217 protein-coding genes, 4 tRNA genes and 1 pseudogene (2 of these 222 cut by a window edge) are annotated in these 229107 nt (G+C 56.9%); 104 read left to right on the top strand and 118 right to left on the bottom strand.

Going from position 1 to position 229107, the window contains the following annotated elements; translation table 11 throughout:
- The 3 genes in view from EUU25_RS16330 to epsI are tightly spaced (at most 35 nt apart) and all read right to left on the bottom strand, a layout consistent with a single transcriptional unit that may run on beyond the window.
- Positions 1 to 1116: the 5' portion of a hypothetical protein gene (locus EUU25_RS16330; protein WP_246162804.1), read on the bottom strand. Its footprint begins 651 nt before the window's first position; 1116 of the gene's 1767 nt are visible here — the first part of the coding sequence; the start codon lies at positions 1114 to 1116; the stop codon falls past the left edge of the window.
- A gap of 35 nt (positions 1117 to 1151) precedes the next feature.
- A complete protein-coding gene (locus EUU25_RS16325; protein WP_158902880.1) occupies positions 1152 to 2225 on the bottom strand; it encodes a glycosyltransferase in 1074 nt (357 codons plus the stop codon).
- Positions 2218 to 2901: an exosortase-associated protein EpsI, V-type gene (gene epsI, locus EUU25_RS16320; RefSeq protein WP_222848807.1), complete on the bottom strand. Its 684-nt coding sequence runs from the start codon at positions 2899 to 2901 to the stop codon at positions 2218 to 2220. The genes EUU25_RS16325 and epsI overlap by 8 nt, the downstream gene beginning before the upstream one ends.
- 185 nt (positions 2902 to 3086) lie before the next feature.
- Between epsI and EUU25_RS16315 the strand changes: the two genes are divergently transcribed.
- Positions 3087 to 4304: a glycosyltransferase gene (locus tag EUU25_RS16315; RefSeq protein WP_158902876.1), complete on the top strand. Its 1218-nt coding sequence runs from the start codon at positions 3087 to 3089 to the stop codon at positions 4302 to 4304.
- Positions 4294 to 5469: a glycosyltransferase family 2 protein gene (locus EUU25_RS16310; RefSeq protein ID WP_158902874.1), complete on the top strand. Its 1176-nt coding sequence runs from the start codon at positions 4294 to 4296 to the stop codon at positions 5467 to 5469. Before EUU25_RS16315 ends, EUU25_RS16310 begins: the two co-directional genes overlap by 11 nt.
- Before the next feature lie 56 nt (positions 5470 to 5525).
- On the opposite strand, the gene EUU25_RS16305 is transcribed toward EUU25_RS16310, so the two are convergent.
- Complete coding sequence (locus EUU25_RS16305; RefSeq protein WP_158902872.1) at positions 5526 to 6323, bottom strand: WecB/TagA/CpsF family glycosyltransferase; 798 nt, start codon at positions 6321 to 6323, stop codon at positions 5526 to 5528.
- The gene (locus EUU25_RS16300) at positions 6320 to 7726 is read right to left on the bottom strand and encodes an O-antigen ligase family protein (protein ID WP_158902870.1); all 1407 of its coding nucleotides are present in this window, start codon (positions 7724 to 7726) and stop codon (positions 6320 to 6322) included. Before EUU25_RS16300 ends, EUU25_RS16305 begins: the two co-directional genes overlap by 4 nt.
- Positions 7727 to 7863: 137 nt before the next feature.
- On the opposite strand from EUU25_RS16300, the gene EUU25_RS16295 reads away from it, so the two are divergent.
- A complete protein-coding gene (locus EUU25_RS16295; protein ID WP_158902868.1) occupies positions 7864 to 8103 on the top strand; it encodes a hypothetical protein in 240 nt (79 codons plus the stop codon).
- 46 nt (positions 8104 to 8149) lie between these two features.
- Here EUU25_RS16295 and EUU25_RS16290 read toward each other — a convergent pair whose 3' ends face one another.
- From EUU25_RS16290 to EUU25_RS16275, 4 genes are all read right to left on the bottom strand, one after another.
- Positions 8150 to 9175: a glycosyltransferase family 2 protein gene (locus tag EUU25_RS16290; protein WP_158902866.1), complete on the bottom strand. Its 1026-nt coding sequence runs from the start codon at positions 9173 to 9175 to the stop codon at positions 8150 to 8152.
- Positions 9165 to 10226: a glycosyltransferase family 2 protein gene (locus EUU25_RS16285; RefSeq protein ID WP_246162803.1), complete on the bottom strand. Its 1062-nt coding sequence runs from the start codon at positions 10224 to 10226 to the stop codon at positions 9165 to 9167. The genes EUU25_RS16290 and EUU25_RS16285 overlap by 11 nt, the downstream gene beginning before the upstream one ends.
- A gap of 258 nt (positions 10227 to 10484) precedes the next feature.
- Positions 10485 to 11921 (bottom strand): undecaprenyl-phosphate glucose phosphotransferase, encoded by a 1437-nt coding sequence (locus EUU25_RS16280; protein WP_246162801.1) that lies wholly within the window; start codon positions 11919 to 11921, stop codon positions 10485 to 10487.
- A gap of 2 nt (positions 11922 to 11923) precedes the next feature.
- The gene (locus tag EUU25_RS16275) at positions 11924 to 13453 is read right to left on the bottom strand and encodes a tetratricopeptide repeat protein (protein ID WP_158902862.1); all 1530 of its coding nucleotides are present in this window, start codon (positions 13451 to 13453) and stop codon (positions 11924 to 11926) included.
- 253 nt (positions 13454 to 13706) lie between these two features.
- Between EUU25_RS16275 and EUU25_RS16270 the strand changes: the two genes are divergently transcribed.
- From EUU25_RS16270 to rfbA, 10 genes are all read left to right on the top strand, one after another.
- Positions 13707 to 14327 carry a polysaccharide biosynthesis/export family protein gene (locus EUU25_RS16270; protein ID WP_158902860.1) on the top strand — a complete coding sequence of 207 codons (621 nt, stop codon included), beginning with the start codon at positions 13707 to 13709 and terminating at the stop codon, positions 14325 to 14327.
- On the top strand, positions 14324 to 15574 hold the full coding sequence (locus EUU25_RS16265) for a hypothetical protein (RefSeq protein ID WP_158902858.1): 1251 nt from the start codon (positions 14324 to 14326) through the stop codon (positions 15572 to 15574). The genes EUU25_RS16270 and EUU25_RS16265 overlap by 4 nt, the downstream gene beginning before the upstream one ends.
- A complete protein-coding gene (locus EUU25_RS16260) occupies positions 15574 to 17034 on the top strand; it encodes a GumC family protein (RefSeq protein ID WP_158902856.1) in 1461 nt (486 codons plus the stop codon). The genes EUU25_RS16265 and EUU25_RS16260 overlap by 1 nt, the downstream gene beginning before the upstream one ends.
- Before the next feature lie 19 nt (positions 17035 to 17053).
- On the top strand, positions 17054 to 17842 hold the full coding sequence (locus tag EUU25_RS16255) for a CpsD/CapB family tyrosine-protein kinase (RefSeq protein WP_158902854.1): 789 nt from the start codon (positions 17054 to 17056) through the stop codon (positions 17840 to 17842).
- Between the two features lie 581 nt (positions 17843 to 18423).
- Entirely contained in the window at positions 18424 to 19080 is a 657-nt protein-coding gene (locus EUU25_RS16605; protein WP_246162797.1) for a PEPxxWA-CTERM sorting domain-containing protein, read from the top strand.
- A gap of 101 nt (positions 19081 to 19181) precedes the next feature.
- Positions 19182 to 20237, top strand: coding sequence for a cell wall hydrolase (locus tag EUU25_RS16245; protein WP_158902840.1), 1056 nt, complete (start codon positions 19182 to 19184; stop codon positions 20235 to 20237).
- 118 nt (positions 20238 to 20355) lie between these two features.
- Positions 20356 to 20925, top strand: coding sequence for a dTDP-4-dehydrorhamnose 3,5-epimerase (rfbC, locus tag EUU25_RS16240; RefSeq protein ID WP_158902838.1), 570 nt, complete (start codon positions 20356 to 20358; stop codon positions 20923 to 20925).
- Positions 20922 to 22004: a dTDP-glucose 4,6-dehydratase gene (gene rfbB / locus EUU25_RS16235; protein ID WP_158902836.1), complete on the top strand. Its 1083-nt coding sequence runs from the start codon at positions 20922 to 20924 to the stop codon at positions 22002 to 22004. Before rfbC ends, rfbB begins: the two co-directional genes overlap by 4 nt.
- Entirely contained in the window at positions 22004 to 22870 is an 867-nt protein-coding gene (rfbD, locus tag EUU25_RS16230) for a dTDP-4-dehydrorhamnose reductase (protein WP_158902834.1), read from the top strand. The genes rfbB and rfbD overlap by 1 nt, the downstream gene beginning before the upstream one ends.
- Before the next feature lie 22 nt (positions 22871 to 22892).
- Positions 22893 to 23759, top strand: a complete 867-nt coding sequence (rfbA, locus tag EUU25_RS16225; RefSeq protein WP_158902832.1) for a glucose-1-phosphate thymidylyltransferase RfbA — start codon at positions 22893 to 22895, stop codon at positions 23757 to 23759.
- Positions 23760 to 23768: 9 nt separating this feature from the next.
- On the opposite strand, the gene mmsB is transcribed toward rfbA, so the two are convergent.
- Both mmsB and EUU25_RS16215 read right to left on the bottom strand, forming a co-directional pair.
- On the bottom strand, positions 23769 to 24638 hold the full coding sequence (mmsB, locus tag EUU25_RS16220) for a 3-hydroxyisobutyrate dehydrogenase (RefSeq protein WP_158902830.1): 870 nt from the start codon (positions 24636 to 24638) through the stop codon (positions 23769 to 23771).
- A 5-nt stretch (positions 24639 to 24643) separates the two neighbouring features.
- Positions 24644 to 26140, bottom strand: a complete 1497-nt coding sequence (locus tag EUU25_RS16215; protein WP_158902828.1) for a CoA-acylating methylmalonate-semialdehyde dehydrogenase — start codon at positions 26138 to 26140, stop codon at positions 24644 to 24646.
- Between the two features lie 88 nt (positions 26141 to 26228).
- Here EUU25_RS16215 and EUU25_RS16210 point away from each other — a divergent pair, with 88 nt between their 5' ends.
- Positions 26229 to 27146 carry a LysR family transcriptional regulator gene (locus tag EUU25_RS16210; protein ID WP_158903511.1) on the top strand — a complete coding sequence of 306 codons (918 nt, stop codon included), beginning with the start codon at positions 26229 to 26231 and terminating at the stop codon, positions 27144 to 27146.
- 28 nt (positions 27147 to 27174) lie between these two features.
- On the opposite strand, the gene mhpA is transcribed toward EUU25_RS16210, so the two are convergent.
- The 3 genes from mhpA to EUU25_RS16195 are packed head-to-tail and all read right to left on the bottom strand — an operon-like array spanning position 27175 to position 30476.
- Positions 27175 to 28617 (bottom strand): bifunctional 3-(3-hydroxy-phenyl)propionate/3-hydroxycinnamic acid hydroxylase MhpA, encoded by a 1443-nt coding sequence (gene mhpA / locus EUU25_RS16205; protein ID WP_158902826.1) that lies wholly within the window; start codon positions 28615 to 28617, stop codon positions 27175 to 27177.
- A gap of 3 nt (positions 28618 to 28620) precedes the next feature.
- Positions 28621 to 29460: a fumarylacetoacetate hydrolase family protein gene (locus EUU25_RS16200; protein WP_158902824.1), complete on the bottom strand. Its 840-nt coding sequence runs from the start codon at positions 29458 to 29460 to the stop codon at positions 28621 to 28623.
- Positions 29457 to 30476 carry a VOC family protein gene (locus tag EUU25_RS16195; RefSeq protein ID WP_158902822.1) on the bottom strand — a complete coding sequence of 340 codons (1020 nt, stop codon included), beginning with the start codon at positions 30474 to 30476 and terminating at the stop codon, positions 29457 to 29459. Before EUU25_RS16195 ends, EUU25_RS16200 begins: the two co-directional genes overlap by 4 nt.
- Positions 30477 to 30556: 80 nt before the next feature.
- Here EUU25_RS16195 and EUU25_RS16190 point away from each other — a divergent pair, with 80 nt between their 5' ends.
- Both EUU25_RS16190 and EUU25_RS16185 read left to right on the top strand, forming a co-directional pair.
- Positions 30557 to 31177, top strand: a complete 621-nt coding sequence (locus tag EUU25_RS16190) for a TetR/AcrR family transcriptional regulator (RefSeq protein ID WP_158902820.1) — start codon at positions 30557 to 30559, stop codon at positions 31175 to 31177.
- Between the two features lie 533 nt (positions 31178 to 31710).
- Positions 31711 to 32082 carry a hypothetical protein gene (locus tag EUU25_RS16185; protein ID WP_158902818.1) on the top strand — a complete coding sequence of 124 codons (372 nt, stop codon included), beginning with the start codon at positions 31711 to 31713 and terminating at the stop codon, positions 32080 to 32082.
- 32 nt (positions 32083 to 32114) lie between these two features.
- Here EUU25_RS16185 and EUU25_RS16180 read toward each other — a convergent pair whose 3' ends face one another.
- The 4 genes from EUU25_RS16180 to amaB all read right to left on the bottom strand — a co-directional run bounded on the left by EUU25_RS16180 (position 32115) and on the right by amaB (position 45265).
- A complete protein-coding gene (locus EUU25_RS16180; protein WP_158902816.1) occupies positions 32115 to 33248 on the bottom strand; it encodes a TIGR03032 family protein in 1134 nt (377 codons plus the stop codon).
- Positions 33249 to 33417: 169 nt separating this feature from the next.
- Positions 33418 to 41673 (bottom strand): autotransporter outer membrane beta-barrel domain-containing protein, encoded by an 8256-nt coding sequence (locus EUU25_RS16175; protein WP_158902814.1) that lies wholly within the window; start codon positions 41671 to 41673, stop codon positions 33418 to 33420.
- A 594-nt stretch (positions 41674 to 42267) separates the two neighbouring features.
- Positions 42268 to 43734: a carotenoid oxygenase family protein gene (locus EUU25_RS16170; protein WP_158902812.1), complete on the bottom strand. Its 1467-nt coding sequence runs from the start codon at positions 43732 to 43734 to the stop codon at positions 42268 to 42270.
- A gap of 16 nt (positions 43735 to 43750) precedes the next feature.
- Entirely contained in the window at positions 43751 to 45265 is a 1515-nt protein-coding gene (gene amaB / locus EUU25_RS16165) for an L-piperidine-6-carboxylate dehydrogenase (RefSeq protein WP_343032372.1), read from the bottom strand.
- Positions 45266 to 45405: 140 nt separating this feature from the next.
- Here amaB and EUU25_RS16160 point away from each other — a divergent pair, with 140 nt between their 5' ends.
- Positions 45406 to 46590: an acyl-CoA dehydrogenase gene (locus EUU25_RS16160; protein WP_425505190.1), complete on the top strand. Its 1185-nt coding sequence runs from the start codon at positions 45406 to 45408 to the stop codon at positions 46588 to 46590.
- A gap of 167 nt (positions 46591 to 46757) precedes the next feature.
- Here the strand turns inward: EUU25_RS16160 and EUU25_RS16155 are convergent, their stop codons facing one another.
- From EUU25_RS16155 to EUU25_RS16100, 13 genes are all read right to left on the bottom strand, one after another.
- Positions 46758 to 47168, bottom strand: coding sequence for a DUF3617 domain-containing protein (locus EUU25_RS16155; RefSeq protein ID WP_158902808.1), 411 nt, complete (start codon positions 47166 to 47168; stop codon positions 46758 to 46760).
- 150 nt (positions 47169 to 47318) lie between these two features.
- Positions 47319 to 48239, bottom strand: a complete 921-nt coding sequence (hslO, locus tag EUU25_RS16150) for an Hsp33 family molecular chaperone HslO (RefSeq protein ID WP_158902806.1) — start codon at positions 48237 to 48239, stop codon at positions 47319 to 47321.
- Positions 48240 to 48264: 25 nt separating this feature from the next.
- A complete protein-coding gene (gene argF / locus EUU25_RS16145) occupies positions 48265 to 49194 on the bottom strand; it encodes an ornithine carbamoyltransferase (RefSeq protein ID WP_158902804.1) in 930 nt (309 codons plus the stop codon).
- Entirely contained in the window at positions 49191 to 50378 is a 1188-nt protein-coding gene (locus EUU25_RS16140) for an aspartate aminotransferase family protein (RefSeq protein WP_158902802.1), read from the bottom strand. The genes argF and EUU25_RS16140 overlap by 4 nt, the downstream gene beginning before the upstream one ends.
- A 117-nt stretch (positions 50379 to 50495) precedes the next feature.
- Entirely contained in the window at positions 50496 to 50915 is a 420-nt protein-coding gene (locus tag EUU25_RS16135; protein ID WP_158902800.1) for an OsmC family protein, read from the bottom strand.
- On the bottom strand, positions 50912 to 51034 hold the full coding sequence (locus EUU25_RS16655; protein ID WP_281346997.1) for a hypothetical protein: 123 nt from the start codon (positions 51032 to 51034) through the stop codon (positions 50912 to 50914). The genes EUU25_RS16135 and EUU25_RS16655 overlap by 4 nt, the downstream gene beginning before the upstream one ends.
- Positions 51031 to 51225 carry a hypothetical protein gene (locus EUU25_RS16130; RefSeq protein WP_158902798.1) on the bottom strand — a complete coding sequence of 65 codons (195 nt, stop codon included), beginning with the start codon at positions 51223 to 51225 and terminating at the stop codon, positions 51031 to 51033. Before EUU25_RS16130 ends, EUU25_RS16655 begins: the two co-directional genes overlap by 4 nt.
- Positions 51226 to 51238: 13 nt before the next feature.
- Positions 51239 to 52222, bottom strand: coding sequence for a division plane positioning ATPase MipZ (locus EUU25_RS16125; RefSeq protein ID WP_158902796.1), 984 nt, complete (start codon positions 52220 to 52222; stop codon positions 51239 to 51241).
- 207 nt (positions 52223 to 52429) lie between these two features.
- Positions 52430 to 54574 carry a M20/M25/M40 family metallo-hydrolase gene (locus EUU25_RS16120; protein WP_158902794.1) on the bottom strand — a complete coding sequence of 715 codons (2145 nt, stop codon included), beginning with the start codon at positions 54572 to 54574 and terminating at the stop codon, positions 52430 to 52432.
- A 41-nt stretch (positions 54575 to 54615) separates the two neighbouring features.
- A complete protein-coding gene (locus EUU25_RS16115) occupies positions 54616 to 55806 on the bottom strand; it encodes a M14 family metallopeptidase (RefSeq protein WP_246163021.1) in 1191 nt (396 codons plus the stop codon).
- Between the two features lie 4 nt (positions 55807 to 55810).
- On the bottom strand, positions 55811 to 58864 hold the full coding sequence (locus EUU25_RS16110) for a TonB-dependent receptor domain-containing protein (protein WP_246162795.1): 3054 nt from the start codon (positions 58862 to 58864) through the stop codon (positions 55811 to 55813).
- Positions 58861 to 59826 carry an alpha/beta hydrolase gene (locus EUU25_RS16105; protein ID WP_158902788.1) on the bottom strand — a complete coding sequence of 322 codons (966 nt, stop codon included), beginning with the start codon at positions 59824 to 59826 and terminating at the stop codon, positions 58861 to 58863. Before EUU25_RS16105 ends, EUU25_RS16110 begins: the two co-directional genes overlap by 4 nt.
- On the bottom strand, positions 59823 to 61205 hold the full coding sequence (locus EUU25_RS16100) for a dicarboxylate/amino acid:cation symporter (RefSeq protein WP_158902786.1): 1383 nt from the start codon (positions 61203 to 61205) through the stop codon (positions 59823 to 59825). The genes EUU25_RS16105 and EUU25_RS16100 overlap by 4 nt, the downstream gene beginning before the upstream one ends.
- A gap of 307 nt (positions 61206 to 61512) precedes the next feature.
- On the opposite strand from EUU25_RS16100, the gene EUU25_RS16095 reads away from it, so the two are divergent.
- Entirely contained in the window at positions 61513 to 63204 is a 1692-nt protein-coding gene (locus EUU25_RS16095) for a sensor histidine kinase (RefSeq protein WP_158902784.1), read from the top strand.
- Positions 63201 to 64550: a sigma-54-dependent transcriptional regulator gene (locus EUU25_RS16090; protein ID WP_246162794.1), complete on the top strand. Its 1350-nt coding sequence runs from the start codon at positions 63201 to 63203 to the stop codon at positions 64548 to 64550. Before EUU25_RS16095 ends, EUU25_RS16090 begins: the two co-directional genes overlap by 4 nt.
- Before the next feature lie 24 nt (positions 64551 to 64574).
- Here EUU25_RS16090 and EUU25_RS16085 read toward each other — a convergent pair whose 3' ends face one another.
- On the bottom strand, positions 64575 to 65150 hold the full coding sequence (locus EUU25_RS16085) for a hypothetical protein (protein WP_158902782.1): 576 nt from the start codon (positions 65148 to 65150) through the stop codon (positions 64575 to 64577).
- A 300-nt stretch (positions 65151 to 65450) separates the two neighbouring features.
- Here EUU25_RS16085 and EUU25_RS16080 point away from each other — a divergent pair, with 300 nt between their 5' ends.
- Positions 65451 to 66815 (top strand): M24 family metallopeptidase, encoded by a 1365-nt coding sequence (locus EUU25_RS16080; RefSeq protein ID WP_158902780.1) that lies wholly within the window; start codon positions 65451 to 65453, stop codon positions 66813 to 66815.
- A 544-nt stretch (positions 66816 to 67359) separates the two neighbouring features.
- Here the strand turns inward: EUU25_RS16080 and EUU25_RS16075 are convergent.
- A complete protein-coding gene (locus EUU25_RS16075) occupies positions 67360 to 67662 on the bottom strand; it encodes an alpha/beta hydrolase (RefSeq protein WP_158902778.1) in 303 nt (100 codons plus the stop codon).
- Between the two features lie 476 nt (positions 67663 to 68138).
- Here EUU25_RS16075 and EUU25_RS16070 point away from each other — a divergent pair, with 476 nt between their 5' ends.
- From EUU25_RS16070 to EUU25_RS16050, 5 genes are all read left to right on the top strand, one after another.
- Entirely contained in the window at positions 68139 to 68639 is a 501-nt protein-coding gene (locus EUU25_RS16070) for a YHS domain-containing (seleno)protein (protein ID WP_158902776.1), read from the top strand.
- Positions 68640 to 68711: 72 nt separating this feature from the next.
- Complete coding sequence (locus tag EUU25_RS16065; RefSeq protein WP_158902774.1) at positions 68712 to 69008, top strand: BufA1 family periplasmic bufferin-type metallophore; 297 nt, start codon at positions 68712 to 68714, stop codon at positions 69006 to 69008.
- Positions 69009 to 69011: 3 nt separating this feature from the next.
- Positions 69012 to 69908, top strand: a complete 897-nt coding sequence (gene bufB, locus EUU25_RS16060; RefSeq protein WP_158902772.1) for an MNIO family bufferin maturase — start codon at positions 69012 to 69014, stop codon at positions 69906 to 69908.
- Complete coding sequence (locus EUU25_RS16055) at positions 69890 to 70639, top strand: HvfC/BufC N-terminal domain-containing protein (protein ID WP_158902770.1); 750 nt, start codon at positions 69890 to 69892, stop codon at positions 70637 to 70639. Before bufB ends, EUU25_RS16055 begins: the two co-directional genes overlap by 19 nt.
- Positions 70636 to 71109 (top strand): DoxX family protein, encoded by a 474-nt coding sequence (locus tag EUU25_RS16050; RefSeq protein WP_246162792.1) that lies wholly within the window; start codon positions 70636 to 70638, stop codon positions 71107 to 71109. The genes EUU25_RS16055 and EUU25_RS16050 overlap by 4 nt, the downstream gene beginning before the upstream one ends.
- 7 nt (positions 71110 to 71116) lie before the next feature.
- On the opposite strand, the gene EUU25_RS16045 is transcribed toward EUU25_RS16050, so the two are convergent.
- Positions 71117 to 72013, bottom strand: a complete 897-nt coding sequence (locus EUU25_RS16045) for a LysR family transcriptional regulator (protein WP_158902768.1) — start codon at positions 72011 to 72013, stop codon at positions 71117 to 71119.
- Positions 72014 to 72205: 192 nt separating this feature from the next.
- On the opposite strand from EUU25_RS16045, the gene EUU25_RS16040 reads away from it, so the two are divergent.
- The 9 genes from EUU25_RS16040 (at position 72206) to EUU25_RS16000 (ending at position 78952) form a co-directional block, all read left to right on the top strand.
- On the top strand, positions 72206 to 72826 hold the full coding sequence (locus EUU25_RS16040; protein ID WP_158902766.1) for a glutathione S-transferase family protein: 621 nt from the start codon (positions 72206 to 72208) through the stop codon (positions 72824 to 72826).
- Positions 72827 to 72927: 101 nt separating this feature from the next.
- Entirely contained in the window at positions 72928 to 73551 is a 624-nt protein-coding gene (locus EUU25_RS16035; protein WP_158902764.1) for a DJ-1/PfpI family protein, read from the top strand.
- Between the two features lie 35 nt (positions 73552 to 73586).
- Positions 73587 to 75653 (top strand): 2Fe-2S iron-sulfur cluster-binding protein, encoded by a 2067-nt coding sequence (locus tag EUU25_RS16030; RefSeq protein WP_158902762.1) that lies wholly within the window; start codon positions 73587 to 73589, stop codon positions 75651 to 75653.
- A gap of 291 nt (positions 75654 to 75944) precedes the next feature.
- Positions 75945 to 76409: a nuclear transport factor 2 family protein gene (locus EUU25_RS16025; RefSeq protein ID WP_158902760.1), complete on the top strand. Its 465-nt coding sequence runs from the start codon at positions 75945 to 75947 to the stop codon at positions 76407 to 76409.
- Between the two features lie 17 nt (positions 76410 to 76426).
- Positions 76427 to 76672, top strand: coding sequence for a hypothetical protein (locus tag EUU25_RS16020; RefSeq protein ID WP_158902758.1), 246 nt, complete (start codon positions 76427 to 76429; stop codon positions 76670 to 76672).
- A complete protein-coding gene (locus EUU25_RS16015; RefSeq protein WP_158902756.1) occupies positions 76669 to 77298 on the top strand; it encodes a glutathione S-transferase family protein in 630 nt (209 codons plus the stop codon). The genes EUU25_RS16020 and EUU25_RS16015 overlap by 4 nt, the downstream gene beginning before the upstream one ends.
- Before the next feature lie 6 nt (positions 77299 to 77304).
- Positions 77305 to 77694: a hypothetical protein gene (locus EUU25_RS16010; RefSeq protein WP_158902754.1), complete on the top strand. Its 390-nt coding sequence runs from the start codon at positions 77305 to 77307 to the stop codon at positions 77692 to 77694.
- 107 nt (positions 77695 to 77801) lie between these two features.
- Positions 77802 to 78425: a DJ-1/PfpI family protein gene (locus EUU25_RS16005; protein WP_158902752.1), complete on the top strand. Its 624-nt coding sequence runs from the start codon at positions 77802 to 77804 to the stop codon at positions 78423 to 78425.
- A gap of 152 nt (positions 78426 to 78577) precedes the next feature.
- A complete protein-coding gene (locus EUU25_RS16000) occupies positions 78578 to 78952 on the top strand; it encodes a DUF1993 family protein (protein WP_281347014.1) in 375 nt (124 codons plus the stop codon).
- 385 nt (positions 78953 to 79337) lie between these two features.
- Here the strand turns inward: EUU25_RS16000 and EUU25_RS15995 are convergent, their stop codons facing one another.
- Entirely contained in the window at positions 79338 to 80348 is a 1011-nt protein-coding gene (locus tag EUU25_RS15995) for an alpha/beta fold hydrolase (RefSeq protein WP_158902748.1), read from the bottom strand.
- Positions 80349 to 80431: 83 nt separating this feature from the next.
- On the opposite strand from EUU25_RS15995, the gene EUU25_RS15990 reads away from it, so the two are divergent.
- Genes EUU25_RS15990 through EUU25_RS15980 form a run of 3 tightly spaced genes read left to right on the top strand, consistent with a single transcriptional unit; the run spans position 80432 to position 83978 of the window.
- A complete protein-coding gene (locus tag EUU25_RS15990; RefSeq protein ID WP_158902746.1) occupies positions 80432 to 82255 on the top strand; it encodes an outer membrane protein assembly factor BamB family protein in 1824 nt (607 codons plus the stop codon).
- Entirely contained in the window at positions 82252 to 83277 is a 1026-nt protein-coding gene (locus EUU25_RS15985; protein WP_158902744.1) for a VOC family protein, read from the top strand. Before EUU25_RS15990 ends, EUU25_RS15985 begins: the two co-directional genes overlap by 4 nt.
- Before the next feature lie 53 nt (positions 83278 to 83330).
- On the top strand, positions 83331 to 83978 hold the full coding sequence (locus EUU25_RS15980) for a TetR/AcrR family transcriptional regulator (protein WP_158902742.1): 648 nt from the start codon (positions 83331 to 83333) through the stop codon (positions 83976 to 83978).
- A gap of 2 nt (positions 83979 to 83980) precedes the next feature.
- On the opposite strand, the gene EUU25_RS15975 is transcribed toward EUU25_RS15980, so the two are convergent.
- The gene (locus tag EUU25_RS15975; RefSeq protein WP_158902740.1) at positions 83981 to 84751 is read right to left on the bottom strand and encodes an SDR family NAD(P)-dependent oxidoreductase; all 771 of its coding nucleotides are present in this window, start codon (positions 84749 to 84751) and stop codon (positions 83981 to 83983) included.
- A 147-nt stretch (positions 84752 to 84898) separates the two neighbouring features.
- Positions 84899 to 87310, bottom strand: a complete 2412-nt coding sequence (locus EUU25_RS15970; RefSeq protein WP_158902738.1) for a TonB-dependent receptor — start codon at positions 87308 to 87310, stop codon at positions 84899 to 84901.
- Positions 87311 to 87940: 630 nt separating this feature from the next.
- On the opposite strand from EUU25_RS15970, the gene EUU25_RS15965 reads away from it, so the two are divergent.
- Both EUU25_RS15965 and EUU25_RS15960 read left to right on the top strand, forming a co-directional pair.
- Entirely contained in the window at positions 87941 to 89266 is a 1326-nt protein-coding gene (locus EUU25_RS15965; RefSeq protein WP_158902736.1) for a S41 family peptidase, read from the top strand.
- A gap of 12 nt (positions 89267 to 89278) precedes the next feature.
- Entirely contained in the window at positions 89279 to 89743 is a 465-nt protein-coding gene (locus EUU25_RS15960; RefSeq protein WP_158902734.1) for a MarR family winged helix-turn-helix transcriptional regulator, read from the top strand.
- Between the two features lie 922 nt (positions 89744 to 90665).
- Here the strand turns inward: EUU25_RS15960 and glmS are convergent.
- From glmS to EUU25_RS15945, 3 genes are read right to left on the bottom strand one after another with little or no spacing between them, the layout of a single operon-like run.
- Positions 90666 to 92489: a glutamine--fructose-6-phosphate transaminase (isomerizing) gene (gene glmS / locus EUU25_RS15955; RefSeq protein ID WP_158902731.1), complete on the bottom strand. Its 1824-nt coding sequence runs from the start codon at positions 92487 to 92489 to the stop codon at positions 90666 to 90668.
- A 5-nt stretch (positions 92490 to 92494) separates the two neighbouring features.
- The gene (locus tag EUU25_RS15950) at positions 92495 to 92875 is read right to left on the bottom strand and encodes a type II toxin-antitoxin system VapC family toxin (protein ID WP_158902728.1); all 381 of its coding nucleotides are present in this window, start codon (positions 92873 to 92875) and stop codon (positions 92495 to 92497) included.
- Positions 92872 to 93180, bottom strand: coding sequence for a ribbon-helix-helix domain-containing protein (locus EUU25_RS15945; protein WP_158902725.1), 309 nt, complete (start codon positions 93178 to 93180; stop codon positions 92872 to 92874). Before EUU25_RS15945 ends, EUU25_RS15950 begins: the two co-directional genes overlap by 4 nt.
- A 73-nt stretch (positions 93181 to 93253) precedes the next feature.
- On the opposite strand from EUU25_RS15945, the gene EUU25_RS15940 reads away from it, so the two are divergent.
- Positions 93254 to 93967: a tetratricopeptide repeat protein gene (locus EUU25_RS15940; RefSeq protein ID WP_222848806.1), complete on the top strand. Its 714-nt coding sequence runs from the start codon at positions 93254 to 93256 to the stop codon at positions 93965 to 93967.
- Between the two features lie 251 nt (positions 93968 to 94218).
- Here the strand turns inward: EUU25_RS15940 and EUU25_RS15935 are convergent, their stop codons facing one another.
- Positions 94219 to 94698: a DUF3224 domain-containing protein gene (locus tag EUU25_RS15935; RefSeq protein ID WP_222848805.1), complete on the bottom strand. Its 480-nt coding sequence runs from the start codon at positions 94696 to 94698 to the stop codon at positions 94219 to 94221.
- Entirely contained in the window at positions 94695 to 96041 is a 1347-nt protein-coding gene (gene glmU / locus EUU25_RS15930; protein WP_246162789.1) for a bifunctional UDP-N-acetylglucosamine diphosphorylase/glucosamine-1-phosphate N-acetyltransferase GlmU, read from the bottom strand. The genes EUU25_RS15935 and glmU overlap by 4 nt, the downstream gene beginning before the upstream one ends.
- Before the next feature lie 166 nt (positions 96042 to 96207).
- Here glmU and EUU25_RS15925 point away from each other — a divergent pair, with 166 nt between their 5' ends.
- Complete coding sequence (locus EUU25_RS15925; protein ID WP_158902716.1) at positions 96208 to 96888, top strand: HAD hydrolase-like protein; 681 nt, start codon at positions 96208 to 96210, stop codon at positions 96886 to 96888.
- Here EUU25_RS15925 and EUU25_RS15920 read toward each other — a convergent pair.
- From EUU25_RS15920 to EUU25_RS15905, 4 genes are read right to left on the bottom strand one after another with little or no spacing between them, the layout of a single operon-like run.
- Positions 96880 to 97893, bottom strand: a complete 1014-nt coding sequence (locus EUU25_RS15920; protein WP_158902713.1) for a nucleotidyltransferase domain-containing protein — start codon at positions 97891 to 97893, stop codon at positions 96880 to 96882. The two genes, EUU25_RS15925 and EUU25_RS15920, sit on opposite strands and share 9 nt — an antisense overlap.
- Entirely contained in the window at positions 97890 to 98744 is an 855-nt protein-coding gene (locus tag EUU25_RS15915) for an HprK-related kinase A (RefSeq protein WP_158902710.1), read from the bottom strand. The genes EUU25_RS15920 and EUU25_RS15915 overlap by 4 nt, the downstream gene beginning before the upstream one ends.
- Positions 98737 to 99030 carry an HPr-rel-A system PqqD family peptide chaperone gene (locus EUU25_RS15910; RefSeq protein ID WP_158902707.1) on the bottom strand — a complete coding sequence of 98 codons (294 nt, stop codon included), beginning with the start codon at positions 99028 to 99030 and terminating at the stop codon, positions 98737 to 98739. Before EUU25_RS15910 ends, EUU25_RS15915 begins: the two co-directional genes overlap by 8 nt.
- Before the next feature lie 39 nt (positions 99031 to 99069).
- Complete coding sequence (locus EUU25_RS15905; protein WP_158902705.1) at positions 99070 to 99471, bottom strand: hypothetical protein; 402 nt, start codon at positions 99469 to 99471, stop codon at positions 99070 to 99072.
- Between the two features lie 135 nt (positions 99472 to 99606).
- Here EUU25_RS15905 and EUU25_RS15900 point away from each other — a divergent pair, with 135 nt between their 5' ends.
- The 7 genes from EUU25_RS15900 to phoB all read left to right on the top strand — a co-directional run bounded on the left by EUU25_RS15900 (position 99607) and on the right by phoB (position 106977).
- Positions 99607 to 100866: an ATP-binding protein gene (locus EUU25_RS15900; protein ID WP_246162788.1), complete on the top strand. Its 1260-nt coding sequence runs from the start codon at positions 99607 to 99609 to the stop codon at positions 100864 to 100866.
- 97 nt (positions 100867 to 100963) lie between these two features.
- Positions 100964 to 102016, top strand: a complete 1053-nt coding sequence (locus EUU25_RS15895) for a substrate-binding domain-containing protein (protein ID WP_343032371.1) — start codon at positions 100964 to 100966, stop codon at positions 102014 to 102016.
- 123 nt (positions 102017 to 102139) lie between these two features.
- Entirely contained in the window at positions 102140 to 103528 is a 1389-nt protein-coding gene (pstC, locus tag EUU25_RS15890) for a phosphate ABC transporter permease subunit PstC (RefSeq protein WP_158902702.1), read from the top strand.
- The gene (gene pstA / locus EUU25_RS15885) at positions 103521 to 104786 is read left to right on the top strand and encodes a phosphate ABC transporter permease PstA (protein WP_158902699.1); all 1266 of its coding nucleotides are present in this window, start codon (positions 103521 to 103523) and stop codon (positions 104784 to 104786) included. Before pstC ends, pstA begins: the two co-directional genes overlap by 8 nt.
- 22 nt (positions 104787 to 104808) lie before the next feature.
- The gene (gene pstB, locus EUU25_RS15880) at positions 104809 to 105582 is read left to right on the top strand and encodes a phosphate ABC transporter ATP-binding protein PstB (RefSeq protein WP_246162787.1); all 774 of its coding nucleotides are present in this window, start codon (positions 104809 to 104811) and stop codon (positions 105580 to 105582) included.
- 12 nt (positions 105583 to 105594) lie between these two features.
- Positions 105595 to 106266, top strand: a complete 672-nt coding sequence (gene phoU / locus EUU25_RS15875) for a phosphate signaling complex protein PhoU (RefSeq protein WP_158902697.1) — start codon at positions 105595 to 105597, stop codon at positions 106264 to 106266.
- 15 nt (positions 106267 to 106281) lie between these two features.
- Positions 106282 to 106977: a phosphate regulon transcriptional regulator PhoB gene (phoB, locus tag EUU25_RS15870; RefSeq protein ID WP_143776463.1), complete on the top strand. Its 696-nt coding sequence runs from the start codon at positions 106282 to 106284 to the stop codon at positions 106975 to 106977.
- 12 nt (positions 106978 to 106989) lie between these two features.
- Here phoB and EUU25_RS15865 read toward each other — a convergent pair whose 3' ends face one another.
- Positions 106990 to 108504 carry an OprO/OprP family phosphate-selective porin gene (locus tag EUU25_RS15865; RefSeq protein WP_158902694.1) on the bottom strand — a complete coding sequence of 505 codons (1515 nt, stop codon included), beginning with the start codon at positions 108502 to 108504 and terminating at the stop codon, positions 106990 to 106992.
- Positions 108505 to 108695: 191 nt separating this feature from the next.
- Here EUU25_RS15865 and EUU25_RS15860 point away from each other — a divergent pair, with 191 nt between their 5' ends.
- Both EUU25_RS15860 and EUU25_RS15855 read left to right on the top strand, forming a co-directional pair.
- Positions 108696 to 109598: an SDR family NAD(P)-dependent oxidoreductase gene (locus EUU25_RS15860; RefSeq protein WP_158902691.1), complete on the top strand. Its 903-nt coding sequence runs from the start codon at positions 108696 to 108698 to the stop codon at positions 109596 to 109598.
- A gap of 67 nt (positions 109599 to 109665) precedes the next feature.
- Positions 109666 to 110817 carry a hypothetical protein gene (locus EUU25_RS15855; protein ID WP_158902680.1) on the top strand — a complete coding sequence of 384 codons (1152 nt, stop codon included), beginning with the start codon at positions 109666 to 109668 and terminating at the stop codon, positions 110815 to 110817.
- A 9-nt stretch (positions 110818 to 110826) separates the two neighbouring features.
- Here the strand turns inward: EUU25_RS15855 and EUU25_RS15850 are convergent, their stop codons facing one another.
- Complete coding sequence (locus tag EUU25_RS15850; RefSeq protein WP_187351283.1) at positions 110827 to 111171, bottom strand: DUF2794 domain-containing protein; 345 nt, start codon at positions 111169 to 111171, stop codon at positions 110827 to 110829.
- Positions 111168 to 111893, bottom strand: coding sequence for a serine O-acetyltransferase EpsC (gene epsC, locus EUU25_RS15845; protein WP_158902677.1), 726 nt, complete (start codon positions 111891 to 111893; stop codon positions 111168 to 111170). Before epsC ends, EUU25_RS15850 begins: the two co-directional genes overlap by 4 nt.
- 153 nt (positions 111894 to 112046) lie before the next feature.
- Here epsC and EUU25_RS15840 point away from each other — a divergent pair, with 153 nt between their 5' ends.
- Positions 112047 to 112952 (top strand): hydrogen peroxide-inducible genes activator, encoded by a 906-nt coding sequence (locus EUU25_RS15840; RefSeq protein ID WP_158902674.1) that lies wholly within the window; start codon positions 112047 to 112049, stop codon positions 112950 to 112952.
- Here the strand turns inward: EUU25_RS15840 and EUU25_RS15835 are convergent.
- The 4 genes from EUU25_RS15835 to pgsA are packed head-to-tail and all read right to left on the bottom strand — an operon-like array spanning position 112949 to position 114832.
- A complete protein-coding gene (locus tag EUU25_RS15835) occupies positions 112949 to 113563 on the bottom strand; it encodes a glutathione S-transferase family protein (protein WP_158902671.1) in 615 nt (204 codons plus the stop codon). The two genes, EUU25_RS15840 and EUU25_RS15835, sit on opposite strands and share 4 nt — an antisense overlap.
- The gene (locus EUU25_RS15830) at positions 113563 to 114006 is read right to left on the bottom strand and encodes a molybdenum cofactor biosynthesis protein MoaE (RefSeq protein WP_158902668.1); all 444 of its coding nucleotides are present in this window, start codon (positions 114004 to 114006) and stop codon (positions 113563 to 113565) included. The genes EUU25_RS15835 and EUU25_RS15830 overlap by 1 nt, the downstream gene beginning before the upstream one ends.
- Entirely contained in the window at positions 114003 to 114254 is a 252-nt protein-coding gene (gene moaD, locus EUU25_RS15825; RefSeq protein WP_158902666.1) for a molybdopterin converting factor subunit 1, read from the bottom strand. The genes EUU25_RS15830 and moaD overlap by 4 nt, the downstream gene beginning before the upstream one ends.
- 5 nt (positions 114255 to 114259) lie before the next feature.
- Positions 114260 to 114832 carry a CDP-diacylglycerol--glycerol-3-phosphate 3-phosphatidyltransferase gene (gene pgsA, locus EUU25_RS15820; protein WP_158902663.1) on the bottom strand — a complete coding sequence of 191 codons (573 nt, stop codon included), beginning with the start codon at positions 114830 to 114832 and terminating at the stop codon, positions 114260 to 114262.
- A 124-nt stretch (positions 114833 to 114956) separates the two neighbouring features.
- Here pgsA and EUU25_RS15815 point away from each other — a divergent pair, with 124 nt between their 5' ends.
- On the top strand, positions 114957 to 116252 hold the full coding sequence (locus tag EUU25_RS15815; protein ID WP_158902661.1) for an MFS transporter: 1296 nt from the start codon (positions 114957 to 114959) through the stop codon (positions 116250 to 116252).
- A gap of 175 nt (positions 116253 to 116427) precedes the next feature.
- Here EUU25_RS15815 and EUU25_RS15810 read toward each other — a convergent pair whose 3' ends face one another.
- Positions 116428 to 116619 carry a hypothetical protein gene (locus EUU25_RS15810; protein WP_158902659.1) on the bottom strand — a complete coding sequence of 64 codons (192 nt, stop codon included), beginning with the start codon at positions 116617 to 116619 and terminating at the stop codon, positions 116428 to 116430.
- Positions 116620 to 116775: 156 nt separating this feature from the next.
- Between EUU25_RS15810 and EUU25_RS15805 the strand changes: the two genes are divergently transcribed.
- Positions 116776 to 117753, top strand: a complete 978-nt coding sequence (locus EUU25_RS15805) for a quinone oxidoreductase family protein (protein WP_158902656.1) — start codon at positions 116776 to 116778, stop codon at positions 117751 to 117753.
- 125 nt (positions 117754 to 117878) lie between these two features.
- Positions 117879 to 118601 carry an SDR family NAD(P)-dependent oxidoreductase gene (locus EUU25_RS15800; protein ID WP_158902653.1) on the top strand — a complete coding sequence of 241 codons (723 nt, stop codon included), beginning with the start codon at positions 117879 to 117881 and terminating at the stop codon, positions 118599 to 118601.
- A 3-nt stretch (positions 118602 to 118604) separates the two neighbouring features.
- Here EUU25_RS15800 and EUU25_RS15795 read toward each other — a convergent pair whose 3' ends face one another.
- The 5 genes from EUU25_RS15795 to EUU25_RS15775 all read right to left on the bottom strand — a co-directional run bounded on the left by EUU25_RS15795 (position 118605) and on the right by EUU25_RS15775 (position 122585).
- On the bottom strand, positions 118605 to 119960 hold the full coding sequence (locus EUU25_RS15795) for an L-serine ammonia-lyase (protein WP_158902651.1): 1356 nt from the start codon (positions 119958 to 119960) through the stop codon (positions 118605 to 118607).
- A 116-nt stretch (positions 119961 to 120076) separates the two neighbouring features.
- Positions 120077 to 120161: transfer RNA gene (locus EUU25_RS15790), tRNA-Leu, on the bottom strand.
- A gap of 73 nt (positions 120162 to 120234) precedes the next feature.
- Positions 120235 to 121656 carry a coniferyl aldehyde dehydrogenase gene (locus EUU25_RS15785; protein WP_246162786.1) on the bottom strand — a complete coding sequence of 474 codons (1422 nt, stop codon included), beginning with the start codon at positions 121654 to 121656 and terminating at the stop codon, positions 120235 to 120237.
- 75 nt (positions 121657 to 121731) lie between these two features.
- Entirely contained in the window at positions 121732 to 122373 is a 642-nt protein-coding gene (locus tag EUU25_RS15780; protein WP_158902648.1) for a hypothetical protein, read from the bottom strand.
- A complete protein-coding gene (locus EUU25_RS15775) occupies positions 122370 to 122585 on the bottom strand; it encodes a helix-turn-helix transcriptional regulator (protein WP_158902645.1) in 216 nt (71 codons plus the stop codon). Before EUU25_RS15775 ends, EUU25_RS15780 begins: the two co-directional genes overlap by 4 nt.
- Positions 122586 to 122738: 153 nt before the next feature.
- Here EUU25_RS15775 and EUU25_RS15770 point away from each other — a divergent pair, with 153 nt between their 5' ends.
- From EUU25_RS15770 to glnA, 7 genes are all read left to right on the top strand, one after another.
- Positions 122739 to 123923: a thiolase family protein gene (locus tag EUU25_RS15770; protein WP_158902643.1), complete on the top strand. Its 1185-nt coding sequence runs from the start codon at positions 122739 to 122741 to the stop codon at positions 123921 to 123923.
- Positions 123924 to 123996: 73 nt separating this feature from the next.
- Complete coding sequence (locus EUU25_RS15765; protein WP_158902640.1) at positions 123997 to 124389, top strand: hypothetical protein; 393 nt, start codon at positions 123997 to 123999, stop codon at positions 124387 to 124389.
- Positions 124390 to 124546: 157 nt separating this feature from the next.
- A complete protein-coding gene (locus tag EUU25_RS15760; RefSeq protein ID WP_158902637.1) occupies positions 124547 to 125020 on the top strand; it encodes an RcnB family protein in 474 nt (157 codons plus the stop codon).
- Positions 125021 to 125116: 96 nt separating this feature from the next.
- Positions 125117 to 125791 (top strand): DJ-1/PfpI family protein, encoded by a 675-nt coding sequence (locus EUU25_RS15755; protein ID WP_246162785.1) that lies wholly within the window; start codon positions 125117 to 125119, stop codon positions 125789 to 125791.
- A gap of 386 nt (positions 125792 to 126177) precedes the next feature.
- Positions 126178 to 128367 carry a PQQ-dependent dehydrogenase, methanol/ethanol family gene (locus tag EUU25_RS15750; protein WP_158902631.1) on the top strand — a complete coding sequence of 730 codons (2190 nt, stop codon included), beginning with the start codon at positions 126178 to 126180 and terminating at the stop codon, positions 128365 to 128367.
- A gap of 326 nt (positions 128368 to 128693) precedes the next feature.
- Complete coding sequence (locus EUU25_RS15745; RefSeq protein WP_125231011.1) at positions 128694 to 129032, top strand: P-II family nitrogen regulator; 339 nt, start codon at positions 128694 to 128696, stop codon at positions 129030 to 129032.
- A 46-nt stretch (positions 129033 to 129078) separates the two neighbouring features.
- Complete coding sequence (glnA, locus tag EUU25_RS15740; protein WP_158902627.1) at positions 129079 to 130491, top strand: type I glutamate--ammonia ligase; 1413 nt, start codon at positions 129079 to 129081, stop codon at positions 130489 to 130491.
- Between the two features lie 61 nt (positions 130492 to 130552).
- Here the strand turns inward: glnA and EUU25_RS15735 are convergent, their stop codons facing one another.
- Positions 130553 to 131596, bottom strand: a complete 1044-nt coding sequence (locus EUU25_RS15735; protein ID WP_158902624.1) for a glycine zipper 2TM domain-containing protein — start codon at positions 131594 to 131596, stop codon at positions 130553 to 130555.
- A gap of 157 nt (positions 131597 to 131753) precedes the next feature.
- On the opposite strand from EUU25_RS15735, the gene EUU25_RS15730 reads away from it, so the two are divergent.
- The 3 genes from EUU25_RS15730 to EUU25_RS15720 all read left to right on the top strand — a co-directional run bounded on the left by EUU25_RS15730 (position 131754) and on the right by EUU25_RS15720 (position 135776).
- Positions 131754 to 133070 carry a M20/M25/M40 family metallo-hydrolase gene (locus EUU25_RS15730; RefSeq protein WP_158902621.1) on the top strand — a complete coding sequence of 439 codons (1317 nt, stop codon included), beginning with the start codon at positions 131754 to 131756 and terminating at the stop codon, positions 133068 to 133070.
- A 12-nt stretch (positions 133071 to 133082) separates the two neighbouring features.
- Positions 133083 to 134201, top strand: coding sequence for an AraC family transcriptional regulator (locus EUU25_RS15725; RefSeq protein WP_246162784.1), 1119 nt, complete (start codon positions 133083 to 133085; stop codon positions 134199 to 134201).
- A gap of 81 nt (positions 134202 to 134282) precedes the next feature.
- Positions 134283 to 135776 carry a S41 family peptidase gene (locus EUU25_RS15720; RefSeq protein ID WP_158902619.1) on the top strand — a complete coding sequence of 498 codons (1494 nt, stop codon included), beginning with the start codon at positions 134283 to 134285 and terminating at the stop codon, positions 135774 to 135776.
- Positions 135777 to 135835: 59 nt separating this feature from the next.
- On the opposite strand, the gene EUU25_RS15715 is transcribed toward EUU25_RS15720, so the two are convergent.
- From EUU25_RS15715 to EUU25_RS15700, 4 genes are all read right to left on the bottom strand, one after another.
- On the bottom strand, positions 135836 to 136291 hold the full coding sequence (locus tag EUU25_RS15715) for an ExbD/TolR family protein (protein ID WP_158902616.1): 456 nt from the start codon (positions 136289 to 136291) through the stop codon (positions 135836 to 135838).
- Positions 136292 to 136313: 22 nt separating this feature from the next.
- Complete coding sequence (locus EUU25_RS15710; RefSeq protein ID WP_158902614.1) at positions 136314 to 136856, bottom strand: ExbD/TolR family protein; 543 nt, start codon at positions 136854 to 136856, stop codon at positions 136314 to 136316.
- A 90-nt stretch (positions 136857 to 136946) separates the two neighbouring features.
- Positions 136947 to 137708, bottom strand: a complete 762-nt coding sequence (locus EUU25_RS15705; RefSeq protein ID WP_158902611.1) for a MotA/TolQ/ExbB proton channel family protein — start codon at positions 137706 to 137708, stop codon at positions 136947 to 136949.
- Between the two features lie 79 nt (positions 137709 to 137787).
- Positions 137788 to 138453, bottom strand: a complete 666-nt coding sequence (locus EUU25_RS15700) for an energy transducer TonB (protein ID WP_158902608.1) — start codon at positions 138451 to 138453, stop codon at positions 137788 to 137790.
- Positions 138454 to 138710: 257 nt separating this feature from the next.
- Here EUU25_RS15700 and EUU25_RS15695 point away from each other — a divergent pair, with 257 nt between their 5' ends.
- On the top strand, positions 138711 to 139565 hold the full coding sequence (locus EUU25_RS15695) for a hypothetical protein (RefSeq protein WP_158902606.1): 855 nt from the start codon (positions 138711 to 138713) through the stop codon (positions 139563 to 139565).
- Positions 139566 to 139575: 10 nt separating this feature from the next.
- Here EUU25_RS15695 and egtD read toward each other — a convergent pair whose 3' ends face one another.
- From egtD to gluQRS, 5 genes are read right to left on the bottom strand one after another with little or no spacing between them, the layout of a single operon-like run.
- Positions 139576 to 140541: an L-histidine N(alpha)-methyltransferase gene (gene egtD / locus EUU25_RS15690; protein ID WP_158902603.1), complete on the bottom strand. Its 966-nt coding sequence runs from the start codon at positions 140539 to 140541 to the stop codon at positions 139576 to 139578.
- Entirely contained in the window at positions 140534 to 141772 is a 1239-nt protein-coding gene (gene egtB / locus EUU25_RS15685; RefSeq protein ID WP_158902600.1) for an ergothioneine biosynthesis protein EgtB, read from the bottom strand. Before egtB ends, egtD begins: the two co-directional genes overlap by 8 nt.
- Positions 141769 to 142350 (bottom strand): cob(I)yrinic acid a,c-diamide adenosyltransferase, encoded by a 582-nt coding sequence (locus EUU25_RS15680; RefSeq protein ID WP_158902598.1) that lies wholly within the window; start codon positions 142348 to 142350, stop codon positions 141769 to 141771. The genes egtB and EUU25_RS15680 overlap by 4 nt, the downstream gene beginning before the upstream one ends.
- A gap of 18 nt (positions 142351 to 142368) precedes the next feature.
- Entirely contained in the window at positions 142369 to 142596 is a 228-nt protein-coding gene (locus EUU25_RS15675; protein WP_158902595.1) for an HIG1 domain-containing protein, read from the bottom strand.
- 41 nt (positions 142597 to 142637) lie between these two features.
- Positions 142638 to 143522: a tRNA glutamyl-Q(34) synthetase GluQRS gene (gene gluQRS, locus EUU25_RS15670; RefSeq protein WP_158902592.1), complete on the bottom strand. Its 885-nt coding sequence runs from the start codon at positions 143520 to 143522 to the stop codon at positions 142638 to 142640.
- Positions 143523 to 143640: 118 nt separating this feature from the next.
- Here gluQRS and EUU25_RS15665 point away from each other — a divergent pair, with 118 nt between their 5' ends.
- On the top strand, positions 143641 to 144225 hold the full coding sequence (locus EUU25_RS15665; RefSeq protein WP_158902589.1) for an HNH endonuclease: 585 nt from the start codon (positions 143641 to 143643) through the stop codon (positions 144223 to 144225).
- Positions 144226 to 144247: 22 nt separating this feature from the next.
- On the opposite strand, the gene EUU25_RS15660 is transcribed toward EUU25_RS15665, so the two are convergent.
- From EUU25_RS15660 to EUU25_RS15645, 4 genes are all read right to left on the bottom strand, one after another.
- Complete coding sequence (locus EUU25_RS15660; protein WP_158902586.1) at positions 144248 to 145822, bottom strand: serine hydrolase; 1575 nt, start codon at positions 145820 to 145822, stop codon at positions 144248 to 144250.
- A 184-nt stretch (positions 145823 to 146006) separates the two neighbouring features.
- Entirely contained in the window at positions 146007 to 146546 is a 540-nt protein-coding gene (locus EUU25_RS15655) for a (2Fe-2S)-binding protein (protein WP_158902584.1), read from the bottom strand.
- Between the two features lie 31 nt (positions 146547 to 146577).
- Positions 146578 to 147342 carry a class II aldolase/adducin family protein gene (locus EUU25_RS15650; RefSeq protein WP_158902581.1) on the bottom strand — a complete coding sequence of 255 codons (765 nt, stop codon included), beginning with the start codon at positions 147340 to 147342 and terminating at the stop codon, positions 146578 to 146580.
- Between the two features lie 71 nt (positions 147343 to 147413).
- Complete coding sequence (locus tag EUU25_RS15645) at positions 147414 to 150416, bottom strand: TonB-dependent receptor plug domain-containing protein (RefSeq protein ID WP_158902579.1); 3003 nt, start codon at positions 150414 to 150416, stop codon at positions 147414 to 147416.
- A gap of 339 nt (positions 150417 to 150755) precedes the next feature.
- Between EUU25_RS15645 and rpsU the strand changes: the two genes are divergently transcribed.
- Together rpsU and EUU25_RS15635 are read left to right on the top strand one after the other, a co-directional pair.
- Entirely contained in the window at positions 150756 to 150962 is a 207-nt protein-coding gene (gene rpsU, locus EUU25_RS15640; RefSeq protein WP_125231027.1) for a 30S ribosomal protein S21, read from the top strand.
- Positions 150963 to 151073: 111 nt separating this feature from the next.
- The gene (locus tag EUU25_RS15635; RefSeq protein ID WP_158902576.1) at positions 151074 to 151709 is read left to right on the top strand and encodes an FKBP-type peptidyl-prolyl cis-trans isomerase; all 636 of its coding nucleotides are present in this window, start codon (positions 151074 to 151076) and stop codon (positions 151707 to 151709) included.
- Between the two features lie 24 nt (positions 151710 to 151733).
- Here the strand turns inward: EUU25_RS15635 and EUU25_RS15630 are convergent, their stop codons facing one another.
- Entirely contained in the window at positions 151734 to 153257 is a 1524-nt protein-coding gene (locus EUU25_RS15630) for a fumarate hydratase (protein ID WP_158902573.1), read from the bottom strand.
- Between the two features lie 375 nt (positions 153258 to 153632).
- On the opposite strand from EUU25_RS15630, the gene EUU25_RS15625 reads away from it, so the two are divergent.
- Positions 153633 to 154058 (top strand): EF-hand domain-containing protein, encoded by a 426-nt coding sequence (locus tag EUU25_RS15625; RefSeq protein WP_158902570.1) that lies wholly within the window; start codon positions 153633 to 153635, stop codon positions 154056 to 154058.
- 67 nt (positions 154059 to 154125) lie between these two features.
- Here the strand turns inward: EUU25_RS15625 and EUU25_RS15620 are convergent, their stop codons facing one another.
- Positions 154126 to 154830 (bottom strand): DUF3142 domain-containing protein, encoded by a 705-nt coding sequence (locus EUU25_RS15620; RefSeq protein ID WP_158902567.1) that lies wholly within the window; start codon positions 154828 to 154830, stop codon positions 154126 to 154128.
- A 4-nt stretch (positions 154831 to 154834) separates the two neighbouring features.
- Positions 154835 to 156958, bottom strand: a complete 2124-nt coding sequence (locus EUU25_RS15615; protein WP_158902564.1) for a PA5441 family protein — start codon at positions 156956 to 156958, stop codon at positions 154835 to 154837.
- A 570-nt stretch (positions 156959 to 157528) separates the two neighbouring features.
- On the opposite strand from EUU25_RS15615, the gene EUU25_RS15610 reads away from it, so the two are divergent.
- The 5 genes from EUU25_RS15610 to EUU25_RS15590 all read left to right on the top strand — a co-directional run bounded on the left by EUU25_RS15610 (position 157529) and on the right by EUU25_RS15590 (position 162332).
- The gene (locus EUU25_RS15610; protein ID WP_158902562.1) at positions 157529 to 159475 is read left to right on the top strand and encodes a ribonucleoside-diphosphate reductase subunit alpha; all 1947 of its coding nucleotides are present in this window, start codon (positions 157529 to 157531) and stop codon (positions 159473 to 159475) included.
- A 69-nt stretch (positions 159476 to 159544) separates the two neighbouring features.
- Complete coding sequence (locus tag EUU25_RS15605; RefSeq protein ID WP_158902560.1) at positions 159545 to 160597, top strand: ribonucleotide-diphosphate reductase subunit beta; 1053 nt, start codon at positions 159545 to 159547, stop codon at positions 160595 to 160597.
- A gap of 14 nt (positions 160598 to 160611) precedes the next feature.
- Positions 160612 to 161439 (top strand): hypothetical protein, encoded by an 828-nt coding sequence (locus tag EUU25_RS15600; protein WP_158902557.1) that lies wholly within the window; start codon positions 160612 to 160614, stop codon positions 161437 to 161439.
- Between the two features lie 139 nt (positions 161440 to 161578).
- The gene (locus EUU25_RS15595; RefSeq protein ID WP_158902555.1) at positions 161579 to 161833 is read left to right on the top strand and encodes an excalibur calcium-binding domain-containing protein; all 255 of its coding nucleotides are present in this window, start codon (positions 161579 to 161581) and stop codon (positions 161831 to 161833) included.
- Positions 161834 to 162032: 199 nt separating this feature from the next.
- Complete coding sequence (locus EUU25_RS15590; RefSeq protein WP_158902552.1) at positions 162033 to 162332, top strand: DUF1294 domain-containing protein; 300 nt, start codon at positions 162033 to 162035, stop codon at positions 162330 to 162332.
- A gap of 202 nt (positions 162333 to 162534) precedes the next feature.
- Here EUU25_RS15590 and EUU25_RS15585 read toward each other — a convergent pair whose 3' ends face one another.
- The 7 genes from EUU25_RS15585 to EUU25_RS15555 form a co-directional block, all read right to left on the bottom strand.
- The gene (locus tag EUU25_RS15585; RefSeq protein WP_158902550.1) at positions 162535 to 163011 is read right to left on the bottom strand and encodes a DUF2314 domain-containing protein; all 477 of its coding nucleotides are present in this window, start codon (positions 163009 to 163011) and stop codon (positions 162535 to 162537) included.
- A gap of 249 nt (positions 163012 to 163260) precedes the next feature.
- Positions 163261 to 163872 carry an outer membrane protein gene (locus tag EUU25_RS15580; RefSeq protein ID WP_158902547.1) on the bottom strand — a complete coding sequence of 204 codons (612 nt, stop codon included), beginning with the start codon at positions 163870 to 163872 and terminating at the stop codon, positions 163261 to 163263.
- Positions 163873 to 164011: 139 nt separating this feature from the next.
- Positions 164012 to 164368 (bottom strand): hypothetical protein, encoded by a 357-nt coding sequence (locus EUU25_RS15575; protein ID WP_158902544.1) that lies wholly within the window; start codon positions 164366 to 164368, stop codon positions 164012 to 164014.
- Positions 164369 to 164468: 100 nt separating this feature from the next.
- Positions 164469 to 165284: a class I SAM-dependent methyltransferase gene (locus tag EUU25_RS15570; protein ID WP_158902542.1), complete on the bottom strand. Its 816-nt coding sequence runs from the start codon at positions 165282 to 165284 to the stop codon at positions 164469 to 164471.
- 81 nt (positions 165285 to 165365) lie between these two features.
- Positions 165366 to 165860 carry a thermonuclease family protein gene (locus tag EUU25_RS15565; RefSeq protein WP_222848804.1) on the bottom strand — a complete coding sequence of 165 codons (495 nt, stop codon included), beginning with the start codon at positions 165858 to 165860 and terminating at the stop codon, positions 165366 to 165368.
- 58 nt (positions 165861 to 165918) lie between these two features.
- Positions 165919 to 166665 (bottom strand): hypothetical protein, encoded by a 747-nt coding sequence (locus EUU25_RS15560; protein WP_158902539.1) that lies wholly within the window; start codon positions 166663 to 166665, stop codon positions 165919 to 165921.
- A gap of 265 nt (positions 166666 to 166930) precedes the next feature.
- Positions 166931 to 167581, bottom strand: a complete 651-nt coding sequence (locus EUU25_RS15555; protein ID WP_158902537.1) for an SOS response-associated peptidase family protein — start codon at positions 167579 to 167581, stop codon at positions 166931 to 166933.
- A 61-nt stretch (positions 167582 to 167642) separates the two neighbouring features.
- Between EUU25_RS15555 and EUU25_RS15550 the strand changes: the two genes are divergently transcribed.
- Positions 167643 to 167951 carry a DUF952 domain-containing protein gene (locus EUU25_RS15550; protein WP_158902534.1) on the top strand — a complete coding sequence of 103 codons (309 nt, stop codon included), beginning with the start codon at positions 167643 to 167645 and terminating at the stop codon, positions 167949 to 167951.
- 23 nt (positions 167952 to 167974) lie between these two features.
- The gene (locus EUU25_RS16505; protein ID WP_187351282.1) at positions 167975 to 168139 is read left to right on the top strand and encodes a hypothetical protein; all 165 of its coding nucleotides are present in this window, start codon (positions 167975 to 167977) and stop codon (positions 168137 to 168139) included.
- Between the two features lie 73 nt (positions 168140 to 168212).
- On the opposite strand, the gene EUU25_RS15545 is transcribed toward EUU25_RS16505, so the two are convergent.
- The 5 genes from EUU25_RS15545 to EUU25_RS15525 form a co-directional block, all read right to left on the bottom strand.
- A complete protein-coding gene (locus EUU25_RS15545; RefSeq protein ID WP_158902531.1) occupies positions 168213 to 168440 on the bottom strand; it encodes a hypothetical protein in 228 nt (75 codons plus the stop codon).
- A gap of 109 nt (positions 168441 to 168549) precedes the next feature.
- On the bottom strand, positions 168550 to 169260 hold the full coding sequence (locus EUU25_RS15540; protein ID WP_158902529.1) for an NRDE family protein: 711 nt from the start codon (positions 169258 to 169260) through the stop codon (positions 168550 to 168552).
- Between the two features lie 56 nt (positions 169261 to 169316).
- Positions 169317 to 170468, bottom strand: coding sequence for an N-acetyltransferase (locus EUU25_RS15535; RefSeq protein WP_158902526.1), 1152 nt, complete (start codon positions 170466 to 170468; stop codon positions 169317 to 169319).
- 10 nt (positions 170469 to 170478) lie between these two features.
- Positions 170479 to 171567: an LPS export ABC transporter permease LptG gene (gene lptG, locus EUU25_RS15530; protein ID WP_158902524.1), complete on the bottom strand. Its 1089-nt coding sequence runs from the start codon at positions 171565 to 171567 to the stop codon at positions 170479 to 170481.
- Between the two features lie 3 nt (positions 171568 to 171570).
- Positions 171571 to 172758: an LptF/LptG family permease gene (locus EUU25_RS15525; protein ID WP_246163020.1), complete on the bottom strand. Its 1188-nt coding sequence runs from the start codon at positions 172756 to 172758 to the stop codon at positions 171571 to 171573.
- Between the two features lie 168 nt (positions 172759 to 172926).
- On the opposite strand from EUU25_RS15525, the gene EUU25_RS15520 reads away from it, so the two are divergent.
- Genes EUU25_RS15520 through EUU25_RS15510 form a run of 3 tightly spaced genes read left to right on the top strand, consistent with a single transcriptional unit; the run spans position 172927 to position 175327 of the window.
- Complete coding sequence (locus EUU25_RS15520) at positions 172927 to 173406, top strand: DUF2141 domain-containing protein (RefSeq protein WP_158902519.1); 480 nt, start codon at positions 172927 to 172929, stop codon at positions 173404 to 173406.
- A 10-nt stretch (positions 173407 to 173416) separates the two neighbouring features.
- Positions 173417 to 174385, top strand: coding sequence for a diacylglycerol/lipid kinase family protein (locus tag EUU25_RS15515; RefSeq protein WP_158902516.1), 969 nt, complete (start codon positions 173417 to 173419; stop codon positions 174383 to 174385).
- Between the two features lie 18 nt (positions 174386 to 174403).
- Positions 174404 to 175327 (top strand): hypothetical protein, encoded by a 924-nt coding sequence (locus tag EUU25_RS15510; RefSeq protein WP_158902513.1) that lies wholly within the window; start codon positions 174404 to 174406, stop codon positions 175325 to 175327.
- Here EUU25_RS15510 and EUU25_RS15505 read toward each other — a convergent pair.
- From EUU25_RS15505 to EUU25_RS15470, 8 genes are all read right to left on the bottom strand, one after another.
- Positions 175324 to 175977, bottom strand: a complete 654-nt coding sequence (locus EUU25_RS15505; RefSeq protein WP_281346996.1) for a YoaK family protein — start codon at positions 175975 to 175977, stop codon at positions 175324 to 175326. The two genes, EUU25_RS15510 and EUU25_RS15505, sit on opposite strands and share 4 nt — an antisense overlap.
- 10 nt (positions 175978 to 175987) lie before the next feature.
- Positions 175988 to 177187: a serine palmitoyltransferase gene (gene spt / locus EUU25_RS15500; RefSeq protein WP_158902508.1), complete on the bottom strand. Its 1200-nt coding sequence runs from the start codon at positions 177185 to 177187 to the stop codon at positions 175988 to 175990.
- Between the two features lie 4 nt (positions 177188 to 177191).
- Positions 177192 to 177434, bottom strand: a complete 243-nt coding sequence (locus EUU25_RS15495; protein WP_158902499.1) for an acyl carrier protein — start codon at positions 177432 to 177434, stop codon at positions 177192 to 177194.
- Between the two features lie 58 nt (positions 177435 to 177492).
- Positions 177493 to 178419: an NAD-dependent epimerase/dehydratase family protein gene (locus EUU25_RS15490; RefSeq protein WP_158902496.1), complete on the bottom strand. Its 927-nt coding sequence runs from the start codon at positions 178417 to 178419 to the stop codon at positions 177493 to 177495.
- Complete coding sequence (gene proB / locus EUU25_RS15485; RefSeq protein WP_158902493.1) at positions 178416 to 179549, bottom strand: glutamate 5-kinase; 1134 nt, start codon at positions 179547 to 179549, stop codon at positions 178416 to 178418. Before proB ends, EUU25_RS15490 begins: the two co-directional genes overlap by 4 nt.
- Positions 179534 to 180586 (bottom strand): GTPase ObgE, encoded by a 1053-nt coding sequence (obgE, locus tag EUU25_RS15480; RefSeq protein ID WP_158902491.1) that lies wholly within the window; start codon positions 180584 to 180586, stop codon positions 179534 to 179536. Before obgE ends, proB begins: the two co-directional genes overlap by 16 nt.
- A 147-nt stretch (positions 180587 to 180733) precedes the next feature.
- A tRNA-Ala gene (locus EUU25_RS15475) sits at positions 180734 to 180809 on the bottom strand.
- 81 nt (positions 180810 to 180890) lie between these two features.
- The gene (locus EUU25_RS15470; RefSeq protein WP_143776525.1) at positions 180891 to 181208 is read right to left on the bottom strand and encodes a TIGR02300 family protein; all 318 of its coding nucleotides are present in this window, start codon (positions 181206 to 181208) and stop codon (positions 180891 to 180893) included.
- Between the two features lie 181 nt (positions 181209 to 181389).
- On the opposite strand from EUU25_RS15470, the gene aroA reads away from it, so the two are divergent.
- The 5 genes from aroA to EUU25_RS15445 all read left to right on the top strand — a co-directional run bounded on the left by aroA (position 181390) and on the right by EUU25_RS15445 (position 186368).
- Positions 181390 to 182760, top strand: a complete 1371-nt coding sequence (aroA, locus tag EUU25_RS15465) for a 3-phosphoshikimate 1-carboxyvinyltransferase (RefSeq protein WP_158902488.1) — start codon at positions 181390 to 181392, stop codon at positions 182758 to 182760.
- Positions 182757 to 183389: a (d)CMP kinase gene (gene cmk, locus EUU25_RS15460; protein ID WP_158902486.1), complete on the top strand. Its 633-nt coding sequence runs from the start codon at positions 182757 to 182759 to the stop codon at positions 183387 to 183389. The genes aroA and cmk overlap by 4 nt, the downstream gene beginning before the upstream one ends.
- A gap of 629 nt (positions 183390 to 184018) precedes the next feature.
- Entirely contained in the window at positions 184019 to 185725 is a 1707-nt protein-coding gene (gene rpsA / locus EUU25_RS15455) for a 30S ribosomal protein S1 (RefSeq protein WP_158902483.1), read from the top strand.
- A 220-nt stretch (positions 185726 to 185945) separates the two neighbouring features.
- Positions 185946 to 186224 (top strand): integration host factor subunit beta, encoded by a 279-nt coding sequence (locus EUU25_RS15450; RefSeq protein ID WP_143776532.1) that lies wholly within the window; start codon positions 185946 to 185948, stop codon positions 186222 to 186224.
- Positions 186225 to 186282: 58 nt separating this feature from the next.
- A tRNA-Leu gene (locus EUU25_RS15445) sits at positions 186283 to 186368 on the top strand.
- Between the two features lie 52 nt (positions 186369 to 186420).
- On the opposite strand, the gene EUU25_RS15440 is transcribed toward EUU25_RS15445, so the two are convergent.
- Complete coding sequence (locus EUU25_RS15440; protein WP_158902480.1) at positions 186421 to 187929, bottom strand: YifB family Mg chelatase-like AAA ATPase; 1509 nt, start codon at positions 187927 to 187929, stop codon at positions 186421 to 186423.
- Positions 187930 to 188119: 190 nt separating this feature from the next.
- Here EUU25_RS15440 and EUU25_RS15435 point away from each other — a divergent pair, with 190 nt between their 5' ends.
- The 7 genes from EUU25_RS15435 (at position 188120) to EUU25_RS15405 (ending at position 192516) form a co-directional block, all read left to right on the top strand.
- Entirely contained in the window at positions 188120 to 188782 is a 663-nt protein-coding gene (locus tag EUU25_RS15435) for a COG3904 family protein (protein ID WP_158902477.1), read from the top strand.
- 75 nt (positions 188783 to 188857) lie between these two features.
- Positions 188858 to 189499, top strand: a complete 642-nt coding sequence (locus EUU25_RS15430) for a TetR/AcrR family transcriptional regulator (protein ID WP_158902474.1) — start codon at positions 188858 to 188860, stop codon at positions 189497 to 189499.
- Positions 189500 to 189519: 20 nt separating this feature from the next.
- Positions 189520 to 189942, top strand: coding sequence for a VOC family protein (locus tag EUU25_RS15425; RefSeq protein WP_158902472.1), 423 nt, complete (start codon positions 189520 to 189522; stop codon positions 189940 to 189942).
- 43 nt (positions 189943 to 189985) lie between these two features.
- A complete protein-coding gene (locus EUU25_RS16715) occupies positions 189986 to 190708 on the top strand; it encodes a DUF1428 domain-containing protein (protein ID WP_158902470.1) in 723 nt (240 codons plus the stop codon).
- An 83-nt stretch (positions 190709 to 190791) separates the two neighbouring features.
- Positions 190792 to 191592: a VOC family protein gene (locus tag EUU25_RS15415; RefSeq protein ID WP_158902468.1), complete on the top strand. Its 801-nt coding sequence runs from the start codon at positions 190792 to 190794 to the stop codon at positions 191590 to 191592.
- A complete protein-coding gene (locus EUU25_RS15410) occupies positions 191589 to 192026 on the top strand; it encodes a sugar transporter (protein WP_158902467.1) in 438 nt (145 codons plus the stop codon). Before EUU25_RS15415 ends, EUU25_RS15410 begins: the two co-directional genes overlap by 4 nt.
- Before the next feature lie 19 nt (positions 192027 to 192045).
- Entirely contained in the window at positions 192046 to 192516 is a 471-nt protein-coding gene (locus EUU25_RS15405) for an SRPBCC domain-containing protein (protein ID WP_158902465.1), read from the top strand.
- A 346-nt stretch (positions 192517 to 192862) separates the two neighbouring features.
- On the opposite strand, the gene EUU25_RS15400 is transcribed toward EUU25_RS15405, so the two are convergent.
- From EUU25_RS15400 to EUU25_RS15385, 4 genes are all read right to left on the bottom strand, one after another.
- Entirely contained in the window at positions 192863 to 193534 is a 672-nt protein-coding gene (locus EUU25_RS15400) for a glutathione S-transferase family protein (RefSeq protein ID WP_158902463.1), read from the bottom strand.
- Positions 193535 to 193824: 290 nt separating this feature from the next.
- The gene (locus EUU25_RS15395) at positions 193825 to 193980 is read right to left on the bottom strand and encodes a hypothetical protein (RefSeq protein ID WP_158902461.1); all 156 of its coding nucleotides are present in this window, start codon (positions 193978 to 193980) and stop codon (positions 193825 to 193827) included.
- Positions 193980 to 198146 carry a translocation/assembly module TamB domain-containing protein gene (locus tag EUU25_RS15390; RefSeq protein ID WP_158902459.1) on the bottom strand — a complete coding sequence of 1389 codons (4167 nt, stop codon included), beginning with the start codon at positions 198144 to 198146 and terminating at the stop codon, positions 193980 to 193982. Before EUU25_RS15390 ends, EUU25_RS15395 begins: the two co-directional genes overlap by 1 nt.
- Positions 198143 to 200383: an autotransporter assembly complex protein TamA gene (locus tag EUU25_RS15385; RefSeq protein ID WP_246162782.1), complete on the bottom strand. Its 2241-nt coding sequence runs from the start codon at positions 200381 to 200383 to the stop codon at positions 198143 to 198145. The genes EUU25_RS15390 and EUU25_RS15385 overlap by 4 nt, the downstream gene beginning before the upstream one ends.
- Before the next feature lie 397 nt (positions 200384 to 200780).
- Between EUU25_RS15385 and EUU25_RS15380 the strand changes: the two genes are divergently transcribed.
- Genes EUU25_RS15380 through EUU25_RS15370 form a run of 3 tightly spaced genes read left to right on the top strand, consistent with a single transcriptional unit; the run spans position 200781 to position 204240 of the window.
- Complete coding sequence (locus EUU25_RS15380; protein ID WP_158902455.1) at positions 200781 to 201782, top strand: threonine aldolase family protein; 1002 nt, start codon at positions 200781 to 200783, stop codon at positions 201780 to 201782.
- Positions 201779 to 202705 (top strand): DMT family transporter, encoded by a 927-nt coding sequence (locus EUU25_RS15375; protein WP_246162781.1) that lies wholly within the window; start codon positions 201779 to 201781, stop codon positions 202703 to 202705. The genes EUU25_RS15380 and EUU25_RS15375 overlap by 4 nt, the downstream gene beginning before the upstream one ends.
- 59 nt (positions 202706 to 202764) lie before the next feature.
- The gene (locus EUU25_RS15370; RefSeq protein ID WP_158902453.1) at positions 202765 to 204240 is read left to right on the top strand and encodes a WS/DGAT/MGAT family O-acyltransferase; all 1476 of its coding nucleotides are present in this window, start codon (positions 202765 to 202767) and stop codon (positions 204238 to 204240) included.
- A gap of 55 nt (positions 204241 to 204295) precedes the next feature.
- Here EUU25_RS15370 and EUU25_RS15365 read toward each other — a convergent pair whose 3' ends face one another.
- Together EUU25_RS15365 and EUU25_RS15360 are read right to left on the bottom strand one after the other, a co-directional pair.
- On the bottom strand, positions 204296 to 205093 hold the full coding sequence (locus tag EUU25_RS15365; protein WP_246162779.1) for an esterase/lipase family protein: 798 nt from the start codon (positions 205091 to 205093) through the stop codon (positions 204296 to 204298).
- A 92-nt stretch (positions 205094 to 205185) separates the two neighbouring features.
- Positions 205186 to 205998 (bottom strand): SDR family oxidoreductase, encoded by an 813-nt coding sequence (locus EUU25_RS15360; protein WP_158902451.1) that lies wholly within the window; start codon positions 205996 to 205998, stop codon positions 205186 to 205188.
- A gap of 77 nt (positions 205999 to 206075) precedes the next feature.
- Here EUU25_RS15360 and pgeF point away from each other — a divergent pair, with 77 nt between their 5' ends.
- Positions 206076 to 206840 carry a peptidoglycan editing factor PgeF gene (pgeF, locus tag EUU25_RS15355; protein ID WP_158902449.1) on the top strand — a complete coding sequence of 255 codons (765 nt, stop codon included), beginning with the start codon at positions 206076 to 206078 and terminating at the stop codon, positions 206838 to 206840.
- Positions 206837 to 208237: an SLC13 family permease gene (locus tag EUU25_RS15350; RefSeq protein WP_158902447.1), complete on the top strand. Its 1401-nt coding sequence runs from the start codon at positions 206837 to 206839 to the stop codon at positions 208235 to 208237. The genes pgeF and EUU25_RS15350 overlap by 4 nt, the downstream gene beginning before the upstream one ends.
- A 188-nt stretch (positions 208238 to 208425) precedes the next feature.
- Here EUU25_RS15350 and EUU25_RS15345 read toward each other — a convergent pair.
- Positions 208426 to 208504, bottom strand: a tRNA-OTHER gene (locus EUU25_RS15345).
- Positions 208505 to 208613: 109 nt separating this feature from the next.
- On the opposite strand from EUU25_RS15345, the gene EUU25_RS15340 reads away from it, so the two are divergent.
- Together EUU25_RS15340 and EUU25_RS15335 are read left to right on the top strand one after the other, a co-directional pair.
- Positions 208614 to 208904 carry a hypothetical protein gene (locus tag EUU25_RS15340; protein WP_158902445.1) on the top strand — a complete coding sequence of 97 codons (291 nt, stop codon included), beginning with the start codon at positions 208614 to 208616 and terminating at the stop codon, positions 208902 to 208904.
- A 160-nt stretch (positions 208905 to 209064) separates the two neighbouring features.
- Positions 209065 to 209391, top strand: coding sequence for a hypothetical protein (locus EUU25_RS15335; protein WP_158902443.1), 327 nt, complete (start codon positions 209065 to 209067; stop codon positions 209389 to 209391).
- 845 nt (positions 209392 to 210236) lie between these two features.
- Here the strand turns inward: EUU25_RS15335 and EUU25_RS15330 are convergent.
- Genes EUU25_RS15330 through EUU25_RS15315 form a run of 4 tightly spaced genes read right to left on the bottom strand, consistent with a single transcriptional unit; the run spans position 210237 to position 213762 of the window.
- Positions 210237 to 210827, bottom strand: coding sequence for an ABC-type transport auxiliary lipoprotein family protein (locus EUU25_RS15330; RefSeq protein ID WP_246162777.1), 591 nt, complete (start codon positions 210825 to 210827; stop codon positions 210237 to 210239).
- Positions 210828 to 210834: 7 nt separating this feature from the next.
- Entirely contained in the window at positions 210835 to 211815 is a 981-nt protein-coding gene (locus EUU25_RS15325; protein WP_158902441.1) for an MlaD family protein, read from the bottom strand.
- Positions 211816 to 211857: 42 nt separating this feature from the next.
- Positions 211858 to 212646 carry an ABC transporter ATP-binding protein gene (locus EUU25_RS15320; RefSeq protein ID WP_158902439.1) on the bottom strand — a complete coding sequence of 263 codons (789 nt, stop codon included), beginning with the start codon at positions 212644 to 212646 and terminating at the stop codon, positions 211858 to 211860.
- A 3-nt stretch (positions 212647 to 212649) separates the two neighbouring features.
- Positions 212650 to 213762: an ABC transporter permease gene (locus EUU25_RS15315; RefSeq protein WP_158902437.1), complete on the bottom strand. Its 1113-nt coding sequence runs from the start codon at positions 213760 to 213762 to the stop codon at positions 212650 to 212652.
- A 78-nt stretch (positions 213763 to 213840) separates the two neighbouring features.
- Between EUU25_RS15315 and EUU25_RS15310 the strand changes: the two genes are divergently transcribed.
- Positions 213841 to 214527: an HAD family hydrolase gene (locus tag EUU25_RS15310; RefSeq protein ID WP_246162775.1), complete on the top strand. Its 687-nt coding sequence runs from the start codon at positions 213841 to 213843 to the stop codon at positions 214525 to 214527.
- On the opposite strand, the gene EUU25_RS15305 is transcribed toward EUU25_RS15310, so the two are convergent.
- Positions 214524 to 215825, bottom strand: coding sequence for a cystathionine gamma-synthase family protein (locus EUU25_RS15305; RefSeq protein WP_246163018.1), 1302 nt, complete (start codon positions 215823 to 215825; stop codon positions 214524 to 214526). The genes EUU25_RS15310 and EUU25_RS15305 overlap by 4 nt on opposite strands.
- Before the next feature lie 421 nt (positions 215826 to 216246).
- On the bottom strand, positions 216247 to 217464 hold the full coding sequence (locus EUU25_RS15300; protein ID WP_158902433.1) for an alginate lyase family protein: 1218 nt from the start codon (positions 217462 to 217464) through the stop codon (positions 216247 to 216249).
- A 194-nt stretch (positions 217465 to 217658) separates the two neighbouring features.
- Here EUU25_RS15300 and EUU25_RS15295 point away from each other — a divergent pair, with 194 nt between their 5' ends.
- Entirely contained in the window at positions 217659 to 218558 is a 900-nt protein-coding gene (locus EUU25_RS15295) for a hypothetical protein (protein ID WP_222848803.1), read from the top strand.
- Here EUU25_RS15295 and EUU25_RS15290 read toward each other — a convergent pair.
- From EUU25_RS15290 to lgt, 3 genes are read right to left on the bottom strand one after another with little or no spacing between them, the layout of a single operon-like run.
- Positions 218548 to 218940 carry a hypothetical protein gene (locus tag EUU25_RS15290; RefSeq protein ID WP_158902431.1) on the bottom strand — a complete coding sequence of 131 codons (393 nt, stop codon included), beginning with the start codon at positions 218938 to 218940 and terminating at the stop codon, positions 218548 to 218550. The two genes, EUU25_RS15295 and EUU25_RS15290, sit on opposite strands and share 11 nt — an antisense overlap.
- Positions 218941 to 218969: 29 nt before the next feature.
- Entirely contained in the window at positions 218970 to 220040 is a 1071-nt protein-coding gene (locus EUU25_RS15285; protein WP_246162773.1) for a class I SAM-dependent methyltransferase, read from the bottom strand.
- Positions 220030 to 220896 (bottom strand): prolipoprotein diacylglyceryl transferase, encoded by an 867-nt coding sequence (gene lgt, locus EUU25_RS15280; RefSeq protein ID WP_158902429.1) that lies wholly within the window; start codon positions 220894 to 220896, stop codon positions 220030 to 220032. Before lgt ends, EUU25_RS15285 begins: the two co-directional genes overlap by 11 nt.
- Before the next feature lie 76 nt (positions 220897 to 220972).
- On the opposite strand from lgt, the gene EUU25_RS15275 reads away from it, so the two are divergent.
- Both EUU25_RS15275 and EUU25_RS15270 read left to right on the top strand, forming a co-directional pair.
- Complete coding sequence (locus tag EUU25_RS15275; protein ID WP_158902427.1) at positions 220973 to 222676, top strand: class I adenylate-forming enzyme family protein; 1704 nt, start codon at positions 220973 to 220975, stop codon at positions 222674 to 222676.
- A 60-nt stretch (positions 222677 to 222736) separates the two neighbouring features.
- On the top strand, positions 222737 to 225496 hold the full coding sequence (locus EUU25_RS15270) for a [protein-PII] uridylyltransferase (RefSeq protein ID WP_158902425.1): 2760 nt from the start codon (positions 222737 to 222739) through the stop codon (positions 225494 to 225496).
- Between the two features lie 137 nt (positions 225497 to 225633).
- Here the strand turns inward: EUU25_RS15270 and EUU25_RS15265 are convergent, their stop codons facing one another.
- Together EUU25_RS15265 and EUU25_RS15260 are read right to left on the bottom strand one after the other, a co-directional pair.
- Positions 225634 to 226758, bottom strand: a complete 1125-nt coding sequence (locus tag EUU25_RS15265) for an OmpA family protein (protein WP_158902423.1) — start codon at positions 226756 to 226758, stop codon at positions 225634 to 225636.
- Positions 226759 to 227142: 384 nt separating this feature from the next.
- A pseudogene (locus tag EUU25_RS15260) lies at positions 227143 to 227301 on the bottom strand (phage tail tube protein); the annotation flags it as partial.
- A 47-nt stretch (positions 227302 to 227348) separates the two neighbouring features.
- Between EUU25_RS15260 and EUU25_RS15255 the strand changes: the two are divergent.
- Positions 227349 to 227804 (top strand): hypothetical protein, encoded by a 456-nt coding sequence (locus EUU25_RS15255; RefSeq protein ID WP_158902419.1) that lies wholly within the window; start codon positions 227349 to 227351, stop codon positions 227802 to 227804.
- 36 nt (positions 227805 to 227840) lie between these two features.
- Here the strand turns inward: EUU25_RS15255 and EUU25_RS15250 are convergent, their stop codons facing one another.
- A complete protein-coding gene (locus tag EUU25_RS15250) occupies positions 227841 to 228200 on the bottom strand; it encodes an HK97 family phage prohead protease (protein WP_158902417.1) in 360 nt (119 codons plus the stop codon).
- Positions 228197 to 228454 carry a DUF6127 family protein gene (locus EUU25_RS15245; RefSeq protein WP_158902415.1) on the bottom strand — a complete coding sequence of 86 codons (258 nt, stop codon included), beginning with the start codon at positions 228452 to 228454 and terminating at the stop codon, positions 228197 to 228199. The genes EUU25_RS15250 and EUU25_RS15245 overlap by 4 nt, the downstream gene beginning before the upstream one ends.
- 48 nt (positions 228455 to 228502) lie before the next feature.
- On the opposite strand from EUU25_RS15245, the gene EUU25_RS16510 reads away from it, so the two are divergent.
- Entirely contained in the window at positions 228503 to 228646 is a 144-nt protein-coding gene (locus EUU25_RS16510) for a hypothetical protein (protein ID WP_222848802.1), read from the top strand.
- Here EUU25_RS16510 and EUU25_RS15240 read toward each other — a convergent pair.
- On the bottom strand, positions 228643 to 229107 hold the final stretch of the coding sequence (locus EUU25_RS15240; RefSeq protein WP_158902413.1) for a phage portal protein. Its footprint extends 657 nt past the window's final position; the window shows 465 of its 1122 coding nt (coding positions 658-1122); its start codon lies off the right edge, out of view; its stop codon occupies positions 228643 to 228645. The two genes, EUU25_RS16510 and EUU25_RS15240, sit on opposite strands and share 4 nt — an antisense overlap.

The following is a 229107-nucleotide window of genomic DNA, read 5'->3' as shown; positions in this document are numbered from 1 at the left end:
GAACAGGGCACCGATCCGCTCGGGATGCCCCTCCCCCTTCGATCTATCGCCATCTTTCCACGCTTTGCCGCCTTTGGCCTCCACCATCGCACCGGCCAGTGGCGATTGCAGCATCCATCCCGCCTGCAAAAAGCTCCAGTTCCAGAGCTCGTTCGAATATTCGACATAGACTTTCAACGAAGGGTCGAGGCGCTCTTTCACCAGCCTTGCAAATTGCGCGATATAGTCGTCGGTTGCCCGGTGCGGGATACAGAACCAGGGATCGATTTTGAGTTCGTTGCACAGCTGGATCATCGTCTCGATGGCAACCCCGCCCGAGTACATCCGCTGAAAAGCTGTAGGAGCGGGGCTGTAGCGGGCGTCTGGATCACCTCTCCCGCTGACTTGTGTATAAAAAGTGGGGCGTTTCCGGCTGGCCCATTCTTCTTCAATCGAATTGTTCGTCGACCCCCAGTCCATGAACCGGAGACAATGGAAGGGGCGGCAAAAATCGAGAAATTCGGGCAGGAAGGGCGATGCGAGCAAGTCGACACTTTCGTCCTCTTCCGCAACCAGCCGGATATTGCGGACATGGTTGCCCAGCTTGGACCGCTTGATGACGATGGCATGCTCTTTGCCATCTTGCTCCATCCAGAGCTTAACGCGGCCCTTTTTTTGCGACAATATGCGGCCTGCGCCAAACAAACCGCCTATTTCGCCTTCGCCGTCATAAAGCAGGACATAATTTCCGGGCGGCCTGCTGTTCGGCACATAGGTGAACAGGATCTGGGGCTCCGCCTGACCCGGCACAGCGACCGGGACCTGAAGCGGATAGCCGTCCGCATCATATTGAAATGCGGATTCGGCTTTGGTGTCGTGGGGACCGGTAATACTCTGGTTTTTGGAAATCCACTGCCGCGCGCCCAAAAACAGATTGCGGAACGGAAATCCCGGCTCCCAATCGGCGATACCGGCCAAATTCATGCCAATGGGAAGTTTCGGAAATGCTTCGTTGCGCGGGACCATCCCATCAGAGGCCGTGTCCGACCCCCGCGACATGGCAAGGCCGCCGCCCAACGCCAATATTCCTCCACCCGATGCCGAAGCTACAATAAACGAACGGCGGTCAATGGCCACAAACTTTATCCAATGCGTTAAATCGCCTTAGAGATTTATCTCTTTGCTATGTCGCTCAATAGACTGCTCAATGCTATTCCCAAAGCCTCATCAGACAAATGTTTTTCAGCAAAATCGCTAGAATTGCCAGAAAACTTTGATTGCAAATCGGGATCGTTCCAGATTTCCAATATGGCATTTGTCATTGCTTTAGCATTATTCGCGGGCACGAGATAACCTGTTTCGCCACTCTCTATATAATCTGCGGTACCTATTGTTTCCGTAGCCACAATTGGTGTTCCCAATCGCATTGCTTCAACAACCGTAACCTGGCCGGAAGATGATCTGCCATCTATAAGAGGCACGACATTTACACGGGCTTTCGCCGCGAGATTGCGGCAAGCGTCTGGGGTAAGGTTTTGCAACCATGTTACATTTGCTGGCACATCCAACCCGTCGATGCATCTGGGTGCAGCGACAACGATGGTGCGGAGGCCCGTATGCTCTATAGCCTTAAAAAAGGTAGGATAATCGCGGTTGGCAGACCCCATTGAGAGGACATAAGGCTCTTCATCGATTGCGTCTTTTGGGCGGCTAATTTGACCGATTTGAAGCGGTAAGAAAATCACCTGATCCGGTCTTAGGTTGAACCATTCACAAACCAGCGCCGTCTCCGCCCGCGAATGAACCACGATCGCTTCTACATCTTTAAAGACCCAGGCACCGAATTTGCGGCGCCATGGGCCCGGCTCCTCTCCAATATTGAAGCAATAGGCGACGACCTTGAACTTCATTCTGAATATTTTGCGCTGGAAACATGCAAGGAGCGCGAGTTGGGGGAAAATCGTGATTAGACCGCCCAATTTCTCCGCGTGTCTGCACGCACGCAGCGCATGCACCCAATATTTCCACCAGTCGGAAAATCCGGTGTCGCGCCTTTTCCGCTCATGCCAATTGGCAACTAAATAAGGACGCGCACATTTAACGAACTTCCAACCAGTCCGCTGCATGAAGTCGTTTGGGAAAAAATCGTCAATCCAGCGGTCTTCTTCACCATTAAAAAAGGGGGCGGCGATCGCCCATCCCTTCATTCCGTCCACATCAAATTGCCCGTTTGAACGTTTATCCAAAAAATACTTCCTTCATTTTTGGATTTAAACTCTGGGCCATTTTATGTGCGAAATCAGTGAGCAATTGATAATCGTTGCTTCCCTCCGCCGAAATCGTCGAAAACCTCAGCAGCGCACCGTCGGGGATTACTCCGCTCACATTTGCGCGTGCCATTTCGATCCTTTGCTGTGTCCAGTTGAGCGGAAAGCGTTGCCCTACCCGCGTCCAATAGAGGATCATCTCGCGCAGGGCGCCTCTGTCGGCGGTCAGATAGCGGGCGGGGATGCCTCTGTTGCCGATGCGGGCCTTGACCGGCCGGTTATCGAGGATGGGGTAGCCGGACATGGGATAGCAGACTTCGGGACGGTGGACCTGGACGTCATTCTGCTGCACGCTGCTATAGGCGATGAGGAACATGATGGTGGGCAGGCCGGGGCCCTCATAGGTGTAGGTCTTCAGATTCTCGTAAAGCTTGTCGCTCAACGCGTCGGCCGATGGGAGGATGAGGTCGGAGCTCACCCGCGCGGTCCACCCGCCTACTTTGGCCGGCAACAACGCCTGGAACGCGACTTCCGAAATGCGTGAGCTTGTCTGGCGCGGCGTTGCGACAAAACTCGCCCCCCCACAAAGCGCAAAACCCGCCCCCAACAACAGCGCGCGCCTGTCGATTTTTGAATTTTTGGCTTTCAGATCCACACACACTCGTTAACAGTGAAGTTAACACACCGCGAGAACTATTCGACCCTTAGATCAAATGTTATTTAGGCACTGGGGTAATTGCTGCCTGGCATTAGTGAAGGTTAGCTCTTCGGTATGTGTTAGGGCCATACATATTGGTATAGTAAAGCTGGAATTGCCTCACTTTTCGTTAAGGTATTGAATTGAACATCGCATACCTCGTCAATAAATATCCAGCCATAAGCCACAGTTTTATCCGGCGAGAGATAGCGGGAATCGAAGGTGCAGGAGGGACCGTTTTCCGTTTCTCGGTGCGGAATTCCGATCCAGAATTGCTACCGGACATCAGGGACAAACGCGAATACGAAAAAACAGAGGTAATACTCGAAAACAATTGGTTTGGCCTTGTTTTACAGATGTTCATCAAAGCATTGGCATCGCCAATAAAGTTCGCGGATGCAGTGCGCGTAGCATTTGCCGGGTCCAGCTTTCGTCCAAGTGATCTCATTCGACGTATTGCATATATTGCCGAAGCTGCTTGGCTTACCCGACGGCTTAGAGAACAAAATGTAAAGCACTTGCATGCCCATTTCGGCACAAATTCTGCGACTGTGGCGCAAATAGCTTATAAGCTGGGTGGGCCACCATTTAGCTTCACAGTACATGGACCTGATGAATTTGACCGACCAATCGAATTGGATTTGCGCAGCAAGATATCCGACGCCTTATTCGCAGTTGCGATAAGCAATTTCGGCAAGGGGCAACTCATGCGCTGGGCCAACTATCAAGATTGGGGAAAAATCGAGGTCATTCGGTGCGGAGTAGATGATAATTTTATTTTGAACAATCGTTCCAAGCCGACCTATGAGAAAACACAATTTGCATCGATCGCGCGTCTCAGCGGACAAAAGGGGATTCCGCTACTCATCCAAGCTGCTGCCATTCTGAAAGATGACGGATATCGTTTTACGATCCAATTGATTGGCGGCGGAGAAATGCAGCCACAAATAGAAAACATGATCCGCGATTACGATCTGCAAGATTATGTTAACTTGGTAGGATGGGCTAGCACCATGGAAATTGTCGAATCCCTTCTCGATTCAAAAGCTATGGTGCTCCCGAGTTTCGCGGAAGGACTACCAGTTGTCATCATGGAAGCGTTGGCTCTCGAAGTCCCTGTGATTGTCACGGCTATTGCTGGCACACCCGAACTTGTGAACGATCAAAGCGGATGGCTTATTCCATCGGGTTCTGTCGATGCACTGGTGGAAGCTTTAAAAACCGCGATGCAAACCCCTCCTCAAACTCTATCCGAAATGGGCAAAGCAGGTCGCGAACGTGTGGTTTCTCTTCATGATTCCATGAAGAATGGTGCAGAGTTGTTCGAGCTAATCGTAAAGTACCATGCACATGACCAATAACTTGGTGATCCTGAGCACTTGGTTGCTCATCACACCACTCTCGATTGCTTTGGCGATATTTACAATTGAAACACTGCTAGGATTAAGTGCGCCCAAACCTTTTCCCATCGCGGGCAATGTAGAAAAAACAGTCATTTTAATGCCTGCGCATAACGAAGCGCTTACGATAGGCAATGCACTTGAAAAGTTAAAACCAATCCTTTCCAAAGACATTAGGCTGTTGGTTGTAGCAGACAATTGCAGCGACAGAACGAGCGAGATCGTCGAATCTTTTGGATTTGAAGTTATTGATCGAACAGACCCGAATTGCCGTGGAAAGGGTTATGCGTTGGCATTCGGGCGTGACAAACTCAAAAAGAACCCTCCGGATTGTGTCATAATAATTGACGCTGATTGTATTACAGATGAGCAATCAATTCGCGATCTCTCCCGCTATTGCGTGAAAGCAACGCGTCCGGTCCAAGCTCGATATACACTAAACTCCAGCTTGTATTCTTCGCCGATGGTCCAAATTTCGAATTTTGCTTTTTGGGTAAAGAACGTGTTGCGTCAGCGCGGATCTCAACGTTTAGGAGGTGCCGCTCTTCTAACAGGAACAGGAATGGCGTTTCCATGGCAGTTGTTTAAAGACCTTCCATTGGCCACTTCAAATATTGTGGAGGACCTCGGTCTGGCGGTTTATCTGACAGGCTCAGGAACCGCACCCATCTATCTTGAACAAGCGTTCGTGACCAGCATACCCGCTAGCGAAGGTGCCACTTTAGATCAAAGAGCACGCTGGGAACATGGCTTCATTGCGACCGCGCGTGAATTTGGGATCGATTCCCTATGGAAAGGTGCTTCTTCGCTAAACTGGAAACATTTTCTATTGGGACTGCATCTTATGGTCCCGCCCGTCGCACTTCTTTTTGGGATAACCCTGTTAACTTTAGTATATGCAGCGCTTGCGGCCTTCGCGACCGGCGAACTTATTCCTCTTACGGTTCTGCTATTCGCTTTTTGCTTGGCCATGTTAGCCATTATTCTCGCGTGGATATTTGGAGGTCATAGATGGCTCGAAGCATCCACACTTTTGAAGCTTCCTGTCTATCTTTTATGGAAACTACCCATTTATTTGAAGCTGGTTCGCGGTATAACCCCGGGCTGGAATCGAACTGAACGATAGGTGGTTTCTTCGCGGTTCGTGAAGCTGAAATTTCCGAATAGTTATCCACACGGTAGTCATCTGACCCCGCCTTGAATAAAAATCTTGAGAATTCTTGGCCCCCTTATGAGGTACCTGCGCCATAGACGCCGCGGTTCGGTCAGTAGTCGATAAGCCCACTCTAGACTTACACGCTGGACCCAGATCGGAGCCCGTTGCTTTTCACCCGTCAGAAATTCAATCGACGCGCCGATACACAAACTAACCCCGCCAAATCTCCCGTCACGCTGACAAATATCTGCTATTATTTCACTCTGCGGCGCTCCTATCGCCATCAGAACAAAATCCGCTTGCGCAGCAGAGAGGAAGTCTGTGATTTCGGCGATGGCATTTGGATTATTTAGCACGTCCATCGGCGGTACAAACTGAACGAAATTCGGCAATGGGAAAAGCCCCCGCAACTTCATCAGCGATGTAACTGTGCCTCCCACGATCGCGACCTTAACCCGCTCATCGAAGCACTCGGAGACCAAATGAGCGGTCAAATCACTACCCGGAAACACCGGGAGGTTAATCCCCCGCAAACGCGCCAACGCCGATAAGATGCGGCTATCACACAGTCTTATCACGGCCCTATGATAAGCATCCGCGAAACGTCTTCGTATTTCGATATCTGGTAGCCCGTCCAACATCACTATATGGTCGACGTTCGGAGTAACTATGTAGCTATGAGATCGAGACGCTGAAAGCTCACATAATGCAGTTAAGATATCCTGACGCGAACTCGTATTAAAGTCGATGTTCAAGAAGGATATATTTTGCCGCAGCGTAGGTACAACTAGGGAGCCACTCATCGACTTGTCGTCCACGGTCATTTCGCAGTTCCAACCGCAGTCGCCGCGCTGTTTTCTTCGCTTCTCGAGAACTCCTTGCGCGATAACGCACCCCTTACCGACCTTGGGTCAAAACCGCTCAAGGCACCTGCAATCAACCACGTCAAAGGTGTCAAAGAAGAGTTAGGCAATAGGTCGAATAAGTTCACGACAAGCACAGCTAGAAGCGCAACGAAACTTGGATATTTATCAAACCGCTTTCGCCGATAAAGAGCGCGAGCCGTAGGAAACGCGAGCAGTCCGAAACACGCGATATATCCAACCCAACCAAAGGTACTCATGATGATTATCCAGCTACCATCCGTGATTGTCGCATCGTAATCAAAGTCACCCGTCCAATCTGTCTTATAGATTCTTCCTCGTCCCCACGCTCCCCAGCCAAATAATGGTTTTTCGGAAATTTTTTCGAGCAGAATGTCTTCATTTTCAATACGTGTTCTGAAAGATGAGGAGCGATCACTGCTGATCGATGTTGCCATCGCAGCTATGCTATTCACGGGTATGATATTGAAACCGCGAAGAGCAGGATAAGAGACAATTATAAGGCCGCTTATCGCAAGAACAGAAATTATATTCCGGTATCGCATAAAGTAAGAAGCAGCACCGACAAAGATAGCCAGTATCAATGCGCCGGCCGATTTGCATAAAATAAGAACGATCAGCAGCACGCTCGTATAGGCCGCGCCAGGTATTCCTATAATTTTTGTCCGAGTGCGCCAAAGCGCGATCGCAGCGACAAGCGCCATTGCAATATAGATTGCAACCACCAAGCCGTGACCCAAAAATACAACAGCCCGAAATCCTCCGGCGCGCATTTGTTGCGAAAAGTCGTGCGGGAAGAAACCATATAGTTGGGCGTGGAGTTGCGGGCTCATGCGAACTTCCCACAGTATGGGAACCGAATACGCGAGGGCAGAAATTATGATTGCCACCAATAAACCGCGAATATCTTGTTCAGCTTTATAGGCGTTAAAAGCGACTAAAAATGGTGTGACTTCAATTAATTGCCGAACAAGCAAGCTGGCACCATCATACAGTGTCATGCCAGGCAGCATGCTTACCGATAACATCAGAGGATCTCGATTGCTGAGAGTGGTGACGACTGGGGAAAGCACATATAAGGCCAACAATCCGATCAGCAGCTTGCTTTTCGGCAGGCGCAGTATCCTGAACTTCGCGAATAGCAGGGCGCACACCAATAAGGACAAGTTGGCAACCACGGTTTTATCGATTTTGGGCATGCCAGGAGCATCAAACCAAGTGCCCACGGGCAGCAACAGGAAGCCTCCCAAAGTCGCCCAGACAATCGCCTTTTTTGAAGACAATGTCTGAAACAACAGGAATGTCACGACAGGCCAGATCGCCAGCGCAGAATATGCAATCAAATTTGGAATGATGCTTTCCCTTTTTACATAGTCTGTCGACGGGAATTCGTTGATTTACGCTGCGGTACGATTTTTGCTGGAATCCCGAACGTGCAACCCTGCCTGATGATTGTGCCGTCCCCAATGGAGGTGGCACCGTGAAAGACAATGCCTCCTTGATGCTCAATCACAACCCGCCGACCGAGCTTTGCCGTATACGGCAATTCAATCCCGTAGATATTTCTGCACCTGCGATACCCGATCCGATAGAAAAAACTCGCCAATTTCCTGATGGTCGGGATACGAATACTCATACGCCAAACGCCAAACCGGTAAACCGCAAGAGCCCGAAAGCCGGGTCTCGTCCAGTCTCGTCCATTCGCGTCATAATCTTCTGAAACGAGTTGCCAGAGTGTTGTTTTTTCGACTCCAATCCCCATCTCGTTATTTGTACTCCATAATGGCTGTCCGACTTTTCGTTAAATTTTTCAGTAGGAAAAGGTGGGTTCCGGTGGATTGTGCTAACTTACCAACTAACAACAGCGTGGCTTCCAGTCGTGCGGTTTTTGGGGTTAGCCCCTTTGCTTTCCCCTGTCTCGATAGCCTAAAAAACTGCAACGTGAAAACACTTCCCACAGCTAGCGAGAGAAATGCCCAATAGGGGTGCACAAGCAACCCCAGACCCAAGCCCAGAACAAACAGCCCCGGAAGCACCACCCCCCAGACCACCATGCTGGCCAGTGCGCGCACCCAGTCCGGGTCTGCATTCCCTTTATGTATATACACATGCTCGGCATAGGCGTGCCCTGCCCGCTTCGCCCTTTTCCACCAGGCCCCAAAGCTATGGATCGCGGCATCATGTAGGGTCATTTCCGGTAATATCCGCCGGATTACCCAGCCATGCTTGCGCATGCGCAAACACATGTCCGGTTCCTCCCCGGCGATCAGAAGATCCGTATAGCCATCCACCTGCACCAAAGCCGCGACGCGGATGAACGCATTGCCGCCACAGCTCCGTACATCGCCCAACGGGACATCCCATTCGCGGTCGCATTGGGCATTGTAAATGCTCCTTTCAGGATAGCGCTCGCGGCAGCGGCCAAATACAATGGCAAGCCCGTCATCGAGCGTAATCTCGGCCATCGCATGCCCAAGCCAGTTCGGGTCCAGCGAGCAGTCCCCATCGATAAACTGTATGAATTCAAGATCGGGGAACTTTGCAAGCAACGCCCGCCACCCCATGTTCCGCGCGCGCGCCGCAGTAAATCCGGACTCCGCAGACAGATGGACAACATGAACGCCCGCCCTTTGGGCGTTCTCCACGCTATCATCTGTAGAACCGGAATCGACATAAACCACAGGAATAGCTGGCGGCAAAGACGCAAGGCACGCACAAAAGCGTTCGCCTTCATTGCGGCCAATCACAACAATTCCCAACCGATCCGGCGCGGCGGACGAACTATCCGGCATGGTTCACCTGCTTTCCGGCACGCATCCAATAGGGCGGCTGCCCCTTGGGACCGTCTTTCCAAATGATCGCAGCCATCTGGTCGGCTTCATCTGGATATAGTCCATAATCCAGCATGTGACGGACATCGGCTATGCTGGAGGCACCGGATCGGGACGGTTGAAAAAGCGCTGCGATCCGGGAGAGCGCAACGCCCGCAAGCCAAGCGATGCTTGCCAGCCAAGCGCCAAGCGGCCGATATGCCAGGGTCAGGAAACGCCGGCGCGACTGGAACCAATAGAGCGGCAAAGATGGCGTCGAGAGGGACTTGCCCTCCCGCACGCCAGTCGACGCGCCACCAATGTGGAAAACCCTACTGGCAGGCACGTGACGAATAGCCCATCCGGCCTGGCGAAGCCGGAACATCAGTTCGACCTCCTCAAAATAGAGGAAGAACCCGTCATCAAACAGTCCGTTTTCGATCAAGGCCTGCGTGCGGAACAGGCAGCTTGCGCCTGTGACCCATTCCGCCTCACACGCACGATCGCTGCAAATCAATGTGGGAGCAATTCCAAGCACACGCCCGACTGCGGCAATACCCGCGCCACGTACCAGTTCCCGGCCGATGGTAGGAAACCGGAATGCCGACCCGGATACGCTGCCGTCCGGATTGAGAAGCTGGCTACCCGCCACCGCGCATCTGTCATGCGCCATGAGTTCTTCGCGAAGCGACGCGACGGCACCCTCTTCTATGGTGCAGTCCGGATTGAGCAGCATGATGAATTGGGGGGGATTGGTACGATCTAGCAATTCCAATATGGCCTGATTGTTCGCCCACCCGAACCCGCCATTTAAATCCAGAGGCAATAAGCGGACAAATCCTGCATCGATCAGGTCGGCAAGCGCCCCTGCCATGATGTCAGGCGACCCGTCACCCGACGCATTGTCGACCAACACCACCTCCAGATCGCGGAGATACTGTCTTTCCCGGGCCAACGTCCGCACACATTGTATCGAATGATGCGCTGTGCGGTAGTTGACGATGATCACCGCAAGACCAGTTCCACCGGACATTACATCAAGCCATTCGGATGGGGCACTACCAAACCGCCGCCAACCTGCGTGTTCAAGGGTATTTCACATCCGGTGATAATGGACCAGAAACGATGGCGTAACATCGCGATTTTGGTTGGTAGCCAGCCTAAACTGCCGCGCGGTTTCCAACGATGGTAGCTCCGCAAGCTTGCCAGCAAGGACCGGGAGGGCGACCATTCAAAGGTCGATTTCTCTTCGCGGCTCCAATCCGGAACAGTCGCTGAGGGAGAAGCCGGGTCAATAGGCATGTTTGTCCCACACCAGCTTTACAAAAGTTTCCAGGATAATCCGGATATCGAACAAAGGGGACCAGTTTTCGATATAGTACATGTCATATTCCACACGCTTGCGCGCGCGTTCTACGGTTGCGATTTCGCCGCGCAGACCACGTACCTGTGCCAGACCGGTAATCCCCGGCTTGACCCGATGGCGGGCCGCATACCCTTTTACGGCATCGAAATAATATTTGTCGCCGACCTTCATTTTCGTCGCATGCGGCCGGGGCCCGACCAGCGACATGTCGCCGCGCAACACATTGACGAGTTGCGGCAATTCATCGATGCTCGTCCGGCGGATTAATCGGCCGACATAGGTCACGCGGGAATCATTTTTCTCGGTTCGTTTGGCCCCTGTGCTGTCTTGCCGGTCGACATACATGGACCGGAATTTCAAAACCGAAATTTCATTATTGTTGAACCCGAAACGCTTCTGCCGGAATATGACCGGACCGTTGCTTTCCAGCTTGATCGCTATGGCCACCATCAAAAGCAAAGGACTAAGCACGATCAGGGCAATCAAGGCACTCAAACGATCGATGGATTCTTTCAAGAGGCCATCGACATCCCGGATCGGTTGTTGCCAGATGGCCAATACGGGCACAGAGCCCAGAAAATTGACCTTGTACCGTGTCGATATCTCGGTCGTCTCACGGGGTAGCAGGCATAAATCGATGGAGGCAGAGCTCAAGGATTCGGCAATGAAATCCAGCCGGTCCTGCTCGATATCCGGCCACGCCAATATGACCTGATCCAGTTTTCCCGACTGCGCCAGCTCAAGCAGAGCGTCGAACCCTCCCAGATATTGAATCGAATCGACCGACGATTTCTTCGCTCCGATGCGGTCGTCTGCGTAACCTATAATCTTCAGATGGGGCAGACGCTCGATATCGAGCAGTTGGTTGACCTTGGAGACAATGGCCCGGTCGGGTGCATAAATGGCGACACGTTGCCCGACTATCCCTCTGTCCATCAATATCCAGATCAGCCGACGAAATGCCATCTGGCTCAGAAACAGCAGCACGACACCAAAGCCGATAAAAAACAGCCCGAGCCCGCGCGAGAATTCAGGCATCATTCCCAGCTGAAGAACCACCAAGGCCGTCAGGCCGGATGCCAGTAAAAAATCGGCAATGGACGTGCTACCGAGGTCCTCACCCTGCCCCCGAAAAATGGTGTAGCCATCGCGGGACACTTTAATCAGCAGATAATTGACGCCCAATATAACCGCACCTGTGCGATGCAAATGTGCGTCAAAATAATAGCCGATCGAAACTTCATAGACGATCAATGCAAACACATAGGCGATCAGCAGGCACAGAACATCATTCGCAATACCCAGCGACCGAAGCACATTCGTTGTGAAGCGGATATGGCCGCTCGCGGTTCTGGACGTCACGCCTAGCTTTCCGTGCATATGCCCCCTGTGGTCGCGCAAATTTTTTCTGGTGTTATTCGGGCAAACAACCCCCTTCTGCGTGGGGTTCCGGGCGGATCGTCGACGAGATAGCTGTTTTTCGCGTTTGCCAGACCCTGCTCTGCTGCTTTCGCGCAGAGCCCGTCGCCAAAGCGTGAACAGGATTCACTGAAGATAGTCCAGCTTTTTGTCGAAGACGGACTGGCCAGTGCGACCTCCTTATCGAGCGAGACAATTCTGGGCTTATCGCCCCACCGAAGAAGAAGCTCTTTGTAATGCATCGCCAGCAACCGGCTTTGCGGTAGAAATTCCATCCCCTGTTCAAAGACTTGCCGGGCCCGGATCTTGCTTCCCTTGGCGGCAAGTGCATTCACCAAAGCCACATAACCATTCGGATTTTGTGGCGCATCGCTCGTAACGATGCTGGCATCCGCAATCGCCTTATCGAATCGTTTCTCCTTTATATATTTGGCGCTGCGAACAATCAGCGCATCTTCGTTCCGCGGATCGACCTCCAAAATGCGATCGGCGATTCCATAAGCGGTACGAGATGCGCCTTCTGCCAATCGTATCTGCGCCATCAAGCCGAGCGCTTCGGGTGATTGTCCTTTTTCGAGTTTCGCTATTATTCGGGCAGCGATATCCGTGCGGCCCGTGTTCAGGAAATGACGCGTAAGCAAAATCTGGGCAGTGCGCGTTCCATCTTTCGCAAAATAGGAAATTTGAGCCGCCGTTAGGGGATCAGCGTCATATTCGTTCCAGATATCGATGATCTTGACGGTTTGATCGCGGTTCAGCTTTGGATCACGCAGCAATGTCACCGCAGCGTTGCGTGCTTCATCCTGTTTCCCAACTTTATAAAGCAAGTTCAGGTAATCCAGTTGATATTCGTTATTTGCATCTGCTTTTTGGATTAACGCCGACAACGATTCGAGCATCCGTGCAGGCTGCCTCAACAAACGATAGATTTCCAGGCGCGTGGCATTCAGGGCGCTGGTCTCGCCGATCAGCCCTATGATCGCATCAATTTTTGCGAGTGCCTCTTGTGGCTTTCCTTGCAGGGCATCGATGCGAGCGGACAAAATGATTCCGCCTTCATCCTGGGCGTTGAAGGATAAAATATCCTCGACGGCTTTGCGTGCGACATCGAACCGACCTTCGTCGATTGCGATGAAACCTTTCACCAGAAGCGCATTAGGCGAACCCGGAGCGAGAATCAAAATGCGATCAGCCGCTTCCTCGGCTTCCTTGACACGTCCCGTTTGCAATCCAAGGTCAGCAATACTCTGAAGGATTTGAACATTGTCGGCTTCAAGATCTAGAGCAAGCGAGAAGGCGTTGAACGCGCTTACCGGCTTTTGCGATTGAACCTCGATCTGTCCCAGCAAAATATAATAGGCGGCTACGTCGTCTCGAGTTGCAATTGCTTTCTGAATGCTAAGACGTGCGGCCTCCAAGTCCCCACCTGCAAATTGCTGTTCGGCAACCGTTGCAAATTCGGATGCCTTTTGCAATTTGTCACCGCAACTCGCCGATAACGATGCCAGACAGCATATCAGAATGAATCGGGTAATGTTTCGAAAAGCGTTGGGAATTCTCAAACCAGACTCGATCGCATGCAGGATGTTGGTGAACAGATGTGGGTTATAAATTGTTACTAGAGAGTAGCGCCAAGAAGCGCTAGTAGCGAGTTAACGACATTGACTTTCGATGCCGAATCTCGTCCATGAGACGCAATAATTTTCAAAAAATGACAAGAGGTACGTGATGCAACGAGCATTGGCTCTATTCTGCGTGGCCGCATTTGCGCTAGGTGTACAGCCGGTTTGCGCCATGCAGCGGGCAGCGCCTCAAGGCACAATTGCCGCCGCAACCAACCTGCCAGTTTACAGAATCAATCCCGGAGATGAGCTTGAAATTCATGTCTGGAGAGAAGAACAGTTGCAACGAGTTGTAAAAATTTTGCCGGATGGAACGTTCAGCTATCCGTTGGTCGGCGTTATCAAGGCCGCAGGAAAGACTTCGGTCGAAGTGGAAAAAGAAATCACTGCGGGATTGGTAAGTCAGTATTTCGATGGCAAAGTTCCCAACGTAACCGTATCGGTTCGCAACCCGTCGGGACTGCAATTTTCCGTTATTGGAAAAGTGAAGTCGACGGGGACCTTTACGCCCGGTCGCTATGTCACTTTGCTCGAAGCTTTAAGCTTTGCGGGCGGCACAGATGAATTTGCCAATCTCGACAATATTGTGGTCGTGCGCAAGACAGCGGGCGGACTTGTGATGATTAAAGCAAAGCTCGCAGACATTTTGCGAAATCGGTCTGTCGACGCCGAAACGGCGAAGAACATCCTGATGATCGAAAGCGGTGACACCGTTATTGTCCCATGAGTGAAACCGGGTCGCGCTTTGGTGATTATTTTAAGGCAGGCATCTGGACTATTCCAGCTGCCGGCTTTGGCCATGCCGCTTTGCCAGCCCCCGCTTATGCGGATACGCAAAGTGGAGCCACGCTGACAACGTCGACCGCGTTCGATAGCAATCCATTTTTAGGGGTCAATAATGACCCGGAAGTGGCTTCATTCAGGTTGGAAGTTGCTCCAGCTATCAAGCATTCCGACGGGGTTTCCGAAATCGCCCTGCAGGCGCGTGTAGAGCATGTCGAATATGCCGGCACGTACAAATCTGTCCAAAATGTATCGGCAACGATTTCGGGACGTCATCGCGTCGATGCCCGCACGACATTAGCGGCCAATGTGTCCGTCGTATCAAATGTATCAAACAGCGACCTGAACGCATTGCAGCCAACAGCGGAAGAACCGCTGCAGCCGCCGCAAGCGCCTGAGACCCCGCCTCCGCCCGACGTCATCCTGAACGACATTACCTTGTTGGGGCGGCAAACGCGTCGTGAAGCAGTGACGGCGGGTGCCTCGGTTGTTTTTCAACCGAACCGGTTTGACCAGCTGACTTTTGCAAGCAACGTCAGTTTACAGCGCTATCGCAAAAATAGCGGCTTGAACGACTATAATTTTGTGTCCCACAGCCTGGCCTTTTCAAGGCAGATCAACGACAAAGTCTCGATCGGCGGAATGTATGAAGAAAGCGTCGGCGACTTCAAATATATCCGGTTTGGCGACGCCCATATCTCATCCCCGCGATTGTCGCTCAAAGCCCGCCTGACGGCACAGCTTGTCATCAACGCCACGGCTGGTGCTTCGATTACACGGGTTGTTACAGCCACGGGCAAGCTCAACGTGACGGCATTTGCCGGATCGGGGTCTGTTTGTTACCGTGGTGCACGCGACAATTTTTGCGTGGATGCCCAGAGGCAGGTTATTCCAACCGCATTGGGCGGCATCCGCACCCAAACGTCGCTTGGAACAAATTACAGCGTCAAGCTTTCAAGCCGCGATACCCTGCAATCGGGAACAAGCTATTCGGTGGCGTCCGCACCTCTGGTGGGCGGTACTACCAAATTGGAAACGGTGCGCATGTTTGGCCGTGTGGAACGTCGTCTGAATGATCGTGCGCGGATCCATGTTGCCACATCTTATGCAAATAGTTCCGATGTAACCTTTGCCAAACGATCCAATGTGCAGGCTTTGGTCGGGCTAACCCTTAAATTTGGAAGAGTGTAATGGGCCGCGATACCTTTGAAGATGAGGACATGTCCCCGAATCTGCTGGCGCATCTGCCGGCAATTATAAGGCAGCGCATCTACTGGATTATCATTCCGACCATCCTGTGCCTCATTGCCGGCATTGCGGCTGCCTTTCTGTTGCCGACCATGTACCGCTCGACGGCGACCCTTCTGGTGGAATCGCCCTTGCTGCCCGAAGACGTGGCGGGGACGCAGGACATGGATATCATCGATCAGCGCATCGCGAAAATCCGCCAACAGGTGCTGAGCCGACCACGACTGATCGAGCTTATCCAGAAACATCGTCTGTACACCAAGGACCGCGCGCGCAAATCCCTGTCGGAAATTGTGGAAGACATGCGTACGTCCACTGCAATCGACGCGGTCTCGGCCCAGTTCCAGAAAGCGGGCAACGGCAAATCCTCGACCGTCGCTTTTTCGCTGAGCTTCGATTATGAGACCGCCGCGCAGGCTCAGGCCGTTGCGCAGGATATGACCGAGCAGGTTCTGCTGCTGGATGCGACGAAAAATTCGGAGCAAGCGACGAACACCGTCCAGTTCCTCACCGAGCAGGCAACCGCCCTACAAACGCAGATATCCGCGCTCGAAAGCTCGATCGAACAGGTCAAGGGCGCGAATGGAGCGGCTCTGTCGAGCACGGGCATGTCGATTTTCGCTGGCCAATCCGGCGGATATGACGCGCAGATCATCGCCCTCCAGCGCGAAAATATCCAGCTGAACGCCCAACGGGAGGCGCGTAAATCCTCGTCCGAACGCGATCCGCTGGTCGCCAGCGCGCAGGCAGAGCTCGCGGCGGCGCAAGCGCGCTATTCGGAAAACCATCCCGACATCGCCATTGCCAAGCGACGTCTGGCCGAGGCACGGCGGTTGGCGGCGGATAATCTGGCCAAGCTGCCGCAGGACACGATCGACCAGCAGATCGCCTCCAACAACGCCCAGATCGGCGCCCTGCAATCCGCAAAGGCGCAGGAAAGCTCGCGCATCTCGGCGATCCAGGGCGCGCAAGCCCGCGCGCCGCTTATCCTCGAAGAAGTCGCCCAGCAGCAGCAGAAACTGGACGCCCTGAACAAGCAATATGAAGGCGTATCCACGCGCCTGATGGCTGCGCAATCGAACGCGAAGGCCGAGAATGAACAGAAGGGCGAGCGTTTGTCCGTCATCGATCCGCCCGTCGTTCCGGATAAAGCCATATCCCCCAATCGCCCGATACTCATCGCGGGCGGACTTGGAATGGGTTTTGGTCTTGGCCTGATGGTGATATTGTTGATCGAAATAATCAGACGCCCCGTCCGCGATGTGCTTGATATTCAGGCGGCCACCGGTTTTGCACCCCTTGTTTCGATACCGACGATTCCCGGTGTAGGCGATGCATCGATGGGCTGGGCAAGCCGGGTCTGGGCAAGAATGACCAATTTCCGCCGCAGGCAATCGTCCTAATTTACGAAAGATTGGTACAATGAACGAACCATATGGACGGATTGCATTTAACGACGAAAAGCGTCTGATTAATGTACCATTTCTCGAAACCCTGGACGTTTTGGACCCCGCGCAGTCGAGCGACAAGCTGGTCGCCGTCGACTCCAATGATGCAAGGTCGCGGCCTTTCAACCTGCTCCGGGCTCAAATCATCAAGAAGCTGGGGCCGACACACGGTAAGCTGATCGGGATCACATCGGCGGCGCCTGGTGCCGGCAAATCCTTTGTCGCATCGAATCTGGCCGCGTCGTTGGGGATGCTCTCGAACCGGAAAACCTATTTACTTGATCTCGATTTGCGGCGCGCATCCGTCGCCGGTATCTTCGGAATTAGAGGCAATGTCGGACTAACCGAATTTCTGATGGGCGATGATGTCGAGCTCAAATCCATAGGTCGCCGCATCGGGACCACAAATCTCGCCGTGTTCCCGTCCTACCCCGCGATGGTCAATTCAGCCGAGTTGATGGTCGGCGATCGGTTTGAATCGCTGATCGCAGTCATGCGCGCATTGCCCGCCGACGCTATCGTCATTGTCGACCTGCCGCCGATCTTTGCGAATGACGATGCCATCCTTGTCGCAGGTCAGCTGGACGGCGTGGTGATGATTGTCGAACAGGGCGTTACAACTAAAAAGCAACTTCAAAGCGCCCTGCAATTCATTGAACCTACGCCGCTTTTGGGAACTGTATTTAATCGTTTCAACGGCGGAGTTGGCGATCCCTATGGATATGGCGGCAAATATGAGGGCTATTACAGCACAAAAACCTGATTTTTCTTATGTTTCCGCGCATCTTCGCCACATCTTCGGATATAGGTAACCGACCGATACGATTATGTGCGTGCGGCACCCCGCCTGATTTCGGTTCGTCTGATTTTACAAGAGATTTCATAGGCAGACCACGTTCGACGAACCCTATATATTTTTAGCATTTTCAATATCTTATAATCGTCCTACCGCTACGGGAGTGACCGATGGCAATCCCCGATGCCGCACTGCACAATTTATTTTGCGGCAGGCTGTTGACATTAGTTAACGGATAGTAAATACCCGACCTTATCTAATGCGGTTAACAAAAATATATCGCAGGGCATATCCTTGTAACTGCGAACATCAAATAGATCGGTAGGTTACCCTGCCCAGTTGTGTCGAAGGGCATTCCAACTGGAAGGTGTGGTTTAGTTGAAGTGCAGTTTCATTACTTGAAAGAAATTGCATTTGGTAAGGAACAGTCTGGCCGCAACAAAGGTTAGACCAAGTATAATAAGTCGGAATTTCGATGTGCGGACGCAGCAATAATGTGTCCCAGCTTCGCTTGAATAAGGCTTTGTTTGGATAAAAAGGGACTAAACATGATTAAGCACACATTGGCATTGGCGTTAACCTTCTCCGCAGTCTCCCTTCCTACCGCTGCTTCTGCAGCCACCCAGATCACGCAGTCGCTGGACACTAACAGCAGCTGGACGGTGACAAACCTGACGACGAATGTCACCACAACGGCTGTTGTTCCATCGTCCGTACCAGTTACGTACAACGCGCCGAACAACGCCCCTGTGAATGGCGCCCAATATATCTATCCGGAAACCACGACCAACCAGCCAGGTAACACGACCTTTGCCTTCACACGCGTATTCACGATCCCAGCGTTTGCGCAGCTGTCGACAGCACGGTTGATCGGAACATTGTGGGCCGATAACAATATCGTATCTATTTTGCTGAACGGGGTACTGATCACCAACCCGGTAACCACGGGCAATACGTCATTCAACGGCGCGGGCATCGCGCTGAACACGGGCGGTAATTTCCTTTTTGGAACGAACACCGTCGTATTCAACGTATTCAACCAAGCAGGCGGTGGGGTTAATCCCGTTGCATTGAGAGCGGATATGGACGCCGTATACGCGGTTCCTGAACCCGGCACCTGGATGCTGATGCTTCTTGGTTTTGGCGCCATCGGTTTCGCAATGCGCAGCCGGGCCAAAACGCGGGTACGTTTCCAGTTTGCATAACAGCTGCTGATCTTACCAATTGCATTTGAGTTGGAGGCTGGCCACATGATGGCTGGCCTCTTTCTTGTTAAGAAGATGGCCCATTAAGTTGACGGGATGACATGCTGCGCTCCAAAGCCAAATATGCATCTAGATCGGTAGGCATTTTCGCGCTGTTCGCAGCGGTGGGACTGCTGCTTTCGGTTGCGGTTGGCGCCGTCTATACAGCTATCGCAGCACCGATAGGCATCTGGCGAATTTCGCAGGACAGCAAGGAAGCGGCGAAGCCCCCGGCATCCGAACCCATCCAGTTTCGCTTTAGAGAAGATGTCGACCCGGAGGCGGCAGTGGCGATCAACGCCGCAGTACCGGACACGCAAGAGCCAATCGTCCCTGCTCTGCCGTTTTCCATCCAGTCGTCATCCATATCCGCGCGAAGCAAAATGCTGGCGATCGAGTGCCTGACAGCCGCCGTCTATTATGAGGCGGATTCAGAGAGTGTTACAGGACAGCGCGCCGTTGCCCAGGTGGTATTGAACCGCGTCAGGCATCCTGAATATGCCAACAGCGTGTGTGGCGTCGTTTTTCAAGGGTCCGAACGGACCACAGGTTGCCAGTTCAGCTTCACATGCGACGGCTCTCTCGCGCGGCGTCCGTCACAGGCGGGTTGGGCACGTGCGCAGGCTATCGCAGCACGGGCGCTTGCGGGCTATGTGGAGCCGAGCGTCGGGCTGGCCACGCATTATCACACCATCTGGGTCGTCCCCTATTGGAGCTCCAGCCTCTCAAAGCTCAGGACAGTCGGTTCGCACATTTTTTACAGGTGGTCGGGACGTAACGGAACCCTGGCGGCGTTTCGGAACCGCTATTCGGGAATTGAACAACTGCCACAGATGAAAGTCGCCGGTTCGACCCCGGTATCTGAAGAGATTTTCGTGAATATTGGCGCCGATGCGGATGTAGCGGCTGCAATCGAAATGGAGCGCCCCTTAAGCACCGAATTACACGATGCTAAAAGTGAGACCGGCTTGCTGGTCACTCCGCAGACACGGATAATCTCCGAAAACCAGAACAGAAAAGAGAAAGCTGGCATCGTCAATGGCAGCGGGCTCATCGTAGATAAGAATCGGGTCGGTACTCGCGCGGACGGTCCGTCACTTTTGATAGATCGCCAATAAGCCGGAACCACGTGAATATGCCGAAATATATCGGTTTGACCAAAGCCATCGAAAGCGGACACTCGTTAATGATCGAACCAATATTGTTGAACTCAGTTAGCACGTTTGAGCGGATGTCATGACGGTCCAGCTGATCATTCCAAGATTTTTCGCAGATGCGCGCGGATGGTTTGTAGAAACATGGACCCGACAACGTTATGCCGATTTGGGTATCGTGACTGATTTTTGTCAGGACAATCATTCACTGTCACGACAGGCCGGGACAATTCGCGGACTTCATTATCAGTCCATCCCCTACGCTCAAGCCAAGCTGGTGCGGTGCTTACGAGGCCGCATATTCGATGTCGCGGTGGATATTCGTCGCGATTCACCGACTTTCGGCGCATGGATCGGCGCGGAGTTAACCGCCGAAAAGGGAGAGCAGCTTTTTATTCCATCGGGATACGCCCATGGCTTCCTCACCTTGGAAGATGATACCGAGGTTGCGTATAAGGTCGACGCCTATTACGCACCGGAGGCAGATGGCGGAATAGCCTGGGATGACAGCACAATCGGCATTGATTGGCCTCTCCAAGGCCGGGCTCCGTTGCTTTCTGAAAAGGACAGGAAATTGCCGATGTTAAAGGAAGCAGATATCGACTTCCCTTATGATGGCAACCCGCTCCAGCCGCTGAAAGTTCCCAAATGAGCCAACCGCTAAACATCCTTGTCACTGGCGGTGCCGGATTTATCGGTTCGGCTTTGGTGCGCCATTTGGTCCAGAACACCTCGCACAATGTGCTGAATGTTGACGCACTGACTTATGCCGGGAATCTCGAATCTCTCGCATCCGTTGCGGAATCGGATCGTTACGATTTCGTGCAAGCCAATATCTGCGACACGGCAAAAATCACCGAGATTCTCCGGTCGTTCAAACCCGATGTCGTGACCCACTTGGCGGCTGAAAGTCATGTGGATCGTTCAATCGACGGGCCCGCAGCTTTTATCGAGACCAATCTTGTCGGAACCTTTTCGATGCTTTCGGCAACTCTGAACTATTGGCGGTCCCTCGACGGCGCTTCAAAGGAAAGTTTTCGCTTTCACCATATCTCCACGGACGAAGTATTCGGGGCATTGGGCGAAGACGGATTTTTCACCGAGGAAACGGCTTACGATCCGCGATCACCCTATTCGGCAAGCAAGGCCGGTTCGGACCACCTCGTCCGGGCGTGGCACCATACCTATGGCTTGCCGGTACTGATTACAAATTGCTCCAACAATTACGGTCCGTTCCACTTCCCGGAAAAGCTGATCCCTCTGATGATCATCAAATGCCTGGCCGGTGAAAATTTGCCTGTCTATGGCGCCGGCGACAATGTGCGCGACTGGCTTTATGTGGACGATCATGTTCGGGCGCTGCAAGCCGTGTTTGAAAAGGGCAAGGTCGGCGACAGCTACATGATTGGCGGGCGGTCCGAGCGGACCAATATCGCTGTTGTCGAAGCAATTTGCGACACGCTTGATAGACTTAGTCCAAAGGCGGACGGGCGCAGTTACCGAAACCAGATCACATTCGTATCCGATCGACCCGGTCATGATTTCCGCTATGCGATCGACGCGACAAAATTGGAAAATGAGCTTGGCTGGAAACCGAAGCACAGTTTTGAAGACGGCATAGGCGCAACAGTCCAATGGTATCTCGATAACCGCACATGGTGGGAAGACATCATGTCCGGTGCCTATCAGGGTGACCGCTTGGGTCTTCAAAAAACCGGGGTCCCGGATTGATGGGTCGTTGGCTGGTTACCGGCACCACCGGACAACTTGGCGGGGCGGTGGCAGAGCTATCCCAAGATCTGGATTTCGAAATATTTTGTCCGACGCGCTCCGAGATGGATTTGTCCGATCCCGACGCTATCCGAGCGAGCATGGCCGCCCAGAATCTGGACGGTGTAATCAACTGCGCGGCTTACACCGCCGTCGACAAGGCTGAAAGCGACGCGGAAATCGCACATGCCGTCAACGGCACTGCGCCGGCAATATTGGCGGAGGAATGCGCGCGGCGGAGCATTCCGATCATTCATGTTTCGACCGATTATGTCTTCGACGGCACAAAGCAGGCGCCCTATGATGAAGATGATCCGGTAAATCCTCTTGGAATATATGGTATGACTAAACTGGCCGGTGAAAATGCGATCCGCGCCACAGGTGTGCAGCACGCCATTGTCCGCACGGCGTGGTTACTGGACCCAAAGGGCCGAAATTTTTTGACGACAATGTTGCGCTTGGGTGGTGAGCGCGATGAACTTCAGATTGTATCGGACCAGGTCGGGAACCCAACCAGCGTCGGCGACTTGGCCCAAGCGGTCCTGACGATCGCGCAACAGTTGCGCGACAAAAGCGGGACATGGCATTTCGTGAACCAGGGTGAAGCAAGCTGGTTTGAGCTGGCCGCCTATATTTTCAAACAAGCGGAAAAATTTGGCGTTCGCGCACCACAGCTTACGCCGATACCGACGACCTCTTACCCTACTCCTGCCCGCAGGCCTGCCAATTCGAGACTGGCTACCCGGAAGCTTGCGCGGGATTTTGGAATAGAAGCTCAAAGCTGGCAACATGCGGTCGACAGCATATTGGAAGAACATTTTCGTTAAATATCGTACCAGGGATTATTCTATGCGTGGCATTATTTTAGCAGGGGGTAGCGGCACACGCCTTCACCCCGCGACATTGGCAGTCAACAAACAGCTGCTGCCTATCTATGATAAGCCGATGATCTATTACCCGTTGTCGGCGCTGATGCTGGCGGGAATTAGTGACATTCTGATCATTTCTTCGCCCGAATATATTGATAATTATCGGCGTCTTTTCGACGATGGCCGCGAGCTTGGCCTGAATATCGAATTTGCCATTCAACCCAAGCCAGAGGGTCTTGCCCAGGCCTATCATATCGGAGCCGATTTTATAGGTACTGAACCGTCCGCGCTTGTTCTGGGTGACAATATATTTTTCGGCGCCGGCTTTAGCGAACTTCTATCCCATGCCCGGACGCGAACCACGGGTGCCACGGTGTTTGCGTACCATGTCGACAATCCTACCGTTTATGGCGTGGTGGAATTGAACAGCGACGGACGCGCAATCAGCATTGAAGAAAAACCGACCGCGCCCAAATCGGACTGGGCGGTTACCGGCCTCTATTTTTATGACGGAAACGCGGCGGAATATGCACGTCAGCTAAAGCCGTCTGCCCGCGGCGAACTTGAAATCACCGATCTCAACCGGATCTACATGGAAGCCGATCAGCTCTACGTGGAACGGATGGGCCGGGGCTATGCCTGGCTCGATACCGGCACGCATGACAGCCTGATTGAGGCGAGCGAATTTGTACGCACGATCCAGAAACGAACCGGCACCCAAATCGCCTGCCTCGAAGAAATCGCCTATTTGCAGGGCTTTATTGACAAGACCCAGCTTATCGCCCGGGGCAGGCTATTTGAGAAAACAGCCTATGGGAAATATCTGCTGGATCTCGCGCAAAAGTGATAGCTGCCCTTAAAGCGTTTTGATGATCGCCGAAAAATCCATGCCGCCTGAACCGTTTTGGGCGAAAGCCTCGTAAAGCGCGGCGGCTTTTTCGCCCATGGGCACTTCGGCATCGACCGAGTCTGCCGCTTCCATCGCGAGCTTCAGGTCCTTCAACATCAGCGCTGCTGCAAAGCCGCCCTGATAGCCGTTATCCGCGGGGCTTTGGGGGCCGACGCCGGGAACGGGGCAATAGCTGGTCATCGACCAGTTCTGACCCGATGCCTTGGACGAGATGTCGTAAAAGGTCTGGAGATCGAGGCCGAGTTTTTCCGCCAGTCTGAACGTCTCGCAAGTCGCGATCATCGAAGCGCCCAACAGCATGTTGTTGCAGATTTTCGCCGCCTGCCCTGCGCCGCTCGTTCCCGCGTGGATAACCGCCTTACCCATCGCCGCCAATATTGGTTCGGCCCGCGCGAAGGCATCGTCTGTGCCACCGACCATGAAGGTCAACGTGCCGCCATTGGCCGCGGCGATTCCGCCCGATACCGGGGCGTCGACCATCGCATAGCCTGCGGCCTCTGCAGCCGTTGTTACTTTACGCGCGGTGTCCACATCAATGGTGGAGCAATCGAGGAACAGCGCGCCTTGCGGCGCTTGGCCGATGACATCCGCGCCATAGACCGCGTCGACAATGGCGCCATTGGGAAGCATTGATACGACGGCATCGACGCCGGTTACGGCTTCCTGCACGGTGCCGAAGACAGCGCAGCCATTCTCCTCCGCCCGGGTAAGCGCCTCGGGCGACAGGTCGAACGCGCTGACCTCATGCCCTGCTTTCACAAGGTTCGCAGCCATCCCGCCGCCCATATTGCCCAGCCCGATAAACGCGATTTTCATGGAGCTTACCCCATTGTCGGAATGATGAAGGCGTTGGTGCCGTCCGGCGAACCGTCAGGCCAGCGGGCGGTGATCTTCTTGACCTTGGTCCAGAATTTGATGCCTTCCATGCCATATTGATCGGTGTCGCCAAAGCCCGAGCGTTTCCAGCCACCAAAGCTGTGATAGGCGACTGGCACGGGGATCGGCACGTTGATGCCCACCATGCCGACATTTACCCGCGCCGCAAATTCGCGCGCGGCGTGGCCGTTGCGGGTGAAGATCGCTACGCCATTGCCATATTGATGCTTGCTCGGCAGCGCGAGCGCCTCTTCGAAATTGGCGGCGCGTACCATCTGCAGCACGGGGCCGAAGATCTCTTCCTTGTAGCTTTCCATATCCGTGGTGACATGGTCGAACAGCGTCGGGCCGATGAAATAGCCTTCTTCATGCCCCTGCAGCTTGAAGCCCCGGCCATCGACCACCAGCTCGCCGCCCTCGTCGACGCAGGTCTGTATCCAGCCTTCGACTTTCGCCTTGTGCTGTGCGGTCACCACCGGACCATAATGCGCGTCGGCATCGGTCGAGATTCCCACCCGCAAGGCTTCGATGGCGGGAATGAGCTTGGCCTTCAGCCGCTCGGCAGTATCGTCGCCCACCGGCACCACGACAGGCAACGCCATGCAGCGCTCACCAGCCGAGCCAAAAGCGGCGCCTGTCAGATCGTTGACCACCTGGTCGAGATCGGCATCGGGCATCACAATACCGTGGTTCTTCGCGCCGCCCATGGCCTGCACGCGCTTGCCCGCAGCAACGCCGCGGTTGTAGACATAATGCGCGATATCCGAAGAACCGACAAAGCTGACTGCGCTGATGGCCGGGTGGTCGAGGATCGCATCGACCATTTCCTTGTCGCCATGCACGACCTGGAAAATCCCGGCAGGCATGCCTGCTTCCAGAAAGAGTTCCGCCAAACGGTTGGGCACGCTCGGGTCGCGTTCCGATGGCTTCAGAATGAAGGCATTGCCGACACTGGTCGCAACCGCACCCATCCACAGCGGGATCATCGCGGGGAAATTGAACGGCGTAATGCCTGCGCCAATGCCCAATGGCTGGCGCATCGACCAGACATCGATGCCGGGTCCTGCGCCATGGGTATATTCCCCCTTCAACACATGCGGAAGGCCGCAGCAGAACTCCACAACCTCAAGTCCGCGCTGGATATCGCCCTTGCTGTCGGCGATGACCTTGCCATGTTCGGCGCTCAGCATATGGGCAAGTTCGTCCATATGCTTTTCGATCAGGGCTTTGAAATCGAACATCACGCGCGAACGGCGCTGCGGGTTCATTGCGGCCCATGCGGGTTGCGCTGCCTGTGCGGCGGCCACAGCGGCATCCAGCACGGATCGGTCACCCAGCACAACCTGCGCCTGAACGCCGCCATTATTGGGGTCCATGATATCGGCAAAACGCGTTCCTGCCGCGCCTGCACCGCCATGAATGAAATGATCGACCTGCCGCATAAATATCCTCTCTCGAATAAGTTCGCTGCTATGTGAGCCAATCTATAATTGCAGGCAACATATAATATTGCTAGCGATACCTGCAATTATGCAGGTAAATGATTGGAACGATTATCGGGCGTTTATCGTCGTGGCGCAGACCGGGCAAATCGCACGGGCGGCAAAGAAAATGGGCGTCGATGCCACAACCGTAGGGCGCCGTATCCGCAGGCTCGAAAGCCAGATCGGCTACACCCTGTTCGAGCAGACCCGCGAGGGGCAGGCCGTGACACAGGCCGGGGAGAAGTTGCTCAACGCAATTGAAGTTATGGCCGCGGCGGCCGACGCTGTCCAGCCGACGGCACCGCGGGGCAGCGGGCCGAGCGGTACGTTGCGCATTAGTGTGTCGGAAGGATTCGGCTCATGGTTCCTGACCCAGCATGTCCCCCAATTTGTGGAACGTTACCCCGAACTCCAATTGGAAATTGTGGCCAGTAGTGGTTTTTTAAGTCCGTCCAAACGGGAGGCGGATATTGCTGTCGTCATGTCACGGCCTAAAGCCGGACATGTCATCGCGCAGAAACTGTCGTCTTATCAATTGCGGCTCTATGCGAGTAAAAACTACCTTGCCCGAAACGGTCAGCCAACGCGGCTAAAGGAATTGGGGAACGAGCATCATTTGATCGGCTATATTCCTGACCTGGTTTATGCGCCCGAACTCAACTATCTGGATGATCTCGTACCCGGTCTGACACCCGATATCCGCTCGTCGAGCATCATCGCACAACACAGACTGGTCGCAGTCGGCGCAGGCATTGGGGTGTTGCCATGCTTTATCGGCGACACGGATGACACACTGACATCGATATTTCCGGAAAGCACGATCAACCGGAATTTCTGGTTGGTCACGCATAAGGATAACCGTTCGCTTGAGCGCATAAAGGCCGGCAAGAACTGGCTGATGCAGATTACCCGCCAAAATGCGGAACTTCTGAATCCCGCCGTTACCACCGCCTCGGTCGCATAAGCGACGTCGCATACGCGCAAATCGCGGCTCAGGCTGTGCCGGTCATTTTCTGCCAAGCCGCGTGTAACTGGTCGCGCGAACCGGTTCCGAAGACATACCGGTCAGGGCGCACGAGCACGGCGTCCGCATTGTGTGCATCAAGCCATTCGCACAGCGAATGACCAAAGGGCGCCAGAGCCGGTTCGGTCAGGCGGTCGCGTTCGATTAGCCAATGCCTATTTCCAAGAATATCGTCGATGCGTACACCGTTTGCAGACATGAGTTGCGGAAAATAACGGCCCGCGCCCTCGCTGCCCGCCAATATGGCCCCTTCCATTATCGGCGGATAGGCGGGCGGTCCGTCGGGAAGCTTGCCCAGCATCCGCCCCAGTTTGAATTTCATATCGCGCATGAATGCTGACCATTTGCTGGTCGTGCAGACCATGCGTCCCATCATGATCGCCATGTCGATTGTTGCACGCAAATGCGGCGCACGTTCCTTCTGGTAGCTATCCAGAAGCCTCGGATCCGCTTCACCCTTTACGACCGCCGCCAGCTTCCACGCGATATTAGCCGCATCACGCAATCCGGAACACATCCCCTGCCCGGCAAAAGGTGGTGTCTGATGTGCCGCGTCCCCCGCCAAGAGCACGCGTCCCTTGCGCCAATGTTCGGCAATACGCGCGCGGAAGGTGTAAACCGCCTTGCGCTCCAACCGCACGGCGCCTTTGACGTCCCAGGGTTCCATCAGCTTTTCGATGAAGGCGTCGTCGCTCACCTGTTCGGCCGTTTCGTTCGGTTTGATCATGAATTCCCAACGGTGCCGCCCTTCCCCCATCAGCACGCAGGTCGTTGGCCGCTCGGGATTGCAAATCTGCAAATTTGCGGTGGGCAACCTGAAATAGTCGTCCACGAGCATATCGACGACGAGCCACGCTTCTTCGAAGCGGAGGTCGTCAAAGTGGATGCCCGACATTTTGCGAACGGGCGAACGCGCACCGTCCGCACCGACAAGATACCGCGCACGGATTGTCTGATCGCCATCCGGCGTGTTGATCTGTGCGGTGACGAAATCGCTTTCGTCCTGAAAACTGGTCAATTCCCACCGGCTGTGCAGCGTTGCTAGTGTCTCGCAAGCCAGAGATCGGCGTAAGGCAGTCTCGACGCTGGGTTGATGGATCATATTTGCCGCCGGCCACCCGCCGGGTCCGGTTCGATCGGATCCGGTGAACCGCAGCAGCAGGTCGCCCTTGGCATTGAGGAAATCATAGCGGGTAACGCGGCGGCTTGTCGCCATGACATCATCGGCCGCACCGGCTTCTTGCAATATGCGCATTCCTTCATGGTCAATATGCGCGGCACGGGGCAGCGGATAAATGTCCGCCTCTTTTTCCAGAACGATGACCGAGATGCCGCGCTTTGCGAGCAGAATTGCCAAGGTTACGCCTGTCGGACCGCCGCCCGCAATCAGCACATCGCAGTCGAGCATCATTGCCTAGACTTCCGCGACCATGGTGCCTTCAATATGGCCCAATCCGTCAATTTCGCAGCGGACGATATCGCCCGGCTGAAGGAACTGGCGGGGATCCATGGCGGCACCGACACCACCGGGTGTCCCGGTGAACAGGCAATCGCCGGGCTCCAGCGTCATACCAACGGACAGATGCTCGATCTGGCTCCAGATGTTGAACACGAGATGTTCGGTATTCGAACTCTGGCGTTGCTCGCCGTTGACGAAACAACGAAGGCCAAGGCTATGGGGGTCGTCGACCTCATCTGCTGTAACGATCCATGGCCCCATGGGCGCATGGGTATCGAAGCTTTTCCCCAGCGACCATTGGGGCCCGCCATGCTGCCACATCCGCTCGGTCACATCGTTGCCGACGCAATAGCCAAAAATGGTGCCCGCAGCATCATCTGCGCTCACATGTTTGCCGCCTTTTCCGATGATGGCGACCAGTTCGACCTCATAGTCATTGGTCATCGTCCCTTTGGCGATCTCGATATCGTCATACGGTCCGTTGACGCTGGTTTGCGCCTTGGTAAACCAGACCTGCCGCTGCGGTGTTTCCATTTTGGATTCAACAATATGATCGGCGTAATTGAGTCCGATCGCGAAGATTTTGCCGGGACGTTGCACAGGTGCTTCAAGCCGCACCGATGTCAACGGGACACCCCCGCCTGCCGCAGCTTTCTTTTCAAGATCGCCCTTGTGGTGATCCCAATCCCGGATGAGGTCGATCATCGTTCCCGCGACACCGCTGTCGATAATCGCATCACCGACGACGATGCCCGTGCGGGTTTGTCCGTTGGCTGTGTAGGTAGCGAGTTTCATGCGGCGGTTCCTTTGTGCTGGCGGGTGAACATCTGTTTCAGGCGGATCGAAAGGGCGGTGAAGAAAGCAATAAGAGCCGGCGGTGGCGGCATCTTTCCGGCAAACATCGGGTGGGGACTACCCCATTGCACGGCGAGCAAGGCGCTCATGGGCATTTTCTGTGGCGGGTCGGCTGCGGTAAAAAGGTCGCCATCTGTCCAATGTTCCAGTTCGTTGCCGAACGGATCTTTCCAATAATCGAAAATCTGGCTGCCCATGATATGTCGGCCTACACCCCAAGCAGGCTTATGCTTCCTGGCTTTCAGATGCTGGTGACCGAGCATCAGATCATCGAGGTTGCTGACCTCAAACGCGGCATGAAGCAGGCCCAGTTCGCCCGGCAATTGGGCCAAAAACAGTGTGTGATGGTCGGAAGGTTCATCCCCCCTGTCGCAGCGCATGAACGCGCCCAACGGCACATCCTTTGCCGCCTCGACCTCGTCCGACGTCAGGAAACCGAAGCGGTCCTTGTACCATTTTTCCGATGCACGAAAGTCTCGGACTTTAAGGACCGCGTGGCCGATCCGGCGGACATGGGCGGGGGCGGCGTCAAGCCGGACAGACGCGCGCAGCCGTGGTTGGGCAAATGCACTGTTACGCAAGGGGTCGGTCGGCGGCGGGGTGGGTGCTGCTTTTGCCTGTCCCGCGACAATTTCTACGCTGTAGCCATCCGGATCGGATAGCCGGACAATCTTGCCGCCGCCCGGTTCGTTAAGGTCCTCAACCGGCACGCCTTCTGAAGCAGCAAGTTTTTCGAGGTCTGCCACATCGGCGGCACGGAATCCGACCGCGAGGAATTTGGCATCCCCCTTGTGCGTGGCATGGACGAAGGGGCGACCGTCGGCGCCTTTGCCGTAAAGTCGGCCGCCTTCTTCGAAACAATGCATGCCGAAATCTTCGAGAAAGGCGCGCATGACGGCCAAGTCGGGCGCGGCAAAACGCACATGCGCAATATCCTGGATCTTGATAACCGCCATTCCGGCTCCCTCTCCGACTCATAGTTGACTTTTTAGTCAAATAGATTGCACTTGACTATCTAGTCAACTAATATCCGGCAATGGCCAGTCATCCCGAACCCCTCAACATATCTCCGCGTGCCGCACGAACACGCGCCGCCTTGATCGCGGCCGGTTTCGAACTGCTGGTCGAACGTCCGATTGATGCGATCGCCATTGATGAAGTGGTTGCCCGTGCCGGGGTCGCCAAAGGGAGTTTCTTCAACCATTTTCCCGACAAACAGGTTTTTGCCGAAGCCATCGCGTCCGAAGTGCGCGTCGAACTCGAAGCAATGGTGACGCGGGCCAATGCGGACGTGACGGACCCCGTTAAGCGCATCGCAGGAGGCATGCGCGTTGCGGCTGACTTTGCACGCAACAATCCCAAGCGCACCGCCGTGTTGTTGCGCAGTAACGCAAGTTCAACCGCGCGTGACCACCCGCTCAACCAGGGCCTGGTTCATGATTTCAGGGCGGCGGTCGATGCAGGTCTTGTGCGACCTGAGGCAGAGGGTAGCGGCGTGCTCTACTGGCTCGGATTGTGCCAAATTCTTATGGCCAATCTTGTTGAGAGACGTCTGGAACGTGCCGACGCCGACCGGCGGATATCGGACATGATCATTTTAGGCCTGACGGGGTTGGGTGTAAAAAGCGGCACCGCGTTGAAACTGGCGAGCCGATAGGCGTTCACGGGGCAGCCTCGTTTAGGATGCCGGTATATGTTCGGGCGTGCCAACCGACTTCTGATCCTTTGCATTTTCCGGCGTGATTCGTCGGTTTTCGGGGATTTTTGAGCCCAATTTGAGGGCGGGAAATCATATTCTCTGCAGCTTCGCGCTATCTCTCTGAAATTAGACGGAAGAATTTCGCGAATATTTTATTTTTCGTAGCGTCACTATATTTACAAACCTAGCAACGCTATGTACATACGGCATCAGACAGAGGAGGTCTGCAGGCCAAGGCTGTTTTCTTAGGACTTTTGAGATTTGGCAACGTCAACTTCGGGACCGTTTTGCGGTGTTTGAAAATGGCAGTGTCAATCCAGCCCGTCATGGTTCCCCATTATTTCCATGACGGGCTGGTCGATCCGAATGAGCGCAGGTTCATTCACCTTCCTAGTGATCGTACCCAAACTCGGATGGCATGATATCTCGCGATGTCTGCCATCCGTTTTTTTATGGGAATCCGAAATATTGGTGCCGATTGGAAATGTTGGATGCCCTTAAATTATGTGTTGATCGCGGGCGCTGCCTTAAATGGTTATGGTGCGGTCAATCTGTTCATCTCATCCTTGCGGGGAATGCACAGAGTTTCGGGGCCGGACGATTATTGGCAGCTGCGGCTGTTCGTGTCGGGCACGGCTTTAACCTTCGGCCTGTTTTACCTCTATCTGTTCTTCAAACCCGAATTTGTGTGGCCGTTCCTGATTTTCGGGGCGGCACTCAAAAGCTGGGCGTGCGTGCTGAGCCTTGCGCTGTATAAAGCGGAAAAGCTGTCGCGAAAGGCGATGGCTGAGTTCGGCCTTTCCAACGGGTTGGTTGCCGGCCTGTTCTGGCTTTATCTTTGGTACGGTTTTCCAGCGGCCTAGGCCGCCGGATTTACCGAACGATTGGCAAGACCCTATCCCGCAACAGCCAAGCTGCTGCCTTCCCATGTCAGGAAATTCATGATTTCCGGCGAAGAAGGACTTAGCGCCATGGGGCAAGCGATGCCCGGCAGAATTTCCACATCATAAAGTTCGGCCACCGCGCCATCGATGCGGAACCACTCGACGCATGTCCCGCTTTTCGTATCAATGACCTGAATACCGCACCAGGGTTCGCTGTCGGCTTCCTTCAAACGCTCGTCCAGCGCCAGGCCTTCGAACCGTTCATAACGGGGCTTGGACAGGCCGACAAAGGCATAGTCCTCGTAAAACGCCAGCCCCCGCACAAAGCCGGGGCAGAATGCGCGCGGCACAAACTTGCCCTTGCCCGACGTAGCGCCTTCAACGACACCGATCTCGCCCTTTCCGGAGTTCAGGACCCACAGCTCGCCCTTATGCATCCGCGGCGAATGCGGCATCGACAGGTCGTTACATATGACCTTGTTCTTGGCGACGTCGATGACAATGCCCCCGCTCGCCCGCCGGTCCCGCCAGCCGTCGATCGTATCCGATTTGCTCACCGCCGTCACATAAGCCGGCGCGCCATTCTGCATCGCGAGGCCGTTCAAATGGCACCGATCTTCCTTGACCAGCTCTTTGGTGAAGGCGGGTTTCCAGAGCATCTTGAAGCTGTGCCGCGGATCCGGAGTGGCGAGGCAATTGAACTGCGTGTTGACGAACACCACACTGCCATCGCTCGTGACGCCAACATCATGCGCATCCAACAGGCCCGTCATGTGCACTTCCCGCGGCACGAAGCAAGCATCGAAGAGATTATTCACACGCTCATGCGGCGCCAGCGGATTCTGGAACGACATGATCTGGAACCCCGATGACAGGGACAATATGCCCTCGTCAAATGACAGGCCCATCGGCTTGGGAATCCCCGTCTGGTGCAGATGGGCGCCCTGGTTGTTCCGTCCCAGAAGATAGAGGAGACCAGACTGATAGGATGTGAACGCAACCGAAATGTTCAACCGCGCCAGCAAGGCGACGAGGCCACCGGATTGCGAATATTTGATACTGTTCGATTCCGGGGACGAACTTTCGGACGTCACAGGTTGCGGCGTGCTTGCGCCCTCTGATTTTTTCTTGGTCGTGTTCTTCATCTCGGGTCTCCTATTCATCAGCCTGCCAGCCGGCACAGCTCCCCAGTTGGAAAATGCTTCCTGATGCCGCGCCCGTCGCAATCGGGTCATCGGCGCAATGTCGTGTTTACGTGCCAGTCACGCAGCATTTGGCGGAGCGCCCGAAGCACTCCGCCAACTGCATTTGCGATTACCAGTTGATCCGCAGACCTACTTTTCCGGTTCCGGCGGTGGTTTTCTGGTCGAGACCGAAATCCACATCCGCATCGAAAAACAGCTCTGTGTTTTTCGACATTGTCAGCGTGGTTCCAAGACCCGCATCGACCCATGTCTTTTTGGGCTCAAAACCGCCGACCGATTGACCTGCATTGGTCAGCTCCACATCAGCGCCCGACAGATTGTGCCACAGGTTCGCCTTGAGGTACCCACTGAACAAGCCGCCTTCAGCGTTATATTTTTCGCCTTTGGTGGTCTTGAGGCGGAAACCGACACGGCCGATCAGGCTGTTTTCGATATCAACCCTGTTTTCGGCCCCGCTGCTGTCGAGAGCGGTGTCGAACTTGGTGTTGCCATAGATCAACTGGACTTGCGTTTCGAACTCGGCACGCTCTGCCAGCTTCAGCGCTTTACCCAGTTCCACAGATCCCAGCCACGTGCGACCGTCTGTCTCCAGCGTCGTACCGTTCCGGCCGATCGCCTTGGCATCGAGCCAGTTCGACTGGATCACAGCATTGGCGTACCATCCCGACGGAGCATAGTGGGTTCCATAGATGCCGGCCAGCCAACCATCGCTTTTCGAAGTACCCGACTGACGAGCGGTTCCGCGGAAGACATTCTGGTCGGACGAACTTCCATCGGCATGGCCCGCATAGATGCCGGCAAATGTCGCAGAGCCGTCGCCCTTGATATTGCGGACGATATCAAGACCCATCTGCAGACCCGTAATGGACCCGTTGGACTTCACATCACCCAATATGCGCGAAGAGAGACGTTCACGGAAGCCTTTGCCGACGAACCGTCCCCACAACCCGCTCATCGCGCCGCCACTATATCCGCGTTTCGCAAGATGCTCTTGCTCACCAACGCGCTCGTGCAAGGTGCCCAGGAAGGTCATTGCGATATCATCGCTCAACCGTGCGAACGAAAGGGTGGTTGCGGCAACATCGCTGAGACCTGTGGTGCGCAGATACCAATCCTGGTCATTGGGGTCAGCGATGCCGCCGAGGAACAGACCATAGCGGAAGCCGCCCGCCTGAACGTTTTCGTCGAGCAATCGGAATGCTGTTTGGTCGGACTTCCCACCAACCTGAACGAGCTTGATACCATCGCCGAGGGTCAGACCCCCTGTGCCGCCCACATTTTTGACGACAATCAGGGTGCTGCCGATGGCATTACCGGCAATATTGAGTGTATCTGTCGGCGAATTGTCACCATCGAGCACAGTATCCAAGCGCACTCGCCCATTTGCACCGGTGAAGTTCGCAGTGACATTCAACTTGTCGCCTGCTTTGCCAACCGTACCGCTGAGATTGACTAATCCGGCGCTCGTAAAATCGCCGACAATGCGTGCATTGCTGTTGCCACTCACGTTGCCCACCAGCAACGTACCGTTGGACGCGACATTGACATTTGCCGTTGCGACCAGGCTGTTTGCAGCGTTGAGGGTGGCACCGTTGTTCACATTCAGCGCCCCGGCGGTGATCAGCGCATCGCTGAAGCCGACAGTTCCCGCATTGAAATTGATCAACTCCCAATTTGTTACACGCGCACCGACCAGGTCAAAACTTCCTGCACCGTTCAAGTTGAGCGTGTCCACAAAACCATCCGCAGCAGCAAAATTGTCCCCACCATCCAGCGCGGTAACCCCGGCGAACGCGGCCGTGCTCGAAAGCAGGATGTTCGCCGTATCGCTTCCGTCGCCGAGACGAACAGTACCTGTGATGACGGCGCCATTTGCAACGTTCAGAACGCTATCACCCAGATCGTTGGTGATGGCATTTCCGGACGTTGCGGAAACATCCGCTGTCGCTGCAAGATTTATGGTCGTCAACTTGCCAGCCTTGCTGGTCGTCGCCACGCCCACGCCCGTTCCGCCAGCAACTTTTCCGCTGATTGAAACGGTCGATGCTCCTGTGCCGTCGTTGATGACATCCAGGCCATCGATACCGCCGGTTACATTCTTCACCGATACCGTTAGTGTCGACGCAGTGGCGGCATTTTCAATATGCACACCATCGCGCACACCCTTGATGTCGCCCTTAGCATCCAGCGTGGTTGCGCCTTTGCCTCCGTTGAACGCGACAAGCCCGTCGGTCCCGCCTGTGACGTTGTTGGCATTGATGGTCAGGTTGAGACTGTTGACTTCATTCGATGCAGAGATGCCCGCATTGGTTGTCCCTGTAACCGTACCGGCCGCCGTGATGGTGGTCGATCCGTCAATACCGTTGTTCAACGCCAGGATACCGTTGACGCCCCCGGTGATCGAGCCCGCCACATTAGCTGCATTGATTGTCAGATCTTTCGCCGACGCCGAGTTGTTTACCGAGATACCCTTTAAAACGCCTTCTACCACGCCGGACGTTTTAATCTCGGTCGAACCTGTCCCTTGATTTATGGCGAATATGCCGTCTGTCCCACCTTTCACGTTATTTGCGCTGATGGTGAGGTTAGCTGCGCCAATGTTGTTTTGAACGGTAATGCCGGTAAGTTTTGTACCCTCCACACTGCCAGCAACAGCGATCGAGGTAGATGCTCCCTGACCGAAATTGGTGACAATTATACCGTTGTTCGCTCCCACGATCGACGTCGCGATATCAGCCGCAGCGATAGTCACATCTTTCGCAGATTCGGCATTGAGAACGTTAATCCCTATCCGGCCAGCGTTAACATCCCCCCGAACGGTCAATGCGGTAACGCCTTTACCATTGTTGATGGCGTCAATACCGTTTTCGACGTTCGCCGTGACATCTACCACATCAATGGCAAGGCTCTCTGCCAAGGCCTGATTGGTGACGGATATTGCATTACCAACGGTTCCTGTGACGAGACCTGTAGTCCGCACCGAAGTCGATCCGGTACCCTGATTAAGGGCGATAATGGCTTTCTCACCACTCACGATATGTGCGTTAATTGTCAGGTCACTGGCCGAGGCAAGATTGTTCGCGCTAATGCCTTTGTTATCGCCTGCAACCACGCCAGAAGTTGTGATTCGCGTAAATCCAGTGCCGGCGTTCAAGCTGTAAATGCCATCGGTGCCGCCGCTCACATCGGCCGCATTGATGGTGAGGTTGGCTGTCCCGCTATTGTTTTGAACATTTATGCCAGCCAGATTTGTGCCAATTACATCTCCCGCGACAGTGATTGAAGTAGATGCATCTTTGCCGGAATTATTTACGACTATGCCGTTATTGGCACCTGTTATCACAGCCGCTGGATTGGCGGCGATGATTGTCACATCCTTTGCAGTTGCGGCATTCTTTACATCTACACCAATGCGTCCGGCGGTCACATTTCCTCTGAGAACAATAGAGGTAAAGTCAGAGCCATTATTTGTCGCATCGATTGCATCAGCTGAACCGGTAACATCCGTCGCATCAATCGACAGGCTGGTCCCTTCATTCACGGCCAAGATACCTTCGCCGTTTGCGCCACTGACAAGACCCGTCGATTTAACCAGAGTAGAGCCGGTTCCCTTGTTCGACGCGTTGATGCCTATGGTGCCGCCAGTGACATCATTGGCACTGACGGTCAGGTTGAGGGTATCTACCTCGTTGGTGGCATCGACGCCGCTGCCGGTCGTGCCGACAACCTTGCCCAGGCTCGACACGTTGGTGGAACCACCGACGCCGTCATTGACCGCGCGGATACCAGCGAAACCTCCTCCTGTAATCGTCGCAGCCGCGTTCGTTGCATTAATTGTCAGATCTTTTGCGGTCGCCGCGTTCGTCGCGCTTATGCCAAAATCTGCGCCACGCACATCGCCAGTCAACGTCAATTGCGTAAAACCTATGCCACTATTCTGTACGAACACTCCGGTACCGCCACCGGTCACCTTGTTTGCTGTGACAATCAGATTGGTAGAAGCATTGTCATTTGTGAGATCAATGCCGTTATTCAATGTCCCGATCACCTCACCAAGTGCAGTAACATTTATCTCGCCGACAGCTCCACTTTCCATCTCTGCAATAATTCCGTTGTCACCGCCTGTGACACTATTTGCAAATATGATAATGTCTTTCGCGCCGCTATAGTTTGTCGCGCGAATACCGTCACTTACTGAGCCAACAACAGCACCGGCAACCGTTATATTCGTTGACCCGTCAAGGCCGTAGTTTTTAGCGAGTATACCGTATTCACCTCCTAATATCGTAGGTATCAACACGCCAGTTGCATCCGCAACCGCAAGCTTCGTCGCATTGATCGTCAGATCCTTTGCTGATGCAGCGTTCGTTGCATAGACGCCATTGTCATCAGCACCGCCCGTTACATTGCCGCTTACGGTTATTGTTGTTGAACCAGTGCCCTGGTTTTCGGCGAAGATACCGTTACTCAAACCGCTCACATTAACCGCAGCGATAGTCAGATTCTTCGCCGCTGCGGAGTTGTAGGCATAGATACCGTTTAATTCTTTGCCTTCGACGTTGCCGGTCGACGTAATGAAGGTTGACGACCCATTTCCAAAATTGGTGACATCAATACCTTCTTCACCCGACACATTGACAGATCGAACAGTAATATCTCCAGCACCGCTGCCATAAACGACGATGCCGTCTTCATCGGTACCCGTTACCGTGCCTGTCGAGATAACGGTGGTTGCGCCAGAACCATAGTTCAAAGCCAATATGCCGGTTGAAGCGCCAGAAACATCTGCCGCAGTAATGGTAAGGTCAACTGTGCCAGTGTTGTTCGTGGCGTCGATACCGTTGTACGACCGGCCTACAACTTTACCGGCAGCTGTAACAGAGGTCGAACCACCCACGCCGTCATTGACCGCAAGGATACCGTTTACACCGCCCTGCACGGTCGCAGCACCTGCAACCGACAAAGCGGTAGACGAGATGGTGAGATCCTTCGCCGAAGCCGCGTTCGTCGCGTAGATGCCGTTCCCGTTCACACCACCAGTGACTGCTCCGCTGGCTGTCACAGTCGTAAAGCCTGTACCCTTATTCTCGGCAAAGATGCCGTCGGTGCCGCCGGTGACATTGTTGGCGTTGACGGTCAGGTTGAGGGTGTTGACCTCATTTGATGCAAAGATGCCTGCATTGCTTGTCCCTACCACTGTGCCAGCTGCCGAGACCGTGGTCGATCCACCGACGCCACGGTTGATCGCGCGGATGCCGTTATAGCCGCCCTCAATCGTTGCGTTCGCATTGGTGGCGGTGATGGTCAGGTCTTTCGCGGTCGTCGCGTTGTCGGCGCTGATGCCGCTGAAGGCCGCCCCGCCGGTGACGTTGCCGCCTACTTTGACCAGAAAGAAGCCGCTGCCATCATTGTCGACCAATATGCCCGCCGTGTTACCGGACACATCGCCAAGTGCGTCCACCTTGATGTTGGTGCCACTTGCAACGTTCGATGCGCGGATACCTTCAGCGGCCTGCCCGGTCACAGCGCCGGTCGCGGTAACATTGGTTGCGCCCTTTGCGTTGTTGACCGCCGAGATGCCGATCAAACCACCCGTTACGTTGTTGGCTTCAATGGTCATATCAAGACCATTCTGGTTATTGGCCAGGCTGATCCCGTTACCGGCCGTGCCTGTTACCGTACCGGTAGCCTTTACAAGCGCATTGCCGGTGCCATTGTTGATCGCAAAGATACCATTTTGTGCGCCATCGACGTCGTTCACTTCCACGCTCAGCACATTGCCGGTCGCCGGATCGGCGGTGCCCACCGCTGCATTGCTGACCTCAACGCCGTTGCCAGTGGTTCCGACAATCTTTCCGGCGGCCTTCACAGTGGTGAAGCCCGTGCCATTGTTCACCGCAAGGATACCGTTGTCACCGCCCTGAACCGTCGCTGCGACCACACCATTCGCGTCGGCCACCGCAAGCTTCGTCGCGTTGACCAAAAGATTGCGCGCGGTTGAGTCATTGGTGACGTTGATACCGTTGAAACCAGCCCCACCGGTCGCAGTGCCTGTCAGCGTCACACTGGTATCGCCGGTGCCGTTGTTGATCGCCTTGATCGCGTTCAAAGCGCCTTCGACATCATTGGCCGTGACCGACAGATCAACTGTGCCTACCTCGTTCACCACGTCGATGCCGCTGGCGGTCGTGCCGACAACTTTGCCCAGGCTCAACACGGTGGTCGAACCACCCACGCCGTCATTGACCGCAAGGATGCCATTGACGTCACCCTCCACTGTCGCAGCGCCTGCAACCGACAGGGCGGTCGACGTGATCGTCAAATCCTTCGCCGAAGCTGCGTTCGTCGCGTAGATGCCGTTATAGCCCGCTCCGCCAGTTACGCTCCCGTTCAGAGTGATGGTTGTGTTGTCCGTGCCTTTATTAATCGCTTTAATGGCATCCAACGCACCTTCGACATTGTTCGCGGTAATTTCTAACGTCGAAGTATTCGCGCCATTGTAGACATAGATTCCATTACTGGCTGTGCCTTTGACAAGGCCGGCGACGTTGATGACGGTTCCGTTCGAGCCCTCATTCTGCGCGAAAATGCCGTAGTTGCTGCCCGTGATGGAGGCGGTAGCGGATATGTCGTTCGAAAAAACCGACAGTCCCTGCGTGTCACCATTGTTAATGGCGCGAATGCCGTCGCCATTTTTGCCATCGACGATCCCGTTGATGATGATTGTCGAAACGCCATTGCCGTTGTTGATGGCCTCAATGCCATCCCTTCCGCCGGAAACAATATTGGCAGTGACCGACAAATCGCCCGTCGACCCGTTGTTTTCGGCGTGAATGCCATCTCGCGAATTGCCCGTAGCGGTTCCGGTCACGCTAAGGACGCTCGCCCCAATGCCATTGTTGATGGCATAGACACCGTAAGTGTTGCCTTCGACATCGACAAGATCGATGGTCAAATTGATCGCGTCAACACCGTTGATGGCGCTGACCCCAACGAGCTTCTGTCCTGTAACTTTTCCAGTTGATGTGATCAGGGTGTCACCTGGTTCTTCGTTTGTGACAGCAATGCCATTTTCTCCACCGGTCACCGTGCCGACATTGATGTTGACGATAGGTTCATTCGCCAAAATGCCGAAACCACCGGACGAAGCCGAGAAAATGGAAATGGGGGTGGGCAACGTTTGACCAGCTGCGGCGGTGACAGCTATGCCATCCCCGTCCGCGCCACCGTTGACGGTCCCGGTCGTCGTGATCGAGATCGTACCACCGCCATTTACAAAGCCGCTGATCCCGCCTGTGCCGCCGGTCACATCATGGGCGTCGATGACCACATCACCACCGCCGAAATTCTGAGCGACGATGCCGACCGTCTTTGCGTTGACATCATTCACGTCGATATTGACGTCGAAACCTTGGCCACCCTGGACAACATGAACGCCCGAACCCGCCGTTGAGGTGATCGTGCCAGACGATGCAATGGAGGTGCCGCCTTCCGCAAAATTCTTCGTCACAATGCCCGCGCCAGCCACGATGTTGGCGACATCAATGTTGATATTGCCCTGCGCCGTGTCCGCTTGAATGCTCGCGTCAACGCCGACCGTGGAAATATTGCCCAGTGCAAATGAATTCAACGTGCCGGTGGATGTAATGTTGATGTCGCCGGGGCCACCACCGTTTCGTGTGACAGTGATCGCTTTTTCACCACTGCTCACATCCGCAACATTGACGTTGATGTCGCTCGTCAATCCATCGGTGAAGACGCTGACGCCATGTGAAAAGCCGCCGGATATCGGTCCGGTCGCCGTGACATTGGTCACACCCAAACCGACATTCTCGGCCGAGATGCCCATGTTTGAGCCACTTACCTGACCCGCATTGATATCCAGACCGTTACCGAACGTCTTGACGCTAATACCGCTCCCGCCCGTCGCGCTCACCACACCTGCGGTGGTGTTGACGGACGTCAGACCCGACCCGTTATTGGTCGCCAGGACTCCGTTCGATGGACTTGTGATGTCATCTGTTTCAATGTCGAGGTCCGTGGCGCTGGCCGCATTGGTCGCCTCCACGCCGGTGACCGGCACGGTTGCGCGTATGATCAGAGCGCCATCTCCATTGTTGACTTCAGCAACCGGAGCAGGCGCCCCGCTGTCGACAACGACCGTCACATCCTGAGCCTGCGCCTCCGAAGGCACCGCCATCGCACCGCCAAAGGCGAGGGCGGCGGCCATCGCGGCGACCGAAACAGACTGCAAATGACCGACTTGCGGCGCATAGCTGGCGACCTGACCCTTCCATTTTGTCATGCGACCTCCGCGAAGCATGATGGAGGTGAAGCCGGCGCGCGCTTTTGATTCGATATTCATTTGCTTTTCTTTTCCTAAACTTGGGGTCGGAATTGACGTGGTTTAAAGATAGTAATGCTATGGTTATTAGATAGCATGACTATGTATGTCAACTTGACGCGTTTAGGTGCCCGCCGGAAAAGCGACGCGTTCGCGGGTTGTCGTTGATGGAAAGGGGGAATTTTTGGGAGGTGCGGCGATCGTGCGCCTTATTCCCCTCCCGCTTGCGGGAGGGGAATAAGGCTACTATTTTCCGTCAGAAGGAAAAAGGGAATAAGGAGGAAAGGGATTGGTTCGCGCGAAGGCGCGAAGGCTTTATTCTAATTTCTCCGCGAACTCCGCGGACTCTACGTGAACCGGAAAAGCGATGGTATCAGGTTCACGTAGAGTTCGCGGAGTTCGCGGAGAGAGTTTTCAAACGCCGTCATCCTTGAGCCGAAGGCGTGCAGAGCACAATTTATTTCACCTCCGGTGACTGCGTTTCAGGGTCTTATTTTTCAACGCCGAAGTACTAAGACCCTGAAACAAGTTCAGGGTGACGGGGTTGGGTGTTCAGGGTGACGGGAGGGTGAAATATGCTCCCCTCTTCCCGCGGTCGGGAGGGTATTGTAACCCTCAACCGTATTTCCGCAAATCTTGCCGCTCGACCCAATGGGCGTGGGTGCCACTTGATATTTTATGCGGCAAAGCGATGCGGCAGATGGGGCCTTCGGAAAACCGTTTGCAGTCGATCAGGATACATTCCGACGTGCCGCGGTTTTCGTCGATAACGAAACTGACCAGATAGCCGTCATCCTCGTCCTTTGCGTCGGTGCGCGGGGCGAAGGGGGCTTCGCTGCCGTAACGACCATCCTCCAGCATCACCTGTTCGGACGCACCGGCTTCCAGATCATGCTTCACAAAACCATTGAAGAGGAACCAGCCCGGCTTCGACGTGGTGCTATAGGCATAGCGGTAAGGAAGACCCAGAAAGCGCTGGTTCATCATCCCGAATTCGAGAATGCGGTCGTCAAGCCGTTCTTCTTTCGTGGTCCCGTCCGCCAGATTGAAGCGCCAGCGGTGCAGCTTCGGTTTGAAGCTATGCTCATCCACATAGGCCATCATATGCGCATATTCGCCTGCGCTTTCGATGGGCGGCGGATAAGGGTCTTCTTCGAAATAGCCGTCGAGGATGACTTCATCACCCTCTTCATAGGCGTTGATGAAATGCAGGACGAATGTGGGGTCGGCTTCGAACCAGCGAATGTCTTCGGGCTGGCCATAGCGCGGGATCAGCGCAAAGCGGGATGGCATCCCTTCGTGAAGGCGCGTGACGTGCACATCGCGCTTCAACAATTCTTCGTCCCAAAACAGCGGAAAGTCGCACAGGATGGACCAGTTCGGCGTGAACATCATATCGTGCGGAAGGCGTGGCCCCGGCAAGGGAACAGGAACATAATGCGCCAGTTTCCCATCCGGACCGACGACGCCATAATGCATATAAGGCGCGTGCTTCGAATAGTTGAAAAACAGAAGCTCGCCCGTGCGTTCATCGACCTTGGGATGTGCTGAAATACCATCAAGCGGAACCCAGGATGCGACGCCCGACTGATCCAGCGTTTCGGGGTCGAGAACATAACCCTCCCCACATTGGTAAAAGGTCGACACGGCCTTGCCGGCATGGACGATAATGTCGGTGCTGGACGAATCCTTGAGGCCGCCATGCGCACCGAAGCCGGGGCGCTTGGAGGTGCCGGTGCGGTCCATCAGCCCGCCCCAAAGCGAGCCGCCCGCGTCCTGCTCCGCCGCGAAGCAGCGGGTGCGGACGAAACGGTTGCGGTAACTTGCCTTGCCACCTGAAAAGTCAATCTGGTGGATCATACCGTCGCCATCAAAGGGGTGATAACGGCCAAGTGGCTGATGCAACTGGTTTTCGGTGTTGCGCAGATAGATGCCGTCAATATCGTCGGGAATGGCCCCTTCGATCACGTCAAGGTCAAAGGCGCTCACCTCCTCATGCTGCGGGGTCCACGCCCCGTTCAGATAAGGATGATTACTGGGCTGCAGCGTGGCCTTTACCGGCGGCAATTTTTCGACAAGCATAGGTCTCTCCTGCCCGTCAGCCTAGGTCAAAAGTCACACCTTGCGCAAGCGGCAGTTCGTTCGAATAATTGATCGTGTTGGTGGCCCGGCGCATATAGGCTTTCCAAGCGTCCGACCCGGACTCGCGTCCGCCGCCGGTTTCCTTTTCACCGCCGAATGCCCCGCCAATTTCCGCGCCCGATGTGCCGATGTTGACATTGGCAATGCCGCAGTCGCTGCCCGAAGCAGACAGGAAGCGCTCGCATTCGCGCACATCAGTCGAGAAGATCGAAGAGGACAGACCCGCGCCCACCGCATTTTGCAACGCGATTGCCGCGTCCAGATCGGTGTAGCGCATCACGTAAAGGATGGGAGCGAATGTTTCGCGCAGCACCGGGCCTACCTGTGCGGCCATCTCCACAACCGCCGGGCGAACATAGACGCCGTTCCCCGGCAGGCGCTCCCCGCCGGACAGAATGCCGCCAAGGGCTTTTGCTTCCTCAAGCGCCGCCTGCATCGCGGTCAGGGCTGCCTCGTCAATCAACGGTCCGGCAAGATGTGCGCTGTCCAGCGGATCGCCGATGGGCATTGAAGCCGCAGCCGCCTTCAGCGCGGGGACGAAGCTGTCGTAAAGGCTGTCATGCACAAAGAGCCGCCGCAAACTGGTGCAGCGCTGTCCCGTTGTGCCAAAGGCCGAAAACAACACCCCGCGCAGGGCAAGCGCCACATCGGCCTTGTCGCTGATGATTGCGGCGTTGTTGCCGCCGAGTTCGAGGATGGACCGGGCAAAGCGGCCGGCTGCCACCTGCCCAACTGTGCGCCCCATTGCCGTGCTGCCCGTTGCGGAAATGAGCGCGATGCGCGGGTCGGCGACAAGCGTGGCACCGACATCGCGTCCGCCCTGCACAACCTGGGAAAGATGCTCCGGCGCATCGCCAAAAGCGCGCACGGCTTGTTCAAAAATGGCCTGAACGGCGAGAGCGGTCAGCGGGGTTTTTTCCGACGGTTTCCAGATAACGCTGTTGCCGCAGACCAGCGCAAGCGCGGCATTCCATGCCCAGACCGCAACGGGGAAGTTGAACGCCGAAATAACGAGCGTCGGTCCCAGCGGATGCCATTGCTCCATCATCCGGTGGCCGGGACGTTCGCTGGCGATGGTCAGCCCGTGCAACTGCCGCGAAAGGCCGACGGCGAAGTCGCAAATGTCGATCATCTCCTGCACTTCGCCCAAGCCTTCGGACAGGGGCTTGCCGCAATCGATGGTGACAAGGCGCGCAAGGCTGTCCTTATGGTCCCGCAACGCATTGCCGAAAAGGCGCACCAATTCGCCACGGCGCGGTGCGGGTACCGTGCGCCATTCGAGGAAAACGTCGTGCGACGCGGCGATGGAGGATTCAATGTCGGCTGGCGAGGCAATCGACACCGAGCCGATCTGGCTGCCGTCTATTGGGGTGTGGACGGCAAGGTTACCACATGCTGACGCGCCCAGGCGTTTCAGCAATCCTTCAACTTCCTTCTTTACCAATGTCACACCCGTTCTCACCTTCGTCACCCTGAACTTGTTTCAGGGTCTTAGTTCGATTCCAAGCAAAAAAGTAAGATGCTGAAACAAGTTCAGCATGACGGTGCTAAGTGGAACTTGTCTAGTGATTTGGAAAAGTCTAGCGAGCGGCCATCAATTGGAGACAATCTATGGCCGAAATGGCAGCTTTTAACTGGTCCGATCCGTTCAATCTGGACGCGCAGTTGACCGAAGACGAACGCATGATCCGCGACACCGCCCACGCCTTTGCGCAGAGCGAACTCCAGCCGCGGGTCATCGAAGCCTATCGCAGCGAACGCGACGCGCCCGAACTATTTCCGCTGATGGGCCAGACCGGCCTTCTCGGCGCGACAATTCCGGAAGAATATGGCGGCGTTGGCGCATCCTATGTCGCCTATGGCCTGATCGCGCGCGAAATCGAGCGCGTCGATTCAGGCTACCGGTCGATGGCTTCGGTGCAGTCCTCGCTCGTGATGCATCCTATCTATGCTTATGGCTCCGAAGAACAGCGCCGCAAATATCTGCCGGGTCTGGCGGCAGGCACGCTGATCGGCTGTTTTGGCCTGACCGAACCCGATGCAGGCTCCGACCCGGCCGGAATGCGGACCTTCGCCAAAAAGGTGGACGGCGGTTATGTGCTGAATGGCACGAAGACCTGGATTTCCAACGCACCCTTTGCCGATGTGTTTGTCGTGTGGGCAAAATCCGAAGCGCATGGCGGCGGTATTCGCGGCTTTGTGCTGGAAAAGGGAATGAAGGGCCTGTCCGCGCCCAAGATCGAAGGTAAGCTTTCGCTTCGCGCCTCCACCACCGGCATGATTGTCATGGACAATGTCGAAATCGGCGAAGATGCCCTGCTCCCCGATGTCCAGGGGTTGAAGGGACCTTTTGGCTGCCTCAACCGCGCCCGTTACGGCATCAGCTGGGGCGCGCTGGGTGCGGCCGAGTTTTGCATGCACGCCGCGCGGCAATATGGCCTTGACCGGCACCAGTTCGGCAAGCCGCTTGCCGCCAACCAGCTGTACCAGAAAAAGCTGGCGGACATGATGACCGATATCGCGCTTGGCTTGCAGGCCAGCTTGCGCGTCGGCCGTCTCATGGACGAAGGCCAGTTTGCGCCCGACATGATCTCGATCGTCAAGCGCAACAATGTCGGCAAAGCGCTCGACGTTGCGCGCGCCGCGCGGGATATGCACGGCGGCAACGGGATCAGCGACGAATATCAGGTCATGCGCCACATGGTGAACCTCGAAACGGTCAACACTTATGAAGGGGCACATGACGTCCATGCGCTGATATTGGGCCGCGCCATCACGGGCATTGCCGCATTCTGACAAAAGAAAGGGCCGCCTGCGATATTCGCGTGCGGCCCAAGTAGTTGGCTATTCAGCCAGCTAGGGAGGAAAGTGTATCTACAAAAAGACACCCCTTCCCTCTAAGCGGCAATGGTAAATATTAACTTAACGGCAATTGGCGAAACGAAGATCGTTGCCGCGCCCGATCAGCAGGCGCTCATCCGGCGTCCTTCAACGGAAAAGGAAAAGGGCGCATTATTGCGGATGCCCTGCGACTGGATATGGATCAGACGCGGGGATTCCTTGCGGATGGTGGTCAAGCCCTGACCCTGGCCCTTACAGCTATAGCTCACCGTGACCGCAGTCGCGCTGGAGCGGACGACATAATGTTCGCACGCCGCAGCACCATGCTGGATCTGGACAAGCTTGGCCGGATCATTCACGCAAATCTGGTTGACAGGCGCACCTGACGGACCACCGCCCACCGCCCGCAAATGCCACATCCCGCGTTCAACGGATTCCAGCAACGACAGGTCGCCGCCTTGTGCAATCGCATAGGCGCCCGATGCCGCAGAAAGGGCACAAATGCCCGCGAGAGTGATGTGGGAGAATTTCATTTTCATATGCTTCTTGACCGTAAACCTTAACCAGTTTCAGCGAAGCGACCTTTTCTTTGTTACGTCTATAACAGCAATTGTTATAATAAGCACGATAGAATGTGGTATATGAACGATGAATGACTGTCAATTTGCGACAAATGTCACAATTCAGTTGTTGAAGCTTGCCAGACTCACCGGAAAGCGTCGCGAACAGAACTCGCAATCAACCACAATATCGCCTGCTTCATCAGCCATTTCGGCGCGATCCTCGGCGGGAAATTTCGCAATAACGTCGCGAATATGCGCCGGATCGCAGCGGCAGCCTTTGGTCAGCTTGTTTGCCTGTTCGACCCGCACTTCGTCTTCTTCGTGAAACAACCGCCAGACGATCTCTTCCAACGGAAGTTCGGGATCCGCCAGTTCTTCGGGCAGAACCGTGAAGGCCAATATTTCGACATGCTCCCACTCGGGATGGTCGAGGCGGACGTGCAGGCGCTCGCGGCCTTCTTCGCCCTCGGGCAAATGCTGCGCCAATATTCCACCGGCAACGCAGCGTCCATCCACATGGTCGACCGCCGCGCGAATGAAGGTCGGGATTTGCTCGGACTGGACAAAATAATTCTGCGAAGCCTCGGACAGGCAGGACCCTTCCAGCGGGACAATGCCCTGATAGCGGCCACCGCCTTCGGACGCGGGCTTTGCCCGATCGAAGGTTATCGCAAGATAGCCCGTGCCAAAAATGCCGAATAGCGTCGAATCGTGCGGAAGCGAAGCCACCGTCGCCGCATCGAACTGCGCATATCCGCGCAGCGCGCCATCCTTATAGTCGCAGGCGAGCAGGCGTATCGCGCCCTTTTCGGTCTGGACCTGCAGCGTGAGCTGGCTTCCCTGATCCTTCAGCGACGTTCCCAGCAAGGCCGTCAGAACAAGTGCCTCGGCCAATGTCTTTTCCACCAGCGGCGGATAGGCATGCGCCGACAGGATTTCGTTCAGCACGGAATCCAGACGCACCAACCGCCCCCGCGCATCGCGTGCCGGAATGGAAAAGCGCAAGGGCTGGTCGCTCAGGGTTTCAGGTTGCGAGGCCATCAGGTTCGGGCATCTGCCGGGTGGGTCATCCCAGCAATCCAAAGCACCACAGCAAAATCGACTTTTGCGCGTGAAGCCGGTTCTCCGCCTCATCCCAGATCAGCGATTGCGGGCCGTCGAGAACCGCGTCGGTCGCCTCTTCGCCACGGTGCGCCGGCAGGCAGTGCAGAAACTTGGCATCGGGCTTTGCGCCAGCCATCAACCGGTCGTTGACCTGATAAGGCATCATGGCCGCGATCTTGTTATGGGCATGCTCCTGCCCCATCGACACCCAGGTATCGGTCACCACGACATCCGCCCCGGCCACGGCCTCTGCCGCATCACGGGTCAGCGTGATCTGCGCGCCGGCGGCCTGCGCCGCTTCGACGAACTGGCTGTCGCTTTCATAACCCTGCGGCACGGCAATCCGGACGTTGAACTTGAAAATACCCGCCGCCTCGACGATCGAGTTCAGCACATTATTCCCGTCGCCCAGCCAGGCCAATTCCAGTCCCGGCAAAGCCTTGCCTTGTTCCGCAACGGTCAGCAAATCCGCCACAATCTGGCAGGGATGCGACAAGTCGGTGAGGCCGTTGATGACCGGAACGCTGGCATATTTGGCCAGTTCCTCGATCTTCGCATGATCATCGGTGCGGATCATGATGGCATCGACATAGCGCGACAGCACGCGTGCGGTATCGGCAATGCTCTCGCCCCGCCCGAGCTGCATCTGGCCGGACGCCATGAAGATACTGTCCCCGCCCAGTTGTTTCATCGCCATCTCGAAAGACGTGCGCGTCCGGGTCGAGTTCTTCTCGAAGATCATGCCAAGCGTATGCCCGGCGAGCGGCGCATCGCTGTCCGCTTTCCCCTTGGGCCAGCCGGTGCGCGCTGCTTTCCTGTCCATTGCGTCCGCGAGCATCGCCGCAATCGCGTCTCCGCCAGCGTCCGCCAGATTCAGGAAATGCCGTGTCATGCGGCTTCCGGCATTTGGTAGCTGGCAGCCCCTGCCGACAGTTTTTCCATGAAGATGGAGATATGGCTGTCGTCAATATTCAGCGGCGGCAAGACGCGGAAGGTGTTGTCCCCTGCGGCCACGGTCAGCAGGCCGTGATTGTCGCGCAAATGGGCAACAAAGGCGCGTGTTTCGTGGGTCATGGTCACGCCGAGCATAAGGCCCTTGCCCCGCACACCGGTGAACAGGTCGGGATAATTGCCGATAAACTGTTCCAGCGCCGCGCGCAGCTTGTCACCCGTTGCACGGACCTGCGCCAGGAATTCGTCATTGGCAACGACATCCCAAACTGCCTGGCAAGCCGCCATGGCAAAGGGGTTGCCGCCATAGGTCGAACCATGGGTGCCGACCACCATGCCGCGCGCCGCTTCTTCAGTGGCGAGGCACGCGCCAACCGGGAAGCCGCCGCCCAAGCCCTTGGCGGTCGCCATGATATCGGGTTCGATACCATATTGTTCATAGCAATAGAGCGTGCCGGAGCGCGCGACGCCGCACTGCACTTCATCGAGGATGAGCATTAGGCCATGTTCGTCGGCCAGCGCGCGCAGACCCTTCATAAAGGCATCGGACGCAGGACGCACACCACCCTCACCCTGAATGGGTTCAACCAGGAATGCCGCAGTCTTCGGACCGATAGCGGCTTTTGCGCCTTCGAGATCGTCGAAGTCGACATATTTGAAACCTTCGAGCAGCGGCAGGAAACCCTTGTGCATCTTTTCCTGATTGCTCGCCGAAATCGTCGCCATCGTGCGGCCGTGGAAGGCGTTCTTGAAGGTGATGATTTCGTACCGGTCGCTGCCTTGGCTCTGGTGGTAAGCGCGGGCGGTCTTGATCGAACATTCGACAGCTTCCGCCCCCGAATTGGTGAAAAACACCGTATCGGCAAAGGTCGTGTCGACCAACCGCTGGGCAAAGGCCTCGCCCTGCGGGCTGCCATACAGGTTGGACACGTGCATCAGCGTAGCCGCCTGATCCTGTATCGCCTTGGTCAAATGCGGATGGCCATGGCCGAGAAGGTTCACCGCGATACCCGCGGCAAAATCCAGAGCGCGGCTGCCGTCTTCGGAAATCAGCCAGGCACCCTCACCTCGCACCGGCCGGAACCCGCACCGCGGATAGACAGGCATCAAAGGTGTAATCGACATGGCAAATTCCTTCCATAGGTCCAAAAGGCAAAAAGCGGCCCCACGGGACCGCTTGCTTCTAAAAAGCCGCTATAAGCCTGCAAAAAGGGCAAATCAACCCACCGTGCAGGAGTCAATTTACCCCAAAAGGGTGTTGATGTTGATCTGGTTGGTCAATGTGCGATGCACGGGGCATTTCTCGGCAATTTCAATCAGCTTGGCGCGCTGCTCCCCATCCAAGGGGCCTTCCAGCCGGACGATCCGGTCGATCATATCGACTGGCTTTCCGTCATTTTCACCAGCCCGCTCTTCCTTGGAATGCTCCAGCGTTACATGCACTTTTTCCAGCGGCCACCCTTTGCGCGCCGCATACATTTCCAACGTGATCGAGGTGCAGGCCCCCAAGGCCGATAGCAGCAATTCATAAGGCGTAGGTCCATTGTCCGTCCCGCCTACTTCGGCAGGCTCCCCTGCGGCCCATTCATGGATGCGGGCCTTGATCAGTTGGGCATATGTGCCATCGGCGCTTTCAACCGTCGCATTTGGGTTTTCGGTCATATTTCCTTTTCCTTCTCACGCTTGGCGGCGGCAATCCGGCGGCGCAAATATCCAAATAGCAGCAGATGAAATGCCAGCGAGAGCAAGACGATGATGGCTATGATTTTGGCGGCGCTCAATCGCCACCTCCGCCATCACAACCACCAGCATCTGTTGGTCCGCAATCGGAACTACCGCCTGATGATACCGATCCGCCGGTCCCGTCGTCGCGTTTTTTGCCTTGGGTCTTCTGCCCGCCAGACGCCACCTTGAATACCACCCCAAGGCAGATTGCGACAGAAACCAGCGCCACGAGAACCGTTCCGCTCATGCAATTTTCCACTTCATGCAAAATCACTCCCGTCATCGGTCGGTGGGGCAATGGCCCGTTTCAAGGCCGCACTGGGCAGATTGAGCGCACGCAACATGGCCCATATTTCCTCACGCGCATTGGGCTGGGCCTTCCCGAGGTCGGGTAAAGTATCGAGATCGAACAAGGTCAGGCCAAGCGGAAACAGCTCGCGATATGTGACGCGTTCGCTTAGCCCCGGCACGATCCGGAAGCCAGCAGCTGGCGCGATCTTGTCGAGCGCATCGCGCACCTTGCGCTCATTATTGGTGGCGAGACTTCGCGACCGATTCTGCATGACGACCCAATCAAGCGGGGTGGAGCGCAACGCAATGCCGGGGTCTTTCAAATGTTCAACCAGCCGCGCGAAATTACCAAGCGTTTTGAAATCGCCCGTGCGCGGATCGATATGACCGAGCATGTCGAGGTCGATGAAGCTGTCGTTGACCGGCGTCACAATTGTATCCGCCATGAAGATGGCCTTGCGCGCAATGGGCGAGTCATGTCCGCCGACATCAATGACGATAAAGCTGTTGTGGATTCGCGCCATGCGCAGCTTCTCGGCCAGCTCATTCTCGTTCTGCTGCGCGAGCATGATCTGTTCAGGGCCGGGAAGCTTCACGCCATATTCGCGCTCGCTTTCCTGACGTGCCCATAATGCACGGTGTAGCGTTAGCTGGCGCAGGTCGACATCCAGCGCCGCCACCCGCTCGCCCGCATTGCACAAGGCGATGCAGGTGTGGAAAGCCGACGTCGATTTGCCCACCCCGCCCTTTTCATTGGCAAAGACAATGATATGCCCCTTGGGAGCGGACACGGGATATTTCATCCATGCCGGCTGGTCCGGTTCGGGCGGGATCTCAAAATTCTGATAGGCGGGCATGGGCGCCACGGGTGGTGGTGGCCACGGCTGTACGGGTGCAGGCGGCGGTGCCGCATCCCTCGCCTTACGCCGTTTGAAGCGGTCAAATAATCCCAACTGGCCTTGCCTCCGATTACGCTGGTGATGGCGGAAGGTGGTTGGTGTATCAAGACAATTTAATCTCGGGTAGCCATAGGGATTTGCGCCGAAAAGTTGCTACCCAAAAAGTCACATTCAATCTCCGGGGCCTGCCTCATGCAGCAGGTGGCGAAACTGACCGGACGAAGAGACCCACAAAACAGGGTTGATCAAGTGCATATCCACTTATTTTTGAACCCTCTCCTCATTCGCCACTCGGGCCTCTAACAAGCCAATCAGTAGTGCGGCTTGGGGGCCGAGATGCTGATCCTTTGCAATCCAATATTCATCGGCCGAATGCGAACGTTCGCTAATTCCGCCTCGGCTAATGGTAATGCTCGGAATACCCAGCGACATGGGCAGGTTTGCATCGGTTGACGAAGCATTGCGGCTCGGTTCGATGCCCAAATAAGAAAGGGCCACTTCGGCATGAGCGACCAACGGCGAGCCGATAACATTCGTACCTGCCGGACGCTTTCCAAGATCTTTGATTTCGACGGCCAGCAGCTGACCTTGCTCCTTTCCAGCATTCTCGTTGGTAAGCGTAGCGTCGATTGCAGATCGCAGAATCGAATCCAAAGCCGACAAACGGTTTGCGTCGGATGAACGCAAATCGATTTCGAACGCGCTGTCAGTTGGTATGACGTTGATGCCAAGTCCACCTGCCAGCGATGCAACCGAGTAGGTTGCCTTCGTACCGGAGGCTGCAACGGGTTCGGCGCGGTCGAGAAAACGGGCAATCGCTCGCGCTGTGGCATGATGTGGATTAACGGTCCCGAAGGCACCGTAGCTGTGGCCGCCCGGGCCCGTAAATTTCACCCTATATCGGTTCGATCCCACCGCGGTATCGATCAGTCGTCCCATCTCGCCGCCATCTATTGCGATGACGCTGCCGATGCCATGGCCTGCCTGAGCAAAGATATGGCGCATTCCGCGCAGGTCGCCAGTGCCTTCTTCGCCCACTGTCCCGACCAGCAGGATATCGCGTTCAGTCCCAATGTTATGACGCGCCAAAGCTTTGGCAACCAGTAAAAGCGACACCAGACCGCGCGAATTGTCACCGATACCGGGGGCGGTGAACCGGTCTCCGTTGCGCTTAACGGTCACGTCCACGTCTTTGGCAAAGACGGTATCGAGATGGGCAGCGACCATGACAGCGGAACCTGCGCCAGAGCCTCTGCGCCGCGCGATAACATTGCCGACTTCATCTATCTTAACGTCGAGGCCACCTATTTCGCGAAGCATCCGGGCAAAAGCTAGCCCGCGCGCTGTCTCTTCGAATGGGGGTGCCGGTATTTCAGTCAGTTCGATGAGCCGCTGGATAGCCCAGTCACGTTCCAGTTCCACGATCGTCGCCATCGCTGCTGTAATATCTTTACGCAAACCTAGATTCGCGATGGCAGACTTGCCCGCATCGACCGCGTCCGGTGTTGATGTCCGGGTAGCCGAGCTAAGCAAGTGTGGAATGGCGAATGGCGCAATGCCGCCATTGTCGTGCGCGATCCCGGGCGCGTAAGCGATCTTCCACCCCAGCGGCATATTCCGGCCTGCCAGCTTGCGCGCTGCGGCAAGAAAACCATGCCCTCTCTCAAAGCGCGTAAGTCCCTGTTTGTCGGCCTGCTCGTTTATGCGCAGATTAGGATCATTACGGTCGATATCTTCGGTCCCGAGCAAAATCGTCAATCGCCGTTGGAGCGCTTTTTCAGCGGATACGAGCCCATCAACATTGCCGCCCCAACCATAAGGGAAAGCTCTGTCATCCGGCATCGTGTACCAGCCGGAGTTCGCGGCAATCGCGGACTCCAAACGGGGCGCATTGGCAAAGGCGACATATCGGTGAACAAATTGCCCGCCGGCCGAGTGCCCGTATAGCGCATAACCCTTCTGGTTCCCGGCGATACGGCAAACAATATTGTCGAAGAGAGGCTCGATTGCCGAGAAAGACCATTTTGCCTGCGGGTTTTTGCGGCCGTCCTTGTCTAGAATATTGCCAAAATTATAGGAGTCTGTTGTTGGAAAATCGGCTCTGCCAAATGTTGGGACGACGATAATGAGGTCATGTTTGTCGGCCAGATCACGCCATTCGTCGCGATAGCGATCACCATCGCGGTTGACGCCGTGCATGACGAAAAGGATGCGGCTATTGGCTCCAGCCGTTTGCGGTTTGTGCACGAAAACCGGCAGTTTCGGCCCCGACCAACCCGAAAAAACGATCTGCGACGACCCGGCTGCCAATGTTTCGCATGCTTTTGCCATTGCGGGCGAAGCCACAAAAAATGCTCCGACGCATAGAAGCAGGCTGGCGAGGCGATAGATCGGGCGAACGCGCATCTTATGGTCTCCGGTTTTGTCTGGAATGGCCTTGCTGCCAATTACTTGTCCCGTGTTCCCTTTAACGCCAAATCCAGCGACGGTATCAAATTTTGCGCGAGTGCTTCGGCTGCCGCGCGAACCGCTATAGGATCAGAGTCATCTCCGACCTCATAGGTATAGGCTGGAATTCTATAGGTGGTGTTGAACCAGTTCTTCGTCGTACCCGAGCCGGGATTGGCATCGCGCGGTTCGATCTTGAACGGAAAGCCTGCAAAAGCGGTCTCTTTGCCGCCAAGCCAAGCTGCAAGGAACGCCTTTTCATGCGCTGTTGCCTCATCACCCTGCACATAGAACAGGTTCCGGTTTGTCGAATGAAAATCAAGCATGAGCGCTGGCCGTACTTGGGTCGGTAGCCGGGCGAGCCAGTCCGCGACCGCGCGCGTTTCCGGTTGCTTGAAGGTGCCCCAATCCCGGTTGAGATCTACGCCGCCCAGGTTAGCGCGCCAATGCCCACGCGCAACGCCGTCGGGATTGAGCAATGGAACAATCAAGAATTGGAACTGCGTGCGGTCAATGGCGCCCGAACGGATCAGCTTGGCAATTGTCAGCGTAAATGCGTCCATGGCCGTCGCACCGGTTACTTCGGGGGGATGTTGTCGCCCGAGTAGTACCACGAGGCGCGGGGCATCTGCGTTCCCGAGCCGCACGGCCCTGATCGGGTGGCCATCATGCGATCGGCCCAAGATGACCCTTTTTCCTTTCCCGTTTTTTGCGAGTTTTCCGAGTAGATCGTCATAATGACCCGATGTCACAATCGGCTGCCCGCTGACGACCCCTTCCCCGGGCGGCAGCGTTATCGATACCGCATCTTTATCCTGTGCAACGGTGACTGAAAATGCCGCTGGGTCGCCACTCCCGCGCCATTTCGGCGCATAGCGGTGGCGCGCAGCCATGTAGCGCACATTTACGGTGAGCTTGCCGCCTTCGACTGAACGATAGCGAAAAGCATACCAGGGGCTCGGGTTTATTGGTGGCAGATGCTCTGGCGTGACTAATATTGTCAGCGTCCGATCATCCTCCACATAGCAGGTTGAGCGCGATGCGCCTTCAAAGTCGAAATAGACGCTGCCCTGTGCTGTCTGGCATCCTGACGGCGCAGGCTTCGAACTGGAAGCGGGTGGCTGCGCGTGCGCAACCGACCCTATCCCAATAATCGCGGCGAGCGACAACCAAGTTCCTGCCCGCCGCATCACATCAAAACTTCTTACGGAGTTCGATGTGGAAGACCCGTCCACGCGCAGTATAAAGCTCGCTGTAGAAACCATAGGTTTCGTCGGCGAGCGGCGGATCCTTGTCAAACAGGTTGTTGATCGCAAAGCGCAACCGCGTTCCGTTCAAGCCGGTATTATTATCGATCGTATAAGAGACCGACAGGTTGGTTAGAAACTGGTCGTTGACCCTGTAGAAATTGGCATTGGGATCATTCGAAACCAGTAAAATGTCGCGCACCACGCTGGTGTCCCATACCTTGCCGGTATATTGGCCAAACAAACCAATCTCGACCGGACCGCTCTCCCAATTGATCGATCCGCTGACACGCCATTTGGGGCGGCCATCGATTTCGAGCAGTTCGCCCAGTCCGCCTACGGTCACGTCGGCCGGCAGATCACCCGCGGCGATTCCTGCGAGCAGTTCCTCGCCATCGACTCCTGCGCTCTGCACGAAGCTTTTCAGCCGCGCCGCATTGAGGCGGAGCCGGAACTTACCAGCGCCGAAATCGGGCACATTATAGGCCATGCCAAAATCCCAACCCTTAGACACGCGGCTGTCGAGGTTGAGATAAGGGTCGAGAACCTGAATGATCCGGCCCGTTGGTGCGAGGCCGGTGCCCGTAAACAATGCGATATCATCTACAGTTGGAGCAGCACGAATAACATTCGGGTTCGTGCTGCCGCCCAGACGGCGGAGAAGATCCAGCGCGATTGCGTTATCATCGCCAAATGTTCCGACCAGACCGGTTTGCTTCACCCGCCAATAATCCGCCGTCAGTGTCAGACCGGGAATAAACTTCGGCTCAAACACGATACCAAGGTTGATGCTTTCGCTATCTTCGGGCTTGAGAGTCCGCGCGCCCGACCGGAAGCTGATGACGCCGGCACCCGGGCATGCGTCGAGGCCAGACAGCAGACCTTTTTGGACCTGTGCCTGGCAGAACACAAAATCGTCGCGGGTGTTGGACCGGGTTGTGCCGTCGTCATTGACCTGCACCAAGTTGGGCGCGCGAAAACCTTGCGACCATGCGCCCCGTAAGGTGATGCCCGGGATGGTGGTCCAAGATGCGGCGACACGCGGGACCATCGCGGTCGCGTCGATATCCTGAAAGCGCTCGATACGCCCCGCCATCTGAACATTGAGTGCCTCGACCAGCGGAATATTCATATCTTCGCTGACCAAAGGAACGAACAATTCGGCGTAAGCCGAATAGACCGTGCGCGTTCCGTCTGTGTCAGGCGACGGGCTGGTTCCCGCCACATCGCTGCCGTTGAAGACGCCCGTGACGCTGTCGGTAAATGTAATCGTGCCGTCGAGACGCGGATCGCGATCATCGAAAAAAGTCTCACGACGCCATTCGATACCTGTTGCAACACCGACGTTACCCCCGGGCAGTACGAACAGATCATCACGGCTGATCTTGAAGTCTGCCAATGCGAGGCTGGTCCCGCCCTTGCGGGACACGTTGATACGGAACGTGTCGATTACCGATGCCGGGTTCGGCGCGCAATCGCCTTGGCCGGGATCATCAAGGCAGCCACCGTTGAACGGATTATAGGCATCTGGCGTCGTCCGGTTGATAGATTGCTGCATCGCGGTGAGCGATACGCGGTTGGTTTCAAGATCGGTGAGCTTCGATTCGGAATAGACGAAGCCGGTGTCGAAATCCCACGAACCGAAATTGCCGCGCAGGCCCGCGACAAGACGGTAGGCGTTCTTATCAACAAACACGCCGCGATTGCCCGCATCGACGAAGCGATACCGTTCCATGATTATGTCGGCGCCCGTCGCCGGGATGGTGGTACCGGGCAGCCGGTTGGGATTGGCGCCCCCTCCGGCCAATGTGGTTGGGCCAAAGGGGTTCCAATAGGCGTTGCGCGAAATGCCGACGGGAACTGCGCTCAGAATAGCCGACGCATCATTTTGACGCGCGTTTTCCGACCGGTAAAAGCTGCCTTCGAAATAGGCTTCGACATTGTCGGTTAGCTCGTAGTTCAGCAGGGCCATTGCATTGTAGCGGTTCTTGCGGCTGATCAGCGTGTTGCCGAATATGGTGTTGTAACGCACAGCGGTCGTCGGCGTTTCCCCATTTCGGGCACAAATGCCATTACCGAAGCTGAGCCGGCAGCCCGTGAACGTGCTGGGCTGCAAATAGAAATCATCATCGTTGATCGGTGTACGGTTATTCAGGGCCTGAATATCAAACTGGCCGAACGGACCAAATGTATTGCGGTTATTAAACGAGGCTTCTCCTTCGAAATCGGTGCCTACCAATAATCGCGTGCGATCATCGTCGCGCGAATATTCGCGTCCGGACGCGCCGAGGCCGTTTTCGTGGAAGTGTCCGCCATATAAGGTGAGGTTACCGCGGCCACCGCCGAAATCAAAACCCAGTCCTCCGTTGATCGAATAGCTGTAGAGACTGGTTCCGTCGGACGCGCGCCAGTCGGCCTCAAGAAAACCGCCTTTCAAATTGCCCTTGAGCACGGTGTTGATCACACCCGCGACCGCATCAGCACCATAAATGGCCGACGCGCCGTCGCGCAGGACTTCGATCCGCCGAACACTGCCGGGTGCGATCTCGTTGGTATCGGGACTGACGACCGGCACCAGAAGTTCGGTCTGGAAACCGGGATGCAGGTTCATGCGGCGACCGTTGATCAGCAGCAGCGTATTGCCCGTTCCAAGATCACGCAGGTTAACCGACCCTACATCTCCGCGAACATTATTCTGGGTTGTGGCATTTTGTTCGTTGAACGCAATGGTTCCGTTTTGCGGAAGCGCACGAAAAAGCTCGTCGCCCGACGAAGCACCGGTGTTTTCGATCTGTTGCTCGTCCAGAACGGTGACCGGGAGGACGTCGTTGATCTGCGCGCCCTGGATTCGTGAGCCGGTCACGACAATTGCGGCCTCCGCCTCCTCGGCAGTCTCGGTCGCGACGGTAGCAGCATCTTGCGCATACGCCATATTTGCAGTCATCAATCCGGTCGTGCTGAGCAATGTCAGCTTGCGGAATATCCTGGTTGCCATCTTCATTCTCCCTGCTTGTTTTGTACTATTTTTCCTGAATTAAACCATTTGACGAACATGTCCGGCCATTGGCTCAAAACTTGCTCCGGGCGCCCCAGACCCCACCCATGGCCGCCGTCGCGAAACAAATGCAGCTCTGCCGAAGCACCGGCGCCATTGAGTTTTTCGTAGAGCATGATCCCATGACCCGGCGGTGCGGTTTTATCGTCTGACGATGCAAAAATGATCGTCGGCGGTGCGTCAGCGCTGGCATAAGTGTCGAGCGACCACGCATTCTCTGCCTCGGCGCTGGGCGTTTCGCCAATGAGTTCACGCCGGGTCCGGGTTGTATCATAGGGCTTGCGCAACGACACGACCGGGAAAAGAAGAACCGAGAAATCCGGTCTTGCGCTGACTTTTTCATATTTGTCGGCTCCGGCGTAGAGAGCGCGTTGCGGTTGCAATGCGGTAAACCCGGCTAGGTGACCGCCTGCGGAGAAACCCATGATGCCAATCTGCTGGGGATCGACACCAAATTCGGCTGCCCTGGTCCGCGCGATCTTCATTGCCCGCTGCGCATCCATGAACGGGACAGAGGCATCCCAGCCATCGTTCGGCAATCGGTATATTAGCTCAAAGACTGTGAACCCCTTTTCCTGCAGCCAGCGCGCAATCGGTGTGCTTTCCTTCCACAACTGAATCCGGAAATAACCGCCGCCGCCGCACACCACAACAGCGGCTCCATTTGCCTTTGCCGGGCGATAGACGCGCATACGCGGGGTCGAGATGTTCGAAAGCGCGCCAAATCCGGCGCCTGTATCACCAAGTTTTTCCGGCCCTGTGACCCCGCCCCCGCCCGGTGGGTTGCCAGGCCACAGCAGAATCTCTTCCCGCTCCTGCGCCATCGCGGGCACAGTGCCGCCCATTTGTACGGCACCAATCGCCGTCAACGCGGCTAGATTTTGTAACAAGGTACGCCGCGCGATCATGACGCACGCATTGCCTCTGCCAAAGCCTCACTTCGTGGCCCACTGCGTTCGTGCCGTTCAATATCTTCTTCGGGCAAGGGCATCGGCGTGCCGGCCATCGCGGCCGCCAGGCGGTCTGTGTCCAGTGCCCCTTCCCAGCGCGCCACCACAATCGTTGCCACCGCGTTTCCAATGAAGTTGGTCAGCGCGCGGCATTCGCTCATGAACCGGTCGATGCCCAGAATTAGCGCCATGCCTGCAACCGGAACCGACGGCACGACCGATAAAGTCGTGGCAAGAATGACGAACCCAGCACCGGTAACGCCCGCAGCGCCCTTGGAGCTAATCATGGCGATCAGTACCAGCGCAAATTGTTCCGCCATGGAGAGATCGATCCCGACGGCCTGCGCAATGAAAAGCGCCGCCAGGGTCATATAGATATTGGTACCGTCTAGGTTGAACGAATAGCCGGTTGGAACGACCAGGCCGACGACGGATTTACGCGCGCCCGCGATTTCGAGCTTTTCCATCAGGCTGGGCAGCGCCGCTTCAGACGACGATGTACCAAGTACGAGCAGAAGTTCCTCGCGCAGATAGCGGATCATCTTGAAGATCGAAAAGCCTGTGAAATAGGCGACAACACCCAGCACGACGATGACGAAAAACAGCGACGTAAGATAAAATGTGGCGACCAGGGCGGCGAGGCTGGCAAGCGATGCGATGCCAAATTCGCCTATCGTGAAAGCAATTGCCCCGAATGCCCCGATTGGTGCCAATTTCATCAGCATGTGCACGAGCTTGAAGATCACCTCGTTGAACGAAGCGAGGACATCAAGCACCAGATCGCTGTGCGGACGGGTGGCGGCCAGTGCCAGGCCCGACAATATGGCGACAAGCAGGACCTGCAATATATTGCCACTGGTCATGGCACTGAACAAAGTCTCCGGAATCATGTTCAGAAGAAAGCCGGCAATTGTCTGGCCTTCTGATGTCTTTGCGTAATCCTGAACTTTGCTGGCATCAAGGGTGGCGGGATCGATGTTTAGACCTGCGCCGGGCTGCACGATATTGCCAACAACAAGACCGATGATCAGGGCGAGGGTAGAAAAGAACAGGAAATAGGCAAATGCCTTCCCCGCCACGCTGCCAACGGCGGACAGATCGCGCATTCCGGATATGCCAGTGGCAACAGTGAGGAAAATCACGGGGGCAATGATCATCTTAACCAGCTTGATAAAGCCGTCACCCAGTGGCTTGAGAGAAGAGCCAATTTCGGGATAGAGGTGCCCCACTAGCGCGCCTAAAAAGATGGCTGTCAGAACTTGGACATAAAGCTGCCGATAAAATGGCAGCCGGGCTGGCGCATCTGCCCCAACGGTAGTCGGCGTTACAGCACCCATAATATCTGCCCCTCCTCTGGACTTACTATCCAGTTACAAAGAAGATAAGGAAAACTGGCGGCGTCACAAACTAAATTGCTTTCTAGAAAAAATTTCATTAAAACAATTAAATAGAGTTATTCTGCGTAGAATATTCTGATATTCCAGACAAATTTCTTGCTATAATTGCGGATTTCCAGACATAGTGTCTTTGCCTGATGTGATCAAAAAGGGGGGACCCATTGTCGCTTACCCATGACGTGCCATACCGACAGCCTATCGCCGGTTTACGCGTCCGGGAAACTCGGATGGAGGCGACAGCCGGTCGATGATGGGGATTGGCAAGACGCTATCGCGGCCCGGGCGCCGATACCTTGCCGGCATCATCGCGATTGGCGTGCTGCTTATTGCCGCGCTCGGGTTGCTGGCGACCGATCGCACCATGCGTGCCGCGGCGCTCGATGAAGCTCAAAATGCCGCGCAGAACGAGGCTGCTATTCTCGCAGCAGGCCTTGAAAGTGAACTCGACAAGTTCAGCCTGGTGCCGCTGGTGCTTGCACGCGATCCGCAAGTTCAATCGCTCATGGCCGGCAATAACGCGCAGCAGGGCAATCTTAACCTGCGCCTTCAACAGATCGCCACACAGACCGGCGCCGCGGTAATCTACTTGATGAACCGTGACGGGCTGACCCTCGCTGCAAGCAACTGGAACCAGCCGGACAGTTTTGTCGGCTCCAATTATGGTTTCCGGCGCTATTATCGCGATGCTCGGACATCAGGCGTAGCCACCGAATTTGCATTGGGAACGGTTAGCCGGCGGCCGGGACTGTATATCGCCCGCCGCGTCGATGGTCCCTCCAGTAGTCCAGTCGGGGTGGTGGCGATAAAGGTGGAGTTCAACCCGCTCGAAGCCAGCTGGGCCAAGACCACTGCCGGGGTCTATGTGACGGACCCGGACGGCGTGATCCTGGTCACCAGTAATCCCGCTTGGCGATTCAGTACTATCCGCCCGATTGCCCGTGGGCAACGCAATGCACAGCAAGATTTTCGCCAGTTTGGCAAGGCAAAGCTTCCCCTTTTCAACCCCCGCACACCTGAAGCATCTGCACTCGTTCCCAGGTTGATCGAAAGCCTTCATCCCGTTGCACCGCTCGACTGGAAGCTGCATCTACTGTCCGATCCGTCGACTTCACTTGCAGGGGCGAGGGCGAATGGGCGCTTGCTGTTTCTTCTGCTGCTGGTCGCCGCTGCCGTTATCGCTGGGCTGGCATTTTTCGGGGCTCGCCGCCGCGAAGCCCGTGCTGAGGCATCCATCAACGAACGGACCGGGCGACTGCGCGAACAACTTCAACAGGCAAATCGTCTTGCCACGCTCGGGCAGATTACGGCAGGAGTCGGGCATGAGATACGCCAGCCAGTTGCTGCCATTCGCATCCTGGCAGAGACCGGCGAACGGTTGGGCGAACGCGGCGCGCACGACCAGGCTGCTGCTAATTTTCCCCAAATAACCGCTCTGACCGACCGTATCGGCACCATAACCGACGAACTGCGTCGCTTCAGCCGCCGGGGCGAACGTGAACCCCGCGATGTTCCCTTGCGTCAGGTAATCGATGGCGCGCTACTGCTGCTGCGAGACCGGATCGCACAACTTGATATCGACCTTATCCTGCCGCAGGAGGCGGATCTCGACCCGGTCGTTCGCGGCGAACATGTTGCCCTTGAACAAGTACTCGTCAACCTTTTGCAGAATGCCTTCGATGCTACCGGACGAGCGGGCAAGGTTTCTATCGACATTAGTGTATCGGGAAAGTTCCGGCGGCTGTCTGTAACAGACAATGGCCCCGGTCTTACCGCCGATCAACGCGCCAAACTTTTCCAGCCCTTTGTTACGACCAAGGCGGACGGGCTGGGTCTGGGGCTTGTAATTTCGCAAGACATCATGCGCGGATTGGGCGGAGATCTGATCGAAGAAGCTCGGGCAAGCGGCACGCGTTTTACGATGGTAATTGCTAGCCCGTGAACAGCCACAACCCCATCAACGTCATACTGGTCGAAGACGACGAGGCTCTTGGTCCTGCTGTTGCGCAAGCCCTGCAACTGGAGGGTATGGAGGTTGCATTGTTTGGCGATGCCATGACGGCACTCGGCGCTATCCCGAACGACTTCCCCGGCGTGATAGTCAGCGACGTGCGCCTGCCAGGCATGGACGGATTGGCCCTGTTTGCGCAACTTCATGAGCAGGATCCTGATCTGCCCATGATAATCACAACCGGTCACGGCGACGTGGCGATGGCAGTGGCCGCGATTAAGGACGGGGCTGCCGATTTCCTGACCAAACCCTATTCGTCTGCGGCGCTGATCCGGGCCATCACTATTGCGGCGGAACGGCGTCGGCTTGTCTTGGAAAACCGCAGGCTTCGCAATGCCCTGAAGCAGCAGGCGCAACGCGGCTTCATCGGCTCATCGGAGTTCGCTGTGCGCCTGCGCGCGATGCTATCGGCTTTGGCCGAGACGGAAGTTGATGTCGTCGTCGAAGGAATGACCGGTACGGGCAAAACTTTTGTTGCGCGCCTAATCCATGAACTTGGCCCTCGCCACAGCCGCCCGTTCATCACGGTCGATGCAGGAACGCTCACCCATCAAGATGCCGATCTTCTTCTGTTCGGGAGAGAACCAGGCCGGGGCGGCCTGTCGCGAACAGGCTTGATCGAGCGGGCCAATGGAGGAACTTTGCTGATCGACGAGATCGAAACTGCCAGCCCTACCCTGCAAGCACGATTGCTATCCGTCCTGTCTAGCAGGTCCATTCTGCCCGCCGGGGCCGAACGGTCGCGCAAGCTAAATGTGCGTGTCGTTGTTACCCGACAATCGCACACACAGCCTGACCATTCTGATGGTAGCAGAAGCACCTTCCATGAAAGGCTCGGCGCGGTGAGGCTTTTGATGGTTCCCCTCGCGAACCGGCGTGAGGACATTGCCGCTCTGTTTCATAATTTCCTTACGCGGCACGAAGCCGACCTCGGGCTGTCGCATCGTGAGGTAAGCGATAATGTATGGCAATATCTGCAAACGCATGACTGGACAGGCAATGTGCGCGAACTCGAAGCATTCGCCCGGTCTTGGGCCATCGGCCTCCCATTGCCTGACAGGGAGACCCGATCCGCAGCGGATCGTCGTCCCCTCCACCTGACCGTGGCGGAGTTCGAACAAACGGTTATCGAAAATGCGTTGCGCGCTGTTGGCGGCGATGTCGTCCAGTTAGAGCAGCTGCTCAGGACGCCTCGCAAAACGCTCTACGACAAGCTGAACCGCTATGGATTAAGACCCAAGGATTTCCGTCCCGTATCTGGCGCACGCCAGAATTAACACGCCGCATTCAAGCTGACGCCGCTATTCATACCCGGTCACGATCTGCGCACCGAGTAAACCCTCTGAAATCGTCACTTTAACAGTGCTGGGCCGCTGATCATTCCACCGTTGGTAAGTTTGCTCGGAAATGAAGTACCTGCCCGCTTTCGCACGAGCGGTCGGCACCTCGGGCCGCAGCCAAGCCCAATGATTGACGGCCCTGCTGCGACTGATCGTCGTGATGTCTGTCCGCATGAGCGTCATGCGCACCGACTCTTGGGAACCGACGCTGAATCCGTTCACGCTTGGCAGGACACCAACAGTCCAAACGGGCCAGCCCATCAAGCCGGCCACACCGCAGATAGCCGCCGCCACTTTAAGAACGCGCATATCCTCTATGCGACGCGTTATGAAACGCCAGATGATCAGGCTGGTCAATGCGGACGCGGCAAAGCCGAACATCTTGAGCCCCGATCCGGGTGCAATATTGCGCGGCCAACTCTCCCCTACAAGGATCACCAACGCCGCCGTCAAAAGCATTGGAATCGCAAAAGGCAGCAGCACTTTCACAAAAAAGGTGGGAGGAACAATTGGCCGGGATGCGAAAGTCTTTGTCACAACGCATATCTATCGCACGGTTGGTTTACGAAACCATTTATGCCCTGATATGGCATCAGGCGGTGGCTGCGATTGGGATTTGTTCTCTTTAAGCCAATGTGGGGGCCTTGGATCAATTTTGCGCGCCTAAGGGTTCCTGAAATTCGCATGAGGTTGGATTGATTTCCAAACTTGGTGGCAGGCATGCCCATGGCGCAAAGGATCGCTATTTTCTCGTTCGGGCGACTTTTTTACATCGCGCTTGATCCCGGAGACGCCGCGAGGCAGTGGGGGTGCAGAGGTTGAACGGGAGCACGCAAAATGGCAGCACGAATGATACCGGTAGCGGCGCTGCTTGCGGCACTTATCTTCCACCCTGCGGCACGTGCACATGTGCCCATCGTTATGAACGAAACCGAAGCACAGGCGCCGTCCCTGCCTCCAATATTGAGCCTGCGCGAAAGAGCGGAGATTGAAAACCGCATTCTCGCTGAACGGCTGGATAGCATTATCCCCGCGATCATGCGTGAACAGGGTATCGATATGTGGTTGCTCGTGGCCCGCGAATATTTTGAAGAACCCGTGGTCGCATCCATGCTCGATGCCGAGAATATGCATGCGCGCCGCCGCACGATCCTGATCTTCCACGATCCCGGAAATGGGAAACCGGTCGAGCGGCTGACTGTGAGCCGTTATGGGCTTGGCGGATTGTTCGCACCGGCGTGGGACCCCGGCAAACAACCCGATCAGTGGCAATCGGTCGCAGATATCATCACCGCGCGCGACCCGACCAAAATTGCGATCAACACCTCCGATCTTTATCAGTTCGCCGACGGCATGACGCTTAGTCAGTATGGGAAATTCGTTTCCGCCTTACCCGTCCCTTTGCGGCAACGGATTGTCAGCGGCGAAACACTTGCCATCCGTTGGCTCGAAACCCGCACGCCTTCCGAGATGGAGTTGTACCCGGGCATCGTCCGCACGGCCCATGCGCTGATTGCAGAAGCCTTTTCGCAGTCCGTTATTACCCCGGGCGTAACGACAGCGGAGCAGGTTCAATGGTGGTATCGTGACCGACTTCTCCAACTCGGCCTCGTGCCATGGTTTCATCCTTCAGTGGCTATCCAGCGGCAAGGCGCAAAGGGCATGCTGGAGGGCGCAGAAATCATCCAGCCGGGTGATCTGCTGTGGACCGATTTTGGCATTACCTATCTGCGTCTCAATACCGATATACAGCACCTCGCTTATGTGCTGAAGCCGGGGGAGAGCAAGGTCCCTGCCGGTCTGAGGCAAGGGTTGGCGAACAGCAATCGCGTGCAGGATATCCTCACCCGCCATTTCGCGATCGGGCGCAGTGGCAATGCGGTGTTGGAGCTGGCCCGCAAGGAAGCAGTCGCCGCCGGGCTCGATCCATCGATTTATTCGCACCCGATAGGCTTGCACGGCCATGGCGCGGGACCGTCCATCGGTTTTTGGGACAACCAAAGCCCTGATCCACGTGGCAGTGGCGCCATCAACGCCAACACGGCGTGGTCAATCGAGCTCACCTCTTATGCGGCAGTGCCCGAATGGGGCGGGCAACGCGTAGATTTCCGGACCGAAGAGAACGCATATTTTGACGGCAAAAGCGTGCGGTACATCGATGGGCGCCAAACCGAGATCACGATTATCCCTTCAGGGCCATAATTCTGTGCGGTGTGGGGGTGGCATTTTAGCAACGAAGATGGCTGCCGGTGTGTTCGCTGTCCCCCGTATAGAGTGACAAAATAGTTTTCCTTTCACACGCCCGCAGCGTGAAAATCTCAGGCTGAGCCGAGCAACTCAGTATGTTTTAGCCAGCCTCATTCTGACGGGAACGACATCCCAATGGTTGGCATTTTTTCCCAATATGTGGATACACTTCAATGGCGTAGTATTTGCAAATATGCCTTAAAATATTGAAAAGATACATTAATACGTATTTGGCACGAGCTGTGCAAGGTAGTTCGCATGGCCGGAATGGTCCGGCATATTTAAAGGAATATATCATGGCTCAATATGCAAGCACCCAAATCGTTTCAGCTTTCGCAGCAGTGATCTGCGCTTTCATCACCATCGGCATTAGCGTTGCACCTGCTGTGGCACCTGTTTCGGGCCTTGTCGCATAACGGCGTGGAAGTAGAATATGGGAGTTCAACGCCGCTGAGGACAATGAACTATCCTGCCTCGCCAAATGCGTGCAGAAACAGCATCAGTTGGTCAGCGCCTTAGCGACAAATTCTCCGCCCATGCGGAGGCCGACGGGATCGACGCTGTGTCCCACACCGGATGAAATATGCGTCGTCACGTCAATGCCAAGATGTTCTAGTTCCGCTTTTGCGACATGCAACGCGGCGAAAGGCACAATCGGCTTCGCCGAACCGTGGACAAGCAGCACAGGTAGTTTGGAGATCGGCAAGCGTGACAGTTCGTGTCCGCCGACTGTATCGAGACAATTAAAATCTCCGACCGCCGTACGGATTTCTGCCGAAAAATCTGAAGCCCAAATTGCCATATGACAATTATAATCTCCGGACACGCGCAATTTTATTTCAAATGAAGGAGCGGAACTTATTATTCGCCCAAAATAGTTATATTAAAATTTCCGGCAGAACAGCACGTCATACGCCAGAAGTGGTCAATCGTACGCTATTAGCCGCCGCTTGACTGGCAAATTGGGCGTTACGGCTGCAATGCTGGCAATGCTTGGCGCCAGCTAACGGGTTATAATTTGTAACGGCAACGATCCGACATTCCTGTGCGAGAAGGGCAAGGCAGATTTCGGCAGAGTACCGTTCATCCTTTAGACGGATACGCGTCTGCCGGTGCCAATTGATTGAACCAATATTATTCCACTTAACGCATCAATCCATTACCTATTCCGCATATTCATGCGCACGACGTTTCGCCCTAGATAGTGGTTCACCCGGAAAGACCGGGGAAACATCATGACCGTCCCACCCGGCGACGGCCAAAGTTGGAGACACTATCATGACTAATCGTACCACTCGCGCTGTGCTTGTCGCTCTTGGCCTGCTCGTCGCATCTACTTCTATCCCGTCCAGCCCTGCATTTGCAGTGGTCCCTACTTCCACGTCGGCCGTGAACACCGATGAACAGGGCATCGCAATGCACGGCTACGACCCGGTCGCCTATTTCACGGTTGGCGCACCCACCAAGGGCAACCCGACGCTGACTTTCAAATATAAGGGTGCGAGCTACTTTTTCGCCAGCGCTGAAAACTTGAAGAAGTTCAAGGCCAATCCCGCCGCTTTCGCGCCCCAATTTGGTGGCTTCTGCGCCATGGGCGTTGCGCTTGAAAAGAAGCTCGACGGTGACCCTGCTGTCTGGAAAATCGTTGATGGCAAACTGTACCTGAACGTCAATGCAGACGTCGCAGTTGCCTGGCAGCGCGACATTCCCGGTAATCTCGAGAAGGCCAAGGAATATTGGCCTGGGATCAAGGGCAAGACCCCTGAATCGCTGAACTGATCCCTCCAACGGCGGCGGACGCTTGTTCGCCGCCGTTCGGGACCGTCCACCCCAGAAGAAGGAATTTTCAAAATGAACCTCTCCCGTTCCGCATTTATCGCGGGCGCTGTAGCCACCGCCCTCGTCAGCCTTTCACCCAGTCCGGCAGCTGCAAAGCGTCCGCCACAGGAAAAATGCTTTGGCATCTCGCTTGCCGGACACAATGATTGTGCTGCTGGCCCAGGCACCTCCTGCGCAGGCACCTCAAAGCGCGACTATCAGGGCAATGCCTGGACATTGGTGCCCAAGGGCACATGCCTCACCATGCCGTCCAAGACCTCGCCTACTGGCCGCGGCCAGCTGAGTGAATTCAAAGAAGTGCGGCGCTAATCCATGTCCGGGGCGCATCCTACCTTGTCTGCGCCCATCCCCCCAACGGGGCCCGGCGGTTTGCCCTCGGGTGTGGGGATCGGCCTTAAGCGCGCGCATTGCGAAGCGCTTTTGGCCGATCCATCGCTTGTGGATTTCGTCGAGATCCATGCCGAAAATTTTATGAGCGCCGGCGGCCCTAACCTGATCCTGTTGGACAGGATTGCCGAGGCATGGCCGCTATCTATCCATGGCGTGGGGCTCTCGATCGGCGGCAAAGAGCGACTTGATCGCGAGCACCTGCAACGACTTCGCAGGTTAATCGACCGCACTAGTCCCGCCAGCTTTTCGGAGCATTTGGCATGGTCGTCCCATGACGGCGTTTATTTCAACGACCTTTTGCCCGTCGTTTATGATACGCCCACTCTCAATCGCGTCATTGCCAACATCAACGAAGCCCAGGATTTTCTGGGTGTCCGAATGCTCCTCGAAAATCCGTCAACTTATGTCGCGTTTTCGGCAAGCAGTTGGCACGAGGCCGAATTCCTGCAGCAAATTGCCCAAAGCACAGGTTGCGGACTGCTGCTGGATGTGAACAATCTTTATGTTTCATGCCATAATCATGATTGGTCTGCGCAGGACTGGCTCTCGCACATTGCGCTGGACCTGGTCGGCGAAATTCACGTGGCAGGGCATGAGGCCATTCAGGACGCCGATGGACAGACATTGCTGATCGACAGCCATGGTGATCCCGTCGGCGAACCGGTTTTCGAACTTCTCGAACATGTCATTAGCCGCGGCGGCATACGCCCCGTCCTCGTAGAACGGGATAATGACATACCCCCCTTGTCGGCGCTCTTGCAGGAAACCGATCAGGTCCGGCAGATTATAGGGCGTGCGGCGTGCGCGGCGGTGTTGTGATGCAGGCGTCATTTGCTCACGCGTTGCTCGAAACGGATTTGCCCGCGGTGGACGAGCATGGACGCTTCAATGTCTATCGAAACAATTTTCGGATTACGCTGCGCAATGCATTGCGCACAACCTTTCCCGCAGTCGAGAAGCTGGTTGGGGAAGACTATTTTTCCGCGCTTACTCTCCTATACGTCGAGCGCCATCCTCCGCGCTCGCCGATCATGACCGAATATGGGCATGATTTTGCCGAGTTCTTGAGCACGTTCAACCCGCTAAGCGATTATCCCTATTTGGCCGACGTGGCGCGGATCGAGTTTGCACGCGTTCAGGCCTATCATGCCGCTGATACGGATAGCTTCCGGATCGAAAGCGAAGCTTCGGCCATTGCGGCACTGGATATTCCAGCAATGCTTCATCCATCGGTGACCGTTGTCGTTTCCGAAAATCCTGCACTGTCGATCTGGCGCTCCCAGTTGGAACCCGATGCAGCGCCGCCGATACCCGACGCGACGGAAACAGCGATTATCTGGCGACAGGACGATCTGGTGACAGAGATGTTGGCGCATGCCGATGACGAAGTGTTGTTACGGCACTTCGCCCAATCGCAAACTTTTGCCGCCCTAATTTCGGAATATCCGGACGATCCGTCCGCCGAAACCTTGATTGCCCGTTTTATCAACCTGGCCATTGCCGGAATTATTGTCCCCACACACACGCCTATTGAAGGAGAAATGAAGTGACGAACTCGACCCTATCCGGTGCACTTTCTGCACCTGCAAAAATCATGTCCCAAATCCCCCAGGCCGTTGTGCAGCTTGCCATGCGTGGTGGGCTTGCCGGAATCTTCTGGAGCTCTGCACGGACCAAAGTCGAAGGGCTGCTGACCGTGTCCGAAAACACCTTCTTCCTTTTTGAAGAAGAATATCGCTTGCCGTTCGTCGACCCCGAAATTGCGGCCTATCTCGCTACCTACGCCGAACATCTGCTGCCCATCATGCTGGTCTTGGGCCTGGCTACACGGCTATCGGCTTTGGGATTGTTTGTTATGACACTCACCATCCAGATATTTGTCTATCCCGACGCGTTTCTCTCGACCCATTTCGGCTGGTTCGCCCTTGCCTTGGGCATCATGGCCTATGGTCCGGGCAAGCTGTCTCTGGATGCGCTCCTCGACCGGCAAACAAAATTGGCGCCTTCCAACCAATCCTGATGCGTCCCTAGTTTATCAATCGGTTGGCGCGCAGGCGGTCAACGGCGAGATCGATGAACGCGCGCACCTTGGCGGATGCACGCCGGCCCTCTGGGTGCACAATATGGATTGGCAGCGGGTCCTGTTCAAAGTCGGAGAGTACGGTCTGCAAGCGGCCTTCCACAAGATGCTCGCCTATCTGGTAGGATAGCACCCGCGATAGGCCCCAGCCTTCCAGAGTGGCGCGGATCACACTGTCATAGGTGTTGCAGAATAGTCTCGGGGTGATGTGCACCTTATGTTTCTGGTCCTGCCCAAAGAACCAGTCGAGCGAGGAGAAGGAGCTCGTCCCTGCAATCATGCGATGCCGGGCGAGGTCTGCAGGTTGTTGTGGAATGCCATGGTCCGCAAAATAGGAAGGTGCGCCGCAGACGACCTGCCGCACCTTACCGACCCGTACCGCGCTCTGGCTGGAATCGGGCAAATGTCCGATGCGGATGGCCACGTCGATGCCTTCATCAACCAGGTTCACGACCCGATCAACGAAAAGGGAGCGGACCGTGACGTCCGGATTCTCACCAAGAAATTCGGTCAAAATGGGCAGAAGAAATTGCTGTCCGAAAAGCACCGATGCCGTCACATGCAGGACACCGGTCGGACGCGCATAGGACCCCGACGCCGCAGCCTCGGCCTCTTCCACATCCGCTAATATCTTGCGGCAATCTTCAAAATAGCGGTTCCCGGCTTCGGTCAACCGAACAACCCGCGTGGTGCGGGTAAACAATCTCGTGCCGATTTGCTCTTCAAGCGCGGATACTGCGCGTGTCACCGCGGGAGGACTCATATGCAACTGCCGCGCGGCTTCAGCAAAGCTGCTGGTCTCGGCCACTTTGACGAATGTGTGCATCGCCTCAAGCTTTGCCATGTTCTGATTCCTTTGACTGTCGCCCCGGAATTATGGGGCTGCTTCGTTACAGGAGCAAGAATATTCCGAAAAATGGAATAGTCCTTTGACTTTTATCTCCGTTCTGTTCGCAAAAGTGCAGGCCCATAAAGGCAGTGCAAGAGGCCCAGTCCCCCTAATCCACTGTGGCAGATGCATTATGGAGCTTATCACATGAAACTTTACTATCATCCTTTGTCTGGCCATGCCCACCGTGCACGGCTGTTTCTTTCGCTGACACAAACCCCGTTCGAACTGGTCGAAGTCGACCTTGCCAAAGGTGCACATAAGGCACCTGAATTTCTGGCGCTTAATCGCTTTGGCCAGGTGCCTGTGCTGGACGACGACGGCACAATCATTGCCGATTCCGCATCGATCCTGATCTATATCGCCAAAAAGCGTGGCTTGACCGAATGGTTGCCAAGCGATCCTGACGGTGCAGCTGCGATACAGCGCTGGCTTTCGGTCGCTGCCGGCCAGATCGCCTTCGGTCCTGCCGCCGCCCGTTTGATCACCGTATTTGGCGCAGGCTTTAATGCCGAAGAAGTCATCGGACGCGCACATGCCGTTCTGAAAAATATCGACGATGAACTTGCGACGAAAAAATGGATCATCGGCGGCGACCACCCCACGATCGCCGATGTTGCGCTGTACAGCTACATCGCCCGCGCGCCCGAAGGCAATGTCGACTTGGCGGCCTATGCCAATGTTGATGCCTGGCTGAAGAACATCGAGGCTTTGCCTAATTTTGTTCCATTCGTGCAGACCCCAGTGGGGCTGGCCGCAGCAGCCTGACACCCATCGCCCGGACGTCTTTTCCCAACGGAGAAGCGTCCGGACGATCTCATGAAGTGCCCATAAAAAGGCGCAGCCTGTTTTTTCGGAGTGACCATATAATGACCAAGAAGGTTCTGCTTTTGCTGGCCGATGGGTTTGAGCCGCTCGAAGCAGCAGGTTTCACGGACGTATTTGGATGGGCTGCCCTTGAAGGAAACGAGCCGATCGAACTGGTCTCCGCTAGTTTCAAACCTGTCTTGCGTTCAACTTTCGGACTTCGAGTCATGCCGCAAGCCCAGGTTTCAGAGCTTGACCTGAATGACTTCGACGCGCTCGCCATTCCCGGCGGCTTTGCCCGGGCAGGATTTTATGATGAAGCCCTGTCTGAGCCCTTCCTCGCTGTTATCCGGCACTTTAACGCCCGGGACCGCGGCATTGCTTCGGTATGCGTGGCGTCGTTGGCACTAGGCGCTGCTGGAATTATCGCGGGGCGCAGAGCGACCATCTATCATCAGGTAGGCGGCAAGAGAAAAGACCAGCTTGAGCAATATGGTGCCCTATTTGTGGATCAAGCCGTCGTCGAAGATGGCCGTTTGATCAGCTCAACCGGACCCGGGACCTCAGTCGAGGTGGCTTTGCGCTTACTCGCCAACCTCACCTCGCCACAAAATGCCGCACACATCCGTGCCAAAATGCGCGTGCCCGAACTCGATCAAGAATGGCTGAACCAGCCGCAAGTCTGACGGAAACTTCCACTTCAATAGAAACGAGAGATGCCATGGACAGCAATGACGAAATCCCGACCGGTTCGCCCTTTCACAGCGGCGAAGTCGAACTGCAGAGCAAACTGGGCGTTGCCGATCGGATGGAGCAATTTGGCCGCCGTGTCATTCGCGATCATATGCCCGAACAGCATCGCGACTTTTTCGAACAATTGCCTTTTGTCGTCGCTGGCACCGTTGATAGCCAAGGCGATGTCTGGGCGACAGTGTTGGCAGGCGCGCCGGGCTTCATGCAATCCCCCGACCCCCGGCAACTCACCATAAATGCGCCATATGATCCAAGCGATCCAGCCATCAAGGATCGAAAAGTAGGCGATGCCATCGGCCTGTTGGGGATTGAACTGCACTCCCGCCGCCGCAACCGGATGAACGGGGCCATTGGCGCAGTTTCAGAAGGTGGATTTACAGTCGAAGTCGAACATAGCTTCGGCAATTGCCCGCAATATATCCAGACCCGCAACTGGCACGCGCTTTCGCCGGAAGACCAAACAACGCCAGCGACTGAACAGCTAACCGCTTTAGATGATGATGCGCGTGCCGCGATTTCAGCCGCCGACACATTTTTCGTCGCTTCCTATATCGATCTGGAAGATGGCCGCCGTCAGGTCGATGCTTCCCACCGTGGAGGTAAGCCAGGCTTTGTGCGCATCGGCGACGATGGTGTGCTCACTATTCCCGACTTTGCCGGAAATCTGCATTTCAACACATTGGGCAATTTTCTCCGCAACCCGCGCGCTGGACTGGTCTTTGTCGACTTCAGCAATGGCGATATGTTGCACATGACGGGCAGCGCAGATGTCATTTTGGAGTCTCCCGACATCGCGGCCTTTCAGGGTGCGGAGCGGCTGTGGACTTTTACGCCGCAAAAGATCGTGCGACGTAAGGCCGCATTCCCCTTGCGCTTCGACTTTCTGGATTGGTCGCCAAATTCGCTGATGACCGGCGATTGGGATCAAGCCGCGCAACGCCGCAAGGCAGCCGAGCAGGGATCGACATGGCGTCCGCTGAAGGTGAGCAAGATCGTCGATGAGAGCAGCGTGATCCGCTCCTTCTATCTGGAACCCGTCGACGATGCCGGGTTGATAGCCAATCTGGCCGGTCAACATTTGCCCATCCGCGTCCAACCCGATCCTGATGCACCGGCAGTCATTCGCACCTACACGCTTTCCTCGGCCCCTTCTGATGGAACCTATCGGATCAGCGTGAAGAAGGAAGGTCTGGTCTCCAGCTATCTGCACGACCAGGTGGCGGTCGGAAGCATCATCGATGCGCGTCCTCCCGCCGGCAATTTCACCATCGATGCTGGTGAGCGCCGTCCCGCGGTGCTCATGGCCGCAGGCGTCGGCATCACGCCGATGTTGGCGATGCTCCGCCATATCGTTTACGAAGGTTTACGCACGCGCCATATCCGGCCCACAATCTTTTTCTATGCCGCACGCAACAAAGCGGAGCGTGCCTTTGACGATGAACTCGGTTCCCTCCTGGCACGCGCTGGCGGTGCGGTGCGCGTCATCCGTTTGCTGGAAGATGGAGAGGGCGCGGAGCAGGGAGTGGATTTTGAGGTCCTCGGCCGGGTCGACATGGACTTGCTACGCGCAGCGCTTGGTTTCGACGATTATGACTTTCTGATGTGCGGTCCTCCGCCGTTCATGCAAGCGATTTACAATGGGTTGCGCGGACTGAACGTCGCCGACCATCGGATCCATGCCGAAGCGTTCGGACCCGCGTCACTGAAACGCCAGGTCGAAACCACGCCCGGCGTCCAATTGGCCCCAGCGGCAACAAAGCCGGTCGCAGTGGCCTTTGCGGCCTCTGGCAAGGAAGCACGTTGGGCACCGGAGATCGGGAGCTTGCTGGACCTCGCGGAAGCGCGCGGACTGACACCGGAATTCAGCTGCCGGGGCGGAAGCTGCGGCACCTGCCGTACCAAGATCCTCGCAGGCGCGGTGACCTATCCCGAACAACCTGCTTTCCAGACGGAAAGCGATGAGGCGTTAATCTGTTGCGCCGTTCCCGCCGCCGAAAATGGCGATGGGCCCGCACGGCTAATATTGGAGCTTTAGCACCCGAAAGCCGGGGAGTGACTGGGATGATCGACAAATATTATTACAAATTACGGAATAGTGAGTTGAATTTTTCGACTGTTCTTTCATCCATTAAACGAGACCATAAGGGCTTCAGACAGTGAATATACTGCCGCTTCAAATGGAGAAACCCAATGATTTTACTCATCACCGACTTTGATTACATCCGGACCATCGCCTGCTTGGCTTGATCCGATGAGCGGACGGCGCGCCCCTCCCCACCCCCTCCTGTGCGCCGTCCGCTACCTTTTCCAACCAAAGGAATTATCCATGTCACGTCCCCCGCTTCCCCCTTTCACCCAACAGTCTGCAGCCGAAAAAGTACGTCTTGCAGAAGACGGCTGGAACAGCCGGGATCCCGCCCGCGTTGCATTGGCGTACACCGCAGACAGCGCGTGGAGAAACCGCGCGGACTTTCTGAATGGCCGCGAAGCGATTGAAGCTTTCCTGACCCGCAAATGGTCACGCGAACTGGATTACCGGCTGGTCAAAGAACTATGGGCCCATGACGGCAACCGCATCGCGGTCCGCTTTACCTATGAGTATCGCGACGACAGCGGCAGCTGGTTTCGGGCCTATGGTAACGAGAATTGGGAATTTGATGCCGATGGTCTGATGCGTCGGCGCATCGCCAGCATCAACGAACATCCAATCGCCGAAAGCGATCGCAAATTCCATTGGCCCTTAGGTCGCCGGCCGGATGATCATCCGGGCCTGAGCGAACTTGGTTTCTGACATAAAAGGATATCACCATGCGCATGAATGCCCATTGCCTGAGCAAGGATCTGCGTTGGCAACGACGCTACTTCTTTTCCTGGATTGCCCTTGTCTTTTATGGCTGCGCGGCATTTTCGCTGGGAGAGACCGGCGCGCTCGCTATTACCGCCCAAGGCCTCTTTTTCCTTGCCGCTTTCTCGGTCATCCTATGGCCGCTCTGCGCCTCGTTTCAGGTTGAATGCGACCGTTATGGGAACCCTAAAGAGGGTCGCAACCCATGATGGACGTATTCACCAGCCCCACCCCCAATGGCATTAAAGTGCCGATAGCTCTGGAAGAACTCGGGATCGCTTACCGCCTTCACCAGGTCGACCTGAGCCGGGGTGGGGCGTCGGTACCGGAACTGCGGGCGGTCAATCCGAACGCCAAAATTCCCGCAATTGTCGACAAGCTTGCCGATGGACAATCGGTGCCTGTCTTTGAATCCGGCGCGATTTTGCTCTACATTGCAGGGCTTAAACCGGGGCTTATACCAACCAGCGCAGTGGCGCATGCATCGACTTTAAGCTGGTTGTTTTTGCAGGTCGCGGGGCTTGGGCCAAATTTTGGCAATGCCAGCTACTTTCTGCGAAATGATCCTGCAAACCTTGTCGCAATTGAGCGTTTCCATAGCGAGGCCCGGCGCCATCTGGCTTTGCTGGACCAGCGGCTTGGCGAGTCAGAATGGCTGAATGGCGAAGACTATTCGATTGCCGACATCGCCCATTTCTCATGGGTTAGGTCGGCAAGCTACGCTGGCCTTTCTCTTTTGGACTATCACCACGCACAGGCATGGACCAGCCGGATCGAGCAGCGGGAAGCTGTGCGCCGGGGGATAGAAAGATGCCAGACCGGAAATTCCATCTGAACTGCTATGCCCAAAAGATTTTTGACTGAACGCCTGAAGCTGCACATTGAACTTGCGCTGGATCGGGACTGCACTTGCAAGAAAACGCTCGCACGACTGGACAGGCGCGCCGACCGGCTTGGCCTGACCGGCGCCGAAGTGGATGCCGCACGCGACTTGCACAGCTTCGACATACGTATTGCCGCCGCAATAGATTTTGCCTGCGCTCTTGGTTCAGATGAACCAGTGCGCATTCACGCAGCCGTCGTCCGCGCGCTGATGGTTGGCTACAATATGCTTGAGCTTAAAGAAATCGCCAAACTTGCCCATTCCCGGGAATTAGGTGTGGCGAAGCCAAAGGAGCTGGAACTAAATCCGGCATTGCTTGGTAAATTACCCCCGCTCCCGCAGCAATAGACTACTGCGCTCCGTTACGAAATGATCGCCTGTCATGGCAATGACTTCCTAATCGTGCTACCCCACTCGCGGACCTGAACGGGTCTGACCGAACGGGGGGTAGGTCAATGCGAACACGGGTGCTGATTTTATTGGCCAATGGCTTTGAGGTCATGGAGGCTGGTTGTTTTACCGAAGTCTTCGGTTGGGCAAATATCTATGGTGATGCCCCATTTGAACAACTGTCGGTTGGCGTGCGAAGTCCCATTAAATCGACCTTTGGATTTGATGTCCTTCCCGAGGCGCTGTTGGCCGAGATCAATCCCGATGATTTTGATGCCTTGGTGATACCGGGGGGCTTCGAGGATGCAGGCTTTTATGAAGAGGCGCTGTCCGAACCATTTCTCGATATCATTCGCAACTTCCATAACCGGCAGGCACCGATAGCCGCAGTTTGCGTGGCTTCGATTGCGCTGGCGGCCGCTGGCATTCTCACAGGAAAAGAAACAACCGTTTACCACCAACCGGGCGGCAAACGCAAAACAGAGTTGGAGAGCTATGGCGCTGTCTTTGTCGACAAACCTCTTGTGATAGATGGCCATGTAATGAGTTCAACCGGGCCGGGGACTGGCATCGAGCTCGCTTTGAAATTGCTAGAGATTCTATCGACGCGTGAATTTGCGGACGAAATACGGCAAAGGATGCGGATTCCTCGCCCAACCCTTGCGTGGTATCAGACAGCTCAGGCTTGATCCCTGACGTAACTCAGTTGGAGGCGGGCGGCCCGTCGCGCTTCGTTGCGGAATTTGAAGAAGATCCATCGCGCATCCATGCGGCATATCCCGGTGTGGCTGTGAGACGACCTAGGTCCGTGCTGTTATCTACGTGGCTGTAGACCAGCGCCATTACCCCGTCCCATCTCGTCTGGCCAAATACGTTTGCCGAGCTACAGATCATGATCGGCAAGGCGGGAACGATGCTGGAGGCGTTCACATCCAAAGAGGTAAATGACTGGTCCGGCAAGGACCTTGCTATTGAAGTTTATCAACCGGTAGACAAGGAAAATGCATACGCTTCGATCTGGCGCCCGCAGACATTAAATTTTACGCCCGAGACCTATCTTCTCACATATTCACTGCCCAACTTCTATTTCCACGTCGTTACGGCTTATGACATTTTACGCATGCGGGGCGTTCCGATCGGAAAGGGCGACTCTAGGGACAGTTACGCGTCAAGTGACGCGAGCGTGTTTTTTGACATTGGCGTCACGCAACAGTGAAGTTTCAGCCGGACTTCTCTGGCGTCTGTGGCCAGCTTCGTTGTCGTTTACCGCTAACTTTGCTGCAGTTTGCTTGCCTGATTCTCGCCGTCAATATCGGACATTCGTTCAGCAAGAATGTTGAGTCCGTAAATGACCGCTTTGAGGGTCATCTATTACCTGCGTGATCGACAGCTTCGTTGTGAGTTTTCGGGTGGACGACTTTAAGGTGTCGAAACCTGAAGCACACTCGATCTACAGCTCAAGCAGCGGCCATACTTTAACGATGCCTTGAGCTCCCGCGCATGGCGCTTTAGGTGGAAAATCGACGCTCCAAGTTGCTCAAGGCGGAATATGCGACCGCGATCGATTACACAAATTCATGAAAACTTTGTTTCCCCGCCTTTCAGCGGTTGTTCGGACGACTATGCCGCGACAGGAAGTGTTCGATAGCCGTGTTTGCCACTCGCGGCTGTTCCATTGGCGTCCAATGATTGATACCCGGCAAACGAAGTATCTCAACCTTTGGGGCGTAATCCGTCAATTTTACCAGAAATTCCGGGACAAACGTACCATCTTCCTCGCCCCAAACGAGCAACGTTGGGACGCGGATATGCGTTTTGCCGCGCGGCCAATAGGTGGCTGCCGTAATTTCGGATATTGGCGGCATGTTGGCGCGGTACCAGTTCATGCCGCCGTTAATAGCAAGCGGATCTGATAATGCAGAACGGAACAGCGCCCCTTCGTCGTGTGTCAGGTCGCCACGCGCAATCAGGCTGCCATAAGATTGCTGCCAGATTAGTTCAGTCAGCTTGCGTTCTTGGATATCATCCAATGTCACCTTCTGGAATAGTTGCATATATTGCGAGCGTTTCTGTTGCTCGGTGCTTCGCCGCACGAGGTCAAGAAATTGGTTGTAAGGCGGCGCGCTCATGCCGATGACCGCATTGAGCCGCTTCGGATACGCTTGCGCATAAGCAAAGGCCAATGCCGCGCCCCAATCATGTCCGATAAGGGTGAAGCGTTTATTGCCGTTCAAATGACGTGCCAGCGCATCGACCTGTTCCGCTAACCGCGACACATGGTAAGGTTCCAAGGCTTTGGGCTTTGCCGACAATCCCGCTCCAAGTCCATCGACGGCGACCACATGATAGCCGCCCTTCAAGGCTTCCATCTGGTCGAACCAACTATACCAGAAGGACGGAAATCCGTGATAGAGGATGACGAGCGGCCCTTTCCCGGCCTCGACATAGTGAAGGCGCGTATCGCCGCTGCCAAAATATCCTTCTCTGTAACTTATGGGCCCGCCGCGGTTGGCGTTCGCGTGTACGACAGCCGGATCGATACTTTCCTTCTCCTTTGCGGACGCGTTGTATGGTGCCAGAAGGAGACACAGAGCCAACCGAAGAATGTGCATTCGCATGAGAGACCTATATCTTCTATTGTAATAAACGTCAATAAAAGCTATCGCTGGTGGCAAGGATGGAGAGGTATGACCGAATGAGCAAACGCCTAGGCGCGCTTTTGGCAATTGCACTGCTGGCAGGCTGCTCCTCCGGCAATAGAGGCTTGACCGACGCGGACAAAGCAAAGGCCGAGGCGTTATACCAAGGCAATTGCGCGGCGTGCCATGACGCAGGTGAAGGCGGTGCCCCTACCCGCACGGCCCTCGAAACACGCACGCCTGCTACAATTCTTGCTGCGCTCGAAACCGGATTGATGCGCGAACAGGGCAAATCTATTTCACCTGAGGAACGCACGCTGGTTGCGGAGTATCTCGGTGCCAAAAGCAGCAAGGTTGCAGGGCAATTGTGCAAAGGCAACTTGGCGCTCGGCAGGTCGCTGTGGAACCGCTGGGGCAATGGTACCGACAACCGCCGTTATCAGCCGGCGTCACTCGGCGGGCTGACGCCCAAAAATATCGGCAATCTCGAATTGAAATGGGCGTTTGCCTTTCCCAATGCTGCCCGCGCACGTTCGCAGCCTGCCGTCACTGAAAATGCTATCTTCACTGGTAGTCAGGACGGACGTGTCTATGCACTCGATACGCACAGCGGCTGCATATGGTGGACATTCGATGCCGACAGCGAAGTGCGAAGCGCGCCAACATTGGGCAAGGACGGCAATCTGTATTTCGGAGACTTCAACGCCAATGTTTACGCGGTCAATGCGACAAGCGGCAAGTTGGTCTGGAAGGAGTCGGTTAAGGATCATCCGGCGGGCACTATAACCGGTTCGCCCACTCTGTATGGCGGCAGGCTTTATGTCCCAATGTCATCGGCCGAGGTTGTCAGCGCAATGGACGGCAATTACGGCTGCTGCACGTTCCGAGGCGGCGTAACCGCACTCGATGCCACGGATGGCGATACGCTTTGGCGAATGCACACGACCGATGCGCCCCAAGCAACCGGCAAGAACAAAAACGGCGTATCGAATTTTGGTCCTTCGGGCGCGCCTGTTTGGTCTTCGCCGACTGTCGATGCCAAGCGCGGGCTGCTCTATATCGGCACCGGCGAAAATTATTCGTCTCCTGCCAACGACAAGAGCGACGCCATCATCGCGCTTGATCTCGGCACCGGCCGCATCCATTGGGTACAGCAGATGTTACAGGGCGACGCTTGGAATGCTTCATGCGGGCGGCAAGCATATAACAACAATATCAACTGTCCCAAGGAAGACGGGCCGGACCTCGATTTCGGCGCACCGCCGATTTTGGTAAAGGCCGAATATGGCCGCGACATCATTCTCGCGGGACAGAAATCGGGGATGATCTATGCGCTAGACCCAGATAGAGGCGGCAAGCTGCTTTGGCAGCAGCGCGCAGGAATGGGCGGATTTAACGGCGGTGTCCACTGGGGCATGGCAGCGGACGATACGACATTGTTCGCAGGGATTGCCGATACGCCGGGGAACAAGGGCGCGGTCGGGCCGTCGCGACAGGGGATGCACGCTTTCGATATTGCAACCGGCAAGCCCTTGTGGAGCAAGATCGAACCTTATGTTTGCAAGGAAGACAAGCATGAATGCCGGACGGCCTTGTCGGCAGGCGTGACATTAACCGATGGCATAGTTTTCGCCGGTGCCCTGAACGGAATCTTGCGTGCGTATGCCAGCGAGGATGGCCGCATATTGTGGACCACTGATACGCGTCGCGACTGGCCGACGGTCAATGGCGTGAAAGGCTATGGCGGAGCGATTGACTCCGCGGGCCCCGTAGTTGCGGGAGGCTATCTGATCGTCAATTCGGGCTATGACAAATTCGGGCAAATTTCGGGTAATGTTTTGCTTGTATTCGGACCGAGGAAAATAGGAGCGCGTAAATGAAACGGCTTTTTCTCGCAGCGGCACTCATCGTCTCTCCCACCCTGGCCGCCGCGCAAGGAACAGGGATAGCGCAGTCGATGGAAGGACGACCGCATCTTGGGTTGCACCATGCCGCGATCACCGTGTCGAATATCGATGCGACGATCACTTTCTATTCCAAAGCTGTGCCCTTCAAGATCGTTAAGCGCTATCGCGTCAACGGCTCCGCATTCCCAAAAACATTATTATCCACGAGGCACAAAAGTGTCGACATTGCCCTTATCGAAATGCCGACTGGCTATATCCAACTGATGGATTTCGATCCTGATCAAGTTGCAGCTCCAAATAGCAGGCCGATTACCGCTCCTGGCTACAATCATATCTGCTTCCAGTCTTCGTCGACCGACCCAGCGATATTCCGCTTTATGGCTGCTGGCCTCGATGTCATCTCGCGCTTCGGCAAAGCTGACGGCGTCGATATTGGCGGATACGGCGTACGCTACGCTTATGGCCGTGATCCTGATGGCATCATGATCGAAAATGAATCGCTCGATGCCCCGAAACGCACCGAAGCTTCTTGGACCACGCACATCGCCAACGCGGTGCATGACCGCGACTCTATGATCGCGTTCTACGAAAAGGTTCTGGCGCATAAGGCGCATCGGACAATCGAACAGGAAAACCGGCCCCGCCTTGATGATGTCGCCAATATCGACAATCTTGCGATAAAGGGAGGATGGCTGAATGTCGGCAATATGGATATCGAGGTCTGGCAATATGTTCGTCCTGCGACGCCTAAGCCCGATGGCAGGCGAAAACTGGACGCCATCGGCTACAATGCCTTTTCGCTGGAAGTTGCCGACCTGAAAGTTGAGCAGGCTCGGCTCAAAGCATTGGGTGTCGCGCTGGCTGGGCCAGCAATAAAGTTGGATGGCTGGAAAGTGCAATATGCCTATGACCCCGAAGGCAATTTGTTTTCCGTGCAGCAGGCGCTGGCTGCAGGTAACGCGCATTCAGTCAAACGACTTGCTGCGCTTAAATAATCTGGCGAGCTAACGTCGGTTTTCAAAACGCAAAAATATGCTACCCCTGCGACATGGTCAGTGCTGTATCCCTGAAAACGCCGATAAAGGCGCGGCGTCGCTATAGCCCCGAAAAGCGGCGCGAACTGATCCTTGACCAGACCGCGGATATCGTAGCGCGCGAAGGTGTCGCGACCTTGACGGTCGAGCAGATTGGGCGCGAAGCGGGCATCAGCAAATCGTTGGTTTATACCTATTTTCCGAACCTGACCGAATTGTTGCGCGAACTTTACCAGCGCGAGATGAAGCATCTCCGACGTTTGCAGGCGGCGGCGGCAGCGAGTGCCGGCACATTCGAAGCGCTGGTGCGCTCGGTCACGCATGAATATCTCAAATATTATGACGAGCGCGGATTGATAATCGAAAGGTTGCAAAACGAACCGAGCGTAGCTGGCCTGCATGACCCGACCGAATATGGTCGTGATGCCGCGGTCGATTATCTGACCAAGATTGTCATGAAACATTTTGACCTGCCGTATGATATCGCGCGCGCAGCAACCGACATTTCTTTCGGCTTGCCCGCGTCAGCAGGTTCCTACCTTCGCCGGGGCGACCTCGACCTTAAAACAATCGAGGATCTGACGGTCACGATGATTATCGGCACAATCATGAACGTTAAATCCGAATTTATGGCGCGCAAGCAGCCGCTCGCCCGCGGCTAGAGTTATAGCGGAAAAATCGTGTGTCCGCCGTCGAGGACGATACACTGGCCGGTGAGAAACCGGCTTTCCTTCGACGCCAGATAGACCGCAATACCCTCCATGTCTTCGAGCCGCCCGATTTCACCTGATGCCGCACGGCGCTTTGCACCATCTTGGAAGTATTGCGGAGTATCGAGCGACATTTCGGTTTCGATAAAGCCAGGAAGGATCGCGTTTGCTTGAATCCCCGCACGGCCGTATTCGATCGCTAGCCCGCGGACCAGGCCCGCGACCGCTGCCTTGGTTGCAGAGTAACCTGTAGCCTGCGGAATGCCCATCAAACCTGCGATTGACGACGTCACGATAAGTTTTCCGGGCTTCTTCACTTCCAGCCAATGCTTGATCGCAAGCTGAAACGAAGTGATTACGCTTTGCACATTCAACTCATGGGTGCTCTGCCAGTCAGCGCGGCTCAATGTGTGAAACGGTCCGCGCACGCCGGATCCGCCGGCATTTGCATAAAAGCTATCGATGCTACCGAAGCGCGCAAGCGTGGCAGTGAATGCACCCGCAGAACTGGCATCGTCGGTAACGTCGCACTCAAACGCTGCCGCCGTACCGCCCATCGCCTCTAAGGTGGCTACTGCATCGGCATTTTTTTTCGCACTTCGGCCCCAGATAGCAATTTGTGCTCCAGCCTTGACCAATCCGGTTGCCATCGCCAGCCCAAGACCTGAATTGCCTCCAGTAATCACTGCGACGTGGCCCGAAAGGTCAAATATCTTATTGCTCATGCATCTACCCATTCCCTTGCAGTCTAGGGCTATCATTAATGTGCAAAATTTCAAATACGCTTGGCAGAAAATACGACAGGACCCGATCGATCCCGCCGCACTGGCATTTTGGTCAGCCAAACCGAAGCGAGATTTCCGCCGCTTTAATTAAAAACGGAACGTTGTCATCACTCCAAATGTACGAGGCTCCAATATCCGGGCGTTACGATAGCTCCCGACCAAGTCGCTTTCGATGATCGAATTGGTGATATTGTCCTTATTGAAGAGATTTTTTACATAGCCTTCGACATTGATCGTCGCATCCGCATTGCTGACCCGCAGCAACGCATTTGCGATGCTCCACGCCTTGATCCGGTCGTTTGCGGTGTTGAACTCGCGCGCAAAGTATCGGCTCTGCCAGCTATAGTCACCACGTATCGTTGCGGTCCATCCGCCGCTACCAAGCGGCATGCTATATTCGCCGCCCACAGCAATCTTGAACTTCGGCGCATAGGGTAGCTCGTTGCCCTTCAGCGTCAATCGCACCTCAGGCGTCCTCGTCGGTGTACCAACGCCGTTCCACTGAGCGGGATTGGCTGGATCGCTGGTTTCCTGACCAGACGCAAGGCCGCCTAATCTTGTGTTGAGGTAAGAAGCATTGGCATTCAACAGGAGACCGTCGGCAGGTGCCCAAGCAAATTCGCTCTCGATGCCCCAGATTTTGGCATCTGTGTTGATAGTCTGAACCGATGTTCCGCGCCTTTGTCCCAGCTGCAGGTTTTTATAGTCATAATAGAAGCCCGAGAAATTGGCCTGCATAGTGCCATCGGCAAATTGGTTCTTTGATCCCAGTTCATAGGCATTGATATATTCAGGGTCGAAAGTTGGGAGTGCTGAACCGATAGCATTCAGCCCGCCGCCTTTGAAACCACGCGAGAACGAAGCGTAAAGTAGATTATCGTCGGTCAGTTTGTGATCGACGACGACGCGACCCGTGACCGCATCGTAGCTTCCGGCCAATTCGGTATACGCTGGGACCGACAAAAACACGGTGCGTCCTCGCGTCGATTTCTTGTCTTTGGTATAACGCAGCCCAACGGTCAGTTTCGTGGCATCTGTAAAATTGTAATAGGCCTCACCAAATGCAGCGTATGACTTGGTACTGGCATCGCGCGTGTCGGCATTGAATGACCAAGCTTCTTGCGGCAAGCCCCGCAATAGCCTGGCAAACAGCTCAAGACCAGGATGGTAAATCTGGAAAGAGGCGTCGCCCTTGGTGTTGAAAAAGTTTGCGCCCACCGTAACATCGAAGGGCCCAGCGAAGTCAGAAGCTATCCTGAATTCCTGATAATATGATCGACTCGAAGCAACAAAACTGTCCGATGTGAGAAGTTGGTTGGTGGTAACGGTCGTGTCGCGATCCACATTATAGGTCACTGGTATGTTAAAACGGAATGGCAATACGGCATTGTCGAAATCGGTCCGCGCTTCTGAATTTCCTTTCGAGAATGCGGTCAGCGACAATAAAGTGACAGGCCCGAACTTTTGGCTGATCTCGGCTGTTACATTGGTCTGCTCACCTTTAAAACGCGAGTCATAGTCGGTGGCAACAGTGCGAAGATCAGAAGGATTTTGCGCGCCGGCGTAAATGCTGCTGCCTGCCGGAAACAATGCGCTACCAAACACAAAGGCGTTCGTAGCATTGAGTAATGTCTGGAAAAGCACGCCGCTTGTATCGGGCGAGTCAAACCCGAGTGATACAGGCGAACAGCCGAGTACCGGGGTCGCCCTGCAAAGCCGCTTATTTTCGCGAGACCGCGTGCTGTCTTCCTTGCTGTGATTGACCATGAAATCGATGACTGTATCGGGACCCGGATTGATCCGCAGCGAGGCGCGGAACGAATGTTGGTTGCGGCCATCTATGTCTTGCCCGGTGCCGACATTCTTGGTGTATCCGTCACGGTTTAGATAAAATCCGGCGAAACGCAATTGGATGGTGTCGTCACCCAGATTGATCGCACCGTGCACGCGCTTCGTATCGAAACTGCCGTATTGTGCAGACAGATAACCGTTGAACCCTTCTTTGGGTTTAGCGGTGATGACGTTGATGGTTCCGCCCGTGGTGTTGCGACCATATAAGGTGCCCTGTGGCCCGCGGAGCACTTCGACGCGTTCGAGATCAAAAAATTCATCCTGCGCGCGAAAACCCAATGGGGCAAAATTGACCAATACGCCGGTGCCATTGTCGGCCGTTGATGAAATTGCATTATTGCCAATTCCGCGGATCGTGGGCCGGTCATTACCGACAATGAGCAGGTTGGGTACCTGCAATTGCAGGTCGAGCGCATCGTCGAGCCCCTGCCTTTCGATGGTCTCTGCGGTAAAAGCTGAAATCGCAATTGGAACATCCTGAATCGCTTCGATGCGCTTTTGGGCAGTCACAACTATTTCCTCGATGCCACCACCGGTATCTTCTTGTGTCGGCATTTGCTGTGCGCCGGCCGGCATAGCCGTGCCCGATAGCAAAATGGCGGTAAAGGTTGCGATACACCGCTGTGGCAAAAGTTCTTTCTGTCCCATCTTCTGTCCCTCTCCTGATTCCAGAAGAAGACCAATGACCGTTATTGTACTATCCGTCAATTATTATTGTAACATTCGTCATTAAGAAAAGGCGGAAAGACGTTCCAAGCAAGATAGAACGTTATTTTGGCTTCCGACATGTCATAGCAGCATGATCAGGTTGGATACTGCGTTTGGTCGATTTAAAGCGGACTTACACGACGGTCCGTCAAAACTGCCGTCTCAGCAACCAATGAATGAATGGCTGTATACTGCGACCGCGCACTGAAAAGCGGACTGTCGCCTTCGTTGGACGGTCCGGACAGTCCCCTTTTAGGCTGAAATCGCAAAAAGCGGCCGTACGTTCACACATCACGCTAAGGGCAGCTTTGTTTGACAGTGCCGACAGTCCGTTATGGGCGCGAAATTTGTGCTTAGCGGACGTTTGTTCATCGGCTGAACGAAGGGCGGCTTTCGCGACATTAAGCAACAAAAGCTGCCTGTCCGGACACGACAACTTTCTAGACATTCAGAACGCCGGGGTCCGGTCAACAAGATTACCTTGGAGTCAGGAAGCCGGGTAAGCGTGGAGTTGACATATACAATATATTGCGCAACATGTTGTGGATTACAACTTGAGTGCCATTTGACATGAAATTGAAAAAAAGCGCCTTCCGCCTGCTTGCGATCCAACTCGCCCTTGTTGCGGCTTCCCCACTCGCGGCTCAACCAATTACTCGAGAGGAGGTCTCTCGAACCGTTGAAGCGCTGAATGCTACTCTGGCCAAAAATTACGTGTTCCCGGACATCGCAGCCAAAGTCGCGGCGTCGCTTCGTTTGGAGCTGAACGCTGGCCGCTACGACGCGTTACCAAGCAAGGAAGCACTTGCGCACGCGCTGACCGACGACCTCATCAAGGTGAGTGGCGATCTGCACTTCGTGGTGGGTTTCGACCCGGTGTGGGTCACCCAATCCCGAATGAAGGATGTGCCTGCCGTTGCAACAGCGAAGCGCAAAGCAGACCATGAAGAGGCGGCGCGCACCAATTTCGGCTTCCGTGGCGTGCAAAGGCTCGACGGCAATATCGGCTATATCGACATGGCCTACTTCGCCGATCCGACGCTTGCCTTTGATACTGCAGCAGCAGCGATGCGGATGGTCGAAAACACCGATGCGGTAATCATTGATCTTCGCTACAACAATGGCGGCCACTTGGAGATGGCACAGTTCATCGCAAGCTACTTCTTCTCAGGCGAAAAGGACCAGCTACTTTTCGATTACTATTACAATGAAGACGGCAAGCGCATAGAACGCGGGCAGTGGGTTTTGCCCGCGTTGCCTGGTAAGCGCTTCACTGACAAGCCGCTGTATATCTTGACCAGCTCAACCTCCTTTTCCGCAGCCGAATGGATGAGCTACACTATGAAAAAGCTCGGGCGCGCGCGACTTGTAGGCGCGTTGACAGCAGGTGGTGCACATCCGGTCGATCGAAAGCCGGTCGACAACGATTTCTTCCTACAGGTACCCATTGGTCAGATCCGCGATCCGGTCGATAATGGTGACTTTGAAGGCACGGGCGTTCGTCCGGACATAGAAGTGCCATCGATCGAGGCTTTGATTGTCGCGCACAGGCTTGCGATTGAGGAGCGCGCAAAACATGGCGTCACCGAGCAGGGCGACTATGAGTGGTTGCGTCCGACGCTACTCGCCCGAAACACTCCGACCGCGATATCAGCCGCGCGACTTCAATCCGCCGTCGGCAAATATGAAGGCCGGATGATCGGAATCGAACAGGGTAAGCTCTTCTATATGTGGCGCGATCGTTTCCGTGCGGCACTGAAACCCGTCGCGCCGGACTTGTTCGATATCGAAGGCATGGACGATTTCAGATTCAGAGTGGTACGGGAAGACGGCAGGGTTGTCGGACTGGAACGCGTTAATCGCGACGGCTCGGCGCGCCTCTACAAACGTCTCTGAAGGGCTCTCGACTTGACCGTTCCGCTCGACGATCCCGTCTTTCTTGGTCGCACTGTGGAGCGGCTTAGTACGTTGATCGAAACCCAATCCGAAGTGATATTCAAGGAGCATGGCGTCATCATCCCCGTGAAGTCCTGCTCGCTGATGATCCAACTCGCGCGGCTCGAACATGCGACAGCGGCAGACTTGGCGCGCGCACTCAATGTCTCGCATCAACTTGTCCTACAGAAACTTCCCAAGCTCATGAGGCTCAGTTTGGTCACTGCGACACAGGTCTTGGACGACGCGCGGAAGAAGTCTTTCAGCCTGACTGCGACGGGCAAGAGACAGATCGAAATTTTCCTCAATTGTCGAGATCTCGTCAAGCAGGCCTATGCCGATCTGTTCGACGAGGTAGGAGACCTTTTTAGCCTGACAAATGCATTTATCGGCGCGCTAGAGGAAAAGCCGCTTAGTAAAAGAACTCGGAATCGCTGATCCGAGCCAGCAGCGCTCCCTGAAGCAGGAGGGTAAACGCCAATTTTCTGTGCCGACGGGGCTATGCTCATGTGGTCGATGTGCCCAACGCTTACAGGATCGGAGCAAAATAGGGGGCGGTTCTCCGGCTCAAACGTCAGCTTGTCGGGAATTGCGAGTTAGAACCCAACCGTTAACTCTCCACGGCACCCCAACCATCGGAACACCCTGATCTGAACTACGAAAGCAGTCGTCGCCACCCGGAAGTCGTAACATGAACGAAGGGCAGGTTTTGCAATTCGCGAAAGGCATTACGAACGTCCGGAAAGTTAGCGACAGCCGACTTTGCGAGGCCGAGTATCAAGGACTTCGGATGACTAATACTTGGCTAAGGTAACAACCTATAAATCGCGGTCCTCAGAATGTGCCGAAAAGAAGTTTCAACAGAAGCAACGCCTCGAGGCTTTACTCGACGATCAAAAATGTTCCGATAACTTTCCACACCGCGCTCACTTGACCTTAGACGATCCGATCGCGCGGCAGCACCGAGTATGGCAGGATCGGCGAACATAATACCCAACCAGATATCAGGAAGCTGCACCCATGGTAACATATGGCACGAGCGAAAGAACACGGGTCAAAGTACGACCACCGTGGAAATCATCATATGACGATTGTGCCAATCCGGTCGTGTCTGTTCCGCATAATGTCGCGCCGCTAAATCTCCCAAATTTCGCACCGGGACATTGATCAAATCGCGTCCAATGCTGATTTCATTCGCCAGCAAAAAACGGAGAAATCTCTCTAAAAAATTGAAATTAAAATAATATTCCCGAAAATAAATTGCAAATGTCAATTGTTATATATTCGCAAAATTGCAAATCTTAATTGCCTTTTGCAAAACTCAATTGTCCCACTACAACTAGCGTCCCAGCCCTCTCTATCACTCCACCGTCACGGACTTTGCCAAATTCCTTGGCTGGTCGACATCGGTACCCTTGGCGCAGGCCACGTGGTAGGCGAGCAGTTGCACAGGCACCGCATATACCAGCGGCGCAATCAGTGGATGGACTGAGGGCATTTCGATTGTGGCAAGGCAGCCTTCGCCGGCTTCCTCAATCCCTTCGGCATCCGATATAAGCACGACCTTGCCGCCGCGGGCGCGCACTTCTTGCATGTTGCTGACGGTCTTTTCGAACAGGGGGCCCGACGGGGCGAGGACGATGACCGGCACAGCTTCGTCAATCAATGCGATGGGGCCATGTTTCATTTCGCCCGAGGCATAGCCTTCGGCGTGGATATAGCTGATTTCCTTGAGCTTCAGCGCGCCTTCCATGGCGAGCGGATAGTCGGGGCCACGGCCGAGATAGAGCACGTCGCGCGCCGGCGCGATCAGATGCGCCATCGCCGCAATATCCTCATCATGAGCGAGCGCGGCATTGAGCGCGGCGGGTGCCTCGATCAGGTGGCGGACGATTTCGCGTTCTTGTTCCGCCGACAACTTGCCTTTCACCAACGCCAGATGTGCGGCCAGCGCGGCGAGAACGGCGAGCTGGCACGTAAAGGCCTTGGTCGACGCAACACCGATTTCGGGGCCAGCATGGGTGGGCAATAACAGATCGGCTTCGCGGGCCATGCTGGAGGTCGGAACGTTGACGACGACGGCAATGGTCTGCCCCTGTTCCTTGCAATGGCGCAGCGCCGCGAGCGTGTCGGCTGTCTCGCCCGATTGGGAGATGAACAGGGCGAGGCCGCCTTCTTCCAGGACGGGATCGCGATAGCGGAATTCCGATGCGACATCGATGTCGACAGGAACGCGGGCAAAGGTTTCGAACCAATATTTGGCGACCATCCCTGCATAATAGCTGGTGCCGCAGGCGACGATGGTGATGCGCTTTACGCCGGCGAGATCGAAATCCATCTGCGGCAGGGCGACCGTCTGTTCGAGTGGACGGATATAGCTGGAAAGAGTCTGGGCGACCACGGTGGGCTGCTCGAAAATCTCTTTCTGCATATAATGGCGGTAATTGCCCTTTTCGATCGCCGCTGCCGATACGCCCGATGTCGTGATTTCGCGGGTGACCGGATTATTGTCCTTATCGTAAATCTGTGCGCCTTCGCGGGTTACGATGACCCAGTCGCCTTCATCCAGATATGCGATTTTTTGTGTGAGCGGGGCAAGCGCCAGTGCGTCGGAGCCGAGATAGGTTTCGCCGTCGCCATAGCCAACGACCAGCGGGCTGCCGAGGCGCGCGCCGATGAGGAAATCGGGGAATTGCCGGAAAGCGATGGCGAGCGCGAAAGCACCGCGTAGACGCGGAAGGACAGCCTTGACCGCATCGGCAGGTGCAAGGCCCGCTTCGACTTGTTCGGACACGAGATGCGCGACAACCTCGGTATCGGTTTCGCTTTCAAAAGTCCGGCCACGGGCGGTCAGTTCGTCGCGGAGCTGCTTGAAATTTTCGATGATGCCATTGTGCACCAGTGCCACTTCCTGCGTGGCGTGCGGGTGGGCGTTGCTGGTGGTTGGCGCGCCATGGGTGGCCCAGCGGGTGTGGGCGATGCCGATGTTGCCCGGCGCATCATCGGATTTCAGCACCTGCACCAGATTGGCCAATTTGCCCTCGGCGCGACGGCGGACTAGTTGTCCCCCATGCACGGTGCAGACACCGGCGGAGTCATATCCGCGATATTCCATCCGCTTCAGCCCGTCGACCAACCGGTCCGAGACTGCTTCTTTACCTACAATGCCAATAATGCCGCACATTAAAATTAAACCTTGTCTGGAGTGATGTATGGGACGCGGATGCCTGGCATCTCTGCCGGAAAATCCTTTATGTTTCGTGTCACGAGTATCGCGCCATGCTCCTGCGCAGACGCAAAGATCACTGCATCAGGCAATTTGAGCGAGCGTTTGTTGAAACGAAGGTCAGCGGCGCGTCGGGCGATTTCCGGCGATAACTCCCGGATCGCAAAATTTTGCAAATAGCTTTCGGTTTCTGCGCGAGCGGGAACAGGAACGCCCGCAAGAATTTCGATCCATGTCATGCGGCTGATCCATTGCCGCTTGGCACGGCGAAGCTCGGCAAGAGCTTGGGGTCTCCTCGCCAATGCATCAATAATAATATTGGTGTCGAAATAGATGTCACTCACCTAGTGACGTCTTTCTCATCGGTCAGCGGTCCATGTTTCGCGGGATCATAATCCGGATCCCATTCGCGCACCCACTCGTCGCGCATTCGGTTCTGATAAGCCATCCCATCCTCGTTAAAACCATATTTGGCCCACAAGCCAAAGCCAGCCTCCAGCCAGTCGGTATTGCCGGACGATGGAGCCTCCGCCCGATAGGCCGAAACAGCCTCACGAAGCACCGAGGCACGCGACTTGCCCTGCTCGGCCGCTATTTGGTCGAGCCACTTGATATCTTCATCGGGCAGATCAGCAAGGATGCGAGTCATGATATACTGATATCATATCATGATATCATGTCAAGACAGACGATTTGTCATTGTTGCAAGGCAAAGGCAGGCTATGTTCCGCTTTCATGGGGGATCCACTATGCGCTTGTTGTTAATAATTTCTTTGGTTGCGATGTCTGTCGCTGGTAATGTTGCGAGGGCCACAGCCGCAGCCGACATGGATGAGTGGCAAACCCAGGTTGAAAAAGCACATGATGCGCTTTTGGACACGAAACCCGAGGAAGCGGTTCGGATTGTAGACCCCATTATAGCCGCCTTTGATGCGCAAAACACGGACAACACGAAAGACTATTTTTGCGCGGAAGGCCCCGTGCAGACATTACTCCTAGCGGGGCAAGGGGCGGCAAATAAGAGAAACACCATCATCATGCACGGGGCTTTGTGCAACGCCTTATTCATCAAGGGCTTTGCCCTGATTGATCTGAACCGATCTGCAGAAGCCGGCGCCTATCTTGAACGCGCTGCCGCAATGGCCCCTTTGGAGGCTCACTACGCCAACGAATATGCCGAATGGCACAAGTCGCGGCGCAACTGGCAAAAGTCTTTCGACCTATTTGAGAAAGCCCGAGACGCGGCCGCTTATGCTCCAGAAAAATATCGTCCGGAATTTGAAGCCAGGTCGCTGCGTGGAATGGGCTTCACTAAAATTGAACTAGGCGATCTCGATTTGGCAGAGAAATATTTCCGGGATTCCCTGAAGCTTGTACCAAAGCATCAAGGGGCCTTACAGGAATTGGATTACATCAAAACCTTGCGTAAGAAATGATGCATTGCTGACAGGTCCACAAGGCAGGGGCGCGAAACAGGGGACGATTTGCTCGATCATTAGACGGTCAGCCAAAGTCACTTCCTAACGCAGAAACCAGCGCTTGTTACGGAAGTATATGCGCCCCCGTCGGTCCAACATTCCGAAATCATCACTGTTTTCAAAGTTATCGAAGCAATAATAAGTGCGGCAAGCAACAGCAGCCAAAAGAATGGAAACCGCTTCATAATCGACGCCTAATGCAGCGACCCTCACCCCGGCAGTGTATAATCCAGCACGTAGGAGTGCGCGCCCTTTTCGATGATGATGTCCAGAGTCCCGCTGATCCCGGCGAGGCCATCGGTTCCGGAGTCGGGCACGATTTCGATGCGCAAATGCTGCTTCCCGCGGTTCATGGTGCCGAAATGCTGCAGGGCAAAGCTGCCTTTTTTGCCGCCTAAGGTGCCCGTGACGCGCTCCATCGCGACATAGCCTGCCGATCCTTCGGTCGGTGTCCGGACGGCGATCATCTGGCCGATGCTGCTCGCTTCCAGATCGCCGTGGAACGTCTTGTCGAGCGTCATGCGGCCGACATCCGCGGTGTCGTCAGCTTGCGGCACCATTTTGACATCGAATGTGCCCTTGGCCTGATGTTGCACCATATGCTGTTCCTTTTGATCCGTGGGAGATGCCCCGGCGGCGGGGGCCGAGAGCAATGCTAGGGCCAGAAATGTCCCGCGCAAAGGGCTCACTTCTTTTCGGCCTTCTTTTTCCGCATCGTATCGTGGAACCGGTCGGCCCAGCCGGGTTTCACCAGCTGTTCGGCCCGTACCATGCGCAGGTCGCCATCGGCGACGTCACGGCTGACCGCACTGCCGGCGGCAACAATCGCGTCGCGGCCGATTTTCACAGGCGCAATCAGGGCGCTGTTGCTGCCAATGAACGCGCCCTCGCCGATCACGGTCTGATATTTGAAATAGCCGTCATAATTGCAGGTAATCGTCCCTGCCCCGATATTCGCACCCGCGCCGATGGTGGCGTCGCCCAGATAGGTGAGATGATTGGCTTTCGCGCCTTTGCCCAGATGCGCCTTTTTCGTCTCGACGAAATTCCCGATCTTGGCCTTTTCTTCGAGCACCGTGCCGGGGCGCAACCGCGCAAAGGGGCCGACTTCGCAACCCGAACCGATGGTCGCGCCCTCAATATGGCAGTTGGCGCGGATTTTTACATTGTCGGCGACCGTCACGCCGGGGCCAAAAAAGACGTTTGGCTCAATCAGCACATCGCGGCCCAGCTTGGTGTCCCAGGAAAACCAGACCGTGTCGGGCGCAATCAGGCTCGCGCCGTCCACCATGGCCTGCACACGGCGCCGTGCCTGCCACTCGCCCTCCATCGCGGCGAGTTCACCGCGGCTATTGATGCCGGTTACGTCATAGGGGTCGGTCTTGACGACATAGCAATGGCGTCCGTCCTGCGTCGCGATGTTGACGATGTCGACCAGATAATACTCGCCCGCCGCATTCTCGTTGGTGACCCGCGCCAAAAGAGGGAAGAGATCCTTTGCCTTCACCGCCATCAGGCCGCTGTTGCACAGCTTTGTCGCCCGCTGCGCTTCGGTCGCGTCCTTGTGCTCGACCATCCATTCAATCCGGTCATTCTGCGTGACGATGCGGCCATAGGCTTGCGTATCTTCCGGTTCAAAGCCCAGAACGACGACGGCGGGATCGTCGTCGGCGTTCAGCCGGTCAATCATCATCTGCATTGTGGATGTGGGGACAAAAGGCACGTCGCCGTAGAGAATCAGGACGTCGCCCTCAAAACCCGCCAATGCCGCTTCGGCCTGCTGGACCGCATGACCGGTACCATGTTGCGGTTCCTGCACGGCCAGTTCTGCCGATCCTGCCAGCGCAGCTTCCAACTGTTCCTTGCCGCTGCCGACGACTACGACCTTCTTGGCCGGATTCAACGCGTCGACCGCGTCCATCAGGTGCATCAGCATAGGGCGGCCCGCGATGGGGTGTAGCACCTTGTGCAGGTCGGATTTCATGCGGGTGCCTTTGCCCGCGGCGAGAATGATGGCGGCGATCTGTGTCATGCGCCGCCTCATGCCAGCAAATTGTTGCGGTTTCCAGAACAACGCTCCATTTACCTCAACATATTCAATCCCGTTCGTATCGAGCGAAGTCGAGATACCAATAAGTTAGGCGCGCTCTCGCGGTGTCTCGACTACGCTCGACAGGAACGGATTAAGGAGATTAGGTTTGAGTATTCCTTTCGACATTATCGGATTCGATCTCGACGGTACGCTCGTCGACACCAGCGGCGACCTGACTGCGGCGGTCAACCATGTGCTGGACAGCGTGGGGCGACCGCTGCTCTCCACCGAAACGGTGAAGCAGCATATTGGCGGCGGTGCAAAGCTGATGCTGCAACAGGGGCTGGAGGCAACGGGCGGCATACCGGGCGACGATTTCCGTCCGCTCTATCGCCAGATGCTTAGCTATTATGAAGCCAATGTCTCGGTCCACAGCCGCCCGTTCGACGGCGCGCTCGACCTGTTGGACCAACTCGATGCCATGGGCGTGCGTTATGCGGTAGTCACCAACAAGTTTGAAAGCCTTGCGGTCAAGCTGCTCACCGACCTGAACCTTGCCCACCGTATGGTCTGCATTTTGGGTGCGGACACTTTGGGTAAGGAAAATGCCAAACCTTCAGGCGCGCCCATATTCGAAATGGTGAAACGCGGCCAAGCCTTGGGCGCTGGCGGGCGGGCGGCCTATATCGGGGATTCCATTTATGACGTCATGGCGGCGAAGAACGCCAATGTGCCCAGCATCGCCGTCAGCTTCGGCTTTTTACATGGTCCGGTTGAGGAAATGGGCGCCGATGCAATTATCGACCATTTTGACGAGCTTCTCCCTGCCCTGCGCAATCTAGGCTGACTTCCGCCATTTCGTCCACAAATGCCGCGCCAGCATCAACGGCGGCATGCGCAGCCAGTGCGACCGGATGTAAAAGAGCAGCCTTGTGAGTTTATGCGTGCCCCGCCCCCAATGGTCGCGTGCGGTCAGACGGCGGATATAATATGTGTCCGGCCAATGCCCGCGCCGCCATCCGCTTGGGATGTCTGTCCCATATAGTTGATGGGCCAGGCGCACGGCACGTTCCACCGGGGCAAGCAGCTGGTGATGTGCCGCACGACTTGCAAGTGCGGGCCAAAATGCATCATCGGCCCGCTCGTCGATCAGGCAATGAATATCCCACAGGTTCCGCAATCCACCGTCCAGCTCGCCATCGGCAAACAGATGCGCGGCGCTGTGAATCAACATGTCGGTCGGGCTCAGGACATAAAGGCCATTTGCCAGCGCATCCCCATCGGCCAGCATCACCTCCGCATCGGGCCGGGGTCGCGCCGTCAGGGGCAGGATCGTGTGGTGCACATCGATCATGCGGTCCCGCTCCTTGTGGATCAGCGGGGGCAGCTCATGCATATGGTCGCGATAATAGGCGTCATCATAGGCGTCTTCTTTCACCCATTCCCACCCGGCGTTTAGCAACGCAGCCTCGACCTGCGGCAATTCGGCCTGTGCGACCATGATATCGAGATCCCCGATATGCCGCCCCTCGCCTGCCTTGAGACCAGCCGCCACATAGGCCGTTCCCTTCATCAGCACGACCTTGCCGGCATAGTCCGCCAGTGCCCGCCGCGCGCAGTCGGCCTCCCACAAGGCAGAGCGGCGTTGGTATTCGGCGTTGATCCGGGCCTCTTCCAATATGTGCGCCACCGCGTCCGGCACAGGCAAACCCGATAGCTTGCGCGCCAAGGTGCCGAGCAGTTGTTCGACCCGTGCTATGGTCAGCAGCGCAGTCCATCCAGCCGCGTCCAAACGCGCTGTCCCCGCAGGATTGCGCAGCGCATCGACCAGAAGCATGCCGTTATGGGTCATGCGCATTCCGCCCATAGCTGGTTCACCAACGCTTCGGCCTCGATCCCGTCGCGATAATCAATCGCGCGGGCGGGAACCGTTTGGACAAAGCGGGTCAGCGTAGAAAAGCCCTTTTCACCGAGCGCGACATAATTGGTCGAGGCTTGCGTCAAGCGCATGAACACCTCGCTCGGCCCGACCTCACGCACAGCGGCGTCAAATCCGAAGCTGGGGAATAGCAAGAGCGCAGGCCGGGCCGGACGCGCCATATGGTCGATCGCATCGGAAGGCGGAACCAGATGCCGGATGTCCCCCTTGGGCGTGGACGGCATCAAGGGGCCAAAACGACCATCGAGCGCGGTGGCCAGCATCGCGCCAATGGCTTCGTTTTTCAGGCTGATGAGCCGGGGGAATGGCACCGCATCGCCGCTGTCCAGATCGACCAGTACAAATTCATCACCCATGAAGCGCCAGCCCCTATGGCCCAGCATGGCAGCCAAAGTCGATTTGCCCGACCCCGATTGGCCCGTCATGATAAGGGCCTTTCCATCCTTTTCGACGGCGCTGGCATGCAGTAACACGTGCCGCCGCCAGCCGAGCGCCATTTGCAGGTTCATCGCCATTTCGGCCGCCAGCAAGCCTTGCTCCAAAGGCAAAGGCGCCGCATCCGGCAACATATAGTCCCCGTTGATCGCCACCGATGGGCGGATAAAACGGCGCAACAGGCTGACCGATTCCAGCCGCACCGAATAGTCGGGTATTTGCGGCACCGGATAATCGCGGTACAATTCCGCCAGTTGATCCAACGGTCGCTTCCACTGCGAACCGATGCGAAAGGCGGCTGGCCCTACCTGAACCCGGAATTCATGCATAGCAGCGCTCGACCAGCCCGAGATCGGCCAGCTCGTTCAATCGTGCGGCTATGATGTCCGCCGCTTGCGCGCTGTCAAAATCAAATTGCGCCGCCAACCGCTGCGCAACCTCGTCGGCGGTCAACGCGTCCGCACCCATGGCGGCGAGTATTTCGGGGGCGGGTTCGGCCACGATATGGGTGATCCCCGACCGGCGCTGATACACCAATGTCAGCGAATCCAGCGGCGTAACCAAAATCTGGTCCGCCGGTTCCGCTTTATATTTTGTACTTTGCGACGCTGTCATGGACGCATGGGGTAAAGCCCCAGCGTTAAAATTCAATGTTTAGCGCGACATCTGCAGGCTGGCGTAGCAGGTGAAGCCGCTCTGGCCGCTTTGCAGGCGGCGGATATAATTTACATAGGCCTGGCTCTGGTCATAGCTTGTGCCGGGCAGACTGCGTCCACGCAGGGCCGCTTTCACCTGTTCACCGGTGAATTTCTGTCCGGTCGCAGGGAATGAACCCGGGGTATCGCGCGGAACCAACTTGCCATAACTGTCGATATTCATGCCCGTACCATGCGGTCCGGGCACCGGAATTTCGCAGTTCATGACGGATGCAGCGGATTGCGCCAAAGCAGGCCGCACCGATACAATGGCCGACGCAGTGGCCGCACCGAGCATCAGCGCACGACGACGGCTCGTCGGGCTATTCAGCGGATTGGGGCTTTTTGTGTCATCGTCCATTTTTTTGGCCTAGCATATTATGTCCGCATTTCCAGCCGCCACGCTTGCGCGACAGGACAGCGTCTATATGTGGGACATTATCGACAGCAAAAGCTAATAGATGGTTTAGCGTAGGGCGGGAACAGGAACAAATAGGTGGATGGGGAAAGTGTGAATAGCTGGTTGTCACCCCGAGTCCTTTTTGCCGTTGCGCTGGCCGTCATAGGGGCAGTGATCGCCGGACAGTTGCATGGCGAAGTCGAACGCATTCTTGTGACACTTATATCCATGCTGATCGCGCTCTTCGTTGCCGCCGATCCCCATGACCCCGGTAATGAGCCTTCCGCGCACATGCCGGCTCAGTCCTTTATCGATCCCGGCGCAATCACCAGCCATCCCCAATTGCAGTCCTTCATCGATGCATCCAACGACGCGATCCTGATTGTCGACAATTCCCGGGTCACCGCAGCGAACCAGTTTGCGCGCCAGTTATTGGGTATCAATATTGTCGGCCAAAATGTGCGCATCGCATTCCGCCATGCCGGTGCGATCGAGCGCCTGACCGACCCCGACGCCCAGCATACCGGGCATCCGATTCGCCTGACCGGCATCGGCCAGCAAAGCCAGATGTGGGATATGCGGATCCAGTCGATCGGACCAGGCCAGAAAATGGTGCACCTCGCCGACCGCAGCGGAGCGCAGGCTGCCGAGAAGATGCGCGTCGATTTTGTCGCCAATGCAAGCCATGAATTGCTGACCCCGCTGGCCGCCGTCAAAGGCTTTATTGAAACACTGGATGATCCCGATGCCGGCGACGACCCCGAAACACGGGGGCGCTTCCTGGGCATAATGGCGAAAGAAACCGACCGGATGCAGGCGCTCGTCCGCGACCTCATGTCGCTGTCGCGCATCGAGGCGGAAAAATATGATCCGCCGCAAACGCCCGTCGACTTTGCGCATATTGTGATGGAAACCGTCGATCATGTCCGCGCCAGCCAGAAAGAGCGGGGCGGCGACATTGTCCTCGACATCACCATGGAAGCTTCGCAAGTGATGGGCGATGCGGGACAATTGCGGCAGCTCGCGAGCAATATCATCACCAACGCTATGAAATATGGCCGCCCGGGCACGCCCATCGCGGTTTCGCTGGCGCAGTCGCGTTCGGGTGCGATGCTGGCTTTCAGCGTCGTCGACCAGGGCGACGGAATCGCACCGGAACATTTGCCGCGGCTGACTGAACGATTCTACCGCGTTGATTCGGGTCGCAGCCGCTCGGTCGGGGGAACCGGCCTCGGATTAAGTCTGGTAAAACATATTGTGGACCGCCACCGCGGGCATCTGGAAATCCGCAGTACCGTAGGAACAGGGACCAGCGTGTCGGTATTGTTACCCGTTGCCCCCGACACTGTCATATAAGTGTCACGCAAGAGTCATTTATCGGCCATCTAGGGCAGCTATCTGCGCGACCGGGCATGGGTTCGCCATGATAATTCCAATTGAGGGAAACAGGTAAATGATGAAGAAAATCTCGCTTATCGCCATTAGCGCGCTTGCGCTTACGGCATGTAATGACCAGGCCAGCACCGGCGGTGCAGCGGGCGGATCACGTCAGGAAATCCGCATTGTCGGCTCCTCGACCGTTTTCCCCTTCGCCAAGGCTGCTGCTGAAGCTTTTGCCAAGGCCGACAGCTCGCGCAAGTCGCCGGTTCTCGAATCGACCGGCACCGGCGGTGGTATGGAGCAGTTCTGCAAGGGCGTCGGCGCGGAAACACCCGACATCACCAATGCATCGCGCCGCATCAAAAAGAGCGAGTTTGAAAATTGCCAGAAGAATGGCGTGAAGGACATCATCGAAATCCAGGTGGGTATCGACGGCCTCGCGCTTGCGCAATCGAACAAGGGTGAAAAATTCGCTCTGTCGACCGCCGATGTATACAAGGCATTGGCTGCGAACCCCTTTGGCAAGCCGCAGACCGCAAAGCTGTGGTCGGACGTCAATCCTGCGCTTCCCAAGCTGCCTATTTCGGTTTTTGGTCCGCCAACAACTTCGGGTACCCGCGATTCTTTCCATGAGCTGATCATGGAAGCCGGCTGCAAAACCGACGCCGCCACGAAGGCGCTGAAGGACACGGACGAAGACAAGTATAAAGCAGTCTGCACCGAAATCCGCACCGATGGCGCGTTCAAGGAGCAGGGCGAGAACGACAATCTGATCGTTCAGAAGCTCGACGCCAACCCCAATATGGTCGGCATTTTCGGCTATAGCTATATGGAAGAAAACGCAGCCAAGGTGCACGGCATCACGATGGACGGCGTCAACCCAACCATCGCCACCATCTCGGACGGAAGCTATCCCGGCGCACGCAAGATGTTCATCTACGTGAAGAAGGCCCACATCGACAAGATTCCGGGCATCAAGGAATTTATTCTCGAGTTTCTGAAGGGTGGCGCTGTTGGCGGTTATCTGACGAAATTGGGCATGATTGCGTCGACCGATGCCGATTATAAAAAGGCTATGGAAGCTGCCAACGGCCTAAATGCCATGGACGGCGCAGATTTGAAATAAAACTGCAACATTCCTCGCGTCTATGGGCATGGATCGAATCTCTATTCGATCCATGCCCAGTGTCTTTGGTGCGTAATTTCTCAATTTTCCGGCCTTTTGGCCGAAGGGGGCAAGGTTAGGTATATGACTGGAACGGCGTTGCTCTTCCTTGTCCTTGGCCTCGGGTTGGTCGCGTGGATCGTCGGACGCGCACGCGCCGCGACTTTCGTGCGCGCCGCAAAGGGTGGCCCGCGTGGTCAGGTCAACAGCCTGCCCTCCTATCATGGCTGGTTCGTTGCGGTCTGCGCCGTCGTCCCCGCCGTGCTTTTCATGTTCATCTGGCAATCGGTTTCGCCCGCGCTGGTGACCAATATGGTCCTGTCCGCGCCCGTCGCGTCCGACCTGCCGCAAGACGGATTTTCCAGAGCCGCTATTCTGTCCGAAGCCCGCGCCATCGCGCAGGGGCTGCAGACCACTGCATTTCAGGCGCAGAGCGAAAAGCTGGCGCCGCTCTATAAGGACGCGCTCTCTTACTATAGCTGGATCGGCATGGCCGGTACGCTGGTGCTGCTGTTCGCAGGTGGTGCATTTGCGTTCACCCGCCTGAAGCCCGACTTCCGCGCCCGTAACAAGGTCGAGCGGCTGGTCATGCTCGGTTTGCTGTTCGCATCCTTGCTCGCCATCATCACAACGCTTGGTATCTTTGCGTCGCTGATCTTTGAATCTTACCAGTTTTTCTCGATGGTTTCGCCTTTTGAATTCCTGTTCGGTACCGACTGGAACCCAAAGAGCGTCGTCACCCCCGGCGCGAATAATGGCTATGGCGCCATTCCGCTCTTCTGGGGCACCATCTTCATCGGCGCGATTATCGCGATGCTTGTTGCTATCCCGCTTGGGTTGATGAGCGCGATTTTCCTCACCCAATATGCCTCGACCAATGTGCGCAAATGGATGAAGCCGATCCTCGAAATCCTCGCCGGTGTGCCAACCGTGGTCTATGGCTATTTCGCCGCACTCACCGTCGCCCCTGCGATCCGTGACTTCGCCGTCATGCTGGGCGTCAGCAACGCCGCATCGGACAATGCGCTGGCCGCCGGGATCGTCATGGGTGTGATGATCATTCCACTCGTCTCGTCCATGTCTGACGACAGCATCGCTGCCGTGCCCAATGCAATGCGCGACGGCAGCCTCGCCATGGGCGCAACCAAGAGCGAGACGATCAAGCAAGTCCTTCTTCCCGCTGCGCTGCCCGGTGTGGTCGGCGGCGTCCTGCTTGCGGTCAGCCGTGCGATTGGCGAAACCATGATCGTGGTGATGGCCGCAGGCTACACCGCCAATCTGACCGCCAATCCGTTCGACACGATTACCACGGTCACCGTGCAGATCGTCGCCCTGCTGACCGGCGACCAGGATTTCGGCAGCCCGCACACCCTGGCCGCATTCGCGCTGGGTCTGGCGCTGTTCGTCACCACCTTCTTCCTCAACTATGTCGCTCTGCGCGTGGTCAAACGCTATCGTGAAGCATATGAATAACGCCACCATCGACCCCACCCCCACCGACTGGAACGGCGTCGTGATGCAGAAACGCATTGCGAAGCGCTATGCTGCCGAACGCCGGTTCAAGGCGATGGGCTTTTTTGCGGTTGCCTTGTCGACACTGTTCCTTGCTTTCTTGCTGTTCACCATGTTGGGCCAGGGCCTGCGCGGTTTCCAGCGGACGGAGATTGCCGTCGAATTTGATTTCCCGGCCCTGACTTCGGGCGCGACCGCCGCATCCATTACCGGGCCCAATGCAGACACGACGCTCAACTCGATGGATATTCCCGGCATTGTCGATCTGGCCGTCAGCCAGCAATATGGCGATCAGGGCAGCGAACTTTTGACCTCGGCCGCCGCCGCCAATGTGCGCCAGAAACTGGCTGACAACCCCCAATTGGTAACGGCAAAGCAGACACTCTGGTTGCCCGCCGATTCCCGCCTCGATGTCGCCTACAAACGCGCAGGTGAGGCTGCTGCGGAAAAGACCGTCGCGTCTCTGGAGCAGAAGGATGCGCTGCGCAGCGGGTTCAACTGGACATTCCTGACCGGAGCCGATGCGACCGACCCGTCTGCGGTAGGTATCTGGGCAGCATTCAAGGGGTCGCTGATGACGATGGCGATTACCCTGTTGCTCGCTTTCCCCATTGGCGTGTTCGCGGCGCTCTATCTCGAAGAATATGCGCCGAAGAACAAGCTGACCGACATGATCGAAGTGTCGATCAACAACCTTGCGGCTGTTCCCTCGATCATCTTCGGCCTGCTCGGCCTTGCGGTATTCCTGACGATGTTCGGGATGCCGCGTTCGTCGGCTCTGGTGGGCGGTTTAACCCTTGCGCTGATGACGATGCCGGTCATCGTGATTGCCGGCCGCAATGCCGTCAAATCCGTTCCACCCTCCATCCGCGAAGCTGCGCTCGGCATTGGTGCATCGCCAGTACAGGTGGTGTTCCACCATGTGCTGCCGCTCGCCCTGCCCGGCATTTTGACCGGCACGATTATCGGCATGGCACGTGCGCTGGGTGAAACCGCACCGTTGCTGATGATCGGTATGCGCGCCTTCATTCCCTCGGCACCGCAAGGTTTCACCGACGCGGCCACCGCATTACCGGTGCAGATCTATCTCTGGTCGGATGAAGTGAACCAGGGCTTTGTCGAAAAAACCAGTGCCGCGATCATCGTGCTTCTGATATTCCTGCTGGGGATGAACGCCCTCGCTATTTACTTGCGCAACCGTTTCGAAACGCGCTGGTAGCAGATAAGAAAAGGACGCCATTGTGGCCGAAACAACCGCCAACCCGAAAATATCGACCCGCAACGTCAACGTCTATTATGGCGAGAAGAAAGCGATCGATAATGTATCGATCGACGTCGATATGGACAATGTCACGGCCTTTATCGGTCCGTCGGGCTGCGGCAAGTCGACCTTTTTGCGGTCACTGAACCGCATGAACGACACCATCGTCGGCGCGCGGGTCGAAGGAAATATCTTCCTCGACGGTCAGGATATCTACGCCTCGTCCATGGACGTTGTTCAGTTGCGCGCACGTGTGGGGATGGTGTTCCAGAAACCCAATCCCTTCCCCAAATCCATCTACGACAATGTGGCCTATGGCCCGCGCATCCACGGCCTTGCCGCCGGGAAAGCAGAACTGGACCAGATTGTCGAAAGCGCGCTGACCCGTGCGGGCCTATGGGGCGAAGTAAAGGATCGCCTGAGCGACAGCGGCACCGCCCTGTCGGGCGGGCAACAGCAGCGTCTGTGCATCGCACGTGCCATTGCCGTTGATCCCGAAGTTATCCTGATGGACGAACCATGCTCCGCACTCGACCCGATTGCGACGGCGCGTATCGAAGAATTGATCCACGACCTGCGCGGCAAATATGCTATCATCATCGTGACCCACAATATGCAGCAGGCCGCACGTGTGTCGCAGCGGACGGCGTTTTTCCATCTCGGCAATTTGATCGAATTTGGCGAAACGTCCGAAATATTCACCAATCCGCGCGAAGATCGTACTAAGGACTATATTACCGGCCGTTACGGCTAAAGGATTGCAGATATGAGCACTGGCACGAAGCACACTGTTACCGCCTTTGACGATGATATGGACGAAATCCGCGGCCTGATCGCGGAAATGGGCGCGCGCGCCGAGTCCGCTGTAAAGGCAGCCATGAAGGCCTTGAGCGAACATGATATTGAATTGGCCGCCGCTACGCGCGCCGAAGACAAGGTTATTGACACGCTTGAAACCGAAGTTGAAAAACTGGTCGTCCGGACAATCGCCCTTCGCGCCCCGATGGCAGACGATTTGCGCGAGCTGATTGCCGCACTGAAAATGTCGGCAGTGATCGAACGGATCGGCGACTATGCGAAAAACATCGCCAAGCGCGTGCCGCAGATGGAAGCGAAATCGAGCCTGGCCGCCAATGAACAGCTTGTTCGCATGGGCGATATCGTGGTCGAAATGATCCGCACCGCGATGGACGCTTATGCCAAACGCGACATCGATCTGGCCCGCACCGTGACCGCGCGCGACGACGATGTCGACCAGTTGAACAAGGACCTGTTTGTCGACTTCGTTGCCTATGTAGCGAAAAATCCGAAAACAGCGACCGAAGTTGCACATATGTTGTTCACCGCCAAAAATCTGGAACGGATTGGCGACCACACAACAACTGTGGCGCAGATGATTTACTTTACTGAAACCGGCGAAAATCTGCCCGACGCCTGATTGGAAGAGAGCGATATGCCCAAGGCACAACTGCTATTGGTTGAAGATGACAGTGCACTGGCCGAACTGGTCCGCTGGCATTTCGAACGTGAGGAATTTGACGTTCGCCATACCGGCGACGGCGAAGAAGCACTGCTGATGGCGCGCGAACATGCGCCGGATCTGGTGCTGCTGGACTGGATGCTCGAAAATTTGTCGGGTATCGAAGTGTGCCGCCAACTTCGCAAGACCGACAACACCGCCAATGTCCCCATCATCATGCTGACGGCACGCGGCGAAGAGGATGACCGCATCCGCGGGCTGGAAATCGGCGCCGATGATTATGTCACCAAACCGTTCAGCCCGCGCGAGCTGGTTGCCCGTGCCAAAGCCGTGCTGCGTCGTGTGCGCCCCGCGCTCGCTGGGGAATCGCTGCGCTTCGGTGATGTGGAAATGGACACGGTCGCGCACAAGGTAAAGCGCGGCAACAAGCAGGTTCCGCTGGGCCCGACCGAATACCGGCTGCTCAAGCATTTCCTGGAATATCCAGGCCATGTCTTTTCCCGTGAACGTCTGCTCGACAGCGTCTGGGGACATGACAGCGATATCGAAATCCGCACCGTCGACGTCCATATCCGCCGCCTGCGCAAAGCCCTCAACGAAGGCTTTGACAGCGACATCATCCGCACGGTGCGGTCGGCCGGCTATTCCCTGGACCAGGACGCGGTTTAAACCCGCGCCCCTTTAAAACTCGATCTGCATCCGGGCGGCGAGAACGTCGACCGAATAATCACGTTCGTCGACGGGAAGGGTGGACAGCGGATCCACAGTCGCGGCAAGCGGTCCACCTTCGACATTAACGCGGCCATAGTTCAGCATGAAACGCAGATAGTCGACGGGATACCAGTTTATTCCGAGCAAATAGCTGGTCTGCGTGCCGCCACGGCCGAGGCGGCTGTTCAGGGCAGCAAGCGATGTGGTGCCCGTGGCGAAATTATTTGTCACGCCATTTTTCAACGCATCATCGTCGAGATCGAGATAATCGAAACGGGCTGCAATCTGGAATGCACCCATGCCACCCTTGGTGATCGGGTTTTTCACCTTGGGCCGGCTCCACACACCAAGCTTGTTGTTATAGCCGCGGGTTTCGCCGGTCAGGAATGTGCCGACTTCGGCAAAGGCGCCAAAAAAGCCGGGATTTTCGGTGGGTACGACGGCAACATTACCGCCGGAAAACACATCAAGGCCCGTCGCGACATCGCCTGCGTCATAGGCATTGGTTTTCAACCATTGCGCTTCGCCGCTGATGTAGAATTGCTTGAAAATCGCAGCAGCTTCGAGGCCGATGATCTGGTCGCTCTTGGCGGCAAAACTACCCGTGTCGACAAAGCGGATATCGGTCAACTGGCTGCCCGGGCGTGCGCGGTACCGCGCCAGCTGGTTTGTCGATGGCGACAAGAGAGATGCCGATGTTGCGCCTGCATTGTTCGAAGAAAAGCTGCGATATTGGTAGGTCGCACCAAGATGCAACTGCGTATCGCCAATTTTGGGGGTAAAGTGAACGCGGGTGGCGCCAATCCAGCCGTCATTATCCAGACTGCTGTCGATGGCATGGCCCGCAAACAGACCTGCTTCGACAAAGAAGTCATTGCTCTTGTTATGCCACGCCACGGCAGCGCCCAACCGGCGTGCGTTGATGAAAGCATCGTTGAAGCTGTTGCGCTCAATGAAGGTCACATTGTTGGAACTGGAAATCTGCTCCATGCTGTTCAGCGTTTCAAAATTGCCGACGCGCACCGAAACAGGTGCATTTGCCGGATTATAGGTCAACCAGACATCGCCAAAGGCCACACCGCTATTCGCAAAGTCGGCTTCCACCTTATAACCCAGATTCCCGGGGATGGTCCCCTCCATACCCAGACGGACACGGCGGACGCGCGTGGCAAATCCGAGATTCCGGCTTTCAAGCGCGCCAGGCTCGCTTACGGCACCGGCGTCAAAATGGATCCTTCCGCGTGGCTTGAAGGTCCAGCCGCCCTCGGCGCTGGTTTCCGGGGCGCCCTTCCACTTCACTTCGGCAACGGGTTTTTTCTGCACCGCGTCGACTTTAGCCGCAATCGCCGCCAACTGCTCTTTCAACGCAGCGACTTCAGCACGCAAAGCCTCGACTTCCGACGCATTGTCCTGCGCATGCACCGGAGCCGCAGCTAGTGCGGCTGAAATCAGTGCGGTGCTTGCCAGCCAATGTGATGCAGTCATCTTAAATTCCCTCGATCCGAATTAGGTGTGACGCCTAGACAACAATTATATGACTTTAGAGTGACTCAAAAATTTCTGTTTTGTGACAGTCCACAGTTGATTTGCTTTACGCTTGCGTAAACCTAACCTTCATGCCAAGGCATGCGCCGCATTGGCGTGCTTCGTCCGCCACATATCTATGGAGACAAAAAATGACCATCAGCTTTAAAGACAAAGTCGCTATTGTGACCGGTGCAGGCGGCGGACTGGGTAAGGCCTATGCTCTGGAACTGGCCAAGCGCGGTGCCAAGGTGGTCGTAAACGATCTGGGCGGTGCACGTGACGGCACCGGCACGTCCGACGCGGCGGCGCAGGTTGTTGAAGAAATCAAGGCTGCTGGCGGCGAAGCCATGGCCAATGGCGGCAGCGTCACCGAATTTGAACAAATGGTCGAAATGGTTGCCAAGGCAAAGGAAGCCTGGGGCGGCATCCATATCCTGATCAACAATGCCGGCATCCTGCGCGACAAGAGCTTCGCCAAGATGGACATGCCCGATTTCAATCTGGTGCTTCAGGTCCATGTGATGGGCTCGGCCAATTGCACAAAGGCTGTTTGGGACACGATGCGTGAGCAAGCCTATGGCCGCATCTTGATGACCACCTCTTCAACCGGCCTTTATGGCAACTTCGGCCAAGCCAATTATGGCGCCGCCAAACTGGGCCTCGCCGGTTTGACCAAGACCCTGCACCTCGAAGGCGCGAAATATAATGTCCGCGTCAACTCGATCGCTCCTGTCGCCGGTACGCGCATGACCGAAGACATTTTCCCCGAAGGCCTGTTCGCACAGTTCACCCCCGAAAATGTCGTCCCCGCCGCGCTCTATCTCGTCAGCGAAGATGCGCCAACCAACATGATCATCGGTGCAGGCGGCGGTGGTTACCATGCCGCTTATGTCACCATGACCCCCGGCGCCGCACTTCATCAGGAAGATCGCACCGTCGAAGGCTTTGCCGCCGCATGGGACAAGATCATCGACCGCACCGGCGAAACCGTCCCGCAATCGGGCGGCGAACAGTCGATGGCCGTCATGAAGGCGTTGCAAGCGCTGGGTTGAACATAGGCATATTGACACATCTCTCGGGGCAGCCCACTCCTCACATATGTGAGCGGGGGCCTCGAGAATGTATACCGAAGCAGATCTGCAATCGGCCGTAAAAGCGGGCGTAATCGAACCGTCGGCAGCCGACGCCTTGCGTGGCTTTGTTGCAAACAATAAGTCTTCACCGGCGACGAGTGAAGAAAATTTCCGGCTCGTTACCGGCTTCAACGACATATTCGTAACGATTGCCGTTATCATCATGCTGTTCGCCATGTGGTGGATCGGCGAAAGCTTCCAAGATGATGTGCACAACTACTCGGGCGGTAACTTGTCGAGTGAAACATATTCTTCTGGGCGCTACAAGGCGTTGGGCGGCTTTTTCTGCGCAGCAACGGCTTGGTTTCTTGCCGAATATTTTGTCCGCGTACGCCGCATGGCTCTACCGAGCATCGTTTTGCTTCTGGCGCTGGTAATTGGTGTTTTTTTTGGAACGAGTTTTTACTTTTGGGACTTGGACTACACGCAATATGGTCGTGTGAGTTGGTGGAATGACGGGCCAGGTATTCGACCTAAGCTCGAAGCACAGACCATCCGGGAGAATGGCGGTTACGCGTTATCTGCTCTCTTCTCCTCAATGGTGGCAGCCTCATTCTGGTTCCGCATGCGAGCCCCGATCGCAATTGCCGCAGCAACGGGTATGGCTGCCTTGACCATTCTCTTCGGTATTTTTTACTTCACCGGCACGACGGCGTTTCTGGCAATCATGCCACTCATCCTCACGCTTTGTTGCGGCATCACCGTCTTCGGGTTTGCGATGTGGTGGGATGTATCCGACACCAGCCGCACCACGCAGCGGAGCGATATTGCCTTCTGGTTGCACATGCTGGCTGCACCAATGATTGCACATGCGCTTTTCGGTCTGATCGGAGTCAGCGATGGAGGCCGGATTTCAACGGCAGCCGTGATATTGGTGCTGGCGCTGTATACGCTGTTTGCAACCATTGCGATCATCGTAGACAGGCGCGCCCTTTTGGTATCCGCGCTGGCCTATGTTTTGATTGCCATGACCGCCTTGTTCCGCAACTTCGGTGTGATCGAATTGGGCGTGGCCTTTACGGCCTTCATCATCGGCTCGGCTTTGCTTCTGCTGTCGGCATTCTGGCCTATAATCCGACGCTCTATTATGAAGTTGTTGCCGGACGGTATTAGCTCCCGCCTGCCCAAGGCAGCGTGACAGGGCTGTTTAGCCGGCCACCAACTTCATCAACTTGCGCTCGACAGGGGCCAAAACCGGCCCCAGTTCGTGGCCGCGTTTCAGCACGGCTCCGCCTTCGCCGACCAACACCCATTGGCCTTGTTTGTTGCGCAGCTCGGGGCGCTTTTCGATGCGGTATTCGGGGCGTTCGGTTGCGCGGCGGAAGGCGCTGAAGATCGCGGCATCGCGGCCCAGGTCAATGGCGTAATCACGCCAGTTGCCCGCCGCGACCATGCGGCCATAGAGGTTCAGTATCTGGGTAAGCTCGGCGCGGTCGAAGCCAACCTGATGGAGGCGGTTAGCAACGGGAAAAGGTGTGATGACCGCGCTCAAGCGCCCTTTGCCTCCTTGGTGGCGCGGCGTTTTGCGGGAACGGGTGCGGCTTGCGCCGCGTCGCGTTCGGCCATCAACTCGGCCACTTTCTTGCGCAGGGTTTCAATCTCGCACTGCATGATTTCCAGGCTTTGCGTCGCCGGATCAAACATTTCGCGGCAGGGCGTGCCATAGGGCATGAAATCCTTGGCGTAGGTTTCGGCCTTCACCAATGTCGACCGTGCCTTTTGCCCGATCATGGTGGCCCCCGCAGGCACATCGTCCGTAACGACAGCGGCGGCACCGATGCGGGCGCGTTCGCCGACGGTGATCGGCCCCAATATCTGCGCGCCCGAACCGATGATGGCATTGTCCAAGATGGTCGGGTGCCGCTTGCCCGCCGCGCCATTGGTCGGGTTGGTCCCGCCCAGCGTGACATTCTGGTACATGGTCACATTATCGCCAATCTCGGCAGTTTCGCCGATGACGCTGAAGCCATGGTCGATGAAAAAATTGCTGCCGATCTTGGCACCAGGATGGATGTCGATGCCCGTCATGAAGCGCGAGAAATGGTTCACCAAACGCGCCAGGAAGAACATTTGCCCCAGAAACAGCCAGTGCGCGACGCGGTGATAGGCGACGGCCCAGACGCCGGGGTACAATAATATTTCCCAGCGCGTGCGTGGCGCGGGATCGCGTACTTTGATCGAGTCCAGATATTCGATGAGATTTGAAATGAACATATGCGTCCCCGCCCTCTACTATCCGGAGCCTTTCGCTAAAGTTAGGCGATATGTTACGCGATTTCCAGTGCTGGAGCCGAAATTGCACCGAAAAAGCTGGTTTAAATCGTTAAAAGCGATTATTGGGCCCGAACTAATCATAAGGTTCGATAAATGAGCACCTATCTCCCTACCCTGAAGCAGCTGCAATATCTGGTCGCACTGCAAGAGCATGGCCATTTCGGCAAGGCGGCCGACTCCTGCTTTGTGACGCAATCGACGCTGTCAGCGGGTATCCGGGAACTTGAGTCCCTTCTCGGCCTGATGCTTGTAGAGCGGACGCGGCGCGTGGTGCGTTTTACGCCGCTGGGCGAAAAGATGGTCGCCAAGGCGCACCGTATCCTTCGCGAGGCGGAGGAGCTGGCCGAAATGGCGCGCTCGGCGGGCAAGCCGCTTGCCGACGACCTGCGGATGAGCGTCATTCCCACGATCGCGCCCTTCCTGCTCCCCAAATTGCTGCCTGCCTTGCGCAAGCAATATCCCGACCTCAAACTCTATCTGCGCGAAGAGGCGAGCGCTGCGGCCGTCGAGGCGCTGCACCATGGTGTGGTCGACTGCGTCCTGATGGCGCTTCCCTTTGCCGCTGGTGATGTGGAAAAAGCCACGCTGTTCGAGGACCGGCTCTTCGTTGCCTTTCCCAAGGACGACCCGCGCGACCCGCCCGAAAGCATCACCCCCGACCTGATCGACGAGAGCAAATTGCTCCTGCTGGTCGACGGCCATTGCCTGAAGGATCACGCGCTGGCGGCATGCAACCGGCCCGAGCTGCGTGCGTCGGCGACGATGCTGGGGACATCGCTGCATACGCTGGTACAGATGGTCGACAACGGGCTTGGCCTGACGCTGATACCCGAGATGGCGGTCGATTCCGGCCTGCTCCACGGCACTGATGTGCAGGCCCGGCCATTGAATGCCGAGCATGCGACCCGCGAAATCGCACTGGTCTGGCGGACCAACAGCCCGCGGCGTGAAGAATTCGAGATGCTTGCCTCGGCCTTGCGGGCCTTGCGCAAAAATTAGGCCGACGCACTCGGGCGCGCGGACACGCGTTCATGCCAGGCCTTCAGCGCTTTGGCCTCATCCGGGATCGGCACGCCGATAAACAGCCCGAAATCCAGCGTGCTCAGCAACGCGATATCCGCCATCGAGTAGGAGTCACCTGCCAGAAAGGCGTTTTTGCGCAGCACAGTGTCAAACACCATCATCGCCGCATGCGCCAGCGGACGGTTGCTTTCGCCAAATTCCGTATATTGCTGCTTCACCACGCGCGCAGTCAGCGGGTGCGTGTGTATCCAGATATTGCGGATCGCCGCGCCATAGGTCAGCTCAACCCGGCGCGTCCACATTTCGATTTCCGCCACATCCGCCGGATCGCGGCCAAACAGGGGCGGTTCGGGATGCAAGGCTTCGAAATAGCGGCAGATCGCAATGGTCTCGCCAATCATCCGCCCATCATCCAGTTCGAGCACAGGAAGCTGTCCGGCTGGATATTTAGCCACAAACTCCGGTGCCTTATGCTCGCCCGCCAGGATGGAGAGCGATTGCGTCGGGACCGTCAGCCCCTTTTCCGCCAGATAGATCCGCACACGGCGCGGATTGGGCGCTGGCATCGGGGCGTCGTATAACAGCATCAGTCTCTCCATTTCTCGGCACGGGCATCATCTGTGCCCTTGGCCTCAACCCACAGCGCACTGCCATCGCTGCGATGTTCTTTTTTCCAGAAGGCGGCGTCGGTTTTCAACCGGTCGATCAGAAAGGCGCAGGCGTCGAGTGCTTCGGCGCGATGGCCAGCCGCTGTGGCAACGACCACGACCTGCTCCCCCACCGCAATCTTGCCGACACGGTGGATCACGACGCAGCCGAGCAGAGACCAGCGCGCCATGGCCTGGTCGGCAAGGGCGTTCAAATTCTGCTCGGTCATGCCGGGATAATGTTCAAGCTCCAGCGCGACGACACCGGAATCCGCCCGCGCAATGCCCGTAAAGCTGGCAATGGCGCCACCGCCCAGATTCTCCAACGGTTCCAGCGCGCGTGCCGTGCTGATCGGATTTGCGCTGATAGTGACCTGCTTCATCCCCCGGTAACCGGCGGGAAAATCGCCAACTCTTCATGGCCCGCAAGCGCAGTATCGGCGGCGACCATCTGTTGGTCGAGAGCGAAACGCAACCGCGCCGGTTCGGCAAAGGCCGCCGCATAACGGGCGTCACATGACTCGAGCCAGGCGATGCAATCCTGCACCGTACGCACCTCTGCAGGGACGGCGCGCTCCTCGCTGTCCATACCGACAGCTTCGCGCACCCGGGCGAAATAGACGAACCGCATGGCGCTCAATCCATATGCTTGATGCCGACGCGCAAATAGTCCCAGCCGGTGATCATGGTCAAAATCGCGGCGATCCAGAGCAGCGCCAGCGCAGCCTGTTTCAGCAGCGCCCAATCGGGCAGCGCCCCTGCCAATATGATCCCGCCCAGCGACACCAGTTGGAACGTCGTCTTCCATTTGGCGAGTTTGGACACCGGCACCGAAACCTGCAACCCGGCAAGAAATTCACGCAGGCCCGACACGATCATTTCGCGCAGCAGGATGATGAGCGCGGCAATGACATGCCAGCCGTCAACATCCCGGGTGAACACGACCATCAAAATGACCGCCGCGACCATGATCTTGTCCGCGATCGGATCGAGGAACACGCCCAGCTTCGACACTGTCCCCTGCGCACGCGCCAGATAGCCGTCGAAATAGTCGGTGATGCCCATCAGGCAGTAGAGGACGAACGCAAAGGCGTAATCGAGCGGCACTGGCTGCGTCCCCAGATGCTTGGCCCCCGGCCACAGCAGGAACACCAATATGGGCACAGCCAATATGCGGGAAAGGGTCAGGATGTTGGGCAAGCTCAGCATGGGATACCGATAGCCTCCTATTATTGCAAAATCACGCGGCGATTTCGCTTCATCGACAAAAGCGCTTTGCCCTGCCCGATCCGGCGGCTAAGGCACCTCAAACGAAGAGAGGTTTTCGCAAATTATGTCGACATCCATGTCGTTGCTGAAACAGCGACGGTTCCTGCCGCTATTCGTGACCCAATTGCTGGGCGCTTTTAACGACAATCTGTTCAAAAACGCGATGGTGCTGTTCGTCGTCTATGGCGTCTATAATGACGAAAAGGCCGAAGCCTTATTCAGCGCGGTTGCGACCGCCGTCTTCATCCTTCCCTTTTTCCTGATGTCCGCGCTTGCCGGACAATTGGCCGATACGCGCGACAAGGCGCAGATCATCCGGATCGTGAAATTTTGCGAAATCCTGATCATGATCGTTGGCGGCATTGGTCTGGTCATGGCGTGGCTCGGCTTTGCCGTTAGCCTGATCGCCATACCGCTGATGATGCTCGCATTGTTCGCCATGGGCATTCACTCGACCTTTTTCGGCCCTATCAAATATGCGATTTTGCCGCAGCATCTGAAGGAAGACGAAGTGCTTGGCGGCACGGGTCTGGTGGAGGCCGGGACCTATATCGCCATTCTGCTCGGCACCATATTGGCGGGTATCATTGATGTGGAATGGGCTGCGCTTGGCGTCGTCATCACTGCCATCATCGGCTATTTCACCGGACGGCAGGTCCCTCCTGCACCTCCCGAACATGAAGAAACCGGCTTGGACTGGCATATCCTGCGTTCTTCGATCAATCTCGTCAAAAGCACGATGCACATCCGCAAGCTCTATCTGGCGATTGCCTCGATCAGCTTTTTCTGGACCATCGGCGCTGTTCTTTTCATCCAGTTTCCACCGCTCGCCAAAAATGTGCTGGGAGCGGACAAGGAAGTTGCCAGCCTGTTTCTGGCCATTTTCTCCATCGGCATTGCCATCGGTTCGGTTGCCATCAACCGTATGCTGAAGGGTCAGGTATCGGCCCGCTACGCACCGGCCTGCGTGCTGGTCATGGCACTGTTCGTCGTCGCCTTTTTCCTCGTGTGCCGGAACTGGCACGTCATAGGCGAAGGCGAGTTGTATAATATCACGGGCTTCGTCGCCCATCCCGACGCCATCCCCCTTCTGCTCTCGCTTCTGGGCATCGCGATTTCGGGCGGGATGTTCGTGGTGCCGCTCTACGCCTTTTTGACGACCACGGTGCCCAAGGATCAGACGGCGCGGACGGTGGCCGCCAACAATATCGTCAACTCAGGGGCGATGGTGATCGGGTCGCTCATCGCGCTGGGGCTAAGCGCCGCCGGTGTTACGATCGTGAACCAGTTATTGCTGGGCGCGGCCATGTGTCTTGTCTCCGCCTGGCTGGCGCAGCAACTGCACAAGGCGTGCGATTAAAAGACAAGAATTTTTCGGTTTCCCGTCACCCTGAACTTGTTTCAGGGTCCATTTTTCCCCGTCGCATTACTAAGACCCTGAAACAAGTTCAGGGTGACGGGGTATGTGTGAATGGGCCAATTTTAACCAACGCGAATTTTGCGCTCTTTGCGTAAACCGAAACCGGCAAACCGGTTCAGAATATAAAGCTGCTGATCGCCACGAAGAAGGCGCTGAAGCTCAGCATGAACAGATGCGTGTCTTCTTTCCGCCACCAGCGTGAAGGCTGCGGCATAGCAAGCGTGGCATCAAGGACGGGCGGCGGCAGCATCCGGCGGAAGGGATGGCGGGCGGCTTCGTTGCGACAGACGAGTTTTCTTTTCAACATGGTGAGACGTTAACGTTTTGTTAGGGATTATGGCCATGCGCAAAAATGGTTAATGTGCGTGCCTTGAGGCATTGTCCCGAACTGTTACACTCCTTACTGTCCCGTTAACCATGGTCACCCGCCGTGCGCGGTCGAACGACGAAAGAGAGACCCCCGATGATCGTTAAAAAGGCATATTTCGAACAGACCGGCGGCCCCGAAGTCATCCAATGGGCCGAAGCCGAACTGCCTCCGCCCGGTCCCGGCGAAGTGCGGATGCGCAACACGGTGGTTGGCCTCAACTATATCGACACCTACCATCGCAGCGGTCTCTACCCCGTGCCCCTACCCTCGGGCCTTGGCGTTGAGGCGGCGGGTGTGGTCGAGGCACTCGGCGACGGTGTCGACGCACTGCAGGTCGGTGACCGCGTGGCGACCTTTGGCCCTGCGCTTGGCGCCTATGCCACCGCCCGCAATATCCCGGCTAGCGCACTGTTTGCCCTGACGGACGATATCGATGACGCGCTTGCCGCCGCCGGCCTGCTGAAGGGCTGCACCACCGAATTTCTGGTGGAACGATGCGCCCGGGTGCAGCCGGGCTGGGATGTGGTCGTCCATGCGGCCGCGGGCGGTGTCGGTCTGCTGCTCGTCCAATGGCTCAAGCATGTCGGCGCACGGGTCATCGGCACCGTCAGCACCGAAGAGAAAGCTGATCTGGCCCGGGCAGCCGGAGCGGACCATGTCATTCTTTACGGTACCGAAGATGTTGCGCAGCAGGTGCGGGCCCTAACCGACGGCAAGGGCGCGGAAGTGTGTTTTGATGGCGTGGGGCAGGCGACATGGAATGCGTCGCTCGATTCCACCGCGCGGCGCGGCATGATTGCGAGCTATGGCAATGCGAGCGGCGCGGTCAACGGCATCAATTTAGGGATATTGGCGGCAAAAGGTTCGCTCTTTTTGACCCGCCCAACCCTGTTCGACTATTACAAACAGGCCGACGAACGGGCCGCAGGCGCGCAGCGTGTATTTGCGCTCTTGCGTCAGGGTACGCTCAAAATGACCGTGGGTCAGCGCTACCCTCTTGAAGAAGCCGCCCAGGCACATCGCGATCTGGAGGCACGGCAAACGACGGGGTCAACGGTGCTGCTCCCCTAAGGTCGGGCCGGTTAAAAAAACCGGTTTCAAATATGCGTAAAAACCTATCTATAATGTAGAGAGGGACGGGTCATCATAGCGCCAGTTTTCTGGCCATGATGCGTAATTTGGTGGGGAGGTTACCTATGCATATTCAGGGGAAAACCGCGCTAGTAACAGGCGGCACGGACGGAATCGGGCTCGAAATAGCGCGGCTTTTGCAGCGCAAGGGGGCGACAGTCATCGTCTGCAGCCGGCGCGAGGAATTGCTCGCCTCTGCCCGAAATGAGGGTTTCGAGGCGATACAAGCCGATCTGTCGAATGCAGCCGGATGTCTTGATCTGGTCAAGGCGCTCGGTGAACGCCCGCTCGACATATTAGTGAACAATGCGGGGATGAGCGGGAATTTCGGCCCCGGCGAGCCTTTGGATCTTGCGCTGACCGACCGCGCCTTTTTCCTCAATCTGAACGCGCCGATCCATTTGATCGGCCACTTGCTACCCGGTCTGTTGGCCCGGCCCGAAGCGACGATTGTCAACGTTACCTCCGGCCTTGCCATTGCCCCGCGTGCAGGTGGCCCCGTCTATTGCGCCAGCAAGGCGGGCCTGCGCAGCTTTACGCAGGCGCTGCGGTATAATTTGCGGGAATCCAACGTCCATGTGATCGAGGCGCTGCCGCCTGTGGTCGATACCGCGATGACACGCGGGCGGCTCGGCGGAAACAAAATGTCAGCGCCCGATTGCGCGGCACAGATTGTCGATGCCATCGAAAGCAACAGCGCAGAAGCCAATGTCGGTATGGTTAAGCTGTTGAAGATGGTCTATTCCATCTCGCCCGCGCTGGCGCGGCGGGTGATGATCAAATTTTGAAGGTCAGCATTCCACAACATTGACGGCAAGCCCGCCAAGGCTGGTTTCCTTATATTTGGAACGCATGTCCTCGCCGGTCTGGCGCATGGTTTCGATAACGGCGTCGAGGCTCACGATATGCGCGCCGTCGCCCTGGAGCGCCAGATAGGCCGCGTTGATCGCCTTGATCGCGCCCATCGTGTTACGCTCGATGCAGGGGATTTGCACAAGCCCGCCAATGGGATCGCAGGTCAGGCCCAGATTATGCTCCATGCCGATTTCTGCGGCATTTTCGACTTGGGCATTTGTCCCGCCCAATGCCGCCGCGAGCCCCGCCGCCGCAATGGAACAGGCGACGCCGACTTCCCCCTGACAGCCCATTTCCGCCGCCGAGATTGATGCGTTGGTCTTGTAGAGAAAGCCGATGGCAGTGGCCGTTGTCAGCAGCAGACGACTGCCCTCCGGCGTCGGATTGGCGGTGAAGACTTCATAATATTTCAGCACGGCCGGGATTACGCCCGCCGCGCCATTGGTGGGCGCGGTCACAACGCGGCCTCCGGCTGCATTTTCCTCATTCACGGCCAGCGCCCACAGGCTGACCCATTCGAACACCGTTGACGGATCGCTGCGCGGGCCGCGGGCCAACAGCCGGTCGTGCAGGCACTTAGCCCGCCGTTTGACATTGAGGCCGCCGGGCAGAACGCCATCATGCGCCATGCCCCGCGCCACGCAATCGAGCATCGCGGCGCGCACGGCGTCGATGAACGCATGAGTTTCCGTGATGTCGCGCCACGCCGCTTCATTGGCTTCGATGATCGCGCCGAAATTGAGGCCGGTCGCCTCGCCCAGCGCCAGCAGCTCTTCGCCCGAGGCAAATGGATAGGTCAGGGTAAAATTCGCCCGCGCCGCATCGGCCCCCTCACGCGCTATGGCCCCGCCGCCGACCGAGAAATAGGTTTCGCTATAGTCCGATCCATCCCCATAGGTCGCGGTGAACCGCATCGCATTGGCGTGACCCGGCAGAAACTCGCCCTTGCGGAACAGCAGATGGCGCGTTTCAACAAAAGCGATGTCCACCCTGCCCGCCAGCATCAGCCGGTCGGCATGGCGGATATCGGCAACAAGGCCCGCAATCGCGTCGGGGCATACGCCCTCCGGACTGTGCCCGGCCAGCCCCAGCAGAATCGCGGTGTCGGTCGCGTGGCCATGCCCGGTCAGCGCCAGCGAGCCATAAAGCTCACACACCACCTGCCCCACATCCGGTCGCTCTAGCGCCCGTTCCGCAAAATCCCGCGCCGCACGCATCGGCCCCACGGTATGCGAACTCGATGGCCCGATACCGATGGTGAACAAATCCGTGATGCTGAAATGCTGGGCCATCTGACGCTACGGCATGTAGAGCAGATGGTTGCAATTGCAATTATAAATGGTGCCCCCCAAGACGGACGAAGTCCGTCCTTCAGGAACAGCGGGGCGGCATCTGAATGTTGAGAAGATGGTGCCCCAGGCCCGACTCGAACGGGCACTCCTTTCGGAACAGGATTTTGAGTCCAGCGCGTCTACCAATTCCACCACTGGGGCACAGCTTGTCGGGGCGGACCCTTCGAAGCGGAGGCCCCTCTAACCGAGCCTCCGTCCGGATGCAAGTGCATCCTTATTTCTTTAATTCCTTTGCCAGGGTCTTGTGCGTCGCCTTGCCATAGGGGGCCTTGAAACCGCCGATGCCGGCGACATCCACGCCGGTCTGGCGATAGACCGCGCGCATATGGCTGAAAGTTTTGAAGCCGTCCTGCCCGTGGTAATTGCCCATGCCCGACGGGCCAACGCCGCCAAAGGGCAGGTCTTCCATCGCATTGTGGAAGATTACGTCGTTCACCGTCACGCCGCCGGAAATGGTGCGTGACAGGACGCGTTCTTCTTCCGCCTTGTCGCTGCCGAAATAATAGAGGCCGAGCGGACGGTCATGGGCGTTCACATAATCGATCGCCTCGTCCATCGACGAATAGGTCATCACCGGCAGGATCGGGCCGAAGATTTCCTCCTGCATCACCTTCATATCGTCGGTCACGTTGCGCACGATGGTCAGCGGCATCTTGTTGCCGTTGGACGAGGCGAAGTCTTCGCCCGCTGGGTTCACCTCGATAAGCTCCGCACCCTTTTCGCGCGCGTCGGCGAGATAGCCCTGCAGCCGCTCATAATTGCGGCCATTCACGACCGAGGTGTAATCATCATTGTGCAGCAGCTTGGGATATTGCGCCGTCACACCCGCCTTGACTGCATCGATCACGTCGGTTTCCTGATCCGAGGGTACGAGCAGATAGTCGGGAGCCAGACAGATTTGTCCAGCGTTCATCATCTTGCCGAGCGCAATCCGCTCGCCCGCCTTTTTCGTATCCGCGCTGCGGCCGATGATGGTCGGGGATTTGCCGCCAAGCTCCAGCGTGACGGGCACCAGATTGTCCGCCGCGGCGCGCATGATATGGCGGCCCACACCGGTCGCGCCGGTGAAGATCATATGGTCGAACGCCAGTTTCGAGAATGCCATGCCCACCTCGGCATCGCCGGTAAACACGGCCATTTCCTCTTCGGCAAAATATTTGGGCACAATTTCTTCGAACAGCGCCGATACGCGCTCGGTATATTCGGACGGTTTCACCATCGCACGGTTGCCCGCCGCCAATATGCCCGCCATCGGCACCATCACCATGCCCACAGGGAAGTTCCATGGCGCAACGACGCCGACCACGCCTTTGGGTTGATAGACCACCTCGGCCTTCGCACCCAGCAGGCCGAGTGGAAAGGTCGGCTTGCGCTTTTCACCGCGGGCCCAGCTTTCGAAATGCTTCTTTGCATGTTTCATCGCGCTGACCGAGGGCATGATGTCGGTCATCAGCGTCTGTTCGCGGCTGCGATGGCCAAAGTCGGCGGAGACGGCCTTTGCGAAATCTTCCGCATGGTCGACGAGCAGCGCAATCGCCCGGTCAATCCGGTCCCGCCGTATCGACATGGATTCAGGAAGCGCGGCGGTAAAGCTGGCGCGCTGCTTTTCCAAAATGGCCTGCATGTTCTTGGTCATTGCTCTCTCCTCGCTCGCGTTCCGCTGTTAATCGACTGATTAACGGCAAGGCGGGAGAATGCAATGGATTAGGACCTATTTCGGCGCGAGCAATCCGACCCGTCCGGCGGCCACCACGCTGGACAGCAGATATCCGCCCGAGAAGAGAGCAACAATCGCAGTTGCGCTTGGCGCAGGCGACAGGCCCGTCATCGCCAGACAGCCCCATGGCACCAGCACAAGCCACAGGCCACAAAGGCAGATGAAGCTTGCATCGAGGGACATTTTCATCATCATCTCGTCATAGCGATGACGGTCGCGGATCCAGATTGCCGACCCGAACAGCATGGACAGCAGCATCGCGCCAGCGCCCGCCCAGGCCGGAAACATCTTGCCGTCGCCCGACAGCACCAGAATGATCTGCGCCACGCCGAAGGTCAAAAGCATGAGGCTCGATCCCAGCAAAATCTCCCGCTGTTCAAGCAAGTCCTCCTCATCGCTGACATTCAGCATCTTCGCGCCCATTTTCGGCACGAGGCTGCCCGCCAGTACGATCAAACCGGTCATCACATAGATAAAACCGATCGCCGCCAATATCAGCCGGTCCGTACCCAGCGTGTTGAGCGACAGAAAATGGTTGAGCGCGATCATGCCGGTACCACCTGCAATGCCGCCGCCGATCATCTGCAGCACCATCTTTTTGGTTTTGCCGGCCTGCGCCGTAATATCAGTCGTCATTCTGCGTCCTCCTGCGGTTGCCAATGGTCGATGAAAATATCGCATACGGGCATCCCGAACAGTTTCGACATGCGCAGCGCGAGCGGAAGGCTGGGGTCATATTTGTCGGTTTCGACGGCATTGATCGTCTGCCGCGAAACACCCAGTTTGCGCGCCAGCTCACCCTGACTCCAGCCCTTGGCCTCGCGTATTTCCCGTAATCGACTTTCCAAATCACTAGCCCTTCCTGTAAAGAGCTCTTTACAGGACACGAGTCGGCCTGTCAAGAGCTCTTTACAGGCTGCTTTTGCACCAAGGCGCATTGCAAGCAGGGGGCGTAGCATTTATGGAAGCGCCAGCATTTCTGTCAAAATAAGGATTCTGCCATGTCCACCGATCCCGTCGTCATCCTGTCCTACGCCCGCACGCCCATGGGCGGCATGCAGGGCGCGCTTGCCGATGTGGCCGCAACCGATCTGGGTGCGACGGCAGTCAAGGCGGCGGTCGAGCGCGCCGGTGTCGATGGCGCGGATATCGAGCGTATCTATATGGGCTGCGTCCTGCCTGCCGGATTGGGTCAGGCCCCTGCACGTCAAGCCGCGCTCAAGGCTGGTTTGCCCAAGTCGGTGCAGGCCACCACCGTCAACAAGGTATGCGGTTCGGGTATGCAGACCGTCATCATGGGCAGCGAGGCTCTCGCCGCTGGATCGGTCGATTATGTCATCGCCGGTGGCATGGAAAGCATGACCAACGCCCCCTATCTGCTGAAAAAGCATCGTAGCGGCGCGCGCATCGGCCATGACACCGCTTATGACCATATGTTCCTCGACGGTCTGGAAGATGCCTATGAAGCGGGCCGTGCCATGGGCACCTTCGCGCAGGACACCGCCAACGAATATCAACTGACGCGTGAGGCGCAGGACAATTACGCAATTGAATCGCTCCGCCGCTCGCAGGCCGCGATTGCCGATGGCGCGTTCAAGGATGAAATCGTCGCCGTCACCGTTGCCACCCGCAAGGGCGATGTCGTCGTCGACACCGACGAACAACCCGGCAAGGGCATGCCCGACAAGATCCCGGGCCTGCGCCCCGCTTTCGCCAAGGACGGCACCATTACCGCTGCGACCAGCTCGTCCATCTCTGATGGAGCAGCCGCACTTGTCCTGACGCGTCAGTCGGTCGCCGATGCCAAGGGCCACACCCCTGTTGCGCGCATCGTTGCCTTTGCCGCGCATGCGCAGGAACCATCGGCCTTCACCACCGCTCCTGTCGGTGCGATCACCAAATGCCTTGCCAAGGCTGGCTGGACGGTCGCCGATGTCGACCTGTTCGAAGTGAACGAAGCTTTTGCCTGCGTCGCAATGTTCGCGATGCACGACCTCGGCATCCCGCACGACAAGATCAATGTCCATGGCGGTGCAACCGCATTGGGCCATCCCATCGGCGCATCGGGTGCACGCATCATCACGACATTGATCGCGGCACTGAAGCGCCACGGCAAAACCCGCGGCGTCGCCTCGCTCTGCATCGGGGGTGGTGAAGGTACCGCGCTTGCGGTGGAGCTGATTTAACCAGCCCAAATTACATTGCCATCATCGACCGACAGGCATAGCTTCCCCCTCGGAGAAAAGAGGGAGAAAAGTCATGAAGAAGTTGATGATGGTTGCGGCATTGGCCGCTCTGGGTGCCTGTTCGCAACAGGCTGAAAAGACAGCGGAAGCGGAAGCGGCACCGGTTTTAGAAACGGTTACTGCCCCTGCCGACTTGACAACCATAGCTGGCGACTATGATGTGAAAATGGCCGATGGCACGATGGCTACGACGCGTATCAATGCGGATGGCACCTATGTAGGTTCTTCCCCCGACGGCAAAGAAATAAAGGGCAAGTTCGCGCGCAAGGACGGCAAGGATTGCTTCGATCCCGATGGCGACGAAGCCGAAGTGTGCTGGACGTCAACTGCCCTCACTGCCGATGGCAGCTATACGTCCACCGCACCCGACGGTGTTACCGTCACCGTGACGCCCGCAAAGAAATAACCGGCAATCCGACGTTTTTGGTCGAATTGATCTGATACAATTTGCGACACTAATGTCTTGTTTCTGAACCTGTTGTTTTCCGCAGGTTCAAACGCTGCCTCCTAAAAGGGGAACAACAGACGCCGAAAGGGGTTTGTTGTTCTCAAGGAGACAGACAATGAAGAAAAGATTTTTGATAACCGTCGCCGCTGTCGCCGCCACCCTCTCCCCTATGGTGGCGCATGCCCAGACGCGTGAATTGCAACGTGACCGTCAGGAAGTGCGCGAAGAAAAGCGCGAGCTGAACCAGGCGAAGCGCTATGGCGATCGCAGCGACATCCGTGAAGAGCGTGGCGAGTATCGCGACGCAAAGCGCGAATATCGCGAAGACTGGCGCGATTACCGCCAGAAAAATCGCAACGCATTTCGTGGCACCCGCTTTAATGCCCCCTTCCGCTATCGCACGTTCAGCGACGGTGTAAGCATCGGGTCAAGCTATTATGCGCCGCGCTACCGCGTCAGCAACTACCAGAATTACCGCCTGCCTCAGCCCGGCCGTTATCAGACCTATGTGCGTCACTATAATGACGTGCTGCTGGTAAACACCCGGACCGGCCGTGTGGTGCGCGCCTATCGCGGTTTTTACTGGTAACATTTCATCCTCCCGGAATGTTGTCGGTAAATGCGGGCCGTCGGAGAAATCCGGCGGCCCTTTGCATTTGGACGGCGCCACGCTAACCATGCGCCCATGAACATCGTTTTCGTCCTTTTCGATAATGTCACCCAACTCGACTTTGCCGGGCCGGTGCAGTTCCTGTCACGCTTGCCGGGGTCCACCGTCCAGATTGTCAGCAAGGATGGAAAGGCGGTTACGACCGACTGCGGTTTTTCCATCGTCCCCAATGCCAGCTTTGCCGACTGCCGCCCGGCGGACATCATTTGCGTTCCCGGCGGCCATGGCGTGCGGCAGGCGGTCGGCGATGCCGCGATAGTCGACTTTGTCCGGCAACAGGGTGCACAGGCGAAATGGGTGACCAGCGTGTGCACCGGTGCCTTCATCCTGGGGGTCGCCGGACTGCTTCAGGACAAGCAAGCGACCTGCCATTGGGCCTACACGCAGCTGCTGCCAATGGTCGGCGCAACGCACAAAGCGGCGCGCGTGGTGCGCGACGGCAATGTCGTGACGGCAGGCGGTGTGACATCGGGCATCGACTTTGCGCTCGAACTGATCGCGCTGATTGCCGGAGAAGATGTTGCCCGCACGCTGCAACTCGCCCTTGAATATGATCCCGCCCCACCTTTCCAGGGCGGCACCCCCGAAACGACATCGCCCGACGTCCTCCACAACCTGCGCGCCCGTGTCTACGACAGGGCGGCCGAGCAGATGGAGGAGGCCTTGCGGGATAGCGGGATGGTGGGGTGAGCTATTGTGCCCCTCTCCCGTTGGCCTCCGGCCGCCTTCGGCTCAGGGGAGAGGTACGCAGTCTTATGGCTTTAGCCATTAGACGAAGTGGAGAGGGGGAGTTGGCGCGCTAACCTCACCGTCGAAGCCCCTCACCAACTACGCCTAGGCCTTGCGGCCAAGGCTTCGTATCCTCTCCCCTAAAGGGGAGAGGGTAATCTCACGCAAAGGCGCAAAGAATAAGGAAAGAAAAATAGGGGACGGTCCCTGAAGGGACAGTCCCCGAGGTTGCGTTCTGAGGGGACTCTCCCTAGCCCTCCCCAACACCGCTAACTTAACCGGCCGCTTAAATTCCCTCTGGACGAACCAGTCCTGCGCGCATAGCGTCCAGAATCGGGAGAGACATTATGATCAAAAAGCTTGGGCTGGTTGCCGCTGCGGCGGCACTAATGGTGATGACGGGTTCGTGCCAGAATACGGACGGGCCAACGGACGTCCCCGGTTTTACCGCCATTGATGGCGATTATCTGAAAACCGGCGGGGACGGATCCAACTGGGCCATGACCGGCTTTAGCTATAACGAACAACGCCACAGCCCGCTGACGCAGATCAATGCCGACAATGTGAAGGATCTGGGCATTGCCTGGTTCGCCGATTTGCCCGACGCGCGCGGGCAGGAGGCCACGCCGGTCGTGGTCGATGGCAAGATGTTCGTTTCGACCGCATGGTCCAAAGTGCTCGCCTTCGACGCCAAGACGGGCAAGTCTTTGTGGAGCTTTGATCCGGAAGTCGACAAGGCGCGCGGGGTGAAGGCCTGCTGCGATGTCGTCAACCGCGGCGTTGCCTTCTGGAAAGGCAGCGTCTTTGTCGGCACGATCGATGGCCGGTTGATTTCGCTCGATGCCGCCACCGGCAAGCAATTGTGGAGCGCACAGACGCTCGATCTTGAATCAAACGGCACCATTACCGGCGTTCCGCGCGTAGTGAAGGGCAAGGTTGTCATCGGCTTTGGCGGCGCGGAATTCGGCGCGCGCGGCTATGTCACCGCCTATGATGCCGCCACCGGCAAACAGGCATGGCGTTTCTACACAACACCCAATCCCAAGGGCGAACCCGACGGCGCGGCGAGCGACGAGATCCTGAAAACGGCAGCCACCAAGACCTGGAGCGCCACGCCCAAAAAGGGTGACTGGCGGGAAAGCGGCGGCGGCGGCACGGTGTGGGACGCGATTGTCTATGACGCGGAACTCGACCAGCTATATCTAGGCGTCGGCAACGGCAACCCGTGGAACCATGGCGTGCGCTCCAATGGCGAAGGGGACAATCTGTTCCTGTCGTCCATCGTCGCGCTGAAACCCGATACCGGCGAATATGTCTGGCATTATCAGGAAACACCGGCGGAAAGCTGGGACTATACGGCGACCCAGCCGATCATCCTCGCCACCGAAAAGCGCGACGGCAAGGATGTGAAGGTCCTCTACCACGCGCCGAAGAACGGCTTTTTCTTCACCATCGACCGGGTGAGTGGCAAGATGTTGTCGGCCGAACCCTTTATCGACGGCCTCACCTGGGCGACCGGCTATGACCTGAAAACCGGTCGGCCGATCGAAAATCCCGAAGCCCGCTATGAAAAGACGGGCAAGCTCTATTTGGCAAACCCGTCGCCTCTTGGCGCGCACAACTGGCATCCGATGAGCTATAATCCGGCGACGGGCCTCGTCTATATTCCTGCACTCTATATTGGCGGTGCTTATCTGCCGCCGGTTGCGCCCAATGAACAGGAGCGCAAGGCCCTCGGCTTTAACACCGGAGGGGCAATGGCCACCGCCGACCTGCCCGACGACATCAATTTCGTAAAAGCGGTCAAGGCCGCCACCAAGGGCAAGCTCGTCGCTTTCGACCCCAAGACGGGCAAGGCGAAATGGACCGTCGACCATCCTGCATCGTGGAATGGCGGCACCATGACGACGGCAGGAAATCTGGTCTTCCAGGGCACCGCCTTGGGTGAATTCAGGGCCTATGCCGCCGATACCGGCAAGCAATTGCTGAACCTGAATGTGCAGTCGGGCGTCCTATCGGGGGCCTCGACCTATACCGTGGATGGCGAACAATATGTCGCCTTCCTGACCAGCAAGGGCGGGGCCTTCCCGCTGGTATCGGGCTATGCGGGTTCGGCGAGCTCGGCGGTGCCGAATATCCCGCGCCTGATCGTACTCAAGCTCGGTGGCAAGGTCGCCCTGCCCGCCTTGCCCGAAACGCCCGCTTATGTGTGGGATCCGCCCGCAAAGTTCGGAACCCCAGCCGATATCGCGGCCGGGCAGTCGAACTTCCAGCGTTACTGCCTCGTTTGCCACGGGCCCGGTGCGGTCGGGAACGGCGTGCTGCCCGACCTGCGTAAATCGGCGGCTATTGCGGATGCCGGTACGTGGAAATCGGTGGTCATCGAAGGCGTGCTGAAAGGCAATGGCATGGTCAGCTTTGCCTCGGTCCTGACACCCAAAGAGGCCGAGCAAATGCGCGCCTATGTCATCAGCCGCGCGCATTATGCCAAGGCGAATGACGCAGGACTTGGCGGGGGCGTAAAGCCCGCCCGCTAGGGAGTTGAAATGTAGGTTTTGGTCTGCTGGACTGGGCGGGGATCGTGTGATCCGCCCAGTGGCTGCAAGGGCGCGGAAGGGGCCTAAAAATTTTTGCCTTGTGCAAAAAAGGGGCCACAAGCTTCAGCCAAGTTAACAAACGGGCAAGCGCCGAAAAACTGCTGCCCATGAATCGCACATCTGCCTAATTTTTAGGCAGTCCATCTGCCTGATTCGAATCCAGAATCGCGCAAAACCGTCCATCCCAACTGGCACGATACTTGATAAACGATTGCCATAATCCGAGCGCGGTTTTCAACGCCAGCCGCGCCAATAAGGGGAAAGTCATGAAGAAGATCGAAGCGATCATCAAACCGTTCAAGCTGGATGAAGTCAAAGAAGCACTTCACGAAGTTGGCGTTTCCGGCATCACCGTCACGGAAGCAAAAGGTTTCGGCCGCCAGAAAGGCCATACTGAACTCTATCGCGGCGCCGAATATGTCGTCGACTTCCTGCCCAAGGTAAAATTGGAAGTGGTGGTCGAAGATGGTCTTGCCGACCGCGTGGTAGAGGCCATCGCCGCCGCCGCCCAAACCGGCCGTATCGGTGACGGCAAGATTTTCGTCATCCCCGTCGAAACCGCTCTGCGTATCCGCACCGGTGAGCGCGACAACGATGCCGTCTAAAAAATCCAAATCGTCAAAAAAAGACAAGTCAAAGAAGGAAAGCAACATGGGCACGACCGCCAAGGATATTATCAAGCGTATCAAGGAAGAAGAGATCGAGTGGGTCGATGTCCGCTTCACCGACCCCAAGGGCAAGTGGCAGCATCTGACCATGTGCTCGGGCGTGATTGGCGAAGACGAGCTGGAAGACGGCCTGATGTTCGACGGCTCGTCGATCGAAGGCTGGAAGGCCATCAACGAATCCGACATGATCCTGAAGCCCGACCTCGATGCGGTTTATGTCGATCCATTCTCGGCAACGCCGATGCTGGTGATCTTCTGCGACATCGTCGAGCCATCGACCGGTGAACTCTACAGCCGTGACCCGCGTTCGACCGCCAAGCGCGCTGAAGCCTATCTGAAGACCACGGGCATTGGCGACACCGTCTATGTTGGTCCTGAAGCCGAATTCTTCATGTTCGACGATGTGCGTTTCGAAAACAGCTACAACACGTCTTACTACAAGATCGACGATATCGAACTGCCGACCAACAGCGGCACGAAATATGAAGCCGGCAATATGGGCCACCGCCCACGCGCCAAGGGTGGTTACTTCCCCGTTGCGCCTGTCGACAGCTGCATGGACATCCGTGGCGAGATGGTTTCGACCATGCTCGAAATGGGCTTGCCCTGCGACAAGCACCACCATGAAGTGGCGGCCGCCCAGCATGAGCTTGGCCTGACCTTCGGCACCCTGACGCAAACCGCCGACCGTATGCAGATCTACAAATATGTCGTGCATCAGGTTGCCCATGCCTATGGCAAAACCGCAACCTTCATGCCAAAGCCGATCAAGGAAGATAATGGTTCGGGTATGCACACCCACCTGTCGATCTGGAACGGCAAGACGCCTTTGTTCGCAGGCGACGGCTATGCCGGTCTGTCCGAGATGTGCCTCTATTTCATCGGCGGCATCATCAAGCACGCCAAGTCAGTGAACGCCTTCACCAACCCCACGACCAACAGCTACAAGCGTCTGGTCCCGGGCTATGAAGCACCCGTTCTGCTCGCCTATTCGGCGCGCAACCGTTCGGCATCGTGCCGCATTCCCTATGGCGCAGGCGCAAAAGCCAAGCGCGTGGAAGTCCGCTTCCCCGACGCGATGGCCAACCCCTATCTCGCTTATGCGGCGCTGTTCATGGCGGGCCTCGATGGCATCCAGAACAAGATCCATCCCGGCGAAGCCATGGACAAGAATCTTTACGATCTGCCGCCCGCCGAGCTGGCCGAAGTGCCGACCGTTTGCGGATCGCTGCGCGAAGCCCTGGAAAGCCTCGCTGCGGACCATGACTATCTGCTCAAGGGTGACGTGTTCACCAAGGACCAGATCGAAGCCTACATCGACCTCAAGATGGAAGACGTTGCCCGTTGGGAAATGACGCCTTCACCCGTCGAGTTCGACATGTATTACAGCTACTGATCGAACGCATCCGATCGATAGCTGAAGGCCCGGCGGTTGGGGGATCGCCGGGCCTTTTTATTTAGTAGGCCCGGGCTTGGGTCCAGTTACGGTCAAGACGCTTGGTCAAACGATCCAATCGCTTGTCAACCGTCCGTTCTTCCCGCTGCGTAAAACGACCGTCGCGGTTGAACATCCGATTCTGGCTTTCAATCGCCCGCAGTTCCGTCCGGGCATAGTTGGCATCAGACCTGTCGATCCGGCGCGCTTGCTCCGCCGAACGAACATATTCGCGCAACCAGCTGATCCGGGTCGGAATGTCGGTGGGCATCTGGTTCATATTATACTGACCATCGCCGGGCTGATAATTGGTGTTGTCACCGTAGTTGTCATTCCGCGTCGACACCCAACGTCCCCGAGAGTCATAATAGCCATAGGCCTTGCCTGCCCGCCAACGACCATTGGTGTCGTAATAACCAGGCTGTTCGATGCTGTTCCAGCTGCCATTGGCTTCATTGGCATAGCCATTGTCACCAGCGATCCAGCGCCCGCGGGAGTCGTAGCGACCACGCGTCGGACCAGCGACCCAGCGGCCGTTAGTGTCGTAATAACCGGTCGCGGTTCCACCTACCCAGCGGCCGTTACGGTCATAATAACCCGCCGATGCTGCTGGGACCCAATGTCCGTCACGGTCGGTATAACCGCCGCTGTCGGAATTGCCGTTCGAGGCGATCCAGCGGCCATTGTCATAATAGCCGTTCGGTTGGCCGTCGACCCATTGGCCGTCCCGGTCGTAATAACCGCGCGCTTCGGCGCTGTTGACGCCAGTGGCATGCCAGCGGCCATTCTGGTCGTAATAACCATAGGCACTGCGACAATCGGCACGGTCGGATTTGGAAACCTGGTTGCCGATAACGGCACCGATAATGCCGCCGATGATCGTGCCTTCGGTTTTATCGCCGCGACCTGCAATGACGTTGCCCAGCACACCGCCAGCACCTGCACCAACGACGGTGCCGACGATGCGGCCCGAGCTATCCCGGCGGCATCCGTCGTCCTGCGCCATGGCGATCGAAGGCGTCAAAAGGGCGAGCGCAATGCCTGCCTTAAATATGTGGCTTTTCATGATTATTCTCTTTTCTAAGAAGCGTAGTGTTGGGATAATCACTTCATCGCCCCAATGTTCCGCTTCAGCGCACGGGCGCCCAGCTCAGCATCGGGAAGTGGCTTGCCCGCAGCCATAAAGCAGGGCACATCAGGGCGGTGTTTATCAGGAGCCATCTATGAAATTCCGTCCGTTAACTCTTGGCCTTTTTGGCGCTGCATTAATGCTCGCATCGCCCGCAGTCGCCCAATTGACGGCGCAAGAATCCAAAATGACGAAGACGGTCGACGCCGAGTATGAACGGTCAGTCTCCCTGCTGGAAAAGCTGGTGAACCAGAATAGCGGGACGATGAATTTTGCCGGTGTCAAGGCTGTGTCCGAAATGATGCGTGCCGAACTCGAGCCACTGGGCTTCACGGTCGAATGGATCGATATGACAAAGGCGAAACGGTCGGGGCATTTGGTGGCAAAGAAGACTGGTAAAAAGGGCACGAAGAAGCTGCTGCTGATCGCGCATCTCGACACCGTATTTGAACCCGACAGCCCATTCCAGAAATTCATACGGAAAGGCCAAGAAGCCGAGGGACCGGGTGCCGGTGATGACAAGGGCGGTATGGTTGTAATCGTGGCGGCATTGCGCGCTATGCAATCTGCCGGTACCCTGAAAGACGCCCATATCGAAATTCACATGACTGGCGACGAGGAAGACTCCGGCGACCCTATTGAAGTGACCCGTGCTCCCCTTATCGCCGCAGGTAAGGCGGCCGATGTAGCGCTGGATTTTGAGGGCCTATCGATCGAGAATGGCAAAGACATGGGTGTGATCGCCCGCCGTTCGTCGAACAGTTGGAAGCTGGAGGTGACAGGCGTTACTGGACACAGTTCGCTGATCTTCGATGGCACATATGGCGACGGGGCGGCTTTTGAATTGGCGCGTATACTCCACCGGTTCCGTACCGAACTGCCCGAGCCTAATCTGACCTTTAACGTCGGCCTGATTGCCGCAGGGCAAGAAGCTGTGGTCGATGGCGATGGCGTGCGCGCGGTTGCCAAAGGCAAAACCAATATTATCCCAGGCATCGCGCTAGCCCGCGGCGATTTCCGCACCCTTTCCGAAGACCAAAGCGCACGCGTCCGCGCCAAGATGGTCGAAATCGTGGCCGCGTCCGCACCCAAAACCTCAGCTAAGATCAGCTTCGACCCCGGCAGCTATCCCGCCATGGCACCAACCGATGGCAATAAGATGCTTCTGGATAAGTTGAATGCAATCAACCGCGATTTGGGGCTTGGCGAGCAAGAACCGCTTGATCCGCTCAAAAGAGGCGCTGGCGACATCAGCTTCGTCGCCAATGATGTTGATGGCCTCGTGGGCCTTGGAACTTACAGCCGCGGTGACCACGCACCCGGCGAGACAGTCGACCTCGACAGTATCCGGCGGCAGGCCAAGCGGGCGGCGATCCTGATGACCCGGCTGTCGCGCGAAAAAGCGCAATAGGACCTGCCCCGCATGACGTTACTGGACGGGCTCTCCTTTGGATGGCGCACCGCCCTGTTGTCCGTCATGTTCCTACAGCTTTTGTTGCTCGCACTTTCGCTAACGCGGGTACTGCAAAACAGGATCGCAAACCGCACGATGGCAGCCCTGCTGTTCGTGTTAGCCGGAATGTTGATCCCCTGGATGATCGGTTTTGCAGGCTTCTATGACAAATGGATGTGGCTAACCTTCGCACCCTTTCAGATAAGCCTCGCAGTTGCGCCGCTCTTTTATCTTTACGCCCATGCACTTGTGACCGGGCAATGGCCTGATAAGGGTCAACGGCACTTGATCCCGGCCGCGGTGCAATTGCTTGTCTATACGGGCAGCTTTCTCTTGCCGTTTACACTGAAGATGCGCTGGGCGGATATGGCATCACCGGCACTGACTTGGATCACCAGCATCGCGATTGTGATAGGGCTAGGCTTTTATTGCTATGCCAGCTTAAGGCTGCTGCAGACCTATCGCGCCGCATTGGCGGCCGCACGTTCCGACGGGCATCGCTATGCCGCTCTCTGGTTGGGCAACGCAATTGCTGCCCTCGCCCTGCTCCTGCTCATCTGGACAAGCTTTTTGGTTTGGGACCTGCTTTCGCCCTTGGGTTATAGCGGCCTCATGTGGCTCTATATCGCCATTGGTGCATTCGCGCTCTACCTTGGTATCGAAGCGTGGCGGCATTCACCTCTACCCTTTCCTCCGCTATCAAGTCTCAAGGCAACCGCCGACACACTCCCACCGCCGCGCGATTGGGCGGAGCTCGGAAAATTATGGGCCGATAAAGTGAAAGCGGAAGACTGGGCATCCGATCCAGATCTATCGCTGGCATCACTGGCACGAAAGCTGGGGACAAACAGCGGCCATTTATCCCGCGCTATCAATGAAGGGCTGGGCATCAACTTTGCGGCCTTTATCAACGACCTGCGCGCGCGCCGCGTTGCGGCGATGATAGCGCAAGGTCGCCAAGACGATTTGCTGGACCTCGCACTAGACGCAGGCTTCAGTTCCAAGGCGAGCTTCAACCGTGCCTTTGCCGCCACCTTCGGCATGGCGCCTTCACAGTGGCGCAAACGGCAGGTCTCAAATCACGAATAATCGCATTATTCAGGAATCTGAGGCGAATAGAGCCGCAGATATTGCCAAACGGGACCGGACATTTGTTGAAAGGATCTTGCTATGTTGAACCGCCGCCACTTTCTCGCCCAAGGCGCTGGAACGGCTTTAGCCACCGCCGTTGCCTTCCCAAGCGCAGCGCGGGCTGCCACCACTGCGTCCGCCCCGAGCGATATCGCTTTGGTCCGTGAAATCGTAACGACGCTTCACCCCGGTCTCTACAGGTACAACAGCCCAAAGACGATTGATCAGGCATTAAGCAAGCTTGAGCTGACGTGGTCCGACACGCCCGACCTGTCGTCGCGTTATCTGCACCTGTCGCTTTTTCTGGCGACGATCAAATGCGGGCACAGCTACGCCAATTTCTTTAACCAGACAAAACAGGTGAAAGCCGACCTGTTTGACCGGCGCACCCGCCTACCTTTTGCATTCAAATGGATCGGTAACCAGATGGTGGTGACAGAGGATCAGAGCGGTACGAACAGCCTGCCCCGCGGCACCGTCATCAAGGAAGTCAACGGAATCGACACCAGGGCTATGCTCGCGCGCTTGCTCCCCTATGTTCGGGCGGACGGCCATAATGATGCGAAGCGTCGGGCCTTGCTGTCCATGACAGGCGCCGACGAGTTGGAGACATTCGATATCTTTCATGGCCTGATTTACGGTGCTCCCGGAAGCTCTGAAGGAGAACACAGAGAAGGATTTCACCGCCTACGGATGCGGTTGCCGAATTCAGCATCGGATGTTTGGGTCGATCTACCGGCGCTCACACTTGCAGAAAGGCAGGCATTTTACAAAGCCCCGAACTATCGTGGTGATACCCCGGTGTGGGAATGGACGATGCGCCCCGATGGCATTGCAGTCCTCAAGATGGATGGGTGGGCGCTGTACAACAGCACATGGAAGTGGGAGGCGTGGTTGAATGACCGGTTGGACAGTTTATCCGGCGCAAAAGGGCTGATTGTCGATATACGGGAGAATGAAGGCGGCCTTGATTGTGGCGATATCCTGCTTTCCCGGCTGGCCGGCAAGGACATCATCAAACCGCGCGCCGACCGTCTCGTCCGGTACCAGAAAACGCCCGAGCATCTGAACCGCTATCTTGACACATGGGATGACAGCTTCCGGAACTGGGGAGATCAGGTCGAACCGCTTAACGATCGCTTTTACAAGTTGAAGCGGTGGGACGACGACGGAATATTGGCGGCAAAAGGCCCGAGGGTCACTACGCCGATGGTAGTGTTGACGAGCGCACAAAATAGCAGCGCGACATTCCAATTTGTTTCGCTGACCAAGCAACTCGGTCTCGGGACATTGGTAGGTGAAGCGACCGGCGGAAACCAGCGGGGCATAAATGGCGGTGCCTTTTTCTTTGCCCGACTGCCGGAATCGGGCATCGAATTTGATATGCCGCTGATCGGCTATTTCCCGCAAGATCAAATGCCTGACGCAGGCCTGTCTCCGGACCTTGCGGTGCCCCTGTCGGCCAAGGCTATTGCAGATGGAGCGGACAATCAGTTGGATACGGCAGTCCGTCACCTTCTGCGCCACGCATAGAAAAGGCGGCGCCTTGCGGCACCGCCCTTTTCCTGTCGATTATGCTGTACCGCGGAGGACTACCGGCCCTCGCGCGATGCCTTGCCAAAGACGCGATACTGTTCGTTTCCGACAAATCCGAATTTGGAAATACCGCTCCGCTTGACCGCAACCAGTGCCTTGTCGACCGTGTCATATGGCGCGGTTGGCGCTGGCTGGAACTGGAGTTCCGGTTCCGGGTTCATTGAAGTTGTCCGGACCAGAAACTGCTCCATCTGCTGCAATGTCACCGGCGTACCATTCCACTGGATCGTGCTGTCCGGAAGAATGATGATCTTGTTGATCACCGGATCGATCGGAACATCGGGTGGAGGCTGGTTAGGATCGTTGACCGGAAGGTCGATATTTACGGCGTGCGAAACCGGGGGGATGGTGATCATCAGCATGATGAGGAGAACGAGCATGACGTCGATCAACGGCGTCGTGTTCATTTCCATCATCGGCTGGCCATCATCTTTACCGCCACTCATTGCCATGATGATTGCTCCTTAGAATTACTTACTGCACGTTCGCATTTTCGAACGGCGATGAAATGAAGCCAACACGGGCGAAACCAGCCATCTGCATGGTGTAAATTGCACCACCGATGCACCGATAAGGTGTATTGATATCACCACGAATATGCGCTTCGGGCAGCATGTCCGGCTCAATCAAGCCAGCCTTAGCAGCCTCTTCGCCACCCAGCTTTTCAAACTCGGCTTTCAAATGCTTCGCTGCACGATCGACCAACTCGGTCGAATCTACCGGTGTGACGTTCCAGTAAATGCGGCATTCGCCATTCGGGTTAGCACCCTCATAAGCGGGGTCACCTGGATCGCGCCCACCGGCGTCTGTTGTCGTCACCGACAGCAACACGTTTTCACGCTTTGCCTTTGTCGGTTCGAACTTCACGACCGGAATATCCATTTTCACCGTCTGGATGGCGACCGGAATAGCGATGAGGAAAACGATGAGGAGCACCAGCATGACGTCGACGAGCGGCGTCGTGTTGATGTCAGACATTGGCGTGTCTTCGCCGCCGCCTCCTGAACTGATTGCCATTGGCCAATCCTCTCTAAATAAATTGGGTCAAAATCGAGAGCCGGACTATCCGGCGGACGGGCTGTGCCGAAACACAGCCCTAACCCAATCTTACTTCTTTACCGCGCCAGCAGGTGCAGGCTTGCCAGCAGGCGCAGCCGTCACAGCAGGCTTCACGCGACCACCTGACGAGATGTAACCAAGCACATCGTTCGAGAAGGTCGACAGGCTACGGGCGATCGACTTGTTACGAGCCTGAAGCCAGTTATAGGCAAGAACCGCAGGAACAGCGACGAACAGACCAATGGCGGTCATGATCAGTGCTTCACCAACCGGACCAGCGATCTTGCCGATGTCGGCCTGACCAGCGATACCGATCTTAATCAGCGCCGAATAAATACCGATAACCGTACCCAGCAGACCGACGAACGGTGCGGTAGCACCAACGGTCGCGAGGAAGGGAAGGCCGCCGGCCAGCTTATTGTTGATCGACTCTTCCGAACGGGCCATTGCACCGTGCAGCCAGTCATGTGCTTCAACCGGATCGGTCAACAGGCTGTGCTGCTTTTGCGCTTCGATACCGTCGTCAACGACCTGACGGAAGGCGCTGTTCTTGTCCAGCTTCGCTGCGCCCTCTTCCAAGGTAGCTGCACGCCAGAACTGGGCGCGGACTTGCTTGGCCTGATTCAGAACCTTCTGCTGTTCAAACAGCTTGGTGAACATGATGTAGAAAGAGAACACCGACATGATAACCATCACCGAGAAAATCGCGATGGATATCGGGCCACCTTCTTTAAGGGCAGGGATAAGACCGAACTGGGCGGCGGCCTCTGGAGCTGCGGCACCGGCCGCCGTTAGAAACAAAATCGACATTTTAACTACCTCTCAGAAAAATTTACGTTGCTAGCAAAAAGGCCCGGCGCGAAGGCTCCCCCTTTGCCGGGCCATAGAATTATTTCGGTATCTGCCACCGGACGCGGTTGGAATAAGTGCCGGTAGTGGGGTTACCACTGCCATCCAGGGCCGGGTCAAAACGCGCACGACGGGTGACGTTTGTGCAGGTAGCCTGATCAAGATCAGGATGGCCGCTGGATGATGTAATCTGGCAATCGGTGACACGCCCATTGGGGCCAACCGTTACGCGGAAACCGGTGGTACCTTCACGCTCCTGCTGCAATGCCCGCGACGGATAGTCGTTGGTATTGGCCCAGTTGCCCGGATTGCCCTTCGGCAGCGGGTTAGGACGCTTCGCCACAGGGGGCGGAGGTGGAGGCGGTGCCGAAGGCGCAGGCGGTGCTGCAGTCGGAACGATCGGCGCAGCCGGCGGCGGTGTATCAACCGTACGTACTGTTGGCGGCGGCGTTACCGTCACAACCATTGGCGGAGGAGAGACAACCGGAGGCTCGATCTGCTTTTCAGGCTCTGGTGGTGGCTCTTCTTCTTCCGGCGGTTCTTCTTCTTTCACGTCGACGACGGTCATCTTTTCCTTGATAGCAACGACCGCGTCATAGGCGAGGCCGGTCACCAAGGCATAACCGAGGAACGCGTGAAGAAGGATAACAATGATGACAGAAACCAAACGGTTTGTGCTCATCCCATCTTGATCAGCATATGCCATGCGGAAACAACTCTCCTACCTTCAAAACAAAAAAAGCATTCGGGTTCGCACGTTCTGAAGATGCGACCGAAATACCCCCGCGATATCGAAATATTATCTTTTTTAACTTCGATTCACCGGAGCAATAGCCAAGGCCTTCCGGCCTAGCAACACGGATTCTGCGATTCAGACGCAATTCATGTATAGCGCTTTCATATGGCACAGAACAGATATGGACCAAAGCTGCGTTTACCGTTGCTGTCCGAAAGGGAATTGGAATGAAATTGTCGCGTTTGAAATATGGATTTGCCTCAATTTTGCTAGGATTTAGCGGGATTAGCGCCGCTCAGACGAGTGAACCCTTGCCACCGGCTCTGGCTATACCTGCCGAAAGTGCCAGCTATGCCGATATTGCGGATTTAGTCGTCATTTCACCCCTCATCGTCGATGCCACGATCAAAAATTTACGTAAAATTGCGCCCGAACAGGCCGTCGGAGTGCCCGCGACGCTGCAACGCGTCCTCGTCGAGGCGGATATTGGCGCTTTGATTCGCGGTCAGGAAGGCGTGACCCCCCGCGTGCGCTTTTTGCTCGACGTTCCCAAGGATGCGAAGGGCAAACTCCCCAAGCTGAAGAAACAGCGGCTCTTTCTACTCGGGAGCACGGTAGCTGGCCGGCCGGGCGAAATCCGCCTTTCGCGGCCAAACGCCTTGGTGCAATGGAGCCCCGCCAACGATCAACTCATCCGCGCGATTACGAAAGAAGCCGTGCAGATCGATGCGCCGGACCGGATTACCGGCATCACCAGCGCCTTTTACAGCGCGGGAACAGTGCTGGGTGAAGGTGAAACGCAGATCTTTCTGAAAACAGCCAAGGACCAGCCCTTGTCGCTTTCGGTGCTGAGCCGTCCTGGAGAGGCGAAACGATGGGCTGTATCTACGGCAGAAGTAATCGATGAATCGGCGACGGCGCCGCAAAAATTCACGCTGCTTTGGTATCGTCTGGCTTGCGGACTACCGCGTGCCCTCTCGCCTGATTTGGTTGAGGCTGCCGATAGCGACAATGCGGCCCGTGCGCAGGCGGACTATAAATATATCCTCGACAGCCTGGGCCCCTGCGGACGGAAGCGCTAGGGGTGCTGCCTTACGGGGCGTTATAGAATGGCGCGGCTTCGGCCAGGACCAAAGTGAACCATTCCTGCGCATCGCTATATTCCGCAACAGGGGTCCAGCCGCCTGCCCGTAGTAAGATACGCAAACTGCGCAGGTCGAATTTATGACTGTTTTCAGTATGAATGGATTCGCCGGCCTGAATCTGGAACTCTTTGCCAGAGACGGTGAACTGCACGTCCCAGGCACAGCGCAAATGCATTTCAATCCGCGCTTCGCGGTCGTTCCACTGAACTTGATGGGAAAAGGCTTCGACGGGAATATTTCCGTCCAGCTCCCGATTTATTCGCACAAGAAGGTTCAGGTTGAACGCCGCCGTCACACCTGCGGCATCATCATATGCAGGTAACAAAATCTCGACCGGTTTGATGCGGTCAAACCCGATAAGAAGCATAGCGCCCTGCCCCAGATGGCCCCGCATATGACGCAAAAGGTCCACGCTGCTGCGCGGAACGAAATTGCCAATCGTTGATCCCGGAAAAAAACCGAGACGGGCTTCGCTAGGTTTATCGGTGGGCAAATGCATATCTTGCGAAAAGTCGGCTTCGACAGGGCGAATGGTTAGGTCGGGAAATTGCCCGGCGAGCACTTCTGCGGACATTCTAAGATAATCACCCGAAATATCGACAGGAATATAGATGTCCGGCCGAATGGCCTCCAACAGCAGTGGTGTTTTCGTTGCGCTCCCCGCTCCAAACTCCACAACGGCAGCCCCCGCTGGGATATGTTTCGCGAATTCGGCTCGGCAATCCTTCAACAAGTCCGTTTCGGTGCGTGTCGGGTAATATTCCGGCAAATGGGTGATATCGTCAAAAAGCTGCGATCCGCGTTCGTCGTAAAACCATCGCGCGGGGATAGCCCGGCGCGGCCCCTTCAGACCTGCGAGAACATCAGCGCGAAATTGAGGGTCAGCCTGGAGCTTGAAATCCGCCTCAGACATCACGGGCCAGCCGCAATCCGGTGAACTGCCAACGCTGGTGCGGATAAAAGAAATTGCGATAGCTCGCACGGACATGGCCACGCGGCGTCGCGCAGCTGCCGCCACGCAAGACGAACTGTCCGCTCATGAACTTGCCATTATACTCGCCGACCGCGCCATCGGCCGCGCGAAAACCGGGATATGGACGATAGGCGCTGCCCGTCCATTGCCAGACATTGCCGAATAGCGAAGCTGCTTGGGACGCGTTTGGCCTTACAGGCCCCGCAGCATCCAGTTGGTTGCCCGCGGCCGCATCATGCGATTCCGCTGCGGCCTCCCATTCCGCCTCGGTCGGCAAACGGGCATCGGCCCAGCTAGCATAGGCGTCAGCTTCAAAAAGGTTGATGTGCGTGACCGGCGCACTAAGGTCGATGGCCCTCAAGCCATCCAAACCGAAAGACAACCACTGGCCATCCCGGTCCTGCTGCCAATAAAGCGGTGCGCCCACATGTTCGCGCTGCACCCAGGCCCATCCGTCGGATAGCCAGTGGCGCGGCTCGCCATATCCATTGTCGTTCATGAACTGCATCCATTCACCATTGGACACGGTTCGTGACGATAGCGCGAAAGGTTGCAAAAAAACTTCGTGGCGTGGCCCCTCACAATCGAAGGCAAAGGTTGAGCCGCCATGTCCGATGAGTTGCATCCCGGACGGACCTGAAACCCAACGTGCGGCAGGCGCTTGAGCGTCCGGTACGGCCCGCACGACCGGCTCCGGCCAATAAGCAGGATAGGTCGGGTTTTGCGAAAAAAGGTGCAAGATATCGGTCAGCAGCAATTCCTGATGTTGTTGCTCGTGCTGAATGCCAAGCTCCAGCAATGCCAATGCTGATTCGGGAAGATTGTTCCAGTGCGCATCCAGCGCGGCTTCGACATGGGCGCGATAGGCGTGCACTTCGACAAGCGAGGGTCGTGTGATCAACCCGCGCGCCGCGCGCGAATGCCGTGCGCCTTCGGCTTCATAATAGCTGTTGAACAGATAGGCGAAGCTGTCGTCAAACGCCCGGTATCCGGGGACATGGTCCCGCAGGATGAAGCTTTCGAGGAACCATGTCACATGCGCCAGATGCCATTTAGCCGGGGACGCATCCGGCATAGATTGGACGGTAGCATCCGCATCGGAAAGCGGTTTGACCAAATCGACGGTCAGTTTACGTGCGGCAAAAAACCGGTCACGAAGGTTGCGCGTCATCGCGACGCGCCCGGAACCCACAATATATCGCCATTTCGTGATGCATTGATCACGCGGCACAGAACAAAGAGATAATCCGACAGCCGGTTAACATATTCCAGGGCGTGCGGATTGATGCTGACCGATTGCGAAGCCGCGACAAGGGCGCGTTCGGCACGGCGCGAAATCGCCCGTGCCATATGCATATGCGCCGCTGCCATGCTTCCGCCAGGCAGAATGAAACTGGTGAGTGGCGGCAATTGCTCATTCGCCCGGTCAATGGCCGCCTCTAGCCATTCAACTTGCGCAGGAACGATCCGCAATTCCATAGGTGACGGCTCAAAACTCGACCCCGGCGTTGCGATATCGGCACCAAGATCGAAAAGGTCATTCTGGATACGGCGAAGATCACTGACCAAAGTCGTTTGACCCTCGTCCGATTCCAGACACTGAACGGCAACACCCAAAGCACAATTGGCTTCGTCAATTTCGCCAATTGCATGGAGCCGGGCGTTGGATTTGGATACACGCGACCCGTCAACCAAGCCTGTTGTGCCGTCGTCGCCGGTGCGCGTGTAAATCTTGTTCAGTTTAACCATGTCGGATCACGCAATGGCTTATTGCGCACCCGCAACAAGCAAGAGAACCACGACAAGCATGACCGTAATGGCCTGCCACTTCACGCGCGCAAACATCATCTTGTTTTGCATGGCGAGCGATTGCGGAATTCCGTCTTTGTCCAATTCGGTCGGGCGCATATTCGCAAAGGCATGCAGACCACGAACAAGCGCAAAAGCAACCGCACCTGCCGAAGCGATAATCAAGAGTACCAGCAAAATAGTCATTGGGAGAATGTCCTTACGGGGTTGATACCCCTCGGGCCTATCTAGGCGCTCGACAGCGAAATGCCAAGCGGTAGCACCCCTTGATGCAAATTATCGATCAATAGCCGTCCGTCTTCACCAGCAACGCGGCGGGCAGAAAGCGGTGGCGAGGATTTGCTCTTCGCCAATTTCTGTCCGCTGTCGTCCACCAAGAGGCGGTGATGCCAATATTGTGGTACCGGAAGGTCCAGCAATTGCTGCAAAACACGGTGGATGGCGGTGTATGCAAATAGGTCTAGTCCCCGGACAACATGGCTTATGCCGTCTGCCGCATCGTCGACCGTTGCCGCCAGATGGTACGACGCGGGCGCATCTTTCCGCCAAAGAACGACATCCCCGAACTGCAAGGGGTCGGCAAAATGCGTGCCCGCGACCATGTCCGTCCATTGGATGGGTCCGGTCATCACCAAAGCCTTTGCCATATCGATTCGCCAGCAGAAGGGCTTGGCCGGGTCGATTCTCCGGTTACGGCATGTTCCGGGATAATGTGGGCCGTCAGGGCCATGCGATACCGGCGTCTGTTTCAACGCCGCCAAAATATCGCTGCGGGTACAGGTGCACCGGTAAAGCAGTCCAAGTGCTTTTAATTCGTCAAGCGCCCGTTGGTAGCGTTCCATGTTTCTGGACTGATAGCTGACAGGCTCGTCGGGAATGAGCGACAGCCAATCTAAATCCGCTAAAATTGCTGTGATATGTTCCGGCCTGCTCCGGGTGCCGTCAATATCCTCAATCCGCAACAGGAATTGCCCACCATGCGAATGAGCAAAGTCACGGGCACACAGGGCGGAGAAGGCATGCCCCAAATGCAGCGCGCCATTGGGACTGGGTGCAAATCGCGTGCGCACCGGAACCGCGGTGGGGCGTTCAATGATCGGTAAAAATACCATATTATGTGTTTTTGCCCTCTTGACGTCACAATATGTGCAAATAGGTTGGCAAATGTCAAAATGCTGTAACGCCCATAGGGTTAAAACGGCTATGACAACAGGGGAGAAGGTCTGACTTATGTTGCATACCGGAACTTTCGAAGCAGCTGGCAGGGCACGGCATCCTGAAAATTGCCCGGCGCTGGTGCTGAATGCTGATTATACCCCGCTCAGTTACTATCCGCTGAGCCTGTGGCCGTGGCAAACCGCAATCAAGGCAGTATTCCTCGACAAGGTCGATATTGTGTCGAGCTACGACCGGCACGTGCACAGCCCCAGCCTCGATATGAAAATCCCGTCGGTGATCGCACTTCGTCAATATGTGAAGCCGTCTGAATATCCCGCTTTCACCCGTTTCAACCTGTTTCTGCGCGACAAGTTTGAATGCCAATATTGCGGATCGGGTGACAATCTGACCTTCGACCACGTCATCCCGCGCCGATTGGGCGGGATTACCAGCTGGGAAAATGTCACCACCGCCTGTTTGCCATGCAACCTCAAAAAAGGCGGACGCACACCCAAGCAGGCGCATATGCAACTCAACATGGCGGCCATCCGTCCAACGAGCTGGCAGCTTCAGGACCGGGGCCGCGCCTTCCCGCCAAACCACCTGCACGAGACGTGGCACGACTGGCTCTATTGGGACATCGAGTTGGAGCAATAGACGCTTATCCCGAATTGCTGCGTCAGTGCTTTGGCCGAATGCGCGCAGATCCTGAGCGCACAAATGTCTCTTCATCGCCGCCAATTTTCAGCGAAATCGGCTGTTTGTCGACACCGATTTGGAACGTCACAAAGGACGAAGTCATGGTGTAATAGGGATCACCACCCCAATCGATCTGGAACATGTCATCCTGCCAGTGCTTCAGCCGGCCGGTCTTTGTCAGAAAGCGGATCGACATTTCACCATTTTTTGCAGTAATAACGGTCACATCGCCCAGCAGGTCCTGCCGATAGACCCCGGCATAGCCTGTTGCCGGAAGCGAGGGCTTGGTGCCCGCCTTTCGCAGAACATCGCGCGTAACATTATCAATATCGATCGCGTCGTTCGACTCTTTGGCCCGCGCATAGAGCGTTCCTATCCAGTCAAATTCCGGAACGCCCAGCTGGTCATCCAGCCAATGATAGGCTAATGCTTCGGGCAAGCCCACCATGCTGCTGTTGGTCAGGACAACTATCCCGAGCCTGTCATTGGGCATCATCGCAACCATTGCATACATGCCATCACTTTGCCCGGTATGTTCGACAAAGCGTCGGCCGCGATATTCACCGACACCCCAGCCAAAGCCGTAGGCTGCGGCAATGGGCGTCGGCGGTTCGCCGGCGTCTCGCGGGCCAGGTCGCACCGCCATTTGCTCACCGAGCATTGCCGCATGCGCGGTCGGACTCCATATCGTCTTCCCAAGATAAGCCCCACCGCCCAGCAATAGCTCCACCCAACGCGCCATATCGGCGGCGGTTGAATGGATCGCCCCGGCCGGAGCCGATATGCCTTCATCATAAAGCGGCAATAGGCGCAGCTTGCCTCCCGTTTTGATATGCGGAGATGCAAGGTTCCGGGCTCTGGCAGCCTCTGCTGAAGAGGTGGCGCTGTTATTCATGTCCAGCGGCACAAGCAGCCGGTTCTTTATGAGCGCTTGCCAGCTGCTCCCTGCCGCAGCGGCACTGGCGTCCCCCGCCAACACATAGTTGATATTGTTGTATACGAACCGGTCCCGGAAAGAGCAGGCTGGAGGGAGATATTGCAGGCGACGTCGCGTCTCTTCGCGGCTGAAGGGCGAATCCCAAGTGAGCAGGTCCTTGGACTGCAAACAGGTTCGCTGCGCCAACAGATCGCGTATCGTGACTTCGGCAGTCACCTTTGAATCATAGAGCTTCAGATCGGGCAGATATTTGATCACCGGATCGTCGAAACTCAGTCTCTCTTCGTCCGACAATGTTGCAATAGCGGCAGCCGTAAAGGCCTTTGTCAGCGACGCGATGGCAAATAGCGTATCGCCATCAACCCTTTCGGCTTCGCCAAATTTTTTGACGCCATAGCCTTTGACACGAACAATTTTTCCATCCTGCAATAAACCGATGGCGACGCCGGGGACGCCCCATTTCGCCATCGCCTTTTCGACATAGATATCAAATTCCGCCTGCTGATCCTGCCTTGCCGGTTCTGCCAGCGCTGGTGCCGGAATGGCAAAAGAAGCCATGGCCAGCCAAACGGCTCCGCAGAGCGGTATCCTGCCCGATGTCCAAAATGAAAGAGGCATAGATTTTCGACCTTCCCTTTTTGTGGCGACGACAGAAGCGCAGCATTACCAGACGCAACCAGAGGGAAGTTAGGATTACAACTGTAAACGTAAAATCCGGCTTCGACCAATCCGCGATATCGCAAGACAAAAGCCGCCTTGCACTGCGCCGACCGAGTGGGATTACAAGCGGGAGGTTTAACCTCTATTCCGTTACCGTCAACGCAGGCACGGCCCGCGCCGCATCCTCAGGGGTAATTCCGGGTGGCGGCGCTGCAGCAATCCGCTCTTCGCCGCGCATCACCCGGCCTGCACGCTTGATCGCGTCGCGCAAGCGGGGGTAACTCCCACAGCGGCAGAGATTGGTAATCGCTGCGTTGATTTCGTCATCGGTCGGATCGCTGCTCTTTTTCAACAACACCGACGCCGCCATGACAATGCCCGGAATACAAAATCCACAATGGGGAACATTTCCAGCAACAAAAGCCTGTTGAATCGGGTGGCTCCGATCCCGGCTCAAACCTTCAATTGTCGTAACAAAGCGACCTTCTGCTTCAGCGATGGTAACGAGGCAGGATCGGATCGCTTCACCGTCAATTTCGACCATGCAAGCGCCGCAATCCCCGGTTCCGCATCCATATTTGGTGCCTGTCAGGTTCGACGCATCGCGCAACGCCCAAAGCATCGGCGTTTGGGGGTCCATCTTATATTGGACCGGACGATCGTTAACGGTGAATTTGGTCATGGAACGGCGCTAGAGGCTGATTGCCCAGTAATCAATCGCGCCAGCTTTTATCAATCTGGTCGACCTTGCGGACCATCGCATCAAATTCGACACGTCCCGAACCACCGGGTGGCGTTGCCATATAAAGGTCGCGTTGATGCACAGCGATCACGTCATTCGAAACCGGAATCGGCTTGCCCATCTGCATGGTTGCTATCTGATGCTCGCACGCGCGCTGCAGAGCCCAATATTTGATGAACGCGTCAGGCAGGCTTTTGCCCATGACAACCGGACCATGATTGCGCAGCATCAATATGCGCTTGTCACCCAGATGCTCGACGAGGCGCACGCCTTCTTCTTCACGTACGGTAACGCCTTCGAAATCATGATAGGCCAATTGCCCCATGAAATTGCAGGCATAGAAGTTCACCGGCTGCAATCCACCTTCGAGCGAGCAAACGGCCACGGTCGCGGTGGTATGGGTGTGAATGATCGCATGTGCATCGGGCAATGTGCGGTGGAATAGGCTATGCTGAACAAAGCCGGCCTTGTTTACATGCCAAGGATTGTCGGCATCCAGTTTGTTACCGTCGATGTCGATCTTGATCAGGCTGGAGGCGGTAATTTCGCCAAAATGCATGCCGAATGGATTGATAAGGAATGCGCCTTCTTCATCCGGAACCTTGACGGTAATATGGTTGAAGACAAGTTCGTCCCAGCCAAACATCGCGAAGATACGGTAGCAGGCGGCAAGTTCCTGCCGTGCGGTCCATTCGGCTTCGCTATATTTACTATTTGCTTTCAGCTGGGTGGCCATGCTCGCTCTCCTCTTCATTTCATTTGCGTTGCATTATGAAATGAAAGGAGAGCGAGGGCAAGGCTATGTCGTTACATCGTTACTTTCGCACCGACATATAGGAAACGGCCCACACCCGAAGAGATCGGGTAGCTGAGTTGGTCGAAGGCCGGTTTCTCGTCGAAGATATTGTTTACGCCCCCATAGAAGGTGAACTTGTCATCAACATCATAGGCGAGCCGAACATCATGCTCCCAACGCTCCTTGAAGTAGAAGAAGCGGGGATCGGACAGATCCGGGTTGGCCGCAAGCTGCTCGGTGGTGAAACGACGTGTCTTGCTGAAATAGTTCACACCATAGTTGATGTTGAACCCACCCAATTGCCAGTCGAGGCTCGCAGATCCACGCCAGCGGGGGTTGTATGCCTCCAAAGTGTCATCATCAACGTCGGCTCCCACCGTTGGGACAAACGTTATCTTGTCTAGGTAACCCCCGGTCAGGTTGACGTTGAACGTACCGATATTGTCCGTTGGCATGCGGTAATTGATCGTGAAATCGCCGCCCGCTGTCTCGAATGCCGCTACGTTTTCGGGTCCAACAATGAAACCGTTGCGTTGCAGCGGATCGTTGCCATCGCCCAGTACGAACCCGGTTCCTGTGGCGCGGAAGATATTCTGACAGAACACATTGTCGATAGTTGGCTGATCAACGCACAATTCCGCTACTTCGGTTGCGCTTGGCGTGTTGATCGCTCCCTTGATACGGATATTGTACCAATCGAAGCTCATCGACAGACCCGGGATGAAGCTGGGGCGTAAAACGACACCTGCTGTCCATGTTTTCGCTTCTTCCTCGCTCAAACCCGGATTGCCACCGGCAAGGCCACGTCGTGACGTAGTCGCCTGTGCATCGGTCGACGGACTGAAGGTCGCAATCTGCGCAGGTGTCAGGCCAAGGCCGGACAGAATTGCCGTACAATTTGCCTGACGGAACTGTGTTCCGTCATTGAGCCGGGTGACATCGCAAGGATCGGTCACAAATGCGAAGGTTCCCGATTGGGGAGAGAAAAGCTCGCCAATATTAGGCGCCCGCACGGCTTGCGAATAGGACCCACGAAAACGGACGTCGGGTATAGGCGCGTAGATTCCGTCCACCTTCCATGTCGTCGTTTTTCCGATTGTCGAATAGTCGGACAGACGGATTGCCGCCGAGAAGGACAGCAGATGTGCAAAAGGCATATCGGCCAGGATCGGTGCGTTTAGTTCGGCGAAAATTTCTTTCACGTCGAATTTACCGGTGCTCGGCTGGACCGCAGCAAAGTCCCGCAAAGCGCCCGACTGGATAAGGGCGTCTGGCGTGTCGCTGCTGATTTCCTTGCGGTATTCAGCGCCGAGCGCAAAGCCGAGCGGGCCACCGGGCAAGGTGAACAGGGCATCGAAATCACCCGAGACCGAGCCCGATACAACATGCTGCGTAATGCGTGACCGGTTTGTGTTGTTGGCGAGAACAAAATCCAGAGCCTCTTGCGAGGCCACACCGTTACCGAGAACGTTCAGGGGACGACAGGCGCTGCCTGCACCGGGTGTGAAAGTTGAGGCCGGTTGGTTGAAATTGTTCGGATCGATATTGGACAAGGGGTCCAAGGTCGAACGGCATACAATCTGGCCTGAAACAGGGTCCCGAACCGCATCCAACGCGGCAAAATAGCGGTCACCGATAAGGTTGCTCGTCTGGGTTCCGGCCGCCGTGGTGCGTCCGAATACATAAGAGACCTCATATTTCGCATTGTCTGTAATATCGCCCTCGATACCCGCCACACCGCGATAGGTTTCACGCTTGATCGATTCCCCGCGAACGCCGAAATCGAAATTGTCCCGCGAAATCAGTGCACCATTGGTGGTGTTTGCAACCCCAAAGCGATCATTCAAAAAGGCGTTGTCGGGGGCAAGATAGGTGAAGAAATCGAAGCTTGGTTGGCCCACGGAATAGGCGTTCGTCCGCACATATTTACCTTCGAGGAACACCTTGAACGCTGGCGAGAATTCATAACTCGCCAAGGCATTCACCGCATGGCGGCGCAATGAAGGCTCCAGATCGCCGAAATAGCCTGCCGTGGGGGTGTTGGAGCCACCCTGCGCACGGCCGCCCGACGATGGAATGGGCAAGCCACGGTCATAAACAAGGCCGCTGCCTGTAAAATCCGGAATGCCGTCAAGATCAAGGTCGACAGCACCGTCCGGTGCACTGTCTGCCCAGCTCAGATTGTTGTACAATATGCGGTCAGGAACATTGGGATCATCCGGGAAATCGTCCCGATTGCGGAATAGCCCACGGTTTACTTGTGGATCGCCGCTAAAGGCCCGGTCAAAGCTGCTCAACCGGTCGCGATCGCTGAACTCATAGGCCAAGGCCACGTTGCCGCGATCTCCGGCAAAATTCTTACCGGCGACAATCGAAAAGAAGCGCGTGCCTGCATCACCCTTATCGGAGATACCGACCTGGCCGCGGGCCGTGACACCGTCAAAGTTACGCTTCAGGATGAAATTCACCACGCCCGAAACACCGTCGGCACCATAAATGGCAGAGGCTCCGCCGGTCAAAACATCGACCCGTTCGATCAGATCTTGCGGAATCGAATTGATGTCGACCGATGCGGTATTGGGAATACCGGCGACATGACGCTTGCCGTTCACCAGGACAAGTGTCCGGTCAGCGCCGAGGTTACGCAAATCGAGACGGTTCACGCCCGTTTCGCCAAGGCCCGCATCCGCGCCACCCGATAGCGAACCACCGATGGAAGCCGTCAATGCAGGGTTACGGATCAACACGTCGGTGACGTTGACCTGCCCGGACTTTTCGATGCTTTCACCGGATACTGCGACCACCGGGTTCGCGACATTCAACTCGGGACGCGCAATACGCGAACCGGTAACAATGATCGCCTCTCCTTCATCGGCTTCATTCGCCACTTCATTGGCAGGCTGCACCTCTTGCGAATCTTGCGCAAAAGCTATGGCGGGGGTCAATGCAGCAAAGAGAGCCGCTATTGAGACGGAAAGGGAGAAATCGCGCATCCGCGCTTTTTGGTTTTTCATCGGGTGCTCCAGAAGATAGCTTTATCGTGGTCGCTGTCCCCTGAAACATCGCGACAATAACTGCCCATGCACAAGTTGAGACCCGCAACCTTGATGCCAAATGAACATGGTCGGTCGCGGTTCCATGGGCCGACACATTCTGTGGAACTGTGGCATAAATGCACCAATTTCCGCGCGCTTCTTGCGGGATTAGGCCGCTTTTTGCTTGAATTTGCTACGGCACACGGTTAAGGGGCCGAGCATAACGCCGCACTCGTTTGCGGCAATTTTCGTTTTTAGCCTTACAAAATGGCGGTTTACAGTCATTTTGCCGATTCGATACCGGAGTGAAGTTTTCTTATGCAGATCATGGTTCGCGATAATAATGTTGATCAGGCCCTACGCGCACTGAAGAAGAAGCTGCAGCGTGAAGGCGTGTATCGCGAAATGAAACTGCGTCGTCATTTCGAAAAGCCCTCGGAAAAGCGCGCTCGTGAAAAGGCTGCTGCTGTCCGTCGTGCCCGCAAGATGGAGCGCAAACAGCAAGAGCGTGACGGCGCGAAATAAGCACTGGCTGCTTTGAACAGGAAAAGCGCCGCTCGGGCGCTTTTTTTGTGTCTGGAAACCGCTGCACATTCTGCTAGTCAGCGCACAACTTTAGCGATCAGGAAATAGTCCATGTCTGTAACTGCCGTTCCCATTCTGCCGATCAAAAAAGGTTCGCTCACCAAATTCTGGATCGGTGCGGCCCTGGTACTTGCTGCTGGCGGTGGACTTGCCTGGTGGGGAACCGCAGATGTACGGCACGAATTTGGTGACGTTGTCACGACTGAGTCGGGACTGCGGTACAAAGTGCTGAAGGCCGGCGAAGGCCCATCGCCTACCGATCAGGACGTTGTCTTGATCAAATATACCGGCCGCCTGAAAGACGGAAAGATTTTCGACCAGAACCCGCAAGCCGCCTTGCCTGTCAACGGCGTGGTACCCGGCTTTTCGGAAGGGCTGAAAGTCATGCAGCGTGGCGGACAATATCGCCTGTGGATTCCGGCGAGCATCGGTTATGGTTCGCAAGACCAGCGCAACCCGCAAACGGGCGAAGTTGCGATCCCCGGCGGCAGCGAACTGATCTTTGACGTCGACCTGCTCGAATTCAAGTCACGCGCCGAAGTAGACGCAATGCAGCGCCAGATGCAGGAAATGCAGAAGCAGGGCGGTGCACCTGGCGGCGGGCAAGCGAGCGGCGCACCGCAGGGCCTGCCACCCGAAATCCAGGCGCAAATCGACGCGCAGATGCAGGCACAGCAGGCGCAATAACGCGCGCGCTGGTTCAGCGTCGCTTTAGGCGTTCGCCAGCAACCCCTCGTCTTTGATCCGCTTTTGCCAATAGGTGGGCGCAAGCTGGTGGACATTGTTGCCCTCGCTGTCGACAGCGACGGTGACCGGGAAATCGTGCACCTCAAATTCGTAGATGGCTTCCATGCCGAGATCTTCGAAGCCGACGACTTTGCTGCCCTTGATAGCGCGGGCAACAAGATAGGCCGCACCACCGACCGCCATCAGATAGGCGCTTTTATGCTTGGCGATCGCCTGCGTTGCGGCCGGACCACGCTCGGCCTTCCCGACGCAGCCGAGCAAACCTTGTTCGAGCATCATATCCATGAATTTGTCCATCCGCGTGGCGGTGGTGGGACCAGCCGGGCCCACGACCTCTTCACCTACCGGATCAACAGGGCCGACATAATAGATCATCCGCCCCTTGAAACTAACCGGCAACTCTTCGCCCTTGGCCAGCATGTCGGCTATCCGCTTGTGCGCCGCGTCACGGCCGGTCAGCATCTTGCCATTCAGCAACAGCCGGTCGCCCTGTTTCCATCCCTGCACATCAGCGGCGGTCAGTGTGTCGAGATCAACGCGTTTAGCCGCGGCGTCGGGTTTCCAGTCGACCTTCGGCCATTCGTCGAGCTTTGGTGCCTCCAGAAACGCGGGGCCCGAGCCATCAAGCGTGAAGTGCGCATGGCGCGTCGCCGCGCAGTTGGGGATCATCGCCACTGGTTTGCCCGCCGCATGACATGGCGCATCCATGATTTTCACATCCAATATCGTCGACAAACCGCCAAGTCCCTGCGCACCGATGCCCAGTGCATTGACCTTGTCGAATATCTCTATCCGCATAGCTTCAATGTCATTTTGCGGCCCGCGCGCTTTTAATGGCCCCATATCGATGGGTTCCATCAACGCCTGTTTAGCAAGCAGAACACAATGCTCTGCTGTGCCGCCGATCCCGATGCCGAGCATTCCCGGCGGGCACCAGCCTGCGCCCATTTGCGGCAACATTTCCAGCACCCAGTCGACTATATTGTCCGACGGGTTCATCATTTTGAACTTCGACTTATTCTCGCTGCCACCACCTTTCGCAGCCACATCGACAGTGACTTTGCTTCCCGCAACCATTTCGACGTGCAGAACACACGGTGTGTTGTCCTTCGTATTGCGGCGGGTGAAAGCAGGATCGGTAAGGACCGAAGCCCGCAATTTGTTATCGGGATGGAGGTAAGCGCGACGCACGCCTTCATCGATCACTTCCTGCAACGATTTGGACGTATCGTCCAAGCGGCAATCCATGCCCCATTTGACGAACACATTCACGATACCGGTATCCTGACAAATCGGACGATGCCCCTCGGCACACATGCGGCTGTTGGTCAGGATCTGCGCAATGGCATCTTTCGCCGCTGGTGATTGCTCCGCCTCATAGGCTTCGCCCAACGCGTGGATATAATCCATGGGATGGAAGTAGCTGATATATTGCAGCGCGTCGGCAACGCTTTCGATCAGATCACTTTGGCGGATTTCTACAGTCATTTACAGTTCCCGTCCGATGGTCAATTGCCACCGCCCTTAACGATCGAATCGCTAGATTCAACCTTTTGCGCACATCGGGACCTATGAACCAGTTCATTCATCTGGCATTAAAGAAACATTCACCTAAATTTGAATTAAACACCAGTTCAATACAATCAGATTACCTCAATTAAATTTCATATTTCCGACGAACCGATTAATTTCATTGGTTGAGATGCACCTAGGCTTATTTTTTGAATTGAACCACGAAACATATTGATCATCTTATGCATTATGCACTTCGATATTGTTCATTAGCAACGATATTATTGGTGAACTATTTACGCAATATAGAACGATTATTGTTTTATATTCGAAATTCGCAGGAGATTTTTTATGTTACGCATTTTGACCGCATCCAGCCTCATAGCGTTGGCGGCTATACCGGCCATCGCGCAGCAATCAGACCCCATGGCTCCCCCTTCGCCCGCTGAGGCGACGGATACAGTGGAAGCCCAACCGGTTGCAGAGCCAGCCCCGGCACCCGCCCCCGCTGCAGCGCCCCAGTCCCGCGAGCAGCAGGTGACGCAATTGGTCGACGCGGAATTCCCAGCTTATGACGCCGACAAAAGCGGTGATCTGGAAGAGCCGGAATTCACGAAATGGCTTCTTGCCCTCCATGCAGCGGGCGGTGACACCCAGTCTAAGGCCATGGACCAGACCGCCAAGCTAAAATGGGCGAAGGACGGCTTCGCGGCGGCTGATGCTGACAAAAGCAAGAAGATCAGCAAGGCAGAAATGAGCAAATTTCTTCTTGGTTAAATCCCTCCTCTCCCCAGGGTAAAAATGACGGGCTTTGTCATCACAGGATGGCAAGGCCCTCATTTTTTCATTCAGGATTGAGAAGAAAAACGACATAGCCTTTAAATTCCGGATCTTCGTTCAAGCCGTCGGGCGCCTTCCAAACCCCATTTTGCACAAGTCCGATCCGGTACGGCAGTTTCAGCCGCTGCAGGCTTTTCAGATAATTTTCATATCCCAGAATCGTGTGCCGACCTTGGTAGGTTTGCAACACCACTTCATCGACGACGCCCGCCAACCGGTTCAGGTCGGCGCTGTCGCCCTGTGCGCTCCAATCCAGCAAACCGGTGATCGCGAGGCGCACATCCTTGGGCAAGGAAGATCGCACGGTCGCGAGAAAGGTTGCATAGTCGTCCAACCCCCGTGTCGCTGCATCAAAATCTATCTGAACGCCCACCACATTATTTCCCGCTATCTTCCAGCGTGCAATATCATCGCGGATTTGAGGCAAGATATCTTTGCCCCAGTTGAGTGTTTCGACACGATAAACAACCCAGATGTCAGCATGCCGAACCGCAGGAGTCCCGGGTCGTAGGGAGACCATGCTGGGATTTTCCACACCCCTTATTTCCCCTTGCAGGATGTAGATGGTTTTAGCCCGCTCAAGGACAGGTTGCGGGGTAACGCCGGCCCAAAGCCAGAAGGCATCATAATCCCCGGCATCGACGCGGCGTTCCACGGGTTGGCACGCGGCAAGCGCCAGCGCAACCAGTGCCGCTGCAAAACATTTCATCGCATTACCAGTAATAACGCAGCTTCTTCGCCCAGACAGAAGCGGGATATTGTTTTTTCAATTGATCAAACCAAGCCTTGCGTTGTGCCGTAGGTACTTCAGTCGCATCGCATCCATTATAGCCCGCAGGGGCATAGCAATGCACCGCACGGTACAAGGCATAGGCCCTGTTTCCAGCCCCTGCCGCCGGGTCGGCCATAATCGCTTTATATGCATCAAGGCGCGAGAACCGCTTCCCGGCGAATTGGCTCGGACTGCCACCCAGCTCATTCTTTTCCGGCTGGTCATCCAGCGCCCGGGTGACACCATAATATTCCGGGTCCAGACCGCTTAAACGGATGAATTCGCCGAGGCAGATTAAGCCGGCCGGATCCTTTGGCCGAGCCGCCAGATTGGTTGCAATCGTCTTGAGCGCTGGACACATAAAATCGGTAGAGCCCGACCAACGGAATATTGCGATATCCGTATAGAGCGGCGATTCATAATCATCTGCGGCGCGTCGCTTCGCCTCTGCCGGGATCAGCGTCAGATCGCGGAGGAAGTCACCGTAAATGCCGCGCGTCAGATTTTTATACAGAAGAGTGTAAATCGCCGTCTGCTTCTCCCGCGGTGACGCGCCCGATACCGCCAGCTTGCGTAGCAAGGACGGACCGGCCTGATAGCGCAGCAAGATTTCGCGGATGTCGGGGTCGCGGATGATACTGTCTGCGGCAAACACCCTATCGGTCGATTTGGCGCGCTCATCATGCAACGCCAATGCGAGTTCCGCCGCGCCACGTTGATGCGGCAGCGCCGCGACGGCCACGGCCGATGTGAGAGCCGTGCGCGCGGTCGGATCGCTCAACGCATCGAGCGCAAGTGCGCGCAGCATCAGGCGGCTATATTCGAGATATCCGCCCGTCGGCTTTGCGGCTGGAATCAGTTTCAACACATCAGCCGGATTGTCCGCGACATAGAAGGCATGTACGGCTTGCAAATAGCCAAACAGCGCCTCTCTGCCCGTAAATGCGGGCTTGAACGCATCAAGCGCCGCGCGGGTGACCGGTGGCGTGCCATAGTCGGCATATTTGGGATCGTCGGGTTTGCGCATATCGCGCAGCAGAAGCACGGCGAGGATGACTGGGTCCTTCACCTCTTCCAACTTTAACAGGCTCATCGCTTTGATATCAAATTCCTGCACCAGATCGGGGAATGTCACATTCCGCTTGGCAGGGTCGCCTTGCGCGAACTGCGCAGCATATTCCGCGGCAAGCGCGTCCTTGCGGTTGCCCAGCCAGTAGACGCGGCGAAGCAGCCCTTTTGCCGACACGGCATATTGGCCGTCGGGATAGGCTTTCAGATAATTTCCAAACTCGGCTTCCGCCGTGCCAACGCGACTCTCGTCAGCGCCTTTTTCTGAAATGCCGCCATATTCATCAAAGGCAGTCAGTGTTGCGTCGTTAAGAGTCGTGCGCGCCAGCATGTAACTGGCTGCTTCTGCAAGCCAGACCGAGGCTTTTGGATCGACCCGCATGAAGTGCGCATGTGCGGTGGCGAAGTCGCCATCATAAAAAGCCGCCGCGCCGACAAGATAGGCGGCGAACGAACGCCCGGTCGTTGATTGCACTTGCGCAAGCGCTTCCTGTGCAACGGACGCTGCCTTGGTATCGCCGGAGCATTCAGGTTTCAGCGTCGTCCGCACGGCCGTGAGCGTTGCCTTCTCGCTTTCTGTCAGACCTTTGGCGCGGGCGACAGCGGCGATGAAGTCCGCACCGGCGGCCATATTGCTCATACAACGGGTGCCGAATGGAAAATCTCCGGTCGTGCCATCGTCTTCACTTGCTGGCGAGGGCCCGAGTTTCAATGCAAAACTTGGCCAGTCGAAGGGCTCCGCCTCGCCCCGGCGTTCGATGATGTCATAGCTGTAGCGGCTGGCCGGGCCCACGCTGCCATGACGATCGTACAGCAGCATGAGCAGGTTGACCCTTGTGTCGTTACCCGGGCTCAGCACGGCCGTGCTGCTGCAGCCATTATAGTCGGTCTGCTTTACCTTCCAGTCGGGATAGCAGGACGAATCACCGCTCGCATTGGCGGGTGCGGCGCATAAAAAGGTCAGGGCAATCACCAGCGCGGCTAGTATCTGCTTCATATCCATTCCCCTTTTGATTCCCGCAGTGGAACCAGCATGGCCCGCACCCCCTATTTTGACAAGATGATGTGAAACGCCGATGCGAAATCGGGGGATAAAATCGGTCCGGACGCGGGATCGAAAAAATATTTTCCAACTTTGATTTTCCGTCTTGCGCCGAAAAAAAGACTTAGCAGATCCACGCGTCGCGCCTTGTGGACCGCCTGGGACGTGCGACGAATGGAATCACAATAGCGACGAATTGAATGGTAAATTTACCATTTACCCTCTTGCGTCTGAAAATGATTGAGGCACTATAGGTAGCGGTTGGCCGTAGGGGGCATCACCACAGATTGTGCTTAAAGCTGCGGAACGTGATTCCGCCGAGGGGGAGATTTTTTCCGTCGATAAGCTGGGGACAAGTCGAATTTAGTCCCCTGCATGGTACAAAAAATGGTAAGAGGGGGTTTCGCCCCCGAGTCGAACAAGACGGGAACATTTTTTCCGTCTGAAAATAATGGGTGGGCTTGGCCGGTGGGAAAATCCCATGCAGCCGGTGGGGCCTGATTAGGAATGGAGCAACGGGGTTAAATGGATTTCAGGGATACTGGCCAAGGGGCCGAAGATATGGTCGCAGGAACAACGGACGTGCTCGAAAAATTAGCGGTGGAAACCGAAACCAGTACTGAAGAAAAGCCGAAGGCTGCGGCAAAAAAAGCTGTGTCCAGCAAAACGGTGGACGAGCGGCGCTTCAACGTCGTCACCGATTCATCGCGTGACGTGCTCCTGACCGAATTCGGCAAGGACACGTTGAAGGACCGCTATCTGCTGCCGGGCGAGAGCTATCAGGATCTTTTTGCGCGCGTCGCAGCGGCCTATGCCGATGACGAACCGCATGCCCAGCGCCTCTATGATTATATCAGCCGCCTGTGGTTCATGCCCGCGACGCCCGTGCTGTCGAACGGTGGCACCGGACGTGGCCTGCCAATCAGCTGCTATCTGAACTCGGTCGACGACAGCCTGGAAGGCATCGTCAACACTTGGAACGAAAATGTGTGGCTCGCCTCACGCGGTGGCGGCATCGGCACCTATTGGGGCAGCGTCCGTGGCATTGGTGAGCCTGTCGGCCTCAACGGCAAGACAAGCGGCATCATTCCGTTCGTCCGCGTTATGGACAGCCTCACACTCGCGATCAGCCAGGGTTCGCTGCGCCGTGGTTCGGCGGCTTGCTATCTCGATGTCTCGCACCCCGAGATTGAGGAATTCCTCGAAATCCGTAAGCCTTCGGGCGACTTCAACCGCAAGGCGTTGAACCTGCACCATGGCGTGCTTCTGTCCGACGAATTCATGGAAGCTGTCCGCGACGGTGCCGAATTCGACCTGCGTTCGCCCAAGACCGGCGAAGTGCGCAGCACGGTGGATGCCCGCTCGCTGTTCCAGAAGCTGGTCGAAACCCGACTGGCAACTGGCGAGCCGTACATCATCTTCTCCGACACCGTGAACAACGCGATGCCCAAGCATCACCGCGATCTGGGTCTGAAGGTGTCGACGTCGAACCTGTGTTCGGAAATCACCCTGCCCACCGGCCGCGACCATCTGGGCGGCGATCGCACGGCTGTGTGCTGCCTCAGCTCGCTCAATCTCGAAAAATGGGATGAGTGGAGCGTCGACAAGGCCTTTATCGAGGATGTCATGCGCATGCTCGACAATGTGCTGCAGGACTTCATCGACCGCGCACCGGACGAAATGGCGCGCGCCAAGTACAGCGCGGCGCGTGAGCGTTCGGTCGGCCTTGGCGTCATGGGCTTCCACAGCTTCCTGCAATCGCGCGGCGTCGGCTTTGAAAGCGCGCTGGCGAAGTCGTGGAACATGAAATTCTTCAAGCATATCCGCTCGCAAGTGGATGAAGCTTCGATGATGCTCGCCAACGAACGTGGTGCCTGCCCCGATGCGGAAGAAATGGGCGTCATGGAACGCTTCAGCTGCAAGATGGCGATCGCGCCCACCGCGTCGATCAGCATCATCTGCGGCGGCACCAGCGCCTGTATCGAGCCGATCCCTGCCAATATCTACACGCACAAAACCCTGTCGGGCAGCTTCATCGTGAAGAATCCCTATCTGGAAAAACTGCTGCAGGAAAAGGCGAAGGACAGCACCAATGTCTGGAACAGCATCCTTGAAAAGGGCGGTTCGGTCCAGCATCTCGACTTCCTCAGCCATGAGGAAAAGGACACGTTCAAAACCAGCTTCGAGATTGACCAGCGCTGGCTGATTGAACTCGCCGCCGACCGCACGCCCTTCATTGACCAGGCGACCTCGCTGAACCTGTTCATTCCGGCCGATGTGGAAAAGTGGGACCTGCTGATGCTGCACTTCCGCGCATGGGAATTGGGCGTGAAATCGCTCTATTACCTGCGTTCAAAGAGCATCCAACGCGCCGGTTTTGCAGGCGGAGTGGAAGCGGACAACACCGCCGAAGCCCCCGTCATCGAACTGGCCACGACCACGGACTATGACGAATGTCTGGCCTGTCAATAAAGCGATAGCAAAACGCCCTCCCCGACAGGGAGGGCCCATGAAGAACCCAATTCCTTTGGAGCCGATCTGATGTCCCTTCTAGAAGCCCGTAACAGCTACAAGCCCTTTGAATATCCCTGGGCCTATGATTTCTGGAAACGCCAGCAACAGATCCACTGGTTGCCTGAAGAGGTGCCGCTGGGTGAGGATTGCCGCGACTGGGCGCAGAAGCTTTCGGATCATGAGCGCAACCTGCTGACGCAGATCTTCCGTTTCTTCACACAGGCCGATGTCGAGGTGCAGAATTGCTACCACGAAAATTACGGCCGCGTGTTCAAGCCGACCGAAGTCAAGATGATGCTGACCGCCTTTTCCAACATGGAAACGGTGCACATCGCGGCGTACAGCCATTTGCTCGACACCATCGGCATGCCCGAAAGCGAATATAGCGCCTTCCTCGAATATGAGGAAATGGCCGCCAAGGTCGATTATATCCACCAGTTCGGCGTCGACAGCGACGAAGACATCGCCCGCACGCTTGCCATGTTCGGCGGCTTTACCGAAGGGCTGCAGCTGTTCGCATCCTTTGCCATGCTGATGAACTTCCCGCGCTTCAACAAGATGAAGGGCATGGGCCAGATCGTATCCTGGTCGGTCCGCGATGAATCGCTCCACTGCGAAGGCATCACCAAGCTGTTCCATGCCTTCTGCGCGGAACGCGGATGCCTGACCAAGGCAGTGAAGGAAGACATCATCGACTGCTGCCAGAAGGTCGTCCGTCTGGAAGATAATTTCATCGACCTCGCGTTCGAAATGGGCCCCGTGCCCGGCATGACGGCAAAAGAAATCAAGCGCTACATCCGCTACATCGCCGACTGGCGCCTGGGCCAACTTGGCCTGCCCGCCATCTACATGGTCGAAGACCACCCCCTACCCTGGCTCGCGCCATTGCTGAACGGTGTCGAGCACGCCAACTTCTTCGAAACCCGCGCGACCGAATATAGCAAAGCCAGCACCCGCGGCGATTGGGGCCAAGTATGGAACAGCTTCGACAACCGTAAGAAGAAGATCATCGGTATTGAACCCGCCGCCGAGAATGATGGCGTGGATATGTTTGAGCAGGCGGGGGTTGCGGCGGAGTAGTCCGGTAAGCGATTATGAAAACCTGCTTTGTTATTCAATGTTTTGACGGTAGCACTTACGATAAGCGTTACCGGGAAACGTTCGCACCCGCAATTGAACGCGGTGGCGCAAAGCCGGTACGGGCTGATGAGGTGCTGGGGACTAGGCCGGTCGTCGAAAAAATAGAGCAAGGCTTGCGGTCTGCCGACGTCGCGTTCGCAGAGATTTCCGAAGATAACTCCAATGTTTTTTTGGAATTGGGATATGCCCTCTCACTCGGCGTTCCTACCGTAATTGTTTGCGACAGAGGACGTCGCCAACGATTGCCGTTCGATATTGCCCATCGGCCTGTCAATTTTTACGTTACCGATGCACAGTCTGATTATGAAAAAATCGCATTAGAGGTTGAAAAGGGGATATCGGCTGCGCTTCTCGAAGAAACGGAGCAACGTTTAACCTTAGTAAACTCAGACACATCAAATAATGTCGATGAAGTCAAGTCAACTTGCCTCATCACGCTTTTAGATCAAAGCCTTAGAACTCCATATGGTTCGGCGATTTGGCAAATACAACGTGATGTTTCCTCAGCAGGTATTTCAGAAAGAATGACTGCGCTAGCGATTGCTAGCTTACTAGACGACGGACTTATTGAAGCCCATCAACTCACTGACCAAGATGGAGACGCATATACAAGCTATTCGCTATCTGATCATGGCAAGAAACATTTGCTCAGATCATATAGTAGCATGATGCAAACCGAACGGGACCGACTGGTTCGTTCGCAAGCCTCTGAAGCGACACGCTGGCAGACACCGGTATCAACAGCGTTTAGCGACGATTTAGATGAAGATGTTCCATTTTAAGTGAGCAGATGAAAATATTGGCAATATCTTTTAACAAAGCGATTTGGCTTTTGTCATCAAAAGGAATTACGTTGTCAGCTCGGCGCATTGAGGCATTTGGCTCAACCTCCCTTTAACCACCCCCTGCCATCCTCCTTGGATGGCACGCGACTCAACCATAAAATCCATTGCCCCTTTGGCAGTCCTGACCTTTATCGCCGTCTATAATTTCCCCATCCAGTCGGAGGAGGAAAAGGCCGCGATGCGCTTTACCGAGCAGTCTGTTTATTACCGCTATTGCTCGGATGTGCGCGCCGCCGGAAAGGCTCCGTTACGTCGAGGGCAGCCGGGCTATGCTCCGCATCTGGACCGCGACGGCGATGGCGTCGCGTGTGAGCCTTACCGTGGGTACTGAACCCCCTCTCTCCTTCAGGGGAGAGGAGCGAGACTTGGCGGCTTGCCGCCTAGTCGCAGCGGAGAGGGGTTCGGCGGTGAGGTTTGTGCTGAGGGGTTTGCGCGCGAACTCTCCCCTCTCCAACTTCGCCTAATTGCTCTCGCAATAAGGCTTCGTATCCTCTCCCCTAAAGGGGCGAGGGGAGTTAAGGAATAATCGAATGGACATCACTCCCCTCCTCACCGTCCCCAACGGCCTTGCCGCCTTCGCGCTCGTCAACGTCTGGACATTCATGCTGTTCGGGCTTGATAAGATCCGCGCCGAACAGGGCACATGGCGCGTATCCGAGGGGACGTTGCTCGCGTGGGCCTTTGTCGGCGGCACCATCGGCGCTTACACGGGCCGCGCGATGTTCCGGCACAAGACCCGCAAGCAGCCCTTTTCCAGCAACCTCCACCAGATGGCGATCTTTCAGGTGTTTGCGGTTGCGCTCGCGGGCGGCTGGATGCTCGCGGGATAAGATTATTAAATAGCGTCGGTGAAACACCCCCTCTCTCCTTTAGGGGAGAGGTGCGAGACTTGGCGGCTCGCCGCCTAGTCGCAGCGGAGAGGGGGAGTTGGCGCGCGCACCTCACCGTTGTTGCCCCTCTCCAACTTCGCCTAATTGCCCTCGCAATAAGGCTTCGTATCCTCTCCCCTTAAGGGGAGAGGTTGAGTATGTTTTACCAGCCCATTGCCTGCCGCTGCATCCGCGCGGTGCCTGCGGGGGCGGCTTCGATCATCAGGCGGGTGACGTAATTGCCTTGCGCGACGCTCCCCCGGAAATAGCCCCAATCCTCTATGGCTTCGGGCACAATCTCCACCTCTTGCCCTTCGCGATAGGCGGAATTGCGCGGCTCGTTGGCGAGCGTTCCGAAAATCCGACCGCCATCGCGGCGGATGTCGCAGGCCCAGATGGATTCATTATCCCGATGTCCGGTGCCGTGGTTCAGGTTGAATTTCAGCATGAAGTCGCGGGTCGCGGGATCGCCTGTCTCCAGCGCGGTCCAGAATTGGGGGAGCGTGGCGCGGGCCTGTTGCTTGGCCTGTTCCAAACGGGGGTCGTCCTTGTCAAAGGCCACCCCCGCGCCGCCGGCGAACAGGCGATAGGCGACAAACATGACTATGAACGCGATGGCGCCGCTTAGGATCATGGACATGGGGGGAGGATAGCTTGGGGTGGTTGCTATTTGGTTTAGGCTTTTGGGGTTGGGATTTTTGATTCCCTAGAAGGAAGAAGGCAAGAAGGAAGAAGACGTTTTTGCACTGCTTTGAGGGTGGGTGCCTTATGTCTTTTTCCCTTTTTCCTTCTAGCGAAAATTAAATGGCCTGACGGCCGAGTTCGCACAAAAAACCGCCGCAGCTTTTGCCACGGCGGTTCTTTTTAGCCGGTGTTACCCAGCGTCAGACTAGAAGCGTACGCCCACGCCGACGACGGCCTGGTGACGGTCGAAGTCGGTGTCGAGGTCGAAATCATCTTCGCCGATGTCGATATTGCTATAGTTGGAATAGCGATATTCGGCCTTGATGAAGCCGCTGGGTCCGAACAGGTTGAACTTCTGCTCAATGCCCGCGCCCAGACGGTAACCGTCGGCGGTCACGCCATTGTTGTAGATCGTGCCCGCGCCATCGTCGAAACGGCTTTCGAACTTGGCGTTGGTGTAACCGCCCTTGGCGTAGATCATGGTCGATGGCGAGATGGCGAAACCAAGACGCGCGCCGACATAGAGATCGCGGTCGGTGTTCAGGCTGAAGCTGTCGCCGGTGGTGAGCAGGTCGGTTCCCGAACCCTTCACGTCGGAATCGGCATATTCACCTTCGATACCGGCAATCACGCCGCCGAGCTGAAAGTCATAACCTGCGTTAACACCGTACATCAAATTGCCTTTGCCTTCGCTGACATCGTCATAACCGACGATCCCTTCGATGTGCGGTCCGGTGAAGGGCGCTTCTTCCTGTGCAAAGGCAGGGGTGACGGCGACGGTGGAGAGGAGAGCCGCGCCTAGAAGATATTTACGCATTAGATATTTCCATTTTTTATCAAACTTACCCTGCTGCGTGCAGGGCCGACAAGAAAACGGACGGGTTCCGATAAGGGTTCATGAATATAAAATAACAAGAATCTGTTACTTTATTGCAACAGTCTGTTTGATGGATGCGTTAAATCGCGTCGTCGGCGTCCCGGCGGGCGTGGCCATGTTCGTCCAGATCGCCAGGTTCCATGCCGTCTTCACCCAGCATGCCGGGCTCATCATCGTCGCTGCGTTCGCCACGATACGCGTCCATGTCAATCTGGCCGCTGCGCTCCATCTGTTCCATATGGTCAACGACATCCTGTGTGTCGTCCGGGATGATCTGCGCCGGATTGGGCGTGCCGCCGTGTTCGCTGTCTTCCCCCGACAGGTTCGGCGCTTGGCTGTGGGTCATGGCTTCGCCGGCGACAGTTTGCGCCTGTGTATCCTCGTCCGCCTGCTCGCGGTTGTCGGGGGCGGTTTTGGGTGTGTCGGATGCGGTCATGGCTCATGCCTCCTTGGCGTGTCGGGGATGACAGCAAAACGCGGCAGCGGGGCGGGTGTTCCCGAATGCGGTGTGATTTAAGGCCCCGCCCTGATGTCGGTCAGCTTACAGCCACCACCACTTTCAGAAAGGCCGCCGGAATTTCGGTGGATTCGGGACTGGCGCTCACATTTTCGCGTTCGAACAATTCGACCAGCTCGCCATAGAGCGCGTCCGCGCGGCCGTCCTTCTCTGCCGCCTCGAAGGCATTCATGGTGGGACCATAATAGGTGCGGAACAGGTCGACAAATGCCTTGGGTGCGCCGTCAAAGCGGAAGGTGTAGAGTTCGCGTGTGGCGCCGATATCCGCGTCGGCTATTCCCGCGGCGGTAAAACGCGCGCGGACCTCGTCTTCCTTGCCCCACAGAACCGGGCTGACAAAGCCTTCGGGCGGGGGCGGCGTATAGGAGGCGCTGACCTTCAGCACTTGCGCGATCAAGGTCGGGTCACCGGGAATCCAGTTGCCCATGACAATCCGTCCGCCCGGCCGCGTGACGCGCACCATCTCGGCAGCGACATCATAGGGGCGGGGCGCGAACATCGCGCCGAATATGCTGACCACGCGGTCAAAGCTGTTGTCCTCAAGGCCGGTCAGGGCGGAGGCGTCGCCTTCCTGAAAGCGGATGTTCGGCAGGCCCATTTCGGCAGCGCGGGCGTTGCCGGCGGCGACAAGGTTGCTGGCAATATCGACGCCCAGAACATCGGCACCCTTTTGCGCGGCAGGAATGGCGGTTGTTCCGTCGCCACAGCCCAGATCCAGCACCTTCATATTCGGGCCGATGCCGATGCCGTCGACCAGCGCAGCACCGCTGTCGCGCATACAGGCCGCCAGCCGGGTAAAGTCGCCCTTCTCCCATAATGCCTTGTTCGGATTCATATTTCGCTCTCCTTCCAGAGCGACCCGGACAGGAGGGTAACTTAGTTGGGGTGGTCTACCTAATCATTCCTTGGGGCAGGATCAGCACCAGAGGCGGCGGCCGCCCTGATACCAGCGGGCGAGCCCTTCATCGACCAGCACGCCACCCAAACTCTTGCCCCCGCGCGTCAGCACGCGCAGCTTGCGGCCATAGCGGTCTTCGTCGCGGTCAATGGTCTGCAGGGTGAAGGGCCCCGCATTGACGAGCTGTAACAGGCGCTGCGTCGCAGCCTTGCCCAGACGCCCCTCTTCGGCGCAGCGGGGCGGGTTGGTTTCGGGGGTGTCGATGTCGGCGATGCGGATCTTGATGCCCTGATAATAGAGCGTGTCGCCATCGACGATGCAGTTGGTGCGGGGGCCTTCGCCGCAGATGCTGAACGCGGCGCTTTCCGTGTCGTTGCCGGTGGCGGCGTTGGTCGCGGGGGCCGATAGCGTCCACACGCCCCAAAAGGTCGCGGCGCTCAGCATCAGGGAAAGGGGCAGGATCGGCTTGAGGTCGCTTAAGCCGGTAGATGAACGTTTCGTGGAATTCCTCATGCGCAGACTTTGCGCATGAGGAAGTCAAGATTTGGCTAATGCCCAGGCCAGAGTGCCCTCATTTTTTGGCAGGTGCGCCGAAGACCTTTTTGTCGACATATTCGACAAAGTCCTTGGAAAAGGCGTCGCGCAGCTCGACCTTTGCCCGATCAATATCTTCGGAGGTCTTGGGCGGGAAATGTTCCAGCGGATTTTTGACTTGCCCGGTCGATACCTTGGTGGCGGTCGGCTTGGTGCCGAATTCGCGGTAGATAAAGCCGGTGAACAGATTGCTGCCGTACATCATCGCCTTGTGGTAGAAGATATGCGTGGTCGCGAGCTCGGCATAGCAGGGCGCTGTTGAATCGGACAGGCGCGTCTTGGCCTTGATCTTGGCGTTCATCGCCTTGACCTTCGCCTTTAACGCCGGGTCTTTCTTGACATCCTCGTTGAAGGGCGTCGGCTCTTCCATGATGATTTTATAGCCTTCAAGTTTCAGCGTCTTGGTAATGCCGATTTTGTTGAGCTCCTCCATCTGCACATCGGGACCGAGATAATCGGCCATCAGATCCTTCACAGTGGCGACCTTATCCTTGTGCACTTCGGCATCAGCGAGCGCCCCTACCAGGCCGAAGCCGGAGAGCAGGCCCATATTGATGCCCAGATAATTGTGGGTCGGCCAGACATGCAGCTCGCACTGCGACCCGTCCGCCGCAAGCTTCGGTGTTTCAACGACCGCCGCCGCGGGTGCTTCCTGTGCCAGAACAGGTGCCGCCAATGACCCCGCCGCAACAATCGCCGCGGCACAACGCATCGTAAATTTCATGAACTATCCCCCCCATTAGACAGGTCCAATTAGCAGCATATCTCGCGCGTCGTTGCAACGCCGGAAATGTTGGTTTTCGTCTTTTTTGACCCAGATCAAGGAACCGGACGGCGGGTGGTCCTATCCCCGACTCAACAACCCAAGGAGCCCGTCATGGACGCACTACAAATTCCCTTCGTCGCCCTCTTCACCGGCATGGTTCTGTCCTTTGCGGCAGTCATGATCATCGAAACCGTTCTGCAGGCACGCCAAGGCTAAGTCGCCGTCAGTCGACCGCCATTAACTGGCTGGGAAACGGCGCGACCAGCTTTGCGGCCTCGTCCCACTCCGCAGTCAGCCAGGTCTGGTAGTCGGCCTCCTGCAGGATCACCGGCATCGCTTTGGGATGCAGCGGTGCGACCAGCGAGTTGGGCTCGCAGGTCAGGAAGGCGAACATCTTTTTCCCCTCGGGCGACGACACCCCTCCCGTCGTCGCCCCACCAACCCTACGCCAAATCCCGGCAAAGGCCGCAACCGAGCGGTCGGTGACCGTGAACCAATGCTCCGCACGCCCCTGTCCCATTTTCGGCTCGGCAAAGCGGGTGAAGGGCACAAGGCAGCGCTGTTCCGGCTTTACCAGCATCGAGCGCCAGAAGGGACTGGCGAGATTGCGGACATTTGTGACATGCTTTGTCACTGTCGTCTCTGGCCGCTTGCTCGGCAGCGAAAGCGGCACACCCCACGTCATAAGATCAACCACCGCCCCACCAGCCGTCACATCCTGCCGCACCACAGCGGCCTCGCGCCGGGGCCAAATCTCGTCCTCCAGTTCGGCAGTACGCGGCGGGATAGTATCGGTCAGGCTCCACGAAATATACTCGCGCCACGTCTGCAAAAGCGCCTGCGCGTCGGGGTTATTTGCGTAGTGATTGCACATGGGATTTAGTTTAGGGGGTCATCGCGACAACGCAACACCCCCTTACCCAGCAGGACCACCGATGCCCGAAACCGCCTTCAAGATTTTTACTGCAGACCAATGGGCGCAGTTTCAGGCCGATGGTGTTTTCCATGGCGCGCCCGTCGATCTTGCCGACGGCTATATCCATCTGTCTGCCGCTGACCAACTGCAGGGCACGCTCGACAAGCATTTTGCCGGCCAGACTGGCCTTGTGATTGCCGAAGTCGACCTTTCGGTTCTGGGCGATCTGGTGAAGTGGGAGGAGTCGCGCGGCGGTGCGTTGTTCCCGCATATATACGGTGCTCTGCCCGCCAGCGCGATAATAGGCGCACCGGCATTTACCTCCTGAGCTTTAACGCCTAGGGCATCCACATGGCCGACCTCTATCTCAAAGCCCTCGAATCCGAACGCCGCAGCCTATGGGCGACCGCCCGCCTGAAGGGCCTGCCCAAGGATTCGCCCGAACGCGTCCGTATCGCCGCGCTCGACGCAGACATTGCCGCGCACAAAGCGAAGAGCAAACCGGCAGCCAAATAATTAGGCCCGCCCCGCGGGTTAACGGGACGGGCCTTCCGCTCCTTGGACACCGCTAGGAGGTGCCGCGGGAACTTTAACGCTTCCGGAAAAACTCCCGATCCGCGTCTTCATAGGTTTCTGTCTCTGCATCTTGTGACCGGTCCACGGGCCGTTCGTCCGCATGATCATTATCGATATCTTCCCCCGTGGCAGTCATTGCCGCATCGGCGCCAAATTTGCTTGGCTGGACGGGTGGCGATGCCTGGACGTGGTCGGCCCCTGTTCTATCGGCGATCGGTCGCTCTAACAAAGTGCTGGTCATGGGGAGTCCTTTTTACGTTCGTACAGGTCCCAAAATGCAGCCCGATGGCTTTCGTTCCGGCCTTTTCGGCGGGAATCGATTGCAATTACGACGAACACCAAATGTGTGATTACATGCCTATTGGCCAATCAAAGGCGAGGCGTGTTTCACCCGCGGCAGCACCCTGAGCGTCAAAGCGCCGCTCCGAAATGAAACCCGCGCCCTGTGTGTTGACAGCAATCACGGTGCTGCATCGGGTCCCATAGACGGGGTTGCGGATAAATATCCGCTCCATCGCCGGAACATCATCCGTTTCGTCGGCCAACAGATCGAAAATCTGTTCGGGGTGCCCCGCTCCATTTGTGAGCCAAGTCGCAAACGCAAGCTCCAGCCTGTCCTTTCGCGGCCATGGCTCACCATCGGGTGCGTTGGAAAAGAGCTGAATCCCGGTCTTCAATACACGCCGCACAGGTGCCGGCCGATTGGCGAAATATTCTGCCTGCGCCATATCGCCGATGATGAGGTTGAAGGGATTGAAGCCATCCAGTTCCTTTGGCCGCGCTCCATCCGCCAGCCAATCAGCAACCAGCGCACCGCGCGATTTTTTGGAAGGGTCGGGACCGTCGGGATCACGGATATTTGTAACGACCGCAAACCGGCCCGCCTGCGACACGCCCATCCATGTGCCGCCTGACACCAGATCCCGTCCGGCGATAATACCCATCGCATCACGCCAAATATGCAAAGGGTCGGAGGCGCGCGCATGAAATTCATCCCTGTTGCCGGCCACCAACAACGGCCATTCGGGATGGATGTTCAGTCCAACGGCTACGACACACATGGCTGTTCCCTCCGGTACCCGTGCGACACGAAAGCCCGCACCATCACGGCCACTTGTTAAAGCGTCTTTTCGTAGATCCGGTACACTTTATTCACGGTGCCGCCCACAGCTTCACCGACCGATTTCATGGGACCATTGCTGGCGAGGACCCAGCCGAAGTCGCCCCTGACCGCACCGAATTTTGAAACCGAATCGCGACGGATATATTCTACGAGCATCAATGCCAGCTGGCTTGCCATGCGCGTAGACTGGAGCTTTTTGACGACGCCCATCAAGGGCACGCGCATGGTCGTGACTTGCGGTTTGCGCAGCCACCAAAGCAGCTTCGCCCAGTTGAATGGAAACAGGCTTCCTCCGAAATCCTTCAGCTTTTCATTGAGGTCCGGAATGGTCATCATGAAGGCAACGGGTTCCCCGTCCACTTCGGCAACCCGAATAAGGTCTTCATATACGATCGGCTTCAGCTTTTTGCCCGCATAGGCAATTTCAGCATCGGTGAACGGCACAAAGCCCCAATTGTCGCTCCATGCATCGTTCAAGATGCTCAACAACAGTGCGGCTTCTTCATCAAACCGGCTTTTGTCGACGCGGCGGATACGGATTTTGTCCGACCGCTCACCCATCGCCACGATACGGTCGCTGAGCTCCGGCAACCCCTTGTCGATTGGCAAGTCATAGGTCAGCAAATCCTGCACGCCTGCATAGCCCGCTGCTTCGACCCATGGTGCATAGGCAGAACTGTTGAACCCCATCATGACGACCGGCGGATGATCGAACCCTTCAACCAGCAAACCGGGTTCGTCCCACATGGCAAGGCTGATAGGCCCCATCGAACGGGTCATACCCTTTGCACGCAATGCGTCTTCCGCGCGCGCAATCAGGGCAGCCGCGACCGCAGCATCTTCCGCTTCGAACATACCCCAGTTTCCACATCCGGGGCCCATGCCCTGTTCCGGTGGCTGCTTCAGCGCGAGATGATCAATATGGGCGGAAATACGGCCGACGATTTGTCCGCCCCTTTCCGCAAGGAAAAACTCCGCTTCACCATGCTCAAACCATGGGTTTTTGCCAGGCGTGATCAAACCGTGCACTTCGTCCTTCAATGGTGGCACCCAATTCGGATTATGGGCGTAGAGGCGGAATGGCAGGTCGACAAAAGCCTTGCGGTCGGCCTTGGTCAAAACGGGTCTGATCGTAATTTCGCTCATTTAGTTTCACTCATTCTTCGGTCCGCACAAGAACCGTTTCGCCAATCAGTAGGAAAAGTAGAAACGGGCCCCATGCCGCAATCCACGGCGGGTATGCCCCCAGATTTCCCATCGCAAGCGCGAAGTTATCAGCAACGAAATAGGCAAAGCCAAGCGCCATGCCGATGACAGCCCTGAGGAACAGCGCCCCTGAACGCGCGAGACCGAAGGCCGCAACCGCACCGAGAAGGGGCATCAACAGGGTCGAAAGCGGTCCTGATAATTTATGCCAGAGGATACCTTCCAGATTGTCCGTCCGGCGACCCGCCGCCTTCAGATCCTGAATCGCCCCCATCAGCGGGAAAAAGCCCAGACTGTCGCCATCCACCTTGATATAGTTGAACCGGTCCGGGGTGATATTCTGGCCAACGGTCAAAGTGGGAAATTTCTTCTCTTCGGTCGTTGCGACGTCAAAGGACGTTGAGTTGACGAGTACCCATGCATTTCCTGTGTAACGCGCGTCGCTTGCCTTGATGACCTGGCGCAAACTGCCGTTGGCCCGAAGATAGAGGCTGACATTACCGAGGCGGGTGGCTGCCCCTGCGCCGGTTACGGTACTAGCCTGAATCAGGTCCTGACCTTCCCTGACCCAGACATTTGTCTTGACCCCGGTGTCGACCGGAACCGGACCATAATCTTCCGCCTGCCACACCTTTAAACGTGCAGTGTTCGGCGCGACGACCAGATCGTTAAAGGTAAATGAGAGACCAGCCACAGCGAGGCTGGCGACAAACATCGGCGCCAGAATCTGGTGCGCCGACAGACCTGCCGCCTTCATGGCAATCACTTCGCTATTCTGGCTGAGCGTTGCAAAGGCGATCAAGGTTCCCAACAGAACCGAGAATGGCAGAAAGCGCGCGATTATCTGCGGTGCGCGCATGCTGACATAACGCAAGACGTCACCCTGGTCGTTGCCGGGAACGGACAAAATCTTGCCGCTTTCTCCCAAAAGATCGAGCGTCATCAGGATCAGTACAAGCATGGCCAGCACCGCAAAGCTGCGCATGAAGAACAGCTTCGCCATATAGATGGTGATGTTGCGCGATGGGAAAAAATGCATGCGCTAGGACTCCGTTTCCGGCATGCCGATGGTGGCAAGGCGCGATTTCCGTCCGAAGCGGAATGTCTTGCGGATCGCCTTGCCCACCTTGTTGGCAAACACTTCGAGCGCGCCAATCGGCTGGCCGCCGGGCACATGGGCAATGACATGGTACATCCACAGGATCAGACCCGCAAAGAGCAGGAATGGCAACCATAGGGCGATGAACGGATCGACAATGCCCATGCCGCCCACACCTTCGGCATATTCGTTTATCTTGTGGTAGGTGACCACCATGACGATCGATAGGAATACGCCCAACGCCGAAGTCGAGCGCTTTGGCGGCACCGCAAGGGCAAGAGCGAGAAACGGCAGCAAGAGCATCATCGCGACTTCGACCAGCCGGAAGTGGAAGTTGGCCCATGCCTTGTTCCGCTCGTCTGCCGGCTTTTGGGCGTCGCCCCCAATGCGGACCAGTTCGGTGATGCTGTACTCCCGGTCTTTGCCGCCACGGGCGCGGAAATTCTCGATGCTTGGTAACGGAATCGGCACGTCGTGGCTTGTAAAGCTCAAGACGCGCGGTGTTTTGTAGTTTGGCGCATCGTGCACCAGCGTGCCTTTTTCCAGCCGCAATAAAATCGTGTCCGGGTCATCGGTGCGCAGAAACTGTCCTTTTTCGGCGGACACAGCGATGGATTGCCCGTTCTTGCTCTCCGCATATACAAACATGCCCGACAGACGGTTGCCATTGTCGCGGCTTTCTTCGATCCTAACGGTCAAATTTTCGCCAACATTGTTAAACTCGCCCACTCTTACTTTTGCGCCGAATGCGCCCGAGCGGAGTTCGAAACGCAGCTCCTCATAGAGGTAGCGGGCACTGGGCTGGATAAATCCGACGATGGCAAAATTGACAGCCGCCAGGGTAATTGCAAAAAGGAACGGAACCCGCAGAAGCCGGAAGTAACTCATCCCCACTGCGCGGAAAATGTCGAGTTCTGAAGAGGTTGCAAGGCGGCGGAAGGCCAGCAAAATGCCAAGCAACAACCCGATCGGGATGCCCAGCGACAGATATTCCGGGATCAAATTTGCCAGCATGCGCCAGACCACGCTGACCGGTCCGCCTTCAGCCGCGACAAAGTCGAAAAGGCTCAGCATTTTCTCCAGCAGCAAGAGCGATGCAGCGATGGCGAGTGTGCCAAGCAGGGGCAACATCACGAGCCGGAAGATGTAGCGGTCAGTGGCGGTGATAAATTTCAACTTATGGTCGCCCTGTTACCCTAATTTGGCCGCAAACTCACCCGATAGACGCTATCAGGTTCAGGGGCAATATCGATGGCGTGCGCAAAGCAAAATCGCCGGAAATACTGTTCCAGGAGTTTTATGATGAATAAGTATGTTGCCCTTTTTGCGGTTTCAGCCCTCGCCCTCGGGGCGGGGACGGCTGTTGCCGGACAGGAAATCAGTAACGATATGTCGCGTTGTGCGGCGGGCAAGGGTCCTGCGATTCTTGTCAGCGTCCGCGGTATAAAAGAATCGGCCGGCAAAGTTCGCGTCCAATCCTATCCCGCAACCGGTAATGCATGGCTCGCAAAAGGACGGTGGTTGCATCGTCTGGAAAGCCGGGCAAGCGCGGGAACAATGTCCTTCTGCGTCCCGGTTCCTGCAGAAGGACGTTATGGTATCGCCGTCCGCCACGACCGCAACGGTAATGGCAAAACGGATATCAGCAGCGATGGTGGCGGGTTCTCGAACAACCCCAGCATTAATATTCTAAACCTCGGCAAGCCGTCGGTGAGCAAAGTTGCTTTTCAGGCCGGCCCCGGAGTGACGCAAATCACCATCAACCTGAAATATATGTGACGGAAAATATTTGGCACTGGTAGCGCTCCTTTCGAACCCTAATTCAACCGGCAACAGGTCGCTGTTGCCGATGGTTCGGTCTTATTGCGCAAAAAATCCCGATATCTTCCATTATGAAGTGGAAGAAATCGGCCAGATTGCCAAAGCGCTTGAAATGATCGCGCGGGTGAAACCCAAGGTGCTTGTGGTCAATGGAGGCGATGGCACGGTCCAGTCCGCGTTGACAGAACTCTACCATGGTGGCCATTTTGAAGGATCGCCGCCACCGGTTGCGGTCCTGCCCAACGGGAAAACCAATTTGATCGCACTCGATCTGGGTGCCGAGGGCGATCCGCTTGTGGCGCTGGAACGCATCCTTGAAGTGGCGAAGGGCGATTTGGCCGAACATATCGTCGTGCGCGAACTGATTGCCCTGAGCGATGGCAGCGAAGGCGCGCGGCCTGTTTTGGGCATGTTCCTGGGTGGCGCGGGGCTGGCCGAAACCATCCTTTATTGCCGGAACAAAATCTATCCGCTTGGCCTGCCCAACGGGCTCAGCCATTTTCTGGCGGCGATGGCCGTGCTGGTGTCGACCATCTTTGAAATGAAGGTCAGCTTCCTTCCTGCAAGGGCCAAACCTATCAGCGTGTCGTTCATCCGGCAGGGGGAGTTGCAAGGCATTTTCTCGGTGCTGATCGTCACGACGCTGGATAAACTGCTGCTCGGCGCGCAGGCGGGTGGAGCGCGCAAGGGGCTGATGAAATTTCTGGCAGTGGACCAGCGGCCATGGTCGATGCTGAAGATGATTTCGGCCTCACTGCGCGGCAAATTGGGTCAGCGCACTATGGATGGCGTGCATTTTCAGGAAGGCGATACAATCCGCATCGATAGCGAGAAAAGCAGCGTCGTGCTGGATGGCGAAGTGTTTGTCGCAAGCAGAGGCAGCCCGATCGTGCTGCGTTCCACTCCGCCGGTACCCTTTTTGAAACTGGCCGCGTAACGCCAGCCAAGCCAATTTATGCCTTCGCTAGTCCAACTTGTTGCCGACGAACTGGCGGTCCCCGCCCTGCCCGATGTCCATGCCTTTGCCGCGCATATCGCCGCGCAATATCCCGACGCCGCTCGCGCCGTTCTCTTCTACGGATCCTGCCTGCGCAGCGCGCAGTTGGAAGGGCAAATGCTCGATTTTTACCTAATCGTTTCGAGCTATGAAGAGGCCTACACGCAAAAATGGCTGGTTAAATGGAACCGAAGGCTACCTCCCAATGTATTTCCGTTTGAATATAATGGTTTAATTGCAAAAGTTGCAGTTCTAAGCGAAGGAGACTTCCACAATCTAAACCGTCCTGAAGCGTCAGCCGCGTCAGTTTGGGCCCGATTTGCGCAGCCATCCCGGTTGGTTTGGGCGGCAAACGACGCCGCCCGCGCCACCGTCGCCACCGCCATTTCCGGCGCAGCCCCCACCGTCCTCAACGCCGCGCTCGCCTTTACCGAGCGGGAGGTCGACGTTCTGGACCTCTGGCAAACAGGGTTCCGGATGACCTATGATGCCGAACTGCGCGCCGAACGGAACGACCGTCCCGCCTCGGTGGTGGAATTTGATCCGGATCGCTATGTCCGCTTCGGCAAAGCAGCTCTCCCCCACACCCCCATCGCGAACGAACTGCGAGGCGAGAAGGTGCACATCCTTCCCGACCCGCAAGGCCGGATAACCCAAGAACGAAACCGCTGGCCCACGTTGCGCCGTAATGGCAAGCTCCTAACCGTCGCGCGCCTTGCGAAAGCAGCCTTCACATATGCGGGTGGCATCGACTACCTAGCATGGAAGATAAATCGCCACGCCGGAACCCAGATCGAAATTAGACCATGGCAGCGCCGCTGGCCCTTGATCGCAGCACTGTTTCTCGTCCCCAAATTGCTGGCAAAGGGCTCAGTGCGCTAAGACTTCGCGGCACGTTCTGCAAACAGCAGCAACACTGCAAAACACGCTGCCAGCGCAGACGGCAACCACAGACTTGCGAATCCGAATATGCCGAACAAACCGGCTCCCACAGCCGCACCGCTCACCAAGCCCAGCCATAATATGAGGTAGGGCACCCACACCAGCCGCTCCCCACCACTCAACAGCGTAGCGAGACCTTGGCCGATCTTCACCAACGCGCCGGTCATATAGGTCAATCCGAACGACACCGAACCGTCCCGTTCAAACAATGTATTCTCCGCGCCCATGCAAAAAGCAGCCAAGCACAAGCCCAACAGCAACATATCGTGGTCCGCAAATAACGGCGCAAGAAATAGCAAGGCCGACATGACAGTCAAAATAAGCGACTGACGCTGAGTGGCAGAAATCTTACCTTTTCGTCCGACCAACGACCCGCCCATTACGCCGAGAACAAAGCTGATCAATAGCAACGCGACCATCGCAACATATGGTGCGCCCGCGGCAACACCGACGCTTAATCGCGTTGAATTACCGCTCATAAACGAAAGGAAAAAACCGCCGCTGGATAGAAAGCCTATAGCATCAACCATTCCAGCCATCGCTGCAAATCCGATCGCCAATAAGCGAGCGTTTCGGTCGAGTCTGGTCACGGCCGAACGATCAGATGATCCCCACCGCTTTTCCTGCCCGTTCAAAACGGTCGAGAATATCCGAAACCTGTTCGCTGGTGTGTTCCGCGCAAAGCGAACAACGCAGCAAGGTCATGCCTGCAGGAGTCGCAGGTGGGCGAGCCAAATTCACATAAAGTCCATTAGACAAAAGTGCTTCCCACATAGCCGCACCCTTTTCGAGATCTGGCATGATCACGGCGATGATGGCACTTTGCGCTTCTGGCGTGCCCAATTGAAATCCAAGGTCGCGCAGACCTCTGTGCAAGGTCTTTGAGTTTTCCCAAAGATGCGCCCGCTTGTTGCTGTTGTGCATCAACTTGCGGATACTGGTCGCCGAGCAGGCCACCACCGCAGGCGGCAAAGAAGCTGTAAAAACATATGGCCGGCACACAAGCCGCATAATTTCAAACTTTGGATGATTTGAAACGCAGAAGCCGCCGACTGTGCCTACACTCTTGCTGAAGGTTCCTATGACGAAATCTACATCGTCAAGAACGCCCTGCTCCTCAGCAACTCCACGGCCATTTTCGCCAATAAAGCCCATCGAGTGCGCCTCATCCACAAGCACCATCGCACCTGCTTCTTTGGAAATTCGGATCATTTCCTTCAGAGGAGCAACATCGCCGAGCATCGAATAAACACCCTCCAAAACGACGAGCTTTCCAGCCTCTGCGGGAAGACGCTTCAGACGTTTTTCCAAGGCTTCTACATCATTATGACGGAACGCCACAATCTCGGCATCACCCATTTTGCAGCCATCATAGATGGAAGCATGGCTGTCGATATCGAGAATGATGTAATCCCCTTTACCTGCGATCGTGCTGATAATACCCAAATTGGCTTGATAGCCTGTCGAGAACACCATGGCATGTTTCATGTCATAAAATTCTTTGAGCGCGTCTTCGCACTCTTTATGACCCTGAAAGGTGCCGTTCAATACACGGCTGCCGGTGGTGCCGGCGCCGAATTCATCCAGTGCCTTTTTCCCAGCCGCAATTACGTCGTCATCGAACGTCATGCCCATATAGTTATATGTGCCAAGCAAAATGGTTTCCTTGCCATTGCAAACAGCAACGGTCGGCGACTTCACTTCCTCCATAACAAGGCTGAAAGGGTCTTTTACACCCGTGGCTAGCAAGCCTTCGCGTTGCGCGATGAGTGCATCGAATTTGGAGAACAGGTCGGTCATAGGATCAATCCGTCAGCTTCTTTACTGCATCCACCAGATGCCCGACATTTTCGATTTCGGCTTGCAAGTTCATACTGATGACGATGTCGAAACTGTCTTCTACCTCAGCCACAAAATCCATAACGGTCAGGCTGTCCCATTCCAGATCGCCCGCAAAGGTCGTCGCCTCTGTCACTTCCACGCCCTTTTTGTTGAAGGGTTCAATGAGGCCCTTCAGCCGGTTAAACATTTCGCTACGGTCGGTCATTTGGTATCCTTTAATTTTACTGGGCTATGGCAAGCGATTAAGGCGGTAAGAGGGCAATTTATAGCCAGCCTTGCGCCTTGTACCAGCGCACCGTGTCTTTCAATCCTTGACGCGTTGCAATCTGCGGCGACCACAGTTTTGCGGGGGGAGTGGCCGTTCGATCTATGGTCCAGTCTGGATGCGAAAGATAGCCTGCCCTATCCGGCGTCAGCTTTGCCTTACGTCCACGAAAAAAACGGTCCGCATAAGCAGCAAATTTAAGCAAAAGCCGCGGTGCATGCAATGTCGTAACACGCCGTCCAATTGCCCAACCAATCGCCCGTGCAAACGCTTCATGGCTCCAACCTTTTTCGAAGCCGTCGTCCGCTTCAAAAATTTGGGTCGTGGCGTCGTCATGTGCAGGCAGCAGTGCAACTAGCAGCCGTGCCAAATCGTCTACATGGATGATCGATACCCGCCCGCGTGGAGGCAAAAGTGCCCATCCCTTTTGCGCAAGGCGGAACATATCGAACATTTCTGTGTCCCCCGGGCCATAGACACCCGGCGGACGAACTATTGTCCAATCCAGCATGCTCGTACCAACTAGTTTCTCTGCTCGATATTTGCTCGCCCCGTAAAGCGACAATTGTGGATATTTGGCCGCGAGCGACGACACGTGAACAAACCGCTTTACACCGCAGTTCTTTGCCGCAGCAATTATCGAAGCGGTGCCAGTTACATTTCCAGTCTCGAAGCCCTCAGCATCAGGTGCATTTACAACTCCCGCAATATGCAACACCGCATCTGCACCATCACATAATTTTTGAAGGCTTTGTGCATTATCCAACGCGCCAGCTACCCACGTCACTCCTATTTTCTTGGGCTGATCACTCCGCGTAAGTGCACGCACCTTCCATCCGGCTTCAATCAACCTATCAAGCGTGATGCGTCCGACAAATCCGGTTGCTCCCGTTACGGCAACTGTCTTGCCTGCGACAGACTTCAAAGCAGCACCAGTTGATCGCGATGGACAAGGACAGAGCGTGGTACCGTACCCAAGATCGCCTCGAGTTCGACCGAGCGTCGGCCACAAATGCTGGCAGCATCCACGGCGTCATATTCGGAAAGGCCGCGTGCCAACGCGATTCCATCATAGGCGATAATGTCGATTACGTCTCCGCGTTTGAACTCGCCTTCTACTCGAATCGCGCCTGCAGGAAGCAAGCTGCTGCCTGTCTGCAACGCCCGCACAGCGCCTTCATCTATACATATCCGGCCTTTAACCGTGAGCCGCCCGCCCAGCCACGTCTTTCGTGCCGAACCACCTATGCGCGGAGCAAAATATGTAGCGCGTCCACCGTTCGCGAGCCCCGAAAGAGGGTGATCCTTTAAACCCGAAGTTATCGCAAGGCCAATGCCGGCGCGGGTAGCAATATCAGCAGCATCCAATTTGGAGGCCATTCCGCCCGAACCCATGCCTGAGGACGAACCTTCGGCCACCATGATGCGAACACGGCCGTCAATCTTCTCGACCTGCGGCAAAAGAACGGCGCCGGGTAAATGCGGCGCACGGTCATATAGACCATCAACATCCGACAAAAGGACAACACCTGAGGCTCCCGCAGCCTGTGCTACGCGTGCGGCGAGCCTGTCATTATCGCCGAAGCGAATTTCTTCGGTCGCTACACTATCATTTTCATTTATAACAGGAACGGCATCGGCACCAATCAAGCGATCGAGTGTCGCAGCGATGTTCAAATAGCGCCGCCGTTCTTCAAGATCGTCCAACGTCACCAACATTTGGGCAGCGACAAGATTCCGCGCTGCTAGAAGTTCAGCCCAGATTCCCGAAAGCAAAATTTGCCCCACCGACGCTGAAGCCTGCGCATCGGCAAGGCTGGCCCTTCCACCTTTGTCAAATCCAAGCCGGCGTGCACCAAGCGCGATAGCACCGGACGTGACTACTATGATTCGTTGCCCCGCCCGATGGCGGGCACTGATATCGGCAACTAATGTTTCCAGCCATTCACGGCGAACACCACCGTCAGTTTTCACTAAAAGGGAAGACCCGACCTTTACGACCAATAGTGGGCACGATTGTTCCGAAAAGGCGGCGGGGTTTAAATCGGCGACCATGTCCCATCCTCGGTTATGCCGTCCGCCTTTGCGCCTTCTAAACCACTCTTCGACGGCAATGCCTCGAGAATCCGATCGAGCACAAGATCGACGCCTTGACCGGTCGCACCCGAAATCGCGATAACATCTTGAGCCCCAGCGGCTTGCAATTGCGCAGAAATGTCGGCCATTAATTCAGGGTCGAGTAAATCGCCTTTATTGAGCGCCACAATTTGAGGCTTTTCATTTAAGCCAGCGCCGTATTCACCTAGTTCTTCGCAGACAATGTGCCATGCCTCGACAGGATCATCTTGTGTGGCATCAATCAGGTGAATCAAAATCTGGCAGCGTTCTATATGTCCTAAAAAGCGATCGCCGATGCCCACGCCATCAGCTGCACCAGCAATCAAGCCCGGAATATCCGCCAGTACGAATTCACGGCTTTTATATTCAACAACACCCAATTGAGGACGCGTCGTAGTGAAAGGATAAGCGCCAACTTTTGCCTTTGTGTTCGAAACTTGATTTATGAATGTCGATTTACCGGCGTTGGGCATTCCGACCAATCCGACATCTGCCAGCAATTTCAGCCGCAACCAGACATACATTTCCTCGCCAGGCCAACCCGGACCATGCTGCCGTGGCGCGCGGTTTGTCGAACTTTTGTAGGATGCGTTGCCCCGGCCACCGTCACCGCCGCGCAGAAATACAACTCGTTTTCCAACTTCGGTGAGGTCAAGAAGAAGGCTACGCTCTTCGTCATCCGCCAAAACTTGTGTGCCCACGGGAACTTGTATGACCAGATCGTCGCCATAAGCGCCGTGCCGGTCCCGCCCCATTCCCTGAATACCGCGCATAGCCTTGAAATGCTGGGCGTAGCGAAAATCGATCAATGTGTTCAGTCCGGCGACGGCTTCAAAGATAATGTCTCCACCTTTGCCGCCATTACCTCCATCGGGACCACCATATTGCACATATTTTTCTCGGCGAAAGCTTACAGCCCCGGGGCCCCCTGCGCCCGAGCGAATGAAAATTTTTGCTTGATCAAGAAAATGCATGGGGTCGCCTTTAAGGGAGGTTGGCCGTTTTGGCCAGTAGCGAGCGATTTAATCGCATTAAGTCGCAATGCAGAGTGCATTAGAACTATGTCGCGCCAACAGCACGATGGCCGGGGGAGCAGGCCGAACATCTGATTTGAAGAGAACTGGTGGAGCCTAGGGGAGTCGAACCCCTGACCTCTACACTGCCAGTGTAGCGCTCTACCAGCTGAGCTAAGGCCCCATCATGCCGCAAACAAGGCGGCTATTTGGTGAGGAGCGCCACTAGCGGGCGCTCCATCATATATCAAGCACGAAGTTCGACTTAAATGTCGTCGGGTTCATCTTCCCCGCTGGCAACGCCAAGATCGTCATCGCCGCCAAGATCAACGTCATTGTCAGGCGATACATCTCCGTCAACTGCATCGACATCAATATCGAGATCATCGTCAGCGAGATCCGTATCGTCCTTCTTCTTTTCCACCTCTTCAAATGGAAGCGGTTGCTTGGACTTCAGTACCGGTTCGGGCGTCCACTGGTTGCCGCACTCAATGCATTCAACCGGTTCGTCCTTAGTGAGATCGTAAAAGCGAGTGCCGCATTTCGGGCAAGTACGCTTGGTTCCCCATTCAGCCTTAATCATGGCAGGCTCAAATCCTTTATAAAACAGCTTGGAAAGGGCGAAGCACGTGGGTGAATCGCCGTCAATTGGCGCGGCCTTTGCCACAGCCATGCAGCGCTGTCAAAAACTTCTCCCCTAAGATGCTCTCCACAGTGATAAGGCGCGTTGACTTCCGGTATCCATAAAAGCAAAGCAGCCAGCTATGCATAGCGCCATACCACGCCCCGCCACATTCCTGCATTCCGGCCCACTTCGAGGTACCGTCAAGGTTCCGGGTGACAAGTCCATATCCCACCGGGCGATTATGCTCAGCGCCCTTGCGGTGGGGGAAAGCCGGATATCCGGATTGCTTGAAGGCGAAGATGTATTGGCGACCGCTGCCGCTATGCGTGCCATGGGGGCAAAAATTGAGCGGACCGGTGAAGGATCCTGGACCGTCCAAGGCGTCGGCGTTGGCGGATTGATGCAGCCATCGGCTGCTTTGGATATGGGCAATAGCGGCACATCAACACGTCTTCTAATGGGTCTGGTATCTAGTCATCGGATTTCAGCCACATTCATTGGCGACGCCAGTCTTTCGAAGCGTCCGATGGGCCGCGTGATCGATCCACTCAGTCTTATGGGAGCGGAGTTTAACGCTAGCCCTGGGGGCACGTTGCCACTGATGGTCCGTGGCCTTGTTCCGGCAATCCCGATACGATATCGTCTGCCTGTGGCTTCGGCGCAGGTAAAAAGTGCAGTGCTACTCGCCGGCTTAAATGCACCGGGTCGTACCGAAGTCGTCGAACCGATCCCAACACGCGACCATAGTGAACGAATGTTGAGAGGATTCGGCGCGGACTTGTCAGTGGAACTTGCCAGCAACGGCGTACGTCACATCCGTCTAATGGGCGAAGCGGAATTGAAGCCGCAGAACATCGAAGTTCCCGGAGACCCTTCATCAGCAGCCTTTCCTATCGTCGCGGCTTTGATCACCCCCGGTAGTGAAGTTACGGTTACCCATGTCGGAATGAACCCTACGCGCAACGGCATTTACAAAATGCTGGAGGCAATGGGTGCCAACATTAGCTATTCGAACGAACGGGAAGTTGGCGGAGAGCCTGTGGCCGATATCACTGCGCGGCATTCAATTCTGCACGGAATTGAAGTGCCGCCTGAAGTCGCACCAAGTATGATTGATGAATTTCCTGTGTTCTTTGTGGCGGCAAGCGTCGCCCGCGGACGCACGACCACCAGTGGATTGGACGAACTTCGAGTAAAAGAAAGCGACCGGCTAGCGTTAATGGCATCCGGCTTGCAAGCCATTGGGGCCGTGGTAACTGAAACAGAAGACGGGCTGCTCATTGACGGAAGTGGAGGTGAACCGCTCGAAGGCGGAGCCACCATAAAAAGCGCACTTGACCACCGCATTGCTATGAGCTTCGCAGTTGCAGGCCAGCATTGTTATAAGGGCATCACCGTCGACGATGTAACACCGATAGCAACCAGTTTCCCTAGTTTTGAAATCATGTTGATGATGCTGAAAGGCGATGACAATTCGTCCGTCTTTCCTGACGGATCCGCAAACCCATGATAATTGCAGTCGACGGTCCTACCGCGTCTGGGAAGGGTACCATCGCCAAGGCGTTGGCAGAGCATTATGGCCTCCCTTTTCTGGATACCGGTCTTCTTTATAGGGCCGTAGGTTTTCAACTGCTTCAGAATGGCGGTGATCCTGACTCCCCGGACGACGCCCTTGAAGCATGTGAATATTCCGACGATATCCTTGAACATCCAGAGCTCCGGGACGAAGCCATTGGCGGGCTTGCTAGTCGCGTATCCGTGCACCCCGAAGTCCGGGCTGCCTTGAACAAACGTCAAGTCGATTTTGCCTATCAACCTGGAGGCGCTTTGCTTGACGGGCGCGATATCGGAACTGTGATCGCGCCTGACGCCGATGTGAAGCTATTTATCACGGCTTCCGCTAACGTCCGCGCCGAACGCCGGTATCGCGAGATGAAATCGCGCGGGGTCAATGTCGAATTTGAGGCTATCTTGGCAGACATCCAGGCACGCGACATTAGGGATGCGGGTCGAACGACTGCGCCACTAAAGCCAGCGGTCGATGCCATCGAAATCGACACCAGCAATATGTCGGTCGAGACAGCGATCCAGTCCGCCGTTACCGCCGTAGACAGCAAGGTTGCCGCAAGTCGAGCATAAGCCTCGCGATTTGTAATCCCACTGTCATATCCGCGACGCGGAGATGTAACGTCTTGGGGCTAACGGCTAACCTCAATTAGGGGGCACTCATCATGACGACTTTTGCGCAAACACACACTTTCCCGCAAATCACGGCTAGCCCGTTACGGCCGCGCACTAACTGGAACGCTTGGACGAACCTCTTTTTCGGTTCCGCACCATTGTGGTGGCGTGTCATGTTCTGGGCCCAGCGCAACAAAGCGGTCTAAATGCCCTAAGTAACCCTTGGACCGAAATTGTTCGGCCCGACGAGATTTCTTGCTTGATAGGGGCCTTTTGACTATAGGCGGCGCCGTTCAAGCCGCGATAGCGTTGGTAGAGGCTCATCTTTACCGCTCTTTTGTAGCCGGAGTGTTTGAGTAAAACACACGATCATTCTGTACCTAGTGCAGAGTCCATTTCGCCGCACTGACCGATGGTCTAAGTTGATGAATGGTTGCTGAGAGACGTTCAGCACGATGTGGGTTTTCATTCAAAATGCACCGTTTTTGAACGCCTTATTGCTATTCGGGCAATGGGGCAGCTCTGGTCAAAGACCATCGGAACCAACCGATTGGCCGGAAAATATGTACGTAAGGACACTCTAACCTATGGCAACTTCGCCAAACCCGACCCGCGACGATTTCGCGGCACTTCTCGACGAATCACTTGGTGGCGCAGACGGTGGCTTTGAAGGCCGCGTCGTAAAAGGCACCGTAACCGCAATCGACAATGACCATGCCGTCATCGACGTCGGTTTGAAATCCGAAGGCCGCGTGGCTCTGCGTGAATTCGCAATGCCCGGCCAAAAAGCCGACCTGAAAGTCGGCGACGAAGTCGAAGTTTATGTCGACCGCGTAGAAAATATGAACGGCGAAGCAATGCTGAGCCGTGACCGTGCCCGCCGCGAAGCCGCATGGGATGTTCTCGAAGGCGAATTTGAAGCTGGCAACCGCGTTGACGGCGTCATCTTTGGCCGCGTCAAGGGCGGTTTCACCGTCGATCTTGGTGGTGCTGTCGCTTTCTTGCCCGGCAGCCAAGTCGATGTTCGCCCGGTACGCGACGTTGCGCCATTGATGGATATTGCGCAGCCTTTCGTCATCCTGAAGATGGACCGCAAGCGTGGCAATATCGTTGTTTCGCGTCGCGCCATTTTGGAAGAAACCCGTGCTGAGCAGCGTACCGGCCTTATCCAGAACCTCGCTGAAGGTCAGATCATTGACGGCGTTGTCAAGAACATCACCGATTATGGTGCTTTCGTCGACTTGGGCGGCATCGACGGCCTGTTGCATGTCACCGACATCAGCTACAAGCGCATCAATCACCCAAGCGAAGTCATCAATATCGGTGACACCGTTAAGGTACAGATTGTTCGTATCAACAAGGACACACAGCGCATCAGCTTGGGCATGAAGCAGCTGGAAAGCGATCCTTGGGATGCTGCCGTCAAGAATTATCCGGTTGGTACCAAGCTGAAGGGTTCGGTCACGAACATCACCGAATATGGTGCGTTCATCGAACTCGAACCAGGTATCGAAGGTTTGGTCCACGTTTCGGAAATGAGCTGGACCAAGAAGAATGTTCATCCCGGCAAGATCGTTTCGACGAGCCAGGAAGTCGACGTTATCGTACTCGACATCGACATGGAAAAGCGCCGCATCTCGCTTGGCCTCAAGCAAGCCCAGGACAATCCTTGGGCCAGCTTCGCGGAGAAGTTCCCCGTTGGTTCGACCGTCGAAGGCGAAGTCAAGAATGCCACCGAATTCGGTCTGTTCATCGGCCTCGATGGCGACGTCGATGGCATGGTGCACATGTCGGATATCGCTTGGGGCATTTCGGGAGAAGAAGCGCTGCATCTTCATCGCAAAGGCGAGACCGTCAAGGCGATCGTTCTGGACATCGATGCAGAGAAAGAGCGTATCTCGCTTGGCATCAAGCAGATCGAAAAGGGTGCCCCATCGGCAGCTGGAGCCTCTTCGACTGGCGGCCTGAAGAAAGGTGCAACCACCACCGTTACCGTGCTTGAAGTCCGCGATGGCGGCCTTGAAGTGCAGGCAGGTGAAGACGGCGCAACTGGCTTCATCAAGCGTGCCGACCTCGGCCGTGACCGTGACGAACAGCGTCCTGACCGCTTCCAGGTTGGCCAGAAGTTCGATGCCATGATCACCGGCTTTGACCGTTCGAAGAAGCCGAATTTCTCGGTCAAGGCACTTCAACTGGCCGAAGAAAAGCAGGCTGTCGAACAATATGGTTCGTCCGACTCGGGTGCGTCACTTGGCGACATCCTTGGCGAAGCGCTGAAAGGCGTGAAGAAGTAAGCCAAACCGGCTGAACAAACGCTCCCCATTTGGGACAAAAAAGCCCGCTCTTGGAAACAGGAGCGGGTTTTTTGCTGTCTGCAAACGACTGCACAGCAAATGCGTTGTAAAATAAAAAATAATCTGGCAACTTTGCTGGGCTCCCGAGCCCGATCCCTTTGGTCGCATGGCTTCGTAAAAACTCGGGTATCGACTTGATAACAAATGAAGGACTTTGCCCATGATCCGGTCCGAGTTGATTAAGAAATTGGAGAGCGAAAATCCCGAGCTCAAAACCGAAGAAATCGAAAAAATCGTCGATTTGTTCTTTAACCAGATTATCCAGCGGCTAGCCGATGGCGGTCGTGTTGAACTGCGCGGTTTCGGAGCTTTTTCAACCCGTGAGCGGAGTCCGCGCAAAGGCCGCAATCCGCGAACCGGCGCTTCTGTTGAAGTACCTTCCAAGCGCGTACCATATTTCAAGCCCGGCAAAGAAGTCCGCGAACAATTAAACAAGTAACACGCTTCACCAAAGCGGCTTGACCACAACGCAATAATACTGTCTTCGACATTCGCGTGCGGATGTGGCGGAATGGTAGACGCTACAGACTTAAAATCTGTTGTCCTTTTGGGCGTGCGGGTTCGAGTCCCGCCATCCGCACCACCTGTTCGACCTACCCCGATTCTATGTTGGATGCGCATCCGGGCACTGTCCTTCAGTTGCGCGGTGGCTGCCGACGGTAGCTCAAGGCTTCCGCGATATGAATGCGCCCGACCGTCTCCGCGCCCGCGAGGTCGGCAATCGTCCGCGCAACTCGCAAAATGCGGGTGTAACCTCGCGCTGAGAGGCGCATTGCTTCAGCCGCTTGCGCGAGCAATTTCTGCCCGGCGTCATCGGGCGTCGCACTATCTTTTAGCATTTCACCATCCAGTTCCGCGTTGGTGCGCGCTTTTTCGCCGTGCAGACGAACATCCTGTATCTGCCGGGCACGTCTGACACGCCCCGCCACTTCGGCTGAGCCTTCAGCGGGCGGAGGCAGTACGAGATCGGCTGCGCTGACGGCTTGTACTTCGACATGCAAATCGATGCGGTCCAGCAGCGGTCCCGAGATTTTTGCCTGATAGTCCGCTGCGCAGCGCGGTGCGCGGCTGCAGGCGAGTGCCGCATCGCCCAGATGCCCACATCGGCAGGGGTTCATGGCGGCAACAAGCTGGAAATTTGCAGGAAAGGTGACATGATTGTTCGCGCGGGCGACGCTGACCTCCCCGGTTTCGAGGGGCTGGCGGAGACTGTCGAGAACCACACGCTGAAATTCGGGAAGCTCGTCCAGAAAAAGGACCCCCAGATGCGCCAGACTGACTTCGCCCGGCCGAACGCGCGCACCGCCGCCTACCAGAGCGGGCATGGATGCACTGTGGTGCGGGCTTCGAAAGGGCCGGTGCCGCACCAAACGCCCGCCCTCCAAGTTACCGGCAACGGACGAAATCATCGAAACCTCTAATGCCTCGGCGGGCGTCAAATCGGGCAAAATGCCGGGCAAGCAGGATGCGAGCAGGGATTTCCCTGCCCCCGGCGGACCTGTCATGCACAGATTGTGTCCTCCGGCAGCCGCGATCTCCAGCGCCCGCTTCGCGGTTTCCTGCCCTTTCACCATCTTCAGATCCGGACCCGCAACAGGTTCCAGGACAATTCCCGGCTCGGGCGGGCGTAAATGGGTCTGACCCTTTAAATGGTTGAGCAATGCCAGCAGATCGGGGGCGGCGACGACTTCTATTTGTCCGGCCCAAGCGGCCTCCGGACCCTGTGCCGATGGACAGATTAGTCCCATGCCACGCGAAGATGCATGGAGCGCGGCCAACAATACACCTGGCGAGCCCGCAACTTTTCCGTCCAGCCCAAGTTCGCCAACCACCAGATAATGGGCAAGCGTTTCGGCGTCGACCAGTCCCATCGCCGCCAGCAAAGCCAAGGCAATCGGTAAATCATAATGCGATCCTTCCTTGGGGAGGTCAGCCGGCGAAAGGTTGATTGTGATTCGCTTGGGCGGCAACGCCAGTCCCAGTGAGGAAATAGCTGCGCGGACCCGTTCACGGCTCTCCGCAACGGCTTTATCCGGAAGGCCGACGACAGCGAATCCGACCATTCCGGGTGCGATCTGGCATTGTACCTCAACACTGCGGGCCTCAAGACCGAGATAGGCCACCGTCGATACAATCGAAACCACGCACCATTTTCCTTTAATTTCCGTTTGGCCGTCCAGTCTGGAAAGGCGCGGTTTTGAGGGCAATGGCGGGCGGTTGGTATACGAGACATTCGGATATCGGGATCGCTGTCCAAGATGAACATCATGGCTAAAATTCGCTTAACCCTGCCTGCACATCATTTGGCAAAGCATCGGATGGCATTTGGGTGCCATGAAGCTAGCCGTCGCTTTACGCATGCTTGCCCTTGGCGTTATCACCCTTGCGCCAACGGGCGGGCATGCCTTTGATAGCTTCAGCGTCGAAACCACCATTACCGAATGGGTTGACGAGCCAGCGCCTGCCGCAGCCTCCCAAAACACCATCGCCATCTTCGGTCCGTTCCGCGTTCTTTCGCCGCAGCGGGTCGAACTGAACGGCAGCATCGAAAGCGATACGCCGGCGCAGTTCCGCGCCCTTTTGCGGGCGTTTCCATCTATTCGCCAGATCGACATGGTCGATTGTCCCGGCACCGGCGACGACGAGGCCAATCTGGCTTTGGCGCGGATGGTGCGGAAGGCGGGGATTGCGACTTTTGTGCCCAATGGCGGGTCGGTGCGCTCCGGCGGGGTGGAGCTGTTTCTGGCCGGGGCGGAGCGCCGGGCGGAGCCGGGCGCCGAATTTGCGGTGCATAGCTGGGTCGATGAGGACGGGCTGGAGCCTGACGACTATGCCGAGAGCGATCCGGTCAATCAGGAATATGTCGCCTATTACCGCGAAATGGGCATGAGTGCCGATAAAGCGAAGGCGTTTTACGATCTGACCAACAGCGTGCCCCACGACGAGGCGCTTTACCTCAAACCCTCTGAAATTGCAAGCTTTATTCCGTTGAACTGAAGCCTGTTTGTTAACCTGGCTGAAGCCTCAGCGGCTTTTCATTGACACATACCAACTGGTCGGTATGCTTTCCCTATGCCCGCGAGTCGCACCAAAAAAGCCCCGTCCACGCGCGTCCCCGCCGCGGGCTCTGCGCGTGAAAAGCTGATCGCTGCGGCCATTGCGACCGTGCGCTACAAGGGCTTCTCCGCCACCTCCGTCGATGAAATCTGTCAGGCCGCGGGCGTCACCAAGGGTGCCTTCTTCCACCATTTCGCCTCGAAAGAAGCGCTCGCCGTCGCTGCGGCAGGGGCGTGGACCGACATTGCCGAGCAGCGCATCTTCACCCAGCCCGACTGGACCCGCATTCCCGACCCGCTCGAACGCCTGCTCGGCCATATCGACTTCCGCCTGTCGATGCTCGACGGTCCGGCCGAGGATTTCACCTGCTTCGTCGGCACGATGGTGCAGGAAAGCTATAACAGCAGCGACCCGATCCGCGCCGCCTGCGATGCCAGCATCCGCGCCTATGCGTTGCGGCTGGCCGAAGATATCCAACAGGCCATCGACATCTACGGGATCGCAAGCGGCGTCAGCGCGGTTAGCCTTGCTTACCATATCCAGGCCGTCCTGCAGGGCGCGTTCATTTTGGCCAAAGCCAATGGCAACCCGGTGATTGCCCGCGACAGCGTCATGCACCTGCAACGCTATGTCATCATGTTGTTCACGCAAAAGTGATGGAGAGAAGGAGAGAGGAAATGGCAGAGGAACATGCACCCACGAGCGGACTGACCCCGCACATCCAGATCGGTGACAACCGCGCCGCCGAAGCGATCGATTTCTACATCAACGCCTTTGGCGCGACAGAGATCCGCCGGATGCTCGCAGAAGATGGCAAGCGCCTTATGCACGCGCATGTGCACATCAACGGCGCATCCCTGATGCTGCACGACGAATTTCCCGAATTTGTCGACCCGTCCGAAGCCGATGTCGCAGGCGGCAGCGGCCTGACCCTGCATCTTCAGGTCGACGACGCCGACGCATGGTTCGCCCGCGCCGTTGCGGCAGGGGCCACAGCCACCATGCCACCCGCCGATATGTTCTGGGGCGACCGTTATGGGCAGATCAAGGACCCGTTCGGTTACCGCTGGTCCATCGGCCATCCGCTGAACGGTGGATAGCGGAGCCTGACCATTTCGGGGGCAAAACCGAAGGAGAGACGACATGTATATTGAAGGATTTGTGCTGGCGGTTCCCACCGCGAACAAGGAAAAATACCGGCAGCATGCCGAAAGCGCGGTGCCGATCTTCAAGGAATTCGGCATGACCCGGATGGTTGAATGTTGGGGTGAGGATATCCCCGACGGCACGATGACCGACTTCAAACGGGCGGTGCAGGCCAAGGATGACGAGACGGTCGTTTTCAGCTGGTGCGAATATCCGGACAAGCTGACCCGCGACGAAGCCAGCCAGAAAATGATGTCCGACCCGCGTATGGCCGAAATGGCCGAATGTCCTTTCGACACCAAGCGGATGATCTATTCGGGCTTTGCGCCCATCCTGTCCGAAGGCAGCGACAAAGGCGCAGGCTATATTGACGGCTTTGTCATCCCGCTGCCCGTGGTCCGGCAAGCCGACTATCAGGCACTTGCCGAAGCGGCTGCGCCGGTATTCATCGACCATGGCGCAACCGGCGTTGTCGAAACATGGGGCGAAGACCTGATGCGCGGCGAAGTCACCGACTATTACCGCGCGGTTGAGGCAACTGATGACGAAACGGTCGTTTTTTCGTGGATCGCATGGCCATCCAAAGAAGCCCGCGACAGCGGCAACAAAGCCGCGATGGAAGACGAACGTTTTGCCGCCATGGGCCCGGATTCGATGCCCTTTGACGGCAAGCGCATGATTATGGGCGGCTTCGTACCGATCGTCGATACCGCACGCTAATTGGACGATATGCGCTCGCCTGCCGTGGGCGAGCACATAGCATCCTGCAGGGGGAGTCCCTGACAAAATGGAGGAGAGAGGACATGGCCAACAATCATGGCGATTTTATCTGGTATGAATTGATGACCAGCGATGCCGCAGGTGCGCGTGATTTTTACGCGGCGGTAATCGGGTGGGACATCGAGACGAATAGCGACGCGCCGAAGGTTTACCGGATGATCTCCGCATCCGACGGGCCCGTCGCGGGATTGCTTCCCCTGACCGCCGACATGCTGGCGGGCGGCGCGCACCCCTGCTGGATGGGCTATATCACGGTATCCGATGTCGATGCCTGCGCCGCCGCGATCAAGGACGCGGGCGGCAGCATCTGTATGGAGCCGTGGGATATCGAAGGCGTCGGGCGTGCGGCCTTTGTCGCCGATCCCCAAGGGGTGATGTTCTACATCATGAAACCCATACCGCCTGCCGACAATCCCGACGCCCAAAGCACCAGCTTTGCCGCCGAGACCCCGATGGTCGGCCATTGTGCATGGAACGAACTGTCCACCACCGACCCGCACGCCGCCAAGGCTTTTTATGGCGCGCTCTTCGGCTGGGTACAAGAAGGCGACATGGACATGGGCCCGCTGGGCAAATATGAATTTTGGTGGGACGGCGCAAAGCGGTTCATGCTGGGTGCCGTGATGCCAAAAATGGCGGAAATGCCGGTGCCGTTCTGGACCTATTATTTCCGCGTGCCCGATATCGATACCGCCTGTGCGGCCATTTCGGCCCATGGCGGCACGGTCATTCAGGAACCCATCGAAATCCCCGGCGGCGATTACAGTCTGGTCGCCGCCGATCCCCAGGGCGCAGCCTTTGGCTTGGTAGGAGCACGCGCATGACCGGACAGTTGAACATAAACGCCGCGCCAAAATGGCTCCTGTGGGTCGGCATCCTCTTTCTGCTGTGGAACCTGATGGGCGTTGGTGCCTTTGCCAGCCAATGGTCGATGTCGGCAGACGATATCGGCAAGCTTCCTCCGGACCAGCGGGACCTGTGGCTTGCCATGCCGGGCTGGGCGTGGGCCGCCTATGCCATTGGCGTCGTTGTCGGCACCCTGGGAGCCATCGGTCTTCTCCTGCGCAAATGGTGGGCACCCCTCGCCTTTGCGCTCAGCCTGATCGCGGTGCTCGTTCAGTTCAGCTACCCCTTCCTCTTTGCGCAGCAGGCGCAGGGCGACATGGCGATGCTGGCTTTTCCCATTTTCATCGTCGTGATGGCGATCATCCAATGGCAGTTGAGCCGCGCATGGCAACGCAAGGGCTGGCTGGCCTGACCCAACGAGGAGAGACGAAATGACCGCAACACAAGAAAATGGCTGGGAGCTTTCGGTAAGCACCTATATCGCCGCGCCACCCGAAAGGGTCTGGGATATCATGACCAACCGCATGGAAGAATGGTTTTGCCCCAAGCCCTGGCGGGTCGAAATCATCGAACAGCAGTGGCATAGCGGTGGACGCAGCGCGATGGTGATGAAAGGCCCGGAAGGCGAAGAGCATCCGCAAGAGGGCCTTTTCCTGGAAGTGGTGCCGGGCGTACGTTTCGTGTCCACCGATTCCGTTGTGCGGGCCGCGGACGGCAGCCTGATGCCATCGGGTCACTTCATGCTCGGCATCTGGGAAATCGCCCCCGAAGGTGACGGAACCCGCTACACCGCCCGCGCGCGCCACTGGGACGAGGCCACCGCCAAGCAGCATGACGACATGGGTTTCCAGCAAGGCTGGGGCGCGGCTACGCAGCAATTGAAGGAATTGGCGGAGGGTTAAGGGGGTTGTCCCCCTCTCCCCTTTAGGGGAGAGGATACGAAGCCTTGGCCGCAAGGCCTAGGCGCAGTTGGTGAGGGGCTCGACGGTGAGGGTCGTGCGCCAACTCCCCCTCTCCGCTGCGACTAGGCGGCAAGCCGCCAAGTCTCGCTCCTCTCCCCTGAAGAGGAGAGGGTAATCTCACGCAAAGACGCAAAGGCACAAAGGGAAGTGTACAAGAGCGAAGCGCTTATAAAATCTCTTGCTTTCCAACCAAATAGCAGCCGAATTTAAAGGCTATGCCTTAGTACCTTCTTCTTCGCGTCTTTGCGTCTTTGCGTGATAAAAAAACAGGCACAACGTTGCAGGCCTAAAAATCCACCTGTTCATAATGCTTGGGCGGCGTAATGACTTCCATGCGTTCGGACAGCAGCGGGCGGAAGCTGGGGCGGGATTTGAACATCGCGTACCACGCCTTGGTCTGCTCATGCCCGGTCCAGTCGATACCGCCCAGATAGTCGGCGACCGAAATCTGCGCGGCGGCGGCAAGGTCGGCCATGCTCATCACCGATCCGGCCATCCAGGCGCGGTGGTCGATCAGATAGTCGACATAATCCAGATGGCCGTTGGCCAGCTTCATCGCCTCGCGCAGCACGCGGCTGTCGGGGGGCTGGCGGTCGATCAAGCGCTTTTTCATACGCTCGTGCAGCAGCGGTTGCGTCACGTCGCCGTAAAATTGTTCGTCAAACCACGCCACCAGACGGCGGATTTCGGCGCGATACTGGGCCGTGCCGCTGATCATCGGATTGGCGGAGACCGTCTCGTCAATATATTCGGAGATGGCGACGGAATCGACCAGCGTGATGTGCCGTTCCGCATCGCGCATCACAGGGGTGCGTCCCGCCGGGTTCATCTGCAGAAAATCGTCGCGCTGTTCCCACGGATTTTCGCGCACCAGACTATAGGGCACGCCCTTTTCCCCCAACAGCAAACGCACTTTGCGCGAGAACGGACAAAGCGGATATTGATGAAGGTGCCACATAAAGGTCCTGTTAGGGTTGATTGCCGCGAATGGGAAGGGGGCGAGGCGGTATTTTCTTTAAAACGCGGTGGAGGAAGGCATGTGTCCCCAGCCCTGCTTCTTTCCCTCTCCCCTTCAGGGGAGAGGTACGCAGTCTTATGGCTTTAGCCATTAGACGGAGTGGAGAGGGGGAGGTGGGGCGCTGACTTCACCGTCGGAGCCCCTCTCCAACTACGCCTAGGCCTTACGGCCAAGGCTTCGTATCCTCTCCCCTGAAGGGGAGAGGGAGATATATTGATTTCCCCAAACGCTCAACGCTGCTCCCCTGCCTCCTGCTTTTCCTGCTTCGCCCGCGCCGCATCGATCTTTGCCTCTGCCGCCTTCACCTTTTTCTCGGTCTCGGCATATTGGCTGTCGAAATCCTGCTGGCAGGCGCCGAGCAACAGGAGAAGGCAGAGCGCGCGCATCAATAATCCTTTTTGTAGCGGACGTTGACGTTGGATGTACCGGTGGTGCCGATCTGGCTCAACACCGAAAGCGCAGGCGTCAGGCTGATCTCCAGCTGTGTTGCGGTATAGCCCCGCGCATCGGTGACGATTTCGACATAGACATCGTTGGTGATATATTGGCCGAACGCCACGGCCATTTCGCGGCCAGTCGCCTGATCCGCGCCCAATATGCGCAGGCGGTTGAGGCCGGTGGCCGATTGCAGCACGCTGAGCGGATTGAGCCCGCCCGATCCGCCGCGCAAATTGTTGAGCGATGCGGCAAGCTGCACCGCCTGTATCGCGCTCAATTCGCCGATCGAGTTGCCGAACAGGATGCGCGCCATGATCTCGTCCTGCGGCAAGGCAGGGGTGGAGCTGAAGCTGATATCGGGGTTCTGGCCGGTGCCGCGAATATTGACGCGCACCGTTGTGCCGTCGACCTCGCTGGCCGCCGCGATGCGGATGGACGGGTTGGTGGCGGGGCCGCCGTTGAAGCTGATCCGGCCATTTTCCAGTTCGAACGAGCGTCCGGCAAAGCCAAGTGTGCCGCGCACCAGTTCCATCTCGCCCGACATGCGCGGCGCGTTGCTGGTGCCGGTGACGCGCAGGTTGGCGCCCCATTCGGACTCCAGCCCCATGCCGCTGACATAAAGTTCATCCGGTGCGGTCAGTTTGATGTCGAGTTTCCAGTTGCTGGGCAGCGTGCTGATCGGGTCGGCATCGCCCGACACACGCGGACGGCCCGATGCCGCCTTGCGCCGCACACCGGTCAGGGTGGCGACCGAGGCTGCGCCCTGGCGGATGATCTTGAAACGGGTTTCGGGCAGACGCAACGTCCCGCTGATCAGCGCGTCACCGTCAGGAGTATTGGTGACGCTGATCTGCCCCGTGGCGGTGGTGGAGATCAGCTCGCTGCGCGCGACGCGGGCCTGGTTGAGGTCGAGGTCGAGTTGCAGCGGGAAGCCCTTTTCGGAGCTGAGATTGACAAAGCCCTTGCCGGTGACGGTCCCCTTGCCCGCCACGGCGGACAGTTCGGTCACCTCCAGCTGGTCGTTGGTGAACAGCCCGCGCACGCGCAGCTTGGTAAGGCGCGTGCCGTAGACGTCATTTTCGTAAATCAGGTCGTTGGCGCGCACGACGCCGGTCAGGCGCGGGGTCTGCACGCGGCCGGAGAAATCCGCTGCCACGCCGATATTGCCCTCAAGGCTCTGGTCCGCCAACGCGGCGAGCGAGAAGAGCGTGTCGGCGGGGCCATTATAGCGAATGCCGCCCGACAACGGCGCGGCGAGCAGGCGCTCGGTCCAGCTGGCATTGCCCGGCGGCAAGGGGGTGAGGTCGATCTGCATGCGGCCGACAGCTGCGCCCAGACGGCGGATGATCGCGCGGGCGTTGCCGCCATCGGGCAGCAGGCGGCCGACAAGGCTGATGTCCACCGGCTGCGACCGTGATCCCAAATTGGTGCGGACAAAGCGCTTGATCTCCAGCCGCGCATCGGCGCGGGGGAAGGCGGTAAGGGAGGCTTGCGACCAATCGATGCTGCCCGTCGCGCGGCCCCGGATACCGAGGCCCGGCAGGAAGGGATTGATGACCGCGATATTCACATTTTCGAGCCGCGATTGCAGTTCCAGCCCGTCGCCATAGCTACCGGCAAGCTTTACCGTGCCGTTGGCGACGCGGATGGTGGACAGCTTGATTTCATATTCATCGCCCTTGGGAACGATGCGTAAGGGGCCTTCGGTCGAAAAATCGATGCTGTTGGCCCGGCCCTTCGCCGCGATGCGCCATAGTTCGGGCGTCAGGTCGGCGTTGGCGGCGATGCGGAAGGGCACCTGGCTGCGTCCTTCGGCGAGGATCTTGGCGGTGCCGGTACCGCCGCGATAGTCGACCTTCGCCCGCGCCGCGGCCAGTTCTATATCGTTGAGCAACGCATTTTGGACCTGCACATCGGCGACGATCTGCGGGCTGTCGTAGAGTATGATGTCGGCCTTCACGATGCCGCGCCCGATAGCGAGCGTCTGCTCCCCGCCGGTCAGCTTGGCATTGTTCGCGACCGCATCGACGACCGCGCGCTGGTACTGGCCCTCAGCCGACAGCGCGATGGTGCCGTCAAAGCCTGCGCCCGCACCGTTCAGCGTCCCCAGGAACGGACCAGAGGCCGCCTGCTGCACCCGGCCGGTCAGGCCGATCCCGGCAAAGTCGCCGCGCAATATGTCGATGGTGAGCGGTCCGTCGCCCGACAGCACGTCGATATCCCCGCTGATCGGCCCATAGTCGGTCGCGCCGGTCAGCGTGATAGCATAGCCTTTCGCACTGCGGGTCACCAGCCCGACCACATTGGACAGGCCAACGCCAAAGCCCGGTCGCGACGCGGTGACGCGGGCGACGGGGCGCTCGAATGTGCCGGTCAGTTGCACCGCCACAGGACCATATTGGTTGGAATAGCCCGCACCGTTGAACACAACGCGGCCACCCTCGGTCACATAGGTCCCGTTGCCGCTGTTCAACCGGAATTGCGGCGCGACCACGCTTGCCCGTGTGATGCGCAGCACGCCGTCAGTGCCGTAGCGGATGCCCGCATTGACGAACATCTGCCCGCCAAGGAATTTCTGCACGCCGGAGCTGAACAATTTGGTCGACCGCGCCTTGACCGTGCCGACCAGCGCATAGCCGCGCCCCAAGGTGGTTTCGAGATCGACATCGGCGACCACATTGAACAGCCCGACCGAGCTCACTTCAAACCCGTCCACCTTGCCGTTCAGCGCGCCGGTGTAGAAACCCTTGCCTATGTCCCCAACGATCAGCGCGGTCGCATTGATCCGGTCGGACCGGATTTTCATATTGTCGGACAGCAGGCGGCCGTTGGCGATGGCGATGTCGCCATTCATTTTGACATTGGTCAGCAGCCCGCCCGCAATCTGGTTGATGCCCGTCACGCGCCGCGCAACGGCATTGACCGGGATGAGGAACCGGTCTTCGCTGCCCTGCGCCTCGCCGGTGACGCGCACATCTTCGAAGGTCGTCCGGTCGAAGGCGAGCCGTGTCGCCGTGGCCGAATAGGCCACCGTCGGCGCGGCAAAGGCCCCGTTCAGCAGGGCTTTCCCCCGCACATTGGTGCCGCTGACATTGCTGCCGATAATCGCGGGACGCAGCAGCTGGATATCCAGCGCCAGATCGTCAAACGCCCCCTGCCCCAGATCCACCAGCCCGCTGGCACCCAGCACGGCGGAGGACGAGCGCACGCTGCCTTTGATATCCGCAACACGCTGGTCGAAGGAGGCCGACAGATCGACCAGGGCAACGGGCGACAACCCGCGCACGATCAGGCTGTCCGCCATCACCTTGGCGGGGGCCGTTTCGCCCTTGGCCGTGAAGGTCCCGTCCCGCGCGGTCAATGCAACATCCGCCACCTGTTCCGCGCCCATGCTGGCGGTCAGGCGGCCATCCCATTTCTGCCAGCTTCCGCGCCCTTGCAGCGCGGCCTGCACCGGCACCTCGCGCCCCATCAGTCCGGCAACCAGACCCTTGGCAGGGGCATCAATTTTCAGATCGACATCAAAGCGGTTGTCGTCCGGCACGGCATCCAGCTTGAGTGCCAGTCTGTCGCCCTGCGCCGATCCTGCGGTCGCCTCGACCACCGCACGCCGGTCGGCAATCCGCGCCTTGCCGTCAAAGGTCGCGACCTGTTCTTCGCCGGTAATGGTCTTGGCAAAAACAATGCGGTCCACCCGCAACCTGTCGATCCGGATATCGAGATCGGGCAGCAACGGATCGCCCCGGTCGGGCACGACATTGAACGCCGGCATCCGCGCCACATTCAGTTCGCGCGCGGTCAGCGCATCGACATCAACGACGCCCGTCAGATAGGCGAAGGGATGCCAGTCGAGCCGAATTTCGGGGGACCGCGCAAAGGCACCCTTGGGGTCGCGAAATTGCACATCGCGCAGCACCGCGCCGCCATAAATAGATCCGTCAATCTTCCCGATCCGGATGTTCAACCCGTTTTCAAGCGCAACGCCAGCCACCTGCCGCGCGACGAAAGCACGGCCTGACTGCGTATCCAGCCAGACATAAGCGCCAAAGAGCACGGCCAGCAGCACGCCCAACAGGGCGGCTGCCCCTATGGCAAGGCGCCTGCCGAGCGTCAAAACGCCTGTCCGATCGAGACATAGACGCTGATCTTGGACTCGCCCTGTTTCCGGTTCAGCGGTGTCGCCAGATCCAGCCGGACCGGTCCGAAATTGGTGTAGAAGCGCCCGCCAATGCCAAGGCCGAAGCGCCAGTCGTCAAATTTGGGAATGCTGCTTTCATAAACCTGCCCGGCGTCGACAAAGCCCGCGACACCGAAATTGCCAAAGCGGTAGCGTGCCTCCAGCGCGGCTTCGTTCATGCTGCGCCCGCCAATGGGGTCGCCGTTCAAGTCCTTCGGTCCCAATTGCTGATAGCCAAAGCCACGCACCGACCCGCCGCCACCGCCATAGAAACGCCGCGAGGGTGCCAGATCATCGCGTCCGGTTCCGCTGATCGTACCGACGCGCCCGCGCGCGGCCAATACAAGGCTGTCGGTCGGCGAATAATAATAGGACCCGTCGAGAATGGCGCGGGCGTAAATCCGCTTTCCGCCACCCAGCGATGCTTCGGGGGACAGCCGCAAATTCAGGCGATAGCCTTTGGTCGGGTTCAGCAAATCGTCCGAGCGGTCAAAACCGACCTGCCCCGGCAGCGCCGCGACATAATAGATGCGCCGGTCGCGAAGGCCGCGCGCCACGTCAAACTGGTCTTCCGATGTGGCCAAAATTTCGAGACCCGCCGACCAAGTAAATTTCTTCTGCCAGATCGGTGTCGAGGCATAGCTGTAAAAGGCAGCGATCCGTCCGGTATAGGCTTCAAACGCGTCATAATTGCTGTGCAACGCCGACAAGGACATTTCAAAGGTGCGGTCGCGTCGTCCGGCATTAGCGCGCGAAAAGGCAACGCTTGCCGCCTGTTCCCGCGTGCCCAGTGCCCCTGCCGCGGTCAGCGACCCTTCGGGTGGGAACAGATTCCGATGGGTCCAGCTTCCTTCGACCCGAGGGCCCTGGCCGGTGCCATAACCGGCACTGATCGCAAGGGTGCGTGCAGGCCCCGCCTCTTGCCGGACAAGCAAATCCGCATAGGGCGTGCCGTCAGGAGCCGTCCCTTCGCCGGGCACAGGTTCGACCGACACGGTCGAGAGCAATCCGGTGGCAACCAGTGCAGCACGCAGATCATCGACCTTGCGGCTGTCGTACAGATCGCCTGTCTTGAAGCGCCGTAATATGGCGACATGTTCGGCGTCAAAGGCTTCGGTGCCCTCGCTCTTGATCTGCCCAAACACGCTGCGCGCACCGGGATCGACCGGCAGGGTATAATCCCCGAGCCCGTTTTCGCTATCGAGCAATATGTCGCGCTGTCCGACGGTTGCGAAGGGATAGCCATTTTCAGGCAGCTTGATCGAAATATTGGCTTCGGCGGCCAGGATCGTGTCGGCAACAATGGGATCGCCGCTTTTGGGCACGAAATTGCTGGTGATCAGGTCCGCAGGCTCGACCGTTTTCGTTTCGAAACGGATTTCGCCCAGATAATAACGCCGACCGGGAACAACATTCAGGGTGACATTCAGTGGCTCTGCCGCAGAAGGCCCATTGCCTTCCGCTGCCGCCGCATTGGTCCGCTCGGTCGCCACGCGCACGGTGGCATCGTAAAAACCTTCGCTGGTCAGGATATCGAGCAGCAACTGCCGGTCGGCCCGCGCGCGCTGGCTGACCACGGCGCGGGTATCGGCACGCCCGCCATTTCTACCCAGCGCGGACAGATCGTAAAAGCGGCGCAGACTGGTGCGATAGATATTTCCGTCGGCGTCGACCGCAATGTCGGCGCTTGCTTCCGGATCCAGTCCGTTGATCTTGACCACATAGCGGACCGACTGGTTGTTTTCATTTTCCGCCGCTTCGGTGGGTTGCGGCGGCGGTTCGGCGTCGAACACATCGATCGATGGCAGCGGTTCATCCAACAGAGGGTCGACGACCGGCGGATCGCTCAGAATTTCGACCGCGTCGCCGTCGCGCAAGGCCGGATTTGCGGCTTCCTCTGCGGTTTGCCGGGTCTGCTGCCGGACATCTTCGCTCGCGCCCGTTTCATCGCGGGCGTCCTGCTCGCGCTGCCATTCCTCCACCGATTCCAGCGGCTTGTCGTCAAGGCTGGGAATCGCGGCGTCAAATTCTTCGTCGCTGATGATGGGCTTGCCGGACTCTTCAGGCGCCGGTGGAACCGGCACAGGCACAGTTTCAGCCGCGCCGGCCGGATTCTGGGCAAGCACGGGGGCCGTCGCAAAAGCGAGATGCAATAGAGCAATGGATCGGATCAAAAACGCATCTCCAGCCACCCAAACGCACGAAATCAAAAAAGGCTCCCTGTGCTTCCGATAGCTTGGCAAAAAAGAGATGCAACCGCGAAGGATGCCGGGCGATGCGGATTGCGGCGGATGGAGGGGTTGTAAGTGATGGGGGCAGTCTCCAAACGCACCTTCCCCTCTCCCCTTCAGGGGAGAGGATACGGAGCCTTGGCCGTAAGGCCTAGGCGAAGTTGGAGAGGGGCTCCGACGGTGAGGTTCGTGCGCGACCTCCCCCTCTCCACTCCGTCTAATGGCTAAAGCCATAAGACTGCGTACCTCTCCCCTAAAGGGGAGAGGGGGAACGCGCATCAACCCCTTCCCCAACGCTAACCGCTTGACGCCGGTGCGCATTTCCTTTCTTGCGCAAAACATGCGTTTTTTCTCTGACAATGCGGCCCCCGTTCACCCCAAGGTGATGCAGGCCATCGCCGATGCGAACCAGATTGATACCGCCTATGATGGCGACCGTTGGAGCGCGCAGTTGGATGCCCGTTTTTCCGAGACGTTCGGCTGTGATGTAGCCGTGCTGTGGGTGGCCACCGGCACCGCCGCCAATTGCCTTGCACTCACCTCGCTGTGCCAACCGCATCAGGGCATTATTTGCCACCACGAAGCGCATATCGAGGTCGATGAATGCGGCGCGCCCGGATTTTATACGGGCGGCGCAAAGCTGATGCTGGTCGACGGCGATGGCGCGAAGGTTACGCCGCAGGCCGTTGGCGATTTGCTGGGGACGATCGGCAACGATGTGCATCAGGTTCAGGCCGCGGCGCTGTCGGTGACCAACGCCACTGAATATGGGCTGACCTACCGCCCTGCCGAAGTGGCGGCGTTGGGCGAACTGTGCCGGACACGCCATATCGGTTTCCATATGGACGGCGCGCGTTTCGGTAACGCGGTGGCGTCGCTTGGCTGCCATCCCGCCGACGTCACCGTTCGTGCAGGCGTCGATGTGCTGAGTTTCGGCTTTGCCAAAAATGGCGGCATGGGTGCGGAAGCACTGGTCTATTTCGACCCCGCCCATGCGGACGCCGCGCGCTATCGCCGCAAGCGTGCCGGTCATCTGCAATCCAAGGGACGGTTTCTGGCGGTGCAGTTGCTGGCGATGCTGGACGATGATTTGTGGCTGGCCAACGCCCGTGCGGCCAATGCGGCGGCGGCGATTATTGCCGGGGCGGCGCAAGGCCGTCTGCTCTATCCGGTCGAAGCCAACGAGATTTTCGTCCGCCTGACCGCCGCCGAAGCCGCCAGCCTGCGCGCGCAGGGCTTTGACTTTTACGACTGGGGCGAAGGTGCGGCGCGTCTGGTTACCAGTTGGCACCACACGGAAGACGATGTCGCACCGCTCGCCCGCGCGATTGCCGCGCTGTGAGCCGGTCCGACCCTGAACCCATTGCCGAACCCGGGCTGCTGACGCCGCGCGTCCTGATCCCGTTTTTGTTCGTGTCGGTGATCTGGGGGTCGACCTGGTTCGTGATCCGCGACCAATTGAGCGTCGTCCCTTCCAGCTGGTCGGTCACCTACCGCTTCACCGTGGCCTCCATCGGTATGTTCCTTCTGGCGCTGGTGATGCGCCAGCCGCTTCGGATTGACCGGGAGTTTCTGGGCTGGGCCGCTTTTCTGGGGCTGGTCCAGTTTTCGCTGAATTTCAACTTCGTCTATCTGGCGGAACATCACATTACCTCAGGGCTGGTCGCCGTGATCTTCGCGTTGCTGATCATCCCCAACGCAATCCTCGGCAAATGGTGGCTGGGGCGTCCAATCGGACGGCCGTTCATCATCGGGTCTGCCATTGCCACCACCGGTGTCGGCTTGCTGATGCTGCGCGAATATCGCGTTGCACCGGTCGGCGGAACGGAGGTGCTCATCGGACTGTCCTTCACCATCGCGGCCGTGTTCTTTGCCTCCATTTCCAATGTGCTGCAGGTGACGCCCCGCATCGCCCGTTTTCCCACTGTGACAATATTGGCCTGGTCGATGCTCTGCGGCGCAATCATCAACGCCATCATCGCGTTTGTCGTTGCCGGCCCGCCGGTCATCGACCCGCGCCCGGCCTATCTGGGTGGCGTGCTTTATCTCGGCATAGTCGGAACCGTTCTCACCTTCCCCTTCTATTTCCGCCTGATCCGCGACATCGGCCCCGGCAAGGCCGCCTATACCGGCGTGCTGATTCCGGTGATCGCGATGCTGATCTCGACCGCTCTTGAAGGATATGAATGGTCGCTGCTCGCCATTTCAGGCGCGGCGCTGGCGATGATCGGGCTCGTCGTCGCCATGCAAACGCGCAAAGCTTAGGACTCGCCTTCCCGTTAAAATCGCGATAGCTTCCCTGCAAAATAAGGCAGGAGAGGGCTATGGAGCAACTAAGCGGGCAAGACGCGAGTTTCGTCTATCTGGATACGCCGAACACGCCGATGCACATCGGGTCGGTCGCGATTTATGACCCTTCCACGGCGCCCGGCGGGTTCGTCCGCTTCAAGGATATCTTGCGGCATATCGAAGGGCGCTTGGACAAGGCACGCAGTTTCCGCCAGAAACTGGTGCGCGTGCCGTTCGACCTCGACCATCCCTATTGGGTCGAGGATGCGAATTTCGATCTCGAATATCATGTCCGCCACATCGCCCTGCCGCAACCGGGGGACTGGCGGCAATTGTGCATCCAGGTCGCGCGTCTGCATGCGCGGGGAATGGACCTGACCAAGCCGCTTTGGGAGTTCAACGTAGTCGAGGGGCTCGACAATATCCCCGGCATTCCCAAGGGCAGCTTTGCCCTCGTATCCAAGGTCCACCACGCCGCAATTGACGGCATGTCGGGCGTGGAACTGAGCGCGGCGGTGCATGATCTGGAACCCAAGGAAGTGCCCGAACCCGCGCCATCAAGCTGGAAGCCGGAGAGCGATCCGAAGCTTGCCGAAATGCTGATGCGGACATGGTTCAATTCGGTGACCCAGCCGGTGAAATTCGCCAAAACCGTCGCCAACACCGTGCCCGGCATTGCGCGGCTGACCAAGGAAATTGCGGGCGGTGACGTCTCGCTGAAATCCACGCGCATGGCGCCGCAGACGATCTTCAACGGCAAGGTCGGCCCGCACCGGGTGTTTGACGGCGTGGTCTATTCGCTCGCCGATATCCGCGCGATCAAGGACCGGATCGAGGGCGCGACCGTCAACGACGTGATCCTCGCCATCATCGGCGGGGCCTTGCGCGAATATCTGATGGGCCACGACGCCCTGCCCAAGCCCAGCCTGACCGCGATGGCCCCCATTTCGGTGCGGGCAGATGGCGAGAAGGAATCGCTCGGCAACCTTGTTTCCGCCATGATGGTGCAGCTTGGCACGCATATCGCCGATCCGGCGGAGCGGCTGCGCTATATCCATAAGGAAGTGAAGAACAGCAAGGCAATGACCAACGCCGTCGGCGCGCGGACGCTGACCGATTATAGCCAGTTCATGCCCGCCGCACTCGCCGGACTGGGCGCGCGGCTATATACAAGGCTCGGCATATCGAACCTGCACTCGCCCGCGTTCAACTGCGTCGCCACCAACGTCCCCGGCCCGCGCGTCCCGCTCTATTTTGCAGGCGCAAAGCTGGTGCGGATGATGGGTCTGGGGCCGGTGTTCGACGGCATGGGCCTGATCAACACGATCTACAGCTATGGCCCGGAAATCGCCATTTCCTTCACCAGCGACCGCGCGATCATGCCCGACCCGTCGGCCTATGCCGCCGCGCTGCAACGCTCCTTCGAAGCGCTGCGCGACGCGGATTTCAGCGAGGTGAAGGTGGCGAAGGCAGCGAAGCCTGCGAAGAAGGCTAAGGCGAAGACTAAGTAAATTTTGGCTGAAAAACGCTCCCTCTCCCCTGAAGGGGAGAGGCCAGCGCGATCGCTTAGTGCCCCGAGGACGGATACACCAACGCCCGTGCGCCGGTGCGTTCGAAGGGTTTCCAGCCGTCTTCCGGCTGGGCCAGACGGTCGGCGATTGCCCAGAGCACGGCGGGGTTTGCGCCGAGGCCGCAATGGCTGCCGCGCACTTCGATATTGTCGGTGGTGGCGGCCTTGGGCTCGCGCGAATTCTGCCACGCGACGACGCCGTCATTGCGGGAGAAGATGGCGGTCGAGGGGACCGGCGGCACGGCATGGCCTTCGCTCACCTGCTCGCGCATTTTGGGATCGTCGAGCTTCTGCCCCGTCACATATTGATAGGCGCGCCATGCATTGGTGGACTTGGGCGTGCCGTTGATGGGCGAGCCGAGCGAGATCACCTGACGGATCATGTCCGGACGGCGGCGCGACAGCATGCGGGCAAAGGATCCGCCCAGCGACCATCCGACAAGGCTGACCTTCTGGCCGGTCTTGGCGTAGATTTCGTCAAGGCGGGCGATCATTTTTTCGCCCTCTTGCCCCACGGCCTTATGACCGAGGTTGCGGCCCAATTCCCAATGATAGGGGTCGTAGCCCAGCTTCTTCAGATAGCTGTGCAGCGGCTTCATTGAAAATTCCGATGCCATGAAACCGGGCAATAGCATGACCGGATGCCCGTCGCCCTTGGGCGCCTGCAGCAGGAAGGGCGCGGCCCAGGGTAGCGATCCGGTTTCCAGCAAGGCGCGGGGCAGTTCGCTCAGGATCAGCAAAAGCGAGGGGGCCTTGACGGCGGCATGCGGATTTTCCGCGGCGATAGTGGCCAAAATAACTCTCCCGAAAACATTCGAAACGGCTGGTCTGTTGCCAGTTTAATGCGAGGCTAGGCCGATAGTTCCGCGTCGGTCAATCCGCTTTTTTATGCGCCCGCAGCGAGCAACGCACTAAGCCCCTGTTTATAATCGCTATAAGTGGGCACCCAGCTGAGCACGCGCTTGGCCTTGCCGTTCGAAATACGCCGGTTTTCGGCATAAAAGCCCATCGCCATCGGCGATAAACGCGCCTCTTCCAATGTCCGCAGCGGCGGCCATGGCTGGCCCAACAGGTCGCAGGCATATTCGATCACCGCATTTTGCGATGCCGGCAGATCGTCCGCAATATTATAGACACCGGGCGCGCCCGCAAAGGAGGCGATCATGGCGCCGACTATGTCATCGGCATGGATGCGGCTGAAAATCTGGTGCGGCAGGTCGATCCGGTGCGCCTTGCCCTCGCGCACCCGGTCAAGCGCGGATCGGCCCGGCCCGTAGATGCCTGGCAGGCGAAAGACGTGCATATCCGGCCGCAACGCCTGCCACGCCAGATCCGCCTCGGCCCGTGCCGTGCGGCGGCCCTGGCCGATGGGTGCGCTTTCATCCACCCAAGCACCGCCGGTATCGCCATAGACGCCGGTTGATGACAGATAGCCTGCCCATCGCGCGCCGCTACCCGCTATATCCTCACCATAAGCCGCCAGCACCGGATCAATGCCCTCGGCCAGCGGGGGCACACTCGACAGGATATGAGTGGCACTTTCCAGCGCGTGGAGCACGGCAAAGCGGTCGTCAAAGGCCACTGCGCCTTCCCCGCTCATCCTTCGCGTACCGGTCACCTGCCACCCCTGCCCACGCAGGTGTTCGGCCAGCCGCGACGCGGTGTACCCCATTCCGAAAATCAGCATATGCCCGTTCATAGCCCACGGTTCGCAATCTAATGGCTTGCCGTCAAGCGCCGCACTTGCAATGAAGCCCGAAGGGAGAAGCAGAAGCGATGAGCGTCGACGTAATCAGGGCACGGATGCTGGGCGATGTCCCGCACGGTTTTCTCGGGCGCGCAGGAGGCGTGTCCACCGGCATCTATGCAGGCCTGAATGTAGGTTTAGGGTCGGAGGATGAGCGCGCGGCCGTTTTCGAAAACCGCCGCCGCGCAGGCGACGCCGTGCTTGCAGGTGCCGACATTGCCCGCGTTTACCAGATTCATTCCCCCGATGTCGTCACCATCACAGGGGCAATCGACCCCGAAGACCCGCCCAAGGGCGATGCCATGGTCACGAAGCGTCCCGGCCTGCTGCTCGGCATTGTCACCGCCGATTGCGTGCCGGTCCTGTTCGCCGATGCGCAAGCCGGCGTCGTCGGCGCGGCCCATGCGGGATGGAAAGGCGCGATCACCGGCGTCACCGACAACACCCTTGCCGCGATGGAGGCCCTCGGCGCTGACCGCGCGCGCATCCGTTGCGCCATTGGGCCGTGCATCGCGCAAAAAAGCTATGAAGTAGATGCCGCTTTCTACCAACGTTTCGTGGATGAAAATCCGGAGAATGAGCGTTTCTTTTCCGATGGCAAGCCGGGCCATTACCAGTTCGATATCGAAGGCTATGTCGCCGCGCGGTTGGCGCAGGCGGGGGTTACGCAGATCGAATGTCTGGGCGAGGATACCTATAGCCAGCCCGACCGCTTCTTCAGCTATCGCCGCAGTTGCCACAAGGACGAGCCCGGCTATGGCCGCCAGATTTCGCTGATCGGCCTACCCGCATGAACGCGAGCCGGGTAGGTTTCTGGGGCGGCCTGCTGGTCTTTGCCGCCATGCTGCTGGCCCCTGTGCCGTCCGGCATGGAGGTGTCGGCATGGAATGTCGCGGCGCTCACTTTGCTGATGGCGACATGGTGGATGACGCAGGCCCTGCCCCTGACGGTGACGGCGCTTCTTCCTTTCCTCGCTTTGCCATTGATGGGCGTGCTGACCGCGCAGGATGTGGCGAAGGAATATTATTCGCCGACCCTGTTCCTGATTTTGGGCGGCGCATTTCTGGCGCTGACCATCGAACGGACGGGCATGCACCGGCGCGTCGCGCTCGCGATATTGGGCCGTTCGGGCCATAGCGTGCAGGGGCTGATGATCGCCTTCATGGGATCGACCGCCTTGCTCAGCATGGTCATGTCTAACACCTCCATCGCGCTGATCATGGTGCCGATTGCCATTGCCGTTCTGGCGGCAGGCGGCGTGAAAGAAGGGGAGACCGACGGCCTGCCCGGCGCGCTGATCATGGGGGTTGCCTTTGCCGCGAGCATTGGCGGTCTGGGCACACTGGTCGGATCGCCCACCAACGCCATCGCGGCGGGGCTGGTCGAAAAGCAATTGGGCATCCAGATCACCTTCGTGACGTGGATGCAATATGGCCTGCCGATCGTATTGCTCGGCATTCCGCTCTGCGCTTTCATCCTGATGCGCGTGCAAAAGGTCACCACAGGCAGCTTCGATGTCGACGCCGCCCGCGCCGCCATTGGCAAGCCGCAGCCCATGTCGGTCGCCGAACGGCGGCTGGTGCCGATATTCCTGCTCGTCATCGGTGCATGGATTGGCCAGCCGTTGATCGAGCCCTTTCTGCCCAAGGGCGGCATTACCGATGGAAGCATTGCCATAGCGGGATCGCTGCTGCTCTTCCTCGTCCCCGATGGCACGGGCCGTCCGCTGCTGATCTGGAAAGAAGCCGACCGCGCGCCCTGGGGTGTCATCATGATGTTCGGCGGTGGGCTTGCATTGGCGGCGGGGATTACCGAATCCGGCCTCGCCGCATGGCTGGGCGAAGCGCTGGAGCCCCTGTCCTCGGTCCACCCGGTTATCATTGCACTCGCGCTGACCGCACTGGTCATCCTGATCACCGAATTTGCGAGCAATGTCGCCACGGCAAGCGGCATCCTGCCCGTCGTCGCCGGCCTCGTCACCGCCACCGGCGCGGACCCCTGGCTGATGGCCATGGCCGCCTCCATGGCCGCAAGCTGGGGCTTCATGATGCCGTCGGGCACCGGCCCCAACGCCATCGCCTGGGCCACGGGCCACATCGCCCTGCCGAAGATGGTGAAGGCCGGATTCCTGCTGGATATTGCGGGGATACCGTTGATTGTCGGGGTGATCTGGGTGGTTGGGTTGCTTTAGGCTTTTGGTTGGTTGCGGGGTGCCACGGTAGGTGGGGGCTTGATGGCTTGGGGTGTGTTTTTGGTTAGCTAAAAGGAAGAAGACGGGGGTTTTTGCTTTGTGTGGGGGCTCTTAGGTTGAACGTAGGGCGGCTCATTGACGCGAATTAGTCAAAGCGGACTGTGCGGATAGGACAACATTGCGGACATTACCACCGGCAGGTGTCGAAGCCTGCACTCACAAAGCGAGACCATTGTTATGGTGCGTCTACCATTCCGCCACGGTGGCAAATCTTGTTAGACCTCGCAGTTTCCGTTTTCCACAACAAATCCGCAAATCCGGACTGTCAGGACGCAACAACATTGCAGGCATTTGCAGAGTTTGTAACCATAAGAATATGAGCGGATCAAAAAACTACGAAAACCTCATGCATGAGGTCTGTGTTGAAAAGGGCTGGTGCGGGGGAGTTGTTGACGGGAAGCCAACCCATGTTGACGATTTCATACCGGAAAGCGGCCGTGTTACCGCTGAGCAGTTTGTGGACTGGCTGTTACGTGCCGATGGAATGGACCCCTTTGTAGAACTTGAAAAATGGCAGCAGCACAAGGATGGTCTTACGGATGCTTTTATCCGTCATATGGGCGCTGAGTTTGTCGATGCCTCAATGCTAAAGTGGCCCTTGGACTGAAACTGTTAATGTCCGCTGCCCTCAACAAATTCGCCAAAGCTGACTGTCGGCAAACGACAACATTGCGGACACTACTGCGCGTTCTATAAGGTCGGCGATGCTCAATGACTTACTCAAAGGCCTACCATACTTAATCCATACCAACAGAGAGTTGGGGCTGATGCTGGCTGGCAAAAAGCCGTTGTCTTGCTTTGCCGATGGCGAAGATTTCTATCCGGAAGTTGTTTCTCGATACTTACGGCTGTTTGATAGGCATGTCGCAGCAGGAAGGTTTATTCGGCGCGACCATTATTCTGAAATGAGTTGGGGGCGATGCCATCGGATTTTCTATGCCTTGCCTAACGAAGAGTGGCGCATAGGCGAGATGATAGAGCTTTTGTCTAGCATCCATACTTGGTCGGCAGACAAGGAGCGGCGGGAAGGTGAACTTCTGGGCTATGCCGATTGGATGAACGACTATTGGCTTTCGAACGTTTACGTGAAATGAGTTGTCCGCTTCCCACAACAAAGCTGCCAAACCGGACTGTCAGGACACGACAACATTGCGGACCTACCCATTCGAGAGCATTATGCCTAGATGCTCAAATTTGTTGTCCCATTGATATGTTTTGTAACTAGCCCCGCCTATGCCTTGTGCACGACAGCGACTACCGAACAAGATTATCTCCAAGCAGATACTGTTGTGCGTGCTGTCGTGACAGCTGAAACTACCGTTGCAGATGATGAGCCGAACGCTGAGTTCAAAATTAACTGGGGGGAGTATTCGCCAGTTCGGCTCAGTAAGCTTCGGGTTCTCGAGATTTTTAAGGGTAAACCGGGGCAATCGGTTAATCTGTTTCAGACTTTAGACAGCGGACGCTTTGACGTCCAACTAGGCAAAGAATATCTTTTCTTCGTTACTTACTATCCGATCACCAACACTACGCCTTCGGTCGCTCAGGGAGCAACATTTATCAGACACACGTGTGGGCAATCTAAGCTTTGGAAGGCGGTGTCTTCTACCGAACTCACTCTACTGGAAGCACTAAGGCGCGGAAGGTAACTTCAGCTACCCACAACATTACAGACATTCCCCCTAGTTTTTTGAGTACGCTAAAACCTGCCATTCGTTCAGGGTAACGACTTAAGTTAGAACTTCTTCTTTACGCCTTCGGCTCCAAGGTGACGGTGGGGTTGGACTGCGGATGTTGGGGACAGTTCCTGACGGGACAGTCCCCGTGAGACGTTGCCTTCGCTAGACCACGCCTTCTTCCTTTGTCGTCTTTTTTCTTCTGACGAAAAAACCGGCACAACCCATCCGCCCCGCAGGCCGACGTGGAAAAACCAAAAACCCTATTCAACCCAGGCGCTGATCTGTCCTGCTACATCATTGGCGGCGGCGTTGAGGGCTCGGCCAGCTTCGCGGGCGTCGATCGCGGTGACGGGTTTGCGCGATTCAAAGCGTTTCTTTTCGACGGTCTGGCCCCGGTTGATCTTGACCGCGTCATAGACCACCACCGCTTCGGACGCGGATTCATCAAGGCCGAATTCCAGCAGGCTGCCCGACAGATATAATTGCGCTTTGCCGCCGGCATCGGTTTCGTTGAGCACCAGGCGGTTGTTCTTCGCCGCGATATTTTCCATCAGCAGCATCTGCATCAGGCGCGACGGCTTATCGGCCCAGACCGCGTCCTTGATATAGGCGATGTTGCTGTCGTCGACCTGCACGGGCACGCGATTGGTGTCGAGCTTGCGCGGGGTTTCGGGAAGCAGGACGATCAGGGCCTCACCCGACGCACCGCTTTTGCTGGTTCCGCCTGCAACGTTGCTGTCGGACGTCAGCACCAGCATCGATGGCGGGGCCTTGCCGCCGAAACTGACGCAGGCGGACAGGGCTAGAGCGGCGGTGGCGACACACAGGGCGTTTCGCAAAATCTTGGTCATGGTCATCTCAATTCCGTTTCCGGCCATCGGGCTTGTAATCGGGTAGCGCAGGCGCGCTGACGACACCGCCAAGGCCATTCTGGTCCACCCGCTCGGTCACCGATTTCAGAGACACCGACAATTCGCGCAAGTCGCGGGCCAGTTGCGTGACCTCCGGCAAGGTTTGCGTGTTCAGCGTTTCGATGGCGGGGTTGGCGTTGTTGAGCGTGGTTTCCAACGCGGCAAGGCTGCCATTGGCGGCGCGCAATGTCTTGCGCAATTCGGCCATGACCGGTTTGCCATCGCTGTCGAGCAACTGGTTGGCGGTACCTGCTACCTTGGCCAGCTCGTCCGCCGCCAATCCTGCCTTTTGCAGGGTCAGGCGCGATTCCTGCACCGCGGCGCGCAGGTCGGGGGCCTGCGTTGCCAGCGATCCCGACAGGCTTTCGACATTGTCGAGTATCTGTTCAATCGACTGCTGGTTCTTGTCCGACAGGATGTTGGTCAGCCGCTCGGTCAAAGTCGACAAACGTTCCAGCAACAGCGGCGCGTTATTCAGCAATTCGCCCAGCGCACCGGGCTTGGTGGGAATGACCGGAACGCCCGTGGGGCAGGCGGATGCGGGATTGTCTTTGGGACATTGCAGCGGCGGCGCGCCCTTGACCGCGCCATCCAGCTGGATTTCCGAAACGCCGGTGAAACCGACGCCGTTGATCGTGGCCACGGTGCCGAGCAGGATGGGCACCTCGTCCTTGATCGTGATGCGGACACGGACGAAATCGGGGTCGGGTTCCCATAATTCGATGCTTTTGATTTCGCCGACCGGCACGCCCGAGAAGGATACGCCCGACCCCTTGGCAAGGCCGTTCACCGACTGCTGGAAGAAAATGTCATATTCTTTCTTGCTGCCTTCACCTGCGCGCGAAAGCCACACAGTGAAACCGGCGAGCAGCGCCAGCAACAAGAGGGTGATAGCACCGACCACTACATAATTGGATTTCGTTTCCATCGCCCTGTCTTATGGCCTTCCTATCAACCGCTTGTCCACGACCTATTTGTCGACGCGCTTTGCATGTCCTCTGCGTGCAGCGCGCCCGCGTGGGCCGCTGAAATATTCCTTGATCCACGGATGATCGGTCGCCAGCAGATCCTCGATGGGACCGATGGCAATCACCTTATGGTCGGCAAGAACCGCGACCCGGTCACAAATGGCATATAATGTGTCGAGGTCGTGGGTAATCAGGAACACGGTTAACCCCAATGTTTCCTTGAGGTTCCGGGTCAGATTATCGAAATTCGCGGCACCGATGGGGTCGAGGCCTGCGGTCGGCTCGTCCAGAAACAGCAGTTCGGGGTCCATCGCCAGCGCCCGGGCAAGCCCTGCGCGCTTGCGCATCCCGCCCGACAGTTCGGACGGATATTTATGCGCGGCCTCGGGCGGCAGGCCGCTCAGGTGGATTTTGTAGCGGGCGATTTCCTCGAGCAAATCGCTGCTGAAATCGGGGTAGAATTCGCGCAAGGGAACCTGCACATTTTCGGCGACGGTCAGGGTCGAGAACAGCGCGCCACCCTGGAACAGCACGCCCCAGCGGCGGCGGACGTCGGTCGCCTCATCCTCTTCCTTGCCGATCATTTCTTCGCCGAAGACATGGATATCGCCCGCGGTCGGTTCCTGAAGCCCGATGATCGAGCGCATCAATACGGACTTGCCGGTACCCGACCCGCCCACAACGCCCAATATCTCCCCCTGCCGGACATCGAGGTCGAGGTCCTTGTGGATGATCTGGTCGCCAAAGCTGTTGCACAGCCCCTGCACCGAGATGATGTTGCCGTCCACCATCGCTTAGTCCCAGCCGATTTCGCTGAAGAACACGGCGAAGAAAGCGTCAAGGACGATGACGAGGAAGATCGCCTGCACCACCGCGGCGGTGGTCTTGAGGCCGACCTGTTCGCTATTGCCTTCGACCTGCATCCCCTGGAAGCAACCGGCCATGGCGATGATCGCGCCGAACACGGGTGCCTTGATCATGCCGATCCAGAAATCGGTCATGGGCGTCACTTCGCGCAGGCGGATGATGAAGGTGTCGGGCGGGATTTCGAGGATGATCCAGCACAGAAGGCCGCCACCGATGATCGACATCAACGATGCGAAAATGCCGAGCAGCGGCATCATGATCACCGCCGCAATGACGCGCGGCACGACGAGGGCTTCGGCAGGAACGACGCCGATGGTGCGCATCGCGTCAATCTCTTCGGTGATTTTCATCGTTCCGATCTGCGCGGCAAAGGCGGAGCCCGAGCGGCCTGCGACCATGATGGCGGTCATCAAAATGCCAAGCTCGCGGAAAGTAAGCCGGCCGATCAGGTTGATCGTGAACACCTCGGCCCCGAACTGCCGCAACTGCACCGCGCCCTGTTGCGCGATGACGATACCGATCAGGAAGCTCATCAGCCCGATGATGCCGAGCGCGCGGACGCCGACCATGTCGAAATGCTGGACCACCGAATGCCAGCGGAACCGGCTGGGGTTCAGCATCAATATGATCGAGGCTTTGACCACCTGTCCGACAAAGCCCAGAAAATGGAGCAGCGTCGTAAAGGCGACAACCACGCCCATGCCGACCTCGCCCAGAAAGCGGTTCAGCGAGGACACATGCACCGGCGCGACGGGCGCGCTATCGTCGACGCCGCTGACCGCCTCGATCAGGCGGGCGGCATCCTTGTCGGCATTGGTGATTTCGGCGCCATGCTTTTGCGCCGTGCGGTAGACCAGCCAGGCGCCGACGGTATCGATATGGGTGACATCGGCCAGATCAATCTGCGCCACAGAATCGGGCAAGGCATGCAGCCTTGCATCCAGATCGCCAATCGACGCGATAGCCAGATTGCCCGAAAAACGGACGATTTCGCTGCCGTCGGGCAGGGTTTCCTGGATAAAGTCGGCAGCGTCAGCCATGTCTGTATAACTGGCGCATAATCCGAACTATAACAAGTCTGTAGACATTCATGCGTGGATTGTGCCTGAAGGGACATCATGACGACCGACGCCAAAACCCTGCTTGCCATTTACGACATGGACAAAACGGTGACCCGCCGCGCGACCTATAATGGCTTCCTGCTGCATATGGCTTTGAACAAGTCGCCGTGGCGATTGTTCCTTTCGCCGCTGCTGCCCGTCGGTCTGGCGCTCTACGCGCTGAAGATCTGGGATCGCGCCCGGTTGAAGCAATTTGCGCAGATGCTGCTGATCGGCCACCGCGTCCCGCCCGAGAAATTCGCCCGCTATCTCGAAAGCCATGCCGATCTGGTGGTGGGCAAAAATGTCTATCCGCAGCTGCGCGAGCGGGTGGCGGAGGAGAAGGCGGCGGGATACCGCCATGTCATGGCCACCGCATCCTACCGCCTCTATGTCGAGGCCATTGCCCACCGGCTCGGCTTTGACGATGTCATCGCCACCAATCTTGCCACAAACAGCAGCGGCCATGTGCTGGCGCGGATCGACGGGCATAATTGCTACGACGCGGCGAAGCTCGACCTCGTCAAGGCGTGGATGCAGGCGCAGGGCATAAAGCGCGAAGACTGTTACATCCGCGCCTATTCCGACCATGTCTCCGACGCGCCGCTGCTCAGCTTCGCCGACGAACCCTTCGCCACCAACCCCCACGGCCCGCTCACCCAGATGGCCAAGGCCAACGGGTGGACGATATTGGACTGGCGTTAAACCAACGCCAACGCCTGCTCGAAATCGGCGATCAGGTCATCGGGGTCTTCAATCCCGATCGAAATCCGCACCAGATTGTCGGTAATGCCCAGCGCGTCCTTGCGTTCTTGCGGGACGGACAGATGCGTCATCGCCGCGGGATGACTGGCGAGCGTTTCGGTGCCGCCGAGGCTGACCGCGAGCTTCGCGATTTTCAGCGCGTCGAGGAAGCGGAAGCTTTCCGCTTCGCCGCCCCGGATGAACAGCGAAAATGTCGACCCAGCGCCGCTGCAATGGCGGTTGTAGATATCCTGCTGTCGCGGATCGTCGATCATGCCGAGATAGCCCAGCCCCTCGACCTTGGGATGCGCCTTCAGAAAGGCGCAGACCTTCGCCGCATTCTCGCCCGCCCGCGTCATCCGCAGTTCAAGCGTTTCCAGACTGCGCAGCAACATCCACGCGGTATTGGGGTCGCAAATGGTGCCGATGACATTGCGCATCGGCCGGATGATGTTGATCAGCGCCTGATTGCCCGAAACGCCGCCTGCGACCAGATCGCTATGCCCACCCGCATATTTGGTCAGGCTGTAGACGACCAGTTCGGCGCCTTGCTTGATGGGCTGCTGCCACAGCGGGCCCAAAAAGGTGTTGTCGATGGCAATGGCGGGTTTTTGCTCGCCCGGGAAAGCCGCATCGCGCGACGCGCGCACCGCCTCCACATCGACCAGCGCGTTTGTCGGGTTGGCGGGGCTTTCCAGATAGACCAGCGCCACCTTGCCGCCCTTTTCGGCGGCCAGGGCCTTGGCCTGATCCATCATGCTGTCAATCTCTTCACGCGTCGCACCCGCCGGAAAGTCGAGGAACGACACGCCAAAGCGCGACAGGATGCGCGCGATCAGCGTCTCAGTCGCGGCATAAAGCGGCCCTGAATGGACGATCACGTCATTCTGCCCGACCAACGCCAGCAACATGGTCGCAATGGCGGACATGCCGCTGGAGAAAACCAGACTGTCGTCCGCCTCGTCCCAGACCGCGAGGCGGTCCTCCAGGATTTCCTGATTGGGGCCGTTGAAGCGCGAATAGACAAGGCCGTCTGCCGGGCCTTCACGCTTGCCGGTGATATGTTCAAAAAACTTCTTCCCCGCCGCCGCGCTTTCAAAAGCGAAGGTGGAGGTCAGGAAAATCGGCGGCTTCAGCGAGCCTTCGGACAGGGTGGGGTCATAGCCATGCCCCATCATCAACGTCGACGGCTTCAACTTGCGGCCGCCAATGGTTTCAATATCCGCCTTGGGTTTACGACGCGAGGCAGGGGTGGCGATGGGGGGTGTTTTGCTATCAGTCACGGGATTCTCCTATTGCCCCATGTCATAACATTATTTGTTACAATTGAAACTAAATTACGTGAGGGTGCTGGAAGGAAGAAGGGGAAAAAGGACGAAGGCGTGGTGCGGGGCTGCGCCGTTGGAGGAGGGTGAGGGTGATTTCGAGGCAGCATGCAGCCCCAGGCACCTCCCGCATCCGGCCCGTCTTTCTTCTTTCTCTTCTTTCTTCCAGCTAATCCTCTGGCAAAAAGCTCTGGTGGCCCTGTACCATCGCAACCCCAAACAGCGGGAACGAATGAGCTGAACGAATGGCCGCTTTCAATGTGCTAAGCCGCTAACGGTAATGACCAAAATGTTGTGGTTAGCGGACGGTCAGCTTTCGGCTTGGATTTTGGAAGAGCTGCTATTTCGAAGCTGATTACTTCGGTAATACAGGGGCAGCGATAGCAGGTCTGCCATGGGTCAGCGTTTCGTAATTCAGGTTCCAATCGGTTCGTGACTTACTGCTCCGAATTTGCTGCAAGATCAATTTTCTAGTGTTTGGTAGGTCAAGTTCTTTTCGACCATGAAAATGATTGTATCCCACCTCCCACGTATTGAACCGATTAGGTGTGACCTGATCATTCGGGCAAATTCCCTGCATTGATCCTGTCAGAAGTTGACCGGCTAATAGCTCCATCGCAGCGGTCAGCCGTTCTTGATTTTTGGTGTATATGTCTATGCCTTGGTGCCACGCCGTTTCTGCCGCGTGCAGCGCTGATCCCACGCCATATTGGCTGTGATGCCCATTGTCTCTGCAGCTCTCCTGTGTCAGGCCGTTCACCCAGCGGTTAGGTTGAAACCAAAATTTTTGAATGTTTCCGTCATCGCCCGTAACGGCTTGCGGTGCTGCGCCGTCGGCGGCCAAGTAAATGTAAGCGGGTAGACGGGTATTGAACCGCATCAAGCCTTTGTTGAATAGCTCTTCGTCTTCGTTGAATACGGCGATTGCCATCATAGCATCAATCTGTGTCAAATCGACATTGCCATTCCAGCTACTGGCAACATTCAATTGCGTATAAAAAGCGCGCCGGAACATTGATTGGAGGTTTATGATTTCATCAGCGTGCCAACCGGGATAGGAACGCATTATTTCGGCAGCGGGTGCCAATGTTGCTCCGGTCCAACCCGCCAAAAGCTTGTCTTGATCGGTGCCTGCCGAAAATCCCTCAAAATCCGCCCAGGCATTCAGAATTGTAATCGCTCCAATGGCATAAGTTTCATTACCTGAATATCGCCATAAGAGGGCCTGCGTATAAGCGGCTATTGCATCATCACGCAAAAGATCAGCTTCATGGTCATTTCTAGAATCTATGTTGGTTTGTCCTGTTGGTGTTCTGCTAGCTAAATCTGAATTCTTGGCTCGTTCAAATTCTTCCGACCACGGGCTTTCTCCTGCGGCGATTTTGCTGGTCACATATGCAAGTTCAAAATCAGAAACCAGCACTCCTGGGTGAGAAAAATCCATTGCTGGCTTGGCAACAGCGTTTGCAATGAGCGGTAATTTAGAATCCGAATTCCTTTCGGCGGCTGGTCCAGCACAGGAAATCAAGACGATGGGTGTCATCAATGCAACAGCAGCTTTCAGAAACTTCATTCGTACCGCCCTCTGGCTAATCGCTCGGATAGATCAGTGTTGTCCTTCAGCTACTGCACTGGCGTCAAACGGAAAAATGCGACGAACGGGAAATATCGCTTGTCTGAACGACGTCCGCAATGTTGTCGTGTCCGGACAGTCCGTTTTGGCGAATTTGTTGGGGGACGCTGACTCGATCCTAAGGCAAAAACTGCATGCCCCATATCGTCTCGACTGCTCCGCAAATGGCTCGACCCCAGTTTTTTGCTTTTGCGGTGAAATATAGTAGGCTGTTTGCCGTCGGAGGGCTGACGAATATGCTGTTGCGGCGCGAAACCCGCGATGGCGCAGGGGGATTTGCGATGTCTGTGACTACGCGCACTGGAATGGAACGCTACCGGGATCTGTTCCTGTGGATGCTCATCCCGATGGCTATCATGCAGATTGGCATTTTTCCCGATTATTGGGGGGACCTGACCGAGAATGCCTGGGCCGTGCACGTTCATTACTGGACGGCGACCTTGTGGTATATCTTCCTCATCTCCCAACCCTATCTTGCGTCACGGGGACAATTCGAGCGTCACCGAACCTATGGCATGATCGGGTTCTTCCTCGCGGGCGGCGTGGCCTTTACTGCTCTTGGGGCGCTCCATCGTGATATCGCCAACGCGGAAAACTCTGCTCAGATGCGCGAACAGTTCGGCGCGTTTGAACCTTGGTTCTTCTACGGCATCGCGGTGGTGGAGCTGGTCATGATGTCCGCGTTCATCGTGGCGATCGTCCAATCTATCCGCTTTCGCCGTTCGGTCGAAGACCATGCGTGGTGGCTCATTTCCACGGTTTTCATCATCATGATGCCATCCTTGGGCAGAGGTGTCGGCGTGTTATGGGTCGCCATAACCGGGCCCAACGACCCGGCGGCAGTTACCTACCCGATATATGCGACATCAGTCGCAATCATCGCCCTGTTGTACTGGGCGGCGCATCGTTACGGTCGGTTCAATCACCCTGCGACCTGGCTGGCGCTGGGCGTCAATCTCTTCAACCTGCTGTTCGAACCCTTAGGGAAATGGACCTGGATGCAGGACGCCTTGCGGATGCTGATTAAGGGGTAGCGATCCGAAGCGGAAAAAGGGCGGCGATGATTTGTGCGCTTAGGCCCAGCATCCCGGCCGGGGTCGACAAGGCTGCCCATTGGTCGGCCATGGTCCGGTTGAACAACAGGCTGCCAAGCGCGGATTCAAACAGGGCGAGCAGGATCAGGAACACCAGCGCCATCACCCAGCGCGCCGGACGTTCGGGTGGGACTTTAAAGCGCCGGATTACCCGTGGGCAGACAACATAGGCTGCCGCCAGCATCACCGGCACTTCCAGCATCGTCGCGACGAGAGTGCCTACATAGGGAATGACAAGCAGGACACGCACAGTGCCCAGCAAAAAACCGAACGCAAAGAGCAACAGAAAATAGACCGACCCGGCAATCACGGCACGTTGCATCGCGTTTTCCTTACGGTCGGTGCCGCACCCTAGCCCAATGGCGCGCCAAATCCTTCCGGGACGGGCCAGTCGGGGGAGTGTGCGGCGAGGACTTTGAAGAGGGTTCCCATTTCGCCATTTTTGACGAGTCGGTCGCGGGCGATGAAGATGTCTTCGCGCTTGTCGGGCGACGCTTCGGCAAGGGCAAGGGAGCGCTGGCCGATGCCGAGCGCGGATAGCCATACGCCTTGGGTTGTCGGACCTGCCACCTGCAGATTGCGCATCCGTGCGAGGTTGGCGAGCTCCAGGAAATTCACATGCGCGGTCAGATCGCAGGTGCCGGGGTCGAGGAAGGGATCGGCATAGTCATGCGCCTTCACCGCCTGCAAGGTGCTGCCCAGGGCAGGCTGGGTATAGCCATAGTCGATCACCAGGATCGCGCCGCCCTGTGTGGCGATGCGGTTTGCGAGTTCGTACATGATGGTCGCTGCATCGGGCGAGGATTCGAAAATGCTGCCGACGGGGGAGTTCTGGAACGCAGCGGGGACCGACCCGTCCATCGGGTAGGAGCCGGGCATCGCGGCAAATTTTGTCCCCCGGTCGCGCACAACCACCCGCTCGCGCCAACCGGCATGGGTCAGGATAAGCTGGCGGATAGGAAGCGCGTCGAAAAACTCGTTCGCCACGACCAGCAACGGCCCGTCGGTGGGCAGGCTTTCAACCCGGTCGTGGAAGGTGGCGAGCGGCACATTCTGGAGCTGCTGCGCGCGCAACGTCTCGCTGGTTTCGACAAAATGCACGGCGGGCGCAAATTCGAATTTCGACATGGCGCGCAAGGCATCGGCGGCCAAGGTGCCGCGCCCCGGGCCCAGTTCGACATAATGGCAGTTGGCCGGGCTGTTCTGGCGCAAATATAGATCGGTCAGCCACATGCCGATCAGTTCGCCGAACATCTGGCTGATTTCCGGCGCGGTTATGAAATCGCCCTCGACCCCGAAGGGATCGCCCGCGCCATAATATTCATTGTTCGACGCGCGCATATATTCGGCGACACTGATCGGGCCGGAACCCTCAATCTGCTTCGCCAGGCGAAGCGCCAGTTGGCCGGTGTCAGGCGACACTGCTGCTGCCCGAAACAGGCTCTACGCGCTTGCGCCGCCCGGCGGCGGTCGCGATGAGGAACAGGCCGATGAGGATCATCGGAATGGTCAGCCACTGCCCCATGCTGAGGCCGCTTGCCTGCACCAGCCATTGCAGTTGCTGGTCGGGTTCGCGCACAAATTCGACTGCAAAACGCGACAGGCCATAGATAAGTGCGGCGGTTCCGAACAGGAAGCCGGGCTTATATCGGGCATCGGTCTTGAAGAATAAAGGCCACATGATAGCCGCCATCAGCAAGCCTTCGAGCGCGGCTTCGTAAAGCTGGCTGGGGTGGCGCGGTTCGGGGCCGCCATTGGGGAAGACAATTGCCCAAGGAACATCGGTCACCCGGCCCCACAGTTCATCATTCACGAAATTCGCAAGGCGCACGAGGAACAGGCCGAAGGGAATGACGCAGGCAATATAATCGCACACCCGCAGGAAGGAGAGCTTATACTTGCGGGCGAGCAGCCAGATGGCAAAGATTGTGCCCAAAGTGCCGCCATGCAGCGACATGCCGCCTTCCCACAATTTGAAGATGTCGACCGGATTCTGCAGAATGGAGGGCTGGTAGAAGAAAATATAGCCAAGACGGCCACCGACGATGATGCCGAGCGTCGCATAAAGGATCATATCATCCGCATGTTCGCGCGACATGGGCGCGCCGGGCTTGGCGAGCAGCTTGAGCAAAAGCCAGTAGCCCAACAGGATTCCGGCGAGATAACCCAATGAATACCAACGAATCTGGAAAAAGCCCAAATCCAGCGCAACAGGACCCACGCCCAGATTTTCAAACTGGATATAATTGGCAGCGGTCGCAATAATTTCAAACGGCACAGGAAATCCTCGGTAAATTTTGACTTTCCTATAGAGCGAAATAGAAGGTGCACAAAGAGTTTAGGAGAGAATCATAATGCCGACCGAACTGGACCTTGCAATCACCGCGACGATTACGCGCCTGATGGAGAATGATGGTCCCCTTACCGTTACCCATGTCGAAAAATATGGCGTCCAAATGCCGATGTTGGCGAAGGCCCCAGCAAATCTTTCGGATTATTTCGCCTTTTTCTGCGCGACCCATGCGGACAAGGAATTTCTGGTCGACGGCGATTGCCGCCTGACCTTTGGCGAAACCTATGCGGCGGCGCGCGCGTTGGCGGGCGGGCTTGTCGATGGCCGCCAGTTGCAGAAGGGCGACCGGGTCGGAATCGCCGCTCGAAACTCGGCCAACTGGATCATTGCCTATATGGCGATCATCATGGCAGGCGGCGTCGCGACGTTGCTCAACGGATGGTGGCAGGGCGGCGAACTTGCGGAAGGTATCCGCATGGTCGGCTGCCGCTATGTGCTCGCCGATGCCCAGCGCGCCGCGCGTCTGGAAGGTCAGGATATCGGCGATTGCCAGCTTCTGATCTTCAGCCATGACTGCTCGCCGGTCGACGGCCTGTCGGTGTTGACCTCGCAAGGCGGTGGCGCGAACACTGCGTTGCCGGCGATCGATCCGCTGGACAATGCGACAATCCTCTACACCTCGGGTTCGACGGGCCAGTCCAAGGGTGCCTTTTCGGACCACCGTGCCGTTGTGCAGGGCGCGATGAGCTATGTTGGCCAGACGCTTGTGTTCTTCGAACTGCTGAGCGCGACCGGCCAGACCATGCCGTCGCAACCTTCGGCTTTGGTCAACGTGCCCCTATTCCATGTGACGGCATCGGTGCCGTTGGTGCTGCAGAGCTTTGCCATTGGCCGCAAGCTGGTGCTGATGCCCAAATGGGATGCCGAAGAAGCCATGCGCATCATTGAAAAGGAACGGATCAGCTATTTTGTCGGCGTGCCGTTGATGAGCATCGAGCTTGCGACCCACCCGAACCGTCACAAATATGATCTGACGAGCTGCACCGCCTTTGCCGCCGGTGGCGCGCCGCGTCCGGTCGACCATGTGAAGAAAATCCGCAAGGAAATGAGCTGGGGTTACCCGTTGCTCGGCTATGGCCTGACCGAAACAAATGGCGTGGGCTGCGGCAATTTCACGGAAAACTATCTGTTGAAGCCCACCAGCACCGGCCCTGCGACCAAACCCTTGGTCGAGGTCGAAATGCTGGACGACGATGGCAACCGCATGCCGCAGGGCGAACGGGGCGAGGTCTGCATCCGGACCATCGCCAATTTCAACGGCTATTGGGACAATGAAAAAGCCACCAGCGACGCCTTTACCAAGGACGGCTTTTTCCGCACCGGCGACATCGGCTATCTGGATGAAGACGGCTATCTGTTCATCGTCGACCGCAAGAAGGACATCATCATCCGCGGCGGCGAGAATATCAGCTGCCCCGAAGTCGAAGCCGCCGCCTATGAGCATGACTCGATCGTTGAACTGTCGGTGTTCGGCATTGCCGATGACAAATATGGCGAAGTCCCGGGTATCGTCTACCACACCAAGGATGGCGTGGCCCTGACGGAAGAAGATCTGAAAGCCTTTCTGGCCCCCCGCCTCGCACCATTCAAGATTCCGGTGCATTATTGGCAGGCGCCAGAACCGCTTCCGCGTCTTGGCACGCAGAAGATCGACCGGGTCACGTTGCGCCGCGAATATAATGCAAAGGTCGGTACGCCTGTCTAACTTTGGGCACCGGCCTGCATTTTGGTTCGACCCCGATGAAATAGGGGTATAGGAGGCCCTATGGCTTCGACAGCGGATCATATTGTTAAGCAGCGCGATATTATCGACCGGAAATCGCTGGCGGAAACGCTGGACGAAATTGCGTCGGAACGCGAAACCCGGACCCAGCGCGGACGCGTGCTGGAACAGTTGCAAGCCGCCTTGGCGCAGGGCCGGGCAGAGATTGACCGTCGCTTGCAGGCGCATCCCTCGCAAGGCTATCGCGCAGCGACCGAGCAGGCCTTTCTGATCGACCAGATTGTCCGGCTGATCTACGATTATGTGACCGTACATGTCTATCCCGCGGCCAACAGGTCTGCGTCCGAACGGATCGCGGTTTTGGCCGTCGGCGGCTATGGCCGCGGAGAGATGGCGCCGCATAGCGATGTCGACATCGCCTTTGTGACACCCTTCAAACGCAGCTCATGGACCGAGCAGGTGGTCGAGGCGATACTCTATCTTCTCTGGGATTTGGGGCTGAAAGTCGGCCAGTCCAGCCGGTCGCTGGATGAGACGGTCAAAATGGCGCAAGAGGATCTGACCATCCGCACGGCGCTGCTTGAAAGCCGCTTCGTTTGGGGCGACCGCGACATATACGAACAGGCCAGCCGCAGGTTCTGGAGCGAGGTCGTTGGCAAGACAGCGTCGGAATTTGTCCGGCTGAAAATGATCGAGCGCGACGAGCGGCATAAGCGCATGGGCGACAGCCGATATGTCGTGGAGCCCAATATCAAGGACGGCAAAGGCGGTTTACGCGACTTGCACACGCTCTACTGGATCGGGAAATATATCCACCAGGTTTCGTCCGCTTCCGATCTGGTTGGCGTGGGCCTGCTGACTGCGGATGAATATCGTCGATTCCGCAAGGCAGAGAATTTCCTGTGGGCGGTGCGCTGCCACATGCACGCCATCACCAACCGTGCCGAAGACCGCCTGACCTTTGACCTGCAGCGGGAAGTCGCCGAGCGGATGAACTTTGCCGATCGTCCCGGACGGTCAACCGTCGAGCGTTTCATGCAATATTATTTCCTCAACGCCAAAACGGTCGGCGATGTGACCGGCCTGTTTCTTGCGCATCTGGACGAGGCCATGGCGAAGAAGGGGCGGCGCTTTCTGCCGACTTTCACGCGCAAGCCGCGCAAGCTGAATGGCTTCCAGCTCGATCGCGGACGGCTCGCCTTGCCCCATGATGGCTATTTTGAAGAGGACCCGGTCCGGCTTTTGGAGATATTCCAGCTTGCGGATTTGCACGGGTTGGAAATCCACCCGCTGGCGATGCGCGCGGCCCAGCGTGATGCCCGCCTGATCGACCGGTCGGTGCAGCGTAATCCCCGGGCCAATGCGCTGTTTCTGGATGTTCTATGCTCGCCGCGTGACCCCGAAACGGTGCTGCGTTGGATGAATGAATCGACGGTATTCGGGCGCTTCATTCCCGATTTCCGGCGCGTCGTCGCGCAGATGCAGTTCGATATGTACCACCATTATACAGTGGACGAACATTCAATACGGGCCATTGGCCTGCTGGCGGAAATTGAATCGGGCGAGTTGAAGGCGGACCACCCGCTATCGACCGCGATCATGCGTCAAATTGTAAGCCGACGTGTGCTGTTTGTCGCGACGCTGTTGCACGATATCGCCAAAGGGCGCGGCGGGGATCACAGTGTCTTGGGAGCGGAGGTTGCCGAAAATCTCTGCCCGAGGCTCGGGCTGAACCCGGCGGAAACCGAGACGGTTGCCTGGCTTGTGCGCTATCATTTGCTGATGTCGGCTACCGCGTTCAAACGCGATTTGGCCGATTTTAAAACGATATTGGACTTTGCCCAAGCCGTTCAGTCGCCAGAGCGCTTAAGGCTGTTGCTGGTCCTGACGGTCGTGGACATTCGCGCCGTAGGGCCCGGCGTGTGGAATAGCTGGAAGCGGCAGCTGTTATCCGACCTCTATGAAGCGACCGAGGAAGTGCTGCGCCTCGGCCATAAGCAGCGCGGGCGTGAGGAACGGATTGCCGCGAAGAAACAGCAACTCGAAAAGCTACTCAACCTGCCCGCACCCGAATTCACCAAATTGGCAAAGCGCCTGCCCGATGCCTATTGGATTGCCGAGCCTTCCGACATCATCGCCCGCAATGCGAAGCATCTGCTCGCCAATAAGGACGCCGATCTCGCCATTGACGCCTGCTATTATCCGGAACGCGGCGCGACATTGGTGACGGTATATGCGGCCGACCATCCCGGGCTGTTTTACCGTATCGCTGGCGCGATCCATTTGGCCGGCGGAAACATCATCGATGCGCGCATCCACACGAGCAGCGATGGCATGGCGGTCGACAACTTCCTGATCCAGGACCCGATCGGTCGGCCTTTCCGCGAACAGGGGCAATTGAACCGGCTGTCGCGCAATATCCAGGATGCCCTGACCAACCGGGCAAAACTGATGGCGCAACTCGACGCCAAGCCCAAAGCCTTGCGCCGTGCCGATGCGTTCAAAATTGCGCCGTCGGTCTTCATCGATAATCTGGCATCGAACCGGTTCACCGTTGTCGAGGTCAACGCGCTCGACCGGCCGGCATTGCTGAATAATCTGGCGCAAGCGCTGTTTGAATCCAAGGTAACGCTGCACAGCGCGCATATTGCGACATATGGCGAACGGGCGGTCGACACATTTTATGTGACCGATCTGTTTGGTGGAAAGATTGAGAGCCGGTCTCGGCTCAAGTCGCTTGAAACGCGACTGATTGATGCTGCTGCGGGCAGTCATCTGGCAAAGGGTAAAGCCGCAGCCTAATATCGGCGCGGCCGAAAGCCATTATCCACGCTCTATGTGCGCAAGCACTTGCCTGAATTTTCAGCGCATGTTCTAGCCAAAAAAAGGGCCGGTCTTTCGACCAGCCCTTCTTCATGTCTTGTTCGGTAATCCGAAGATTACATGCCCGAACCGGGACCGTAGGTGACTTCCACGCGACGGTTTTGCGGTTCACGCTCACCATCAGCGGTCTGTACCAGAGGTGCGGTTTCACCGAATGCTTCCGACGAAATCGCGCCGCCAGCAACACCCTTGGACTCAAGGTATGCACGAACGGTCGTGTTACGACGTTGCGACAGACCGACGTTGTACGTTGCCGTACCCGACTTGTCTGCGTGTCCAGCCAACATGACCTTCGCATTGCCGCAATTGGCGTACTGGGCAACGGCGTTGTCCAGAACCGAAGCCGCGTCAGGACGCAGGTTCGACTTATCCCAATCGAAGAACACGATGTAAGGACCCGAGTTGCACACCGGCGCAGGTGGCGGCGGTGGGGGTGGCGGGGGTGGTGGAGGAGCAACATAAGGCGGAGGAGGTGGCGGAGGTGCCACAACCACTGGCTCAGGCGCGCCACCGAAGTTATAAATCAGGCTGCCCATGACGCTGTGCGAACGGAAACGTGTATCCACGTCACGGCCCAGACGATCTACGACGTTGACATTGTCAGCGTTGAAGAAGCGATATTTCAGGCCAACATCCCAGTTGTCGCTGATCGGCGCACGAACGCCAGCCAGAACCTGCCATGCGAAACCTGTGTCCGAATCGTCGAGCCACGAAGGCGCGCCCAATACGGTCTGAAGATCAACACGAGCAACACCGACGCCACCGCCGACGAAGCCTTGGATGCCGTCGTCATCGCCAAAGTCCAGAAGACCATTGACCATGAAGCTCAACGCATTTGCGTCGCCACCAACGTCATATGTACCGCCGGCAGCAAGAGCAGTTGTAGTACCGCCCGTGATCTGACGGGTCGCGCTTGCGAACTGAGAGATATCAGCTTCACGATACGATACTTCTGATTCCAAACGGAAACCGCCAAAGTCGTAACCAACAACGCCACCGAAATCATAACCGGTGTCAGTGTCGAGCGACGCGGCGTCATTTACGCCTGCGATGTCCAACTGCATATCTTCAACAATCATGGCACCGCCATCAACTCCGACATACCACTGGTCGTCGCGGGCCAAAGCCGGTGATGCCAGAGCAGTAGAAGCGAGCGCCAAACCTATGGCTAACTTACGCATCAACTTTCCCCTTTTCTATCTTAGGAACGGAAATTCGAGAACGCAGGTCTATCGATTCTGTTCCATTGATGCAAGCAACTATGTCGTTATACTGTTGCTGAAATGTCGCTATTTGACGAAAAAAGCCCATTTTCTGCAGACAGTTTTTACGCAATAGTTCAACGGGTAACATGGCCTAACGACCGAAAATGGTCCAACAGCAGTTTAATCGCCGCACGCGCTTCTGCATCGACTGTCAGACCACCAGACGGGTCCGCAATGGCGGGTGCTGAAATCCACGTTCCTTGGACATGGACCAGATTACAATCCGACCCGATTTTTCCGCCCAGACGCCCAAAGCAACAACATCGACCAACCGAAATTTATCCAAATCCCCCTCAACGTCAGTTCGTGCCAGGCGCCGGACCCCTTGTGCGTGATGACAACGGCGTCCCCGTTGATCGACAATTGCGTCGTCCGCAATCCGGCGACCGTGCTAAAAACAGGCGTCGTTGCGCCGTCCCCGACCTTCAACAGGAAGGTGCTTCCCTTTTCGGCTGGCATGGATATAGTTCCTTTCATAAATAATTGAACCGTGGGAGAGACGATTCATGTTGTTTTTGATGATGTTACTGGGTGCGGCCGATGCACCGCCAACAGCGGCGAGTCCCTTTGATGAAGGCCCTGACATCGTCGTCTGCCCCACGGAACCAACGGCCATTCCGCCCTTCGACGAATCGTGCGCTGCGAAAGCGCAGGCCAAGCGCATCGCAGAAATTCTCGGAATGCCAGCCCCGAAGGCGACTTTCAGCGGGCAAATCTACCGGATATCAGGTGATGGTCGGACGATCGTTGAAGAAGGCGGAAATGTTGTAGCCGTCGCCAGCCCCTGCTTGTTGCCTACCGAGGAAAAGCCGAAAGAGCTGCACGCAAGCTTCGAAAAGCCGGATGAAGGAAAAACTGCGAAAGAGGCGCCAATCCCGCCCGGTTCCTCGCAATCTATCACCAAATGCAAAAGCGAAAACTTCGCAATTCAGTTTAGTGCAGGGCAAGGCGCGGGGAATTAGACCGCCAGCATCCTGATCCGTTGCTCCAGACGGTGACTAAGACACCGCCAGAACCCGCGCGAGCGGTTGCATGGGGTGGGTAACAATGCTGACCTCGATCAGGTCGAGGTCGGTGAGTTCGCGATAGGTCCCGCGCTGCATCGCGCGAACGCGATAGCCAAAGGACAGGCCGCACCCGGCGCGCACGGGCACAGCCGCGTCATCCACGCGCGCGATCATGCGCAGGCCGCGTCCGTCTTCGGAAAGGCTTTCGACCGTACCGATGCGGCGCGCACCGTCATGTTGCCACAACAGCGGCAATCCCGCCGCCGCGACCCGCCCGAACGCACCCTTGCGCACGACATCGCCGCCCCGGTCGGGCGCATCGAAAATGGCGGCATAGCCCGCGATCCTCATTGCAGGACCAGACCCGGCAAGCCGAGTTTGACCGCCAGCCCGATCAGCAACAGCGCAAGCGCCATGCGGACCAGCCAGCCAATGGCCGCCTTGCGCGCCGAACGCTTGGCATCGCGCCACGCCGACAACAACTCGCGCAGTTCGCCCATGTCCTTTGCGGCATGGCTGTCATCCAGCCCCAGTCCGGCCAGTGCACGACGCGCACCACTTTCGGAGGCCTGCTCCAACAGGCCTTTCAAATTCTCTTCTGCCATGTGTGATTCCTCTATGTATTTCGGTCCGAAATGGGTTATGTCCGTCGAATGGGCCGGTGGATCTTCTTGACCTTATGCATCTTGGCTTTGGTGGCCGGCGGCTATTGGTTGCTGCAGCATGAAGGTATCCAAAGCTGCAACAATATCGGCGGCGAATGGGACTATGCCCGCTGGAAATGCAGCACGGGCTAATTCAAGCCCAGCATTTCCCGTTTTTCTTCCGCCGTCAGAAAATCCGCAACTCCGACCTGTGCCCATAACCGTTCGCGATCTTCGGACAGGGCAGACAAGATATTAAGGTCAATCGTAAATTGCAGCCCGTCGAACCAGGGCTGCAGCCCTTGTGCCAGCGCATCGAGCAGCTTGTGCGCCAGCGGCAGGATGCCCTGCGTCCACAGCGCGCGGTTTGCCTCGCGGTAGTTGGCGTAGGTCGCATCGCCGGGCAGGCCGAGCAGCACGGGCGGCACCCCAAAGGCCAGCGCAATTTCGCGCGCCGCCGCCTCTTTCAATCCGGCAAAGTCCATCTCCGCCGGGGTCAGCGCCATTGGCTGCCAGCTCAACCCACCTTCAAGCAACATGGGCCGTCCGGCGTTGCCTGCCCCTTGATAACTGGTCACCAGCTCTTCCTTCAGCCGGGCATATTGCTCGGTGGT

The organism is Sphingorhabdus lacus, assembly GCF_009768975.1.
GTDB classification, from domain to species: Bacteria; Pseudomonadota; Alphaproteobacteria; order Sphingomonadales; family Sphingomonadaceae; genus Sphingorhabdus_B; species Sphingorhabdus_B lacus.
This window is presented reverse-complemented; position numbering and strand designations above follow the sequence as displayed.

What these genes read in the sequence shown, in the direction of transcription:
- EUU25_RS15470 (WP_143776525.1), bottom strand. Translation starts at nt 181,208, where the DNA reads ATGATTAAGGCTGAATGGGGAACCAAGCGTACTTGCCCGAAATGCGGC.
- EUU25_RS16040 (WP_158902766.1), top strand. Translation starts at nt 72,206, where the DNA reads ATGAAACTTTACTATCATCCTTTGTCTGGCCATGCCCACCGTGCACGG.
- EUU25_RS16305 (WP_158902872.1), bottom strand. Translation starts at nt 6,323, where the DNA reads ATGACCGTGGACGACAAGTCGATGAGTGGCTCCCTAGTTGTACCTACG.
- EUU25_RS16505 (WP_187351282.1), top strand. Translation starts at nt 167,975, where the DNA reads ATGGCCGACCTCTATCTCAAAGCCCTCGAATCCGAACGCCGCAGCCTA.
- cmk (WP_158902486.1), top strand. Translation starts at nt 182,757, where the DNA reads ATGATAATTGCAGTCGACGGTCCTACCGCGTCTGGGAAGGGTACCATC.
- EUU25_RS15590 (WP_158902552.1), top strand. Translation starts at nt 162,033, where the DNA reads ATGGACATCACTCCCCTCCTCACCGTCCCCAACGGCCTTGCCGCCTTC.
- EUU25_RS16270 (WP_158902860.1), top strand. Translation starts at nt 13,707, where the DNA reads ATGCAACGAGCATTGGCTCTATTCTGCGTGGCCGCATTTGCGCTAGGT.
- EUU25_RS15560 (WP_158902539.1), bottom strand. Translation starts at nt 166,665, where the DNA reads ATGAAATTTACGATGCGTTGTGCCGCGGCGATTGTTGCGGCGGGGTCA.
- EUU25_RS16130 (WP_158902798.1), bottom strand. Translation starts at nt 51,225, where the DNA reads ATGAGCGGAACGGTTCTCGTGGCGCTGGTTTCTGTCGCAATCTGCCTT.
- EUU25_RS15650 (WP_158902581.1), bottom strand. Translation starts at nt 147,342, where the DNA reads ATGGCCACCCAGCTGAAAGCAAATAGTAAATATAGCGAAGCCGAATGG.
- EUU25_RS16310 (WP_158902874.1), top strand. Translation starts at nt 4,294, where the DNA reads ATGACCAATAACTTGGTGATCCTGAGCACTTGGTTGCTCATCACACCA.
- EUU25_RS16210 (WP_158903511.1), top strand. Translation starts at nt 26,229, where the DNA reads ATGCAGGTAAATGATTGGAACGATTATCGGGCGTTTATCGTCGTGGCG.
- EUU25_RS15970 (WP_158902738.1), bottom strand. Translation starts at nt 87,310, where the DNA reads ATGGGACAGAAAGAACTTTTGCCACAGCGGTGTATCGCAACCTTTACC.
- EUU25_RS15805 (WP_158902656.1), top strand. Translation starts at nt 116,776, where the DNA reads ATGATCGTTAAAAAGGCATATTTCGAACAGACCGGCGGCCCCGAAGTC.
- EUU25_RS15395 (WP_158902461.1), bottom strand. Translation starts at nt 193,980, where the DNA reads ATGCGCGCGCTCTGCCTTCTCCTGTTGCTCGGCGCCTGCCAGCAGGAT.
- EUU25_RS15735 (WP_158902624.1), bottom strand. Translation starts at nt 131,596, where the DNA reads ATGAAAAGCCACATATTTAAGGCAGGCATTGCGCTCGCCCTTTTGACG.
- EUU25_RS16155 (WP_158902808.1), bottom strand. Translation starts at nt 47,168, where the DNA reads ATGAAATTCTCCCACATCACTCTCGCGGGCATTTGTGCCCTTTCTGCG.
- EUU25_RS15600 (WP_158902557.1), top strand. Translation starts at nt 160,612, where the DNA reads ATGAAAACCTGCTTTGTTATTCAATGTTTTGACGGTAGCACTTACGAT.
- EUU25_RS15630 (WP_158902573.1), bottom strand. Translation starts at nt 153,257, where the DNA reads ATGACTGTAGAAATCCGCCAAAGTGATCTGATCGAAAGCGTTGCCGAC.
- EUU25_RS15585 (WP_158902550.1), bottom strand. Translation starts at nt 163,011, where the DNA reads ATGTCCATGATCCTAAGCGGCGCCATCGCGTTCATAGTCATGTTTGTC.
- EUU25_RS15795 (WP_158902651.1), bottom strand. Translation starts at nt 119,960, where the DNA reads ATGGCCCAGCATTTCAGCATCACGGATTTGTTCACCATCGGTATCGGG.
- gluQRS (WP_158902592.1), bottom strand. Translation starts at nt 143,522, where the DNA reads ATGGTATTTTTACCGATCATTGAACGCCCCACCGCGGTTCCGGTGCGC.
- aroA (WP_158902488.1), top strand. Translation starts at nt 181,390, where the DNA reads ATGCATAGCGCCATACCACGCCCCGCCACATTCCTGCATTCCGGCCCA.
- EUU25_RS15410 (WP_158902467.1), top strand. Translation starts at nt 191,589, where the DNA reads ATGACCGGACAGTTGAACATAAACGCCGCGCCAAAATGGCTCCTGTGG.
- mhpA (WP_158902826.1), bottom strand. Translation starts at nt 28,617, where the DNA reads ATGATGCTCGACTGCGATGTGCTGATTGCGGGCGGCGGTCCGACAGGC.
- EUU25_RS15745 (WP_125231011.1), top strand. Translation starts at nt 128,694, where the DNA reads ATGAAGAAGATCGAAGCGATCATCAAACCGTTCAAGCTGGATGAAGTC.
- EUU25_RS15765 (WP_158902640.1), top strand. Translation starts at nt 123,997, where the DNA reads ATGAAGAAGTTGATGATGGTTGCGGCATTGGCCGCTCTGGGTGCCTGT.
- pgsA (WP_158902663.1), bottom strand. Translation starts at nt 114,832, where the DNA reads ATGCTGAGCTTGCCCAACATCCTGACCCTTTCCCGCATATTGGCTGTG.
- pstC (WP_158902702.1), top strand. Translation starts at nt 102,140, where the DNA reads ATGACTGGAACGGCGTTGCTCTTCCTTGTCCTTGGCCTCGGGTTGGTC.
- EUU25_RS16105 (WP_158902788.1), bottom strand. Translation starts at nt 59,826, where the DNA reads ATGATCGCGCGGCGTACCTTGTTACAAAATCTAGCCGCGTTGACGGCG.
- glnA (WP_158902627.1), top strand. Translation starts at nt 129,079, where the DNA reads ATGGGCACGACCGCCAAGGATATTATCAAGCGTATCAAGGAAGAAGAG.
- EUU25_RS16715 (WP_158902470.1), top strand. Translation starts at nt 189,986, where the DNA reads ATGTATATTGAAGGATTTGTGCTGGCGGTTCCCACCGCGAACAAGGAA.
- EUU25_RS16100 (WP_158902786.1), bottom strand. Translation starts at nt 61,205, where the DNA reads ATGGGTGCTGTAACGCCGACTACCGTTGGGGCAGATGCGCCAGCCCGG.
- EUU25_RS15275 (WP_158902427.1), top strand. Translation starts at nt 220,973, where the DNA reads ATGCCGACCGAACTGGACCTTGCAATCACCGCGACGATTACGCGCCTG.
- EUU25_RS16255 (WP_158902854.1), top strand. Translation starts at nt 17,054, where the DNA reads ATGAACGAACCATATGGACGGATTGCATTTAACGACGAAAAGCGTCTG.
- egtB (WP_158902600.1), bottom strand. Translation starts at nt 141,772, where the DNA reads ATGACGCGCAACCTTCGTGACCGGTTTTTTGCCGCACGTAAACTGACC.
- EUU25_RS15720 (WP_158902619.1), top strand. Translation starts at nt 134,283, where the DNA reads ATGTTGAACCGCCGCCACTTTCTCGCCCAAGGCGCTGGAACGGCTTTA.
- EUU25_RS16175 (WP_158902814.1), bottom strand. Translation starts at nt 41,673, where the DNA reads ATGAATATCGAATCAAAAGCGCGCGCCGGCTTCACCTCCATCATGCTT.
- EUU25_RS15525 (WP_246163020.1), bottom strand. Translation starts at nt 172,758, where the DNA reads ATGTTGCCCCTGCTTGGCACACTCGCCATCGCTGCATCGCTCTTGCTG.
- EUU25_RS15695 (WP_158902606.1), top strand. Translation starts at nt 138,711, where the DNA reads ATGAAATTGTCGCGTTTGAAATATGGATTTGCCTCAATTTTGCTAGGA.
- phoU (WP_158902697.1), top strand. Translation starts at nt 105,595, where the DNA reads ATGAGCACTGGCACGAAGCACACTGTTACCGCCTTTGACGATGATATG.
- EUU25_RS15555 (WP_158902537.1), bottom strand. Translation starts at nt 167,581, where the DNA reads ATGTGCAATCACTACGCAAATAACCCCGACGCGCAGGCGCTTTTGCAG.
- EUU25_RS16015 (WP_158902756.1), top strand. Translation starts at nt 76,669, where the DNA reads ATGATGGACGTATTCACCAGCCCCACCCCCAATGGCATTAAAGTGCCG.
- EUU25_RS16115 (WP_246163021.1), bottom strand. Translation starts at nt 55,806, where the DNA reads ATGCGGCGGGCAGGAACTTGGTTGTCGCTCGCCGCGATTATTGGGATA.
- EUU25_RS15860 (WP_158902691.1), top strand. Translation starts at nt 108,696, where the DNA reads ATGACCATCAGCTTTAAAGACAAAGTCGCTATTGTGACCGGTGCAGGC.
- EUU25_RS15945 (WP_158902725.1), bottom strand. Translation starts at nt 93,180, where the DNA reads ATGACTCGCATCCTTGCTGATCTGCCCGATGAAGATATCAAGTGGCTC.
- rpsA (WP_158902483.1), top strand. Translation starts at nt 184,019, where the DNA reads ATGGCAACTTCGCCAAACCCGACCCGCGACGATTTCGCGGCACTTCTC.
- EUU25_RS15965 (WP_158902736.1), top strand. Translation starts at nt 87,941, where the DNA reads ATGAAATTGAAAAAAAGCGCCTTCCGCCTGCTTGCGATCCAACTCGCC.
- EUU25_RS15545 (WP_158902531.1), bottom strand. Translation starts at nt 168,440, where the DNA reads ATGACCAGCACTTTGTTAGAGCGACCGATCGCCGATAGAACAGGGGCC.
- EUU25_RS16190 (WP_158902820.1), top strand. Translation starts at nt 30,557, where the DNA reads ATGGCCAGTCATCCCGAACCCCTCAACATATCTCCGCGTGCCGCACGA.
- EUU25_RS15350 (WP_158902447.1), top strand. Translation starts at nt 206,837, where the DNA reads ATGAACGCGAGCCGGGTAGGTTTCTGGGGCGGCCTGCTGGTCTTTGCC.
- EUU25_RS15435 (WP_158902477.1), top strand. Translation starts at nt 188,120, where the DNA reads ATGAAGCTAGCCGTCGCTTTACGCATGCTTGCCCTTGGCGTTATCACC.
- EUU25_RS15550 (WP_158902534.1), top strand. Translation starts at nt 167,643, where the DNA reads ATGCCCGAAACCGCCTTCAAGATTTTTACTGCAGACCAATGGGCGCAG.
- bufB (WP_158902772.1), top strand. Translation starts at nt 69,012, where the DNA reads ATGTCCGGGGCGCATCCTACCTTGTCTGCGCCCATCCCCCCAACGGGG.
- EUU25_RS15780 (WP_158902648.1), bottom strand. Translation starts at nt 122,373, where the DNA reads ATGACGACTGATATTACGGCGCAGGCCGGCAAAACCAAAAAGATGGTG.
- EUU25_RS15705 (WP_158902611.1), bottom strand. Translation starts at nt 137,708, where the DNA reads ATGTCGATTTTGTTTCTAACGGCGGCCGGTGCCGCAGCTCCAGAGGCC.
- proB (WP_158902493.1), bottom strand. Translation starts at nt 179,549, where the DNA reads ATGGTCGCCGATTTAAACCCCGCCGCCTTTTCGGAACAATCGTGCCCA.
- EUU25_RS16260 (WP_158902856.1), top strand. Translation starts at nt 15,574, where the DNA reads ATGGGCCGCGATACCTTTGAAGATGAGGACATGTCCCCGAATCTGCTG.
- EUU25_RS15360 (WP_158902451.1), bottom strand. Translation starts at nt 205,998, where the DNA reads ATGAACGGGCATATGCTGATTTTCGGAATGGGGTACACCGCGTCGCGG.
- EUU25_RS15725 (WP_246162784.1), top strand. Translation starts at nt 133,083, where the DNA reads ATGACGTTACTGGACGGGCTCTCCTTTGGATGGCGCACCGCCCTGTTG.
- EUU25_RS15800 (WP_158902653.1), top strand. Translation starts at nt 117,879, where the DNA reads ATGCATATTCAGGGGAAAACCGCGCTAGTAACAGGCGGCACGGACGGA.
- EUU25_RS16285 (WP_246162803.1), bottom strand. Translation starts at nt 10,226, where the DNA reads ATGTCCGGTGGAACTGGTCTTGCGGTGATCATCGTCAACTACCGCACA.
- EUU25_RS15920 (WP_158902713.1), bottom strand. Translation starts at nt 97,893, where the DNA reads ATGACCCATAACGGCATGCTTCTGGTCGATGCGCTGCGCAATCCTGCG.
- EUU25_RS15265 (WP_158902423.1), bottom strand. Translation starts at nt 226,758, where the DNA reads ATGCGTAAGTTAGCCATAGGTTTGGCGCTCGCTTCTACTGCTCTGGCA.
- EUU25_RS15975 (WP_158902740.1), bottom strand. Translation starts at nt 84,751, where the DNA reads ATGAGCAATAAGATATTTGACCTTTCGGGCCACGTCGCAGTGATTACT.
- EUU25_RS16005 (WP_158902752.1), top strand. Translation starts at nt 77,802, where the DNA reads ATGCGAACACGGGTGCTGATTTTATTGGCCAATGGCTTTGAGGTCATG.
- EUU25_RS15580 (WP_158902547.1), bottom strand. Translation starts at nt 163,872, where the DNA reads ATGCGTAAATATCTTCTAGGCGCGGCTCTCCTCTCCACCGTCGCCGTC.
- EUU25_RS16030 (WP_158902762.1), top strand. Translation starts at nt 73,587, where the DNA reads ATGGACAGCAATGACGAAATCCCGACCGGTTCGCCCTTTCACAGCGGC.
- EUU25_RS16510 (WP_222848802.1), top strand. Translation starts at nt 228,503, where the DNA reads ATGGGCCGGTGGATCTTCTTGACCTTATGCATCTTGGCTTTGGTGGCC.
- EUU25_RS15430 (WP_158902474.1), top strand. Translation starts at nt 188,858, where the DNA reads ATGCCCGCGAGTCGCACCAAAAAAGCCCCGTCCACGCGCGTCCCCGCC.
- EUU25_RS15660 (WP_158902586.1), bottom strand. Translation starts at nt 145,822, where the DNA reads ATGCCTCTTTCATTTTGGACATCGGGCAGGATACCGCTCTGCGGAGCC.
- EUU25_RS15865 (WP_158902694.1), bottom strand. Translation starts at nt 108,504, where the DNA reads ATGACTGCATCACATTGGCTGGCAAGCACCGCACTGATTTCAGCCGCA.
- EUU25_RS15595 (WP_158902555.1), top strand. Translation starts at nt 161,579, where the DNA reads ATGGCACGCGACTCAACCATAAAATCCATTGCCCCTTTGGCAGTCCTG.
- pstA (WP_158902699.1), top strand. Translation starts at nt 103,521, where the DNA reads ATGAATAACGCCACCATCGACCCCACCCCCACCGACTGGAACGGCGTC.
- EUU25_RS15905 (WP_158902705.1), bottom strand. Translation starts at nt 99,471, where the DNA reads ATGGACGATGACACAAAAAGCCCCAATCCGCTGAATAGCCCGACGAGC.
- EUU25_RS15520 (WP_158902519.1), top strand. Translation starts at nt 172,927, where the DNA reads ATGATGAATAAGTATGTTGCCCTTTTTGCGGTTTCAGCCCTCGCCCTC.
- EUU25_RS15450 (WP_143776532.1), top strand. Translation starts at nt 185,946, where the DNA reads ATGATCCGGTCCGAGTTGATTAAGAAATTGGAGAGCGAAAATCCCGAG.
- rfbA (WP_158902832.1), top strand. Translation starts at nt 22,893, where the DNA reads ATGCGTGGCATTATTTTAGCAGGGGGTAGCGGCACACGCCTTCACCCC.
- EUU25_RS16215 (WP_158902828.1), bottom strand. Translation starts at nt 26,140, where the DNA reads ATGCGGCAGGTCGATCATTTCATTCATGGCGGTGCAGGCGCGGCAGGA.
- EUU25_RS16160 (WP_425505190.1), top strand. Translation starts at nt 45,406, where the DNA reads ATGGCCGAAATGGCAGCTTTTAACTGGTCCGATCCGTTCAATCTGGAC.
- rpsU (WP_125231027.1), top strand. Translation starts at nt 150,756, where the DNA reads ATGCAGATCATGGTTCGCGATAATAATGTTGATCAGGCCCTACGCGCA.
- EUU25_RS16110 (WP_246162795.1), bottom strand. Translation starts at nt 58,864, where the DNA reads ATGAAGATGGCAACCAGGATATTCCGCAAGCTGACATTGCTCAGCACG.
- EUU25_RS15340 (WP_158902445.1), top strand. Translation starts at nt 208,614, where the DNA reads ATGAGCGGATCAAAAAACTACGAAAACCTCATGCATGAGGTCTGTGTT.
- EUU25_RS16075 (WP_158902778.1), bottom strand. Translation starts at nt 67,662, where the DNA reads ATGGCAATTTGGGCTTCAGATTTTTCGGCAGAAATCCGTACGGCGGTC.
- EUU25_RS15295 (WP_222848803.1), top strand. Translation starts at nt 217,659, where the DNA reads ATGCCCCATATCGTCTCGACTGCTCCGCAAATGGCTCGACCCCAGTTT.
- EUU25_RS15325 (WP_158902441.1), bottom strand. Translation starts at nt 211,815, where the DNA reads ATGGAAACGAAATCCAATTATGTAGTGGTCGGTGCTATCACCCTCTTG.
- rfbC (WP_158902838.1), top strand. Translation starts at nt 20,356, where the DNA reads ATGACGGTCCAGCTGATCATTCCAAGATTTTTCGCAGATGCGCGCGGA.
- EUU25_RS16070 (WP_158902776.1), top strand. Translation starts at nt 68,139, where the DNA reads ATGACTAATCGTACCACTCGCGCTGTGCTTGTCGCTCTTGGCCTGCTC.
- EUU25_RS15315 (WP_158902437.1), bottom strand. Translation starts at nt 213,762, where the DNA reads ATGGCTGACGCTGCCGACTTTATCCAGGAAACCCTGCCCGACGGCAGC.
- EUU25_RS15300 (WP_158902433.1), bottom strand. Translation starts at nt 217,464, where the DNA reads ATGAAGTTTCTGAAAGCTGCTGTTGCATTGATGACACCCATCGTCTTG.
- EUU25_RS16185 (WP_158902818.1), top strand. Translation starts at nt 31,711, where the DNA reads ATGCCCTTAAATTATGTGTTGATCGCGGGCGCTGCCTTAAATGGTTAT.
- EUU25_RS16170 (WP_158902812.1), bottom strand. Translation starts at nt 43,734, where the DNA reads ATGCTTGTCGAAAAATTGCCGCCGGTAAAGGCCACGCTGCAGCCCAGT.
- EUU25_RS15615 (WP_158902564.1), bottom strand. Translation starts at nt 156,958, where the DNA reads ATGAAGCAGATACTAGCCGCGCTGGTGATTGCCCTGACCTTTTTATGC.
- EUU25_RS16265 (WP_158902858.1), top strand. Translation starts at nt 14,324, where the DNA reads ATGAGTGAAACCGGGTCGCGCTTTGGTGATTATTTTAAGGCAGGCATC.
- EUU25_RS15710 (WP_158902614.1), bottom strand. Translation starts at nt 136,856, where the DNA reads ATGGCAATCAGTTCAGGAGGCGGCGGCGAAGACACGCCAATGTCTGAC.
- EUU25_RS15895 (WP_343032371.1), top strand. Translation starts at nt 100,964, where the DNA reads ATGATGAAGAAAATCTCGCTTATCGCCATTAGCGCGCTTGCGCTTACG.
- EUU25_RS15635 (WP_158902576.1), top strand. Translation starts at nt 151,074, where the DNA reads ATGTCTGTAACTGCCGTTCCCATTCTGCCGATCAAAAAAGGTTCGCTC.
- EUU25_RS16140 (WP_158902802.1), bottom strand. Translation starts at nt 50,378, where the DNA reads ATGTCGATTACACCTTTGATGCCTGTCTATCCGCGGTGCGGGTTCCGG.
- EUU25_RS16195 (WP_158902822.1), bottom strand. Translation starts at nt 30,476, where the DNA reads ATGGCGGTTATCAAGATCCAGGATATTGCGCATGTGCGTTTTGCCGCG.
- EUU25_RS16120 (WP_158902794.1), bottom strand. Translation starts at nt 54,574, where the DNA reads ATGCGCGTTCGCCCGATCTATCGCCTCGCCAGCCTGCTTCTATGCGTC.
- EUU25_RS15700 (WP_158902608.1), bottom strand. Translation starts at nt 138,453, where the DNA reads ATGGCATATGCTGATCAAGATGGGATGAGCACAAACCGTTTGGTTTCT.
- lptG (WP_158902524.1), bottom strand. Translation starts at nt 171,567, where the DNA reads ATGCATTTTTTCCCATCGCGCAACATCACCATCTATATGGCGAAGCTG.
- glmU (WP_246162789.1), bottom strand. Translation starts at nt 96,041, where the DNA reads ATGACACAGATCGCCGCCATCATTCTCGCCGCGGGCAAAGGCACCCGC.
- EUU25_RS15250 (WP_158902417.1), bottom strand. Translation starts at nt 228,200, where the DNA reads ATGAGGATCGCGGGCTATGCCGCCATTTTCGATGCGCCCGACCGGGGC.
- EUU25_RS15605 (WP_158902560.1), top strand. Translation starts at nt 159,545, where the DNA reads ATGTCCCTTCTAGAAGCCCGTAACAGCTACAAGCCCTTTGAATATCCC.
- EUU25_RS15915 (WP_158902710.1), bottom strand. Translation starts at nt 98,744, where the DNA reads ATGCATGAATTCCGGGTTCAGGTAGGGCCAGCCGCCTTTCGCATCGGT.
- EUU25_RS15380 (WP_158902455.1), top strand. Translation starts at nt 200,781, where the DNA reads ATGCGTTTTTTCTCTGACAATGCGGCCCCCGTTCACCCCAAGGTGATG.
- EUU25_RS15715 (WP_158902616.1), bottom strand. Translation starts at nt 136,291, where the DNA reads ATGGCAATGAGTGGCGGTAAAGATGATGGCCAGCCGATGATGGAAATG.
- rfbB (WP_158902836.1), top strand. Translation starts at nt 20,922, where the DNA reads ATGAGCCAACCGCTAAACATCCTTGTCACTGGCGGTGCCGGATTTATC.
- EUU25_RS16010 (WP_158902754.1), top strand. Translation starts at nt 77,305, where the DNA reads ATGCCCAAAAGATTTTTGACTGAACGCCTGAAGCTGCACATTGAACTT.
- moaD (WP_158902666.1), bottom strand. Translation starts at nt 114,254, where the DNA reads ATGCGGTTCGTCTATTTCGCCCGGGTGCGCGAAGCTGTCGGTATGGAC.
- EUU25_RS15680 (WP_158902598.1), bottom strand. Translation starts at nt 142,350, where the DNA reads ATGGTTAAACTGAACAAGATTTACACGCGCACCGGCGACGACGGCACA.
- EUU25_RS15290 (WP_158902431.1), bottom strand. Translation starts at nt 218,940, where the DNA reads ATGCAACGTGCCGTGATTGCCGGGTCGGTCTATTTTCTGTTGCTCTTT.
- EUU25_RS15760 (WP_158902637.1), top strand. Translation starts at nt 124,547, where the DNA reads ATGAAGAAAAGATTTTTGATAACCGTCGCCGCTGTCGCCGCCACCCTC.
- EUU25_RS16065 (WP_158902774.1), top strand. Translation starts at nt 68,712, where the DNA reads ATGAACCTCTCCCGTTCCGCATTTATCGCGGGCGCTGTAGCCACCGCC.
- EUU25_RS16045 (WP_158902768.1), bottom strand. Translation starts at nt 72,013, where the DNA reads ATGGCAAAGCTTGAGGCGATGCACACATTCGTCAAAGTGGCCGAGACC.
- EUU25_RS15575 (WP_158902544.1), bottom strand. Translation starts at nt 164,368, where the DNA reads ATGACCGCATCCGACACACCCAAAACCGCCCCCGACAACCGCGAGCAG.
- EUU25_RS16025 (WP_158902760.1), top strand. Translation starts at nt 75,945, where the DNA reads ATGTCACGTCCCCCGCTTCCCCCTTTCACCCAACAGTCTGCAGCCGAA.
- EUU25_RS16135 (WP_158902800.1), bottom strand. Translation starts at nt 50,915, where the DNA reads ATGACCGAAAACCCAAATGCGACGGTTGAAAGCGCCGATGGCACATAT.
- glmS (WP_158902731.1), bottom strand. Translation starts at nt 92,489, where the DNA reads ATGTGCGGCATTATTGGCATTGTAGGTAAAGAAGCAGTCTCGGACCGG.
- egtD (WP_158902603.1), bottom strand. Translation starts at nt 140,541, where the DNA reads ATGTCTGAGGCGGATTTCAAGCTCCAGGCTGACCCTCAATTTCGCGCT.
- EUU25_RS15730 (WP_158902621.1), top strand. Translation starts at nt 131,754, where the DNA reads ATGAAATTCCGTCCGTTAACTCTTGGCCTTTTTGGCGCTGCATTAATG.
- EUU25_RS15335 (WP_158902443.1), top strand. Translation starts at nt 209,065, where the DNA reads ATGCTGGCTGGCAAAAAGCCGTTGTCTTGCTTTGCCGATGGCGAAGAT.
- EUU25_RS15785 (WP_246162786.1), bottom strand. Translation starts at nt 121,656, where the DNA reads ATGACCAAGAACATGCAGGCCATTTTGGAAAAGCAGCGCGCCAGCTTT.
- EUU25_RS15625 (WP_158902570.1), top strand. Translation starts at nt 153,633, where the DNA reads ATGTTACGCATTTTGACCGCATCCAGCCTCATAGCGTTGGCGGCTATA.
- rfbD (WP_158902834.1), top strand. Translation starts at nt 22,004, where the DNA reads ATGGGTCGTTGGCTGGTTACCGGCACCACCGGACAACTTGGCGGGGCG.
- EUU25_RS15540 (WP_158902529.1), bottom strand. Translation starts at nt 169,260, where the DNA reads ATGTGTGTCGTAGCCGTTGGACTGAACATCCATCCCGAATGGCCGTTG.
- EUU25_RS15610 (WP_158902562.1), top strand. Translation starts at nt 157,529, where the DNA reads ATGGATTTCAGGGATACTGGCCAAGGGGCCGAAGATATGGTCGCAGGA.
- EUU25_RS15620 (WP_158902567.1), bottom strand. Translation starts at nt 154,830, where the DNA reads ATGAAATGTTTTGCAGCGGCACTGGTTGCGCTGGCGCTTGCCGCGTGC.
- EUU25_RS15405 (WP_158902465.1), top strand. Translation starts at nt 192,046, where the DNA reads ATGACCGCAACACAAGAAAATGGCTGGGAGCTTTCGGTAAGCACCTAT.
- EUU25_RS15425 (WP_158902472.1), top strand. Translation starts at nt 189,520, where the DNA reads ATGGCAGAGGAACATGCACCCACGAGCGGACTGACCCCGCACATCCAG.
- EUU25_RS15750 (WP_158902631.1), top strand. Translation starts at nt 126,178, where the DNA reads ATGATCAAAAAGCTTGGGCTGGTTGCCGCTGCGGCGGCACTAATGGTG.
- EUU25_RS15645 (WP_158902579.1), bottom strand. Translation starts at nt 150,416, where the DNA reads ATGAAAAACCAAAAAGCGCGGATGCGCGATTTCTCCCTTTCCGTCTCA.
- EUU25_RS15665 (WP_158902589.1), top strand. Translation starts at nt 143,641, where the DNA reads ATGTTGCATACCGGAACTTTCGAAGCAGCTGGCAGGGCACGGCATCCT.
- EUU25_RS15655 (WP_158902584.1), bottom strand. Translation starts at nt 146,546, where the DNA reads ATGACCAAATTCACCGTTAACGATCGTCCGGTCCAATATAAGATGGAC.
- phoB (WP_143776463.1), top strand. Translation starts at nt 106,282, where the DNA reads ATGCCCAAGGCACAACTGCTATTGGTTGAAGATGACAGTGCACTGGCC.
- EUU25_RS15245 (WP_158902415.1), bottom strand. Translation starts at nt 228,454, where the DNA reads ATGGCAGAAGAGAATTTGAAAGGCCTGTTGGAGCAGGCCTCCGAAAGT.
- EUU25_RS15310 (WP_246162775.1), top strand. Translation starts at nt 213,841, where the DNA reads ATGACGACCGACGCCAAAACCCTGCTTGCCATTTACGACATGGACAAA.
- EUU25_RS15990 (WP_158902746.1), top strand. Translation starts at nt 80,432, where the DNA reads ATGAGCAAACGCCTAGGCGCGCTTTTGGCAATTGCACTGCTGGCAGGC.
- EUU25_RS15835 (WP_158902671.1), bottom strand. Translation starts at nt 113,563, where the DNA reads ATGCTGTTATACGACGCCCCGATGCCAGCGCCCAATCCGCGCCGTGTG.
- EUU25_RS15995 (WP_158902748.1), bottom strand. Translation starts at nt 80,348, where the DNA reads ATGCACATTCTTCGGTTGGCTCTGTGTCTCCTTCTGGCACCATACAAC.
- EUU25_RS15565 (WP_222848804.1), bottom strand. Translation starts at nt 165,860, where the DNA reads ATGAGGAATTCCACGAAACGTTCATCTACCGGCTTAAGCGACCTCAAG.
- EUU25_RS15255 (WP_158902419.1), top strand. Translation starts at nt 227,349, where the DNA reads ATGTTGTTTTTGATGATGTTACTGGGTGCGGCCGATGCACCGCCAACA.
- obgE (WP_158902491.1), bottom strand. Translation starts at nt 180,586, where the DNA reads ATGCATTTTCTTGATCAAGCAAAAATTTTCATTCGCTCGGGCGCAGGG.
- EUU25_RS15400 (WP_158902463.1), bottom strand. Translation starts at nt 193,534, where the DNA reads ATGTGGCACCTTCATCAATATCCGCTTTGTCCGTTCTCGCGCAAAGTG.
- pgeF (WP_158902449.1), top strand. Translation starts at nt 206,076, where the DNA reads ATGAGCGTCGACGTAATCAGGGCACGGATGCTGGGCGATGTCCCGCAC.
- EUU25_RS15770 (WP_158902643.1), top strand. Translation starts at nt 122,739, where the DNA reads ATGTCCACCGATCCCGTCGTCATCCTGTCCTACGCCCGCACGCCCATG.
- EUU25_RS15985 (WP_158902744.1), top strand. Translation starts at nt 82,252, where the DNA reads ATGAAACGGCTTTTTCTCGCAGCGGCACTCATCGTCTCTCCCACCCTG.
- EUU25_RS15675 (WP_158902595.1), bottom strand. Translation starts at nt 142,596, where the DNA reads ATGACTATTTTGCTGGTACTCTTGATTATCGCTTCGGCAGGTGCGGTT.
- EUU25_RS16080 (WP_158902780.1), top strand. Translation starts at nt 65,451, where the DNA reads ATGGCAGCACGAATGATACCGGTAGCGGCGCTGCTTGCGGCACTTATC.
- EUU25_RS15830 (WP_158902668.1), bottom strand. Translation starts at nt 114,006, where the DNA reads ATGAAGCAGGTCACTATCAGCGCAAATCCGATCAGCACGGCACGCGCG.
- EUU25_RS15535 (WP_158902526.1), bottom strand. Translation starts at nt 170,468, where the DNA reads ATGAGCGAAATTACGATCAGACCCGTTTTGACCAAGGCCGACCGCAAG.
- EUU25_RS15330 (WP_246162777.1), bottom strand. Translation starts at nt 210,827, where the DNA reads ATGACCAAGATTTTGCGAAACGCCCTGTGTGTCGCCACCGCCGCTCTA.
- EUU25_RS15815 (WP_158902661.1), top strand. Translation starts at nt 114,957, where the DNA reads ATGTCGACATCCATGTCGTTGCTGAAACAGCGACGGTTCCTGCCGCTA.
- EUU25_RS16035 (WP_158902764.1), top strand. Translation starts at nt 72,928, where the DNA reads ATGACCAAGAAGGTTCTGCTTTTGCTGGCCGATGGGTTTGAGCCGCTC.
- EUU25_RS15840 (WP_158902674.1), top strand. Translation starts at nt 112,047, where the DNA reads ATGAGCACCTATCTCCCTACCCTGAAGCAGCTGCAATATCTGGTCGCA.
- EUU25_RS15810 (WP_158902659.1), bottom strand. Translation starts at nt 116,619, where the DNA reads ATGTTGAAAAGAAAACTCGTCTGTCGCAACGAAGCCGCCCGCCATCCC.
- EUU25_RS15755 (WP_246162785.1), top strand. Translation starts at nt 125,117, where the DNA reads ATGAACATCGTTTTCGTCCTTTTCGATAATGTCACCCAACTCGACTTT.
- argF (WP_158902804.1), bottom strand. Translation starts at nt 49,194, where the DNA reads ATGACACGGCATTTCCTGAATCTGGCGGACGCTGGCGGAGACGCGATT.
- EUU25_RS15370 (WP_158902453.1), top strand. Translation starts at nt 202,765, where the DNA reads ATGGAGCAACTAAGCGGGCAAGACGCGAGTTTCGTCTATCTGGATACG.
- EUU25_RS16605 (WP_246162797.1), top strand. Translation starts at nt 18,424, where the DNA reads ATGATTAAGCACACATTGGCATTGGCGTTAACCTTCTCCGCAGTCTCC.
- EUU25_RS15495 (WP_158902499.1), bottom strand. Translation starts at nt 177,434, where the DNA reads ATGACCGACCGTAGCGAAATGTTTAACCGGCTGAAGGGCCTCATTGAA.
- EUU25_RS15980 (WP_158902742.1), top strand. Translation starts at nt 83,331, where the DNA reads ATGGTCAGTGCTGTATCCCTGAAAACGCCGATAAAGGCGCGGCGTCGC.
- epsC (WP_158902677.1), bottom strand. Translation starts at nt 111,893, where the DNA reads ATGTTCATTTCAAATCTCATCGAATATCTGGACTCGATCAAAGTACGC.
- EUU25_RS16290 (WP_158902866.1), bottom strand. Translation starts at nt 9,175, where the DNA reads ATGCCGGATAGTTCGTCCGCCGCGCCGGATCGGTTGGGAATTGTTGTG.
- spt (WP_158902508.1), bottom strand. Translation starts at nt 177,187, where the DNA reads ATGACCGACCTGTTCTCCAAATTCGATGCACTCATCGCGCAACGCGAA.
- EUU25_RS16200 (WP_158902824.1), bottom strand. Translation starts at nt 29,460, where the DNA reads ATGAAACTCGCTACCTACACAGCCAACGGACAAACCCGCACGGGCATC.
- EUU25_RS15320 (WP_158902439.1), bottom strand. Translation starts at nt 212,646, where the DNA reads ATGGTGGACGGCAACATCATCTCGGTGCAGGGGCTGTGCAACAGCTTT.
- EUU25_RS15270 (WP_158902425.1), top strand. Translation starts at nt 222,737, where the DNA reads ATGGCTTCGACAGCGGATCATATTGTTAAGCAGCGCGATATTATCGAC.
- EUU25_RS16095 (WP_158902784.1), top strand. Translation starts at nt 61,513, where the DNA reads ATGATGGGGATTGGCAAGACGCTATCGCGGCCCGGGCGCCGATACCTT.
- EUU25_RS15855 (WP_158902680.1), top strand. Translation starts at nt 109,666, where the DNA reads ATGTATACCGAAGCAGATCTGCAATCGGCCGTAAAAGCGGGCGTAATC.
- EUU25_RS15510 (WP_158902513.1), top strand. Translation starts at nt 174,404, where the DNA reads ATGCCTTCGCTAGTCCAACTTGTTGCCGACGAACTGGCGGTCCCCGCC.
- EUU25_RS16180 (WP_158902816.1), bottom strand. Translation starts at nt 33,248, where the DNA reads ATGAAGAACACGACCAAGAAAAAATCAGAGGGCGCAAGCACGCCGCAA.
- EUU25_RS16020 (WP_158902758.1), top strand. Translation starts at nt 76,427, where the DNA reads ATGCGCATGAATGCCCATTGCCTGAGCAAGGATCTGCGTTGGCAACGA.
- EUU25_RS15940 (WP_222848806.1), top strand. Translation starts at nt 93,254, where the DNA reads ATGTTCCGCTTTCATGGGGGATCCACTATGCGCTTGTTGTTAATAATT.
- EUU25_RS15415 (WP_158902468.1), top strand. Translation starts at nt 190,792, where the DNA reads ATGGCCAACAATCATGGCGATTTTATCTGGTATGAATTGATGACCAGC.
- EUU25_RS15910 (WP_158902707.1), bottom strand. Translation starts at nt 99,030, where the DNA reads ATGACAGCGTCGCAAAGTACAAAATATAAAGCGGAACCGGCGGACCAG.
- EUU25_RS16245 (WP_158902840.1), top strand. Translation starts at nt 19,182, where the DNA reads ATGCTGCGCTCCAAAGCCAAATATGCATCTAGATCGGTAGGCATTTTC.
- EUU25_RS15570 (WP_158902542.1), bottom strand. Translation starts at nt 165,284, where the DNA reads ATGAATCCGAACAAGGCATTATGGGAGAAGGGCGACTTTACCCGGCTG.
- mmsB (WP_158902830.1), bottom strand. Translation starts at nt 24,638, where the DNA reads ATGAAAATCGCGTTTATCGGGCTGGGCAATATGGGCGGCGGGATGGCT.
- hslO (WP_158902806.1), bottom strand. Translation starts at nt 48,239, where the DNA reads ATGGCCTCGCAACCTGAAACCCTGAGCGACCAGCCCTTGCGCTTTTCC.